Annotated in this window: 233 protein-coding genes and 5 pseudogenes (2 of these 238 running past the window's edge); 153 read left to right on the top strand and 85 right to left on the bottom strand. The window is 66.2% G+C overall.

Annotated elements, in window-relative coordinates:
- Both G6N43_RS21275 and G6N43_RS21270 read left to right on the top strand, forming a co-directional pair.
- Positions 1–9 carry the 3' portion of a DUF2469 domain-containing protein gene (locus tag G6N43_RS21275; RefSeq protein ID WP_083149988.1) on the top strand. It extends 297 nt beyond the left edge of the window, so only the last 9 of its 306 coding nucleotides appear in the window; the start codon falls outside the window, past its left edge; it ends in the stop codon at positions 7–9.
- A gap of 203 nt (positions 10–212) precedes the next feature.
- A pseudogene (locus tag G6N43_RS21270) lies at positions 213–614 on the top strand (virulence factor Mce); the annotation flags it as partial.
- A gap of 10 nt (positions 615–624) precedes the next feature.
- Here G6N43_RS21270 and G6N43_RS21265 read toward each other — a convergent pair.
- Positions 625–1,731: an NAD(P)H-dependent amine dehydrogenase family protein gene (locus tag G6N43_RS21265; RefSeq protein ID WP_083149987.1), complete on the bottom strand. Its 1,107-nt coding sequence runs from the start codon at positions 1,729–1,731 to the stop codon at positions 625–627.
- A 102-nt stretch (positions 1,732–1,833) separates the two neighbouring features.
- Between G6N43_RS21265 and G6N43_RS21260 the strand changes: the two genes are divergently transcribed.
- From G6N43_RS21260 to G6N43_RS21250, 3 genes are all read left to right on the top strand, one after another.
- The gene (locus G6N43_RS21260) at positions 1,834–1,986 is read left to right on the top strand and encodes a hypothetical protein (RefSeq protein WP_163658159.1); all 153 of its coding nucleotides are present in this window, start codon (positions 1,834–1,836) and stop codon (positions 1,984–1,986) included.
- Positions 1,983–3,179, top strand: a complete 1,197-nt coding sequence (locus G6N43_RS21255; RefSeq protein ID WP_083149986.1) for a cytochrome P450 — start codon at positions 1,983–1,985, stop codon at positions 3,177–3,179. Before G6N43_RS21260 ends, G6N43_RS21255 begins: the two co-directional genes overlap by 4 nt.
- Positions 3,180–3,244: 65 nt before the next feature.
- Complete coding sequence (locus G6N43_RS21250) at positions 3,245–4,132, top strand: SDR family oxidoreductase (RefSeq protein WP_083149985.1); 888 nt, start codon at positions 3,245–3,247, stop codon at positions 4,130–4,132.
- 7 nt (positions 4,133–4,139) lie between these two features.
- On the opposite strand, the gene G6N43_RS21245 is transcribed toward G6N43_RS21250, so the two are convergent.
- The 4 genes and pseudogenes from G6N43_RS21245 to G6N43_RS21230 form a co-directional block, all read right to left on the bottom strand.
- A complete protein-coding gene (locus tag G6N43_RS21245) occupies positions 4,140–5,483 on the bottom strand; it encodes a TetR/AcrR family transcriptional regulator (RefSeq protein ID WP_083149984.1) in 1,344 nt (447 codons plus the stop codon).
- Between the two features lie 97 nt (positions 5,484–5,580).
- The gene (locus tag G6N43_RS21240) at positions 5,581–6,132 is read right to left on the bottom strand and encodes a nuclear transport factor 2 family protein (protein WP_083150044.1); all 552 of its coding nucleotides are present in this window, start codon (positions 6,130–6,132) and stop codon (positions 5,581–5,583) included.
- Positions 6,132–6,773, bottom strand: coding sequence for a nitroreductase family protein (locus G6N43_RS21235; RefSeq protein WP_083149983.1), 642 nt, complete (start codon positions 6,771–6,773; stop codon positions 6,132–6,134). The genes G6N43_RS21240 and G6N43_RS21235 overlap by 1 nt, the downstream gene beginning before the upstream one ends.
- A gap of 41 nt (positions 6,774–6,814) precedes the next feature.
- A pseudogene (locus tag G6N43_RS21230) lies at positions 6,815–6,997 on the bottom strand (short-chain dehydrogenase); the annotation flags it as partial.
- A gap of 107 nt (positions 6,998–7,104) precedes the next feature.
- Here G6N43_RS21230 and G6N43_RS21225 point away from each other — a divergent pair.
- From G6N43_RS21225 to G6N43_RS21185, 9 genes and pseudogenes are all read left to right on the top strand, one after another.
- Complete coding sequence (locus tag G6N43_RS21225) at positions 7,105–8,829, top strand: nitric oxide reductase activation protein NorD (RefSeq protein WP_083150043.1); 1,725 nt, start codon at positions 7,105–7,107, stop codon at positions 8,827–8,829.
- Positions 8,830–8,984: 155 nt separating this feature from the next.
- The gene (locus G6N43_RS21220; RefSeq protein ID WP_083149982.1) at positions 8,985–9,830 is read left to right on the top strand and encodes a CbbQ/NirQ/NorQ/GpvN family protein; all 846 of its coding nucleotides are present in this window, start codon (positions 8,985–8,987) and stop codon (positions 9,828–9,830) included.
- Between the two features lie 61 nt (positions 9,831–9,891).
- Positions 9,892–11,007: an ABC transporter substrate-binding protein gene (locus G6N43_RS21215; protein WP_083149981.1), complete on the top strand. Its 1,116-nt coding sequence runs from the start codon at positions 9,892–9,894 to the stop codon at positions 11,005–11,007.
- 1 nt (position 11,008) lies between these two features.
- Positions 11,009–12,145, top strand: coding sequence for a spirocyclase AveC family protein (locus G6N43_RS21210; RefSeq protein ID WP_083149980.1), 1,137 nt, complete (start codon positions 11,009–11,011; stop codon positions 12,143–12,145).
- Positions 12,135–12,515 (top strand): annotated as a pseudogene (locus tag G6N43_RS31120) (SDR family NAD(P)-dependent oxidoreductase); the annotation flags it as partial. The gene G6N43_RS21210 and the pseudogene G6N43_RS31120, both read left to right, overlap by 11 nt.
- Before the next feature lie 34 nt (positions 12,516–12,549).
- The gene (locus G6N43_RS21200) at positions 12,550–14,040 is read left to right on the top strand and encodes an aldehyde dehydrogenase family protein (protein ID WP_083149978.1); all 1,491 of its coding nucleotides are present in this window, start codon (positions 12,550–12,552) and stop codon (positions 14,038–14,040) included.
- Positions 14,041–14,060: 20 nt separating this feature from the next.
- The gene (locus G6N43_RS21195; RefSeq protein ID WP_083149977.1) at positions 14,061–15,278 is read left to right on the top strand and encodes a cytochrome P450; all 1,218 of its coding nucleotides are present in this window, start codon (positions 14,061–14,063) and stop codon (positions 15,276–15,278) included.
- A gap of 127 nt (positions 15,279–15,405) precedes the next feature.
- Positions 15,406–16,677 (top strand): cytochrome P450, encoded by a 1,272-nt coding sequence (locus tag G6N43_RS21190; protein ID WP_083149976.1) that lies wholly within the window; start codon positions 15,406–15,408, stop codon positions 16,675–16,677.
- A gap of 72 nt (positions 16,678–16,749) precedes the next feature.
- Complete coding sequence (locus tag G6N43_RS21185; protein WP_083149975.1) at positions 16,750–17,631, top strand: mycofactocin-coupled SDR family oxidoreductase; 882 nt, start codon at positions 16,750–16,752, stop codon at positions 17,629–17,631.
- A 9-nt stretch (positions 17,632–17,640) separates the two neighbouring features.
- On the opposite strand, the gene G6N43_RS21180 is transcribed toward G6N43_RS21185, so the two are convergent.
- Positions 17,641–18,288 carry a TetR/AcrR family transcriptional regulator gene (locus G6N43_RS21180; protein ID WP_083149974.1) on the bottom strand — a complete coding sequence of 216 codons (648 nt, stop codon included), beginning with the start codon at positions 18,286–18,288 and terminating at the stop codon, positions 17,641–17,643.
- Positions 18,289–18,411: 123 nt separating this feature from the next.
- On the opposite strand from G6N43_RS21180, the gene G6N43_RS30440 reads away from it, so the two are divergent.
- Positions 18,412–18,555 (top strand): hypothetical protein, encoded by a 144-nt coding sequence (locus G6N43_RS30440; protein ID WP_165761850.1) that lies wholly within the window; start codon positions 18,412–18,414, stop codon positions 18,553–18,555.
- Entirely contained in the window at positions 18,552–19,337 is a 786-nt protein-coding gene (locus G6N43_RS21175; RefSeq protein WP_083149973.1) for a spirocyclase AveC family protein, read from the top strand. Before G6N43_RS30440 ends, G6N43_RS21175 begins: the two co-directional genes overlap by 4 nt.
- A 14-nt stretch (positions 19,338–19,351) precedes the next feature.
- Here G6N43_RS21175 and G6N43_RS21170 read toward each other — a convergent pair whose 3' ends face one another.
- From G6N43_RS21170 to G6N43_RS21150, 5 genes are all read right to left on the bottom strand, one after another.
- Positions 19,352–20,551 (bottom strand): serine hydrolase domain-containing protein, encoded by a 1,200-nt coding sequence (locus G6N43_RS21170; RefSeq protein WP_083149972.1) that lies wholly within the window; start codon positions 20,549–20,551, stop codon positions 19,352–19,354.
- A gap of 21 nt (positions 20,552–20,572) precedes the next feature.
- Positions 20,573–22,234, bottom strand: a complete 1,662-nt coding sequence (locus tag G6N43_RS21165; protein WP_083150042.1) for a biotin carboxylase — start codon at positions 22,232–22,234, stop codon at positions 20,573–20,575.
- A 61-nt stretch (positions 22,235–22,295) separates the two neighbouring features.
- Positions 22,296–23,297, bottom strand: coding sequence for a hypothetical protein (locus G6N43_RS21160; RefSeq protein ID WP_083149971.1), 1,002 nt, complete (start codon positions 23,295–23,297; stop codon positions 22,296–22,298).
- Positions 23,298–23,306: 9 nt separating this feature from the next.
- Complete coding sequence (locus G6N43_RS21155) at positions 23,307–24,626, bottom strand: Dyp-type peroxidase (RefSeq protein ID WP_083149970.1); 1,320 nt, start codon at positions 24,624–24,626, stop codon at positions 23,307–23,309.
- A gap of 48 nt (positions 24,627–24,674) precedes the next feature.
- The gene (locus G6N43_RS21150; RefSeq protein WP_083149969.1) at positions 24,675–25,229 is read right to left on the bottom strand and encodes a hypothetical protein; all 555 of its coding nucleotides are present in this window, start codon (positions 25,227–25,229) and stop codon (positions 24,675–24,677) included.
- Positions 25,230–25,566: 337 nt separating this feature from the next.
- Between G6N43_RS21150 and G6N43_RS31115 the strand changes: the two genes are divergently transcribed.
- From G6N43_RS31115 to G6N43_RS21115, 8 genes are read left to right on the top strand one after another with little or no spacing between them, the layout of a single operon-like run.
- Positions 25,567–25,878, top strand: a complete 312-nt coding sequence (locus G6N43_RS31115; RefSeq protein WP_083149968.1) for a hypothetical protein — start codon at positions 25,567–25,569, stop codon at positions 25,876–25,878.
- A gap of 46 nt (positions 25,879–25,924) precedes the next feature.
- Complete coding sequence (locus G6N43_RS21145) at positions 25,925–26,269, top strand: heme-binding protein (RefSeq protein WP_083149967.1); 345 nt, start codon at positions 25,925–25,927, stop codon at positions 26,267–26,269.
- Positions 26,270–26,314: 45 nt separating this feature from the next.
- A complete protein-coding gene (locus G6N43_RS21140; RefSeq protein WP_083149966.1) occupies positions 26,315–27,088 on the top strand; it encodes an HAD-IIA family hydrolase in 774 nt (257 codons plus the stop codon).
- A complete protein-coding gene (locus tag G6N43_RS21135; protein ID WP_083149965.1) occupies positions 27,085–27,750 on the top strand; it encodes a hypothetical protein in 666 nt (221 codons plus the stop codon). The genes G6N43_RS21140 and G6N43_RS21135 overlap by 4 nt, the downstream gene beginning before the upstream one ends.
- Positions 27,751–27,755: 5 nt before the next feature.
- Positions 27,756–28,673, top strand: a complete 918-nt coding sequence (locus G6N43_RS21130; RefSeq protein ID WP_083149964.1) for an arginase family protein — start codon at positions 27,756–27,758, stop codon at positions 28,671–28,673.
- Positions 28,674–28,685: 12 nt separating this feature from the next.
- Positions 28,686–30,854, top strand: a complete 2,169-nt coding sequence (locus G6N43_RS21125; RefSeq protein ID WP_083149963.1) for a thiamine pyrophosphate-dependent enzyme — start codon at positions 28,686–28,688, stop codon at positions 30,852–30,854.
- 52 nt (positions 30,855–30,906) lie between these two features.
- Positions 30,907–32,106 (top strand): CoA transferase, encoded by a 1,200-nt coding sequence (locus G6N43_RS21120; RefSeq protein WP_083149962.1) that lies wholly within the window; start codon positions 30,907–30,909, stop codon positions 32,104–32,106.
- Entirely contained in the window at positions 32,103–32,906 is an 804-nt protein-coding gene (locus G6N43_RS21115) for an acyl-CoA thioesterase (protein ID WP_083149961.1), read from the top strand. Before G6N43_RS21120 ends, G6N43_RS21115 begins: the two co-directional genes overlap by 4 nt.
- 3 nt (positions 32,907–32,909) lie before the next feature.
- On the opposite strand, the gene G6N43_RS21110 is transcribed toward G6N43_RS21115, so the two are convergent.
- Genes G6N43_RS21110 through G6N43_RS21095 form a run of 4 tightly spaced genes read right to left on the bottom strand, consistent with a single transcriptional unit; the run spans position 32,910 to position 39,036 of the window.
- The gene (locus tag G6N43_RS21110; protein ID WP_083149960.1) at positions 32,910–35,405 is read right to left on the bottom strand and encodes an AMP-binding protein; all 2,496 of its coding nucleotides are present in this window, start codon (positions 35,403–35,405) and stop codon (positions 32,910–32,912) included.
- Entirely contained in the window at positions 35,402–36,445 is a 1,044-nt protein-coding gene (locus tag G6N43_RS21105) for an ABC transporter ATP-binding protein (protein ID WP_083149959.1), read from the bottom strand. Before G6N43_RS21105 ends, G6N43_RS21110 begins: the two co-directional genes overlap by 4 nt.
- Entirely contained in the window at positions 36,442–38,019 is a 1,578-nt protein-coding gene (locus G6N43_RS21100; protein WP_083149958.1) for an ABC transporter permease, read from the bottom strand. Before G6N43_RS21100 ends, G6N43_RS21105 begins: the two co-directional genes overlap by 4 nt.
- Positions 38,020–39,036 (bottom strand): iron ABC transporter substrate-binding protein, encoded by a 1,017-nt coding sequence (locus tag G6N43_RS21095; RefSeq protein ID WP_083149957.1) that lies wholly within the window; start codon positions 39,034–39,036, stop codon positions 38,020–38,022.
- A 184-nt stretch (positions 39,037–39,220) separates the two neighbouring features.
- Here G6N43_RS21095 and G6N43_RS21090 point away from each other — a divergent pair, with 184 nt between their 5' ends.
- Both G6N43_RS21090 and G6N43_RS21085 read left to right on the top strand, forming a co-directional pair.
- Positions 39,221–39,610, top strand: coding sequence for a heme-binding protein (locus G6N43_RS21090; RefSeq protein WP_083149956.1), 390 nt, complete (start codon positions 39,221–39,223; stop codon positions 39,608–39,610).
- 98 nt (positions 39,611–39,708) lie between these two features.
- A complete protein-coding gene (locus G6N43_RS21085; protein ID WP_083149955.1) occupies positions 39,709–40,404 on the top strand; it encodes a DUF899 domain-containing protein in 696 nt (231 codons plus the stop codon).
- A gap of 14 nt (positions 40,405–40,418) precedes the next feature.
- Here the strand turns inward: G6N43_RS21085 and G6N43_RS21080 are convergent, their stop codons facing one another.
- Positions 40,419–41,237: a DUF1206 domain-containing protein gene (locus G6N43_RS21080; RefSeq protein WP_083149954.1), complete on the bottom strand. Its 819-nt coding sequence runs from the start codon at positions 41,235–41,237 to the stop codon at positions 40,419–40,421.
- Between the two features lie 120 nt (positions 41,238–41,357).
- Between G6N43_RS21080 and G6N43_RS21075 the strand changes: the two genes are divergently transcribed.
- From G6N43_RS21075 to G6N43_RS21050, 6 genes are all read left to right on the top strand, one after another.
- Positions 41,358–41,753 (top strand): YraN family protein, encoded by a 396-nt coding sequence (locus G6N43_RS21075; RefSeq protein WP_083149953.1) that lies wholly within the window; start codon positions 41,358–41,360, stop codon positions 41,751–41,753.
- Entirely contained in the window at positions 41,753–43,264 is a 1,512-nt protein-coding gene (locus G6N43_RS21070) for a YifB family Mg chelatase-like AAA ATPase (RefSeq protein WP_083149952.1), read from the top strand. The genes G6N43_RS21075 and G6N43_RS21070 overlap by 1 nt, the downstream gene beginning before the upstream one ends.
- Entirely contained in the window at positions 43,261–44,388 is a 1,128-nt protein-coding gene (gene dprA, locus G6N43_RS21065) for a DNA-processing protein DprA (protein ID WP_083149951.1), read from the top strand. Before G6N43_RS21070 ends, dprA begins: the two co-directional genes overlap by 4 nt.
- Positions 44,389–44,454: 66 nt before the next feature.
- The gene (locus tag G6N43_RS21060; RefSeq protein WP_083149950.1) at positions 44,455–45,306 is read left to right on the top strand and encodes a siderophore-interacting protein; all 852 of its coding nucleotides are present in this window, start codon (positions 44,455–44,457) and stop codon (positions 45,304–45,306) included.
- Positions 45,307–45,329: 23 nt separating this feature from the next.
- Complete coding sequence (locus tag G6N43_RS21055; protein WP_083149949.1) at positions 45,330–46,490, top strand: lactate 2-monooxygenase; 1,161 nt, start codon at positions 45,330–45,332, stop codon at positions 46,488–46,490.
- A 33-nt stretch (positions 46,491–46,523) separates the two neighbouring features.
- Positions 46,524–47,426 (top strand): tyrosine recombinase XerC, encoded by a 903-nt coding sequence (locus G6N43_RS21050; protein ID WP_083149948.1) that lies wholly within the window; start codon positions 46,524–46,526, stop codon positions 47,424–47,426.
- Here the strand turns inward: G6N43_RS21050 and G6N43_RS21045 are convergent.
- On the bottom strand, positions 47,405–47,959 hold the full coding sequence (locus tag G6N43_RS21045; RefSeq protein ID WP_083149947.1) for a M23 family metallopeptidase: 555 nt from the start codon (positions 47,957–47,959) through the stop codon (positions 47,405–47,407). The two genes, G6N43_RS21050 and G6N43_RS21045, sit on opposite strands and share 22 nt — an antisense overlap.
- Positions 47,960–48,243: 284 nt before the next feature.
- Between G6N43_RS21045 and rpsB the strand changes: the two genes are divergently transcribed.
- The 9 genes from rpsB to G6N43_RS21000 all read left to right on the top strand — a co-directional run bounded on the left by rpsB (position 48,244) and on the right by G6N43_RS21000 (position 58,240).
- Positions 48,244–49,080 (top strand): 30S ribosomal protein S2, encoded by an 837-nt coding sequence (rpsB, locus tag G6N43_RS21040; protein WP_083149946.1) that lies wholly within the window; start codon positions 48,244–48,246, stop codon positions 49,078–49,080.
- A gap of 12 nt (positions 49,081–49,092) precedes the next feature.
- A complete protein-coding gene (tsf, locus tag G6N43_RS21035; protein WP_083149945.1) occupies positions 49,093–49,908 on the top strand; it encodes a translation elongation factor Ts in 816 nt (271 codons plus the stop codon).
- A gap of 93 nt (positions 49,909–50,001) precedes the next feature.
- Positions 50,002–51,408 carry an amidase gene (locus G6N43_RS21030; protein ID WP_083149944.1) on the top strand — a complete coding sequence of 469 codons (1,407 nt, stop codon included), beginning with the start codon at positions 50,002–50,004 and terminating at the stop codon, positions 51,406–51,408.
- The gene (locus tag G6N43_RS21025) at positions 51,405–52,175 is read left to right on the top strand and encodes a class I SAM-dependent methyltransferase (RefSeq protein WP_083149943.1); all 771 of its coding nucleotides are present in this window, start codon (positions 51,405–51,407) and stop codon (positions 52,173–52,175) included. The genes G6N43_RS21030 and G6N43_RS21025 overlap by 4 nt, the downstream gene beginning before the upstream one ends.
- A 91-nt stretch (positions 52,176–52,266) precedes the next feature.
- Positions 52,267–53,430 (top strand): ABC transporter permease, encoded by a 1,164-nt coding sequence (locus G6N43_RS21020; RefSeq protein WP_083149942.1) that lies wholly within the window; start codon positions 52,267–52,269, stop codon positions 53,428–53,430.
- A complete protein-coding gene (locus G6N43_RS21015) occupies positions 53,430–53,996 on the top strand; it encodes an ABC transporter permease (protein WP_083149941.1) in 567 nt (188 codons plus the stop codon). The genes G6N43_RS21020 and G6N43_RS21015 overlap by 1 nt, the downstream gene beginning before the upstream one ends.
- A 4-nt stretch (positions 53,997–54,000) precedes the next feature.
- Positions 54,001–54,723: an ABC transporter ATP-binding protein gene (locus G6N43_RS21010; RefSeq protein WP_083149940.1), complete on the top strand. Its 723-nt coding sequence runs from the start codon at positions 54,001–54,003 to the stop codon at positions 54,721–54,723.
- Between the two features lie 23 nt (positions 54,724–54,746).
- Positions 54,747–56,267 (top strand): APC family permease, encoded by a 1,521-nt coding sequence (locus G6N43_RS21005; protein ID WP_083149939.1) that lies wholly within the window; start codon positions 54,747–54,749, stop codon positions 56,265–56,267.
- Positions 56,264–58,240, top strand: a complete 1,977-nt coding sequence (locus G6N43_RS21000) for a primary-amine oxidase (protein WP_083149938.1) — start codon at positions 56,264–56,266, stop codon at positions 58,238–58,240. Before G6N43_RS21005 ends, G6N43_RS21000 begins: the two co-directional genes overlap by 4 nt.
- Here G6N43_RS21000 and G6N43_RS20995 read toward each other — a convergent pair.
- The 4 genes from G6N43_RS20995 to G6N43_RS20980 all read right to left on the bottom strand — a co-directional run bounded on the left by G6N43_RS20995 (position 58,237) and on the right by G6N43_RS20980 (position 61,358).
- A complete protein-coding gene (locus G6N43_RS20995) occupies positions 58,237–59,364 on the bottom strand; it encodes a glycerate kinase (RefSeq protein ID WP_083149937.1) in 1,128 nt (375 codons plus the stop codon). The two genes, G6N43_RS21000 and G6N43_RS20995, sit on opposite strands and share 4 nt — an antisense overlap.
- Before the next feature lie 91 nt (positions 59,365–59,455).
- Positions 59,456–60,433, bottom strand: coding sequence for an arginase family protein (locus tag G6N43_RS20990; protein ID WP_083149936.1), 978 nt, complete (start codon positions 60,431–60,433; stop codon positions 59,456–59,458).
- A gap of 108 nt (positions 60,434–60,541) precedes the next feature.
- Positions 60,542–60,967, bottom strand: a complete 426-nt coding sequence (locus G6N43_RS20985) for a MarR family winged helix-turn-helix transcriptional regulator (RefSeq protein WP_234810022.1) — start codon at positions 60,965–60,967, stop codon at positions 60,542–60,544.
- A 106-nt stretch (positions 60,968–61,073) separates the two neighbouring features.
- Positions 61,074–61,358, bottom strand: coding sequence for a hypothetical protein (locus tag G6N43_RS20980; protein ID WP_083149935.1), 285 nt, complete (start codon positions 61,356–61,358; stop codon positions 61,074–61,076).
- 306 nt (positions 61,359–61,664) lie between these two features.
- On the opposite strand from G6N43_RS20980, the gene G6N43_RS20975 reads away from it, so the two are divergent.
- From G6N43_RS20975 to G6N43_RS31110, 7 genes are all read left to right on the top strand, one after another.
- Entirely contained in the window at positions 61,665–62,285 is a 621-nt protein-coding gene (locus G6N43_RS20975; protein ID WP_083149934.1) for a superoxide dismutase, read from the top strand.
- A 179-nt stretch (positions 62,286–62,464) separates the two neighbouring features.
- A complete protein-coding gene (locus G6N43_RS20970; RefSeq protein ID WP_083149933.1) occupies positions 62,465–62,791 on the top strand; it encodes an ArsR/SmtB family transcription factor in 327 nt (108 codons plus the stop codon).
- A gap of 103 nt (positions 62,792–62,894) precedes the next feature.
- The gene (locus G6N43_RS20965) at positions 62,895–63,581 is read left to right on the top strand and encodes an energy-coupling factor ABC transporter permease (protein ID WP_083149932.1); all 687 of its coding nucleotides are present in this window, start codon (positions 62,895–62,897) and stop codon (positions 63,579–63,581) included.
- Positions 63,578–63,940 carry a PDGLE domain-containing protein gene (locus G6N43_RS20960; protein WP_083149931.1) on the top strand — a complete coding sequence of 121 codons (363 nt, stop codon included), beginning with the start codon at positions 63,578–63,580 and terminating at the stop codon, positions 63,938–63,940. Before G6N43_RS20965 ends, G6N43_RS20960 begins: the two co-directional genes overlap by 4 nt.
- A 2-nt stretch (positions 63,941–63,942) precedes the next feature.
- Entirely contained in the window at positions 63,943–64,722 is a 780-nt protein-coding gene (gene cbiQ / locus G6N43_RS20955) for a cobalt ECF transporter T component CbiQ (RefSeq protein ID WP_083149930.1), read from the top strand.
- Complete coding sequence (locus G6N43_RS20950) at positions 64,719–65,459, top strand: energy-coupling factor ABC transporter ATP-binding protein (RefSeq protein ID WP_083150040.1); 741 nt, start codon at positions 64,719–64,721, stop codon at positions 65,457–65,459. Before cbiQ ends, G6N43_RS20950 begins: the two co-directional genes overlap by 4 nt.
- A 74-nt stretch (positions 65,460–65,533) precedes the next feature.
- Positions 65,534–65,659: a hypothetical protein gene (locus G6N43_RS31110; protein ID WP_263991901.1), complete on the top strand. Its 126-nt coding sequence runs from the start codon at positions 65,534–65,536 to the stop codon at positions 65,657–65,659.
- 52 nt (positions 65,660–65,711) lie between these two features.
- Here the strand turns inward: G6N43_RS31110 and G6N43_RS20945 are convergent, their stop codons facing one another.
- Positions 65,712–66,095, bottom strand: coding sequence for an ArsR/SmtB family transcription factor (locus G6N43_RS20945; protein ID WP_083149928.1), 384 nt, complete (start codon positions 66,093–66,095; stop codon positions 65,712–65,714).
- A 297-nt stretch (positions 66,096–66,392) separates the two neighbouring features.
- On the opposite strand from G6N43_RS20945, the gene pyrH reads away from it, so the two are divergent.
- From pyrH to G6N43_RS20925, 4 genes are read left to right on the top strand one after another with little or no spacing between them, the layout of a single operon-like run.
- Positions 66,393–67,202 carry a UMP kinase gene (pyrH, locus tag G6N43_RS20940; RefSeq protein WP_083149927.1) on the top strand — a complete coding sequence of 270 codons (810 nt, stop codon included), beginning with the start codon at positions 66,393–66,395 and terminating at the stop codon, positions 67,200–67,202.
- A gap of 38 nt (positions 67,203–67,240) precedes the next feature.
- On the top strand, positions 67,241–67,798 hold the full coding sequence (frr, locus tag G6N43_RS20935) for a ribosome recycling factor (protein WP_083149926.1): 558 nt from the start codon (positions 67,241–67,243) through the stop codon (positions 67,796–67,798).
- On the top strand, positions 67,798–68,676 hold the full coding sequence (locus G6N43_RS20930) for a phosphatidate cytidylyltransferase (protein ID WP_234810020.1): 879 nt from the start codon (positions 67,798–67,800) through the stop codon (positions 68,674–68,676). The genes frr and G6N43_RS20930 overlap by 1 nt, the downstream gene beginning before the upstream one ends.
- A gap of 57 nt (positions 68,677–68,733) precedes the next feature.
- A complete protein-coding gene (locus tag G6N43_RS20925) occupies positions 68,734–69,729 on the top strand; it encodes an LLM class flavin-dependent oxidoreductase (RefSeq protein ID WP_083149925.1) in 996 nt (331 codons plus the stop codon).
- Here the strand turns inward: G6N43_RS20925 and G6N43_RS20920 are convergent.
- On the bottom strand, positions 69,654–70,595 hold the full coding sequence (locus G6N43_RS20920; protein WP_407664811.1) for a DMT family transporter: 942 nt from the start codon (positions 70,593–70,595) through the stop codon (positions 69,654–69,656). The two genes, G6N43_RS20925 and G6N43_RS20920, sit on opposite strands and share 76 nt — an antisense overlap.
- Positions 70,596–70,665: 70 nt before the next feature.
- On the opposite strand from G6N43_RS20920, the gene rlmN reads away from it, so the two are divergent.
- The gene (gene rlmN / locus G6N43_RS20915) at positions 70,666–71,790 is read left to right on the top strand and encodes a dual-specificity RNA methyltransferase RlmN (protein ID WP_083150037.1); all 1,125 of its coding nucleotides are present in this window, start codon (positions 70,666–70,668) and stop codon (positions 71,788–71,790) included.
- A gap of 79 nt (positions 71,791–71,869) precedes the next feature.
- On the opposite strand, the gene G6N43_RS20910 is transcribed toward rlmN, so the two are convergent.
- The 6 genes from G6N43_RS20910 to G6N43_RS20890 are packed head-to-tail and all read right to left on the bottom strand — an operon-like array spanning position 71,870 to position 75,747.
- Positions 71,870–72,481, bottom strand: a complete 612-nt coding sequence (locus G6N43_RS20910) for a carboxymuconolactone decarboxylase family protein (protein ID WP_083149924.1) — start codon at positions 72,479–72,481, stop codon at positions 71,870–71,872.
- Positions 72,478–73,233, bottom strand: a complete 756-nt coding sequence (locus tag G6N43_RS20905; protein ID WP_083149923.1) for an SDR family NAD(P)-dependent oxidoreductase — start codon at positions 73,231–73,233, stop codon at positions 72,478–72,480. The genes G6N43_RS20910 and G6N43_RS20905 overlap by 4 nt, the downstream gene beginning before the upstream one ends.
- A gap of 7 nt (positions 73,234–73,240) precedes the next feature.
- Positions 73,241–73,369 carry a hypothetical protein gene (locus G6N43_RS30885; protein ID WP_263991900.1) on the bottom strand — a complete coding sequence of 43 codons (129 nt, stop codon included), beginning with the start codon at positions 73,367–73,369 and terminating at the stop codon, positions 73,241–73,243.
- Positions 73,366–73,830: a hypothetical protein gene (locus tag G6N43_RS20900; protein WP_083149922.1), complete on the bottom strand. Its 465-nt coding sequence runs from the start codon at positions 73,828–73,830 to the stop codon at positions 73,366–73,368. Before G6N43_RS20900 ends, G6N43_RS30885 begins: the two co-directional genes overlap by 4 nt.
- Positions 73,827–74,351: a hypothetical protein gene (locus tag G6N43_RS20895; protein ID WP_083149921.1), complete on the bottom strand. Its 525-nt coding sequence runs from the start codon at positions 74,349–74,351 to the stop codon at positions 73,827–73,829. The genes G6N43_RS20900 and G6N43_RS20895 overlap by 4 nt, the downstream gene beginning before the upstream one ends.
- Before the next feature lie 28 nt (positions 74,352–74,379).
- Positions 74,380–75,747, bottom strand: a complete 1,368-nt coding sequence (locus G6N43_RS20890) for an aromatic ring-hydroxylating oxygenase subunit alpha (protein WP_083149920.1) — start codon at positions 75,745–75,747, stop codon at positions 74,380–74,382.
- 167 nt (positions 75,748–75,914) lie between these two features.
- Between G6N43_RS20890 and G6N43_RS20885 the strand changes: the two genes are divergently transcribed.
- Both G6N43_RS20885 and G6N43_RS20880 read left to right on the top strand, forming a co-directional pair.
- Positions 75,915–76,337 carry a hypothetical protein gene (locus G6N43_RS20885; RefSeq protein ID WP_083149919.1) on the top strand — a complete coding sequence of 141 codons (423 nt, stop codon included), beginning with the start codon at positions 75,915–75,917 and terminating at the stop codon, positions 76,335–76,337.
- Between the two features lie 38 nt (positions 76,338–76,375).
- Complete coding sequence (locus tag G6N43_RS20880; protein WP_083149918.1) at positions 76,376–76,978, top strand: TetR/AcrR family transcriptional regulator; 603 nt, start codon at positions 76,376–76,378, stop codon at positions 76,976–76,978.
- 63 nt (positions 76,979–77,041) lie between these two features.
- Here G6N43_RS20880 and G6N43_RS20875 read toward each other — a convergent pair whose 3' ends face one another.
- The 5 genes and pseudogenes from G6N43_RS20875 to G6N43_RS20855 form a co-directional block, all read right to left on the bottom strand.
- The gene (locus G6N43_RS20875) at positions 77,042–77,452 is read right to left on the bottom strand and encodes a nuclear transport factor 2 family protein (protein WP_083149917.1); all 411 of its coding nucleotides are present in this window, start codon (positions 77,450–77,452) and stop codon (positions 77,042–77,044) included.
- Positions 77,449–78,936, bottom strand: a complete 1,488-nt coding sequence (locus tag G6N43_RS20870; protein WP_083149916.1) for an aldehyde dehydrogenase family protein — start codon at positions 78,934–78,936, stop codon at positions 77,449–77,451. Before G6N43_RS20870 ends, G6N43_RS20875 begins: the two co-directional genes overlap by 4 nt.
- A 56-nt stretch (positions 78,937–78,992) precedes the next feature.
- Complete coding sequence (locus G6N43_RS20865; protein ID WP_083149915.1) at positions 78,993–79,541, bottom strand: TetR/AcrR family transcriptional regulator; 549 nt, start codon at positions 79,539–79,541, stop codon at positions 78,993–78,995.
- 45 nt (positions 79,542–79,586) lie between these two features.
- The gene (locus G6N43_RS20860) at positions 79,587–80,690 is read right to left on the bottom strand and encodes a phosphotransferase (RefSeq protein ID WP_110810307.1); all 1,104 of its coding nucleotides are present in this window, start codon (positions 80,688–80,690) and stop codon (positions 79,587–79,589) included.
- Positions 80,691–80,754: 64 nt separating this feature from the next.
- Positions 80,755–81,964: pseudogene (locus G6N43_RS20855) on the bottom strand (IS110 family RNA-guided transposase).
- Positions 81,965–82,211: 247 nt separating this feature from the next.
- Here G6N43_RS20855 and G6N43_RS20850 point away from each other — a divergent pair.
- Entirely contained in the window at positions 82,212–83,393 is a 1,182-nt protein-coding gene (locus tag G6N43_RS20850; RefSeq protein ID WP_083149913.1) for a CaiB/BaiF CoA transferase family protein, read from the top strand.
- Here the strand turns inward: G6N43_RS20850 and G6N43_RS20845 are convergent.
- Positions 83,369–84,610, bottom strand: a complete 1,242-nt coding sequence (locus tag G6N43_RS20845) for a sulfotransferase family protein (protein ID WP_083149912.1) — start codon at positions 84,608–84,610, stop codon at positions 83,369–83,371. The two genes, G6N43_RS20850 and G6N43_RS20845, sit on opposite strands and share 25 nt — an antisense overlap.
- A gap of 79 nt (positions 84,611–84,689) precedes the next feature.
- On the opposite strand from G6N43_RS20845, the gene G6N43_RS20840 reads away from it, so the two are divergent.
- Positions 84,690–85,838: a DUF1214 domain-containing protein gene (locus G6N43_RS20840; protein WP_083149911.1), complete on the top strand. Its 1,149-nt coding sequence runs from the start codon at positions 84,690–84,692 to the stop codon at positions 85,836–85,838.
- Here G6N43_RS20840 and G6N43_RS20835 read toward each other — a convergent pair.
- Entirely contained in the window at positions 85,827–86,432 is a 606-nt protein-coding gene (locus G6N43_RS20835; protein ID WP_083149910.1) for a TetR/AcrR family transcriptional regulator, read from the bottom strand. The two genes, G6N43_RS20840 and G6N43_RS20835, sit on opposite strands and share 12 nt — an antisense overlap.
- A gap of 147 nt (positions 86,433–86,579) precedes the next feature.
- On the opposite strand from G6N43_RS20835, the gene G6N43_RS20830 reads away from it, so the two are divergent.
- Both G6N43_RS20830 and G6N43_RS20825 read left to right on the top strand, forming a co-directional pair.
- Positions 86,580–87,713 carry an Rv3169 family protein gene (locus tag G6N43_RS20830; protein ID WP_083149909.1) on the top strand — a complete coding sequence of 378 codons (1,134 nt, stop codon included), beginning with the start codon at positions 86,580–86,582 and terminating at the stop codon, positions 87,711–87,713.
- Complete coding sequence (locus G6N43_RS20825) at positions 87,710–88,786, top strand: phosphotransferase family protein (RefSeq protein ID WP_083149908.1); 1,077 nt, start codon at positions 87,710–87,712, stop codon at positions 88,784–88,786. Before G6N43_RS20830 ends, G6N43_RS20825 begins: the two co-directional genes overlap by 4 nt.
- Positions 88,787–88,791: 5 nt before the next feature.
- Here the strand turns inward: G6N43_RS20825 and G6N43_RS20820 are convergent, their stop codons facing one another.
- Positions 88,792–89,853: a phosphotransferase gene (locus tag G6N43_RS20820; protein WP_083149907.1), complete on the bottom strand. Its 1,062-nt coding sequence runs from the start codon at positions 89,851–89,853 to the stop codon at positions 88,792–88,794.
- Positions 89,850–90,398, bottom strand: coding sequence for a TetR/AcrR family transcriptional regulator (locus tag G6N43_RS20815; protein WP_083150036.1), 549 nt, complete (start codon positions 90,396–90,398; stop codon positions 89,850–89,852). Before G6N43_RS20815 ends, G6N43_RS20820 begins: the two co-directional genes overlap by 4 nt.
- Before the next feature lie 44 nt (positions 90,399–90,442).
- Between G6N43_RS20815 and G6N43_RS20810 the strand changes: the two genes are divergently transcribed.
- From G6N43_RS20810 to G6N43_RS20800, 3 genes are read left to right on the top strand one after another with little or no spacing between them, the layout of a single operon-like run.
- A complete protein-coding gene (locus tag G6N43_RS20810) occupies positions 90,443–91,696 on the top strand; it encodes a cytochrome P450 (RefSeq protein ID WP_083149906.1) in 1,254 nt (417 codons plus the stop codon).
- Positions 91,697–91,704: 8 nt separating this feature from the next.
- Positions 91,705–91,896, top strand: a complete 192-nt coding sequence (locus tag G6N43_RS20805; protein WP_083150035.1) for a ferredoxin — start codon at positions 91,705–91,707, stop codon at positions 91,894–91,896.
- A 41-nt stretch (positions 91,897–91,937) separates the two neighbouring features.
- Positions 91,938–92,714, top strand: a complete 777-nt coding sequence (locus G6N43_RS20800) for a MarP family serine protease (protein ID WP_272937659.1) — start codon at positions 91,938–91,940, stop codon at positions 92,712–92,714.
- A 4-nt stretch (positions 92,715–92,718) separates the two neighbouring features.
- Here G6N43_RS20800 and G6N43_RS20795 read toward each other — a convergent pair whose 3' ends face one another.
- Complete coding sequence (locus G6N43_RS20795; protein ID WP_083149904.1) at positions 92,719–93,534, bottom strand: thioesterase family protein; 816 nt, start codon at positions 93,532–93,534, stop codon at positions 92,719–92,721.
- Positions 93,531–94,367 (bottom strand): SMP-30/gluconolactonase/LRE family protein, encoded by an 837-nt coding sequence (locus G6N43_RS20790; RefSeq protein ID WP_179967901.1) that lies wholly within the window; start codon positions 94,365–94,367, stop codon positions 93,531–93,533. Before G6N43_RS20790 ends, G6N43_RS20795 begins: the two co-directional genes overlap by 4 nt.
- 49 nt (positions 94,368–94,416) lie before the next feature.
- On the opposite strand from G6N43_RS20790, the gene G6N43_RS20785 reads away from it, so the two are divergent.
- Genes G6N43_RS20785 through G6N43_RS20755 form a run of 7 tightly spaced genes read left to right on the top strand, consistent with a single transcriptional unit; the run spans position 94,417 to position 101,220 of the window.
- Positions 94,417–95,121: an NIPSNAP family protein gene (locus tag G6N43_RS20785; protein WP_083150034.1), complete on the top strand. Its 705-nt coding sequence runs from the start codon at positions 94,417–94,419 to the stop codon at positions 95,119–95,121.
- Positions 95,118–96,347, top strand: a complete 1,230-nt coding sequence (locus tag G6N43_RS20780; protein ID WP_083149903.1) for a cytochrome P450 — start codon at positions 95,118–95,120, stop codon at positions 96,345–96,347. The genes G6N43_RS20785 and G6N43_RS20780 overlap by 4 nt, the downstream gene beginning before the upstream one ends.
- A gap of 1 nt (position 96,348) precedes the next feature.
- On the top strand, positions 96,349–97,317 hold the full coding sequence (locus G6N43_RS20775) for a zinc-binding dehydrogenase (protein WP_083149902.1): 969 nt from the start codon (positions 96,349–96,351) through the stop codon (positions 97,315–97,317).
- Positions 97,314–98,057, top strand: coding sequence for an HpcH/HpaI aldolase family protein (locus G6N43_RS20770; protein ID WP_083149901.1), 744 nt, complete (start codon positions 97,314–97,316; stop codon positions 98,055–98,057). Before G6N43_RS20775 ends, G6N43_RS20770 begins: the two co-directional genes overlap by 4 nt.
- Positions 98,054–98,776: an SDR family NAD(P)-dependent oxidoreductase gene (locus G6N43_RS20765; RefSeq protein WP_083149900.1), complete on the top strand. Its 723-nt coding sequence runs from the start codon at positions 98,054–98,056 to the stop codon at positions 98,774–98,776. Before G6N43_RS20770 ends, G6N43_RS20765 begins: the two co-directional genes overlap by 4 nt.
- Positions 98,777–98,780: 4 nt before the next feature.
- Positions 98,781–100,289 (top strand): flavin-containing monooxygenase, encoded by a 1,509-nt coding sequence (locus G6N43_RS20760; protein WP_083149899.1) that lies wholly within the window; start codon positions 98,781–98,783, stop codon positions 100,287–100,289.
- A gap of 4 nt (positions 100,290–100,293) precedes the next feature.
- Entirely contained in the window at positions 100,294–101,220 is a 927-nt protein-coding gene (locus G6N43_RS20755; RefSeq protein WP_083149898.1) for an alpha/beta hydrolase, read from the top strand.
- On the opposite strand, the gene G6N43_RS20750 is transcribed toward G6N43_RS20755, so the two are convergent.
- Both G6N43_RS20750 and G6N43_RS20745 read right to left on the bottom strand, forming a co-directional pair.
- On the bottom strand, positions 101,210–101,689 hold the full coding sequence (locus G6N43_RS20750) for an SRPBCC family protein (RefSeq protein ID WP_083150032.1): 480 nt from the start codon (positions 101,687–101,689) through the stop codon (positions 101,210–101,212). The two genes, G6N43_RS20755 and G6N43_RS20750, sit on opposite strands and share 11 nt — an antisense overlap.
- Positions 101,690–101,706: 17 nt before the next feature.
- A complete protein-coding gene (locus tag G6N43_RS20745) occupies positions 101,707–102,348 on the bottom strand; it encodes a GAP family protein (protein ID WP_234810019.1) in 642 nt (213 codons plus the stop codon).
- Between the two features lie 57 nt (positions 102,349–102,405).
- Here G6N43_RS20745 and G6N43_RS20740 point away from each other — a divergent pair, with 57 nt between their 5' ends.
- Positions 102,406–103,557 (top strand): acyl-CoA dehydrogenase family protein, encoded by a 1,152-nt coding sequence (locus G6N43_RS20740; protein ID WP_083149896.1) that lies wholly within the window; start codon positions 102,406–102,408, stop codon positions 103,555–103,557.
- A 77-nt stretch (positions 103,558–103,634) separates the two neighbouring features.
- On the opposite strand, the gene G6N43_RS20735 is transcribed toward G6N43_RS20740, so the two are convergent.
- Together G6N43_RS20735 and G6N43_RS20730 are read right to left on the bottom strand one after the other, a co-directional pair.
- Positions 103,635–104,567, bottom strand: a complete 933-nt coding sequence (locus G6N43_RS20735; protein WP_083149895.1) for an LLM class flavin-dependent oxidoreductase — start codon at positions 104,565–104,567, stop codon at positions 103,635–103,637.
- A complete protein-coding gene (locus G6N43_RS20730) occupies positions 104,564–105,400 on the bottom strand; it encodes a MaoC/PaaZ C-terminal domain-containing protein (protein WP_083149894.1) in 837 nt (278 codons plus the stop codon). The genes G6N43_RS20735 and G6N43_RS20730 overlap by 4 nt, the downstream gene beginning before the upstream one ends.
- A gap of 128 nt (positions 105,401–105,528) precedes the next feature.
- Here G6N43_RS20730 and G6N43_RS20725 point away from each other — a divergent pair, with 128 nt between their 5' ends.
- Positions 105,529–106,449 (top strand): LLM class F420-dependent oxidoreductase, encoded by a 921-nt coding sequence (locus tag G6N43_RS20725; RefSeq protein WP_083149893.1) that lies wholly within the window; start codon positions 105,529–105,531, stop codon positions 106,447–106,449.
- On the opposite strand, the gene G6N43_RS20720 is transcribed toward G6N43_RS20725, so the two are convergent.
- A complete protein-coding gene (locus G6N43_RS20720; RefSeq protein ID WP_234810018.1) occupies positions 106,433–106,699 on the bottom strand; it encodes a hypothetical protein in 267 nt (88 codons plus the stop codon). The two genes, G6N43_RS20725 and G6N43_RS20720, sit on opposite strands and share 17 nt — an antisense overlap.
- A gap of 15 nt (positions 106,700–106,714) precedes the next feature.
- Here G6N43_RS20720 and G6N43_RS20715 point away from each other — a divergent pair, with 15 nt between their 5' ends.
- Positions 106,715–107,203 (top strand): hypothetical protein, encoded by a 489-nt coding sequence (locus tag G6N43_RS20715; protein WP_163657903.1) that lies wholly within the window; start codon positions 106,715–106,717, stop codon positions 107,201–107,203.
- 7 nt (positions 107,204–107,210) lie between these two features.
- Here G6N43_RS20715 and mhpA read toward each other — a convergent pair whose 3' ends face one another.
- The 3 genes from mhpA to G6N43_RS20700 are packed head-to-tail and all read right to left on the bottom strand — an operon-like array spanning position 107,211 to position 110,871.
- Entirely contained in the window at positions 107,211–108,815 is a 1,605-nt protein-coding gene (mhpA, locus tag G6N43_RS20710; RefSeq protein WP_407664918.1) for a bifunctional 3-(3-hydroxy-phenyl)propionate/3-hydroxycinnamic acid hydroxylase MhpA, read from the bottom strand.
- On the bottom strand, positions 108,806–109,744 hold the full coding sequence (locus G6N43_RS20705; RefSeq protein WP_083149891.1) for a fumarylacetoacetate hydrolase family protein: 939 nt from the start codon (positions 109,742–109,744) through the stop codon (positions 108,806–108,808). The genes mhpA and G6N43_RS20705 overlap by 10 nt, the downstream gene beginning before the upstream one ends.
- Complete coding sequence (locus G6N43_RS20700) at positions 109,741–110,871, bottom strand: VOC family protein (protein WP_083149890.1); 1,131 nt, start codon at positions 110,869–110,871, stop codon at positions 109,741–109,743. Before G6N43_RS20700 ends, G6N43_RS20705 begins: the two co-directional genes overlap by 4 nt.
- Positions 110,872–110,975: 104 nt before the next feature.
- On the opposite strand from G6N43_RS20700, the gene G6N43_RS20695 reads away from it, so the two are divergent.
- Complete coding sequence (locus G6N43_RS20695) at positions 110,976–111,662, top strand: TetR/AcrR family transcriptional regulator (protein WP_083149889.1); 687 nt, start codon at positions 110,976–110,978, stop codon at positions 111,660–111,662.
- A gap of 185 nt (positions 111,663–111,847) precedes the next feature.
- Positions 111,848–112,108 (top strand): annotated as a pseudogene (locus tag G6N43_RS31105) (amidohydrolase family protein); the annotation flags it as partial.
- A gap of 44 nt (positions 112,109–112,152) precedes the next feature.
- On the opposite strand, the gene G6N43_RS20685 reads toward G6N43_RS31105, so the two are convergent.
- The gene (locus tag G6N43_RS20685) at positions 112,153–113,985 is read right to left on the bottom strand and encodes an acyl-CoA dehydrogenase (RefSeq protein WP_083149887.1); all 1,833 of its coding nucleotides are present in this window, start codon (positions 113,983–113,985) and stop codon (positions 112,153–112,155) included.
- A 94-nt stretch (positions 113,986–114,079) separates the two neighbouring features.
- Positions 114,080–114,757 carry a DUF427 domain-containing protein gene (locus tag G6N43_RS20680; protein WP_083149886.1) on the bottom strand — a complete coding sequence of 226 codons (678 nt, stop codon included), beginning with the start codon at positions 114,755–114,757 and terminating at the stop codon, positions 114,080–114,082.
- Between the two features lie 111 nt (positions 114,758–114,868).
- On the opposite strand from G6N43_RS20680, the gene G6N43_RS20675 reads away from it, so the two are divergent.
- Together G6N43_RS20675 and G6N43_RS20670 are read left to right on the top strand one after the other, a co-directional pair.
- Positions 114,869–116,296, top strand: coding sequence for a WS/DGAT/MGAT family O-acyltransferase (locus G6N43_RS20675; protein ID WP_083149885.1), 1,428 nt, complete (start codon positions 114,869–114,871; stop codon positions 116,294–116,296).
- Between the two features lie 114 nt (positions 116,297–116,410).
- The gene (locus G6N43_RS20670) at positions 116,411–116,944 is read left to right on the top strand and encodes a hypothetical protein (RefSeq protein WP_083149884.1); all 534 of its coding nucleotides are present in this window, start codon (positions 116,411–116,413) and stop codon (positions 116,942–116,944) included.
- 7 nt (positions 116,945–116,951) lie between these two features.
- Here G6N43_RS20670 and G6N43_RS20665 read toward each other — a convergent pair whose 3' ends face one another.
- Positions 116,952–117,209: a DUF2631 domain-containing protein gene (locus G6N43_RS20665; RefSeq protein ID WP_083149883.1), complete on the bottom strand. Its 258-nt coding sequence runs from the start codon at positions 117,207–117,209 to the stop codon at positions 116,952–116,954.
- An 89-nt stretch (positions 117,210–117,298) separates the two neighbouring features.
- On the opposite strand from G6N43_RS20665, the gene G6N43_RS20660 reads away from it, so the two are divergent.
- Positions 117,299–118,132, top strand: a complete 834-nt coding sequence (locus G6N43_RS20660) for a mycofactocin-coupled SDR family oxidoreductase (protein WP_083149882.1) — start codon at positions 117,299–117,301, stop codon at positions 118,130–118,132.
- Here G6N43_RS20660 and G6N43_RS20655 read toward each other — a convergent pair.
- A complete protein-coding gene (locus G6N43_RS20655; protein WP_083149881.1) occupies positions 118,125–119,417 on the bottom strand; it encodes a cryptochrome/photolyase family protein in 1,293 nt (430 codons plus the stop codon). The genes G6N43_RS20660 and G6N43_RS20655 overlap by 8 nt on opposite strands.
- Before the next feature lie 39 nt (positions 119,418–119,456).
- Here G6N43_RS20655 and G6N43_RS20650 point away from each other — a divergent pair, with 39 nt between their 5' ends.
- Together G6N43_RS20650 and G6N43_RS20645 are read left to right on the top strand one after the other, a co-directional pair.
- Positions 119,457–120,332: a TIGR03619 family F420-dependent LLM class oxidoreductase gene (locus G6N43_RS20650; RefSeq protein WP_083149880.1), complete on the top strand. Its 876-nt coding sequence runs from the start codon at positions 119,457–119,459 to the stop codon at positions 120,330–120,332.
- A complete protein-coding gene (locus G6N43_RS20645; protein WP_083149879.1) occupies positions 120,329–120,742 on the top strand; it encodes an ester cyclase in 414 nt (137 codons plus the stop codon). Before G6N43_RS20650 ends, G6N43_RS20645 begins: the two co-directional genes overlap by 4 nt.
- On the opposite strand, the gene G6N43_RS20640 is transcribed toward G6N43_RS20645, so the two are convergent.
- Both G6N43_RS20640 and G6N43_RS20635 read right to left on the bottom strand, forming a co-directional pair.
- Positions 120,739–121,182, bottom strand: coding sequence for a nitroreductase family deazaflavin-dependent oxidoreductase (locus tag G6N43_RS20640; RefSeq protein WP_083149878.1), 444 nt, complete (start codon positions 121,180–121,182; stop codon positions 120,739–120,741). The two genes, G6N43_RS20645 and G6N43_RS20640, sit on opposite strands and share 4 nt — an antisense overlap.
- A complete protein-coding gene (locus G6N43_RS20635; protein WP_083149877.1) occupies positions 121,175–122,035 on the bottom strand; it encodes an NmrA family NAD(P)-binding protein in 861 nt (286 codons plus the stop codon). Before G6N43_RS20635 ends, G6N43_RS20640 begins: the two co-directional genes overlap by 8 nt.
- Positions 122,036–122,116: 81 nt before the next feature.
- On the opposite strand from G6N43_RS20635, the gene sigI reads away from it, so the two are divergent.
- Positions 122,117–122,974, top strand: coding sequence for an RNA polymerase sigma factor SigI (gene sigI, locus G6N43_RS20630; protein ID WP_083149876.1), 858 nt, complete (start codon positions 122,117–122,119; stop codon positions 122,972–122,974).
- Positions 122,975–123,047: 73 nt separating this feature from the next.
- Here the strand turns inward: sigI and G6N43_RS20625 are convergent, their stop codons facing one another.
- The 3 genes from G6N43_RS20625 to G6N43_RS20615 form a co-directional block, all read right to left on the bottom strand.
- The gene (locus G6N43_RS20625) at positions 123,048–123,626 is read right to left on the bottom strand and encodes a fasciclin domain-containing protein (protein WP_083149875.1); all 579 of its coding nucleotides are present in this window, start codon (positions 123,624–123,626) and stop codon (positions 123,048–123,050) included.
- An 87-nt stretch (positions 123,627–123,713) separates the two neighbouring features.
- On the bottom strand, positions 123,714–125,444 hold the full coding sequence (locus G6N43_RS20620; protein ID WP_083149874.1) for a cytochrome c biogenesis protein CcdA: 1,731 nt from the start codon (positions 125,442–125,444) through the stop codon (positions 123,714–123,716).
- A 98-nt stretch (positions 125,445–125,542) separates the two neighbouring features.
- On the bottom strand, positions 125,543–126,217 hold the full coding sequence (locus G6N43_RS20615) for a fasciclin domain-containing protein (protein WP_083149873.1): 675 nt from the start codon (positions 126,215–126,217) through the stop codon (positions 125,543–125,545).
- A 187-nt stretch (positions 126,218–126,404) separates the two neighbouring features.
- On the opposite strand from G6N43_RS20615, the gene dxr reads away from it, so the two are divergent.
- The 7 genes from dxr to G6N43_RS20580 all read left to right on the top strand — a co-directional run bounded on the left by dxr (position 126,405) and on the right by G6N43_RS20580 (position 134,207).
- On the top strand, positions 126,405–127,625 hold the full coding sequence (gene dxr, locus G6N43_RS20610; RefSeq protein WP_083149872.1) for a 1-deoxy-D-xylulose-5-phosphate reductoisomerase: 1,221 nt from the start codon (positions 126,405–126,407) through the stop codon (positions 127,623–127,625).
- Positions 127,622–128,836: a M50 family metallopeptidase gene (locus tag G6N43_RS20605; RefSeq protein WP_083149871.1), complete on the top strand. Its 1,215-nt coding sequence runs from the start codon at positions 127,622–127,624 to the stop codon at positions 128,834–128,836. Before dxr ends, G6N43_RS20605 begins: the two co-directional genes overlap by 4 nt.
- Positions 128,837–128,845: 9 nt before the next feature.
- Positions 128,846–130,009, top strand: coding sequence for a flavodoxin-dependent (E)-4-hydroxy-3-methylbut-2-enyl-diphosphate synthase (gene ispG, locus G6N43_RS20600; protein ID WP_083149870.1), 1,164 nt, complete (start codon positions 128,846–128,848; stop codon positions 130,007–130,009).
- A 57-nt stretch (positions 130,010–130,066) separates the two neighbouring features.
- On the top strand, positions 130,067–130,921 hold the full coding sequence (locus G6N43_RS20595; protein ID WP_083149869.1) for a GNAT family N-acetyltransferase: 855 nt from the start codon (positions 130,067–130,069) through the stop codon (positions 130,919–130,921).
- 27 nt (positions 130,922–130,948) lie between these two features.
- A complete protein-coding gene (locus G6N43_RS20590) occupies positions 130,949–131,605 on the top strand; it encodes a GNAT family N-acetyltransferase (protein ID WP_083149868.1) in 657 nt (218 codons plus the stop codon).
- Positions 131,606–131,735: 130 nt separating this feature from the next.
- The gene (locus G6N43_RS20585; protein WP_083149867.1) at positions 131,736–133,550 is read left to right on the top strand and encodes a penicillin-binding transpeptidase domain-containing protein; all 1,815 of its coding nucleotides are present in this window, start codon (positions 131,736–131,738) and stop codon (positions 133,548–133,550) included.
- 48 nt (positions 133,551–133,598) lie between these two features.
- Positions 133,599–134,207: a DUF1707 SHOCT-like domain-containing protein gene (locus G6N43_RS20580; protein ID WP_083149866.1), complete on the top strand. Its 609-nt coding sequence runs from the start codon at positions 133,599–133,601 to the stop codon at positions 134,205–134,207.
- Here the strand turns inward: G6N43_RS20580 and G6N43_RS20575 are convergent.
- Together G6N43_RS20575 and G6N43_RS20570 are read right to left on the bottom strand one after the other, a co-directional pair.
- Entirely contained in the window at positions 134,200–135,384 is a 1,185-nt protein-coding gene (locus G6N43_RS20575; RefSeq protein ID WP_083149865.1) for a sulfotransferase family protein, read from the bottom strand. The genes G6N43_RS20580 and G6N43_RS20575 overlap by 8 nt on opposite strands.
- The gene (locus G6N43_RS20570; protein ID WP_083149864.1) at positions 135,381–136,475 is read right to left on the bottom strand and encodes a DUF1214 domain-containing protein; all 1,095 of its coding nucleotides are present in this window, start codon (positions 136,473–136,475) and stop codon (positions 135,381–135,383) included. Before G6N43_RS20570 ends, G6N43_RS20575 begins: the two co-directional genes overlap by 4 nt.
- Positions 136,476–136,484: 9 nt before the next feature.
- On the opposite strand from G6N43_RS20570, the gene G6N43_RS20565 reads away from it, so the two are divergent.
- The 5 genes from G6N43_RS20565 (at position 136,485) to G6N43_RS20545 (ending at position 140,837) form a co-directional block, all read left to right on the top strand.
- On the top strand, positions 136,485–137,087 hold the full coding sequence (locus G6N43_RS20565) for a TetR family transcriptional regulator (RefSeq protein ID WP_083149863.1): 603 nt from the start codon (positions 136,485–136,487) through the stop codon (positions 137,085–137,087).
- Positions 137,088–137,117: 30 nt separating this feature from the next.
- Complete coding sequence (gene map, locus G6N43_RS20560; protein ID WP_083149862.1) at positions 137,118–137,975, top strand: type I methionyl aminopeptidase; 858 nt, start codon at positions 137,118–137,120, stop codon at positions 137,973–137,975.
- Positions 137,976–138,106: 131 nt separating this feature from the next.
- Positions 138,107–139,555, top strand: a complete 1,449-nt coding sequence (locus G6N43_RS20555) for a cobyric acid synthase (protein WP_234810025.1) — start codon at positions 138,107–138,109, stop codon at positions 139,553–139,555.
- Positions 139,552–140,214: a hypothetical protein gene (locus tag G6N43_RS20550; RefSeq protein ID WP_083149860.1), complete on the top strand. Its 663-nt coding sequence runs from the start codon at positions 139,552–139,554 to the stop codon at positions 140,212–140,214. The genes G6N43_RS20555 and G6N43_RS20550 overlap by 4 nt, the downstream gene beginning before the upstream one ends.
- 59 nt (positions 140,215–140,273) lie before the next feature.
- Positions 140,274–140,837 (top strand): alpha/beta fold hydrolase, encoded by a 564-nt coding sequence (locus G6N43_RS20545; RefSeq protein WP_083150031.1) that lies wholly within the window; start codon positions 140,274–140,276, stop codon positions 140,835–140,837.
- Between the two features lie 2 nt (positions 140,838–140,839).
- Here the strand turns inward: G6N43_RS20545 and ngg are convergent, their stop codons facing one another.
- The 3 genes from ngg to G6N43_RS20530 all read right to left on the bottom strand — a co-directional run bounded on the left by ngg (position 140,840) and on the right by G6N43_RS20530 (position 146,046).
- Entirely contained in the window at positions 140,840–142,636 is a 1,797-nt protein-coding gene (ngg, locus tag G6N43_RS20540) for an N-acetylglutaminylglutamine synthetase (protein WP_234810017.1), read from the bottom strand.
- On the bottom strand, positions 142,633–144,432 hold the full coding sequence (locus G6N43_RS20535; protein ID WP_083149858.1) for an N-acetylglutaminylglutamine amidotransferase: 1,800 nt from the start codon (positions 144,430–144,432) through the stop codon (positions 142,633–142,635). The genes ngg and G6N43_RS20535 overlap by 4 nt, the downstream gene beginning before the upstream one ends.
- 81 nt (positions 144,433–144,513) lie before the next feature.
- Entirely contained in the window at positions 144,514–146,046 is a 1,533-nt protein-coding gene (locus G6N43_RS20530) for an amino acid permease (protein WP_083149857.1), read from the bottom strand.
- A 222-nt stretch (positions 146,047–146,268) separates the two neighbouring features.
- On the opposite strand from G6N43_RS20530, the gene G6N43_RS20525 reads away from it, so the two are divergent.
- The 6 genes from G6N43_RS20525 to G6N43_RS30505 all read left to right on the top strand — a co-directional run bounded on the left by G6N43_RS20525 (position 146,269) and on the right by G6N43_RS30505 (position 151,764).
- Positions 146,269–147,636, top strand: coding sequence for a glutamine synthetase family protein (locus tag G6N43_RS20525; RefSeq protein ID WP_083149856.1), 1,368 nt, complete (start codon positions 146,269–146,271; stop codon positions 147,634–147,636).
- Between the two features lie 64 nt (positions 147,637–147,700).
- Positions 147,701–148,462, top strand: a complete 762-nt coding sequence (locus tag G6N43_RS20520) for a gamma-glutamyl-gamma-aminobutyrate hydrolase family protein (protein WP_083149855.1) — start codon at positions 147,701–147,703, stop codon at positions 148,460–148,462.
- Positions 148,459–149,823, top strand: coding sequence for an aldehyde dehydrogenase family protein (locus G6N43_RS20515; RefSeq protein ID WP_083149854.1), 1,365 nt, complete (start codon positions 148,459–148,461; stop codon positions 149,821–149,823). The genes G6N43_RS20520 and G6N43_RS20515 overlap by 4 nt, the downstream gene beginning before the upstream one ends.
- Positions 149,820–150,596, top strand: a complete 777-nt coding sequence (locus G6N43_RS20510; protein WP_179968048.1) for a 3-oxoacyl-ACP reductase — start codon at positions 149,820–149,822, stop codon at positions 150,594–150,596. Before G6N43_RS20515 ends, G6N43_RS20510 begins: the two co-directional genes overlap by 4 nt.
- Before the next feature lie 14 nt (positions 150,597–150,610).
- A complete protein-coding gene (locus tag G6N43_RS20505) occupies positions 150,611–151,333 on the top strand; it encodes a FadR/GntR family transcriptional regulator (RefSeq protein ID WP_083149852.1) in 723 nt (240 codons plus the stop codon).
- A gap of 98 nt (positions 151,334–151,431) precedes the next feature.
- Positions 151,432–151,764 carry a hypothetical protein gene (locus G6N43_RS30505; protein WP_179967899.1) on the top strand — a complete coding sequence of 111 codons (333 nt, stop codon included), beginning with the start codon at positions 151,432–151,434 and terminating at the stop codon, positions 151,762–151,764.
- 216 nt (positions 151,765–151,980) lie between these two features.
- Here the strand turns inward: G6N43_RS30505 and G6N43_RS20495 are convergent, their stop codons facing one another.
- Positions 151,981–152,277, bottom strand: coding sequence for a hypothetical protein (locus G6N43_RS20495; protein ID WP_083149850.1), 297 nt, complete (start codon positions 152,275–152,277; stop codon positions 151,981–151,983).
- Positions 152,278–152,547: 270 nt separating this feature from the next.
- On the opposite strand from G6N43_RS20495, the gene G6N43_RS20490 reads away from it, so the two are divergent.
- The 5 genes from G6N43_RS20490 to G6N43_RS20470 all read left to right on the top strand — a co-directional run bounded on the left by G6N43_RS20490 (position 152,548) and on the right by G6N43_RS20470 (position 158,614).
- A complete protein-coding gene (locus G6N43_RS20490) occupies positions 152,548–153,396 on the top strand; it encodes a class I SAM-dependent methyltransferase (protein WP_083150030.1) in 849 nt (282 codons plus the stop codon).
- 136 nt (positions 153,397–153,532) lie between these two features.
- Positions 153,533–153,796: an ArsR/SmtB family transcription factor gene (locus G6N43_RS20485; protein ID WP_083150029.1), complete on the top strand. Its 264-nt coding sequence runs from the start codon at positions 153,533–153,535 to the stop codon at positions 153,794–153,796.
- A gap of 185 nt (positions 153,797–153,981) precedes the next feature.
- Positions 153,982–156,855 (top strand): AfsR/SARP family transcriptional regulator, encoded by a 2,874-nt coding sequence (locus tag G6N43_RS20480; RefSeq protein WP_083149849.1) that lies wholly within the window; start codon positions 153,982–153,984, stop codon positions 156,853–156,855.
- A gap of 210 nt (positions 156,856–157,065) precedes the next feature.
- Positions 157,066–158,100, top strand: a complete 1,035-nt coding sequence (gene nicT, locus G6N43_RS20475; protein ID WP_275989685.1) for a Nickel transporter NicT — start codon at positions 157,066–157,068, stop codon at positions 158,098–158,100.
- Between the two features lie 157 nt (positions 158,101–158,257).
- Positions 158,258–158,614 (top strand): hypothetical protein, encoded by a 357-nt coding sequence (locus G6N43_RS20470; protein ID WP_083149847.1) that lies wholly within the window; start codon positions 158,258–158,260, stop codon positions 158,612–158,614.
- Positions 158,615–158,709: 95 nt separating this feature from the next.
- Here G6N43_RS20470 and mtr read toward each other — a convergent pair whose 3' ends face one another.
- Both mtr and G6N43_RS20460 read right to left on the bottom strand, forming a co-directional pair.
- Positions 158,710–160,125, bottom strand: a complete 1,416-nt coding sequence (gene mtr / locus G6N43_RS20465; RefSeq protein WP_083149846.1) for a mycothione reductase — start codon at positions 160,123–160,125, stop codon at positions 158,710–158,712.
- A gap of 4 nt (positions 160,126–160,129) precedes the next feature.
- Positions 160,130–161,152, bottom strand: a complete 1,023-nt coding sequence (locus G6N43_RS20460; RefSeq protein WP_083150028.1) for an alpha/beta hydrolase — start codon at positions 161,150–161,152, stop codon at positions 160,130–160,132.
- Between the two features lie 181 nt (positions 161,153–161,333).
- On the opposite strand from G6N43_RS20460, the gene G6N43_RS20455 reads away from it, so the two are divergent.
- The 8 genes from G6N43_RS20455 (at position 161,334) to G6N43_RS20420 (ending at position 171,846) form a co-directional block, all read left to right on the top strand.
- Positions 161,334–161,780 carry a GNAT family N-acetyltransferase gene (locus G6N43_RS20455; protein ID WP_083149845.1) on the top strand — a complete coding sequence of 149 codons (447 nt, stop codon included), beginning with the start codon at positions 161,334–161,336 and terminating at the stop codon, positions 161,778–161,780.
- Entirely contained in the window at positions 161,777–163,597 is a 1,821-nt protein-coding gene (locus G6N43_RS20450; protein ID WP_083149844.1) for a VWA domain-containing protein, read from the top strand. The genes G6N43_RS20455 and G6N43_RS20450 overlap by 4 nt, the downstream gene beginning before the upstream one ends.
- Positions 163,598–163,613: 16 nt before the next feature.
- Positions 163,614–164,228 (top strand): cob(I)yrinic acid a,c-diamide adenosyltransferase, encoded by a 615-nt coding sequence (gene cobO, locus G6N43_RS20445; protein ID WP_083149843.1) that lies wholly within the window; start codon positions 163,614–163,616, stop codon positions 164,226–164,228.
- On the top strand, positions 164,225–165,598 hold the full coding sequence (locus G6N43_RS20440) for a cobyrinic acid a,c-diamide synthase CobB (RefSeq protein ID WP_083149842.1): 1,374 nt from the start codon (positions 164,225–164,227) through the stop codon (positions 165,596–165,598). Before cobO ends, G6N43_RS20440 begins: the two co-directional genes overlap by 4 nt.
- Positions 165,595–166,791 (top strand): uroporphyrinogen-III C-methyltransferase, encoded by a 1,197-nt coding sequence (gene cobA / locus G6N43_RS20435; protein ID WP_083149841.1) that lies wholly within the window; start codon positions 165,595–165,597, stop codon positions 166,789–166,791. Before G6N43_RS20440 ends, cobA begins: the two co-directional genes overlap by 4 nt.
- 33 nt (positions 166,792–166,824) lie before the next feature.
- Positions 166,825–168,405 (top strand): MFS transporter, encoded by a 1,581-nt coding sequence (locus G6N43_RS20430; RefSeq protein ID WP_083149840.1) that lies wholly within the window; start codon positions 166,825–166,827, stop codon positions 168,403–168,405.
- A gap of 81 nt (positions 168,406–168,486) precedes the next feature.
- On the top strand, positions 168,487–169,989 hold the full coding sequence (locus G6N43_RS20425) for an MFS transporter (protein ID WP_083149839.1): 1,503 nt from the start codon (positions 168,487–168,489) through the stop codon (positions 169,987–169,989).
- A 114-nt stretch (positions 169,990–170,103) separates the two neighbouring features.
- Positions 170,104–171,846: a proline--tRNA ligase gene (locus G6N43_RS20420; protein ID WP_083149838.1), complete on the top strand. Its 1,743-nt coding sequence runs from the start codon at positions 170,104–170,106 to the stop codon at positions 171,844–171,846.
- 131 nt (positions 171,847–171,977) lie between these two features.
- On the opposite strand, the gene G6N43_RS20415 is transcribed toward G6N43_RS20420, so the two are convergent.
- Complete coding sequence (locus G6N43_RS20415) at positions 171,978–172,517, bottom strand: ferritin-like domain-containing protein (RefSeq protein ID WP_083149837.1); 540 nt, start codon at positions 172,515–172,517, stop codon at positions 171,978–171,980.
- The gene (locus G6N43_RS20410; protein ID WP_083150027.1) at positions 172,514–173,044 is read right to left on the bottom strand and encodes a hypothetical protein; all 531 of its coding nucleotides are present in this window, start codon (positions 173,042–173,044) and stop codon (positions 172,514–172,516) included. The genes G6N43_RS20415 and G6N43_RS20410 overlap by 4 nt, the downstream gene beginning before the upstream one ends.
- Positions 173,045–173,202: 158 nt before the next feature.
- On the opposite strand from G6N43_RS20410, the gene rimP reads away from it, so the two are divergent.
- The 8 genes from rimP to G6N43_RS20370 all read left to right on the top strand — a co-directional run bounded on the left by rimP (position 173,203) and on the right by G6N43_RS20370 (position 181,294).
- The gene (gene rimP / locus G6N43_RS20405) at positions 173,203–173,742 is read left to right on the top strand and encodes a ribosome maturation factor RimP (RefSeq protein ID WP_083150026.1); all 540 of its coding nucleotides are present in this window, start codon (positions 173,203–173,205) and stop codon (positions 173,740–173,742) included.
- Positions 173,739–174,740, top strand: a complete 1,002-nt coding sequence (gene nusA / locus G6N43_RS20400; protein ID WP_083149836.1) for a transcription termination factor NusA — start codon at positions 173,739–173,741, stop codon at positions 174,738–174,740. The genes rimP and nusA overlap by 4 nt, the downstream gene beginning before the upstream one ends.
- Positions 174,741–174,805: 65 nt before the next feature.
- The gene (locus tag G6N43_RS20395; protein ID WP_083149835.1) at positions 174,806–175,156 is read left to right on the top strand and encodes a YlxR family protein; all 351 of its coding nucleotides are present in this window, start codon (positions 174,806–174,808) and stop codon (positions 175,154–175,156) included.
- Positions 175,157–175,234: 78 nt separating this feature from the next.
- A complete protein-coding gene (infB, locus tag G6N43_RS20390; protein ID WP_083149834.1) occupies positions 175,235–177,940 on the top strand; it encodes a translation initiation factor IF-2 in 2,706 nt (901 codons plus the stop codon).
- An 11-nt stretch (positions 177,941–177,951) separates the two neighbouring features.
- Positions 177,952–178,464, top strand: a complete 513-nt coding sequence (gene rbfA, locus G6N43_RS20385) for a 30S ribosome-binding factor RbfA (protein ID WP_083149833.1) — start codon at positions 177,952–177,954, stop codon at positions 178,462–178,464.
- The gene (locus G6N43_RS20380; protein WP_083149832.1) at positions 178,439–179,437 is read left to right on the top strand and encodes a DHH family phosphoesterase; all 999 of its coding nucleotides are present in this window, start codon (positions 178,439–178,441) and stop codon (positions 179,435–179,437) included. The genes rbfA and G6N43_RS20380 overlap by 26 nt, the downstream gene beginning before the upstream one ends.
- A gap of 42 nt (positions 179,438–179,479) precedes the next feature.
- On the top strand, positions 179,480–180,823 hold the full coding sequence (locus G6N43_RS20375) for an MATE family efflux transporter (protein WP_083149831.1): 1,344 nt from the start codon (positions 179,480–179,482) through the stop codon (positions 180,821–180,823).
- A 9-nt stretch (positions 180,824–180,832) separates the two neighbouring features.
- The gene (locus G6N43_RS20370) at positions 180,833–181,294 is read left to right on the top strand and encodes a hypothetical protein (RefSeq protein ID WP_083149830.1); all 462 of its coding nucleotides are present in this window, start codon (positions 180,833–180,835) and stop codon (positions 181,292–181,294) included.
- A 1-nt stretch (position 181,295) separates the two neighbouring features.
- Here G6N43_RS20370 and G6N43_RS20365 read toward each other — a convergent pair whose 3' ends face one another.
- Both G6N43_RS20365 and G6N43_RS20360 read right to left on the bottom strand, forming a co-directional pair.
- Positions 181,296–181,862: a class I SAM-dependent methyltransferase gene (locus tag G6N43_RS20365; RefSeq protein ID WP_083149829.1), complete on the bottom strand. Its 567-nt coding sequence runs from the start codon at positions 181,860–181,862 to the stop codon at positions 181,296–181,298.
- Between the two features lie 28 nt (positions 181,863–181,890).
- Positions 181,891–182,658, bottom strand: coding sequence for an enoyl-CoA hydratase (locus G6N43_RS20360; RefSeq protein ID WP_083149828.1), 768 nt, complete (start codon positions 182,656–182,658; stop codon positions 181,891–181,893).
- Positions 182,659–182,680: 22 nt separating this feature from the next.
- On the opposite strand from G6N43_RS20360, the gene G6N43_RS20355 reads away from it, so the two are divergent.
- Positions 182,681–182,953, top strand: coding sequence for a DUF2277 domain-containing protein (locus tag G6N43_RS20355; protein WP_083149827.1), 273 nt, complete (start codon positions 182,681–182,683; stop codon positions 182,951–182,953).
- A gap of 5 nt (positions 182,954–182,958) precedes the next feature.
- Positions 182,959–183,525 (top strand): DUF1802 family protein, encoded by a 567-nt coding sequence (locus G6N43_RS20350; RefSeq protein WP_083149826.1) that lies wholly within the window; start codon positions 182,959–182,961, stop codon positions 183,523–183,525.
- A gap of 135 nt (positions 183,526–183,660) precedes the next feature.
- On the opposite strand, the gene G6N43_RS20345 is transcribed toward G6N43_RS20350, so the two are convergent.
- The gene (locus G6N43_RS20345) at positions 183,661–185,343 is read right to left on the bottom strand and encodes a CocE/NonD family hydrolase (protein WP_083149825.1); all 1,683 of its coding nucleotides are present in this window, start codon (positions 185,341–185,343) and stop codon (positions 183,661–183,663) included.
- Between the two features lie 10 nt (positions 185,344–185,353).
- Positions 185,354–185,971, bottom strand: a complete 618-nt coding sequence (locus G6N43_RS20340; RefSeq protein WP_083149824.1) for a TetR/AcrR family transcriptional regulator — start codon at positions 185,969–185,971, stop codon at positions 185,354–185,356.
- Between the two features lie 56 nt (positions 185,972–186,027).
- Here G6N43_RS20340 and G6N43_RS20335 point away from each other — a divergent pair, with 56 nt between their 5' ends.
- The gene (locus G6N43_RS20335) at positions 186,028–187,161 is read left to right on the top strand and encodes a sulfotransferase family protein (protein WP_083149823.1); all 1,134 of its coding nucleotides are present in this window, start codon (positions 186,028–186,030) and stop codon (positions 187,159–187,161) included.
- Positions 187,151–188,221 (top strand): DUF7064 domain-containing protein, encoded by a 1,071-nt coding sequence (locus G6N43_RS20330; RefSeq protein ID WP_083149822.1) that lies wholly within the window; start codon positions 187,151–187,153, stop codon positions 188,219–188,221. Before G6N43_RS20335 ends, G6N43_RS20330 begins: the two co-directional genes overlap by 11 nt.
- Here G6N43_RS20330 and G6N43_RS20325 read toward each other — a convergent pair.
- Positions 188,211–188,804: a DUF3558 domain-containing protein gene (locus G6N43_RS20325; RefSeq protein WP_083149821.1), complete on the bottom strand. Its 594-nt coding sequence runs from the start codon at positions 188,802–188,804 to the stop codon at positions 188,211–188,213. The two genes, G6N43_RS20330 and G6N43_RS20325, sit on opposite strands and share 11 nt — an antisense overlap.
- Before the next feature lie 155 nt (positions 188,805–188,959).
- Between G6N43_RS20325 and G6N43_RS20320 the strand changes: the two genes are divergently transcribed.
- The 3 genes from G6N43_RS20320 to truB are packed head-to-tail and all read left to right on the top strand — an operon-like array spanning position 188,960 to position 191,479.
- A complete protein-coding gene (locus G6N43_RS20320) occupies positions 188,960–189,910 on the top strand; it encodes an ACP phosphodiesterase PptH (RefSeq protein WP_083149820.1) in 951 nt (316 codons plus the stop codon).
- Positions 189,907–190,587: a 4'-phosphopantetheinyl transferase PptT gene (pptT, locus tag G6N43_RS20315; RefSeq protein WP_083149819.1), complete on the top strand. Its 681-nt coding sequence runs from the start codon at positions 189,907–189,909 to the stop codon at positions 190,585–190,587. Before G6N43_RS20320 ends, pptT begins: the two co-directional genes overlap by 4 nt.
- 10 nt (positions 190,588–190,597) lie before the next feature.
- A complete protein-coding gene (gene truB, locus G6N43_RS20310) occupies positions 190,598–191,479 on the top strand; it encodes a tRNA pseudouridine(55) synthase TruB (RefSeq protein WP_083149818.1) in 882 nt (293 codons plus the stop codon).
- A 4-nt stretch (positions 191,480–191,483) separates the two neighbouring features.
- Here truB and mntR read toward each other — a convergent pair whose 3' ends face one another.
- On the bottom strand, positions 191,484–192,155 hold the full coding sequence (gene mntR / locus G6N43_RS20305) for a manganese-binding transcriptional regulator MntR (protein ID WP_179968047.1): 672 nt from the start codon (positions 192,153–192,155) through the stop codon (positions 191,484–191,486).
- A 112-nt stretch (positions 192,156–192,267) separates the two neighbouring features.
- On the opposite strand from mntR, the gene G6N43_RS20300 reads away from it, so the two are divergent.
- From G6N43_RS20300 to G6N43_RS20270, 7 genes are all read left to right on the top strand, one after another.
- Positions 192,268–193,242 (top strand): bifunctional riboflavin kinase/FAD synthetase, encoded by a 975-nt coding sequence (locus G6N43_RS20300; RefSeq protein ID WP_083149816.1) that lies wholly within the window; start codon positions 192,268–192,270, stop codon positions 193,240–193,242.
- A gap of 209 nt (positions 193,243–193,451) precedes the next feature.
- Entirely contained in the window at positions 193,452–193,721 is a 270-nt protein-coding gene (rpsO, locus tag G6N43_RS20295; protein WP_083149815.1) for a 30S ribosomal protein S15, read from the top strand.
- A 64-nt stretch (positions 193,722–193,785) separates the two neighbouring features.
- The gene (gene lppU / locus G6N43_RS20290; RefSeq protein ID WP_083150025.1) at positions 193,786–194,235 is read left to right on the top strand and encodes an LppU family putative lipoprotein; all 450 of its coding nucleotides are present in this window, start codon (positions 193,786–193,788) and stop codon (positions 194,233–194,235) included.
- A gap of 305 nt (positions 194,236–194,540) precedes the next feature.
- A complete protein-coding gene (locus G6N43_RS20285; protein WP_083149814.1) occupies positions 194,541–196,796 on the top strand; it encodes a polyribonucleotide nucleotidyltransferase in 2,256 nt (751 codons plus the stop codon).
- Positions 196,774–198,126 carry a M16 family metallopeptidase gene (locus tag G6N43_RS20280; RefSeq protein WP_179967898.1) on the top strand — a complete coding sequence of 451 codons (1,353 nt, stop codon included), beginning with the start codon at positions 196,774–196,776 and terminating at the stop codon, positions 198,124–198,126. Before G6N43_RS20285 ends, G6N43_RS20280 begins: the two co-directional genes overlap by 23 nt.
- 19 nt (positions 198,127–198,145) lie before the next feature.
- Entirely contained in the window at positions 198,146–199,033 is an 888-nt protein-coding gene (gene bla / locus G6N43_RS20275; protein WP_083149813.1) for a class A beta-lactamase, read from the top strand.
- A gap of 8 nt (positions 199,034–199,041) precedes the next feature.
- Positions 199,042–199,431 (top strand): YchJ family protein, encoded by a 390-nt coding sequence (locus G6N43_RS20270; protein WP_083149812.1) that lies wholly within the window; start codon positions 199,042–199,044, stop codon positions 199,429–199,431.
- Here the strand turns inward: G6N43_RS20270 and ald are convergent, their stop codons facing one another.
- Positions 199,432–200,547: an alanine dehydrogenase gene (gene ald, locus G6N43_RS20265; protein WP_083149811.1), complete on the bottom strand. Its 1,116-nt coding sequence runs from the start codon at positions 200,545–200,547 to the stop codon at positions 199,432–199,434. It abuts the gene before it with no gap.
- Between the two features lie 91 nt (positions 200,548–200,638).
- Between ald and G6N43_RS20260 the strand changes: the two genes are divergently transcribed.
- The 7 genes from G6N43_RS20260 (at position 200,639) to G6N43_RS20230 (ending at position 205,393) form a co-directional block, all read left to right on the top strand.
- Positions 200,639–201,154 (top strand): HTH-type transcriptional regulator AldR, encoded by a 516-nt coding sequence (locus tag G6N43_RS20260; protein WP_083149810.1) that lies wholly within the window; start codon positions 200,639–200,641, stop codon positions 201,152–201,154.
- Between the two features lie 155 nt (positions 201,155–201,309).
- On the top strand, positions 201,310–202,335 hold the full coding sequence (locus tag G6N43_RS20255) for an LLM class flavin-dependent oxidoreductase (RefSeq protein WP_083149809.1): 1,026 nt from the start codon (positions 201,310–201,312) through the stop codon (positions 202,333–202,335).
- A 123-nt stretch (positions 202,336–202,458) separates the two neighbouring features.
- Positions 202,459–203,193, top strand: coding sequence for a 4-hydroxy-tetrahydrodipicolinate reductase (gene dapB, locus G6N43_RS20250; protein WP_083149808.1), 735 nt, complete (start codon positions 202,459–202,461; stop codon positions 203,191–203,193).
- Entirely contained in the window at positions 203,193–203,657 is a 465-nt protein-coding gene (locus G6N43_RS20245) for a tetratricopeptide repeat protein (protein ID WP_083149807.1), read from the top strand. Before dapB ends, G6N43_RS20245 begins: the two co-directional genes overlap by 1 nt.
- Entirely contained in the window at positions 203,654–204,109 is a 456-nt protein-coding gene (locus tag G6N43_RS20240; RefSeq protein WP_083149806.1) for a flavodoxin family protein, read from the top strand. Before G6N43_RS20245 ends, G6N43_RS20240 begins: the two co-directional genes overlap by 4 nt.
- 64 nt (positions 204,110–204,173) lie before the next feature.
- The gene (locus G6N43_RS20235) at positions 204,174–204,914 is read left to right on the top strand and encodes an alpha/beta fold hydrolase (RefSeq protein ID WP_083149805.1); all 741 of its coding nucleotides are present in this window, start codon (positions 204,174–204,176) and stop codon (positions 204,912–204,914) included.
- 17 nt (positions 204,915–204,931) lie between these two features.
- Entirely contained in the window at positions 204,932–205,393 is a 462-nt protein-coding gene (locus G6N43_RS20230) for a hypothetical protein (RefSeq protein WP_083149804.1), read from the top strand.
- Here the strand turns inward: G6N43_RS20230 and G6N43_RS20225 are convergent.
- Complete coding sequence (locus tag G6N43_RS20225; RefSeq protein ID WP_083149803.1) at positions 205,387–206,304, bottom strand: HpcH/HpaI aldolase/citrate lyase family protein; 918 nt, start codon at positions 206,302–206,304, stop codon at positions 205,387–205,389. The genes G6N43_RS20230 and G6N43_RS20225 overlap by 7 nt on opposite strands.
- Before the next feature lie 43 nt (positions 206,305–206,347).
- Positions 206,348–207,085, bottom strand: coding sequence for a dienelactone hydrolase family protein (locus G6N43_RS20220; RefSeq protein ID WP_083149802.1), 738 nt, complete (start codon positions 207,083–207,085; stop codon positions 206,348–206,350).
- Positions 207,086–207,127: 42 nt separating this feature from the next.
- Here G6N43_RS20220 and G6N43_RS20215 point away from each other — a divergent pair, with 42 nt between their 5' ends.
- From G6N43_RS20215 to G6N43_RS20205, 3 genes are read left to right on the top strand one after another with little or no spacing between them, the layout of a single operon-like run.
- A complete protein-coding gene (locus tag G6N43_RS20215) occupies positions 207,128–207,940 on the top strand; it encodes a thymidylate synthase (RefSeq protein WP_083149801.1) in 813 nt (270 codons plus the stop codon).
- Positions 207,941–207,947: 7 nt separating this feature from the next.
- Entirely contained in the window at positions 207,948–208,433 is a 486-nt protein-coding gene (locus tag G6N43_RS20210; RefSeq protein WP_083149800.1) for a dihydrofolate reductase, read from the top strand.
- Complete coding sequence (locus tag G6N43_RS20205; protein ID WP_083149799.1) at positions 208,430–209,638, top strand: winged helix-turn-helix domain-containing protein; 1,209 nt, start codon at positions 208,430–208,432, stop codon at positions 209,636–209,638. Before G6N43_RS20210 ends, G6N43_RS20205 begins: the two co-directional genes overlap by 4 nt.
- Here G6N43_RS20205 and G6N43_RS20200 read toward each other — a convergent pair.
- A complete protein-coding gene (locus tag G6N43_RS20200; protein ID WP_083149798.1) occupies positions 209,631–210,218 on the bottom strand; it encodes a nucleoside deaminase in 588 nt (195 codons plus the stop codon). The two genes, G6N43_RS20205 and G6N43_RS20200, sit on opposite strands and share 8 nt — an antisense overlap.
- Positions 210,219–210,254: 36 nt before the next feature.
- Positions 210,255–210,557, bottom strand: coding sequence for a DUF4193 domain-containing protein (locus G6N43_RS20195; RefSeq protein WP_083149797.1), 303 nt, complete (start codon positions 210,555–210,557; stop codon positions 210,255–210,257).
- A gap of 129 nt (positions 210,558–210,686) precedes the next feature.
- Between G6N43_RS20195 and thyX the strand changes: the two genes are divergently transcribed.
- From thyX to G6N43_RS20180, 3 genes are read left to right on the top strand one after another with little or no spacing between them, the layout of a single operon-like run.
- Positions 210,687–211,439, top strand: coding sequence for an FAD-dependent thymidylate synthase (thyX, locus tag G6N43_RS20190; protein WP_083149796.1), 753 nt, complete (start codon positions 210,687–210,689; stop codon positions 211,437–211,439).
- 18 nt (positions 211,440–211,457) lie between these two features.
- Positions 211,458–212,366, top strand: coding sequence for a 4-hydroxy-tetrahydrodipicolinate synthase (gene dapA, locus G6N43_RS20185; protein ID WP_179968046.1), 909 nt, complete (start codon positions 211,458–211,460; stop codon positions 212,364–212,366).
- Entirely contained in the window at positions 212,366–214,045 is a 1,680-nt protein-coding gene (locus G6N43_RS20180) for a ribonuclease J (RefSeq protein WP_083149794.1), read from the top strand. Before dapA ends, G6N43_RS20180 begins: the two co-directional genes overlap by 1 nt.
- Positions 214,046–214,169: 124 nt before the next feature.
- Here the strand turns inward: G6N43_RS20180 and G6N43_RS20175 are convergent, their stop codons facing one another.
- From G6N43_RS20175 to G6N43_RS20165, 3 genes are all read right to left on the bottom strand, one after another.
- Positions 214,170–214,982, bottom strand: coding sequence for a mycofactocin-coupled SDR family oxidoreductase (locus G6N43_RS20175; RefSeq protein ID WP_083149793.1), 813 nt, complete (start codon positions 214,980–214,982; stop codon positions 214,170–214,172).
- On the bottom strand, positions 214,982–215,296 hold the full coding sequence (locus G6N43_RS20170) for a putative quinol monooxygenase (protein WP_083150023.1): 315 nt from the start codon (positions 215,294–215,296) through the stop codon (positions 214,982–214,984). The genes G6N43_RS20175 and G6N43_RS20170 overlap by 1 nt, the downstream gene beginning before the upstream one ends.
- A gap of 83 nt (positions 215,297–215,379) precedes the next feature.
- Positions 215,380–215,826, bottom strand: a complete 447-nt coding sequence (locus tag G6N43_RS20165; RefSeq protein ID WP_083149792.1) for a DUF2834 domain-containing protein — start codon at positions 215,824–215,826, stop codon at positions 215,380–215,382.
- Between the two features lie 269 nt (positions 215,827–216,095).
- Between G6N43_RS20165 and G6N43_RS20160 the strand changes: the two genes are divergently transcribed.
- Positions 216,096–218,399: an FtsK/SpoIIIE family DNA translocase gene (locus G6N43_RS20160; RefSeq protein ID WP_407664917.1), complete on the top strand. Its 2,304-nt coding sequence runs from the start codon at positions 216,096–216,098 to the stop codon at positions 218,397–218,399.
- A gap of 54 nt (positions 218,400–218,453) precedes the next feature.
- Here G6N43_RS20160 and G6N43_RS20155 read toward each other — a convergent pair whose 3' ends face one another.
- Complete coding sequence (locus tag G6N43_RS20155; RefSeq protein ID WP_083156175.1) at positions 218,454–218,963, bottom strand: amino-acid N-acetyltransferase; 510 nt, start codon at positions 218,961–218,963, stop codon at positions 218,454–218,456.
- Between the two features lie 41 nt (positions 218,964–219,004).
- On the opposite strand from G6N43_RS20155, the gene pgsA reads away from it, so the two are divergent.
- The 4 genes from pgsA (at position 219,005) to pspM (ending at position 221,804) form a co-directional block, all read left to right on the top strand.
- Positions 219,005–219,601: a CDP-diacylglycerol--glycerol-3-phosphate 3-phosphatidyltransferase gene (pgsA, locus tag G6N43_RS20150; RefSeq protein ID WP_083156177.1), complete on the top strand. Its 597-nt coding sequence runs from the start codon at positions 219,005–219,007 to the stop codon at positions 219,599–219,601.
- A gap of 116 nt (positions 219,602–219,717) precedes the next feature.
- Positions 219,718–220,050 carry a transcriptional regulator ClgR gene (gene clgR / locus G6N43_RS20145; protein WP_083156179.1) on the top strand — a complete coding sequence of 111 codons (333 nt, stop codon included), beginning with the start codon at positions 219,718–219,720 and terminating at the stop codon, positions 220,048–220,050.
- A 104-nt stretch (positions 220,051–220,154) separates the two neighbouring features.
- The gene (gene pspA, locus G6N43_RS20140; RefSeq protein WP_083156180.1) at positions 220,155–220,967 is read left to right on the top strand and encodes a phage shock protein PspA; all 813 of its coding nucleotides are present in this window, start codon (positions 220,155–220,157) and stop codon (positions 220,965–220,967) included.
- A gap of 18 nt (positions 220,968–220,985) precedes the next feature.
- A complete protein-coding gene (gene pspM, locus G6N43_RS20135) occupies positions 220,986–221,804 on the top strand; it encodes a phage shock envelope stress response protein PspM (RefSeq protein ID WP_083156182.1) in 819 nt (272 codons plus the stop codon).
- Here pspM and G6N43_RS20130 read toward each other — a convergent pair.
- From G6N43_RS20130 to G6N43_RS20120, 3 genes are read right to left on the bottom strand one after another with little or no spacing between them, the layout of a single operon-like run.
- A complete protein-coding gene (locus G6N43_RS20130) occupies positions 221,801–222,403 on the bottom strand; it encodes an alpha/beta hydrolase (RefSeq protein ID WP_234810227.1) in 603 nt (200 codons plus the stop codon). The two genes, pspM and G6N43_RS20130, sit on opposite strands and share 4 nt — an antisense overlap.
- Positions 222,404–222,440: 37 nt before the next feature.
- Entirely contained in the window at positions 222,441–222,857 is a 417-nt protein-coding gene (locus G6N43_RS20125; protein ID WP_083156185.1) for a DUF5313 domain-containing protein, read from the bottom strand.
- A gap of 30 nt (positions 222,858–222,887) precedes the next feature.
- Positions 222,888–223,328 (bottom strand): limonene-1,2-epoxide hydrolase family protein, encoded by a 441-nt coding sequence (locus G6N43_RS20120; RefSeq protein WP_083156334.1) that lies wholly within the window; start codon positions 223,326–223,328, stop codon positions 222,888–222,890.
- Between the two features lie 42 nt (positions 223,329–223,370).
- Between G6N43_RS20120 and G6N43_RS20115 the strand changes: the two genes are divergently transcribed.
- Both G6N43_RS20115 and G6N43_RS20110 read left to right on the top strand, forming a co-directional pair.
- The gene (locus G6N43_RS20115; RefSeq protein WP_083156187.1) at positions 223,371–224,543 is read left to right on the top strand and encodes a glycosyltransferase; all 1,173 of its coding nucleotides are present in this window, start codon (positions 223,371–223,373) and stop codon (positions 224,541–224,543) included.
- 9 nt (positions 224,544–224,552) lie between these two features.
- Positions 224,553–224,595 carry the 5' end (the start) of a DUF3046 domain-containing protein gene (locus G6N43_RS20110; protein WP_083156189.1) on the top strand. The gene runs 152 nt beyond the window's last position, so 43 of the gene's 195 nt are visible here — the first part of the coding sequence; it begins with the start codon at positions 224,553–224,555; its stop codon lies beyond the right edge, outside the window.

Here is a 224,595-nt window from a genome sequence, read left to right as displayed (position 1 = left end):
CCGGAGTAACGCCCGACCCGGCACGAAATGGGTTGGCGAACACCAACTTTCGCTGGGATTTGTTGCCACGCATCATGGTTTCGGCAATGTGGAGACCGTGCGTTGCGCGTTCCAAGCACGGAAGCCGTCGAACGCGTTGGACGGACTTCTTGAACTGACAGTCTCTATTCTCGCCAATATTGCAAAGTTGGCGAGCCCACCGTGACGCCTGGGACTTCCGCATTTCACTCACCGACCCGAATCCGTGCACGGTGGGCTTCCTGCCGCCGTCGCAGTGGCGCAGTCCCGCGGATACGACCACGGTGGACACGCCGGACGGCCTGTACTGCAAGCTCCCGCAGGACTCACCGATCTTGCTGCGTGGTGCCCGCAACGCTCCCTGCATGGGAGTACCGGGTAAGCGGGCACCGACGGTGGAGGAGTGCTACAGCGATCAGCCCTACAAGCCGCTCGCGATGCGCCAGCACACGGTGGGTCCGTACCCGATCGATCCGAACCTGATCGCCCAAGGTGTTCCGCTCGACGATCGGGTCACCCTCCCAGAGAACATCTACGCGCCGATCCAGGGCACGCCACCACCGCCGGGGATACCGCCGATACCGGGCTTACCGCCGCCGTTGAAGCTCACCCGTGTGGGCTGAACGCGTGCTGAGGAATCGTCAACGGCAGATCGACCGAACTCAGTAAACCCGGTTGTGCGGCAACGACATACGGCACGGCGTTCACGACACGCATCGCGGTGGCCACCATCGCGCCCGCGCCCGAGGTCATGCCTTCAATGCCCGCCTTCTTGCGATCACGAAGCGTCACATCGTACGTGCAGTCGATGTCCGGTGTGCCGGTGATGACCACGCGATAGCCGAGGGCATTCGGCAGCGTCGGCCAGTCAGGTGCGACGTCGGGCGCCAGTCGGGTGACGTGCTCGATCACGATGGCCTCTTCGCCGTCGACGACGCCGATCGCCTGCATGCGCAGTGCGCCGCAGGTGCCGGCCTCCACCGTGCCCATCGCCACCTCCAGCGTCCGGTTCGTCACCGCCCGTTCGAACTTCTCGCGCACCTCGGTCACCTCGACGCCCAGGGCATCGGCGACCATACGAATCTGGCCCTGCCACTCCCCGGCGATCGCGCCGGGGAAGGCGATCCACGGCTGGTAGTCGAGTGGACGACCGAATCCCATTGCGTCACTCATGATGTCGGGCACGCCGTAGTCGTCGTAAAGACCGATCTCATAGGCGTGGATCTTCTCGATCCGCGACGACTGGGTGGCGAGCACGAGGGGCAGATAGTCGGCGGCGAAGCCGGGTTCGATACCCGACGCGTACAGCGACACCTGCCCTTCCTTGGCCGCGGCGACGAGTTGATCACGCCATTCGGCGGGTTCGTAGGCGTGCGGGTTGACCAGCCGGGTGGTGCTCGTGGTCACGACGTTGATCCCGGCGGAGAGCAGTTTCACGTAGTCGGGGATCGCCAACGCGTCCCGTTCCGGGCCGCTGGCCGCATAGATGACGCAGTCCGGCTTGAGGGCGATGAGTGCGTCCGCATCGGCGTTGGTGGACAGTCCGATCGGCTCGCCGTTGGCGAGTTCACCGGCATCTTTACCGTTCTTGTCGGGCGAGTGCACCCATACTCCGACGAGTTCGAGATTCGGCCGCTCCTGGATGGCGCGGATCGCGATCGAGCCGATGCCGCCGGTGGACCAGACCACGACGCGGTGCTTGCCCTCTGTCATGTTTCCTCCTCGTGGAGCCCCCGAGCCGGATTTAGAATAGCAGTCACTATTACAGCGGACCAGAACAAATTTTAGGTTATAGTCGGTCGGCGTGACCACCCCGTGCTGGATCCAGCGCTGATGTTCATCCTGCGGTTCGACATGCGGGCGCCTGCTCTCGGCGCGCCAGCCGCCGCGCACTCCGACGATTCGTTTCCCGACGGATCCACCGATGCGTTCGCCGATCTGATGACAAACCTGAGGAGCAGTCGATGACCGGTACCAGTACCACCGAGTTGTACTACGACCCATTCGATTTCGACATCGACGACAATCCGTATCCGATCTGGCGCAGGATGAGGGACGAAGCCCCGCTTTACCACAACGAGAAGTACAACTTCTACGCGCTGAGCCGCTACTACGACGTCGCGCGCGAACTTCACAACTGGGATACGTACCGCTCGGGCAGGGGCACCACGATGGACATCATCATGAGTGGTGTCGAGGTGCCGCCGGGAGTGATCCTGTTCGAAGACCCACCGCTTCACGACATTCATCGGCGGGTGCTGTCGAAGGTGTTCACGCCCCGCCGGATGGAGGCCATCGAACCGCTGGTGCGGCAGTACTGCATCCGTGCACTCGATGCCCTGAAAGGGGTGTCGACCTTCGATCTGATCACCGACTTCGGGGCACTGATCCCGATGCGGACCATCGGATACCTGCTCGGGATTCCGGAAGAGGGTCAACAGCAGATCCGGGACAACACCGACGCCTCGATCGGTTTGAAAGAGGGCAGCTTCCGATCGGTGTCGGCAGCCACATTCGAGAATGCCTATCAACTGTTCGCCGAGTACATCGAGTGGCGAGCCGAACATCCGGCCGACGACCTGATGACACAACTGCTCAACGCGGAGGTCGAAGAAGACGGTGAACTGCGGCCGCTGACCCGTATCGAGGTGCTGACCTATACCAGCATGATCGCCGGTGCAGGTAACGAAACCACGACGCGGCTGATCGGCTTCATCGGCCAACTCCTCGCCGAACACCCCGACCAGCGGCGCGAACTCGTCGAGGACTTCTCGTTGATCCCCGGAGCGATCGAAGAGGTGCTGCGCTACGAGTCGCCGTCGCCGGTGCAGGCGCGCTATGTGGCCCGCGACACCGAAGTTCATGGCCAGACTATCGCCGAAGGCTCAGTCATGCTGCTGCTCAACGGCTCAGCCAACCGCGACGAACGGCACTATCCCAACGGTGAGAGCTTCGACATCCACCGGACCGGGTCCCATCTGTCGTTCGGTCAGGGGCTGCACTTCTGCATGGGGTCGTCGCTGGCCCGAATGCAAGCGCGGGTGGCGCTCGAGGAGATGCTGAAACGATGGCCCGAATGGGATGTCGACTTTGACAATGCCGCAATGGCACACACCTCCAGTGTTCGTGGCTGGGGCCGACTGCCTGTGATCACGGGATAGCTCATGCACAGCATCAACTTGTCGTACGAAAGCGCAACTGAGTCAATCAAGATCGGGGCCTGACGATGGACGAATCGCGGAGCGTCGTCATCACCGGCGCATCGCGCGGTCTCGGGCTCGCCTCTGCCGCGCTCCTCTACCGCCAGGGATGGACGGTGGTTGCGGCGATGCGGTCGGTGGACTCGGGCATGGACAAGCTGCGCGCGACGACCGGCGCGCGCGACGACGATGACCGCCTCATCGGTGTCCGACTCGACCTGACCGACCCCGACTCCGTTGAACAGGCCGCGTCGGCGATCACCGCCGCCGTCGGCGCACCCGATGGGTTGGTGCACAACGCCGGAATATCGGCCGCGGGCATGGTCGAAGAGACGCCGCTCGACCTGTGGCAGCGGATGTTCGCTACCAACATCTTCGGGCCGGTGGCGTTGACACGCGCGCTGCTGCCGTCGATGCGAGCGGCAGGCCGCGGCCGAATTGTGCTGGTGTCCAGTGAAAGCGGAGTCCGCGGTATGCCCGCCACCGCGCCGTACTCAGCGGTGAAGGGCGCACTCGAACGTTGGGGCGAATCGATGGCCGCTGAGGTGTCGCCGTTCGGCATCGGGGTGACGATCCTGGTAGCGGGTACCTACGACACCGAGATCATCACCGACGAGGGCACCACCGACTCCCGTGACCTCACGGGTCCGTACGCACGGCATCACTCGACGATGGACAAGCGCGGCCGTTACGCGATGAAGGTGGCCGCCCGGCCTCCGGAGAAGTTCGCCATCGGCCTGGCCAAGGCCCTGGACGGCCGCAAGCCCTTTGTTCGTCGCCCCGTAGGACCCGACGCGCGCATGCTGTTGTTGGCGAACAAATTCATGCCGTCGGTGGCTATGCACCACATGATTCGTCTGATGATGGGGATCCCGCGATTCGGCGCGCTGCGGGACAACCGGACATCAGACTGACAGCCGCTCACGACTCGCGATTGCTGATGCCCCGCAAGGTGGTGTCACGTGCCAGGAGCAACGCATTGCGCGTGCCGATCCGCTGCAGGATGTTCTCCGGTATCCACTGTTCACCGATGATGCACCGGGCCAACATGTCGGCGGCGGGACTGTCCTTACGTATTTCGCCGGCTCGAATACCTTCGGAGAGCAGCGCTTTCATCTGCCGAATCCGTGTCGTGAACGACCACGCGGGATTGGCGGTGTCCGGGGGAGTGTGGCGTAGCCAGGCCAGCTGGATACGGAACTCGTCGGGGAACTGATCGAGTGCGTTGATGTTCAACCAGCTCAACGCGTCGAGCTTCTCGATCGTGGTGGCGTCCGAGCGCACGATGTCCGTCCATGCACCGCCGACCTTGTGGCCGAACTCCAGCATGATCGACATCAGCAGTTCGTCTTTCGAACCGATGACGCGGTAGACGGTGCCGGTACCCAGCCCCGCGGCCGACGCGATGTCCCGAATCGTCGTCATCTCGTAGCCGCGCCGGCCGAATTCGGAGCGGGCCACGGCGCGTACGTGCGCCGCCTTCAGGTCGCTGTCGTCCTCGGTGTCCACCCAGCTCTTGATCACTTCTTCAGCGGCCGCGAACGCGTTCGACTTGTCGAGGTCCTCATCGGAGGGCACATCCACCGCGAGACCTTCGAGGGCGATGTGGCTCTTGAGCGTGGCCAGCTCATCCGTCGACGCCTTGTGCCGGATCACGTCAAGGCCGACATGCAACATGCTCTGGCATATCCGGTCGGCCAGGGTGGGAAGGTCAAGATCGCCTCGGATGTAACCGCTCCAGCGCCCGGCCCGAAGCGCCTGCAACATCGCGGTCTGGATAGCCGTCGGCGGGCGCTGCGTCAGTTCCATCAGCTCGGGGTCTGAGCTCGGGCCTTCATAGAACGACATCTGCAGGGCGGCCCCGTGCTCGACCGCGCAGCGCGCGATCGCACAGCCGAGCTCGGTGATCTGCTCGGCGACCGGACGGGGGTCCGCCTCGTCGAGGCGCTTCAACGCCTCCTCGCCAACGCGGTCCAGGTCGGCGTGATAGCGCCTGATCAACTCGACCAGGATCGCTTCCTTGGAGTCGAAGTGGTGGTAGAGGCTGCCCGCGAGGATGCCCGCAGCATCAGCGATCTGTTGTAGTGACGTGCGAAGACCGGTGGTCGCGATTACCGAGTTCGCCGTCTTGAGGATCTGGGTTCGCCGCGTGGCATCGACGCCCGGTTCACCGCTGACGGCTGTGAGCTTCGGGGCGGGCTTGCCCCTCTTGACCGCGGAGCGACCGCTTCTCGGACTCCGCCCCACTGCGTCGGCATTGGCCATCGCTACCTGCGTACCTTTCCTGGGGTGGTCGGCCTCGACAACTGCAAGCGGATCCTACCGACCCCCGCCGGAACTGCGGGGATGCTGTAAGGGCCACTCATGACAGGGCATCCGTGCGTGAGGCGACCAACGGGCGGTCATACGACGGATCCGTCGTATCGTGCGTGGCGGCCTTCATCGAGCCTGCCATCATCGCGATCACCTCGTCGGTGATGAACGACGTCGACTCCGCATTCCACTCGACGACGCAGACCCGGTCGACGATCGCCCATCGGCCGTCGCGACGTTCCAGCCGATCCACATACCGGCCGCCCGAGAGCGTCATGTGGTTGGCGGGCTCACGGTCGGTCCCGACGAAGAGGTAGTAGGTCTCCGCGTGTGCTTCGTCGCCGTCCAGATCGGCGGTGTGGTTCAGCAGATAATGCTGGTATCGGGTCTGGGTCGAGTGATATGCGAAGGCCCAGTCGATGAAGTCGTCGACCTTGCCTACGAATCCGACGTGATCGTCGACGGCGTCGTCGTGATAGGCCGACCGGAGGAGGGCACGGTCACGCCGATCCATGCCACGCGCGTAGCGCATCATGCACTCGCGGATCTGCTCGCGATCCTCCAGCCGGGCAACACTTTCGGCCAGTTCGTTGTCGCCCATCACTTCCCTTCCCATCCGTTGATGCCGATGACCTCGTCGATCGCCCGGCGGGGTGCCGCGCTGAACCGGAAGCCGGTGCGCAGCCGCCCGACGGGGAGCAGGCAACCCTGGGTGAACGATTCGGGTATGCCGAGTAGGTCCCGCACCTCCGCTTCGTGGTGCAGGTGCAGGGTGGTGATGCACGTTCCGTATCCGCGGGTGTGCAGCGCCAGCGCGAAGTTCCACACCGCGGGGAAGATCGACCCGTAAAGAGTTGCCAGGTAGAAGGATTCGTCACCCGGTGTCCTGGGCATCGTGGCTTCATAGCAGGGAATCACCAGCGCGGGGATGTCCGCCAGGTGCTCGACGAGCCATTCCGTGGACGACATCAGCTTGGCTTCCGGGGTGCCCGCGGGCATCAGGCCGGAGATCATCTGGCCGCCCACCTTCGCCAAATAGGCCGCGCGGTAGAGGTCGGAGATCTTGTCGCGTAACGCCTTGTCGGTGACGATCACCCAGCGCCACGCCTGCTGGTTGGAGCCGTTGGCGGCGTGTAGAGCGATACGCAGGCAGTCGCGGATATCGTCCAGCTCGATCGGCGCATCCAGGTCGAGTGACCTACGAGCGGACCTCGTAGTGGTGAGAAGTTCCTCGATATCCACGGCGGCTCCTACATTTTCGCCGGCTCGGGAAAGACGCTGGCTGCCTGGACCTCGTCGACCACCTGATCGGCGACGCCGGCGTCCGCGCCTTCGCCGTGCATGGTGCCCCCGAGGTCGTTCACCACCACCGACGCGCCGCGTCGCGCCACGTCCAGGGCGTACAGCCTGCCCAACCCGCGGCCGGCCCCGGTCACGATCGCGACCTGCCCTTCGAAGTCGATCACCGTGCACTCCTTGCTGATTCGGCGCGGAGTTGTACGTGTCAATCGGCACGTCCACTTCAAGCCTGCATTGATTGACTCCAGTACGACCGGACTTTACGGTGGAACAGATGTTTGGTCAACGGGCGCAGTGGTCGGAGGTGAACGTGGCGAACCACGCCGGTGGCGACCACCTGCAGGCACTCGGCATGTTGGCGTCCGCGCTCGCAGGCCGACCCGTCGCGGTGGCGCCTCTCGAGGCCGGCGAGCCGTCGTGGACCGACGGACAGACCATATTCGTCGATCCCGCCGCATCCGTGCGCGAGAATCTGGAGTCCGTCGCGGTTCATGCGTCCCTGATCGCCGCGGACAGCCTTGGCCAAGACATCGTCGGCGCTTTGGTTCGGCATCCCCGGGTGGCGAAGCGTTATCTCACCATCGAAGGGCATCGTGCCCTCGCCGCCAACGCCGATGTATTGCCGGGCGTGCTGTGTTCGATCGCCGATCCCGAAACAGCAAGGCGCAGCACCACACCCGAGTCGTCGCTCGCCATCGCGTCGGGGCAAGATCCGCTCGACGATCCGCCTCCCACGTTTGGTGTCATCCGCGCCAAGAAAGTGCTCGCCGCGGGCACTCGTGCGGCCGAGCAGGTGAACCACGACACCGTGGCACACGTCCCGCGACGCGACAGCAAGGAAGCCCTCGAGGAACTCGACGACGGTGAGGTCGACGACAGCGACGACCCCGATCTGTTCACCAACCCCGTCGGCGGGAGCGGATTCATCGGCAAGTGGCTGAAGAAGTTGTTGTCGTCTGCGCGGAAGTCTGGAAACAGCGGTGGAGGGCCGCCTGGCGCTGACTCGCCGACCCATCGCACCAATTCGCCCAACCGGGGCGCGTTCGCGGTGTCGTCGACGGCCAGGACGACAGCCGAGGACGTCGCCGATATCGAGGCGCACGGTTTCATGTACCCGGAGTGGGACGTCGATCGGAAGAGCTACCGGCCGGACTGGTGCACCGTGCGCGAGATCGAGCCTCGGATCAAGTCGTCGGCGCCCCAGGCGATTGAAGGCGCCATCGGGGTGCGACGTCCCCTTGCCCGCCTCGGCATGGGCCTGCATCGTCGGCATCGACAGTCCCAGGGCGATGACATCGACATCGACGCCTCGGTCGAGGCGCGGGTCGAGGTGCGGGCCGGATCCGTGCCCGATGAGGCGGTGTATCTCGACAGCCTGCGCCGACGCCGTGACCTGTCAGTGCTTCTGCTGCTGGATGTTTCGGGCTCGACGGCGGAACCGGGCACTGTGGGACGAACGGTTCATCAACAACAACTGTCTGTCATCGCCGATCTCACTGTCGCGCTGCACGATCTGGGTGACCGCGTCGCGCTCTACGCGTATTGCTCGCAGGGGCGGGCCGCGGTGAACATCATGCCCGTCAAGAGATTCGACGACCATCTCGACGCCCGGGTGATCCGACGGCTGAACAGTCTCGAGCCGGGGGCGTACTCGCGTCTCGGGGCGGCGATACGCCACGGTTCGGCCGTGCTGGAGTCGCGCGGTGGCACCTCGCGACGCCTGCTGGTCGTCGTGTCTGACGGCCTGGCGTACGACCACGGCTACGAGCGCGCCTACGGTGCCGCCGATGCGCGGCGCGCGCTGACCGAAGCTCGCCGGCGGGGGACGGGATGCGTGTGCCTGACGGTGGGGGCGGGCACGGATATCGGAGCGCTGAAAAAGGTGTTCGGAAGCACCGCGCACGCGACCATCGCCCGGCCCGAACAGCTGACGGGCATCATCGGGCCGCTCTTTCGGTCGGCTGTGCGGTCAGCGGAATTACGACGCCGGGTGTCGTGATTTCCCTTGTGCGCCAACGCTGGACGACCCGTTTATCCGCCCTCGAGGGCGGTATCGGCGTCGCATGCGGACTCAGTCAACAACCTTGAAACAAACATCTGTTCCGTCTAGGCTTTGTACGCAACGCAACGACGCGGGGTGACGAAAGGGGCGCAATGAGCACCGAGCCGGGGCTCGCGCATCAGAATGGCGCCATGCCGAAGGCCGACCCTTCGCGTCCGTACTACCGGGCGGTGGGTAACGAGGAGGCCGTCTTCAAGGCGGCCTATCGCCAGGGGTTGTCGATAGTGCTGAAGGGCCCGACGGGTTGCGGCAAGACCCGCTTCGTCGAGGCGATGGCGCATGACCTCGGTCGTCCGCTGATCACCGTGGCCTGCCACGACGACCTCACCACCGCCGATCTGGTCGGCCGGTATCTACTCCGGGGTGATGAAACGGTCTGGGTGGACGGTCCGCTGACCCACGCGGTGCGGGAGGGGGCGATCTGCTATCTCGACGAGGTCGTCGAAGCCCGCCAGGACACCACGGTCGTGCTGCACCCGCTCGCCGATTACCGTCGGCAACTGCCGATCGAACGGCTCGGGATCACGCTTGACGCGGCGCCGGGATTCGGTCTGGTCGTGTCGTACAACCCCGGCTACCAGAGCGTGCTGAAGGACCTCAAGGACTCCACCCGGCAACGGATGGTCGCCATCGAGTTCGATTTCCCCGAGCCCGAGGTCGAAGAGGGGATCGTCGCCCACGAATCGGGCGTGGATCAGGCGACGGCGGCCGAACTGGTGAAATTCGGGCAGGCCATTCGCCGGCTCGAGACGGGCGGATTGCGCGAGGTGGCCTCGACTCGGGTGCTCATCGCGGCGGGCCGGCTCATCGCCGAGGGTCTGACCATGCGTGATGCGGCCAGGGCCGCGATCGCGGGTCCGCTGACCGACGACGTGTCGGTCAGCCGTGGCCTCAACGAGATGATCGACGTCTACCTGGGGGCGGGCGCCGTTGATTGACGCTGCCAGACCCCGCCGCTAGGGTCTGAACAAATATTAGGTCGACCCCCAGGGAGGTCAGATGTCCTACGAAAGCACCGCGGAGCCCATCAAGGTCGGCTACTTGATGGACTTCACGTTGCCCCCTGGTTTTCCCGAGGAACTGCAGGCCTCTTTCACCCAGTGCTTCGACCTGATCTTCGAAGAAGCCGTCGAGCAGGGTTTGATGGATCGCCCTGTGCAGATGATCTACCGCGAGGTCGAAGGACTGCCGAAGGGTTCGGTGAAGGCGGTGATCGACGCCTACGGCGAACTGGTCGACGAGGGCTGCCTCGTGGTGTTCGGTCCCAACATCACCGACAACTGCGTGCCGGTGCGCGAAGCGATCGAAGAACGCTTCAAGGTGCCTGCGATCAGCGTCACCGGTACCGACGACTGGCTGGGCGAGTGGACGTTCGCGTTCCCGCAGGGGTCGATGACCGACGAACCGATCTTCATCGCCGACCTCGTCGCCAAACGCGGTCTCAATGAAATCGGCGTCCTGGTGGAGCAGAGCCTCATCGGCGAGAGCTATCTGAAGAACCTGCGGAGTGCCTGCCGCCGCAAGGGAATTCGGATTGTGGCCGAAGCGACGATCGCGCAGACCGCGCAGGACATCAACGAAGCGGTGCGCACACTGCACGACGCGAAGGCCGAGGCGATCGTGCACCTCGGCTTCGGCTTCGGCATCGTGTTCGTCAACCCGGCCCTCGAGGCCGTCGACTGGGACCCGCCTCGGTTCACCACCACCGCGTTCCAGAACGCGTGGGTGAACCCCATCATGTGGAACGCGTTCATGGGCTGGGTCGGGGTCGATCAGTACGACGAGGCCAACCCCGTCGGACAGGAGTTCTTGGACCGGTACGCGGCGAAGTACGACGGCAGCCGTCCGGAGTTCTGTGTGACGGTGGTGAACCGCGACGTCGCCGCGACACTTGTCCGTGCCTTTACCGATGCTCACCCGCTGAGCCCGCGCGGTGTGAAAGAGGCGCTCGAGCGCGTGAAGATGATGCCTGCCGCATCGGGCGCGCCGGGAACCCGTGTGTCACTGGGTAAATGGACGCGCCGCGCCTGGATGGGCGCGGGATATCTGGTGGCTCGGACACTCGATGCCGACGGCGTCAACTCACATCTGGTCGACCGGTTCGGGGAGGACTGACATGACCACGGAGTCGAGACCCCTGCCCGCCGAGCAGAAACCGCCCGAGGCGCCGCGCAAGGGCCCGAACTGGGGCCGAGTCATCTCGCTGCTCGTATGGCTGGGCTTCTTCGGCCTGTTTGCCGCGGTCGGACGGACGGCTGTCGACCCGCGCGTGGCCAACCCCAACGTCGAGGGAAGGCCTCGTCCGGTCCAATTCCTGACGGCTTTCGACCACTGGCAGATCATCCCGCAGGTCGGGGCGGTGATCATCGTCGTGGCGTTCACTGTCGGCTTCATCCGTGGCTGGCGCAAGAACCCCGGTAGCCCGGTTCTGCTGATGGTCCTCGTCACCACACTGATCGTGTGGCAGGACCCGATCATGAACTGGTCGCCGTACGCGGTGTACAACCCCGCGCTGCTGCACTGGCCGGAGAACTGGTACCTGATCATGATGTCGCCGACGGTCGAACCGTTCATCGTGTTCGGGTACGTCCTGTTCTACTTCGGCCCGTACTTCCCGGCGATCTGGATCCTGCGCAAGCTGCAGGCCAAGCACGGGCCGGAAGCATTCGTCAGCCGACACCCGCTGATCAGCCTCGGTGGGCTGGTGCTGGTGATCGGCTTCATCTTCGACGCGGTCCTGGAAGTCAGCCTGGTGCGCACCGGGTTGTACATCTACTCGCAGGCTATCCCATTCGGAACGTTGTTCCCGGGCAGCACATTCCAGTTCCCGTTGATCTGGGAGTCGCTGTCGGTGACGTTCGTGATGATCCCGGCGGCCATCCTGGTCTACCGCGATGACACCGGGAAGTCGGTGGCCGAGAAGCTCGCTGCAAAGGCGCGACTGTTTCCGAAAAAGCCGGTCCTCGGCACATTCCTGGTGATGTTCGTGATCATCAACGTGTCGTACTTCGCCTACGGCGGATGGTTCTGGGCGATCAAGGCCAGCGGTCTGGCCACCTCGGTGGCCTGTCCGTGGCCCTTTCCCGAGGCGAAGGTGTACGACCCGCAAGGGTATTACCGGGCCAATGGCGCCGAGGGCCCGTATTCAGTAGGCAAGTGGGCCACCTGGCAGCAGGGGCCGTACCGCAACGTCGACGTCGACCTGGGTTCGATCAGCAACCGCTGCGCGTCCGAAAGTCCGAATGGCAACTGATACACGCAGCATCGTCATCACCGGTGCTTCTAGGGGTCTGGGCTTCGCATCGGCGGCGCGTCTCTACGACGAGGGGTGGCGCGTCGTCGCGGCGATGCGCAACCCGGAACGCGGAATGTCGTTACTCCGTGCGGCAACTGGTGCGGCGGCGAACGATGACCGACTGATCAGGGTCCAACTCGACTTGACCGACAGCGCGTCGATCGCGGCAGCGGCCATGGTGATCGACGAAACGGGCATACCGCGACAGGGCGCGGTGCGTGGCGGTGCGGTTCCGCTGGCCAGCGGCCAGCGTGCGATGGTCGCCGCGGCCAAGGTCCTGCCACCCGCAGCCCTGCAGCGCATGGCTTCATTCGCGATGCGAATCGCGCCGACACAACAGGCACCCGACAGGAGTGAGAGCAATGACTGAAATCACCGCAGTAAAGTTCGAGTCCCGGATGCTCATCGACGGCAAGCTCGTCGACGGGGAAGCGGGCACCTTCACCAACATCAACCCTGCGAACGAGGACGTCCTCGGCGAGGTCGCCGATGCATCGAAGGCCGACATGAACCGCGCAATCGACGCGGCCAGAAGGGCTTTCGACGAGACGGACTGGTCGATCAATCGGGAGCTTCGGAAGCGCTGTCTGTTGCAGCTGCACGAAGCCATCGAAAGCGAGCTCGAGGAATTGCGCGAGGAACTCATCCTCGAGGTGGGCGCTCCGCGTGCGGTGACCCACGGTCCCCATCTCGATGCGCCGTTGGAGGACGGCCTCAAGTATCCCGCCCGGCTGATCGACAGTTTCGAATGGGAAACCGACCTCGGTGACAAGGTCGTCTCGGTGACCGGCGTGAACACCCGGCGGAAGGTGTGGCGCGAACCGGTCGGCGTGGTCGGCGCGATCGTGCCGTGGAACTTCCCGTTCGAGGTCACGATCAACAAGCTCGGCCAGGCGTTGGCGACAGGCAACACCGTCGTCCTCAAACCTGCGCCCAACACCCCGTTCAACGCCACCCGGCTGGGCCGGCTCATCGCCGAGAAGACCGATTTCCCAGCAGGTGTGGTCAGCATTGTGACCGCGTCGGACCACTTCGTGGGTGAGGAACTGACCCTGTCGCCGAAGGTCGACATGATCTCGTTCACCGGCTCGACCGTGGTGGGCCAGCGGATCATGGAGAAGGGCGCGGCGACGATGAAGCGCCTGTTCCTGGAACTCGGCGGCAAGTCGGCGACCATCGTGCTCGAGGACGCGGACTTCAACACCGCGTGCCTGATCGGCATCGGTCCCCTGATGCACGCGGGTCAGGGCTGCGCCGCGCCGACGCGAATGCTGCTGCCGCGGTCGCGCTATGAGGAGGGCGTCGCGATCCTGCGCGGCATCTACGAGAACATCAAGGCGGGCGACCCGCAGGACCCCGGCACCATCTGCGGGCCGGTCATCTCGGCCAAACAGCAGTCACGCATCCTGTCCTACATCCGCAAGGGTGTCGACGAGGGCGCTACGCTGCTGGTCGGCAACACCGAACCGCCCAAGGAGTTCGAGAAGGGATTCTGGCTCAGCCCAACGCTTTTCACCGATGTCGACAACAGGATGACCATCGCCCAGGAGGAGATCTTCGGTCCCGTTCTTGCCGTCATTCCCTACGAGGACGAGGACGACGCGGTGCGGATCGCCAACGACAGCGTGTACGGCCTCGCAGGCAACGTGATGTCGAGTTCCTTGGACCATTCGCTGGCGGTGGCGCGGCGGCTGCGGGCCGGGTTCATCGGTCTCAACGGAACCGCAGGGTACGGAGCGGACACACCCTTCGGCGGATACAAGGCCAGCGGCGTCGGTAGGCAGAACGGCATCGTCGGATTCACCCAGTACACGGAAGTCAAGTCTGTCGCCTACCCGGCCGACCAGGAGTAGCAGCCCAAAGGAGCGCATGTATGTCACAACTCTTCGACGACCTCGAGGACTTCGGGACCTTCGACGACGCCATCTCCGGCGACGTTCGGGACCCGTACACGGAGCTGGCGCGGATCCGCCGTGAAGAGCCCGTGCAGCGCCTTGAAACGTCGGGCGCGCTGCCACACGAAGAGTCGCTGCCGATGTTCATCGTCTACCGCCACGAAGACGTTCAGCAGATGCTGCGTGACAACGAGACGTTCTCGTCGGCGGCCGTCATCGCGGCGTTCGGGCCCGTGCTGGGTCAGGGCGTGATGCTGGGCATGGATGAGCCGGTGCACGGGCGGCTTCGCGGGCTGGTCTCGAAAGCATTCACGCAGAAGTCGTTGGCACGGTGGGAGGACGAGCTGGTCGGACGAGTGGCCAACGGGCTCATCGACAAGTTCGCGCCCAACGGCAAGGCCGATTTGGTCAAGGAGTTCACCTTCGACTATCCGAGTCAGATCATCGCCGGGCTGCTCGGACTTCCGGAAAAGGACTACCCGCAGTTTCAGCGCTGGTCCATCTCGCTGCTGAGCTGGCTCATGAATCCCGAACGGGGACTTGCCGCCTCGGCGGCACTGTGCGAGTACTTCGCGCCGATCCTCGAAGCGCGCAGGGGCGAGCCGCGCGAGGATCTGATCAGCGCGCTCGCTGCAGCCGAACTCGATGGGGAGAAGCTCGATGACGAAGAGATCTTCTCGTTCCTGCGACTGCTGCTGCCCGCAGGCGTGGAGACCACGTACCGGGCGTTGGGCAGCTTGCTGCTTGCACTGCTGGCGAACCCTGAGCAGCTCGATGCGATCCGTGCCGACCGCTCGCTGATACCGCAGGCCATCGAGGAGGGTGTGCGGTGGGAGCCTCCGCTGCTGACCATCACTCGGACGGCCACCAAGGACACGGTCCTCGGTGGGGTGGAGATCCCCGCCGGCGCGACCGTGATGCCGATGCTGGGATCGGCGACCCACCAGGAAGACCGGTTCCCCGACCCCGACAAGTTCGATATCTTCCGTCCGCAGAAGAGCCACATGGCCTGGGGTCACGGCGTCCACGTCTGCCTCGGCATGCACCTCGCCCGCCTCGAAATGCGAACTGCCATCAACCTTCTGCTCGACCGGCTGCCGAACCTGCGGCTAGACCCCGACGGGGACGATCCGCACGTCAGGGGTCAGGTATTCCGGTCGCCGACGTCGGTGCCCGTCCTGTTCGACCCCCAGTAGGAGTTGCTCGCCACGTGATGACCAACGAGATAGATACCCCAGCGATTTCGGCGTGGCTGGTCACGCTCAGCTTGACTAAACACGCCGAAATCGCAAGACCGGATTCGGCGGGCAGCGAGGAGGCGCAGTGAGCGATATCGAGTTGATCGACTACTTCACCGACATGTCGCTGGTTCCCGACCCCTATCCCTACTACGCGCAGCTTCGCGCGAAGTGTCCTGTGCAGCATGCGACCCCGTACGGCGTCGTCGCGGTGACCGGACACCAGGAAGCGCTCGCGGCATACAAAGACCCTGCGATGTCGTCGTGCGTGGCCGTGGCGGGACCGTTCCCGCCCTTGCCGTTCATCCCGGAGGGTGATGACATCAGCGCGCAGATCGAAGAGCATCGCGCGGCCATTCCCATGGCCGAGCATGTGGTGACGATGGACGCCGAGGAACACCAGAAGACGCGTGGACTGCTCAGCCGGCTGATCACCCCGAAGCGGCTGAGCGAGAACGAAGACTTCATGTGGCGGCTTGTCGACCAGCAGCTCGACAAGATCGTCGACCGCGGTTCGTGCGAGTTCATGGAGGATTTCGCGAAACCGTTGGCGCTGTTGGTGATCGCGGATCTGCTCGGCGTGCCTGCGGAGGACCACCAACAGTTCAAGCAGGCGCTGGGTGCCGAACCGCTCGGCGAGGTCGACGGCAACGAGGGCGAGACCGTCGCGCACAACCCGCTGGCCTGGCTGGACGACAAGTTCACCTCCTACATCACCGATCGGCGACGCGAGCCGCGAAAGGATGTGCTCACCGACCTGGCCGCCGCCACTTACCCGGACGGATCGGTGCCCGAGGTCGACGAGGTCGTCAAGCTGGCGACGTTCCTGTTCGCCGCCGGTACCGACACGACGACCAAACTCGTCAGCACCGCGATGCGGGTGATGGGGGAGCGGCCCGACATCCAACAGACCCTTCGCGACGATCGCACGCAGGTCCCGGCGTTCCTCGAGGAGTGCCTGCGGATGGAAAGCCCGGTCAAAAGCCATTTCCGGCTTGCGCGCGCGTCGACGACCATCGGCGACGTGGAGATTCCTGCGGGCACGATCCTGATGATGCTGCCCGGTGCCAGCAACCGCGATCCTCGCAAGTTCGAGGATCCGGATGTGTTCAAGCACGACCGGCCCAACGTGCGCGAGCACGTCGCGTTCGGGCGCGGACCCCATTCGTGTCCCGGCTCGCCGCTGGCGCGGTCGGAGGCGCGTATCGCGGTGAACCGCATCCTCGACCGCATGGCCGACATTCGCATCTCGGAAGAAATGCACGGGCCACCCGATGACCGAAAGTACGAATACGAGCCGACTTTCATCATGCGCGGCCTGACCGCACTGCACGTCGAATACACCCCCAGCGAGTAGACGCAAAAGACCCCGACACGCCGGAAGGAACGGGCATTCTATGTCTGTTCGCCAGAACCTAAGGAGCGGAATATGACCGGAAAGCTCGACGGCAAGGTCGCTTTCATCACCGGAGCGGCCCGCGGCCAGGGTCGCGCGCATGCGATCGAGATGGCCAAGGAGGGCGCCGACATCATCGCGGTCGACATCTGCCGCGACATCCCGTCCAACCCCTATCCCTTGGCCACACCCGACGACCTCGCCGAGACGGAGCGGTCGGTCAAGGAGATCGGCCGTCGCGTCGTCGCCCGCGTCGCCGACGTGCGGGAACGCCACGAGTTGCGCGATGCTGTCGAGGCTGGGGTCGCCGACCTCGGCAAGATCGACATCGTCGTCGCGAATGCAGGCATCCTGCCGATGGCCATGGGGCGACCGCACGACCCCATGTCGTTCGTCGACGCCAGCGACGTCGACCTGCTCGGCGTGATGAACACGGTCGCGGTCACCGTTCCGCACCTGCCCGACGGAGCCTCGGTGATCGTCACCGGATCCACGGCGGGGATGATCCGCGGCACCACCGATAACCCGAACATGGGGCCCGGCGGCCGAGGTTACGGCTGGAGCAAGCGGGTGCTGATCGAGTACGTCGAAGAGATGTCGATGGCCCTGGCGCCGCGGATGATTCGCGTCAACGCCATCCACCCGACCAACTGCAACACCCACCTCCTGCAGAACGACGGCATGTACAGCATGTTCCGGCCGGACCTGACGATGGAGGGCAAGCAGGCCACCCGCGAGGACGCCGAGCCGTTGTTCACGCTGTTCCAGGCGATGCCGATCCCGTACATCGAACCCGTGGACATGGCGAAGCTGGGCGTGTTCCTGGCCAGCGAGGACAGCCGCTACATTACGGGTCAGCAGATCCGGGTCGACGCGGGCTCATTGCTCAAGTGGCCCAACGGCCCTGGGGGATAGCCGCCACGGCTACGGTCGGTGTCGGAATCGGTGCAGCGTGGTCTGGACGAGCTCATCGACGATGGCCTCGCGCGACGGTGGGCGGTTTCCGAAGAACGTCGAACGCAGTGCGACCATGCCGACGATCATCGCCACCGTGGAGTGTGCCGGCAGTTCGGGTTGGCCCGACTGCAGCCCGCGCAGGCGCATGCCCTCGGTGCTGATCTGGCCGAGCAGGCTGAGTGTCCGCCGAATATCGGTGATACCCGCGCTTTCGATCTCCTCCTCGCTGAGCCCGTCCGACGCGACGAGGGTCAGCAGAAGGCCGCGATGTTCAACGAGGACGTCGTAGAGGTGGCCGACGAACTGCCGCGCCAGTTGCTCCTCGTCCGTCGCCTCGTGATCGACGGACTGCCAGGTCTTGGCAAAGTCGTCGACGAAGTTGGTGAACGGCAGGACAAGGGCTTCGCGAAACAAGCCTGCCTTCGAGCCGAAGTGGCGAAAGAGCAGGTATTCGGTGACTCCGGCGGCCTCGGCGATCTCCCGGGTGGTCGTGGCCCGGTAGTCCTGGCGCGCAAAGAGTTCGCGCGCGGCGTCGAGGAGCAGTCGGCGCGCCTCCCCACGTGGCCGACGAGTCGCCTCCGAGGTCTGTTTTGCAGATGAACGTCGCTGCGGCACGGCTTTCCACTCCTTAGACCGCGCTGCGCGGCTGATGGGCCTCAACGATAGCGGTCCTTGACCTGACTATTTTAATAGTGTGCACTATTACCAATCGGTCGACCGCTGTGAAGGGACGCGCTCGTGGGCCAACTCATCATTCTCGGGACTCTGTTCGGGCTGATCATCCTGATATTCGGGCTGGTGATCTACTTCGACCCGGAGGCGCGCGGTGATGCCGGGAGTGAGCCCGAAGCGGAGGCGGCGAGCGACAGGGCGAATCGATGAACACCGAGATGACCCCGCTGCTGATCGCGTCCAATGCGTTCGGCTGGCTGAGCGGCGTCCTGTTCGTCACCGCCGGGATCTACCTGAGCGTCCGCCGCGGCCGCCTGCATCCACTGCTTCTGCTGTGTATCTCCGCGATCTCGTTCTCCTGGATCGAGGCGCCCTACGACTGGGCGATGTACGCGCAGTTCCCGCCGGCGCTGCCACGCATGCCGTCGTGGTGGCCGTTGAACATGACCTGGGGGGGACTGCCGTCGTCGGTGCCGCTGGGATACATCGGCTACTTCTGCATCCCGGCCGTCACGGGTGCGGCCATCGGCCGTCGGCTCGCCGCGCGGTTCAACTGGCGCAGGCCGCAGACCTTGTTGATCGTCGGGCTCATCGTCGGCTTCTGCTGGGCCCTGATGTTCAACGCCGGCCTCGGCGCCCGCCTCGGAGTCTTCTACTACGCCTACGTGATTCCCGGTCTGGGACTGTTCGAGGGGACTCTGCACCAGTACCCGATCTACGACGCCATCGCGATGGGCATTCAGATGATGGTCTTCACCTACCTGCTCGGGCGCACGGATTCGCAGGGCCGCAACGTCATCGAGATGTGGTCGGACAAGTTGTCGAAGACCAAGGTGCAATCGGCGATCGTGTCCATCGTCACCGTCATCATTGTCGGAAATGTGCTCTACGCATCCGTTTTCGCACCACATCTCGTGACCAAGCAGTTGGGATATGTGACCTCCGGCCCGGATGTGCAGTTGTTCCCTGGCGTACCGAACCAGCCGAGATAGCACCTGGGGGCATGTCAGGACAGCTGCGCGGCGATCTCGTCGAACGCGGCGACCGTCGGGAACAGCTTGGTGGCGTCCTGGGGCAACGGCCAGCTCGACAGCTTGGCCGCGACGAGACCCGCCGAGCGGTTGACGTAGATCATCTGACCGTGAATCCCCAAGCACAGCAACACATTGTTGCCCGGATACGGGAACCAGACCTGGTTGCGGTACATGCCGCCCGGCATGCGGTTGTCGTCGGGGCTCGCGGCGAAGGCGTCCCGCGAATCGATGCCGCCCTCGAGCGTGTCGGCGATCCATGCGGGTGACACCACCGGCTCGCCGGTCAACGATGTTCCGTCGTTGAGGTACAGCGCACCGAACCGGGCGAGGTCGCGAAGGCAGGCGTTGATGCCGCCGTCGAACATGCCCGTGCCGACCTGGTCGACCGCGATCGTCGCATCGTTGTCGGCACCGACCTTGCTCCACAGCAGGACTGACATGAGCTCGGGCATCCGCAGTCCGCCTGCCGCCTCGCAGACCCAGCCGAGGATGTCGGTCTCGCAGGATCGGTAGGCGAACGGTCCCCCGTGCGGCGAGCCCTGCCGCAGGGTGAGCAGGTAGTCGTACATCGTCGTCGGCAGGTCCGGCACGGTGCGAGGCGCCCAGCCGATGGCCTGTTCGAGCAGTCGCACTTCGGCCATCGGGTTCAGGTAGTCCTCGGAGAACGCGATGCCCGAACGCATGTCGAGGAGATGCCGGACCGTGGCGCCCGCGTAGCCGGAGGCCGCTAGGGCGGGGACGTAGTGCGTGAGCTCCGCGTCTACGTCGAGCGCGCCGTTGCCGACCAGCGCGCCGGCCACCATGCCGACCAACGACTTGCTGACCGACATCAACAGGTGCTGTGTGTCGGCGGCCATGCCGCCGTAGTACTGCTCGGTGAGCACTCGTCCGTGATGGGTGACGATCCAGCCGTCGGTCGCCGTCGCGGCCATCACATCGCCGACCGTGGTCCGTCGGCCATTTGTGTTGTCGTGCAGGGGGATCTCGGACAGCCGGGGCAGTTCGTCGGGAGCGGGGGGCAGTTCGGCGACAGGGCCGGTGCCCCGTGAGATGACGGCCGTCGGCAGGAAGTCCGCGACATGCTGGAACGTCCAGTGCAGATGCGAGGCGGACTGCCAGTTGTCCAGCGTGACATCCGAGGGCGCACGCCCTGTGTCGCCTCCCAACACCATGGCGACGAGACTAGCTCAGCCCTACTTGAGTCCGACGTCGCTCTTCGGCCCGGAAGGTTCGGCAAGCGGCGTACCTGCGTATTCGGCCCGCAGGGAATCGATCAGATGACGTGCGCGGATGGCCAGCGACGATTTGCCCGTCCCCGAGTCGACCTGCAGGCGCCCCTTCGTCACCAGCACCCCGAGGTCGGCGCCCTTCCAGCGATAGTCGCCGGGTCCGTAGATCCGCAGGAAGAACGCCTCCGATTCGTTCTGCAGCTGGTGCCAGTCCAGGGCCGCGCGACGGAACACCAGTGCACCGCTCGCGTCGAGTGCGTACTGCCCGGTGCGCGGTGTCGCGGTCAGGCGCTGCACGACGTCGTCGGTCTCCTTCAGCACCATCTGGCTCCACACGTCGGCCGACGCCAACTCCTCCCACCGCTCGTTGATCTCGTCGACGTCCAGATCGAAGTCGACGTTCATGAACTCCAAGATGTGGAACAGGAACAGCGGCACATCGGCATACGCGCCTGCCGTCACGTTCGTGATCGACGACGCCCCACTGATCCGAGGGTTGAGCTCGCCGAGGTAGATGTCGTTGGTGTCGGTGTCGACGAGGACGTCCACCTCGAAGAATCCGCGGTAACCCTCGTCGGCCAGACGATCGCCCAGTCGGCGAACCAATTGTGTTGCGATGCGCCTGCTTTCGCCCGTCAATACCTCGGGGAACATCTCGTTGCCGCACCACCCACCGCGGGCCGGTGTGAGTTCCGGATAACCGATCAGTTCCGACATGAAGGGGCCGACGATGGTGCCGCACCGCGTCAGCACTGCCTCGACAGCCACCGGCCGATTGTTGATGCGGCGCATCACTTTGATCTCCTGGCCGACGATGTCGGCGCTGTGCTTACGCCAATCGGCCTCCGACGAGATGAAGAAGGTGGTTTTGCCCGAGTCGCCGTACGGTGTCTGAACGACGAGTTCGTCACCGAGACCGGCTTTTTCGGCCTCGGCGCGCAGTCCGTGCCACCCGTCGACGCGGGTCAGTACGTTCGGCACGCTGGGCGCACCGGCCTCGTTTCCGAGCTGGGTGGTGACGATCTTGGAATCCAGCCGCTCGCGCAGACTCGCCGGGGGCAGGATCAGGTCGTAGCCGAGTTCCTTACAGATGTCCTCGGTTTCGCTGTCGAAGAACACCATGGCGACCTTGGGACGCACGCCGCGCGGGGTGGCCGCCTTGATGTGCGCCCGCACTTCGGGGTTGGTGAGCAGCCAGTTGTTGATCTCCTCGCCACTCTCGAACTCCTGGTACGGCTTGTGGCTCGGAGTGAACACCCGTGGATGCGCGCCGTCCCAGGCGTCGTAGTACGTGATGTACGAGAAGTTGCGCACCCAGCGGTCGAGACCCAATAGGTTGAACGGGGTCGCGCCGAAGAACAGGATCGGCACGTCGTTGGTGCGGAAGAAATGCCGTACCTCGGAGATGTTCCGCAGCCGGCGGCGCTGCGGTCCGCCGCCAGGGGCGAAGGCCGCGTCGGTGCCGACACTGATCTCACGGGGCTGAGTCTCTTGGGGTTGTGCCGTCGTGGTGCTGCGCGGCGCCGCCCGTTTCGCAGGTGCCTTTTTGGCGGTGGACGTCTTTCTCGCGGCGCTTTTCTTGGTAGCGCTCGAAGGCCGTCTAGCTCGAACCGGGCGATCACTCATCGCGTTCACCTCGCTGTGGTCGGATAGCCCGACACTAGGCCGCGACCGGGACGAATGGGTGCTATTTCATGGTGGCCAGGTTGTGCCACAGGTTGCGCAGGCTGTCGGTGCCACCGAACAGGGTGGTGAAGTGAGTGGAGTCGATGAGCACGATGTCGCCGCCCCGCTCACTGGCGGGCGGCATCCAGATCAACGCGTTGAACTCGGTATTGCCCGCCGCGGTGAACGGGTGCGGACGGTCGGGGTCGATCCGCTGTCGTCCGAGGACGCGTAGGCCGTCGCCTTCGGGTGCGGTCAGTTCGTAGTGGGGTAGATGCGGGTGGAAGTTGAAGGTGGTGACGTTGTCCAGCAGTTGCGGCGTGTCCAGATCGCGGAAACCCGTCAACGGCGCGATCTCCTTGGTGCCCTCGACCACCGCGGGCCGCAGCCCCCACGTGTTGTGCACCGGCACCGAAAGCGCCTTCATCAGCGAGCGCGTGTACTGACCGAAGCGCTGCTGGCGCGGAACAAGACGGTCGCCGTGGTGTTCATACTCCACCTGTCGCTGGGTGTAGTCGTCGGTGAACCCGACATCGTGATGTGGCGCCAGCAGCAGGCAGGTGCCCTCCCGTTGCAGCCATTCGGAGATCGCGGCGACCTCCCCCGGCGCAGCTTCCTGTTCAGAGAGCAGATGGTCCAGGCCGAACACCATCAACGTGTCGGTGTCGGCGAGGATCCGTTCGTCGATTGGCAACTTGTAGCCGGCCTGGTCGATGCGCTGGAAGACGGCCACGGGGTGGCCGGTGGCCTCCTCGGCCAGCGCTTGGAAATCCAGAGTGGAGCGGTGGAACAGCTCCAGCGTTCCCGCGATGCCCTGCAGGAAGTTGGCTGCGTCGTACTCCGGCGTCTCGTAGGCAGGCCACGCGACATTGCGCACCTCGGTGATGGTGGAGAAGCGGTTCTCGATGATGGCCGGATCCCGTTGCGACTCCCAGGGGTAGCTCCACGTCCAGTAGATGCTGATGCGACGTCCGCCGGTGTGCGGCCGGGGGACATGGCTCTGGTTATAGGTGCGGGCGCGCATCGTGATCTCCTAATCGCCGAGTGAAGCCAGGTACCGCATCGCGCTCATTCCGGGCAGGAAGAAGTAGGCGCCGCCGCGAAGCGTGGTGAAAGCTGGAATACCCTTGTGCACCTTGCGGATAGGACGCTTGGGCACGGTGAAGTCCAGGGTGCCGTCCTGGGTACCGCAGATGGGATCATGCTCGTTGCCGAGCTCGTGGAACGTCTTATCGTTGATCCAGACGTTCTGCGCGAACTCGAACTGCCGGACCAGGTCTGCGCAGATGATGAACGCCGCGATGCCGCGGTCCACGCCGTCGTCGGGCGCATCCTCGGGCAACGCCGGACCGTAGGTGGCGCCGCGGCGGATCATGCGCCGACGGTTCATGTTGTGCGCGGTGTCGCGTGGATTCAACCGGCGGGCATGGGAGCCGAGCGGGCAGGCGTACCCAAAAGGATCCATCTCCTTGTAGTTGAAGTCGTTGTTGCGAATCGGATCCGCTCCGAGTCCGGGGTCGTCCGCTTCCGGCGCCAATACCAGTGGCGCACCGCTGCGCCAGCGGCCCATGAACTTCGCCGCCAGGAGTTCTTGTTCGTCCGGTGTCTCGGCGTGCTCACGCAGATAGTCGCGGAATAAGCCGACGTGCTCCTCCAGGCGGCGGTATGCCATGTAGCTGCCATTGCGCGACAGTTCCTGCGGCTCAGGGAGGTTTGCCACCGGGCCGTTCTCATCCGGATAACCCAGGATGAATTCACCCGGCTCCAGTGGCGCCCCTGATCCGGGGGTCGGTTCCTCGCCGGATCCTTTCATCACCGGCTGCGACAGTCGGTCCCGAAAGCCGAAATGGTCGTGGGCGTAGTTGAACGGCGGTGACGCATTGAGGTCGAGGTACGAAAGGCTGCGCGCCCCGTCGGTGCGAGCCAGTAGCTGGTCGTGCTCGTCGATGGACCGTCGGCACTGTTCGTCGGTGCGGGAGAACAGAATTGCGATCGCATGCAAGTCGTCGCGCGCCAGCCCGCCGAGCCAGTGCTCGGGCGCGGCGGTGCCGGTGTCGCCGAGGATGTCGGCGCGCGCGGCCATTCCCTCGCGAAATTCGTCGGGGAAGGTCGCAAGTGATTCTTCGGGGACACCGAGTGCGCGAAGGCCGTTCCAGGTGAAGGCCAACGTGACCCAGCGATCCGACTCGTCGATGGTGGCGACGGCCTCGGTCGCCGACTGGGTCTTCGGTAGTAGCTCGGAGAGCCACATCCGACCTCCCGCCGGGCTGTCGAACGTCAAGAACTCATACCGTCCAGTGATGGCCGGTGTACGCGTCAGCAGGATGTGCTGAATGTCGTCGAGTTCGAGCACCTCGCTACTGCTTCCCCTTCGTCGAAGGATCACGCCCGGTCATGGGTGCTACTGCATTTGGTCGAGCATGGTCGAGAAAGCGGCTTTCAGCCTCAGCGCCTTCTTAATCTCGTCGGCAGTCACGTAGGGGTATTCGCCGTATTCCAGGAAACTGGGGCACTGGTGCTCGCGGACAAACTTCACGAACGCCTCCGGGTTCTCCTTCCAATCCTCGGGGAACCCTTCGAGGTTGGTGAACACGGTGGTGATGCCAGTGGCGCTGAACAGTGCGACGGCGTCCTCGGTGTACTTGTCGAAATCGGTGTCGAAGATGCCCTGATATTGGAAGTGCAGTCCTGACCCGACGTCGAACAGCTGCCAGCGGAGATAATGCAGACGCAGTGGCGCCAAAGCGTCCGGACTCTCGGCGATCGTCTCCTCGATGGTCTTGCCGTATGCCCGTACCGCCTCTTCGCGGCCTTCTTTCACCTTCGCGATGATCGAGAAGCCGTAGCAGGCCGGGGTGCGGGGAAAGACGGGTCCGTATCGTCCCCGCTCCAATTCGAAATACCCCTCTTTGGGGATCGCCATCGCGGCGGGCTTGGTCCAATCCTGGTTGCTCATGCCAATACCGCCCCTCTAATCCCCCCAAGTGATCGGACAGTAGCACCAGCACGAAGGGCGGAGTGGATGTTTGAATCACCAAGCTTGAGGAGGGGATACGGCCAAAAGCCAGGGCAGTAAGGCAAACGAACCCTGATCCGCTCGGCTGGCACTTTGCAGTTGCAAGAATCGTGAATTCAGTGCTGCGAGCTGGCCATCGAACGAAATCCGGTTCTTCCGGCGGGAATTGCTATTCCGCCAATATTGCCAACCGTCCGAAATATGCTCCGGGATATCGGTTACCGACGCGCTGCCAGCGCACGTGCGGGCGGCGGCCTACCAATGAGGGGAGGCAGCCGTGAAACTTTCCCGACTTCACGTCTTGTGGGGGATCGCATTAATCGTGGCATCGGTCGGAGTGGTCGTGTCCGACGCTCCACCCGCGTCGGCCGACTGCACGAACGCCGGCGCCGCCACCGTCTGCGCCCAGGGCACGGTGCGCGGGGGCGGCCCGACCGCCCCGTCGGCCGGTCCGGTCTACCCCGGTTATTGCGCTGACCCCTGGTATTGCAGCGACGACTGGGGTATCGACATTAATTTGGGTCGACCCGGGCGTCCGGGCGGTCCCGGTGGACCCGGCGGTGGCCGCCCTGGAGTCGGCCCCAGGTGATTGAGCAATATCAAGTCCGATTGTCCATTCGAGCAAGGAGCGTCAGATGTTGTCTCGCAGTGTGATAGGCGCCGGCATGATCGCCGGTGCGATGATTTTCGGCAACTCGGCGACGGCGGCTGCCGATCCGCCGAACTGTACGGCTGCCGATCTGGCTGGCGTCATGGCCGGCGTATCGGCGGGGACCTCGACATACCTGTTCACCCATCCGGATGTGAATGCCTTCTTCACCGGCCTCAAGGGCAAGACCCGGGAAGAGATGAGCGCCGAGATCCAGACGTACTTGGACGCCCACCCGCAGGTTCGCGACGAGCTCCGTGCTGTGCGGCAGGCCGCCGCCGACTTCCGGGATCGCTGCAACGCGCCGTTGCCCGACATGCCGATGGGCTAGCGCCGGAATCCCTACGGACCGACCGCGGCCTGACACACTGGACGCGTGCGCGCCTCCCCGCAGTGCTGGCTCACCGATATGGACGGCGTACTCGTCCGCGAGGAACACGCCCTGCCCGGGGCCGCCGAGTTTCTGCAGCGGTTGGTCGACAAGGACCGTCCGTTCCTGGTCCTGACGAACAACTCGATATTCACGCCGCGGGATCTGTCGGCGCGGCTGCTGCGCTCCGGTCTGACCGTGCCCGAGTCCTCGATCTGGACGTCCGCGCTGGCCACTGCGGCCTTTCTGTCCGATCAGCTGCCCGGCGGGTCGGCGTACGTCATCGGCGAGGCCGGCCTCACCACCGCGCTGCACGCCGTCGGCTACACACTGACCGACATCGAGCCCGACTTCGTCGTACTCGGTGAGACCCGGACGTATTCCTTCACGGCCATCACCACGGCGATCCGGCTGATTCTCGGCGGCGCGCGCTTCATCGCCACCAACCCCGACGCCACCGGACCGTCCGCAGAGGGGCCACTTCCGGCGACGGGGTCGGTGGCCGCGATGATCACCAAGGCCACCGGGCGTGACCCGTACTTCGTCGGTAAACCGAACCCGATGATGTTCCGCAGCGCGCTGAATCGCATCGAGGCGCACTCGGAGAACACCGTGATGATCGGCGACCGGATGGACACCGACGTCGTCGCCGGAATCGAGGCCGGGCTGGAGACCGTCCTGGTGCTGACGGGTTCGACGACGGTCGAGGACGTCGAACGCTATCCGTTTCGGCCCAGCCGCGTGCTGCCGTCGATCGCAGAGGTGATCGACCTCGTGTGATTCCCGTCGAACTGTCCCCGCAGGTAGTCGCGGCGCTGCGGCAGATGCGGGACCGTGGCGAGCAGCCGTCGCGCTGCCACAACAGCGTCATCCGCAGCGCCATCGCCGGGGCGGTGCGTCGGCTCATCGAAGGTGACCTGAGCGGCGGGGTGCGTCCGTGGGACCTGCCGGAGTTGCGGCGCCGGGCCGCAGGCCTTGGCGAGATTTCCGCGGCGACCGCAGTGCGCGTCGACGCCGAGGTGTTGGTCGCCGAGCTCGCTCCCGGCAGTGAGCGGATCGTGTTGCGCGGGGTCGACGACGGTTGGCGGCTGGTGCGGTTCGCCGATGGCGACGATGTCGGTCTGCGGCCGGAGACCACGCGCACTGTCGAACTGCACGGCTCGGGGCCGGACGCGGTACTGGCGGCGCTGGGCATCGCCAAACCCGACGGCGTCTCGCTGGAGTACTCGTCCGAGGATCTGGGGCAGGGGGAGACGGAGTATCGGTCCGGCTATCGGTGGGCCGACGACGGCGGTCGCACGGTCGTCGCGGAAGAGATCAAGAAGGAGATCTTCGACGGCGCCACACCGTATTCCACGTATCTTCGGGGTGTGATCATCGATGGTGATCGCGGCGTGGTGTTGACGGGCCGCGACGGTAGCGCGCTGATCATCGAGGGGTGAGGGGAATGCCCGATATCGAACTGATCGGGGTGCCGTTCGACGGCTATGGCCGTGCCGGTAACCAGGCGAGGGCTGCCCTCGTGCTGCACGACGCCGGCCTCGCCGACGCATTCGACCATCACCATGTCGTCGACCACCACCTCGAACTGCCTGAGCCGGATCCCGAGCGTGGTGCGTCGACCACTCTGATCAACGAACCCGCGCTGCTCGCGATGACCGACGCGCTGAATGCGAGGGTGGGAGGGGCGGTCGCGGCGGGCCGGTTCCCGTTCGTCTACGGGGGTGACTGTTCGTCGCTGTTTGGCATCGTGACCGGTCTTCGTGATCACGTCGGCGACGTCGGGCTGGTGTTCATCGACGGGCACGAGGACACCATGCCGCTCGACGTGTCCGAGGACGGCGAGGCCGCCAACACCGAGATCGGTCTGCTGCTGGGCTTGACCGGGCGGCTGCTGACCGGAGGCCTCGGCGACCGGTTGCCGGCGCTGCGGCCCGACCATCTGTTCGTGCTGGGGCCGCGAGACGACGCCTGGCGACGCCGGTTCAACGTCGGCACCCTCGCCGACAGCGGGGTATGGGTGGCACCCCTCGCAGAGGTGGCCGACGACCCCACTGCCGCAGGCCGCGAAGCCATCACCGAACTCGCCGGTGTTGTCGACCGATGGTGGCTGCACATCGATCTGGACGTGCTCGACCCCGTCGAGTTTCCGTCACAGGGCCTGCCCGACGTCGACGACGAACCCGGTGGCCTGACGTGGGATCAACTGACCGACCTCGTCGTATCGCTGTTCGGTTCGCCTGCGCATTGCGTGGGAGCAAGCCTGGCCATCTACGACCCCGATCAGGACGATGGCTACACCGATGCGGCGAAGATCGTCAACTTTGTTCGTAATGCACTGGCCCGCACGACAATAAGTCCTTAGCGCAGGAGACACGTGGCCGAACCCATCGACGAATACTTCACCGCGACGATCTCGGCGATCAGCGAGTCGGCGCGCCCTCGGCCGGGAGATGACCTTCCCGTCCGGGATGGATCGTCGCTGACGGTAGGCGGGTGCCTGACACTGTTCGACGCTGCGCTGGGCAGCCGTCATCTCGATCTGGCCGCGCGATATCTGCGCGCCCAGGGCAAGGGCTACTACACGATCGGATCCTCTGGCCACGAAGGCAATTCCGCGGTGGCGGCGGCGCTGCGCCCCACCGATCCCGCGCTCCTGCACTACCGGTCCGGAGGCTTCTATATGGCGCGTGCCGGCGTCGATGGGCTGCGGGACGTGCTGCTCGGGTTGGTCGCAGCGACCGACGAACCGATCGCGGGCGGACGGCACAAAGTGTTCGGACGCCATGACCTGCACATCATTCCGCAGACCTCGACCATCGCGTCGCATCTTCCGCGCGCGGTCGGTGTGGCGTTCTCCATCGCGCGCGCGAAGAAGCTCGGGGTCGCGTGCGCATGGCCCGAGGACGCGATCACGGTGTGTAGCTTCGGCGACGCGTCGGCGAACCATTCCACCGCGGTCGGGGCGATCAACGCCGCGCTGCACGCCGCGTATCAGGGTGTACCGATGCCGCTGCTGTTCGTCTGCGAGGACAACGGGATCGGTATCAGCGTGCCGACACCGCGCGGCTGGATCGAGCAGATGTTCAGCAGCCGTGCGGGTTTGGCGTACTTTGCGGCCGACGGATCCGACCTCGCCGATACCTTCGATGCGGCGACTGCCGCCGCCGAGTGGGTACGGACCCGTCGACGTCCGGCGTTCCTGCACGTGCGGACGGTACGGCTGATGGGCCACGCCGGTTCCGACTACGAGCCGGCGTATCGCAGCGCTGCGGAGATCGCGGCGTCCTACGACCGCGACCCGGTGTTGCGCACCGCTCGTGTGTTGATCGACAGCGGGGTGCTGACGCCCGCGGAAGTGCTGTCGCGTTACGAAGCGATGCGCGCCAAGGTCATTGGGCTGGCGGATGAAGTCAGCGAGTTGCCTCAGCTCGACAGCGCGCAGGCGGTGATGGAGCCGCTGCGCGCCGCGCACGATGAAGTGGTGGCAGCCGCTCCCGTGTCACTGGTCGCCTCCGTCAGGTCCGGCGAGGCGGACGCACCGATTACGGTGGCGGCCGCGATCAACCGTGCGCTGCACGATATTCTGGACCGGTATCCGGAGGCGATGATCTTCGGTGAGGACGTCGCCCGCAAGGGTGGCGTGTACGGCGTGACGCGCGGGCTGCAGGCGGCGACCAGTTCGGCGAGGGTGTTCGACACACTGCTCGACGAACAGTCGATCCTGGGATTGGCACTCGGGGCAGGAGTGTCGGGACTGCTGCCGATCCCCGAAATCCAGTATCTCGCTTACTTTCACAATGCGGCCGACCAGATTCGCGGCGAGGCGGCCACACTGCAGTTCTTCTCGAATCGCCAGTACCGCAATCCGATGGTCGTCCGGATGGCGGCCTACGGGTACCAGAAGGGCTTCGGTGGCCACTTTCACAACGACAATTCCATCGCGGCGATGCGCGACATCCCGGGTGTCGTCATCGCGTCGCCCGCGAGACCGGATGACGCCGCCGGCATGCTGCACACGTGCGCTGCGGCGGCCCGGGAGGCGGGTGCGGTGTACATCCTCCTCGAGCCGATCGCGCTGTATCACACGCGGGACCTGTACGACGACAACGACGGCGGTTGGCTCGCGGCGTATCCAGCATCCGGTGTCGCGGTGGGACGGGCGCGGACGTACGGTGAGGGCACCGATCTGACGATCCTGACGTTCGGCAATGGCTTACGCATGAGCCTCCGGGTGGCGCGCAGGCTCGCGTCGGTTCACATCGATGCCCGCGTCGTCGACCTGAGGTGGTTGGCGCCGTTGCCGGTCGAGGACATGCTGCGGGAGGCCGAGGTCAGCGGGCGGGTGCTGATAGTCGACGAGACGCGGGAGACGGGCGGCGTCGGAGAGGGAGTCCTGGCGACGCTGGTGAAGCACGGCTTCGCGGGTCGGCTCGATCGCGTTGCGAGCAAGGACAGCTTCATCCCGCTGGGTGACGCCGCCCTGCAAGTGCTGTTGTCGGAGGAGACGGTCGAGGCGGCGGCGATCAAACTCGTGCGGTCCTGAGGCGCCGGGACAGGGTCTCGGGGGATAGGCCGGCGCTTGATAACTTGACCGGGTGAATTCGGACCCGACGCGGCCGCTGGCCGGCGTGCGCATCGTGGAGATCTCCAGCTTCGTCGCGGTGCCGCTGGCTGGGATGACGCTGGCCCAGCTCGGCGCCGAGGTGATCCGTGTCGATCCGATCGGCGGAGCGGCCGACTACCACCGCTGGCCGCTCACCGCTGACGGCGAGAGCATCTACTGGGCGGGGCTCAACAAGGGCAAACGCTCGGTTGCCGCCGATATGCGCTCGCCCGAGGGGCAGGAGCTGGTGCAGCGATTGATCGCGGACAGCGGCGTGCTGATCACCAATGTCGCAGGGCGACAATGGCACTCCTACGAGACGCTGACCCAGCTGCGCCCGGACCTGATCCATGTCGAGGTGTCCGGCCGCGCGGACGGCGGCACGGGTGTCGACTACACGGTCAACGCCTCGATCGGCTTTCCATTGGTGACCGGCCCGCCCGAACTCGCCACCCCGGTCAACCATGTGCTGCCCGCCTGGGACGTCACCTGCGGGATCTACACCGCGCTGGCCGTCACCACCGCGCTGCGGCATCGCGATGCGACCGGACAGGGGCAGCGGGTCAGCATTCCGCTCGAGAACGTCGCGCTCGCGACGGCGGGCAACCTCAGCTTCTTCACCGAGGTGCTGATCAACGGCACCGAGCGCCAACGCATCGGCAACTCCGTGTACGGCCAGTACGGTCAGGACTTCATCAGCAGCGACGGCGCCGCCTTCATGATCGTCGCACTCACCGGCAGACATTTCCGCGATCTGACCGAGATCACCGGGACGGCCAAAGCCGTTGCCGCGCTTGCAGAGACACTCGGAGCGGACTTCACCGACGAGGGCCAGCGGTACGAACATCGCAATGCGTTGTTCGGGTTGTTCAACGAGTGGTTCTCGCAGCACACCGCGGACGAGATCACCAAAGCGCTGTCGGCGAGCTCCGTGCTGTGGGAGCGGTACCGCACGTTCGCCGAGGCGGCCCGCGGCGAGCGGGTGACGGACAACCCGTTGTTCAGCCCGCTCGACCAGCCGCGCATCGGTGAGTATCTGGCGCCCGGACTGCCCATGGCGATCGGCGGTGTTTATCCGTCGGCAGTACCCGCACCCGCATTGGGCGATGACACGGCGGCGGTACTGCAGGAGTGGCTCGGACTGAGCGCCGACGAGATCGCACGCCTGACTGACGCGGGCACCGTGGAATGAGCAAGCTGCTGGCGCTACTCGACCTGCGGCCCGGCGACGCCGAGGACACCTGGATCGGTGCGGCCAGCGGCCCGGAAGGCAAGCGGTCCTACGGCGGTCAGTTCACGGCACAGAGCCTTGCCGCGGCGTGCAGGACTGTCGACGCCGACCGCCTGCCGACCAACATGCATCTGCAGTTCCTGCGCGGCGGCCAGGCCGGCGATCCCGTCGAGTACACCGTGACAAGGGTTTTCGACGGCCGGACCGCGGCGGCACGGCGTGTCGATGCCAGGCAGGATGGTCGGCTGTTGACGACGGCGACGGTGTCGTTCGCCGCCGAGTTACCGGGTCCCGAGCACGGCTCGCGGTCGGCGATGCCGCACGACCCGGGTGATCTTGCGCTGACAGGTCCGGCGGGCCCGGCTCCGTCGATGCCGCTGGACGAACTGGACATCAGGATCGCCGACGAGGGGACGGGGCAGGAGTTCGTCCGCCGGTTCTGGTGGCGGACAACGGCTGCGCTCCCCGATGACCCGCTGGTGCACACCCTGGTCGCTACGTACGTCACCGACGTGTACATGGTCGATCCGGCGCTGCAGGTGCACGGACATTCGATGAAGGCGCGCACGCACCGCAGCGGCACCACCGACTCGTCGATCTGGTTTCACCGACCCGTGCGTGCCGATGAGTGGAACCTGCTGGAGACAACCTCACCCGCCGCCGCGCGTGGTCGTGGTGTCGTGACCGGCAGCCTGATCCGCGCCGACGGCGTCATCGCGGCGACCCTGGCGCAGGAAGGGCTTATCGCCGAAAGAGACTGAGCTTCAGGTCCGGCTGACCACAGCCCCGGGGCGAGACGCATCAGAGCTGGAGGAACTGAATCGTCCGCGAAGGCTGCGGCGCAGCACCGTCACCAGATACGTGAGCAGTACGCCCACGGTGAGGGAGGCGAGTACGCCTATCGCCGGATGGCCGTCGAACAATGCGTAGACCTGGTAGTGGACCAGATACGTGTACAGCGACGCCTCGGCCAGCACGCCCACCGCGACCGTCAACACCGATGGGAATCGAATCGTCGGCAACCAGATCAGTAGCAGCAGACCGCCCGTCACTATCACTTCGCGCAGGGTGTTGCCGAAATAGCCGTGCACGCTGACGATCAGGACGACCGATACCGCGACCCGCTGCAGTGTCGTCGTCGCCTTCGACGCTGCCCACCCGATCGCGAAGAACCAGAACGCCAGCATGGTGAACCAGGCGTCGCGACCGAAGTTCAGGCCCAGCACGTCGTAGCGCAGCGCCAGACCGATGACGAGGAACACGACAGCGACGGTGAAGGGGAGGCGACGCTCGAGCCGATCCACCAGTGGTAGCCAGAACACCAGTGCCAGCACGACCAGCGTCCACACCAGCACCTCGACGAACCACAGCCGGCCCGCGGTCATGCTGTCGTCGGGACCGAGGAACTTGTTGGCCAGCAACAGGTTTGTCCACGTGTAGTGGTCGGTCAGCAGCAACGCGATCATGACCCACAGCACCGACGGCACCGCGATCCACGCGATGGTGCTGCCCAGATGGCGGACCCGATCGTTGCGCGGAGCCGGAGTCAGGCAGAACCGGCCGAAGTTGTATCCGGCGATGCCAAGCAGCAAATGCGCGCCACCCCACAGCTCGAACAGCTCGGCATGGGTCCCGACGATGAGCACGATCGCCGCGGCGCGCAGCGCGACGCTGGTCTCCAGTGTCGCCAACCAGCTGCGGCGTGGCGGTTTGGAGATGGTTTCGAGTTCCCGGATCGGCATGCGCTGCCAATCGGAAGGCAGCTGCCCGATCGCACGCTCCAGCCGCACCGTCATCATGACGTACGACAGGGAGTTACCGCCGAGGTCGATGAAACTCGCATCGGGATCGATTGTCGCCGCATCGATCTGCAGCACGTCCGCGAACAGCCCACGAAGATCCGTTGCCTGCGTCTGCTCATTTCTCTGCGTCAGCCGCCGCACGGTCTCGTAATCCGGCTTGCCCGACGGCAGCAGTGGCAGCTCGTCGACGGCGACGGCGCGCACGGCGCCTGCAGGCACCCCCGCGGCCTCGGCCGTCACCCGTTGAATTTCGCGGTCGTCGTGCCGCCCGGCGGCGGCGACCAGGATACGGTCGTCGTCGCTGGTGCAGAAGGCATGCATGCCCTCGGTACGCAACGCGGCTTCGACCTGTCCGAGATCGATACGCAGGCCGTACATCTTGACGAACCGGCTGTTGCGGCCGACAACCTCGTACAGTCCGTCGGGGCATCGCCGTGCGATGTCGCCGGTGCGTAACGTCTCCACCGTCTTCCCGAGTTCCAGGTCATCCGGTCCGTGTGCGTAGCCCATCATCACGTTGGGCCCGCGGTAGACGAGCTCGCCGGTGTCGTCGTCGGGCCAGTCGTCGACCGGTTCGATCGTGAACGATCCGCCGGGAATCGGGCGGCCGATCGAATTCGGCCGGGACAATGCGAGTTCCGGTGGCAGATAGGACATTCGGGCGGTTGCCTCGGTGGCGCCGTACATCACGAACAACTCGAAATCCGCGTCACGGGCGAGTTCGGCGAATCTGCGCACGCGTTCCGGCGGCATCCTGCCTCCGGCCTGCGTTACGTACCGCAGGTGGGGCAGGTCGGAGGCGTGGAAGCCGATGCTTTCGAGCAATTCGAAGGTGTAGGGCACGCCCGCGAACGATGTGCCGCGGTGCCGACGGAACAGCTCCCAGAACTCGTCATCGACCACGGAGCGGTCGGTCAGGATCAGAGCGGCGCCGACGAGCAGATGGCTGTGGATCACCGAAAGGCCGTAACAGTAGGACATCGGCAGCGTGGTTGCCGCCCTGTCGGTTTCGCGGATGCCGAGGTATTCGGCAATGACGGCCGCATTCGCGAGGAGGTTCTGCTGCGACAGCCGCACCAACTTCGGTGAGCCCGTCGTGCCCGAGGTCGACATCAGCAGTGCGAGGTCGTCGTGCAGCGGTCGCCGGTCGTGGTGACGGTGGTGGATCCCCTGATCGTCGATGACGATGTCGGGGCAGTACGTCGCATCGATGGCGGCGTGATCACGACGCGCATCGACCGGAAGCACGACATGTCCGGCCGCCAGCGCACCCAGGTAGTGCACCAAAGTCGGGATTTCATTGCGGGTTTCGAGAACCACCAGGCGACGCGCACCGTGGAGCGCGGACGCAGCCGCGGCAACCCGCTCCGCAAGCTGACGGTAGGTCAGCTGGGCGGTGTCGGTGAGTACCGCGACGCGGTCGCCATGGCCGCGAAGGTGGTCGACGAGCGTGCTCATGTGAAGACGACTCCGGTCCCCACCACCTCGATGCGCACCTTCGCGTCGACACGTGGGGGATCGAGGCTGGCCTGACGCACCACGATCGGTTCGGCGTCCCTCGCGGGATCGATGGTCAACAGTACGTCGTGGCCGAGGAACTCGACCGCCATGACCTTGCCGACACCGTCCAGCTCCTCGCTGTCCGAAACGGCTTTCGCCACAAGTTGTTCGGGCCGCAACAACAAGGTGCCCGGACCGTCTTCGGCGTGCACCGCTACCCGTCCGATCGCACATTCGGCGACTCCGGACACGACGACACACGGCAGCGTGATGCTGTCGCCGAGGAACTCGGCGGTGAAGCGATCGTTGGGCTGCCGGTACACCAGCTGAGGCGAGCCGACCTGGGTGAACCGGCCCTCGCGCATCACCGCCACCTGGTCGGCGATCGACAGCGCCTCCTCCTGGTCATGGGTCACGAGCAGCGACGTGATGCCTGCTTCGGCGAGTAACCCGGCGACCACCTTTCGGGTGGACGCACGGAGCCCGGTATCCAGCGCGCTGAACGGCTCGTCGAGCAGCATCAGGACCGGCTGGCGGGCCAGCGCGCGGGCGAGTGCGACGCGCTGCTGCTGGCCGCCCGAGAGCTGATGTGGCCGACGCGCGGCGAACGACCTATCGAGAGAGACGGTTTCGAGCAGTTCGTCGACGCGGCGGCGCACCTTGTCGCGGCCTTCGCCGCGAATCCCGTAGGCGATGTTCTGCCCGACGGTCAGATGCGGGAACAACGCGCCGTCCTGCGCGACATAGCCGACGCTGCGCAGGTGCGGTGGCACCGCGCGTCCTGCACCGGCGACCTGCCTGCCGTCGATGGTGACCGTTCCATCGTCGGGAGTCTCAAAGCCTGCGATGAGCCGCAGCAGCGTCGTCTTTCCGCAGCCGGAGGCACCCACCACCGCAGTCGTGGTGCCGCGCTCCAACTGCAGGTCGATGTGGTCCAGTACGACATGGCCGTTGAAGGACTTCGCGAGTCCCCGGATGTCGACCAGTGGTTCGGTCACAGGGCGGCCACCTTCATGGACTGGCGGAAAAGCAGAACGGTCACAGGTATCGCCAGCAGAACCAGCACCATTGCGTAGGGGGCGGCCGCGGCGTAGTCGAGTTCGCTGCTGAACGACCAGAACAGCATGGCCAATGTTCGCGTTCCGGTCGGTGCGAGCAGCAATGTTGCGGTCAATTCCGTTGCCACCGCAACGAATACCAAGGATGCGCCGGCAGCGGCGGCGGGTGCGGTGAGGCGCAGCGTCACGCGCAGGAACGTCGCCGTCGGCGATACGCCCAACGACCGGGAGGCTTCCTCCAGGCTGGGCGGCACCTGGGCCAGCCCGGCCCGCACATTGACCAGCGCTCGCGGCATGAACAGCAGGACGTAGGCGAACACGATCAGCGGCACACTCTGATAGAGCGGTCGCACGTAGTGGATGGCGACGGTCACCAGGGCGAGGGCGGTGACGATGCCCGGCAGTGAGCTGGTGATGTAGTTGGCGCCCTCGACGGCGCGGGCCAGCACGCCGCTGGATCTCACCGCGACCCACGCGACGGGGAAGGCCAGCACCGTCGTGATGACTGCGGCTGTGCCCGCCAAACCGATGGTCTGAGCCAGCGAATTGCCGAGTTCGGACAGATCCCATACCTCGGCGCCACCGATCCACAGCCAGCGCAGCAGTGTCCACACCGGAACGCCAAGCGACAGCACCGCAAGGACGGTGAGCGCGGCCAGCGCGGGGATTGTGCTGCGGCCCAGGTGGTTCGGGGTTGCTGTACGTGGCGCTCCGGAGCCGATCCTGGCGAATCGGATCTTGCCGCGTGCGGCCGCCTCGGCGGTGAGCAGCGCCAGACAGAGCAACACCAGCACACCGGCGAGCATGCTGCCCGCCGCGCCGTCGAAGGTGACCTGGAACTGCTGGAAAATCGCGACGGTGAAGGTGTCGAAGCGGATCATCGCGAACGCGCCGAACTCGGCGAGTAGATGCACGCCGACGAGCAACCCGCCGCCGAGGATCGCGAGCCGCAGCTGTGGCAACACGACTCGGAAGAACACCGCCACCGAATCCGAACCGAGCGCACGGGCCGACTCCTCGACGGCGGGATCGAGCCGACGCAGGGTGGCCGCCACGGGCAGATACATGAACGGGAAATACGACAGTGTGGTGATCAGCACTCCCGCCCACAGCCCGTGGATCGACGGGATCACACCGACCCAGGCGTAGCTGTTCACGAACGCCGGAACAGCCAGCGGCGCAACGAACAACGGACGCCAGAAGCCTCGGCCCGGAAGGTCGGTTCGTTCGGTCAGCCAGGCCACGCCGACCCCGATCAGTGCGCACAGCGGCACCGTGATGAAAACCAGTGCGACGGTGTTGATCAGCAGTTCGCCGACTCGTGGCCGGACAACCAATTCGTAGGCGCGCGTCCACCCGACCGACACCGTGCCCCACACCACGTAACCGAGTGGAATGCAGGTGGCGGCAACCAGAATCGCGACCGTCGCCGAGACCAGCGGACCCGGCCTCGCGGTCGCTTCCGACCACGAGGTTTCAATCGCGGGTGCCGGGACGGGTGGAGCAGCAGTCACCTACAGCAAGCCCGCCTTCGTCATCAGCTCCGTCACCAGCTGGGAGTTCAGCGTCGACGGGTCCACCTTGGGCGCCTGCAGCGTATCCAACGGCGGCAGTGCGGGATTGGCGGGCACCCCACTGGCGACGGGGTATTCGAACGACGTGCCCTTCTCCAGCACCTCCTGCCCCTTCTCGCCGGTGATGAACTTGATGAACTGCTGGGCCTGGTCCTTCTTCTTGCTGGATGCGAGGACGCCGCCGCCGGACAGGCTGACGAAGGCGCCCGGATCTTCGTGCTTGAAGTAGTGCAGCGCCGTATTCGCGCTCATCTCTTTGGTTTTCGACTGATCGCGGAACCAGTAGTAGTGATAGATCACACCGCCGTCGACCTCGCCGGCGTTGACCGCCTTCAGCGTGGCGATGTTATCGCTGTAGAGCGTCGCACCGGACTTCATCGCCGCGAGCCACTTCGAAGTCTCGGCCTCACCCGTCAGCTGCAACAGCGCCGCGACGATGGCCTGGAAGTCCGCTTTCGTCGGCGGGGCGCCCCAGCGGCCCTTCCATTCCGGCAGCTGCAGGTCCAGCAGTGACTTCGGGAGCTGGTCAGGCTGCAGCTTGGAGGTGTTGTAGACGAAGACGGTGCTGCGCGCCGCGACGCCGGTCCACTTGCCGGTTTCCGGGCGGTACTGCGCAGGAACCTGCTCGAGGGTGGCGGGATCGAGATCGGCGAATAGTCCCGCCTTCTCGACTGCGGCCATGGCCGGTGAGTTCTCCGTCAAGAAGACGTCGGCGGGGGACTCGGCACCCTCGGCGACCAGCTGGTTTCCGAGTTCGGTGTCACCACCTTGGCGGTACGTGACCTTGATGCCGGTCTCTTTGGTGAATGCGTCGATCCATTCCTTGGTCAGCGACTCGTGCTGGGCGTTGTAGATCAGCAGTTCGTCGCTCTCGTCGGAGCTCGAGCAGGAGGTCGCGGCGAACACCACGGCAACAGCTGACAAGAGCGCGGCGATCCGGCTCCAACGAGGGCGCATCCAGGTGGTCCTTCCCGCGCCGACCCGGCGCTTAGCTGAGGTTTACCTAATGAACATACCCTGCGACCACATCGTTTCGGCGGGGTCCCGCACGGTTGCTGTGCTGAATCGCTGCGGTGTGTCCGGCGGCCACGGGGCGGGTACGTTAGCCCTCATCCGTCGGCACCGAACCTGAGGACACCGAATGAAGAAGTCAGCCCAACCCAGACGTCCGCGAGTCAGCTCAGCGATCGCCGCATGTGCCCTCGGGGCGTCCGCTGCGCTCATCGCGGCGCCCACGGCCGGCGCGGCCGACTGCACCGCCAGCGGGCTCGCCAGCGTCGCCGGCGGCGTGCTCGCCGAGGCCGGCGGCTACCTCAGCGCGCATCCCGGCGCTAACGACGTGTTGACTGCGGCTGCCACGCAGCCGCCGGACGTGGCTCGCAACAACGTGCGGGGGTACTTCACGGCCAACCCCGGCGAGTTCCTGGACCTGCGGAGGATCGCGGGTCCGCTGCAGGACCTGCGCAACCAGTGCGGCATAGCCATCACCCCGGGGCAGTTCGCGACGCTTTTCGAGGCGATGCAGGTCTGACCGCCCGCCGTCCTTCGGTGGCCGATGAGTTTCGGTGGCGGCGCGAGTCGATCCATTGAGTACATCCGGCACATCGAAGGGACAGGCAGGGACAGCAGATGACTACTCAGGCGACGACGACAGCGGGCAAGCCGCCGGTGGTCGATATCCACACGTGGCGTGCTGAACTGGCCGAGCTGAGGAAGCGGGAGAAAGCGGCGACGCGGGAGCTCGACGCGATCGCGGCGGCGCGCAGGCGGCTGCCGATGGTGAAGTTGGACGACTACACGCTGGCCGGGGCGGATGGTCCGATCCGGCTCGTCGACATCTTCGACGGTCGATCGCAGCTCATCGTCTACCACCACATGTGGGAGAACGGCGCCGAATGGCAGTGCGGTGGCTGCACCGGCTTCACGTCGCAATTCACCCGGCTCGAATTCCTCGACAACTACGACGCCCGGTTCGTGATCGTGACGAACGGGCCCATCGATGAGGCGCTGGCTTATCGCGCGAAGGTGGGCAACAAGATGGAGTGGTATTCGTCGGCGGACAGCTCCTTCGGCGTCGACGTCGACGCGGGGCCCAACGACGGTTTCGGGATCAATGTCTTTCTGCGGGACGGGGACACGGTCTACCGGACCTGGCATACAAACGGCCGGGGCAGCGAACAGCTCGGCTACACATTCGGGTTGATCGACATCCTGCCCTGGGGGCGGCAGGAGGAATGGCAGGACTCACCCGAGGGCTGGCCGTCGCGGCCGACATACTCGGGTTGGCTCGACAGCCCCGACATCGCGCGAGCCTATGGAAGCTGACGTCTACGCGCGGCTCACATGCGTCCGTAGCGGGCGCGGACGAAGCTGTACCCGCCGAATGCGGCGATGCCGAGTCCCGCGAGGATCAGCAGGAACTTGCCGAATGGGGCCTGACCGAGCGTCTTGACCGCGGCGTCGAGGCCGGCCGCCTTGGACGGATCGGCCTGCAGGGTCGCGACGATCACCAGGAGGCCCGCGCCGGTCAGCGCCAACCCCTTGGCCGCGTAGCCGCTGACGCCGACGGCGGTGATCCCGGTGCCGCCCGAGACACGCAGATCCTTGAAGAACTTCTTGGACACGCCCTTGTAGACGTGATAGCCGCCCACCCCGATGAGGCCCAGACCCACCGCGATGAGGAGGAACTTTCCCCAACCGGATTGCATCAATTGCCCGCTCATGCCGGCGTTCTGCTGGCTGCTCTGCTGACCGCTTCCGATGGCGAAGCGAGCCGCCGACAAGGCGATCGCGAAGTTCACGATCGCCAACCCGAGCGACTTCGCACGTTTCCACGTGGGCGTGTCGTCCCGGTGGGCTCCCGAGCCTTCGCCGGGTTTGGAGCCGACGATCGCCTCGGCCACACGCCAGAAACCAAGCGCCACAAGGCCGATCGCCGCAACCCACAGGAGCACCGCACCACCGGTCTGACCGGCCAACGTCGCCAGGGCGCCCGACTGGTCGGCGTTACCGCCGGAGCCGAAGGCGATGCGCATGACGATGTATCCGACCAGCAGGTGCAGCACGCCGCTGACGGCAAAGCCCGCACGCGCGGTGTATTCAAACGCATCGCTGTCGGTGGCACGGTCCGCTACGCCGTGCAGAGTCTTGTCGGTCATGCCGACGTGTACCCGGTGGTTGACGGTGGCGAAACTTTGCGGCGGTGGATGAGTTGGCGGTTGGGGATAAGCCCGCGGTGACGGCCGTCGTATGTCGGGGTCGTCCCGCACGGTGTGCTCATGACATCTGGAAGGACATCCGGGACTCGCGCGTCGTGGACCCGTGCTGAAATCGGCGCACTCGGGGAACGGTTGGCGGTCGAACATCTGCAGTCGTTGGGGCTCCGAGTGCTCATGCGCAACTGGCGCTGCCGCTACGGCGAACTCGACATCATCGCGGCCGACGACGCCGCCCGGATCGCAGTGTTCGTCGAGGTGAAGACTCGCACGAGCGATCGGTTCGGGGGTGTCGATGAGGCCGTCACGCCTGAGAAGCTGCGGCGGTTGCGGCGCCTGGCCGGGTTGTGGTTGGCCGGGCAGGACGTCAAGTGGTCTGAGGTGCGCATCGACGTCGTCGGCGTGCGGATCGGACGGCGGCCCATCCCCGAGGTCACCCATCTGCAAGGTGTTGGCTGATGGCGCTCGGGCGAGCGTTCTCGGTGGCCGTTCACGGACTCGACGGGCACATCGTCGAGATCGAGGCCGACATCAGTTCCGGGTTGCCCGGTGTGTACCTGGTCGGGTTGCCCGACACCGCGTTGCAGGAATCGCGGAACCGGGTGCGCGCGGCGATCACCAACTGTTGCGACGACTGGCCTCAGTCGCGGCTGACGCTGGCCCTCTCTCCGGCCACCTTGCCGAAGATGGGCTCCGTATTCGACATTGCCCTGGCTCTCGCCGTGATGGCCGCGCAAAGTAAGGGGCAGTGGCCGCGGCTGGAGAAGACGGTTCTTCTGGGTGAATTGGCTCTCGACGGCCGGGTGCGGCCGGTGAAAGGGGTGCTGCCGGCCGTACTCGCGGCCAAGCGCGCGGGATGGCCGACCGTCGTGGTTCCCGTGGCCAATCTTGCCGAGGCTTCCCTTGTGGACGGCGTCGACGTGAGAGGGGTGCGGACACTGCGTCAGCTTCGGGCGTGGGTCGCGGGTAACGAACAACTCGAGGAGTCCGTCGCCGCGCCGCCTCGGGCGCCTTCGCCTTCGGCGGACCTCGCCGATGTGGTGGGTCAGACGCAGGCCCGATACGCGGTCGAGGTCGCCGCCGCCGGTGCGCACCACCTGATGCTGACGGGTCCGCCGGGCGTCGGGAAAACGATGCTGGCGCAGCGGCTTCCAGGGCTGTTGCCTTCGCTCAGCGAGAGCGAGGCGCTCGAGGTCACGGCCATTCATTCGGTCGCCGGCCTACTGTCGAGCAATACGCCGTTGATCACACGGCCGCCGTTCGTAGCGCCGCACCACACCTCCAGCGTCGCGGCGATCGTGGGCGGCGGCAGCGGAATGGCCCGGCCGGGAGCCGTCAGCCGTGCCCACCGCGGGGTGCTGTTCCTTGACGAATGCGCGGAGATCGGTGTCAGCGTCTTGGAGGCGTTGCGAACCCCGTTGGAAGACGGGGAGATTCGACTGGCGCGCCGCGACGGCGTCGCGCGTTACCCGGCACGGTTCCAGTTGGTGCTGGCCGCGAATCCTTGTCCGTGCGCACCCGCCGACCCGCGAGACTGCATCTGCCCGGGTCACGTCAAGCGGCGGTATCTGGGCAAGTTGTCGGGTCCGTTGCTGGATCGGGTGGACCTCGTCGTCGAGATGCATGCGGAGCGTGCCGGTGCGTTCGCTCAGCAGGAGGGTGAATCGACCGCGGTGGTGTGTGCGCGAGTCGCCGCGGCTCGTGCGGCTGCGGCGGAGCGGTGGCGTCCGTACGGAATCCGCACGAATGCCGAAGTGCGTGCCCCGTTGCTACGCAAGGAGTTCCGGCTTCCCGCAAAGGTGATGCAACCGCTCAGCAGTGCGTTGGACCGGCGGCAGATCAGCATGCGCGGCGCGGACCGTTGTCTGCGGGTCGCCTGGACGTTGAGCGACTTGGCGGGCCGAACATCGCCGGGGCTCGGGGACGTCACCACCGCACTGAGCTTCCGACAGAACGGAGGTGCGCGATGACCGATGAGGTCTCGCGGGCGTGGGCCTACCTGTCGCGGGTTGCGGAGCCGCCCTGCCCGGAGTTGCTGACGCTGGTGCGGCGGGTTGGCCCGGTGGAGGCGGCGGATCGCGTCCGTACGGGCAACACCGACGACGACACTCTTGCTAGACGGGTCGAGGCGAGGCGTCAGATCGACTGTGCTGCAGAAGATCTGGAAGTGCTGAACCGAATGGATGGGCGGCTGGTCACCGCAGATGATGCCGAATGGCCACTATTGGCGTTCAACGCGTTCCGCGGGGTGGGGGATCGGCCGCGAGTGCACGAACCGATGGTGCTGTGGGCTGTCGGCCCCGCACATCTCGACGAGGTTTCGTACCGCGCCGCTGCGATCGTCGGCACTCGCGCCGCGACCGCCTACGGCGACTACGTCGCGGCCGACTTCGCCGCGGGTCTGGTCGCTCGGGATGCGGCGGTGGTGTCGGGAGGAGCCTTCGGGATCGACGGTGCCGCACACCGTGCCGCACTGGCGGGCGAGGGCGTGACCGTCGCGGTACTCGCGGGCGGTATCGACGTGCCGTATCCATCCGGGCATGCCGCGATGTTGCGACGGATCCGTGAGCAGGGTCTGGTTGTCAGCGAGTATCCACCCGGCGAGCGTCCCGCACGGCACCGCTTTCTGACCCGCAACAGGCTGGTCGCCGGTCTTGCGGGCGCCACCGTCGTCGTCGAGGCGGGAGCACGCAGCGGTGCGGCCAACACCGCGGCCTGGGCCCGCGCCCTCGGCCGTCCGGTGTGTGCGGTCCCCGGCCCGGTGACGTCGTCGGTGTCGGTGGGATGCCACGCCCTGGTGCGGGCAGGCCGCGCTCACCTGGTCACCCGCGCCGAGCACGTCGTCGAACTGATCGGCCGCATCGGCGAGCTCGCCCCCGATGAGCAACGCCCGACATCCGCGCTGGACGGACTCGACGATACGGAGAAGCGCGTCTATGACGCGTTCCCGTCCCGCGCCGCGCGCACGATCGAACAGCTCGCGGTGGCCGCCGGTGTGCCGCCGACGCAGGTGTTGGGTCCGCTGGCAGTTCTCGAGCTCGGCGGTTTGGTGGTCCGCCGCGACGGGAAATGGAGACTGGCTCGTCCGACATGAGGTACCGGACCCCGGCTGCGGGGGCGCTCGTATCCTCGACGAGGGCGAATGACACCAGGAGGAACTGTGGCAGGACGGCCGGTGCACACGTTTGAAGTGGTGCGAACCGAGCAGCTGACCCCGCATCTCACGCGGGTCGTGCTCGGCGGCGACGGCTTTGACACATTCGCGCCCAACGATTTCACCGACGCGTACGTCAAGATCGTGTTCGTCCCCGACGGCGTCGATGTCGCCGCGCTGCCACAACCGCTGACATTGGACAGCTTCAAGACTCTGCCGGAAGAACAACAACCGCCGGTCCGCACCTACACGGTTCGGCGGGTCGACCCCGAGCGCCGCGAGATCGCCATCGATTTCGTCGTACATGGCGAGCACGGCGTCGCGGGCCCCTGGGCCACCTCCGCTGTTCCCGGCCAACCGGCGTACCTGATGGGGCCGAGCGGCGCCTATGCACCCGACCCCGCGGCCGATTGGCATCTGCTGGCAGGGGACGAGGCGGCGATTCCGGCGATCAGTGCAGCGTTGGAAGCATTGCCGGACAACGCGGTCGGCCAGGTGTTCATCGAGGTGGCCGACCCGGAGGACGAGCTCGAACTGACCGCGCCGCCGGGCGTCGACATCAAGTGGATCTACCGTGGCGGCCGCGCCGACCTGGTGCCCGAGGACCAAGCCGGTGATCACGCGCCGCTGATCGAGGCGGTCAAGGGCGCGCCGTGGCTGCCCGGCCAAGTGCAGGTGTTCATCCACGGCGAGGCGCAGACCGTGATGCACAATCTGCGGCCCTACATCCGCAGGGAGCGGGGCGTGGACGCCAAGTGGGCGTCGTCGATCTCCGGGTATTGGCGGCGCGGACGCACCGAGGAGACCTTCCGGCAGTGGAAGGCGGAACTCGCAAAGGCAGAACAGGCCACCGCATAACCCCGGACTGGCACGCTAGCCGCATGGCGTACAGCGATTACGAGTTCGAGATCTACCTCCAGGGTCTGTCCGGCGTATTGCCGACGCTCCCGATGTCGTTCGCGGAGCTGGAGGCCAAGGCGCAGGCCGCGATGTCGCCTGGGATGTGGTCCTATGTCGCGGGCGGTGCGGGCGACGAGCGGACTCAGCGCGTGAACGTCACCGCCTTCGAGAACTGGGGTCTGATGCCCCGGATGTTCGTCGGCGCCGCCGAACGCGATCTGTCGGTCGAGTTTCTCGGGCTCAGCCTTGCGTCGCCCACGATGTTGGCGCCCGTCGGCGTCATCGCCCTCTGTGCGCAGGACGGACACGGCGACCTCGCCACGGCACGTGCCGCCGCCAGAACCGGCGTCCCGATGATCGCGTCGACGATGTCCGCCGATCCGATGGAGGACGTCGCCGCCGCACTCGGCGACACTCCGGGGTTCTTCCAGCTGTACACGCCGAAGGACCGCGACGTCGCCGCCAGCTTCGTGCACCGCGCCGAGGCCGCCGGGTTCAAGGGCATCGTCGTGACACTGGACACCTGGATCCCCGGCTGGCGGCCACGCGACCTGTCGACGTCGAACTTTCCCTTCCTGCGTGGCCACTGCCTGGCGAACTACACCACCGACCCGGTGTTCCGCGACAGCCTCGACCAACCGCCCGAAGAGAACCTGCAAGCGGCCATCATGAAGTGGATATCGATCTTCGGAAATCCGCTGACATGGGACGACCTGCCGTGGCTGCGCTCCCTGACCTCCTTGCCGATTCTCCTCAAAGGCATCTGCCATCCCGATGACGTGCTGCGCGCGAAAGACGAAGGCGCCGATGCCATCTACTGCTCCAACCACGGCGGGCGGCAGGCCAACGGAGGGATACCGGCGATCGACTGCCTACCCGATGTAGTGGAAGCCGCCGATGGGATGCCGGTCCTGTTCGATTCGGGCATCCGCAGCGGGGTCGACGTCGTCAAGGCGATCGCGTTGGGTGCCTCGGCGGTGGCGATCGGCAGGCCCTACGCCTACGGCCTGGCGCTCGGCGGGGAGGACGGCATCGTCCACGTACTGCGGTCGCTGCTCGCCGAGGCCGACCTGACCATGGCCGTCGACGGATACCGGTCACTGAAGGAACTCACTCCGGACACGTTGCGGCGCGTCACCTGAATCGTGGCCCCGACGTCTGCCACGGTTGTCGTCGTGGACGCGATCCTCGAGGAGTTCGACGAGTACCTCGCGCTGGAGCGCGGTCGCTCTGACCACACTCGACGCGCGTATCTCGGCGACCTGCGGTCGCTCTTCGACTTCGTCGCCGAGCGCTCACCCGGCGCAGGCATCGGCGCGTTGACCCTGCCGGTGCTGCGCTCCTGGTTGGCGGCGCTGGCCGCGACGGGGGCCGCGAGGACGACGCTCGCCCGACGTACCTCCGCGGTCAAGACGTTCACCGCATGGGCGACGCGGCGGGGACTGATCGCCTCCGACCCGGCCGCCCGCCTGCAGGTGCCCAAGTCGCGCCGAACTCTGCCAGCCGTATTGCGTCAGGATCAGGCGCTCGACGCCATGGCGGCAGCGAAATCCGGTGCACAGCAAGGAGATCCGCTCGCCCTGCGGGATCAGCTGATCGTCGAATTGTTGTACGCCAGCGGAATCCGGGTCAGCGAACTATGCGGCCTGGACATCGACGACGTCGACACATCTCGACGGCTGTTGCGGGTCCTGGGCAAGGGCAACAAACAACGCACGGTGCCGTTCGGGGCGCCGGCGGCCGCAGCTCTCGACGCGTGGCTGTCCGACGGTCGTCCGGCGTTGGCCACCGCGGACTCCGGCCCGGCGCTGCTGTTGGGTGCGCGGGGGAGACGGCTCGACCCGCGGCAGGCCCGCACCGTCGTGCACCAGACGATGGCGGCGGTCGACGGGGCACCCGATATCGGCCCGCACGGCCTGCGGCACAGCGCCGCCACCCACCTGCTCGAAGGCGGCGCCGACCTGCGGGTCGTTCAGGAACTGCTCGGGCATTCCAGCCTGGCCACGACACAGCTCTACACGCACGTGACCGTCGCACGCCTGCGCGCGGTGCACGATCAGGCCCACCCCCGCGCCTGATTTCCGGCGATTTGTGTGCATCGAGGAGCGGTGAGCGCTCCTAAACGCACACAAATCGGCTTCAGGCGGATCGGGGTGGTCGCGACGAGACCCAGCGGATCGACGTAGTCGGCCCGCGAGGCCGGACCCCACATCGCGCCCCAGTGCAGACAGGCCGCTACCCCGCAGCCGGCGTGGCCGGGTTCCAATTCGCCCACGGCCGTCCCCGCGTCGACCTGCTGGCCCACCCGCACCGACGCCCGGACGGGCTCATAGCTGGTCCGCAATCCGCCGGGATGGGCGATCGACACCACCGGCCGTCCTGCCAGCTCGCCGGCGAACACCACCGTCCCGCCAGCCGCGGCGAATACCGGCTGACCTGGCACTCCGGCGAGATCGACACCGCGGTGGCCGGGCTTCCAGTCCGGTGACGGCGCGTCGAACTCCCGCATCACAGCAGGTCGAGGCCGCAACGGCCAATCCAGCCGCTCACCGTCGGCCTCGGCGGGCGCCGCGAGGGCAATTGCAGCCACCAACACCACGATCCATCGCATAAGTCCAGCTCAGCGCGACGACCGCCGGTTGCGCCAGCCGTCGGCTGTAATCTGTGGACCGTCGGGGCGCTGTGGAAAAAGCACCCCCGAGCAGCGTGTAAACTCCTATCCGCAGCTCGCTCACGCGGGCTGACTTCGCGTGTCTCACCATGACCCGGTTCCACAAGGTCATATCCGGATGCCAGCGGTCCCGTCTCGCGACGGGTTGGCATTCCCAGCAGGCACCAGGGTTCGGCATCAACCGACGCCGGACGACAACCGACACAAAGGAAAATGGCCCCATCATGGCTGTTGTAACCATGAAGCAGCTGCTCGACAGCGGCACCCACTTCGGGCACCAGACCCGTCGCTGGAACCCCAAGATGAAGCGGTTCATCTTCACCGACCGCAATGGCATCTACATCATCGATCTGCAGCAGACGCTGACGTACATCGATAAGGCCTACGAATTCGTGAAAGAGACTGTCGCCCATGGCGGCAGCATCATGTTCGTCGGCACCAAGAAGCAGGCCCAGGAGTCGATCGCCGCAGAGGCGACCCGCGTCGGGATGCCCTACGTGAACCAGCGTTGGCTCGGCGGCATGCTCACCAACTTCTCCACCGTGCACAAGCGCCTGCAGCGCCTGAAGGAACTCGAGGCGATGGAGCAGACCGGTGGCTTCGAGGGTCGCACCAAGAAGGAAATCCTGATGCTGACCCGCGAGAAGAACAAGCTCGAGCGATCGCTCGGCGGTATCCGCGATATGCAGAAGGTGCCCTCGGCGATCTGGGTCGTCGACACCAACAAGGAGCACCTCGCGGTCGCGGAGGCTCGCAAGCTGAACATCCCGATCATCGCGATCCTCGACACCAACTGCGATCCCGACCTCGTCGACTACCCGATTCCGGGCAACGATGACGCGATCCGCTCGGCCGCGCTGCTGACCAAGGTGGTGGCCTCCGCGGTCGCCGAGGGTCTGCAGGCCCGTGCCGGCGCCGGCCGTGACGGCGACAAGCCCGAGGTCGAGGCCGCCGAGCCGCTCGCCGAGTGGGAGCAGGAGCTGCTCGCAGGCGCGACCGCATCGACGGATGCCGGCGTCGCCGAGGCGGCCCCCACCACCGACACCCCGCAAGACTCGTAGGGAAAGGCTGAAATGGCGAACTACACCGCTGCCGATGTGAAGCGACTTCGGGAGCTCACCGGTGCCGGCATGCTCGACTCCAAGAACGCACTGGTCGAGGCCGACGGCGATTTCGACAAGGCCGTCGAACTGCTTCGCATCAAGGGCGCCAAGGACGTCGGCAAGCGTGCCGAGCGTGCGACCGCAGAAGGTCTGGTCGCCGCGAAGGACGGCGCGCTGATCGAGCTCAACTCGGAGACCGACTTCGTCGCGAAGAACGCCGAGTTCCAGGCCGTTGCCGATCAGATCGTCGCCGCTGCCGCGGCGGCGAAGGCAACCGACGTCGACGCGCTCAAGGCCGCCAAGCTCGGCGACACCACCGTCGAGCAGGCCATCGCCGACCTGTCGGCGAAGATCGGCGAGAAGCTCGAACTGCGCCGCGTCGCCTACTTCGACGGCAACGTCGAGACGTACCTGCACAAGCGCGCCGCCGACCTGCCGCCCGCCGTTGGCGTGCTGGTCGAGTACACCGGCTCCAACCAGGAGGCTGCGCACGCCGTGGCCCTGCAGATCGCGGCGCTGAAGGCCAAGTACCTCACGCGTGAGGACGTGCCCGAGGACATCGTCGCCAACGAGCGCCGTATCGCCGAGGAGACCGCGCGCAACGAGGGCAAGCCCGAGCAGGCCCTGCCCAAGATCGTCGAGGGCCGCGTCACCGGTTTCTACAAGGACGTCGTGCTGCTGGATCAGCCGTCGGTGTCCGACAACAAGAAGACGGTGAAGGCGCTGCTCGATGAGGCGGGTGTGACCGTCACGCGGTTCGTCCGCTTCGAGGTCGGCCAGGCGTAACAACGCACGTGCGGAAAGGCCCCCAGGTTCCTGGGGGCCTTTTCATTTTCACGGCTCGCCCACCGATCTGGTACGACTTGGTACCGTCGGGACATGGAACGAATTCACGCCTTCGGCGACGATGCCCTCGGCGACCTGGACGCCGTCGGCCTCGTCGAAGCCCTGCGGGCGGGCAGGGTGTCGCCAACTGAACTCGTCGAAGCGGCGATCGCCCGCACCGAAGCCGTCAACCCGGCGCTGAACGGCCTGGCACACGAGGCCTACGACCGGGCGCGCGCCCGCGCGGGAGCGACCCGTGGGTTCGGCGGCTACTTCGACGGCGTGCCGACCTTCATCAAGGACAACGTTGCCGTCCGGGGATGGCCGACGATGCAGGGCACCGACGCCTGGGATCCACGCCCCATGCCCACCGACGGAGCATTCGCGCGGGTGTTTCTCGGCACGGGTCTGGTGCCGCTGGGTAAGACACAGATGTCGGAGTTCGGCTTCAGCGGTTCGGCCGAGCACCCGCGGATCGGCCCGGTGCGCAATCCGTGGAACACAGACTTCACCGCGGGTGCATCGTCGTCGGGGTCGGCCGCGTTCGTCGCCGCCGGGGTCGTACCGATGGCGCATGTCAACGACGGCGGCGGATCGATTCGAATCCCGGCCTCCTGCAACGGATTAGTCGGTTTGAAGCCGACCCGCGGGCGGCTGCCGCTGGATAGGGAGACGGCTCAGATGCCGCTTCACCTCGTCGCCAACGGTGTGGTGTCACGATCGGTACGCGATACGGCCGCATTCCTGCGTGAAGCCGAGCGTGTGTATCGCAATCCGAAGCTGGCGCCCATCGGCGACGTGGCGCAACCGAGCAAGCAACGACTGCGCATAGGGGTCTGCACGCACTCCATCTCCCGCGACGCCAGCCCGGAGATCCGGGAGTTGACGCTGAAGACGGCCGCGCTTCTCGAGGAACTGGGCCACCGCGTCACCGAGATCGACAATCCGGTGCCGGCCCGCTTCACGGATGACTTCCTGATCTACTGGTCGTTCCTCGCGTTCGCCGTGGTTCGTGGCGGACGGCGCATGTTCGGACCCAGCTTCGACCGCACGCGTCTGGACAACATCACACTCGGACTCGAACGCAAGGCCGCTCGTAACCTCCACAAGCTGCCGCTGGCCATCCGCAGGCTGTCCGCGTCACACCGCATCACTGCACGCCAGGGTGCCGAATTCGACGCCCTGCTGATGCCCACGCTTGCCGAGGTCACCCCGCCGATCGGCCACCTCGACCCGACGCAGGACTTCGACACCGTGATGGAACGGCTCGTCGACTGGGTGGCGTTCACCCCGCTGCAGAATGCGACCGGCGATCCCGCGATCTCGCTGCCACTCGCGGAATCGGCCAACGGCCTTCCGGTTGGCATGATGTTGTCGAGCACGCGCGGACGCGAAGCTCGACTGCTGGAATTGGCCTACGAACTGGAGGAGGCGCGCCCCTGGGCGCGAATACAGGGATGACTCGTGACTACGTCTTCGATCAGGGTTTCGCGCAGGAGCGCGAGAGGTTGTCGGGTATGGAGGCGCTGTGGGATCCGGGCAGTCGAGTGCTGCTCGACGATCTCGGCGTCGGCCCCGGCTGGAAGTGCCTCGAGGTGGGCGCAGGCGGTGGAGCGCTCGTCGAGTGGATGGCGGGCCGCGGTGCTCACGTCACTGCCGTCGACATCGACACCCGGTTCGTTGAACACCTGGCCAGCGAGTCGATTGCCGTGCGCCGCATGGATATTCGCGATGCTGAGCTGCCGCAGGCCGAATTCGATCTGGTCCATTCGCGTCTTGTCCTCGAACACCTCGCCGAGCGGCGACAGATCCTCGACCGGTTGGCGAGTGCCCTGCGGCCGGGCGGCTGGATCGTCATCGAGGACTACGACTGGAGCGCCTTCCGGTTCGGCGACGACGACGAGCAGCTCGGAAAGGTCACCGACTCGATCCTGGACTTCATGGCCCGGGCCGGGTTCGAGCGGAACTACGGCGGACGCGTGATCAACGACCTCGTCGACGCGGGCTTCACGGAGGTCCGCGGCGAGGGCAGGGTGCGCATCATCGACTCCGACTCACCGGGTTTCGACTTCTTCCGGTTGACCTTCGAGAGCATTCGCGGTGACCTCGTGAACGCCGGACTGGTCACACCCGAGGACGCCGAGGCGGTGTCTGCCCGGTTCAAGCAAGACCTTCGGTTGGGCACGCCGATGATGATGGCCGGGATCGGCCGCCGCGCATCCTCGTGACACGTCGCCGTAACCCGAACCCCTCCTAGTTAACGACGGAGACACTCCGCGCTGCGGTGGGTGAAACTTTCCGGGCCGACCATCTCTACTTGTGGAGACGATTGCGTCCGCATCTTCTCGATCACCGGCGATCGCCACCTCAAAAGGAAACACCTTCGGGTGTCTGGTCCGGTTCGCGTTGGCCAACATCCGGCGACGTCCCGAACGGTTTGTGCTGTCCGTACTCGGGATTGCGCTGGCCATCGCATGTGTCACCGTCGTGCGCACCGTTTCGGCCAGCTTCGCGATCACCGGGGCGGATTCGGTAGACGACGTGCTCGGTGGCGCGCAGCTGTGGGTGGTGCCTGCGGCCGGGGTGCACTACGACAGTGATGCGCAGGCGTTGGTCGCCGACGGTCCCGCGCCGGAGCTCACCGTCCCGCCGGGCTGGACGGCGACCCGAGTGCTTTCCGGGCTGACGCAGATCGACGGGCAGTCGGTGTCGCTGCGTGGCAATGACGAAGTACCCAGCGGGACAGCTGTTTTGGGGTCTGCATTAGCAGAGCGATTGGGTGTGCAGCCGGGCGACAGGATGGAGCTCGGCGGGCAGAGCCTGATCGTGCGTGTCGAAGGGACGGGCCAATCGGTCAGGGTCGCGACACCACTTGCCCACTCGATTGTCGGTGACAACGGCTGGTGGACCGTCTTCGCCCCGCCAGGCGACGAGAAGCGCCGCGACCTGGCACAGATATTCGGCGCCGCAGTCGATCTCGACACGACTGCGGATCCCTCCGTCATGCCCGATCCGAACGGCCACGGCCTGATCTATGACACCGTCGGCGGCACCGGTCCGCTTGACTTCGAACAGAAATTCTCGGCACTGTTCTCCGGCCAGGTCACCAGTTCCACGCTGGGCCTCATCTCGACGATCGGCCTCGGCCTCGGGTTCGTGATCGCAGTGTCGTCCTTCCTCGCCGCCGTGCAGGAGCGACGGCGTGAGTTCGGCATCATGTCCAGCATCGGCCTCGCCGACGAGGTGCTGTACTTCTTCCTCGTCGAGTCGATGGTGGTGTTCATCGTCGCCTACCTGGTCGGTGTGCTCGCTGCGGGAGCGGCTGTCGCCCTGGTGATTCCCTCCATCGCGACGCCGACGGCGTGGCTGCAGGCGGCGGGGATGGTGGCCGCCTTCCTGCCCGCGATGGCGATCGTCTGCGCCCTGATCCCGGTGCACCGCCTACTGCAGCAACGGCCGGTCGCACTGTTGGGGGACCGCTGATGCTGCGCATGGGGGTGGCCTACGGATGGTTGGCGACACGCCGCCGCATCCGAGAGATGTGGCTGCCGGCTATTACAACGGCGACCGGCGCCTTCCTGGTGGTGATCGTGTTCGGGATGTCCGAGGGGATCCGCGCGCAGTCCGCATCGCTCGGCCACGCCGACGAGATCGGCCGGGCGGTGGTACTCATCGCGATCACCGTGCTGTTGGTCGGCGTCGTCGAGGTGGCCGTTGCCACCACGCGCACGGTCGGCCACCGAACCAGGGAACTGGGAGTGCTCAGCGCCACCGGCGTCCCGCGCCAACCCGTGGTGGCGGCGTTGTTGGTGGAGCCGGTCATCGCCGCCTTGGCGGGTGCGCTCCTCGGCGTGGTGTTGGCCGTTGCGACCGGAATCGTCTGCGGTGCCGTCGGCTTGTTCGAAACCGGGGTCTCGGGGACGGGCCTGGCCGTGGGCGCGGCGCTCGCGGTGGGCGTCAGCGTGGTCGCCGCGCTTGTCACGAGCATCGTCCCGACGTGGAATGCGGCGTCGCGGCCACCCATCCGATCACTGACGTCAGGAGGTTGACCGAATGACCGCGACGGAAGACAGGGCGGACGTTCTCAGCGGGGTGGCGGAGCCGCCGCTGGTCATCGAGGTCAGCGATGTGTGGAAGCTGCACAAGTTCGGCGACGAGATCGTCAAGGCGCTGGTCGCGGCCGAACTACAGGTGACGCTCGGCGAGTTCGTAAGTCTGATGGGCCCCAGTGGCAGCGGAAAGTCGACGCTGCTGAACATCATCGGCGGCCTGGACCGGCCGACCAAGGGCACCGTGAAGGTCGCCGGACGCGATACGGCGACGCTGACCGAAAGCCAGTTCGCGGCACTGCGCCACGACACGATCGGCTACATCTTCCAGAGCTACAACCTGATCCCGTTCCTGTCGGCGGTGGAAAACGTCGAGTTACCCCTGATGTTCGAACCGTACGATCGAAAATCATTGCGTGCCAGGGCGTTGGAGCTACTCGACCTAGTGGGGCTCAGCCACCGTGTGCACCATCAGCCCACGAAGATGTCCGGGGGTGAGCAACAGCGCACCGCCATCGCGCGCGCACTGATCAGCAGCCCGACGCTCGTACTCGCCGACGAACCGACGGCCAACCTCGACCATCGCACCGGCGAGACGGTCGTGCGGATGCTGCGCGATCTGTGTTCCACCCTCGGCGTCACCGTCGTCGCCAGCACTCACGATCCCACGGTGGCCGACGAAGCGAGCCGTGTTGTCCGCATGAAAGACGGACAAATCATCAACTGATCCAACGAGATTGGGAGTCCGCGATGACTCAGGAACTCGAAGCCGCCCGACCGTCCGACGGCAAGCTCTTGAACGCCGAGCTCATCCCCGAGCAGGTGTTACCCAAGGTGCTCAGCACCTTCGGGCTGACGGCGATCTATGTCTTCATCATCTGCTGGATCACCGGTTCGTCGGTCATGGCGGCCGGTGGCTGGACGGCGATCCCGATGTGGGCGCTCGGCATTGCACTGTTCCTGGTGCCTGCCGGTATGGCCTGCGTCGAACTGGGCAATCTGTGGCCCGGCCAGGGCGGTGTCTACATCTGGGCGACCCGAACCATGGGCGAGACCTGGGGATACATCGGCGGCTATCTGTCGTGGATACCGGTGATCCTCAACGGCGCGGGGTCGCCAGCCATCGTGCTGCAGTTCCTACTCCTGGCATTCCACGCCGAGCTGGGGCTGACGACGACGATCATCCTTCAGCTCGTGGTGCTGTGGTCGGTGATCGGGCTTGCGCTGGCGAAACTGGCCGCCAACCAACGGATCATGAACACGGTCTTCGTCGTCTACTGGGTGCTGGCCCTGACGGTCTTCATCTGCGGGCTCATCTACGCGCTGCGTCACGGCTCCGCCACGCCGTTCAGCCTGCACGACTCGTTGGTGCCCGACTTCACCGGCGCCGGCTTCCTGTTCGGCACCGTGGTGCTGTACCTGCTCGGCGTCGAGACCCCGTACAACATGGGTGCCGAGTTCCTCTCGGTGCGAAAGAGCGGCGCCAAGATGATCGTCTGGGGCTCGGCGGCTCTGATCGCCATCTATCTGCTCACCACACTCGGCACGATGATGGTGCTCTCCGGCGACGAGATCGATCCCGTCGTCGGCGTCGTCGCAAACCTCGACAAGTCAGGGTTCCCCGGCCTGATGGAGGTCGCCGCCGTGGTGCTGGCCGTCATCGTGTTCATCGCGCTGACGACATACCAGGTCGCCTACTCCCGGCTGATCTTCGTCTCCGGCCTGGAGCGTCATCTACCCCGCATCTTCACGCACCTGAACCCGCGCACCCGCAACCCGGTCACCGCGGTGCTCATCCAGGGCGTGCTGTCGTCGATCATCCTGGTGACCCTGTACTCGCAGAGCAGCATGGCTAACGTCACGATCTACATCCAGGGCGGCCTCAGCGTCGTCTGGCTGATCTCCGGATTCTTCTTCCTGTTCCCGGTGATCATCGCGCGCAAGAAGTACGCCGATCGCTATGCCACCGAACAGTTCTGGCGTATCCCCGGCGGTATGACCGGGGTGTGGGCGACCGTGATCGTCGGCACGATCGGCACGCTGGGCGGCATCTACTACTCGTTCGTCACCCCGTGGATCGACGTGTCCATGGGCACCTGGATGACGTGGACGGGCGGCATCGGACTGATGATGGTCGGCCTCGGCGTCATCGTGTACATCTTTGGGCGCCGCTCGGCGCACAAGGTCAGTGAAGAGGATGCGCTTGCGCATCTCGCGGTCCTCGACCTGACGAAGTCGGAAACCACCACAACGGAGGGTGAGTCGAAATGACAATGGATAGCACCGCACTACACGCGGACCTCACGAGCGGCGACGTCGCGTATCCGCTCGATCCCCTGACGGGAGAGGAGATCGAGGCCGCGGCCACGATCGTCACCGACTCCGAATATGCGACTCCCACCCTGCGATTCGTGATGATCCAGCTGGCTGAGCCGGCCAAGAGACCAGAGCTGACGTTCGAGGGTGTGACCGACATCCCGCGGCAGGCGTTCATCACCGCCTACGACCCCGCTGCCAAGGCGCTCTACGAGGCGATCGTGGACCTGCAGGCACGCCTGATCACCTCGTGGAAATTGATTCCCGGCCGCTTTCCCTCCTATCTCGTCGAGTGGATGACCGGTGTGGAGGAGAAGGTCAGGGAAGATTCCCGCTGGCAGGAGGCGATGCGCAAACGCGGCGTCACCGATTTCGATCTGGCGATGATCGACCCTTGGCCCGCAGGCTATTATGGTCCGCAGGATCACTACGACAACTCGCCACTGGTGTGTCGACCGCTGACTTTTGTGCGGGCGGCGCCTTCCGAACACGGCTACGCCCGGCCTGTCGAAGGGCTGATCGTGACGTTCGACCTGGGCAAGATGGAGGTCATCGACGTCGAGGACCACGGCGCGGTGCCGTTGCCGCCGAAGGCAGGCAACTACACCGAGAAGTTCATGTTCGACGAGGACAACCGCCCGGCGTTCACGGAGTTCCGTTCGGACGTGAAACCGATCGAGATCACCCAACCCGACGGTCCCAGCTTCACTGTCGACGGGTGGAAGGTGCAGTGGCAGAAATGGTCGATGCGGGTGGGCTTCAACCCACGTGAGGGAATCGTGCTGCATGAGATCACCTACACCGACCGTGGCGAGGTGAGGCCGATCATCTACCGCGCATCGTTGTCGGAAATGGTTGTCCCATACGGTGACTCGTCGCCGACACACTGGAACAAGAACGTGTTCGACATGGGCGAGGTAGGCATGGGATTCTCCGCCAACCCGCTGACCCTGGGGTGCGACTGCCTTGGCGAGATCTACTACTTCGACGCCACGGTCAACGACTCGTCGGGCAACGCGGTGACCATCCCGAACGCCATCTGCATGCACGAGGAGGACTACGGGATCTCCTGGAAGCACACCGATTTCCGCACCGAGGAGGTCGAGGTCCGGCGTGCCCGTCGGCTGGTGATCTCGATGATCTGTACCGTCGGCAACTACGAGTACGGGTTCTTCTGGTACTTCTACAACGACGCCTCGATGGAGGTGGAGGTCAAGCTATCCGGAGTGCTCACCACCGGTGCGGTTCCCGACGGTGAGACGCCGCGCTGGGGAAAGATGGTCGCCCCCAACATCTACGGCCCGAACCACCAGCATTTCTTCAGCTTCCGCCTCGACATGAGCATCGATGGCGCGGGGAACAGCGTCTACGAGGTCGACTCGATACCCGAGCCCGACCCCGCGCTCAACCCGCACCACAACGCGTGGATCACCCGCGAGACTCTGGTGGAATCGGAGGCGGCGGGTGCCAGGGACTGGGACTGGAAAACAGGGCGCTACTGGAAGATCGCCAACCCGAACAAGTACAACGAGCTCGGCAGCCCCGTCGCCTACAAGCTCACGCCACGAGAAATGGTGCCGGTGATGGTCCAGGAGGGCTCGTACATCTACGACCGTGCGCGCTTTGTGCAGCACAACCTATGGGTGACGAAATACGATCCCGCCGAGAGGTTCGCGGCGGGCGACTACATGTACCAGTCGGCGGATATGCAGGGACTGCCGTGCTACATCGCCGACGATGCGCCGTTGGAGAACTCCGACCTCGTGCTGTGGTACACCGTGGGGGCGCACCACGTGGTGCGACCGGAGGACTGGCCGGTGATGCCGTGCGCGTATAACGGCTTCCACCTCAAGCCGGTCGGATTCTTCGACGGCAACCCCGCACTGGACATACCGCCGTCACCGCCGGCGGCCTGCCACCATCACTAGCCCCTGATATCGCTGCAGACCTCGGCCGTGGCGCGCCTCAGCGATTCGGCACCCTCGCGCAACGCCTGTTCGATGGGCGTGCCCTCGGCGGTGATCGCCACGAGGCGCTCCACGCCGTGGTCCAGCAGCACCGAGGCGTCGGGCGCCACGCGGCCGGCGAAGATCACCACCCGCGCGCCTGCCCGTGCGGCGGCCTGAGCGACGCCGAAAGGCGTTTTACCCATCACGGTTTGGGCGTCGACACTGCCCTCGCCGGTGAACACCCAGTCGGCGCCGCGGAGGGCATTCTCGAGACCGACCGTCGCGGCGACCTCGTCGACGCCGGGTTTGCTTTCCGCGCCGAGGAATTCGACGACTGCAAAGCCCAAACCCCCGGCCGCGCCCGCCCCTCGGCGTTGTGGGTTCGCCTTGCCCAGCGTCACTGCCGCGACGGTGGCCAGCTGCGTCAGCGCTTCTTCCAGAACCTCCACATCGGCAGGCGTAGCGCCTTTCTGCGGCCCGAAGACCGCGGTGGCGCCGGTGGGGCCCAGCAGCGGTGCGGTGACGTCGGAGGCCACCCGGATGCGGGTGTTGCGCAGCCGCGGATCCAGGCCGGTGAGATCGATGCGGTCGAGGTGACGCAGCGCGGCGCCGCCGGGTTCGAGGGGGTTTCCGTCGGCGCCGAGGAATGCCGCGCCGAGCGCGGTGAGCATTCCTGCGCCGCCGTCGTTGGTGGCTGATCCGCCCAGCCCGATCAACATGTCCTCCGCCCCGCGGTTCAGTGCGGACCGGATCAGTTGTCCGACGCCGAAGGTGCTGGCGCGCAGCACGTCTCGCTGGTCGGGCGGGATGAGTTCCAGTCCGGAGGCGGCCGCCATCTCGATCACCGCCAGCTGGCGAAGCGGAATGTAGCCGTACCGTGCGGTGATGGCCCGACCGAGTGGATCGAGGACCTCGACCTCGACGTGCTGGCCGTGTAACGCGTCGACGACGGCATCGACGGTGCCCTCGCCGCCGTCGGCCATCGGGACACCGACGCATTCGGCATCGGGGAACACCGATGCCACGCCGGCGCGCATCGCGGCCACCGCTTCTGTCGCGGTCATCGACTCTTTGAACGAGTCAGGTGCTAGGACAATTTTCATCGCAAGGGATCAGCGTTCGCGTCAGCGAATTCGGCCGACGTGTCGCCACAGTTGACCACACCGTCGGCGCCGCCGCCAATGGGAAGAGGTGTTATCTCTTCTTCGCGACACCCTCGGCCATCACCGTGACGATGTCATGCATGATCGCGCTGATGTGGAGGGCGGTGACCTGTGACGGATCGAGATGGGGGACAAAGCACACGATGTCGCCGCCGATCACGTCCATGCCGCGGAAGCTGCGCAGGATCTTCAGCATCTCCCGTATCGTCAGGCCGCCCGCCTCCGGGTCGGCGACGGCGGGCGCATCGCTGAGCGTCAGGACGTCCAGGTCGACCGTCACGTACACCGGCCCGTCGCCGATCACCTTGCGGATCTCCTCGATCGCGGCGGGTATGCCGATCTCCTCGATTTCGTCGAGCGTGAGCATTCGGTACCCGGCGTCCTTGGAGTAGTCGTCCATGTTCGGATGCACCATCGGACCGTTGAGGCCGACGTGCACGTAACGCGACGCGTCGATCAGGCCTTCTTCATTGCCGATCCGGAAACCGTTGCCGGCATGGCAGTGCACGCCCGCCGAGTCGCCGTAAGTGTCTGTGTGCGAGTCGAAGTGGATGATTCCGACCGGCCCCTTGCGGCGCGAGTTCGGGCCGGCGATGGCCCGCAGCACCGGCAGCGTGCAGGCGTGGTCGCCGCCGATCGTGAACGGCAGCACCCCGGCGGCGTCCATCCGTGCGTAGAACTTCTCGATGTCGAGGACCGCTTGATCGGCGATCGTCGGGGTGGGAATCGGTACGTCGCCGAAGTCACGGATCCGGGCGAGTTCGAAGGGGTTGATCCCGAACTCGCGGTGGCCGCGGTGGTAGGCCTGTGACCGGTGGCGGACGGCGCGGGGGCCCAGATACTGGGTCCGCTCGACCGGGTTGATTGCCAGTGGTAGCCCCACCAACGCGATGTCAGCTTTCGTGAAATCTGTCTCGATTTCACATCCCAGCAATCTCGGGAACCCGCTCCAGTAAAAGTACCCCTCGAGTAGTTCGATGGCCTCATCAGCGGAGGGAGTAAAGCTCACGGCGATAACCTCTCGTCATCGGTTGGGTCAGCAAACGCGCAGAGGGTCACCCGCGCACCTCTTTATAGCAAAAATTATCCCCTGCGTTAGTTAATTGTTGGCGAGCTCTCAGTCGGAGCCGAGCGCCACCAGAACACGCTTGAACTCCCGGCGCTGCTCCACGGTCAGCCCCGCCATGAGCTTTCGTTCCGCGGCGCGTACCCCGGCGTCGGTGCGCTTGAGGAGCTCTTCGCCCTCGCGGGTCAGCCTGGCCGGCAGCGACCGCCCCGAGGAGACGCTGGTGGGCCGGGTGACGAGTCCGCGGCTTTCGAGGCGGCGCAGCACCATGTTCATCGCCTGTGGGGTGACGTTGGTGTCGCGGGCGAGATCGGCGTTGGAGCGGCCAGGGTACTTCGCCAGGATTCGCATGCAGATGTATTGCGGGAAGGCAAGTCCCATCGGGTCGAGGACGCTCGCGGTCACCTCCGCGCGCAGCGCGTTCCCCACCCGGGTCAGCAGATACCCCAGCGGCTGGTCTTCGAGCATCTCCTTCATATCAACTATCTTGACACATATCAAGTACATTGATATATGGGAGTCACGACTCAACCCACGAATCAGATGTTCGAATCCGCGTACCGGGCCTCCTCGGCCGCCGAGTTCAGCTTCCGGGCTCGAGTCGAGTGCTGTCTGGCAGGTGCTCGTGTCGCGACACCGTCCTTGCGATGGTTTGAAGAATCTCGTGGGCATTCCTGCCCGTGGTGACTTCCATGCCCATCAACAGCAGTCCGAATAGGTTGACGAGTCCGGTGATCAACCCATTGCGGCTGTCGGCGGTGGGCACGTAATCGGCGATTCGCTGGTGTACAAAGTCGCCATCGTGGCCGTGCTCAACCCACGCGGTCATAACGTCGATTGCCCATCGAGTCTTTTCATCATCGGCCACAGCGAGTCCTTGGGTCAGATCGGCTCTGGCATTGCAACGCAATCGTTTTCAGTCGATCACACCCTGGCGTAGCTCGGACCTTCACTCACGATGACTTAAACGAGTCGGCCGTGGCATCGCGGACCACCTCGGGGGCAAGTTCGCTACGTGGATGTGCTGCATCGACTTCGCGCACGGCCGACCCGCATGTTGACAGTAACATATGAACAGATGATGAGATGAACAGGTAACGTGGGATCAGCCACCAGTTGGATGCGGACCACTTCGCGCATCGTCGACGGCGCAGAGAGATCAGAGAGGACCTTCATGGCCGAGTACACACTTCCTGACCTGGACTACGACTACGGCGCGCTAGAACCGCACATCTCAGGTCAGATCAACGAGATTCACCACAGCAAGCACCACGCCACCTATGTGAAGGGTCTCAACGACGCCATCGCCAAACTCGACGAGGCGCGAGCCAACGAGGACCACGGCGCGATCTTCCTCAATGAGAAGAATCTGGCCTTCCATCTCGGCGGTCATGTCAACCACACCATCTGGTGGAAGAACCTTTCGCCCAATGGCGGCGACAAACCAACCGGTGACCTCGCGGCCGCGATCGACGACCAGTTCGGGTCGTTCGACAGGTTTCTGGCGCAGTTCACCGCCGCTGCCAACGGGCTGCAGGGCTCGGGCTGGGCGGTGCTGGGTTACGACACGTTGGGCCAACGACTTCTGACGTTTCAGCTGTACGACCAGCAGGCCAACGTGCCCCTTGGCATCCTCCCGCTGCTTCAGGTCGACATGTGGGAGCACGCGTATTACCTGCAGTACAAGAACGTGAAGGCCGATTACGTCAAGGCGTTCTGGAATGTCGTGAATTGGGCCGACGTGCAAGCGCGGTTCGCCGCTGCCACCAGTAAGGCGCAGGGCCTGATCTTCTAGCGGGCATGCCTTTGATGGCACGGGAGCCGCAATGCTCGAACGCCGCGACTCCGGGCGGCGACGACCTCGGAATGGGGTGCGGAGAACGGTGGATGGATGACGTCGATCGACCTGCCCACCTGCGGCGCGCGATGTGCACGTCAGCCTTTTGCTCTGCGTTCTGGGTTAGATTCTCAGCTATGAAGAAGCCTGTAGATCAGGCCGTACCGACTCCGGCTTCGCTGGCCGACGTGGACGTCGCCACCTGGACTCTGCGCTTTGACTTGCTCTCCGATCCCAATCGCCTCGCAATTCTGCTGACCCTGCATCGCGCTCCCGGAATGTGTGTGGGCGACCTCGCTGCCGCGGTCGGTAGCTCGGAAAACGCGGTTTCACAAGCGCTTCGGATCCTGCGCCAACAAGGCTGGGTCAAGAGCACCCGGACTGGTCGACAGGTCAGTTACCAGTTGGAAGACGACATCGTGCACGATCTGCTGCACTGGATTGGCGCTGGACACACATTGTGATTCGTCGCTACATCTCGCCCGCTGAAATGAACATCTGAACAACTAGACATATCAGCCGGTAGGGGCTTAGCCTTCTGTCGTGAGTACTGTGACTACACAGGCGATGCACATGAGCGACGGCATCGTCAACGCGCCGACGTCGGTCGGTTTTGCGTTGCTTGCCGCTATAGCGCTCGGTGTCTGCGCATGGCGGGCTCGTGCCGAACTGGATGAACGCACGGTGCCGCTGGCAGGGCTGGTGGCCGCCTTCATCTTCGCGGTGCAGATGGTGAACTTCCCGATCCTGCCCGGCGTCAGCGGCCACCTGCTCGGTGGTGCACTGGCCGCAATCCTGGTGGGGCCGTATACCGGCGCGTTGTGTGTGGCGATCGTCTTGATCGTGCAGTCACTGTTGTTCGCCGACGGCGGCGTCACGGCGTTGGGGACCAACATCACCAATATGGCCGTGATCGGGGTCGCGGCGGGCTATTCGACGGCGGTGCTGTTGTACTCCGTCCTGAGACGCCGCCGAAGCGACGTCTCAACGGCATCCCTGGGCGTCGTCTCCTTCATCGCTGCCGTAGTCGGGACGATCTGTGCCGCAATGGGATTCGTCATCGAATACGCCATCGGTGGTGCGTCCTCTACGTCACTGGGCGCCGTCGCCGCCTACATGTTCGGTACCCACGCCCTGATCGGTGTCGGAGAGGGGATCATCACTGCGCTGACAGTTGTCGCCGTCGCCAGAGCCCGTCCCGACCTCGTATATCTGCTGCGAACGAACCGAGTGGTTGAAGGAGCGACAGCGTGACGACCGCGGCGCGACGCAACTGGTTGTTCTGGATCGGCTTCGCCCTGGCAGCGTTGGTGATCGCCGGCGGCGTGTCCTATCTGGCCAGTTCCAGCCCGGACGGCCTGGACTCCGCCACGTTAAGGGGCTGTGAGGTCGTCGACAACGCCGGGGTAGAGGAACTCAAGGGCGACTGCATCGCCCAGCACGCGCAGGATCACGCCATGGCCAATTCCCCCCTCGCGGACTACGCCGTGGTGGGCGGCGAAGGCACCGGTGGGCTGGCCGGCGTCATCGGCGTCATCGTCACCCTCGCGGTCGCAGGGGGCGCATTCTGGTTGATCGCGCGGGCGAGGCCGAAGACGCCAGCCGGAGACTAGGCGTGGGAGCAGGCCACGCACATCCCCTGTACCGCGACGGCGACTCGGTCGTTCACCGTGTTGCTCCCGAGGTGAAGATCGTCTGCCTCGTGGTCTTCGTGCTCGCCGTGGTCGCCACACCCCGGGAGATGCTCTGGCCGTTCGGAATCTATGCCTTGATTGTCCTTGCAGTGTGGCGGTTTGCGCGGATTCCATTGCGCTGGATCCTGCCGCGCATGCTGATCGAGGCGCCATTCCTGATCCTCGCCGTGCTGCTACCGTTCGCCGAGGGCGGTAACAGGGTGGAGGTAGCCGGTGTGCACCTGTCGGTCTCTGGGCTCTACGCCGCGTGGGGCATCGTGATCAAGGGCACCCTGGGGGTGGCGGCATCTCTCACGGTCGCCGCGACCACCACGGCCCGCGAACTGTCCGTCGCGCTGAGCCGACTCGGAGTGCCGGGCACTGTGACCTCGATGCTGGTGTTGATGATTCGCTACATCGATTTGCTTGCCTCGGAGGCCGGCCGAATGCGTCAGGCGCGACTGTCGCGCGGTGATTCGCCGAGCGCTATACACCAGGCGGGCGCCATCGCGAAAAGTGTTGGAGCACTGTTCCTACGCGCGTACGAGCGGGGAGAACGCGTCTATCTCGCGATGTTGTCCAGGGGCTTTGACGGCACGGTCCCGGCATTGGCCGCCGGGGTGGGCTCCAGTGCACCGGCATCGGTTCGACAGTGGGTGGCCGCGCTCATGCCCGCTGCGGCCGCGGTGGCTGTGGCTGCCTGCTCGTGGGTGATCCGGTGACACTACCCGCAATCCGCATTCAGGATCTTCACTACGTCTATCCCGACGGTCACTCCGCGCTTGCCGGGATAGACCTGACGGTGGCCGACGGCGAGCGGGTGGCGGTACTCGGCCCCAATGGCGCGGGCAAGACGACCCTGATGCTGCACCTCAACGGGGTTTTGACTGCCGCCTCAGGGTCGGTCGAGATCGGCGGAATCCCGTTGATCCGCAAGAATTTACAGCACATCAGGCAGCTTGTTGGACTGGTGTTCCAGGACCCCGACGATCAGCTTTTCATGCCGACGGTCGCCCAGGATGTGGCGTTCGGTCCGGCCAATTTCGGGGTGTCCGGTGATGAATTGACCGCCCGCGTCCAGGAGGCGCTGGAGGCCGTGTCACTGACCGATCTGGCCGGTCGCAGTCCGGCGCACTTGTCGGGCGGCCAGCGTCGCCGCGCCGCGCTGGCGACGGTCCTCGCATGTAGGCCCGACGTCTTGGTCCTCGACGAACCGTCTGCCAACCTCGATCCGGTGGCACGGCGGGAATTGGCAGAGACCCTCCTGGGACTCGAAACCACCATGCTCATCGTCACGCACGACCTGCCCTACGCGGCGCAGCTGTGCAACAGGGCCGTCGTCATGGACTCCGGAGTCGTGGTAGCCGACGACGACGTGCGATCGATCCTTTCCGACTCGGATCTATTGGCGCGCCACCGCCTTGAACTCCCGTGGGGTTTCGAGATCACCGCCAACTAGCGACGAGTCCACAGCGTCACAGCTGCCCGCGGTCAGCTGTGAACGTGTGAGTGCTCGTCGATGAGATCGTTTTGATGCACGTGGCTGTGGGTGTGCTCGGATCCGTCGTGGGCATGGGAGTGCTCATGCGTCACGTGGTCGTGATCGTGCCCGGTATGGGCATGGACATGACTGGTGGTGCCGTGCGCATGTTCGTGTGAGTGCGCCTCGGTATGGGCGTGTTGATCGGTCATGGGATCTTCTCCGTGATTACTACGCGGACGCCCCCGGAAGTTGGCGCGTCGCTGGGTCGTTGCGGTGATGGCCGGGAATGCCGGGGCCGGAATGTTCGGCATTGAATACGGCGTCGACCACCAGTTGTCGAACGTGGTCGTTTTCGATGCGGTAGATGACCTGAGTTCCCTCCTTACGTGTGCGAACCAGTCGCGCCATCCGAAGCTTCGCCAGGTGCTGTGATACGGACGGTGCCGGCTTCCCGACATGCTCGGCAAGCTGGTTGACCGAATGCTCACCGTGGGTCAGCGCCCAGAGAATCTGGACGCGTGTGGCGTCGGCCAGCATGCGAAACACCTCGACGATCAAGCTCGCCTGATCGTCTGGAAGTCGGAGCCACGCTTCCCGACTATCTGCATTCATGCGCAGATAGTAGCAGTGATCTGGCGTGTCTGAGCCCGATCACGCCGCTGTCGGGCGAGTTCATCCGGCGGATCGGGGCGCGGCCACAGGTACATGGGTATTCGCGCAGCCGGATTTCTCTCATCGCTCGTTGATCGAATATGAACGGGAGACCGGAAAGGGACGCAGGTCGGTGCCCGCCTTCCTGCTGAGCGCACACTTGCCGGGCTGATCCGCCACGCGCGACCCCGGATGCCGGTCTCGAGGCCACCATGAGGCAGGATTAGGGGAGTCTCAGCGAGGACCCGAAGGAGTCGGATGGCGGAATCCAATGTCGCCGGCCCGGCCGTTCCGGAGCCGACCAGCTCGAACGGTGCCGCCCCCTCTTCCTCATCCGATACTTCAGCCGATACGTCGCTTCGGCCGGTGTACTCCCGCGTGCTGCTCAAGCTCGGCGGCGAGATGTTCGGCGGTGGCGAAGTTGGCTTGGACCCCGACGTCGTCCACCAGGTGGCTCGACAGATCGCCGAAGTCGTCCGCAGCGGCGTGCAGGTGGCCGTCGTCATCGGCGGCGGCAACTTCTTCCGCGGTGCCCAGCTTCAGCAGCGCGGCATGGAGCGAACCCGCAGCGACTACATGGGCATGCTCGGCACGGTGATGAACAGCCTTGCGCTGCAAGACTTCCTGGAGAAGGAAGGCATTCAGACCCGCGTTCAGACCGCGATCACGATGGGCCAGGTCGCTGAGCCGTACATCCCCCTTCGCGCCCGCAGGCACCTGGAGAAGGGCCGGGTGGTCATCTTCGGTGCCGGCATGGGGCTGCCGTACTTCTCGACCGACACCACGGCAGCGCAGCGGGCGCTCGAGATCGGCGCCGAGGTGGTGCTGATGGCCAAGGCCGTCGACGGCGTCTTCACCGCCGATCCGAAGGTGGATCCCAACGCCGAACTGTTGACCGCGATCAGCCATCGTGAGGTGATCGATCGGGGTCTGAAGGTCGCCGATGCGACCGCGTTCAGCCTGTGCATGGACAATGGCATGCCGATCCTGGTGTTCAACCTGCTCGCCGATGGCAATATCGCGCGTGCGGTCGCAGGTGAGAAGATCGGAACACTGGTCACCACGTAATACGGACGTGCCCGCGGGCCCGTCATGAGGAGAGCAACGTGATCGACGAAACCCTCTTCGATGCCGAAGAGAAGATGGAGAAGGCGGTGGCGGTGGCGCGCGACGACCTGTCGTCGATCCGTACCGGCCGGGCCAATCCGGGCATGTTCGCCCGCGTGAACATGGACTACTACGGTTCACCCACGCCGATCACGCAGCTGTCGAGCATCAACGTCCCCGAGCCGCGGCTGGTCGTCATCAAACCGTACGAGGCCAATCAACTGCGCAACATCGAGGATGCGATCCGCAACTCGGACCTCGGTGTGAACCCGACGAACGATGGGAACGTCATCCGGGTGTCCATTCCGCAGCTGACCGAGGAACGCCGTCGTGACCTGGTGAAGCAGGCCAAGGCCAAGGGCGAGGATGCCCGGGTGTCGGTGCGTAACATCCGCCGCAAGGCGATGGAGGAGTTGCACCGCATCAAGAAAGACGGCGAGGCAGGTGAGGACGAGGTGAGCAGGGCCGAGAAGGATCTCGACAAGATCACCCACACCTACACCAACCAGATCGACGAATTGGTCAAGCACAAAGAAGGCGAGTTGCTGGAGGTCTAGTGACCGATCAGCACATGACTCCCGTGGCAGATACGCCGGTCGAAGGGCCGCCCAAGAAGAAGTCGCGGGCCGGGCGTGACCTGCCCGCCGCGATCGGCGTCGGCGTTCTGCTCGGTGCCATCGCGATCGGTGTCCTGATCTTCGCGCCCATCGGGTGGATTCCGGTGCTCGCGATCGCGATCCCGATCGGCATGTGGGAAGTCATCAGCAGGCTTCGTGAGGCCGGCTACGCCCTTCCCGCGATTCCGCTGCTGCTCGGCGGTCAGGCGATGATCTGGTTGACGTGGCCGTTCGGCCCCGCCGGGCTGCTGGGCGCCTACGCCGGAACGATCGTGGTGTGCATGGTGTGGCGCCTGGTCGGCCAGGGGCTTCGCGACCAGCCGGTGAACTATCTGCGCGACATCTCCGCCTCGGTGCTGCTGGCGACGTGGGTGCCGCTGTTCGCGAGTTTCAGTGCGCTGCTGATCTTCCAGGACGAGGGCGGTCGTCGGGTGTTCGCGGTGATCGCGACCGCCGTGTTCGCCGACATCGGCGGATATGTCGCGGGCGTGTTGTTCGGCAAGCATCTGATGGTGCCCGCGATCAGCCCGAAGAAATCGTGGGAAGGACTTGGCGGCTCACTGCTGTTCGGGATCGGCGCGTCGGTGTTCTCGGTGGTGTTCCTTCTCCACAACCCGTGGTGGGTCGGGATTCCGCTGGGTCTGATGCTGGTCATCACGGGCGTGCTGGGCGACCTCGTCGAGTCGCAGATCAAACGCGACCTCGGAATCAAAGACATGGGCAAGCTGCTGCCCGGTCACGGGGGAATGATGGACCGGATCGACGCGATGCTGCCCTCGGCCGTCGCCGGCTGGATCGTCCTCACACTGCTTGCGTAACAGCGCATTTCGCCTTCTCAACCATCGTCATTCGCAGCTAAGGTAGCGTTTGCGCGCATGAAATTGTCGTGCGCGCTGGTAACCAACGTCGACTCACCGGACCTCGTCGCGGAGGCTGAACGCCTCGGTTATCACCGGGCGTGGCTGTATGACTCCCCGGCCATCACGTCGGACGTGTGGATTGCGTTGGCGCTGGCCGCCGAGCGTACCTCCACGATCGGGCTCGGTCCAGGCGTCCTCGTGCCGAGCCTGCGGCATCCGATGGCCAACGCGGCAGCGATCGCGAACCTCACCGCGCTGGCGCCCGGTCGTGTGGTGGTGGCTGTCGGCTCCGGGTTCACCGGTCGATACACCCTCGGAAAGCGGCCGCTGCGTTGGGCGGTGGTCGAGGAGTATGTGACGACGCTGCGGGCGCTGCTGCGCGGCGAGACGGTCGAGTGGGAGGGCGCCGCGATCCGCATGATGCATGCGGACGGTTTCGTGCCGGACCGGCCCGTCGAGGTCGAGGTGTTCATCGGCGCCGACGGGCCCAAGGGCACCGCCGTCGCCGAACGCGTGGGCGACGGCGTGTTCGCCGCGGGTGTGCCCAATCCGGCGGCGGCCGGTCGGCCGTACGCGTTGCTCCAGTTCGGAACGGTCCTCGAGGACGGCGAAGACCTGCGCAGTCAGGCGCTGTTGGACCGAGCGGGGCACGGCCTCGCGGTGGTGTTTCACGCCATGTACGAACGGCTGGGTGCCGACGCGATGCTCGAACTGCCCGGCGGTCCCGAGTGGGTGGCTGCCATCAATGCGATTCCGCCGGCCGAGCGTCACCTCGTCACACACGAGGGACACCTCGTGCGGCTGACCGCGGTTGACCAGGAAGCGGTGCGGATCGCGGCCGATCTGCTGCCGCAGTTCACCTTCACCGGAACCCCGGAGCAACTGCGGGACCGGGTCGCCGAATACGCGGCGGGCGGTGTGACGGAACTCGTCTATCAGCCAGCGGGTCCGGACGTCGCGGGTGAGTTGGCCCGCATGATGGACGCCGTCGGGGGCGTCACCGAACGCTGAGACTTGGCGTTTAGCCAACATGCCGCTGCGCCGATGGCCAGGCCCGCGGCGATCCCGATGTCGGGGCGTTGACCGAGCATCACCCACGACAGCACACCCGCCACCGCAGGGATCACCGCGAACAGCATTGCCACCGCGGCCGCGCCGTATTCGTTGATGCCGCGGACGTACAGGGTCATCGACAGCACCGCGTTGAGCAGGACGACGGCAGCGACGGCTCCCGCCGCTTTCCACGGGTCGCTCACCGTCCACGGCATCACCGCGGCCAGCGCGACGACAGGGAGGATGCATGCACCGTTCTGCAACGCGGCCGTCGCCCGGAAGTCGACGCCGGAGCAGAACTTCTGCTGGTACACACCGCCCGCGGCGACGCTGAACAGCGAGACGAGGATCAGCAGGACGGCGGGGTCGACGCCGCCGACGGCGATCAGCCGTGCCGCGCAGGACGCGAGAACGGCCACCACCCCCAGCACGAGCGCCCCGACCCTGGTCCAGGTGAGCCCTTCGTTGAGGAACATTGCCGCGAGGACCGCCGTGACGACGGGGTTCATCGAGATGATCACGGCCCCGAGCACAGCGGGGGCACCGTGCATGAGCGCTACATACAGGCAGGTGAACAGCAGGCCCTGGGCGAGTAATCCGCTGATCAGGACATGCACGAGTGTGCGCCCTGTGGGCCAGCTCACCTTCGCCAATGCGGCCCAGGCGGCCAGGATGGCGGCGGCCAGACCGAACCGAAATACCAGCACCGCCATCGGCGACATCACCGAAACAGCAAGCGCGCCAACGGGATAGCCAAGCGCATAGAAGAACGTCAAGGTCGACGCTGCTCCCAACGGCATGGTTCTGGTGGGCACCCGGTCCATAGTTGCGGGCAACGACTGAGATCGCGAATTAATTTCTCGGCGCTCGGCAATGAGATACTGGCAGCAGCTCATGGCCACTTCTCTGCCCCTTGTTTTCGACCCGCCGCGACGCGCGATGCCGCCGCGTCACCTCGCCGACCTCGATGAGGACGCGCGCGCTGGCGCCGTCGCGGAGCTCGGGCTGCCCGCATTTCGGGGTAAACAGCTGGCCAACCAGTACTACGGACGGTTGATCGCCGACCCGCATGAGATGACCGACCTGCCCGCGGCGCTGCGCGATCAGATCGCGGACGCCCTGTTCCCGAAGCTGCTGGACCCAGTGCGGGAGATCGAATGCGACTCGGGGGAGACCCGCAAGATGCTGTGGCGCGCGGTCGACGGCACGACGTTCGAGTCGGTGCTGATGCGCTATCCGCAGCGCAACACGGTGTGCATCTCGTCGCAGGCCGGGTGCGGCATGGCGTGTCCGTTCTGCGCGACGGGCCAGGGCGGGCTGCAGCGCAACCTGTCGACGGCGGAGATCCTGGAACAGGTGCGCGCGGCGGCGGTTGAATTGCGCGACCGCGACGGGGACGGGATCGCGCCGCCCGCGCGGGGCGGCAGGCTGTCGAACATCGTCTTCATGGGGATGGGCGAGCCGCTGGCCAACTACAACCGGGTGGTCGCGGCGGTGCGCCGCATCACGGCGGCGCCGCCGCTCGGGTTCGGGATCTCGGCGCGGTCGGTGACGGTGTCGACGGTGGGGCTCGCGCCGGCGATCCGCAAGCTGGCCGACGAGCGCCTCGGTGTGACGCTCGCGTTGTCGCTGCATGCGCCCGACGACGAACTGCGCGACACACTGGTGCCGGTGAACAGCCGCTGGAAGGTGTCCGAAGCACTCGACGCAGCAAGGTATTACGCGGACGTGACCGGACGGCGGGTGTCGATCGAGTACGCGCTGATCCGAGACGTCAACGATCAGCCGTGGCGGGCGGACTTGCTGGGTAAGCGGCTGCACGGGGCGCTGGGGCCGCTCGCGCACGTCAACGTCATTCCGTTGAACCCGACGCCGGGTAGCGAATGGGACGCCAGTCCGAAGGCCGCCGAGCGGGAATTCGTCAGGCGGGTTCGCGAACGCGGGGTGTCATGTACCGTGCGCGACACCCGTGGTCGCGAAATCGCCGCTGCCTGCGGTCAATTGGCGGCCGAGGGCTGAGCTAGCGCGTCGAGACTGCGGATAATCGCCGTTCGCCGCAAAACCGCAATCTGTAAGCAGTCTGGACGCCCGGCGTCGATCACGTCAGTGGTTCGGGTAACGCTGGGCTGCCGGACGCCGGCATCAACCCCCACGTCTGAAAGGCCATCACCAACATCGTGTACGTGCCGACGATGAAAATGAGTTCCATTGCCTGGTGCGTGCCCAGTTCGTCCGCGAGGCGTTGCCACGTCGCCGCGTCGGCGAAGCCGAGGGTCAGCAGTTCGTCGGTGGCCTCGAGCACCAACCGGTCGGCACCGGTGAAGCTGTCGTTGCCCTCGGCGAGACGCGCGATGTCTTCGGACGGTACGCCACCGTCGGTGGCGACCTTGGTGTGCTCGGCCCAGAAGAACGCGGACCGTCGAGCCTGTGCTACGCGCAAAATCGCCAGTTCCCTTAGCCGAAGGGGTAATTCGCCGCGCTGCAACAGCCAGCCGTTGAAGGCCAGAAATCGGCGCGCCATTTTTGGGTGGCGGGCGAGCACACCGATGATGTCGAAGTTGAGGGGGTCGGCGGCGTGGCCCGAGCCGGCCTGGGGGACTTTCTCCGCCGGCAGTCCCAGCAGTGCACCGAACGCCGCGTACTCGTCGTCTCCCCACTCCTCGGCGGTCAACGGGGCAAGCAGCGGCTGGATGCGGTCAGCGGGAGTCATGTCCGGCGCCCCCCGTTGACGGGAAGGACCTGACCGGTGATGTAGTCAGATTCGTCCTGGCACAGGAAGATAGCGGCGTTGGCGATGTCCTCCGGCCGACCGGCGCGACGCACCGGGGTGATCTTGGCGAAGTGTTCCAGTGGCGCGGTGAAACGCCCTTCTTCGATCGCCTTCTCCAGCATGGGTGTGACCACCATGCCGGGCGGAATCGTGTTGACGGTGATGCCTTTCGGTCCGAGTTCGAGTGCAAGGCTCTTGGTGAACCCGATCACACCGGCCTTGGAACTGACGTAGGCGGCCATGCGCGACTGCCCGCCCTGCGCGCTCGACGAGGAGATGTTGACGATCCGGCCCCAGTGGGCCTCGACCATGTCGGGAAGCACTACCTGCGTGCAGATGAACGGGCCGCGGAGGTTGACCGCCATGACGCGGTCCCATTCCTCGTCGGTGATCTCGGCGAACTTGCCGAATTGCTCGATGCCGGCGTTGTTCACCAGGATCAGCACCGGTCCCAGGTCCGCCCGCACCTGTGCGACGGCGGCTTTGACCGCACCGCGGTTCGACACGTCCACGATATAGCCGGCGACTTTCGCGCCTTCGCCGCGCAATCGGTCGACCTGTGCTTCGACCTGCTCGGTGGCGATGTCGAAGATCGCGACTTTGGCGCCCAGGGCGACGAGCGCTTCGGTGATGGCCAGGCCCAGCCCGGCGGCACCGCCGGTCACGATGGCGGTGGTGTCTTGAAACGGCATGTGATTCCTACGGGTACTCGATATGCAGGCGGGTCAGCGCGCGCAGGATAAAGGTCGGCAGATAGGAATAGCGGCGGTGGTCGGCGGGGCCCAACTCGTTGTCGGTGAAGACGTCCCTTGTATCGAGATCGTTCACTGCGAACCGTCTGCGCCATCGAAACTCGGCACCGAGCCGGTGTTCGGCAGTTCCATCTGCAGGTAGACGGCGATGCGCCGAACCTTGTTGTCGGCGTTGAACTCATACACGGACACGCTGTTGACCACGCTGGTGAAATCGCCGATTCGGCTGTGCTCCTCGAGTTCGAGAAACACCACGTCTGGTGTCTCGGTGAGACGTTGGAACGTGCAGTCCCACTCCGATGACTTCGCCCAGTTGGTCAAGAATTCCGCGTAGGTCGCCCAGTCCATCACCTCTTTGAACGGCCCCACCCGGACGAAGTTGTCGACGTCGATCAACTCCGCCAATGGCACCCAGTCCGAGGAGGTGAAGTCGGGGTTCTTTGCGGCGTCCACGAGACGCTTCGTGATCCGGCTGTACTCCAGCACGATTCGCGACCGACCGGTCGCCGTCGCGAAGACCTCGTCCACGGTCGTCATGCCGGCACCTCCGATTCGGCGAGGCGGCGCTCCAACGCCTCGAGATACTCGCCGGTGCCGCGGAAGGGCCCGTGCACGCCGATCGCGACGTCGAGGAATGCGTTGTACTCGTCGTTGACGTGCGTCTCCCACCGAGTGATCTCGCACTCGCCATTGGTCTCCAGGAAACTGTAGGAGTAGAAGCCCATCATCGCGCCGTCCGCGGTATGACCTTCCCACCGCGTCTTCATCACCAACCCGTTCTCCGATGGCCAATAGTTGAACGACGTCGGTTTCCAGTCGGGGAAGCTCAACGAGTACACCTTGGCTTCCAAGGTGGAGGCTTTCGCGGTATCGGAGGGGAACTCGCTGAGCTTGAACACCTCGTCGCCGGTGAAGTACGGCGAGGCATACACCCCGTCGGCTGCGAACTTCCAGGTGTCCGCGAATGCCTCGCCGTCCTTCACGCCCTGTCGCAGGTAGGCGTCGCGGTAGGCCTCCGCCATCCGGGTGTGGTGGGCGACGCGCTCTTCGAGAGTCATTGATCCCTTTCGTCTTTGGTGATGCTGGTCAGGAGGTGCCTGCGGCCATATAGCGGTCGATGACGGAGTGGAAGTGGCCGATGACGACCTCCTCCTTCACCAACGTCATGTGGTCGAGTCGTTCGTTACGCAGCCCCTTCTGCTGGCGTGGCATCTGGATGTAGTCCTGGTGCAACGCCTCGAAATACTTGTAGCTGCCGGGCTCGTCGACTTCGATCAGTTCCGCCCGGAAGGCGTCTCGGTGTTCGTCGGGCAGGTACATGTAGCTGCTGACGTGCCAGATGCAGCGGTTCGGGTCGCCGTCGGGATGTGGCACCGCCATGATGATGTGGCACTCGCCGGCCCGGACCGTCATGAAGAAGTTCGGGAACAGCACCCAGCCCTGGTTGTCGCTCATCTGGTCATCGGTCAGTCCGCTGACGTCGAGGCCCATGCCCGTCAGGGTGTCGCGGGTGGCCTGCTGCAGCAGACCCCGTGCCGTGACGCCCTCGGGGAATTCCACCTCACCGTCCGCACCCTGGTACGGCGCGACGAGTTCGGTGAAGCGCGGGATCACCGCGGCGGTTCCCGGGAACGTCTCTGGCAGTGCCATGATGCCGTCGACCTGCTTCTGCGCACCGGCGCCCTGTACCTCGAACGGTGCCACTGCAACGCTGTGGTTCTCGAAGAACTGGTAGCGCGTGGTCGCCGGGTCGATGTTGAGGACGGCGAGCAACTGCGGGTGAATTCCGTTGATGTGGTAGCCCTCTTCGAAGGCGTCCATCACGACTTTCCAGTTGCAGTCCAGCGCTTCGCGGACATCCATCACGGTCGTCATCTGGTCGAGGTGATAGGGCCCGAGCAGTTCCATCACCTCGTCGCCCAGGTATTCCCGCAGCGGCTGGGCATCGGGATCGGGGTTGAGGAAGATGAACCCACCGAAGGTGTCGACCGAGACCTCCAGCAGCGAGTTGTCGCTCTTGTCGACCTGACCCGACAGGTCCTCGCGCAGCACACCGCGCAGCTTGCCTTCCAGGTCGTAGGACCACAGATGGTACTGACACAGGAAGCCGCGCTTGGCATTTCCGGTGTTCGTCGTGCACAGCATGTTTCCGCGGTGCCGGCATGCGTTGACGAAGCCGCGCAGTCTCTCGTCCTTGCCGCGGACGATGACGTAGGACTGGTCGAGGATCTGATACCGCTTCCAGTCGCCAGCCTTGGGGAGATCGTCGACACGCCCTGCGACCTGCCATACCCGCGACCAGATGCGCTCGCGCTCGAGTGCGGCGTATTCGGCGGAGGTGTAGCGCTCCGTTGAGATGTTCATGCTGAACGTCCCCGGCTTGATGTCCTCGAGGCCGAGACCGATTCCGGAATCGGGATTCAGCCACTCGCCTGGGCGGATTGTCTGCGTCATTGCCAAACCTCCTGGTCGCCGGATGCTCACTGGGCTGTGGCGCCTCCGTGCTGTGATGGCAGTCACCATATACACATGCGTATTAGATATACAACAATGTATAAAAGTGGTTTGAGTCACTTCGTCGTCATGGGTCAGCGGCCCGTGTCGAAAGGAGAGGAGCCGCAATGGAGTGTGTTCTCCACGTCCGCGCCGTCAGCGTTGCGGAATTGATCAGCGTCGCGGGCGGCTGGCTGTGTGACCGCGCCATGGCCGGGTGGACGACCACGGTGTGGACTCCGCAGCTCGAGCACACCCAGTCCCTGGCTATCCTCGGTGTGACCGCGCGCTCGTCGGTGCCCGAGCCGTACGATGCGGTCGACGCGCTGGTGGTGTCCGGCGCATCTGCGCCAGACATCGCTCGCGGTTGGCACGGCTGCGTGCGTCACCGCATCAGCGGCGGTGCGCGCGCTTTCAAGGCTCGGGCTTTACTCGCCGCAGGCCTGCCGCCGAACACCGCCGACGTCGAGACGTTCTGGCTGAATGCGTCATCGAACCTGTTGGTGGCACAAGAATTCGTGCGCACGTCGGCCTCCGCGGTGGCACCGTGACGGTTCGCACTCGCGCTACGGTGTGGGAGGATCGGCGAATGCCGGAGCGGTGGACCAGGGCGCGACGTCTTGAGCACACCCGTAACCTGCTGCTCGACGCAGCCGAGGAGGTGTTCGCGCGCAAGGGTTTGACCGGCGCTGCGCTGGAAGACATTGCCGACGCCGCCGGCTACACGCGCGGGGCGATTTACTCGCACTTCGGGGCCAAGGAAGAGTTGTTCCTGGCGGTCGTGGACCGGCAACGGCAACGGTTTCTCGACGGCTTCCACGACCTCATCCAGTCCTTCGCGCGACTGGACGAACTCAGCGTCGACGAACTCGCCGAACGGTGGCGTGAAGTGGGCAGCGACCCGAACCGGGCGGCGCTGAATTACGAACTGACGCTTTATCTTCTGCGAAACCCGGATGCGCGCGAACGGCTCGATGCGCAGCGGCGCGAAACCGTTCGGTCGCTAGCCGAGTTCATCAGCAAGAACGTCGCTCGCCTTGGCGCAACGCTGACGATTCCCGCGGAGACGTTGGCCCAGTTGATACTTGCGGTCAACGACGGCGTCACTCTCGGCAGCCATCTCGACGGGTCGGACCTCTATCGTCCGTATCTGAGCCTGATCGTCTCCAGCGTCGTGGCGGCAGGCGACTGAGTTCCGCCGAGTACTGCGCGATATGGCCAGTGATACGACCGCTGTCTGCGGTCGATTACGTGGTCACGATGCGCCTGGCTGGTTGACGAACCACACATTCTCCTCGACGAGTCGGCGGCTGCGCCATCCGTCGGAGGTGCGCACCAGTTCGTGGTGGTAATAGCCGCCGCACGAACTCATCTCCGCCATGCCTGGCAACTGCATCGGGTTGTAGAACATCGCGCAAACCGTCGCGGTGTCGCCGGTTATCTCGCTTTTGATGTTCGTGATGTAGTGCATGCTCCACGGAATCACGCCGAAGTTCGCCGCGAACCAGTCGACGACCTCATCGCGACTGCCCACGACGGCACCCGCCGAGGAGTAGTCGATGTGCGCGTCGTCGGTGAACACCGACCGATATAGCTCCCAGTCCTTGGTGTCGACGGCCCGGGCGTATCGATATAGCAGACGGGCGATTTCGGTCTCGTCGCTCATTCGGGCATGCCGATGGTCTTCGCTTCCAGGTATTCCTTGTAGCCCTCTTCGCCGTTGCGGTAGCCCAGCCCGCTCTGCTTGGTCCCGCCGAACGGACTGGTGATACCGAAGTGGCTCTTGCCGTTGATGGTGACGTTGCCCGTCCGCATCCGCTTGGCCACCTCGAACGCCCGGTCCACGTCGCCGGACGACACCTCGCCCGAGAGGCCGTAGATCGTATTGTTCGCGATCGCTATCGCCTCATCGTCGGTGTCGTACGGCGTCACCGTCAAGACCGGGCCGAAGATCTCCTCCTGCGCCACTTGCGAATTCGGATCCACATCCGCCAGCAGCGTTGCCTGCGTGTAGTAACCCTTGGGCAGGTTTTCCGGGATGCCGCCGCCGGTCACCAACCGCGCACCCGAGTCGATGCCACTCTTGATCAGGCCGAGCACCTTCTGCCGCTGCGTCTCGCTGATCTGCGGGCCCTGCATGTTGCCCGGCGTCCACGGGTCACCGACCGGGAAGCTCTCCATCATGTTCTTCAGGATCTCGATGCCCTCGTCATACCGGCTGCGCGGCAACAGGATCCGGCTCGGCAGGATGCAGGACTGGCCGCTCATCACGCATGCCATCATCGCCGCCATCGACAGCGCAGAGTTGAAATCGGCGTCGTCGAGCACGATGTGCGCGGACTTCCCGCCCAGCTCCAGCAGCGTCTTCTTCACCGTCGGCGCGCCCGCGGCAAGGATCGCGCGCCCGGTTGCCGTCGAGCCCGTGAACGTGATCATGTCCACCCGTGGATCTGCAGACAGCGCTGCGCCCACCTCGTTGGCATTGGAGACCACGACATTGAAAACCCCCGCGGGGATGTCGGTCTCCTCGGCGACGATGCGGCCGAGTTCACTGCCCGACCACGGCGTCAGTTGCGCGGGTTTCAGCACCACCGTGTTGCCCGCCATCAATGCGGGCACGGTCTCGGCGATGTTGAGATAGAGCGGCACGTTCCACGGCGTGATCGCGCCGACGACCCCGACGGGTTCGTAGTGGATCTTGCGCCGCGCCGGTCCCAGTTGGGTGGGGTGCACGCCGGTGTCGACCAGGTACTCGAAGTTCTTGCCGTGCTCGGCCCAGTGCTTGACCTCTTCGATCGGGCTCTCGATCTGGCTGCCCGACACCGTGACGGGGCAGCCGACCTCGGTGATGAGGATGCGGCGCAGCCGCTCCTTCTCCTTCTCCAGCGCTGCATGCAGCTGCGTCAGGCAGTGGTAGCGGAAGTCCAGGTCGCGCGACCATTCACCGGCGTCGAACGCGCGCCGCGCGGCACCAACGGCGCGTTCCACGTCCTCGACCGTTCCGTCGGTCGCCTGGCCGGCAACCTCCTCGCTGGCCGGGTGGATCACGTCGAATTTCGCACCGCTAGCGGTGAATTGCAGTTCGCCGTCGATGAGCATCCGCTCCTCGCCGGCCAACACTCCCGTTTCGTCCTGCACGCTGCTGGTCATGTGCTCAGCATTACAAACTTTGACGGAAGTGTCACTACTTCGGCTGAGACGAGGGGTCAGCCAGGCTGTTTGATACCCGCGGCGTGCCGGAGTTGCGCCAGGAACTCATCGTCGTCGTCGCTGCGCACGATGTAGTGCGATATCGCGACGCGAATTGCGGTGGCCGCCTTGACTCCTGCGTTCGGGCCGCTCAGCAGCTTCTGCAGACGAGCACGCATGATCGGCAGGATCCGCCCCAGCTGCCCGATCACGACCTCGGGTTCGATGTCGACGAGCCGCACGCCGGAATACGAGTGCTGGTACTCGACGATGAACTGCAGCGCGGCGTCGAGCTTCTCGGTGCCGCGCAGGCCCGCCGTCGCCTTGCTGATGCCGTTATCGAACATCTCGCGCTCGTGCACCCCGAACGCATCGAGCAATTCCTGCTTCGACGCGAACCAGCGGTACAGCGTGGGCCGTGAGACCCCGGCCTGAAGCGCGACCTCCGAGAGGCTGAGCTTGGTCTGTCCGCTGCGGGCGAGCACTTCGGCGGTCGCGACGAGGATCCGGTGTCTGGTCGAGGTGTCCTCGACGGCGCCGGTTGCATCACGCAGCGGTTCGTTCACGTCTGTCGCCTCAATCGCTTGGGTTCCATGATGGTAGTTCGTCAGTTACAGGGACTTCCTGAGGACAGCGACCGTGTCGAGGTCCTCCAGTGCCGCAACGGCGCGACGTAAACCTTCTAACGCGATGCCATCGTCTTGCATGCCGCCCATTCCCGCCGTGATCAGGGCGGCGACGTACGCGTACAACGCGCCCTGCCGGTAGCGCGTCCACAGTTCGTCGCGATCCAGGTCCGGCCCGCCCGCGGCCGCGAGCGCACGGCGGTACTCGTCGAGGATGTCGCGCTCACTGCGCTGTCTGTCCTCGGTCGTCATGCTCGTGACCAGGGTGTATGCCAGTTCGCGGCTCGGATGACCGCGCCGCACGGCCTGCCAGTCCAACAGGCCGGCCGAGCCGTCGCGGAAGTAGACGTTCCCCGGGTGCGCGTCGCCGTGCATGACCGTGTGCGGCGGCGTGTCGATGAGCGTCGCCACGGCGCGGTAGTTCTCGTCGATGAACCGGCCCCTGTCGACGGGGATGTCGGTGCGTTCGGCGATGCGGCGCGCCGACGTCTTGAGCAGTGGTCCCGTCAGCAGGGAGGCGCTGTCGGCGGACGCCGAGTACAGCCAGTCGGGGATTCGGCCCCAGAACTTTCCGTGCAGCCGGGCCAGCAGTTCGACGACCAGGCTCGCCCGGTCGGTGCTGATGGGATGCAGCGTGTCGGGGAATTCGCAGTCGTATACGGCCAGGTCCTCCAGCAGCAGCACGAAGCGCCCGGTGACCGGGTCGAACGCGGATCCGTAGGACGCGGGGAGCCCGTCGAGGTGCGGGGACAGCTCGCGGTAGAACCGCGTCTCGGTCGCGGCGAGCCGGCCCATCTCACCCATCAGGCGGGTGGCGACCGTCTCGGCGGACATCTTGACGAACACCGAATCCGGAACACCTTCGCCGGTGAGCGCGAGGCGGGCGCGGGACGACGTGCCCGCGTCCCCGCTGATCACCGAGGTCGACGTGACCATCCGGCCCATCAGCTGAGACAGGTATGTTGCGTCGAGTTCGCCGATGGTGCGGGGGAGGGATCGAACCCGGCCGATGGCGGCGTCGGTGACGATACGTTGTACCCCGCGTCCGATATGCGCGGCGAGGCCGACGGCGGGCGCGACTCGGTTCACCCTCGCCAGTTTACAAATTCACCAAGATTTGTAAAGGCATGCGAAAGGACTCTCAATGAAGAAGTCAAGCTGCCGATTCGGTGATGGGGGGTGAATCGGGTTGCCAGGTGCGGTTGTCGCGGATGAGGGCGTAGAGGACGTTGGTGCGGCGTCGCGCCAGGCAGATGGTGGCGGGGATTGCTCGCTTGCCTTCGTCTCGTTTGCGCTGGTAGTAGCTCTTGGAGGCGGGGTCGCAGCGGATCGCGGTCAACGCCGACATATACATCACCCGGCGCAGTCGGCGACTGTAGCGCTTGGGGGGTGTGCAGTCGTCCGGTGCGCTTGCCGGAGTCTCGAGATACCGGGGCCAATCCGGCCCAGGCGGCGAGTTGGTCGGCCGAGCCGATCAAGGCGGGATCACCGACGGCGGCCAGAAATTCAGCACCGAGCCGGAATCCCATGCCGGGCAGGCTGGTGATCACCTCGGCCAGGGGATGGCGGCGAAATCGGTCCTCGATGTCGGCATCGGTGGTCTTGATGCGGTCATCGAGGGCAATCACCCCCTGCGCCAAATCGGCGACCAGTTGCGCAGCGACCTCTTCGCCGGGCAAGCGGACAGTCTGCGTTTTGGCCGCCGTGACCGCGGCCGTCGCAATCGCTGCCGCTTTACGCACCCCGGCGTCGGCAAGGACTCGGGTCAGCCGCGAAACACCGCTCTGTCGGATGGCTTTGGGCCGTTGGTAGCGCGCCAGCAAGACGACCCAGCCGCGATCAGAGGTCAGTTCAGCGACCCGCTCCAACGCCGGGCAGACGGCGATCAGTTGTTGGCGCAGCCGGTTGATCGTGCGGGTGCGATCAGCGACCAGATCGGCCCGATGGGCGGTAAGCATGCGCAGTTCAGTGATCAGATCATCGTCGGGACGCAACACCGGCAGATCTGCACCACGCATCCGCGACTGATCAGCGATCACCCGAGCGTCCTTGGCGTCGGTCTTGGCCTCACCACCGCGGTAGGTCACCGAGGCCTGCCAAACCGCGCGGCCCGCCAGATACCGCACGGGCTTACCGGCATCAGCCAGCACCGTCAACAACAGCGCGGCATACACCGTGGTCAGGTCCACCGCCCACGAGACCTGCTCGGCCAGACCTTCGATTTCAGCCACGAGCTCACGGATCGCCTGCTCATCGTTGATCACCTTGCGCGAGAGCACCACCACGCCGTTCTCATCGACCACGCACACCCAGTGATGCTCTTTACCGACGTCCACTCCAGCCCACACCAGGCTCGCCGTCATCACACCTCTTTTCGCTTGTCTGCCAACACGATCCCCCACGGACAACCCCGCCGGCATTTCCTTAAACAAGCGATCACATCGCAGATCTCAATCAGCGGCCCGAGGAAGTCCAGGCAGGCCGGGCGGCCAGTCCTTTCAAGCCGCACCATCAGGCCGGCAAAACAGATGCAGCCACACCCGACCCACCCGGGTCGCAGCACAACGTAACAACACGAAGTAACTGCAACTACGAACTTAAGGATTCCCGATGGCCGGTCCGTTGGAAGGCATCAGAGTCGTCGAACTCGGTGTGTGGGTCGCGGGTCCGGCGGCAGGCGGGATCATGGCGGACTGGGGTGCCGACGTCGTCAAGATCGAGCCGCCGACGGGCGACCCAGCGCGGATGTTCGGCCGCATGCTGGGCGTCGAGGACGGCTCGAGTCCGCCCTTCGACATGGACAATCGCGGCAAGCGCAGCATCGTGCTCGACGTGACGACCGACGAGGACCGCGCGACGACGCGTGAATTGCTCAGTGACGCTGACGTTTTCCTGACCAACGTGCGGCCTCGTGCGCTCAAACGTCTGGGCCTGGACTTCGAGTCGGTGGCCACCGCCAACCCCACTCTGATCTACGGCTTGATCACCGGGTACGGCGAGACGGGCCCCGACTCCGACCGCGCGGCGTTCGACGTCGCCGCCTACTGGGCCAGATCGGGTCTGGCACACCTGTTGACGCGGCCCGGCGACACTCCGCCGTTCCAGCGCGGCGGTATGGGTGACCACACCGCCGGCATGACCCTGGCCGCGGCGGTGTGCGCGGCATTGGTGTCCCGCGGGCGCACCGGCCGGGGCCAGATGGTCAGCACGTCGCTGTATCGGCAGGGCGTCTACACCGTGAGCTTCGATCTCAACACGTTCCTGATGACGGGCAATCCCATCGCGATCGGGCAGCGCGAGACTATGGGCAATCCCTGTATGAACAACTACACCGCGGCTGACGGCCACCGGTTCTGGATCGTGGGGCTGGAGGCCGGCCGCCACTGGCCGCCACTGTGCCGCGCAGTCGGGCGGACCGACTGGCTGACCGACCCCAGATTCGATACACCGCTCAACCGCGCGATCAACTCACGCGAGTTGATCGCCGAACTCGACGAGATCTTCGCGACCAAGACGCTTGCCGAATGGACCGAAATCTTCGCGGGTGAACCGGATTTCTTCTGGTCACCCATCAACTCGCTCGAAGACGTGCTCGGTGACGAGCAGTTCCACGCCTCGGGTGGCATCGTCAATGTGCCCGACGGCGAGGGCGGCATCCCGATGGTCGCCTCGCCCGCCGACTTCCACGGCACGCCGTGGCAACCGCGTTCGCCCGCACCGGAACTGGGGCAGCACACCGATGAAGTGCTCGCCGAGCTCGCGGAACGTCAGCCCACGAAACGCTCGACGTAGGGCGCGAACCGGCGACGCAGTTCATCCTTGTCCAGGCCCAGATCCTCGGGGCGGTACTCGACGCTGCCGAGACGTCCACGCGTGTGGCCCGCCATGTATTCGGAGACGGCTTTGCGGGACTCCTCGCTCGGTTTATAACCAGCGGTGTCCCAAACCCGTTGCACCATAGCGAGATCGTCGGCCATGAACTCGTCGAATCGCACGTCGATGGTGCGATCGGGCGGGAGCAGGTGATGGTCGCGCAGGCACGCCGAGAGCATCTCGTCGATGCGGGTGATCCAGTAGTTGGCGACGGTGTGCACGTCGACCTTGTCGACGCTCATCCGCATCGTGTAGGTCATCATCGTGGCCATCGAGACCGCGACGTCGACGGGGTCGCGGTGGGTGATGATGAACGTCGCGTCGGGGAAGACGTTGAGCAGCGGTACGAACTGTTCGAGGTGCTGCGGACTCTTCAGGATCCAGCGTTTGGGGTACCCGTCCTGGTGGATGAGCACCTGCAGCATCATGCGCAGGAACTGGTAGCCCGGTGTCTGATCGTTGTCGCGAAGGTAGTCCGACCATCGCGGCAGATGGGTGAGCGTGGTGAAGAAGCCGCTCGCGAAGTCCTGCACCATCAAGCCGATGTCTTCGTGGATGTGGTCAATGGTCATCTCATGCATCAACTGGAAGTAGGGCATGAGCGTGTTCGAGATGTTCAGCGCATCGCCGGTGCGCTGTCGACGGGGCTCGATCGTGCCCTCCTCGCCCGGGGCGGGCAGCGGCTCCTGCGCCTCCCAGTACGGCAACGACCTAAGTGCTGGATCGGCGGCCAGCAGGCTGTGTAGATGGGTGGTCCCGGTGCGGGGTAGGCCCGCGATGACCATCGGGGCGACGATGTCGATGTCGAAGATCTCCGGGTGCCGCTTGAGATGGTCGATGACCCGCAGCCGTCCCTTCAGGAACGTCAACATCAACGAGAAGGCGTAGGTGCGACCGAAGTCGGTGAAGTTCGGCAGCTCGTCGAACGCCTGTAGCAGCACCGACATTCGTTCGCGGTAGTCCTGGTCGCCGAAGTCGGTCAGGCCGGTCTGGGCCGACGCCTGCTCGTGCAGGGCCTCGGCGGTCAGCGGGCAGTAGGGAGCCATCGCGGACATGCCGTCGATGATCGCCTGTGCTTCGGGCGAGAAGGTGGGACGGGCCAGGTCCGTGATGTGGACGACGTCTGGGGTGGGCACAGCCCGGACGGTACAACCGCGTTACAGATTTTACAAGGAGTGTTGTGCTGTAAGTTTTCTGCCGCCTATGATGCCGGCTATGTCATTTCCGGAGAGTGCGGCCGCATGGCGTGAATTGCTTTCTGCCTTCGCAGAGTTCGACCGGCTCTTCTCCGAAGGACCCAAGGCGGTGCGCGGATCGGTCGCGGTTGCGGAGGGCTATCAGAACCTGGCAACGATGCTCGCGCTCTCCCTCGACATGAACTTCTTCGCCGACCCGGTCGCGCCGCGCTTCATCGACCTGCTCACGCCGTTTCGTCCGGACCGGCGCTGGGGCGGGGACAACACTGACTGCTACTACAGCTACGCCGTGGTGGACCCGCGACGGACCTACCGGGTCAGCGGTGTGCCGAATGACAGTGCGATGTATTCGATCACGGTGTACAACGAGCCCGAGCCCGGGGCGTGGCCCAACCGCACCGTCGGACTTCTCTACGACACGGACATGGGTCTGGACGACGACGGTCGGTTCGCGTGCGTGCTCGGTCCCGAGCGTCCCAGCGGTTACGACGGACCGTTCATCGAGTTGTCCGACGACGCCCGCGGCATCCTCACCCGCGACTACCACGAACACCCGCAGGCCGGTCGACGCGTCGAGTGGTCCATCGAGGTCATCGATCACGGCGGGCAGCCGGTGGTTCCGCTGAAGACCGATGCGGCGGTGGCGAAGTCACTGCGCGCCACGCTGCGCTCCGCCCAGGACATGTATGCACTGATCCCGTTGATCCTCGTGGAACGTCAGCCAGAGACCCTGCCCGACGGCCAGTCGTTGACCACCAACACGCTGGCGCCGCCGTATCGTGCCGGCGGCGCCACGTTCGGCTACTCGATGCAGGACGCCTGCTACAGCCTGGGTGGCTTCTCGCTCGAACCCGGTGAGGCGTTGGTCATCACCACCCGGCATCCGAAATGCCGATTCTGGAACCTCACGCTGTGGAACCAGTACATGGCCGCGCTGGATGTCGAATACGGCCGCTCCGGCATCAACTCCGGTACGGCGGTGCCCAATTCCGACGGCACGACGACGATCGTGATCAGCCGCGAACTGCTCGACCATCCGAACGCGATCTCGACGAAGGATCACCCCGAGGGGTTGATGTCGTTTCGCTGGTTCCATTCCGACGAACTGCCCGAGCATCCGTCCACGACGGTCGTGCCGATCGCCGAGGCACCGCACTCAGTCGACTGATTGCCCGACGATCGGGCCGATCCACTGTCGCAGATACTTGCGTAGCCGTGCACCGCGACGCGGGGGATCGGAGGGCGCGATCACCATGGACTGGATCATCCGCAGTAGGAACTCCACCAGGTCGTTCAGCCGGGCACCCTTGAAACCCAATGCCGCCCAGTCGATATGGGTGTGCTCGAGCATGATCCGTGACCGGTGCACTGCTGCCGGCATCACCATTTGCCGACTGACCAGCCGCATCCGGTCCGTCTCCAGCAGCAGGGCCAGCAGTGGCGCCTCGGGAAGGCGCTCGATCAGGTAGGCGACGGCTTCGACGAGAAGTTCGGTCGCATCGTCGAACCCCGCGGTGAGCTCGCCGATGCGTGCCGTCCAGCCATCGAGGGCCACCTCCGCGGCCGCGGCCAGCAGCTCCTCGGTCGAGGCGAAGTGGCGATAGACGGTGGGGCGGGTGACCCCGAGATCGGCGGCGATATCCGACACTGTGGTGCGTTGTGGTCCGCGGCGCTCGATGCTGGCGATCGTCGCATCGAGAATTCTCTTGCGTGCTTCCCGGTCGTCGGCGGGTGGCGCGCCTGCCCAGCCCTTACGGCCCATCGGCGTACCTTGTCCCGCGGCACAACATACACACAGCGTAGGGGTGTCAAATCAGTCCCGCGAATCGAAGCTTTACAGATTGTGACAAAAATGTCACGCTCTCTGAATCGCCGCCAACGGGGACGCGCCGATCACGAGAGGGCACGCATGGGCTATTCCGCCGCAGACGAGTCGTTCACCCACCAGTTGCCTCGGCCGTTCGACGAGGTGCATCACCCAGACTCGACCTGGTCGGACCGGTGCTATTTCTTCGCCGCCTCGCCCGATGGGGATCTGCTCCTGGCCTCTGGATACGGCAACAACCCCAACACCAAGTCGGGGCTCGGCTACGTCAAGGTGACGTTCGCGGATGGGCGCCACTACGACCTGCTGGCCGGCCGACCGGTCGACGGTGGCGGGCGCGCCGAGGTCGGCGCAGGCCCGATGCGGTGGACATGCGTCGAGCCGCTGAAGAAATGGAAGCTGGAGGTCGAACCCAACAACTCGGGAATCGCCTGGGAGTTGTACTACGAGCCGACCGCCCCGATGTGGGAGCTGCTGCCGCTCAAGGTAACTGGCAAGAACGGCCGTCTCATCGCGGATATGTACCACATGAAGGAACCGGGAAAGTGGACCGGTTGGGTCGAGGTCGAGGGTGAACGCATCTCGGTGGACGGATTTCACGGCGGTCGGGACCGAACCTTCGGTGTGCGCGTGGCCGACGAGATCGACTTCTGGCTGTGGCTCGACGCGGGATTCTCAGATCGTGCCATCGAAGCCTGGATCTTCGAGACCGCCGACGGGACAGTTACCTATGTCGACGGCGGCATCACCCGCAATGACGGCACCCTGTCGAAGCGATTCGTGAAGATCGAGCACGACGTCGAATTCGACGGTGACCGTAAGCGACCCGCACGGGCGGTGCTGGTATTCACCGACGAGGACGGGATGCAGTATCGCGTCATCGCTGAATCGCCGTACCAGCACGTCAACGCGTACTACGGGCTGCCGATGTCGAAGTGCACCTACGAAGACCTCGGCGCGGGTGCGTACTTCATCCATTTCCGCTGGGACAGCAACGATCGCGACGAACTCGTCGAGAACGAGGACAAGGCGATGGCCGTCGATCAGTTGATGCGCTTCGACTTCGACGGCCGAACCGGGTGGGGCATCTTCGAGATCCTCATGGGGGGAGACGCATACCCCCGTTACCCGAACTGGTCTCCGATGGATATGTCGAAGTTCAAACAAGACCGGAGGACCGTCGACCGAGGTGCAGTAAAGGGAGCCGACAAGCGATGACCTACGGCGACGACGTGCGCGATCGGCTTACCGGATGGCTGCGCACTCAGCTGCAAGACGTCGACGACTTGCGGCTCGAGGGACTCGATCGCGTGGAGTTCGGTCATTCGGCCGAGATGATGGTGTTCACGATGGTCGCGAATGCGGAACGTCGCGACGTCGTGCTCCGGCTGCGGCCGCCGGCACCGGCATTGCTCGAACCCTATGACCTGGCAAAGCAATTCACCGTGCTGCGCGCGTTGGAAGGTTCGGCTGTCCGGGTACCGCCAGCACTGTGGTTGGAGGATGCGGGAGATGTCCTGGGCCGGCCGTTCTTCGTCATGGAACGGGTGCCGGGCACCGTCTACGAGATGGAAGCGCCACAACAACCTGAGGTCAGCGCCGCCGGCGTCGCGCGGATGTGCGAAAGCATGGCCGAGCAGCTCGCCGCGATCCACACCGTGGACATCGCAGCCGTGAACCTGGAATACCTAGACGACGGCCGCGGGCATCTGGACCGCGAAATCGAGCACTGGTCCTCGGAGATGCAGCGCGTCAAGCGCGGCACCCTGCCAGCGCTCGAACGGCTCCAGCAGGAGCTCAAGGACAACCAACCCGCACCGTCGGCCAAGGTCACACTCGTCCACGGTGACGCCAAGCCGGGCAACTTCGCCTTCGTCGGCGATGAAATCAGCGCGGTGTTCGACTGGGAGCTGACCACGGTCGGCGATCCGCTGACCGACATCGGATACCTGGAGTTGTTGTGGCGCATGCCGGTTGGAATCCCCAGTCACGAGGCGGCGATGACGATCGACGATCTCATCGCGCACTACGCCGCAGTGAGCGGAGTCACCGTCGTGAATCGCGCGTGGTATCGGGCGTTGGCCGCCTTCAAGCTCGCGGTGATCAATCTGATCGGCTCACGGCTGTTCGATGACGGAGTCACCGATGACCAGCGCTTCATGCTGAATGCCTACGGCATATCGATGTTCACGAAGATGGGGCTCGATGATCTCGGGGTCACCGAAGAACTCGACGACGGGCCCGTGATGCCCAGCGAGCAGCGGATGAAGGCCGTGCAGTCCGCGCACTAATCCTTTCAGTCGCCGAGCCGTTCCTCGAGCAGGCCAACGGAGTCGAGATCCTCGATCGCCTGAGTCGTGCTGGCCATGGCGGCAAGTGAAACGTCGATCGGTTGCCACTGCGATCCCATAGCCGCAGTCGACGCGGCGGCGATCCAGGAGTACACGGCGAAGAGCCGGTACTGCTCATGCGCCGTTGCCGCGTCGAGTTCTACACCGTTGTGTGCCAACGCAGATCGATACCGCGCCAGCAGTGATTCCTCCTCGGCGCGGCGCGTTTCGATCGGCAGCGAGTTACACAGCAAATACCCGATATCGCGCACTCCCGGGCCCCGGCCGGCGACCGCCCAGTCGTAGAAGCCGGTGCGACCCCCGTCGACGAACAGATTGCCACTATGAGTGTCGCCGTGGATCAGGGTGCGCTCGCCCTCGGCGAACAGTGCGACGATGTCGAGTGACCGCGAAGCATAGAGGTCACCGAGGCGGCGGAACACCGCGGGCATGTCGTCGGCGAACTGCTCGAGTGCCGAGACGATGAATTGCGCGCGGCGGGAGGCGGTTTCGGAATCTACAGGCTTACGTTTCATTCCGGCGGGAGTGCGCAGCCATGCCAGCTCGCTGCCCTGAAAAGCGGCGTGCAGCGCCGCCAGCTCATCCATCGCCGAGGCGGCGACGTCGACGATGTCGTCATCGCTCGGCGTGGGGAAGCGACACCCCGACGCGGTGAGATCCTCGAGCACCATCACGAACGAACCGTCGGATTCGGCGTAGTCGGAATGAAACACCTTCGGCGCTCGTACGGGAAGATCGCCACCCACTTCGGCGTAGAGCCTCGCCTCGGCCACGCCAAGGCCTATCTGACGCAAAAATGTGCGCTGCTGTTCAGCGAAGGGCTGCAGCTTGACGAACACGGTCTCCGGTACGTCCGACGACGCGCTCAACCCGACCCGGGCGCGACCGGTCGTCCCGGAATGGGCGTCCAAGATCTCGACCGCGTCCACGCGGGTGTTCAACACCTCGGTGAACCATTCGGGCGTCAGCTCGTCGACGGTGGACGGGATGGTCGACAGGATGGTCACTGCGTACCTCCGGGCGCGTGGTGCTTGACGCGGGCCGCGTGCCGAAGCTGTTCGAGGAAGTCGCCGTCGTCGTCACTGCGCACCACGTAGTGCGAAATCGCCACGCGCACAGCCGTCGACACCGCCAGCGCGGCATCGGGTCCCTGCGCGAGACGCTCCAGTCGCTGCCGCATCAGCGGAATGACCCGGGACAGCCGCCGCAGGACCTGCGCGGGCTCGATGTCGATCATGCGCAGTCCCGGGTAGGACTGCTGATAGTCCACGATCACCCGAAGCGCCGCGTCGAGCTTCTCCTCCGACGGAAGATGTGCGGTCGCATCCGACACCGCGCGTTCGTAGAACTGCCGCTCCCACACCACAAATGCTTCGAGTAGATCCCTCTTGGAGTCGAACCATCGATAGAGCGTGGGCCGTGATACGCCGGCCTGAGCGGCGACCTCCGACAGGCTGAGCTTTGTCATCCCGTTGCGGCCGAGAACTTCCGCGGTGGCGGCAAGAATCCGCTGACGCGTCGAGCTGTCGGTCTCGACCCACGGTTCGTCCATCGGCATAGCTTTACAAATTGTTGATGAAGTGTCACGCTGTTTCTGTGACAGCCCCACCCGTAGAGGCGCGCGAATACAGTCAATTCGACCTAACCTCGCATGACTTCTGGAGTCGGCCGTTCGACGAACGTGACGAGGTGTTCGCCCAGCTCCGGGCAGCTGACGGCCTGTCGTGGCACCGCCCGTTCGAGTCGCTGTTCCCGATGGAAGAACCCGGCTTCTGGGCGTTGACGCGACGCGCCGACATCGCGTTCGTCAGCCAGAATCCCGACCTGTTCACCTCGGCCCAAGGCATCGCGCTGAACCCCATGCCCGCCGAGATCCAGCGGTTCGCGTCGTTCTTCCTCAGCATGGATCCGCCTCAGCACACCGTGTACCGGCGGCTCATCAGCTCGGCGTTCACGCCACGCAATGTTCGGCAGATCGAGGAGCAGATCCACCGCAACGCCGTCGCGATCGTCGACGATCTCGTCGGCGCCGGCGACATCGATTTCGTGGCCGCCTGTTCGGCGCGACTGCCGATGCTGACCATCATGGACATGCTCGGCGTGCCGACCGCCGACCAGCCTGCGGTGGCCTATGCCGCCGAGAAGCTGTTCGGTATGAGCGACGACGAGTACGCCACACCCGAGGAGCGGGCCGAGGACCCGATCGCACAGATCACTTTGCTCTCCAACACCGGGATCGAGCTGGCGCAGTTCCGGCGCAAGAATCCCGGCGACGACCTGATGACGGCCATCGTCAACGCCGAGGTCGATGGACACCGGCTGACCGATGAGGAGATCGGCGCCTTCCTCATTCTGTTGGCGTCGGCCGGAAACGACACCACCAAGCAAGCCACCACGCACGCGATGCTGGCCTTGGTCGCCAACCCCGCCCAGCGTGATTGGCTGATGGAGGATTTCGATAACCGGATCGGGACCGCCGTCGAGGAATTCGTGCGGTGGTCGTCACCGGTGCTGCAGTTCGCCCGCTTCGCCACCCAGGACACCCAGATCAACGGTCAGCCCGTGCAGGCGGGCGACAAGGTGGGGCTGTTCTACTGCTCGGCCAACCGGGATGAGGCGGCCTTCGCCGATCCGGGTGTGTTCGATCTGTCGCGGTCACCCAATCCGCATCTCGGCTTCGGCGGCGGCGGTCCACACTTCTGCCTGGGTAACCAACTGGCCAAGACAGAGTTGCGAAACCTGTTCCGGGAACTGCTGACTCGCTTGACCAGCATCGAGTTCGGCGAACCCGACCTGCTGTACAGCAACTTCGTCCACGGCGTCAAACGCCTGCCTGCCTTCGTTCGTTAGGAGTGTTCATGAAGGTAGTAGTGGACCTCGACCGGTGTACCGGTCACGGCATCTGCGAATCGATCGCCGAAGACGTGTTCGAGGTCGGAGATGACGGCATCGTCGTGATCCACGACAGCGAACGGCCGGAATCGGACCGCGATCGTATGCAGCAGGCCGTAACGCAGTGTCCGGTGTCGGCGTTGCGCCTCGCCGACTGAGCAGCCCGCACCGGCAGACCTTTGGGTCTATCGTTCTGTTGGTGAGGTGGATTCAACTCGGATTCGCATTACTCGCGGTCACGCTGGGGTTGGGCGCCCTGGCCGGCCGCGGCACCTACCCGGAAACGGTCCACCGCGCGACCGAGTTGACCGAGCCGGTCAGCCAGGTGGTCAGCGTTGAACCCCCGGATGCCACGCTGGCCCGCGATGCGGTCGTCGCCGACGCAGCGCACAGCGTGGTCAAGATTCAAAGCACCTCATATGCCTGCCTGACACTCATGTCGGGCAGCGGCTTCGTCGTCGCGCCGCAGCGTGTGATGACAAACGCGCACGTGGTGGCGGGTGCCGACGGCGTCACCGTATCGGTCGACGCTCAGGAGTTCGAGGCGACGGTGGTGGTCTACGATCCCGCCGCGGACATCGCCGTGCTGGACGTCCCCGGCCTGCAGGCGCCGCCACTGGACTTCGCTGACGACATCGCATGGCGGGGCACCGACGCCGTCGTGCTCGGATACCCCGGTGGCGGGCCGTTCGTCGCCTATCCGGCGAGGGTCCGCGGCGTCGTCCAACTCAACGGTCCGGACATCTATCGCACCACGACCGTCTTCCGCGAGGTGTACACGATCAGGGGCAAGGTCGGGCGCGGCGATTCCGGGGGACCGCTGATAGACCGCGACGGCCGTGTGCTCGGCATGAGTTTCGCCGCCGCGATGCACGATCCGGAAATCGGTTTCGTCCTCACGTCCAAGCATGTCTACCCGCACGTCGTCGACTCGGGTTCCGCGGAACCGGTCGCGACGGGTGCGTGCGTGCGCTGACGGCTCAGCGGCCGGGCATCGGACGGACCAGCACCGACTCCTGAATCGCGCCGACAGGACCGGACTCGTCGAACAGGGTGCCGATAGTCGTACCGATCCCGTCGGGCCCGTAGTTGGTCTCGGCGCGGATGCCGATCCACTCACCCTCCGGGATGCGGTGCACATGCACGACCAGGTCGGTGTTCATGAACGTCCACTTCCTGATATCGAGTTTGGTGCCGATCCCGTTGGCGTCGTCGGCGACCGCGAAGAGCCGCTCGAGGGCGGTCATCGTCTCACCCTTGACGAGGTCGACCTCCGGGCGGATCCAGGACTCGCCGGGCCCGTCGCTCATCGGCGTCGTCAACCACCGCCAGTCGAGGCTGTGCACGTAGTTGCGGTCCCAGTCCTTCTTCATGTCGCGGCTGCGCGCCTCGGCGAGCGGCCGCAGTGGCGGTGCCGCCGTGTGGACGATCGCAGCGGTGTCCACCGTCTTCATCCGCCAACCGCTCGCGCGCGCCACCGCGCGCGGCTCACCGTCGCGACCCGGTGCCAGCATCTCGGCGCTGACGAGTTCGATCTGCTTGCCGGAGCGCTCGATTCGAGATCGCACCCACAGATCGCCCTCGGCGGGGACGGCGCCCAGCAGGTCGATCAGCACTCGGCTCAGGCGGGTGTCGTCTCGAGCCTCACACCTCTCGAGCGCGCGTACCAACAGCGCCGACGGTGGCGCTCCGTGCTGGATCTCGGCCGACCAGGTGCTGCGCACCAGATCGGTTGCGGCGAACTTCTCACCGAGCGGGTCGTCGGCGTCGAGCAGCTCGTAGTAGGAATCGCTCACGGCAGCCCGGCTCCCGGGGCCGCGACGGTCATCGCCTCCAGGCGTGACTCCTTCGTCCCGATCAGCCGTTCTGGATATGCATCCGCACTGGTCAGCAGGAACAGGGTGCGGCGCTCCGGCCCGCCCAGCGCGCACGCGATCGCGATGCGGTCGCCCATCTCGACCCGGTCGGTGACGTCGCCGCCCTCGACGATCCGCTCGAACTGATTCGCCAGCGTCATCGCCACCCAGACGCCGCCTTCGGCGTCGAGGCAGATGCCGTCGGGCGGCCCGTCGAGTCCGTCGGCGAAGATCCGCCGGTCACCCAGCGAGCCATCGGTGCCGATGGTGAACGCGGTCAGCCGCCTGCCCGTCGACTCCGCGACGATCAGCGTGGCGTGGTCCGGCGTGATCACCATCCCGTTCGGGAAGTGGAGGTTCTCGGCGACGATCGCCACCGACCCGTCGGGATCGACGCGTGCGATGACGCCGCCCTCACGTGCCTGGGCGCCGACGTATGCGCGGCCGACGGCATCGACGACCATGTCGCCGAGGTCTGCAGGTACGACGCCGGAGAGATCGGCGAACGGTTCGACGGTGTAGCCGTCGTAGCGCAGCAGCTTGCGGTGCGCGGTGGACACGATCAGCAGCGTCCCGTCGGGCCGGAACCCGAGGCCGGACGGCCGGTGTCCGGGAAGGGGCAGCGTGGTCATGTCGCCGAGCAGGTTGACCGTGTGCACCGCCTCGCCCAGCATGTCCGAGAACCACAGCAATCCCTCGAACCACCGCGGGCCCTCACCGAAGCAGAAACCGTCGGCCAGCGTCGTCAGCGCGTCGGCACCTTTACAAATCACGGCATAAGTGTCACGCTCGCAGGGTGCGACTGTCAACTAGGTGCCGGTCTTGAAGAAGTTCTACGGCCACACGCTCCTCTACCTCCACGAGACGATTGCGCTGGGTGAAGGCCGCAGCGACCGGTTCACGGAGATGTTCAGCGAGATCTACCACCCGATGATGGAGGACCTCGGCGCGCGCCTGTTCGCCATGTGGGAGACCACGCCGTACAACGGGCATTGGCCGCAGGTGACGATCATCTGGGAGATCGACGCGTTCGCCGACTACGCCCGCATCGGGCGCGCGCAGGCGCGCGGCGGCAGCCACGCCGAGGCGGCGGCGAAGTGGTCGACATTCCTCGCCGAGATCCGTGCGTCCGGTGAGGGCCGGATCATGTACGCGGGCAAGTACAACCGGACACTGGCTCAGCTGAAGGAGGCCGGATTCGGTGCAGGCCTGGTGATTCAGGAGATCATGCAAACCAAGCCGGGGCGCCAGGACGACTACATTCGGGAACTCGAACGGCTGTACGTGCCATGGTCGGAACGCACTGGAAAGCGTTGGCTCGGTTCGTTCATCACGACCTTCCGGTTCAACGAGGTGATCCACTACTGGGCGCTCGACGGCGACTGGGACTGCTTCGAAAACCACTATCCATCGTGGAAGGACAGTCCGCCCGCGGAAATCGTCACCTGGATGAGCGTCGCGCCCGCGCTGCGCGACGGCTGGGAGGACTCGATACTGCAGGCACTACCCCCATCCCCGCTGCAATGAACTCACAAGCGACACAGACGATGTTCTCCTACGATCCGTTCGATCCCGCGGTGATGGCCGACCCGCCGTCGTACTACCGCGTACTGCGCGACGAGCATCCGGTGTACTACATCGACAAGTGGGACACCTTTGCGCTGTCGCGATTCGAGGACATCTGGCAGGTGCTGGGGATCAACGACGGAACGTTCGTCGCCTCCGAGGGAACCCTGCCCGCGGCAACGGTTTTGGCGAAGCGGAACGAGGGTCCAGTGCCGGACCCGCCGCTGCATCCGCTGCCGTTCCACGCGAACTTCGACAACCCTATCTACGACTCGGTGCGGCGTTGCACGTCGAGCCAGTTCCGGCCGAGATCCGTCTCGTCATGGACGGACCGGATCCGCACGCTGGCCAACGAGCGGCTCGATGAACTGCTGCCGCGCGGCACGTTCGACCTGACGCAGGATTACGGCGGCGTTGTCGCCGCATCGGTGGTGTGCGAATTGGTCGGGCTGCCCGTCGATCTGGCACCTGATGTGTTGGCGACGGTCAACGCCGGGAGCTTGGCGGAGCCGGGCAGCGGGGTGGAGGTGGCCAACGCCCGGCCCGGCTATCTCGAATACCTGGTGCCGATCATCGAGCGCAGGCGTGCCGGTGAGGGTCCTGAATTGCCGATCGCTGATGCCCTCATCGGCTACCTCCTTCCCGATGGCTCGCCGCTCTCGGATATGGAGGCCGCCGTGCAGATGCTCGGCGTCTTCATCGGCGGCACCGAAACCGTGCCGAAGATCGTCGCGCACGGTCTCTGGGAGTTGGGCAGACATCGCGACCAGTTGAAGGCCCTGCGTTCCGACCTCGACGCCAACGTCCCCGTCGCGCGCGAGGAGATGATCCGGTATTGCGCACCCGCGCAATGGTTTGCGCGCACGCTGCGCAAACCGTTCACCCTGCATGGCACGACGATGAATCCCGGCCAGCGCATCATCACGTTGCTTGCCTCGGCCGCACGCGATGAGCGCGAGTATCCCGATCCCGACGCGTTCATCTGGGATCGTCGCATCGAGCGCCTGCTGGCGTTTGGTCGCGGACAGCACTTCTGCCTCGGCGTGCACATGGCCCGTCTCGAGATCGCGGTCATGGTGACCGAATGGCTCAAGCGGGTGCCGGACTGGCGGATAATCAGCGAGGGCGCCGTGCGCCCGCCGTCGAGCTTCCAATGGGGCTGGAATAACCTGCCAGTGGAGGTGTGAGGTGTGGGCATATCGACTAGTTGCGCCCTATACCTTTGAGCGCCTTGATGTTCCCGACAAGACCGCCGACGATATCGGCGACCGTCAGGTGTTGCTGCGCTTCATGGGGGCCGGGGTCTGCGGCAGCGACCTGTCGCCGTTCCGCGGGGTGCGCGGGAAGATCGCCGGCGACACCGGGCTCAACGCGGCCGAAATGGTGGGCTTCCCGGTCCACGAGGTGGTCGGCGAGGTGCTGGCGAGCCGTCACGACGACCACCGGGTGGGCGACCGCGTCGTGGGCTGGGCGTCGGGCTTCGACGGTCTGATGGGGCTCGTGGTGGCCGACGGCGACGGGCTGGCGTCTTACGACCCGGCGTTGAGCCCATCCCATGCCGTGGCGCTGCAACCGCTCGCGTGCGTGCTGTACGCACTGGAGCAACTCGAGGAGCTCAAGGGACAGCACGTCGCCGTCATCGGACAGGGTTCGATCGGACTGTTGTTCTCCTATGCCGCAAAGGCTCTGGGAGCGCGACACGTGACCGGTGTCGACCCCGTCGACCGTGACGGTGTCGGCAAGGAATTCGGCGTGGATACCATCGTGCGCGCGACCAGTGACCGGTGGGTGAGCCACCTGGAGCCCAACGACCGGCCAAACGTCGTGATCGAGGCCGTCGGCCACCAGGTTGCGACCCTCGGTCACGCCATAGACGCCGCGGCGCCGGGCGGCACGGTGCTGTACTTCGGAGTGCCCGACGACGACAGCTATCCGATCAGCATGCGGGCGATGCTGCGCAAGAACCTGACGCTCAAGTCCGGCGTGACGCTCGACCGGCGACGAGTTCTGGGTGCCGCCAACGAGTTCGCCAAGGAGCATCCGGAGCTGCTCGCGGCCTATGTCACTCATACGTTCTGCGTTGACGAGGTGCAGTCGGCGTTCGACCTGGCTTGCCGACCGGTGCCCGAACGCGTGAAGATCGCGATCACCGAATGACCAGCAGGCTGCAGGACGCCCTCGCGGCGAAGCGACACCTCTGGGGCGGATGGGTGGTGGGGCCGACCATCATCGGCCCCGAGGAGTTCGCCCGAGCGGGCTACGACTACGTCGGATTCGACGTCCAGCACGGCTATCTCGACGACGCCGACGTCGCGCTGCTGATGCGACGGCTCGAACACGTGCCGATCGCCAGCGCGGTGCGGCTGCCGTCCGCGGATCCCGCGCCCATCGGTCGGGTGCTGGACGCCGGCGCCGACGCGGTGATCATCGCCATGGTCGAATCCGCGGAGACGGCCGCCGCCGCCGTGGCCGCAACCAAGTACGCGCCCGCGGGTGTGCGCAGCTACGGGCCGCTGAGTGCGAGCCTCGGTGTCGATCCCGCCGCGCACGAGGAACGCGTCAGCGTGTTCGCGATGATCGAGACGGTGCGGGGAGTGTCGGCGCTCGATGAGATCTGCGCCGTCCCTGGGCTCACCGGCGTATACGTAGGCCCCGCGGACCTGGCGATCTCGCTGGGGCACACTCCGGCGCAGGCATGGACGGAACCGTCGGTGCGCGACGCGATGGAACGCATCCAGACCGGCGCGTCCTCAGCCGGATTGGTGGCCGGCATCCATGCCGGTTCGGGCACCCATGGAAAGGCCATGGCCGAGTTGGGCTTTCGCATGATCACGCTGACCTCGGAATCGCAGGCGCTGCGGCGGGGCGCAGCCGCTCACCTCGAGGAGGCGCAGTGACGTCGGCAGCCCGCGTCGCCCTGGTCACGGGTGCGGCACGCGGGCAGGGTGCGGCGATCGTCAAGCGGCTGTTGTCGGACGGCTTCCGCGTGGCGGCGTGCGACCTGCTGGTGAGCGAGCTGAAGTCGAGCGTGGACGGGCTGGGTGAGAATGTGCTCGCCGTCGAGCTCGACGTCACGTCCGAGCAGCAGTGGGGCGGCGCGGTGCGACAGGCCGTCGACAGGTTCGGTTCGCTGACCACACTCGTCAACAACGCCGGTGTCCTGCACCGCGCTTCGCTCGCCGATGAGACCGCCGCGGGCTTCGAGGGCAGCTGGCGGGTCAATTGTCTTGGACCGTTCCTGGGAATCCAGGCCACGCTCGAGCATCTGCGGCAGGCCGACGGCGCCTCGATCGTCAACACGTGCAGCACCGGCGCGTTCCGTGCGTTCCCGAATCACGCGGCCTATGGCTCGTCGAAATGGGCGCTGCGGGGTCTCACGCAGATCGCGGCCGCGGAGCTCGCGGCATCGGGTATCCGCGTCAACGCGGTGCTGCCCGGCCCGGTCGAGACTCCGATGCTCGACGCGGCGACGCAGGCGCGACTCGCCGAGCAGGGTCGGCTGGGCACGCCGATGGAGATCGCCGACGCGGTCGCGTTCCTGGTGTCGGATCACGCGTCCTTCATCACCGGTTCCGAACTCGTCGTCGACGGCGGACAGTCATTGCAGATCGGATGAACTGATGGCGAGACCGCTCTCGGTAGGAATCATCGGCGCCGGCCCCGGCGGCCTGGCGCTGGGAATCTTTCTGAGAAAGAACGGCTTTGACGACTTCACGATTTTTGACCGGGAAGACGGTGTGGGTGGCACGTGGCGCATCAACACGTACCCGGGTCTGGCCTGCGATGTGAAGTCACACCTGTACTCATACTCGTTCGACCTCAACCCGCGTTGGTCGCGCCTCTGGTCCGCACAGCCGGAGATCCTGGAGTACTTCGAACGCTGTGCCCAGCGTTATGAGCTCGGCCGGCATCTGAAGCTGCGCACTGAGATCGCCTCGGCCCGTTGGGATGCCGAGACGAGAACATGGGACCTGACCGCCACGACCGGCGAGTCCTACACCTTCGACATGGTGGTCTCGGCGGTCGGCATCTTCACCCAGCCGGTGCTGCCGGATCTCGTCGAGGAGGAACCGTTCACCGGAACGCTGATGCACACCGCGCGATGGGACCACTCCGTCGATCTGTCCGACGCACGGGTGGCCGTCCTCGGCACCGGATCGACGGCGGCGCAACTGGTCCCCGAGGTCGCGAAGGTCGCCGAGAAGGTGTACTCGGTGCAGCGATCACCGACGTGGATCCTGCCCAAACCGGACCGCCCCTACACCGAGCGCGAGAAGTGGCTGTTCGCCCACGTTCCGTTCGTCAAGAAGATTTATCGGACACGGTTGTGGTTGCGCAGTGAGTCCAACATCAGCGTCATCGAGAACGGCAGCGACAAGACCCAGGAATTCCGGGACATCGCGTTGCGCACCCTCGAAGCCGTGGTGCCCGACGAGGAGTTGCGGCGCAAGCTGACTCCAGAGCATCCGCTCGGCTGTAAACGGTTGGTTTTCGCGACGGACTATCTGCAGACCCTGACGCAACCCCACGTCGAGGTGGTGTCGAGTCCGGCCAAGGCGCTGCGAGCCCGCTCGCTGGTGACCGCCGACGGCCGCGAACTCGACGTCGACGTCGTCCTGTGCGCGACGGGTTATGCCACGGCGGACTATCTGGGTCAGATCGACGTCGTCGGCGAAGCCTCCACCACACTGCGTGAGATGTGGCGCGACGGCGCGTACGCGTATCTCGGCATGGCCGTGCCTGGCTTCCCGAACTTCTTCATGCTGTACGGCCCGAACACCAACGTCGGCTCCAACAGCGTGATCTTCATGCTGGAGGCGCAGGCCCACTACATCGTGCGGGTCCTGAAGTACATGCGGCGCAAGCGCAAGTCCTATGTCGCGGTGCGCACCACGACGATGACGGACTTCATCGCCCGGATCGACGAATGGATGCAGGGCACCGTGTGGCTCACCCGGTGCAGCAACTACTTCCGCGCGCCCAACGGTCGGGTCGTGACCCAGTGGCCGCGTAGCGCGCGGGCGTTCTGGGGAATGACGCGTCGCTTCCGGTCGGCCGAGTACACCTTCGAACCTCCCGCGCGGCTACCCGTGGTCGAGGTGGGATCAAACAGTACGGCGAACCGGTAGGAGCATGGAGGCGGACTTCGTCGCACGGCTCGATCCCGCGCTGCGTCACCTGGCGGAGGCCAGAACCGACCTGTCGCCGTCCGTGCTCGGTGTCGTTCGCGACTCCCTGAACCAGCGCCGCGCCGAGACCGCGCGGGGCGTCAACACGGCCGGTGTCGAGATCGACGAGCACGAGGTCGGCTCCGTGCCGGTGCGCATCTATCGCGGCGCGGCGGCCCCGTCGCCGGCGGTGATCTACTGCCACTCAGGGGCTTTCGTACTCGGCAACCTCGACACCGACCACCGCCAGTGCGTTCAGTTGGCCAGGCAGGGCGGCTGCACGGTCATTTCCGTGGACTACCGGTTGGCGCCCGAACACCCGTACCCCGCGGCGCGCGACGATGCGATGACGGTGCTCAACGGGGTGGTGGAGAACGCTACCGAGCTTGGTGTGGACGTCGGCAGGATCGCGGTGGCAGGCAGCAGCGCCGGTGGCGGACTGGCCGCCCGGCTTGCGCAGTGCGCGGCAGAGAAAACCGCGCCGCCGGTCGTGTTCCAGCTGCTGCATCAACCCGTGCTCGATGACCGTCCGACACCGTCGAAGGACGAATTCGTCGACACCCCCGGATTCGACAGGCCCGCGGTCGAGCAGATGTGGCAGCACTACTTTTCCGGCGACGGACCCGTCTCAGCCGACGCCGCGCCAGGCCGGGCGCGCGAGTTATCCGGTGTCGCAAGCGCGTTGATCACCTGCTCGGAGCTCGACCCGCTGCGGGACGAAGCCGTCGACTATGCGCGCAATCTGATGTGGGCCGAGGTCGCCACCGAACTCCACGTCTTTCCCGGCACGTGCCACGGATTCGACTCGCTGGTGCCGGAGTGGGAGACCAGTCAGCGGTTGTTCGAAATGCAGGCAGCCGCGCTGCGGAGGGTGTTCTCGGCTACGTCGTAGCGAGTTCCCGTGCCACGGCGGCGTGGTACGCGTCGATATGGGCTGGATTGACCATCCGGAAGAACCCGTCGGTCAACGGGGCGTGCCGGTACGCCTCGATGGTCATGGTCCGGCGGAAGAGCGTCACGCCGTCACCGGGTTGGATGAAGTGGTATTCGATCGTCATGCGGCCCTCGAGTCCGCCGTCGCCCTGACTGTCGTGGCCAAGGCGTCCGACCGAGCTGAACACGAACAGGCGAGGCCGTACCGCCATCGCCAGCTGCCAGGTGAAGACGCGGTCCTTGGCGGGATCGGGATGAGCTTCGTCCCAGGTGTCGCCGACCTGCAGCGGTAACCGGTCCGGCAGGTTGCGGATGTCTGGACCGCCCGGGTACGTCTTGGTCCAGTTGGCGGGGTTCGTCACGAAATCGTAGATCGCCTCCGGAGGTTGGCTGAATGCCGTTTCCGAGCTTGTGGTGACGATGCCCAAGGTCATACTCCTTCGGTTTACAGCTCACGGATTCCCATGAGCAGCAGAGCGATTCCGACCGCCAACAGGATGACGGCCGTGACGTGTCCGTTGTGCCGGTGCAGCCAGTGCTTGAACCGGGTGAGTTGGTCGTCGGCGCGCGCCCCGACCGCCATGTAGACCAGCACCGGAACCGCGACCGTCGAACTGGCGACGACGGCGTAGTACATGACGGCGCCACCGGCTCCTGCGGCACCGGCGCTGGCGGCACCGACCAGCAACCCGGCGGCGGCGGTGGCGGCCAGCATCTTTGGGTTCGTGACCACGAACGCCATCCCGGTCACTCCCGCGCCGACAGGGGTGAGGCGGGTGAACCTCACGAGCCATGCCGGTTCCTCTGTCATCCGGTCCCGCCGGAGCCAGACCCACACTCCGATTGCGACGAGGATGCCGCCGACAGCGATCAGCCCGCGCGGGGAGACTGGCCGGTTGAGGGCGGCGATCAGCCTGGGAGCCTGCATGAATGCGGCCGTCACGACGACGAGGGCGATCACCCTGCCCACCAGAAAAGCCCACCCGTTCGCCTGGGCGCGCTCGGTATGGAGCACCAGAAAAATGGCCACGATGATCGAGAACGGCGATACGGCGACCACCATCGCCGATGCCAGGAGTTGACTCATCAGTGACCACATCAGACGAGACTTTACAGATGAATTAGAAAGTGTCACGCTCAGGAGGTGGATTTCTCACGCGTTGAACTGTCCGAGGAGGACCAGGCGTTTCGGGACGACCTCCGGAGCTTTCTGAAGGAGATCGTCACCGACGAGGTCATCGCACGCGACCGGCAGACGGGTGAGAACTTCGACGAGGGTGTACACCTGGCGCTGGGTGAGGCCGGCTATCTGGCAAGCGATTTCAAGGACGAGACCGACGGCGGGTTCTCCCGCGTGCGTCGCCGCGTCTGGACGCTGGAGATCGGCCGGGCGCACACGCCGTGGTTCCACTGGGGCACGACCGCGATGGTGTTGCGCGCCGTGCAGCGGTTCGGCACCGAGGCGCTGAAAGAAGAGGTCATACCGAAGGCGCTGGCCGGCCAGTATCGGCTGTGCCTTGGCTACACCGAACCCGAGGGTGGCTCCGACGTCGCGACGTGCAAGACACGGGCGGTGCGCGACGGGAACGGCTGGATCATCAACGGGTCCAAGATGTTCACGTCGAACGCGCAGAACGCACAGTACGTCTTCCTGATCACGAACACCGACCCCGACGCGCCCAAACACCAGAGCCTGACAATGTTCCTCGTGCCGCTGGACTCGCCCGGTGTCGAGATCCAGCCGCTGCGCACCGTGGACGGCGACCGCACCAACATCACGTACTACAGCGATGTCCGCGTGGACGACAGGTATCGCATCGGTGAGGTCAACGGCGGCTGGGCCGTGCTGCGGGAGGCGCTCAACGACGAGCACGGCACGATCGACCGTGGAGACGACGGTCTGGACAAGATCGCGGCGATGACCGAACACCTGCTCCTGCTCGCCGAGGCCATCGACGGGGTGGCCGCGACGGCACCGACTGACGATGCGGCGAAGTATCGGCTGGGGCGCAGCATCGCGCGGATGGAAGCCGCGGCGAGCACGCCGGGGATGTTCGGTCGGGTGGCCATCGCCGAGACCATGCGTGACGTGACTCCCGATCTGATGGACCTGCTCGGTACTGCATCAGCGCTGCCCGTGGGTACTGAAGGTGCGGCCGACGACGGGCGAGCCGAGTACATCTTCCGATTGGCCGGTCCGACCGGTATCTACGGCGGCACTCTCGAGGTGTTCCGCAACATGATCGCCCAACATTCGCTCGGCCTCGGGCGCCCGGCCTACGCACCGGCCCGTTAGTTTTGGTGTCGAGACTGGAGCCATGCAGACAATGTTCGAGTAGCGGCCTGCAGAAGTTCAGTTTCGGCGCGTAGCAGTTAGAGTTTCGCGATCACCTCGGCGGCGAGCAGGTCGAGGGTTTCGTCGGAGCCGCGGTCGTGGGTGAACAACACGATCTGGCCGAACCCCAGTTCCTGCAACTGATGCAGACGGTCGACGATCGCGGGCGGTGTGCCGATCAAGCCGCCTTCCCTGAGCCCGAATGCCGGCACGCCGAAACGCTTCTCGGCGAGCTGTCGCACCGTGGGCAGTGACGCGTCGTCGGCCGCCAACGCCATCACCGCCTCAATCGACATCACGATGGTCGACGGGTCGCGGCCGACCTCGTCGCATATCGACTGCAGCACGGAGATCTTCTGTTCGAGCTCGCCCAGCGCATACGTCGGGACGTTCCACACGTCGGCGTAGCGCGCGACCAGTGGCAGTGTGTACTTCTCGCCGACACCGCCCACGACGATCGGCGGACGAGGTTGCTGCACCGCCGGTGGTTTGATCGGCATGTCTCGGACGGTGAAATGCTTTCCGGCGAAGTCGATCACCTCGTCGGCGAACGCTTGATACAGGATCTGCAGCGTCTCACCGAGGCGTTCGGACCGTTCGGCGAACGTGCCCCACGGCAGCCCTATGCGGGAGTGCTCGTCCTCGATGGAGCCGCTGCCGATGCCGAGCGCGAGCCTGCCCGCAGAGATCTGGTCCAGCGTCGTCGCCATCTTGGCCAGCACTGCGGGATGGCGAAACTGGTTGCACAGCACCATATGTCCGACCCGAATGCTTTCGGTGCGGCTCAGCAGCGCCGTCGCCAGGGTCCACGCCTCCATCGACGGGTAGTCCGGCATGCCGGGCGCATAGAGATGGTCATAGAGCCAGATCGAGTCGATGCCGAGCAGTTCGCAGCGCTGCGTGCGATGCAGGACCTGTTCGTAGGTGAAGCCCATCTGAGGCAGATAGACTCCGATCTCGGGCCTGGTCATCGGCGCAGCTCCAATCTTCCGTGGGCGATGGTCTTCGTGCCGTCGGCTTCGGCCTCGAAAGCGAACGAATGCTCCGAGATGCGAAAGGCATTCACCGCCAGATCGCAGTTCAGCGGGGTGGGCGCGGCGAACCGCACGGCGACGCGTCGCACTCGTGCCGGGTCGTCGACACCCAGCAGGCCGAGCACGCGGTGGGTGCAGATCGCCATCGTGCACAGGCCGTGGGTAAACACGAAGTCGAAGCCGGCGGCGCGGGCCACCTCGAGGTCGAAATGATGTGCGGCCCAGTCGCCGGACAGCTCGGCGTAGCGGTGCGTGATGTCGGCATCGATGTGATGGTTGGCCGTGCCGAGCGGGTAGGCCCTCGCGGCATCAGGGAAGCGGTGCTCGGCCGGCATCACGCCGAGGTCCGCCATGCCCCGCACGCCGAGCAGCATCATCGTCCACCATTGTTCGGCGACGACGACCCCGTCGCGGTCCACCTGGTCGAAGTGCATCACCACCTGGGTGCCGGCCGTCGTCGTCCGAATCGCTGAAATCTGTGACCAGGTCTCCAGTGGCTCCCCGGGGAGCAATGGCCGGTGCAGCACGATGTCGTGCTCGCCGTGCACACCGCCTCGGGCACCCCGGTACGCCGCATCGGGCAGATCCGCCCGCGCGACTTCATTCGGGGCGAAGACCAGAAGCACCGGGAAGACCACCGGCACGGCGTTCCCATCGAGCACCGCGGCTGTGCGATCACCGGTCACCGCGGCGTATCGGGTGATGGTCTCGGGGTCGAGGAAGCCGGCGAACGGGCCGTGCCTGAATGCGGCCACGCTCAACTCGCTCATCCCCGGTGACCCTTCTGCGGCGTGAACCCTGTACTTTCCGTGGTTCGCATGGTAACGACATTCTCGGAAATCGAGAAGATTGTTCTAGCGTTGAATGCGCGGCTCGGCCGCGCGGAAGCGGAGCAGGTATGCGGTTCACGTTCACCCACCCGATGCACAGCCATCCGTACAACCCGGAGCTGGTGACCGGCTCGGGTATCGCGACCGTCGCGGCGGCGGCCGAGGCGGCCGGCTTTCACGGCTTCGGGTTCACCGATCATCCGGCGCCGTCACAGCGATGGCTGGAGTCCGGCGGCCATGACGCGGTGGATCCGTTCGTCGCAATGGGCTACGCCGCCGCGCGGACCACGACGCTGCGGCTGATCCCGAACATCGTCGTGCTGCCGTACCGCAATCCGTTCGTGGTGGCCAAGGCGGGGGCGACGCTCGACCTGCTGTCCGACGGGCGGTTCACGCTCGGGGTCGGCGTCGGTTACCTGAAGCGGGAGTTCACCGCGCTGGGGGTGGACTTCGACGAACGCGCCGCGCTGTTCGAGGAGGCACTCGAAGTGATCCGGGGGATCTGGACCACCGACGACTTCTCTTATGAGGGGCGGCATTTCAGCGCCAAGGGAATAACCGCGCACCCCAGGCCGGTGAGCACACCGCATCCGCCCATCTGGATCGGCGGCAACACCACGGCCGCGCGCAAACGTGTCGTCGAACACGGTGACGGCTGGTGTCCGTTCCCCGCACCGGCGATGCTCGCGCAGACCGCGCGGACGGCGGTCATGGATGCCGAGACGTTGGTTGAGGGGATCGAGGACCTGCGCCGCAGGTTCGACGCCGCCGGCCGGGACTTTACGGGCATCGATATCACGTTCACCAACGCCGAGGGTGGCAGCCCGGGCGACGACGACTTCAATGCCGACGCCTATCTCACCGGTCTGGAAAAGCTTGCGGCCGCGGGTGTTACGTGGGTCCAGGTCGGGTTGCCGGGCGACAGTCTGTCGCATGTGCTGGAGACCATCGACCGCTTCGGCAGTTCGGTGATCAAGGCCGCGCGGTGAGCGCGGGCGCGATCCACCGGCGAAGGTAAGCCCGCAGTTCTGCGCCGGTGCGCGGGGGTTCGGCGGGTGCGATGACCATCGATTGGATGATGCGCAACAGGAACTCGACCAGCTCGTCGATGTCGGCTTCGGAATAGCCCAGCGCGGCCCAGTTAATTCGGGTGTGCTGCAGGATGACCCGGCACCGTGCGATCACGACGGGCTCCAACATGCGGCGGCTGAACTGGTTGGCCCGGTCGTTCTCGAGCAAGAGCGTCAGCAGCGGTTGTTCCGGCAGCTGCTCGATGATGTAGGCGACGACGTCAACCAGCTGGTGTGCGACATCGTCGGGGTCGCGGGAGTGCTGACGCCGATCGGTATTGCGATCCTGAGCATCCCGTCCTCGCTGTTCAGCGGGAAGGTCACCGCGCAGGCGATTGTGTTCTCGATCGAGCTCGTCATTGTCGCGGCCATCGCCGTGCCGGTACTGGTCAGGCAGTGGCGGCGCGTGCGGGCCGACGGCAGTACGGCGGTGAGCCCGTTCGTGCGAATCTACGGTCCCGTGTATCTCGGCGTGCTCGCCGTGCTGTGGATCAGCGCGATGCCTGCGTATTTCGCGGCCGCCGACGGTATGACGAGCGATGGCACCCCGACGGGAAGCCTGCTGCACACCGCGCTGAGCTTCGTGGTGGCGGCGCTGGGTGTCGGCGCAGCCGCCTCGGTCGGGACGCACGAGCGCCGAGGCGTCACCGCCGAAACTGCGGGGAGATCGTGATTTTTCGCTAAATAGCGATCTCCCCGCAGTTTCGGCGACGTGCGGCTCGTCGGCGGTGGCCGTCCGCGCCGGAGGATTGGCGGCCTGACACCCGATCCCACCTGAAGTGCGGCGTGACCTGGCAGATCCTTTCAACGTCGTGCCCGGCGTACATGACGGTGCGGTCTGGTCGCACGAGCGCCGCCGTGGCGCGTCCGTGGCGCAGCCACTCGGCGATTTCGGAGTCCGGCGGCGCGATATGGATGGTGACGCCGCGGTTGTCGAGTACCCGGCGCTGACCAGCGGTGGGCGCCACGGCGGTAATCATCGCAAACCCGTCGCCGAGGAGGTCGTCGAGTGACTTGCCGTCGGGGTAGGGCGGGTTGGGGCAGAGGGTGCCAGCGAGTCGTCCCCGGGTGGGTCGCACGAAGGCCGAGCGGTGCAGGGCGGGTGTGCGACTGTCGACGACCTTGGTGCGCATACCGGGAATGAGCTGTAAGCGTGTGACGAGCAGCCGTCTGGCGAGGTTGCCGAATTCGCCTCCGGCCGTCATTGCCCAGCCGACGACGAGTGCCAGCCGAATCATGTGGTGGGCGTGGGGTTTCCGTTCCTGCTCGTAGCTGTCCAGTGCGGTGGGCGGCAGTTCGCCTTTGATGACGCCAGCAAGCTTCCAGGCCAGGTTCACCGCGTCGCGCAGACCGGCACCGAGACCCTGGCCGATGAACGGCGGGGTGAGGTGCGCGGCGTCGCCGAGCAGGAAGATGTTTCCGCGTCGCCACCGGTCGGCGATCCGCGCCCGGAAGGTGTACTCCGCCACGCGGATCAACGCGATCTCGGTGTCGGTGACGCCCTGCGTCCACGGTGCGATGAGCGGTCGAAGCGCCTCGATGGTTCGGAAGTCGTCGGCGGATTCGCCGGGCAGGAGCCGGAATTCCCAGCGGTACCGCGATTCTCCGATCCGCATGTAGGTGCCTGCGCGTACGGGATCGCACACCTGGTGCACGCCGTCCCACTGGTCCAGGTCGGCGGGGGTGGCCGCGTCGATGACGAGCCACCGTTGGTCGAACTTCATATCGTGCATATGAGAGCCGATGTGGGTGCGCACGATGCTGTTGGCGCCGTCGCAGCCGAGCAGGTAGTCGGTGTCGACGACATGAGTGGAACCGTCGGTGCGGTCGACGTAGGTGACCCGAATCCGGCCGTCGCGTTGCTCGGTGACGCCGGTGACCTCGGCGTCGCCCCGCAGTTCGACGCAGGCGTAGCGCTCGAGGTTGGCGCGTAACAAGGTTTCGAGTTCCGGCTGGTCGAACATGTTGGCCTGCGGGAAGCCGTTGACCGACAACGAGGTGTCGCGGCGAAACTCAGCCAAAACTTTCATCGTGGGATCGAGGAGACGAAGGCCTTGGGCGGGTCGTGAGATCGCGGCGAACTCGCCGGCGATTCCGAGTCGCGCGATGACACGGTAGATCTCGTCGTCGAGATGCACCGCGCGGGGCTGACGGTAGACGCCGGCCCACCGGTCCAGCAACAGACAGTGAATGCCGTACTGCGCCAACAGGGTTGCGACGGTGGTGCCCGTGGGTCCCGCGCCAACGACGACCACGGCGGGCGCGTCCTCCACCGTCACGCGTATCTCACGACGGTGCGCTGCACACCGAGGTCGATCAAGCCGTCGTCGGTCGCGACACCGAGCTCCACCACGTCGCCGTTCTTCAGGTACTTCGTGTTCTTGGCTTGACGCTTGAAGAACGCCCTCCACTTGACCGCAGGCGGAAGCAGAGACCCGATGATCTCAATCGGCTTCGGTGGTGCGCTCAACGCGGTGCCGACCGGCGTACCCGTCATCACGAGGTCGCCGGCGGCCAGATCCTGGAAGCGGGCCAGCGATTGCAGTGCCTGCAGCGGCGGGTAGATCATGTCGCCACCGACGACCATGTCCTGGCGCACCTCGCCGTTGACCTGCAGCCGCAGACGCAGATCAGTGAAGCGCTTCAGTTCGTCCGCGTCGAGCAGCACCAGTGCGGGTCCGACGGGGGTGAACGTCGGATACGACTTGGCCTCGTAGAACTGAGTCTGCGGCAGCTGGACGTCGCGTGCCGAAACATCGTTGGTGACAACGAGTCCGGCGATGTAGTCGGACAGCGAGGACTCTGAGATCGCCGTACCGACGAGAATGTCCTTTCGGATCACCAGGCCGATCTCGACTTCGTAATCCAGGAACTTCACGTGGCTCGGCTTGACGATGTCGTCGAACGGGCCGCTGATCGACGCCGACGACTTGCGGAAGAACGTCAGCGGGATAGAGGCGGGATCCATCCCGGCGTCCTTGACGTGCGAGGCGAAGTTCGTCATCTGGGCCACGACCCGGCAGGGCCGTGTCACGGGGGAGATTAGCGAGAGTGACTCGACCGGCACGGTGTCGGTGCCGTAGGCGGCCCATTCGACCGCCTCGTAGTCAGCGATCAGATCGCCGGTGGTGGTGGCCGTCGTGGCGATCTTCGATGCGCCGGTGGGGGTTTGGACCCACCAGGCGTCGGCGGTGCGAAGAACGGAGATCGTCATGAGGTGGCTGCTTTCATCAGGCCGCGAAGGCGGGTGAGGGTGAACTCGTTCTTGTCGCGAAGCGCGGCCACCATCGAGAGCGCTTCGTGGGGAAGTGCTTTGGGGTTGACGCCGAGGAAGTCCTTGGTGACGGCGGGGCCCCACTGGGACAGGCCCGACGCGGTGAACGGTGCCCACCCGGGCTCCAGCGTATTGTCGAATATGTCGCCGTCGGCGAAATGCTCGACGAGAAATCCGTCGGGATCGCGCCAATAGTCGAACAGCTGGCTGCCCTGGATATGGCGGCCGATACCCCAGGACCGGAAATAGCCACGCTCACGCAGGTATTCGCCGCCGGCGGCGAGCGCATCGAGATCACACACCTGGTACGCCGAGTGCACGTAGCGATTGACTGGACCCAGCGTCAACGCCAACGTGTGATGGTCGGTGGGAACCGAACCATGGTCGCAGCGCATGAAGCTCATGACCGGGCCGCGGTCGCGTTGGCCGGGGTAGTAGAGAAAGTCGCTGACGATCATCCCGAGTTTGTCGAGGTACCAGTTCAACGCCTCGGAGTATCGGGTGGATGACAGGACGACGTGCCCGAGTCGCTGAACCTTCGCCGGCGCCCTGGGCGGGCGTTGGGTCGTGTTGACGCGCGCGGGGCGATCACCGAAATTGAAGGTGTGGACGTCCTGCGCCGGCAGTGCGGGGAGGCGGTGCATTCCGGCGACCACCTTGACCGGGATTCCGCTTGGGTCGATCAGCCGCGCCGACACGCCCCCGATGGAGTCGGGGAGCGCCTGCACTGTCGTGCCCGTCGCGTCGGCGAGGCGCAACACGTCGACCTCGTCCTGGGCCGCGAACGCGGTCCCGACGAACCGTGAGCGCGGGCCTCGACGCAGGATCACGCACGGTGCGCCGGGGTCGGTGCCACGCAACCGCACCTCGTCGGGAGAGTGCCACTCGGTGGCGAAGCCGAATGCCGACGCGAAGGCTTCGGCGGCCGCGAGGTCCGGCTTTTCGAACTCCAGCCAGGCGATATCGGCGACCTTGATCACCGGGTTTCGTGACCGCCCGGGATGCTCGCCCGCGCGAGCGCCTTGCTCGCTGTGCAGGTCACTGTGGGTGCCGATGATGTCGCTCATCCCCGCCTCCTCGCTAACTGACGAAATCGTCACATGCGACGTACACTCAGTCAATAGTTTCTGACGAATTCCTCAAAAGTGAGGATTTCTGCTACGGTGAGCGGGTGAGCGATCAACCAGAGGCGTCGGTCAACCGTCTCGAGCGGCGCAAACAACGCACGCGCGCAGCGTTGATCAAGGCGGCGCAGACGTTCATCGCCGCCGGCAAGGTCAACGTCCCGGTCCTGGAGATCACCCAGGCGGCCGATGTCGGGATGGGTTCGTTCTACAACCACTTCGACAGCAAGGAGCAGCTGTTCGAGGCCGCGGTCGCCGACGTCCTCGACGCCCACGGTGCGTTGCTAGATGAGCTCACCTCGTCGATCGAGGATCCCGCGGAAACGTTCGCGTGCAGCTACCGGTTGACCGGCCGGTTGTTCCGCCGTCGCCCGCAGGAAAGCCAGATCCTGCTGGCCAACGGAATGACTCTGTTGGCTTCGAAGAAGGGGCTGGCGCCGCGTGGCCTGCGTGACATCCAAGAGGCCACCCGGGCGGGGCGATTCACCGTCGATGATCCCGAGCTCGCGTTGGCGATGGCGGGTGGCGCCTTGCTGGGGTTGGGCAATCTGCTGCGGCATCAAGCCGACCGTGACGACGCCGAGGCGACAGACAAGGTGACTGAAGACATCCTGCGGTTGTTCGGCCTGCCTGCCGACGAGGCCCGCGAAATCAGCCGCCGTCCACTGCCTGACCTGGATGCCCTCGCCGAAACTGAAGATACGCAGGATATTTCGCGCAAATCGCCTGCATAGGTTCAGGTTCGAACCAGCTCTATGAGAGGAGCGACGGTGCAGAGAATCGACACACACCAACATCACATCCCGCCCGACTATCGAAAAGCTCTGCAGAAGGCGGGAGTCGAGGATGCCGGTGGTCGAGCGATCCCCGCGTGGAACGTCGACGACGCACTGCACGCCATGGCTCAACTCGACGTCGCGGCCGCGACCCCGCCGACCTCCTCGATGAATTCTCGGGCTTCTACTTCGACACTGCGCTGTCGTCGACTGCTGCGGCGTTGCCCACGCTGCTCGCGTTCGCCAAACCCGGACACATCACGTTCGGCTCCGACTGGCCCTTCGCGCCGGTGGAGGCCAGCCAGTACTTCGCCGCCGGGCTAGAGGCGTATCCAATGGCCGTCGCGACACGTACGGCGATCGAGCGCACTAACGCGCTCGCATTGTTCCCACGGCTGGGTTGACGCCACCGCGCCAGCGCAGAGACAGTTTTGGCGACGAGCGCTAGTTAGAACGAGGCCTCCGGCAGTCGCATGATGTCGTCGTCGACGGTCTCGACGATCGTGCGAACGGTGCTGATCCTGGGCAGCATGTTCGACGCGAAGAACGCGGCCGTCGCGATCTTGCCCTGATAGAACGCCTCGTCACTACCCGACGCTCCGGCCGCCAGCGCCGCATGCGCGACGTCTGCCTGCGCCAGCAGCCGCCACCCGATGATGAGGTCGCCGACGGCCATCAGGTAACGCACCGACGAGAGCCCGATCTTGTAGATTTCCGAAGGGGTCTCCGAAGCGGCCATCAGGTAACCGGTCAGTGCGGCAGTCATCGCCTGCACACCGGCGAGTGCAACCCGAAGCAGTTCCGCCTGCGGTTTCAGTGCGGCGTCACAACTTTCGATGGTCTTGCTGATCTGCGCTGCGACATGCGCCAGTGCGGCGCCGTTGTCGCGGAAGATCTTGCGGAAGATCAGATCCAGCGCCTGGATCGCGGTCGTGCCCTCGTACAGCGAGTCGATCTTCGCGTCGCGGATGTACTGCTCGATCGGGTAGTCCTGCAGGAAGCCGGAACCACCGAGCGTCTGCAGCGATTCGGTCAGAATCTCGTAGGCTCGTTCCGAACCGACGCCCTTGACGATCGGCAGCAGCAGGTCGTCCACACGGTGCGCCAGATCCGGATCCGCTCCCGAGACATGTTGGGCGACATCGTTGTTCTGATGCGCCGCGGCGTACATGTAGAGCGCTCGCAGACCTTCGGCGTACGCCTTCTGGGTCATCAGGCTGCGCCGCACGTCGGGATGGGCGATGATCGCTACCCGAGGTGCGGTCTTGTCGGTCATCTGGGTCATATCCGCGCCTTGGATACGCTCCTTGGCGTACGCCAGCGCGTTGAGATACCCCGTCGACAGCGTGCCCGCCGACTTGACACCGATTGTCATCCTGGCGTTTTCGATCACCGTGAACATCTGCGCGATGCCGTTGTGCACATCGCCGACCAAATACCCGACGGCCGGAATACCATCCGCACCGAACGTCAACTCGCATGTCGGCGATGACTTGATGCCCATCTTGTGTTCCAGGCCGGTCACGAAAACGCCGTTGCGAGCGCCGAGTTCGAAAGTCTCGGGGTCGAAGAGGAACTTGGGGACGTAGAACAGGCTCAGCCCCTTGGTGCCCGGTCCCGCGCCCTCTGGTCGCGCGAGCACGAGATGGAAGATGTTTTCCGCGGTGTCGCCGACGTCGCCGCCGGAGATGAAGCGTTTGACGCCCTCGATGTGCCAGGTGCCGTCCGGCTGAGCGATGGCCTTGGTGCGCCCCGCCCCGACATCCGAACCGGCGTCGGGTTCGGTCAGCACCATGGTCGCCGCCCATCCGCGTTCGACACCCACTGCGGCCCAGCGCTTCTGCTCGTCATTGCCTTCGATGTACAGCGCGTTGGCCATGGTCGGTCCCAGTGCCCACCAAAAGGCAGCCGACGAGTTGGCGACCAACAGCAGTTCGTTGACGGCCCACACCAGAGGCGCCGGCGCAGGCACTCCGCCGATCTCCTCGGCGAGGCCGATGCGCCACCAGTCGGAGTCCTTGATCGCCTGGACCGACTTGGCCAATTCGCCGGGGACACTGATGGAATGGGTCTTCGGGTCGAACACCGGCGGATTACGGTCGGCGCTGGCGAACGACTCCGCGACAGGCCCCTCGGCCAGCCTCGCGACCTCATCGAGCATGGTGCGCACGGTGTCGCTGTCGAGATCGCCGTAACCGCCGGAATTCAAAACGCTGCCCAGTCCGAGCACCTCGAAGAGGTTGAACTCGATATCGCGCACATTGCTGATGTAGTGCCCCACAGCTGTTTCCCTTCGCTCTAGCCGATGGAAGTGTGGCTGAGCAGGGGAAATGTACGCAACCGTAACTTACGGTGCCGTAGGGAGCGGCGCCACGTCACGGTTGCGGCAGTTGCGCCACCACCTCGACCCGATCGGGATCGAAGCTGAAATAGCCCTTGATGGGCAGGGTTTCGGGCAGCGGTTCCTCATAACTCCACGCGACATCGGCGACGACGTCGTCCCCGTGGGCCGCCGACCAGTACGTCGCATAACCCTTGTAATTGCAGTAGCTACTAGTCGTCGAGCGCCTTAGCAGTTCGGTGCGCACATGCGACGGTGCAACGTAGAGGCGCGGTTCGAGCGCCGTCTCGAAGACGATGACCGTGTCCGACGTGTCCACCAGGACCTCGTCACCGAGGGTGACGCGCAGTGCGCGATCGGTCGGTCGGCAATCGACGCGGTGATACGGATTCGGCGGGTAGTGCACGAGCCGGCGGCCTTCCTCCAGCCAGGTGTCGACCGCATCCCATGGCACCTGGACGAACCCCGGCGCCTCGGCCACCGGTTCACCCGGCAGATCCCCGATGTCCTCAGGAATGAATGCATAACTCAGGGGTCGGTCGGGCCGATGCACCAGCAGTACCCGTTCGGTGTCGATCACCGCGCGACCGTCGCGCAACGCCTGTACCCGCCGAGGATGAGGTTCGACGAAGACGCTGCCTGCGGCCAGCGGTGGAGTAAACCATCCGGCAGGATGGGTACTCAGCGGACCACGCCCGGTGACGAGACTCATGGAATCAGCTTTACAAAGTCTTGAACGAGTGTCATTTCTTTGCCGAAGCAAGTGAGGACGCCACCGAGCGGGTCCGACCGGGGGAACCGGTTAAAGCCGAAGCGGGGGGATATGAAACGACTCAACGGCGTCGACGCCTTGGTGTTGTACAGCGAAACGCCCGAAGTGCACATGCACACGCTGAAGATCGGGATTCTCGATGTCTCGGGTGTCGACGACTTCAATTTCGAGATGTTTCGTCGGGTCGCCTATCCGCGCTTGATGGCGTTGTCGCCGCTGCGCTACCAGCTGGTCGACATCCCGCTCAAGCTGCACCACCCCATGTGGGTGGAAAACGGCCACATCGACCTCGACTACCACCTGCGCCGGACCCGTGTGGCCGCGCCCGGCGGTAGGCGCGAACTCGACGAGCTGATCGGCGAGATCGCCAGCACGCCGCTGGACCGCAGCCGTCCGCTGTGGGAGATGTACTTCGTCGAGGGCCTGGCCGACAACCGGATCGCGATCGTGCACAAGGTGCATCATGTCCTCGCCGACGGGGTTGCGTCGGCCAACCAGATGGCGAAGGCGCTGGAATCGCAGGACGTCGCGCACGCGATGCCGCCGCGGCTGGACGGCATGCCGCGCACCACGGCGCGGCTGCTGGCCGCCGCAGGCCGCGATCACGCCGGGCTGATCCGGAAGCTGCCCAGGTTGATGAGCGAGACCGCCGCAGGCGTCTCTCGTGTCCGACGGCGGTCCAAGGAGCGTGGGGCCCACCCGGAACTCGCCCGCAATTTCGCGCCGCCGCCATGCTTCATCAACCACGTCGTGACACCGGGGCGGCGGTTCGCCACGGCACCGCTGGCGTTGTTCGACGTCAAAGAGACCAGCAAGCACCTCGGGGTGACGCTGAACGACGTCGTGCTGGCGTCGGTCGCGGGTGCGCTGCGGCGCTTGCAGTTGCGCTACGACGGCTGCGCCGACGCGCCACTGCTGGCAGGGGTGCCGGTGAGCACCAACCCCTCACGAGAACGATTGGCGGGCAACGAGTTCAGCTACATCACCCCCTCACTGCCGGTGCACGTCGACGACCCGCTGGAGCGGGTGCGGCTGACCGCGTTGTCCTCTGGCATCGCCAAGGAGAATCACCAACTGCTCGGACCCGCCCTGTTGCCCGCGTGGATGTCCTACCTTCCGCCGGCGATGGCGCCCGCGATCTTCCGCCGCCAGGCGCGGCGGGTGGAGTCCGCGAGCGTGTTCAACCTGACGGTGTCGAACGTCGCTGGGCCCCGCGATCGGGGCGCCATCGAGGGCGGCATGGTCACCGAGATCTACTCGGTGGGGCCCGTGGTCGCGGGCAGCGGGATGAACATCACGGTGTGGAGCTATGTCGACCAACTCGCGATCTCCGTGCTGACCGATGACGTCACGCTCGCCGACCCGCACGAGGCGACCGACGCGATGATCGACGCGTTCGTCGAGATGCGGCGGGCGTCCGGCCTGTCCGGCGAGCTGACGGCGGTGGGTGCCGTCCTACCGTTGGCCGCGGCAAGCTGACATCACCTCCACCTGCTCACTTCTCTGCCGAAGCCTTACAGATTTTTCGAATTCGTCAGGTCGGCAGGAAAACTCGTCCTTTACAGATCACTGGGAAACTGTCACGCTGCTTAGGTGCCTTTGCCGCTCAACGAGCTGAACTCCATCGGGAGCCGTCGGTACCAGCTGACAGTGGTCGCGTCGAACGTCGTCGATCTGGTCGGATCGGCCGGTGGGTGGATGTGTGACAGGGCGAGAGCCGGATGGGACGTCAAGGTGGTGCTCACCGACGACCACGACACACGGCCCCTCGCGATCCTGGGTGCGTCTCCGCTGGAGGCCGACGCAGAGTTGCTGGACGTGATCAAGGCGGCGTCACGCGACGGCGCGCTCGCGGTCAGCACGGCTGCCCTGGCCGACGATCGGATCCGCGCGAGCGTGGTCGGAATCGTGAAGCGCGGCACGACCCACGTGACCGTGTGGGGCGAGGATTGGCCGACCGACTTCGGTCGTCCGACAGACCCGGTCCAGCATCAGCTGAGTGCGGCGGCCAGGGCCTTCAAGGCTCATGCCCTCGGTGCGGCGAAGGCGTCAAACGGTCCGGTGGCGGGTACCGAGACCCTGTTCAGCCTTGGTCCGGACGCACTGCGCCCGCTGTACTCCGTCTAGCGGATGTCTAGCGGATCCAGCCGCGACGACGCAGCCACCAGTCGCGGCCGACCGCGAGCAGGATCAGGGCGGCGAAGCCGATGAGGAATCCGTCTTCGACGTGTCCCACGTGGTTGCCACGCAACATGGCCAGCAGGAACGCCGCCGCAATCAGGCCGCCGATGTGGATGAGCTTGTGGTTCTCCTTCGACCAGCCCCATTCGGCAGACGGCACATCCTCGACGTCAACGGTGTCGGTGCGTCGTACGACCTCGGTGGTGGCCACGCTTGCTCCTCATGGTGGGCTGACAACTGCCGACATTCTGGCATACCTGTGTTCGGGAGGTACTACACACGTGCGTAGGGTGATGCGCCATGGCTGACCAGTTCGAAGGCAAAGTCGCGTTCATCACCGGCGCTGCGCGGGGGCAGGGACGGGCACACGCCGTCCGGTTCGCCGAAGAGGGCGCCGACATCATCGCGTTGGACCTGTGCGACCAGCTCGACAGCGTCGCCTATCCGATGGCGACCGCGGAGGATCTCGAGGAAACGGTCAAGCTGGTCGAGAAGACCGGCCGGCGAATCGTCGCCGAACGCGCCGACGTCCGTGACCTCGAGCGGCTCAAGGCCGTCGTCGCCAACGGGGTAGCCGAGTTCGGACGGATCGACTTCGTGCTCGCCAACGCGGGCATCCTGCCGGCCGCAGGGGAGCAGGGCACCCAGATCGGAGCGTTCGTCGACGCGGTGAACGTGATGCTCAACGGTGTGTATTACACGATCGTCGCCGCGCTGCCCGCGATGTTGACGCACGGCGAGGGCGGGGCGGTCGTGATCACCAGCTCCGCTGCGGGTTTCAAGCCGGTGACCGTCGATTTCGGCACCGCCAGCCACGGTGCGGCCGGATACACCGCCGCCAAGCACGGCGTGATCGGAATCATGCGCCATTTCGCAATAGCGTTGGCCGAGAAGAACATCCGCGTGAACTCGGTGCATCCGGGTGGCGTGGCCACACCGATGATCTACAACGAGGCGATGGCGGAGTGGTCCGTCGAGCATCCGAACTTCAGTCCGTCGCAGCAACCGCTGCTGGCCAATCCGCCCGTCGAGCCCGAGGTCATCAGCGACACCATGGTCTACCTGTGCGGCCAATCCGGCAGGTATGTGACCGGGGTGGCGTTGCCGGTGGACGGCGGACAGATCGTCAAGTGATCTCGCCGTAGCGGCGCAGCGCCTCGGCGCGTTCGGCTTTGTGGTCGACGATCGGCTCCGGGTAATCGTCGTCGTCGACGTCGGGGACCCACCGGCGCACGTAATCACCGTTGGGGTCGAACTTCTCACCCTGCGTCGTCGGGTTGAACACCCGGAAGTACGGCGCCGCGTCGGTGCCGCAGCCCGCGGCCCATTGCCATCCGTGCTGATTGTTCGCCATATCGCCGTCCACCAGTTGGTCGAGGAACCAGCGCGCGCCCCACTGCCACGGCAGGTGTAGATCCTTGACCAGAAACGACGCCACGATCATGCGTACCCGGTTGTGCATGAAGCCGGTCTGCGCCAGCTGTCGCATGCCGGCGTCGACGATGGGGAACCCGGTACGGCCGGCCTTCCAGGCGTCGAACAATGCCTGAGCGTCCTTGTCGGTGTCGACCGCAATCTTGTCGAACGACGAGTTCCAGTTCCACCATGCACTGTTGGGCCATTCGTTGAGCACGGCGGCGTAGAAGTCTCGGAAGGCCAACTCACGCAGATATGCCTGCGCGCCCGCGCCAGTGCCGAGGTCGGCCGCCATGGTCCGCGGATGGATGGTGCCGAACTTCAGGTGCGCCGACATGCGGCTGGTGGCGGGCAGGTCCGGACGGTTGCGGTTGTCGGCGTAGCCGTCGAGTTGCTTCTGCACGAACGACTTCCATTGACGCCGCGCGGCGGTCTCTCCGGCGGGCAGCTCCAACTCGATCCCGAGGTCGGGGATCGCCACCGCGCCGGGCACATCCTCGGGGTCGATCCACTGCGCGGATTTCGGGCCGGACGACGCCGGTTTGCGCCAACCGTGTCTGCGCCACGCGGAGAAGTACGGGGTGAACACCTTGTAGGGTGTGCCGTCGTCCTTGGTCGCCCTGCCCGGCGACACGAGATAGGGCGACCCGGTGGCCTCCAGCGGTGTGTCGCCCAGCGCCTCGCGAACCGCGTCGTCGCGCCGTCGTCCGAACGGGGCATAGTCGCCCGATACGTGTACCGACGCCGCACCGATCGCCTTGGCCAGCGCCGGAATTCGTTTCTCCGGACGGCCGCGGCTCACGTGCAACCGCCCGTCGAGGCTGTCACGCAGATCCCGCAGCGTGTCGTAGAGGTATTGCAGCCGGCGTTGCCCCGACGACGCCTCCAGACGCGGGTCCAGGACGTAGCAGGCGAGGACCTCACCGTCGGGGGCGGCCGCGTCCAACAGGGCGGGCAGATCGCTCAGCCGCAGATCGCGCCGGAACCACAACAGTGTGGGCATGCCATTGATGCTGCCCGTATTTGCCTGTAAAGAAACAGGATGCAGTTCTGGTCTGGCACCCTGTTCATGAAAACGTCAGAAATACTGCCCGTGGCGAGGATGCTCGACGAGGCGGGCTATGACGGCATGGTGTGCGCCGACCACCTCATCTATCCCCGCAACCTGGCGTCGCCGTATCCGGACCACCCCAGCGGTAGGCCGCCGTGGCCGCCCGAGACGGCGTGGCCGGACTGCTGGGTGCAGATCGGCGCGATGGCCGCCGTCACGAGTCGGCTGCGCTTCTCCAACGCCGTCTACATCGCGCCCGCGCGGCCACTGCTGGAGGTGGCCAAACAGGTCGCCACCGCCGCGGTGCTGTCAGGCGACCGCGTCTCCCTCGCGGTGGGTGTCGGATGGATGCGGGAGGAGTACGAACAGTTGGGCCAGGACTTCGCCACCCGCGGCAAGCGGCTCAACGAGATGATCCCGGCACTGCGCGCGATGTGGGCCGGCGGCTGGGTGTCGTGGAGCGGCGAGCACTACCAGGTGCCCGAGATGATGATCGAACCTCATCCGGAAGCGCCCGTGCCGATTCTGTGCGGAGGTGAGTCGGATGCAGCGCTGCGACGGGCGGCCAGACTCTGCGACGGGTGGGTGGGCTATGCGTACGGATGGGACGAGGCGGCGTCCTACGCGCGACGGCTCACCGAACTTCGGCGCGAATACGGAAGGGACGGCGAACCGTTCGACATCATGCTGGCGTTGATGGAGCCACCGACACCGGATCTGTACAAGCGCGCCGAGGAGATCGGCGTCACCGCGGTGATGTGCAGCCCGTGGTGGGGTGAAGCCGACACCTCGGGAACCGACGTCGAGCGCTACCGTGAGCCCATCGAGCGGTTCGCCGAGAACATCATCGAGAAGGTGCGTACATGAGCTTTGAGCGCGACGAGGTCTGCGACCTCGTGCACAGCCTGTACGGCGCGATCGATCGACACGATTGGTCGACGCTTCGGGCGCTCGTGTCACCGCGGGTGGTCGTCGACATCGGCGGTGCCGGACCCGTCGGATTCGACCAGTGGTTCGGCCGCCTGGAGGAGTTCGCCATCGGCTTTCCCGACGCCCGTCATGACCTCGAGGAGGTTCTCGTCGACGGATCGCACGGGGTGTCCCGCTGCCGATTCACCGGCACGCACACCGGCGAGTTCCGGGGCATCGCTCCGACCGGCGCCAAGGTGTCGATATCCGGGATCCATATCGACCGCTTCCAGGGCGACATGCTCGTCACGCATCGCGGCCAGCTCGACATGCACGCGCTTTTCCAGCAGCTGCAGGCGAACCCCTAGCTGACGGGGTCGAATCGGAAAACCGCCAGCTCACCGGCGAGCGCTTCGAATTCGTCAGGCGTGCCGTCCTGCACCAGACCCGACCGCTTGGCGAAGCCGACCCCGACCGGAACCTTCACCGCGAAGCTGCGCAACACCGGCCTGGCGTCCTGTGGGCTGAGCTCCACGATCTTCACGGGCCGCGATTTACGGCCACGGGTCAGGGTTCCCGTACCCGCCGCGCGGGCGTTGGCCGCCCAGTCCGCACCGGGATAACCCGCGACGGTATAGAGGCCACCGTCGTGTTCGAACGGCGTCATCGGAGTGCCGCGTAGCTTCCCCGACTTCCGTCCCGGCACCGTCAGGATTTGGGACGGCCCCGCGGGGATGCCTGCTTTCTGAATCGCCTTGACGAGGCGGTTCATCGGCTTCAGATACCACGGTGGACGAAGGTCAGACATTTTCTCTCCCTTGGTGATTCGTGAGCTGTTGTCGGTATGACGACACCGCCTCGGCGAATGACTGAGCCGGGCGGCCGAGGATCTTCTCGACCTCGTGGGTAACCAATGCAGGTGTGTCGACCGTCGCCGCAAGCAGGGCGATGTAGGCGTCGGCGAATTCGGGTCCGAAGTTGGCGGCGACGAAGCGTTCCCGCACCTGTGCTGCCGGAATCTCGCGGTAGGCCAGCCGACGCCCGAGAACATCGCCGATGACTTCGACGAGCTCGGTGTTCGTCAGGCTCTGCGGGCCGGTCAGCGGAATCTTCTGGCCGACAAGCTCGTCGGTGAGCAGAGCGCGCGCGGCGACCGCGGCGATATCGCCTTCTGCGATGGGGGCGGTCGATGCTGTCGCGTAAGGACCCGCAACGACATCGCCGGCTGCGATCTGAGGTGCCCACATGCCGATGAAGTTGGTGACGAACACCGTCGGCCGCAGGCTCACCCACTCGAGGCCGGAGTCGACCGCCAGCTGTTCGACCTCCTTGTTGCGGTCGCCACGGAATCTCGACGGCTGCCGCGAGAAGTCGTCGTCGGCGTTGATCGCGGACAGCGCGACGAGGCGGGTGACGCCTGCGCGCCGGGCGGCCCGCACCACCGGCGTGAGTTCCTCGCCGAGCGCGCGGGAGTTCAGAAAGACCGCGGATGCCCCGTCGAGACCGGCGGCGGCCGAGGTCATCACCTCAACCGCGTCCGGAAGATCCGCCGAATTCGGATCGCGGGTGACCGCGCGGACGTCGGCCCCCGCATCGACGAGATGTGAAACCAGAGGGCGGCCGATGTTGCCGGTTGCGCCCGTGACAAGAATTGCGTTCATGACACCAAGGACGGCGCCGCATCGCGGAAAGTTACACGCCGCCCCTGGTAACTTTTCGTCGTCCGGCCTCGTCTATGAATCATGACTAGTTCCGACGATGTCGACGTCGCATGGCGCAGCCATCGTCCCTACCTGGTGAATCTCGCCTACCAGATGCTGGGCGACGTCGGTGACGCCGAGGACGTCGCCCAGGAGGCGTTCCTGCGGTTGGCGCGCACGGATGTTGCGCAGATCGACGACGTTCGCGCCTGGTTGACCGTCGTCGCCGGACGACTGTGTCTGGACCAGTTGCGCTCCGCCCGCGTCCGACACGAAAGCACCGACGAGACCGACCAACTCGAGACCGCCGCCTCAGTCGATCCGAATCCCGCCGATCGGGTCACGCTCGACGACGAGGTGCGCACCGCGCTGTGGGAGATGTTGCGCCGACTGAGTCCCGGCGAGCGGGTGGCGTTCGTGCTGCACGACGTGTTCCAGATGCCGTTCGCCGAAATCGCGGAAACAGTTGGGCGACCGGTGGGTACGTGTCGCCAGCTGGCCAGGCGCGCGCGAGCGAAGTTCTCCGATGCGTCACCGCGCGTCGTTGACGTCAGCGACGTCGAACATCAGGCGGTCGCCGAGAAGTTCATCACCGCATGCGCAAACGGTGATCTGCAGGCGTTGACGGCGGTGCTGGATCCGAGGGTGTGGGGCGTCGGCACCCTCCTCGGCGAGGGCACTCCGCCGCCGCAGGTCAACCACGGGACGCACGACGTCGCGGTCAATCTGTTGCGATACGTCGGGCGGGGCTCCACATTGGTCACCGGTCCGGCGGGACAGCCGGTACTGCTGGCGTTCAGGGACCGCCGGCTGTTCGCGGTCTTGGTACTGACGCTGCGCGACGGTCTGGTCCGCAAGATCGAGGCGACCGTCGATCCGTCCGCCGCGACGTCGCGCTGATCACTACGGCAGGGAAGACGGCCCGCGCTGGGGGTTAGCGCGGGCCGCCGTCCGGTTCGGGTTGTGCCGCAGGTCAGTTCATCGGCGGTATCAGCACGGTGTCGATCATGTAGACCGTCGCGTTGGCGGTCTGCACGCCGCCGCAGACCACGGACGCGTTGTTGACCTTCAGGTTGTTGCCCTGACCGCTGACCGTCACGTCGGCGCCCTGCACCGTGGTGTGCGTGCCGGCGATCTGCGCGGGCGCGGCCTGTCCGGGCACCACGTGGTAGGTGAGGATGCTCGTCAGCAGCGGGGCGTCGGTCTTCAACTTCTCGATGGTCGCGGCGTCGATCTTGGCGAACGCGGCATCGGTGGGTGCGAAGACAGTGAACTCGCCGCCATTGAGCGTATCGACGAGGTTAACCTGCGGATTCAATTGTCCTGACACCGCTTTGGTCAGGGTGGTCAGCATCGGATTGTTCGACGCGGCCACCGCGACGGGATCCATCGCCATGCCCTGGACGGAACCCGGACCCGTCGGCACCTGCTGCGCGTAGGCCGAGCAACCGGTGCCCACCAACTCGGCTTGGGCGATCGATGCGGTGCCGAGGGACAATCCGACCGCCGCAATTGCTGCGAAGCCGGCCCCCAGAGCCATCTTTGCGTGCATGGAATCTCTTCCTTTCGTTGGGGCGGCGGATGCCGCCTCGTTTTCTCTTCGTTGGATATTCGGAGCCGGTGGTGATCCGGATGGGTGTCAGCCGTAGGTGAACGAAAAGACTTGTAGGCCAGGGGCTACGGTGACCTCGAGCTCACTCTGGGCAACCTCGGGATCGTCGACGATCTGGTGCAGGGTCGGCGGGCCGCTGATGGGCACTTCGGTGGTCTTGCCGTTGCGGGACACCGTCAGGATGCCTTCACCTCCGGCGACGATATAGACGTCCTTGGCGCGGAAGTTCAGCGCGATGGCCGACTCACCGCGTGATGTGGCGCCTTGATAGTCGAGCGTCCAGTCGCCTTGGAGTGCGAAGCTGTCTGGCTGAAGCTGTCGCGGGTAGCGGAAATTCGACGTGCCCTCGTCGTAGCTGCTGTCGCCGCCGTAGTTGATGACCTTGCCGACACTGAGGTAGGTCTCGGGCGTCGTCTCGATTTGAGGCGTGGTGTCTTCGGCGTCGACCGGAGGCGGCAGCTGTACACCGGGGTTGGCATTGGCGAGCAACTGACGGATGAGGCGCTCGGTGGTGTCGTAGTCGCCTTCGCCGAACTTGATGTGGCGCACGGTGCCGCGGGCGTCGACGAGGTACTCGGCCGGCCAGTACCGGTTGCGGTAGTTCGTCCATGTCGAGTAGCCGTTATCGAGTGCGACGGGATACGTGATGCCAAGATCGCGGGCGCCGGCGGCGACGTTGCTCTCGACACGTTCGAACGCGTACTCCGGGGTGTGCACGCCGATGACCTCGAACCCGAGACCGCGGTAGGTGTCATACCAGTCGACGAGGTGTGGATTGGCGCGCTGGCAGTTGATGCACGAGTACGCCCAGAAGTCGATGAGAACGACCTTGCCGCGCAACGACTTCAGGTCGACCGCCGCGCCGTCCGGGGTGTTCAACCATGCGGTGATGTTCTTGATGTCCGGTGCGGTGCCGCAGCTTTCCAGCTCGGGTGCGCCGTTGGTGCACTTCTCGAGTTCCCGGTTCTGATCGTTGACCAGACCCGCCAGGTTGAGCTTCTCGCGGATCTGCTCGTCGCCGCCCACCCGCTCCTGAAGCGTACTGGTGTAGTCGGGGATCGCGCGCTGTAGCGCGGCGGGCACGTTGAACGCCAACGCGACCGCCAGCAGGATCGTCACCACGCCTGCGGTGACGCGGATCTGGCGTTGACGGCTCCGGAATGCCGCCACTCGCTCGGCGACGCGACGTCCGGCGAGGGCGAAGAACAGCAGCGGCAGGGCCGCGCCGACGGCGAACGCCAGGGTCAACACGATCGTGGGAACACCGATGGTGCCGGTTGCTCCCGCGATGACGATGGCCGCCAACACCGGTCCCGCACAGGGCACATAGAGCACGCCCAGCGCGAGCCCGAGACCGAAACCGCTACTGCCGGAGCCGAACTGCTTCTGCGGCAGCTTGGAAAACGGCTTCTCCAGGAGGGCTTCGAACTTCGGGAAGATCAACCCGACGCCGATCAACACCAGGGCGATCAGCGCAACCCACCGGATCGCGTCCTGTGGCAGGTGCAGCAGCGACAGCAGTGCGGAGCCCGCGAGCGTCACGACGCTGAAACTCAGGACCAGGCCTGCGATCACGCGATAGGGACGCAGCCTGTCCGACAGCGTCGGTTTCGTCTCGAGCGCGACACCGCCGGGGGAGGCGTCGGCGCGGACGCTCTGTGTGCCGGAGAAGAAGATCACCGGCAGGACGGGAAGGATGCACGGCGAGATGCCGGTGATCAGTCCGCCGAGAAAGCCGATCAGTGCAAGCGTGAACATGGGTGTCCCTGGATTGGGCGAGCAGACGCAAAAGGCCCGAAAAGCCTGGCGTGTCGGGGACTTTTGCGTCTGCTGCTCGCGAGGAGAAGTGGAGTGGCCTAGTTGGCCGGGGGCATCAGAACCGTGTCGATCATGTAGACCGTCGCGTTGGCGGTCTGGACACCGCCACACACCAGTCCGGCGTCGTTGACCTTCAGATCGGGGCCGGCTCCGGTCACCGTCACGGCACCGCCTTCGAGCGTCTTGTGCTCACCGGCGACCGCCGACGGGCTGGCCTGACCTTCGACCACGTGATAGGTCAGGATGCTGGTCAGCAGGTCCGAATCGGTCTTGAGGGTTTCGATGGTCGCCGGATCGATCTTGGCGAAAGCGGCATCGGTCGGCGCGAACACCGTCAGCCCCGGGCTGCTGTTGAGGGTGTCGACGAGATTCACATTCGGATTCAGTTGACCCGAGAGCGCCTGCGTCAGCGTCTTGAGCATCGGGTTGTTCGACGCCGCGATCGCCACCGGGTCGGCGGCCATGCCGGTCACCGACCCCGGCCCCGTCGGCACCTGCTCGGCGTACGCGGCACACCCGGTCCCGACGAGGTTCGCGCCGGGACCGGCCATCGGAGTCGCGTTGGGCGTTGCGGCGATGGGCGATGCCGGCTCCGTCACTGCCGACGTGGTGGAGCCGGCCTCAGTTGAACTGTCGCTGGAGCACGACACTGCGCCGAACATCGCGACTGCGCCCAGACCAGCGGCGACGATTGCCTTGTGGACTGTTCTCATTGCTATCCCCATCTGTCTTGGATGGCGCGGGCCGCCATCCTGTCGTTGACGACGGGGATTCGATGTGACGTCGCGCACGGATGGACGCCGGGCCGCTCGGTCACATTTGCGTCACATTTGTCGCCTCTGATCGAGAGGGGTCCGAGCGGATGGGGTCGCTTTCCAGCGGGGGCGTCACAATAGATCGGTGAGTAGGTCCGGTGGGCAGGAGCGCCGCGACTCGGGGAACGACCGAGTGCGGGTGCTGATTCTCGGCAGCACGGGCTCCATCGGCACCCAGGCGCTGGAGGTCATCGCCGCCAACCAGGACCGTTTCGAAGTGGTGGGGCTGGCCGCCGGTGGCGGCAACCCGGATCTGCTCGCCAAGCAGCGCGCCGAAACCGGAGTGACCAACGTCGCCGTCGCCGACACCGCGGCCGCCGCGCAGGTCGGTGACGTCACCTTCGCCGGGCCTGACGCCGTCACCCGCCTGATCGAGCACACCTACGGGACGACCGGCGTCGACGTCGTTCTGAACGCGCTCGTCGGCGCACTGGGCCTCGAACCCACGCTGGCGGCCCTGGCCGGCGGTGCACGGCTTGCGCTGGCCAACAAGGAATCGCTGGTCGCGGGCGGTCCGCTGGTACTCAAGGCCGCAAAACCAGGCCAAATCGTCCCGGTCGACTCCGAACACTCGGCCATGGCGCAGTGCCTGCGCGGCGGCGCGCCCGACGAGGTCGCGAAGATCGTGCTCACGGCGTCGGGAGGCCCGTTCCTCGGCTGGTCGGCCGACGATCTCGACGCCGTCACCCCGGAACAGGCGGGTAAGCATCCGACCTGGTCGATGGGTCCGATGAACACGCTCAACTCGGCGACGCTGGTCAACAAGGGCCTCGAGCTCATTGAGACCCACCTGCTGTTCGGCATCGACTACGACCGCATCGAGGTCGTGGTCCACCCCCAGTCGATCGTGCACTCGATGGTGACGTTCACCGACGGCTCGACCCTGGCCCAGGCCAGCCCTCCCGATATGAAGCTGCCGATCGCGTTGGCGTTGGGCTGGCCTGCCCGCGTGTCCGGCGCGGCCCTGGCCTGCGACTTCTCACAGGCCTCGACCTGGGAGTTCCTGCCGCTGGACGCGGACGTGTTCCCGGCCGTCGACCTCGCCCGGCACGCCGGTGCCCGCGGCGGCTGCCTGACCGCGGTGTACAACGCAGCGAACGAGGAAGCCGCGGCGGCGTTCCTCGACGGAAGCATCCGATTTCCGGCGATTGTGCGAACAATCGCCGAGGTGCTGCGCGCTGCCGACCAGTGGGCCGCCGAACCCGCTACCGTGGAAGACGTACTCGACGCCCAGCGCTGGGCCCGCGACCGGGCAAAGCGCGAAGTCGAGCGGGAGATTTCAAGAAAAGGACTGCTCACCTCATGATGTTCGTGCTCGGCATCATCGCGTTCGCGTTGTGCATCCTCGTGTCGGTTGCACTGCACGAATGCGGCCACATGTGGGTGGCGCGCGCCACCGGGATGAAGGTGCGCCGTTACTTCGTGGGCTTCGGGCCCACGGTGTGGTCGACCCGTCGGCCCAACAAGCTGGGGGAGACCGAGTACGGAGTCAAGGCTGTCCCGCTCGGTGGCTTCTGCGATATCGCGGGTATGACGTCGATCGACGAGATCGCACCCGAGGACCGCCGCTACGCGATGTACCTGCAGAAGACGTGGAAGCGCGTCGCCGTGCTGGCCGCGGGCCCCGCGATGAACTTCATCGTCGGACTGGTCCTGATCTACGCCATCGCCGTCATCTGGGGGCTGCCCAACCTGCACCCACCCACACAGGCGATCGTCGGCGAAACCGGTTGTGTCGCATCGCAGATAGCCAAGGACAAGGTGGCCGACTGCACCGGTCCCGGCCCGGCGGCCGAAGCCGGTATCCGTGCCGGCGACGTGATCGTCAAGGTCGGCGACACGCCCGTCGCAACCTTCGACGAAGCGCGCACCGCCCTGCAGGCCGCATCCGGCCAGACCACCGTCGTCTACGAGCGTGACGGCCAGCCGGCCAGCACGGTCGTCAACGTCGCCCAGACGCAGCGGTTCCTCGGCGACAGCGACCAGCCGACGACCGTCGGCGCCATCGGCATCGCAGCGGCGGAGTTCGGGCCGACGCAGTACAACCCGCTGTCGGCGGTCCCCGCCACGTTCGCGTTCACCGGCGATCTGTCCGTCGAACTGGCCAAATCGCTGGCCAAGATCCCGACCAAGGTCGGCGCGCTTGTGCACTCCATAGGAGGCGGGGAACGCGATCCCGAGACTCCGATCAGCGTCGTCGGCGCCAGCATCATCGGTGGCGACACCGTCGACGCCGGGCTGTGGGTGGCGTTCTGGTTCTTCCTGGCCCAGCTGAACTTCGTGCTCGGGGCGATCAACCTGGTGCCGCTGCTGCCGTTCGACGGTGGGCACATCGCGATCGCCGTGTTCGAGAAGATCCGCAATATGATCCGGTCGGCGCGCGGCAGGGTGGCCGCGGCCCCCGTCAACTACCTCAAGCTGATGCCCGCCACGTACGTAATCTTGTTCGTGGTGGTGGGTTACATGCTGCTCACCGTCACCGCTGACCTGGTCAACCCGATCAGGTTGTTCCAGTAGGAGAAGCTTTTGACCTCTGTTGGTCTGGGGATTCCGGCGCCGCCCGCGCCGACCCTGGCTCCCCGCCGCAAGACGCGCCAGCTCATGGTGCGCGACGTCGGTGTGGGCAGCGACTATCCGATCGCGGTGCAGTCGATGTGCACCACCAAGACGCACGACATCAACGCGACCCTTCAGCAGATCGCCGAGCTGACCGCATCGGGCTGCGACATCGTCCGCGTCGCGTGCCCGCGTCAGGAAGACGCCGACGCGCTGCCCGCGATCGCCAAGAAGTCGAAGATCCCCGTCATCGCCGACATCCACTTCCAGCCCAAGTACATCTTCGCCGCGATCGACGCCGGCTGCGCGGCCGTCCGCGTCAACCCCGGCAACATCAAGGAGTTCGACGGCCGGGTCAAGGAGGTCGCGAAAGCGGCTGGGGCAGCAGGCATTCCGATCAGGATCGGGGTCAACGCCGGCTCCCTGGACAAGCGCTTCATGGAGAAGTACGGCAAGGCGACGCCGGAGGCGTTGGTCGAGTCCGCGCTGTGGGAGGCCTCGCTGTTCGAGGAGCACGGCTTCGGCGACATCAAGATCAGCGTCAAGCACAACGACCCCGTCGTAATGGTCGCCGCCTACGAACTGCTGGCCTCCAAGACCGACTACCCGCTGCACCTCGGGGTCACCGAGGCCGGGCCCGCTTTTCAGGGCACCATCAAGTCGGCCGTCGCCTTCGGCGCGCTGCTCTCCAAGGGCATCGGCGACACCATCCGCGTCTCGCTGTCCGCGCCGCCCGCCGAAGAGGTCAAGGTCGGCAACCAGATCCTCGAATCGTTGAACCTGCGGCCGCGGGGCTTGGAGATCGTGTCGTGCCCGTCGTGCGGACGTGCACAGGTCGACGTGTACACCTTGGCCAACGAGGTGACCGCCGGGTTAGAGGGCATGGAAGTTCCGCTGCGCGTTGCCGTCATGGGCTGCGTGGTGAACGGGCCCGGTGAGGCGCGGGAGGCCGACCTCGGCGTCGCGTCCGGCAACGGCAAGGGTCAGATCTTCGTCAAGGGCGAGGTCATCAAGACGGTGCCCGAAGCGCAGATCGTCGAGACGCTGATCGAGGAGGCGTTGCGGCTCGCCGAAGAAATGGGCCCCGCGTCCGGGTCAGACGGCAGCGGTTCGCCTGTCGTGACCGTAAGCTGATGGTGACCCTGTGAGCAGGGTCACCGCACCTGCCGGGACCGGTTAGAAAGAGTCTCCATGTCGGCTCCTCCGCTGTTTCGCCGCATCGATGAGCGACGGGTCTCTGTGGTCCGCGAAGCGCGCGAGGTGTATCGCGTCCTCGACGAGGATCCGGTCGGCAGTTGCATGGTCGCGTCGCGAGTGCTCGAGCACGGCGTTGAGCCCGCGGCGATCGGCGGCGAGCTCTGGACCCGGCAGCGTCCGACCGAATCCCTCTGTTACGCAGGGCCGAATCTGATTCCGCTGCGAGGCGGGACCGACGCCATGTATGCGTTCGCCGACAAGGCGATGAGCACACCGCGGCGGTGTTCGTCCTTGGTCGGCCGCGCCGAGATGGTGCTGCCGATGTGGCAGCGGCTCGAGCCCGCCTGGGGTGCGGCGCGCGACGTGCGTGAACACCAACCGTTGATGGCGCTGAGCACACCGCCGGTCTGCGCGATCGATCCGGCCGTGCGGCGGGTGAGGGCCGACGAACTCGACGCCTACCTCGTCGCGGCGATCGACATGTTCATCGGCGAGGTCGGCATCGACCCGCGGATCGGTGACGGCGGCCGCGGTTATCGGCGCCGGGTTGCCGGGTTGATCGCCGCGGGCCGGGCGTGGGCGCGCTTCGAACGCGGAGAGGTGATCTTCAAGGCGGAGGTGGGATCGCAGTCGCCGTCGGTTGGTCAGATCCAGGGCGTGTGGGTGCATCCCGACTGGCGGGGTCGCGGGATCGGCACAGCGGGGACGGCGACGCTCGCGGCGGCGGTGGTGCGCAGCGGACGCACCGCGAGCCTGTACGTCAACAGCTTCAACACCGTCGCACGTGCCACCTACGACCGCATCGGCTTCACTCAAGTCGGCACGTTCGCGACCGTTCTGCTCGACTGATTGACGAGTGCCTCTAAGGTCGGGGGCATGAACTTCGAGGATCCAAGAGTTGCGCGTCGCGAGATCGCCGACGCTTTGGTACGTGCGCTCGAGCGGCGCCACGAACTCCTCGACGTCGTGGTCGAGTCCGAGGACTACGACGCCGCAATCGAGGCCATCGCAAGCCATCTCGGCACGTCGGCCACCGCCGCCGAAGCTGCGTTGCGCCTGTCGTTCGATCGGCTCACCAAGGTGGGGCGGCGCAGGATCGCCGCCGAGCTCGAGGATCTGAACAACCAGCTGAGCTTCACCCTTGGCGAGCCCGCGAGTTCGGTGGACAGCATCGAGCTGCGCCCGTTCTCGCCGGAAACCGATCGCGACATCTTCGCCGCACGCACTGCGGACATGCGGGAGGCCGGCGACGGCTCGCGCGCACCGGCCGGGGATCTGGATGACGAGATTCGCGCCGGCCTCGCGAGGGTGGATGCCGAAGAGGCGGCGTGGTTGGTCGCGGTCCACGGTTCGCAAAAGGTGGGCATGGCGTTCGGCGATCTGATCTCCGGTGAGGTCAACGTCCGGATCTGGATCCACCCCGACCATCGCAAGCAGGGCTACGGGACTGCGGTGCTTCGGAAGTCGCGCTCGGAGATGGCCGCCTACTTCCCGGCTGTGCCGTTGGTGGTGCGCGCGCCGGCGGCGGGGTAATAGCGCCGGGGATCCTAACCGCATCGCTAACCACGATTTGCAGGGCTGCTCTCGAACTTTGTCGGTAATTCGTGGATAGCGTTGCGCGCCTCCACGATATTGGGGTCTCGAATTCGTAACATCTGCCCCAATGGCAACTTCAGTATCACGTATATCGGCGCTGTTGATGGTCGCGGCGGTCGGAGTCACTCTCGGGGCGCTCACAGCTTGTACCCCCAAGCCCAACGGACCCGAGCCGACGGCGCAGCAGTTCCTCGCCGCGCTGGTCAAAGGCGATACCGCGGCCGCGGCCGAGCTCAGTGACCGGCCCGCGGATGCGCGCCAGGCGCTCAACAACGCGTGGGCGGGGCTGCAGGCGACGAGCCTCGACGCCCAGATCCTGAGCTCGAAGTATGCCGAGGACACCGGCAGCGTCACCTACCGCTACACCTGGCACCTGCCCAAGGACCGCACCTGGACCTATGACGGGCAACTCAACATGGTGCGCAACGAGGGCCGCTGGGAGGTCCGCTGGAGCGCGACGGGCGTCCACCCGAAGCTCGGTGAGAATCAGACGCTGGCGCTGCGCGCGGATCCGCCCCGGCGCGCCTCGGTGAACGAACGCAGCGGCACCGACGTGCTGGTGCCCGGCTATCTGTACGCCTTCTCGCTGGACGCCAAGGCTGCGGGCGAGTCGCTGATGACGACGTCACGCGCCGTCGTCGACGCGCTGCGCCCCTTCGACAACACCCTGGACCCGCAGCGCCTCGCCGAGCAGGCCAGTTCGATGAAGGAGCCGATGTACCTGATCACACTCCGCCAGTCCGATCACGACCGGGTGGCCGGGGCGATCGGACAACTGCCGGGCGTGGTGATCACACCGCAGGCCGAATTGCTGCCCACCGATGAGACTTTCGCGCCGGCGATCATCAATGAGGTCAAGAAGGCGGTTGTCGACGATCTCGACGGTGAGGCGGGGTGGCGCGTCGTGAGCGTCAACCAGAACGGCGTCGACGTCGACGTGCTCAACGAGGTGCCCGCCCAACCCGCGCCGTCGATCACGATCAGCCTGGACCGGTCCGTGCAGAACGCCGCCCAGAATGCCGTCAACATCACCGGCAAACAGGCGATGATCGTCGCGATCAAACCGTCCACCGGCGAGATACTCGCCGTCGCGCAGAACGCCGCCGCCGACGCGCAGGGACCGCTGGCCACGACGGGTCTCTACCCGCCGGGGTCGACGTTCAAGATGGTCACGGCGGGCGCTGCGATCGAACGTGACATGGCCACCCCCAACACGCTGCTGCCCTGCCCGGGCACCATGGACATCGGCCACCGCACGGTGCCCAACTACGGCGGCTTCGACCTGGGCACCGTCCCCATGTCGAGGGCCTTCGCCAGTTCGTGCAACACCACGTTCGCCGAGCTCGCCAGCCGGATGCCACCGCGGGGGCTGACGCAGGCGGCCGCCAAGTACGGCATCGGGACCGACTACAAGATCGAGGGTCTCACCACGGTGACGGGGTCGGTGCCGCCGACGGTGGACCTGGCCGAGCGGACGGAGGACGGTTTCGGGCAGGGCAAGGTCGTGGTCAGCCCGTTCGGGATGGCGCTGGCCGCGGCGACCGTGGCCGCCGGGAAAACGCCTGTGCCACAACTGATCGAAGGCCGCCCGACAGAGATCGCGGGTGACCAGACGCCGATCAGTCCGAAGATCCTGGACGGCCTGCGGCCGATGATGCGCCTGGTCGTCACCAACGGCACCGCGAAGGATCTGCAGGGCGTGGGCGACGTACGCGGTAAGACCGGTGAGGCCGAGTTCGCCGGCGGCTCGCATTCGTGGTTCGCCGGCTACCGCGGTGACATGGCGTTCGCCGCGCTGATCGTCGGCGGTGGATCCTCCGAGTACGCGGTGCGGATGCTCAAGACGATGTTCGACTCGCTGCCCGACAACTACCTGGCCTGAGCCGGTGCGGCAGTGTGCCGTTCGATCGGGCGGTACCGTTGAACCGTTATGACTGGGCTCGATGACCAGGCAGGGATGCGCATCTCCGACACGCACGCCGCGATGCGCGTTTCCGATGCCGATCGCAACGGAACGCTACGCAGGCTGCACAGCGCCGTCGCCCTCGGTCTGATCGACATCGGCGAGTTCGAGGAGCGTTCCGCGCTGGTATCGCGCGCACGGCTGCATTCCGACCTCGACACCCTGGTCGACGACCTGCCCGGACCGGGCGCGATCGTCACCACCGCCACCGATCGGGTGGAACTGCGCGGCGTGCTCGGCTCGCTCAAGCGCCAGGGGGAGTGGATCGTGCCGACGCGGCTGGCGCTACACCGGCGGATGGGCTCGGTCGACCTGGACCTGACCAAGGCACGCTTCGCCGGCTCGATCGTCGTCGTCGAGCTGGACCTGAAGTTCGGCGGGCTGGACATGCGTCTGCCCGAGGGTGCCAGCGCCTCGATCGACGACGTCGAGGTGATCGTCGGCAGCGCCCACGATCACCGCAAGGATGCACCCGCGGAGGGCTCACCGCACGTGATCCTGACCGGCAAGGTGGTCTGCGGCTCCGTCGACATCCGCGGTCCGCGCAAGGGTTTACGGTTCAACCGTTTCATTTGAGCGGTTCGTCGGGCACACCGAACCGCTCCTGATATTCGCGTACCCGTTCACGCACCACACCGGCGTCCAGACCCGTGTCGGCCCACGTATACCGGCTCCCGCCACCGTCGCCCGGGTGTGCTGCCAGGAAGTCGCGCATCCTGGCCTCGGCGACGGGTGTCAGCTCACGTCCGAGCTCGGCATACAGCGCGCGGATGGTGGCGAACGGATCGCGGATGAAGTCGGCGAATTGCACGTCGACGAACTTCTGGCTGGCCAGCGCCTCCGAATCACGCAGTCGCATACCGCGTTCGAGCCCCACCACGATTTCCTCGCACGACTGGCCGGCGCAGTCGGTGATCGAACTGTCGTCAGACGCCAGCCGGCGCAGGTGATGCGTCAGGGCACTGATCGACGATATGACGTTGAGCGGGTCGCGGTGGGTCTGCACAATGACCGCATCGGGATACTCGGCGACCAGCGCGTCGAGCTGCCACAGGTGCGCCGGTGACTTCAACAGCCACGAACACGCCCCGCCCGGCACGCCGGACTGCAAGTGCTGCAGGAACTTTCGGTGATAGCTGTAGGCCGGGTGGTGGTCGGCTTTGTAGAGCAGCCATTTGTAATAGGTCGGCAGCCGGTACTGCACGGAGAAGATCATGCTGCAGAACTGTCCGGCGGTGATCCGCACGCACTCCTGGCCCACCAGTGCGCCCATCGGATGGAACGCCAGCAGTCCGGGGACGATCTGCTCCGACATCTCGATGCTCGCCTGGGTTTCGGCGATGCGCGGGTCGGAGTCGTAGGTCTCCGGCCGAGGCAGGGGATGAGGGTGGTCCACCTCCCAGGTCAGCGGAGGCCGGAAGCCGGGATCCTGGGCGAGGAGGTCGAACAGGATCGTGGTGCCGGTGCGGGGCTGCCCCACGATGAAGACCGGCCTGCTGATCGGCTGCGTCGCGACTTCAGGATTCTCCTTGCGCCACTTCATGATCTGCAACCGGTTGACCATCGGGTTGACCACGTCCAGCGTGGCGATCTCGATGCCCAGATCATTCAGGCGGGCCTCGGAGACCAGCCCGTCGCAGAGCAAGGCCAGCCCTTCACGCCAGCCGTCGTTGTCGCCGAAGTCGTCGCTGTCCGCCTGTTCGCATGCCCGCTCGATCAGCAAGTCGGGCTGGAAGCGTTCGGCGGCGCTCATGATGCCCTCCGCACGCTGGTCTTCACATCCGGCGGTTCGGGGTTGTCGAGCCATCGCAGGACGATGAAGCCACGGCGTCGGCCGCCGGTGTCCAACCAATGTCCATGACCGAAGTCCTTGGCGCCGATGGCGATTCGCGCGACACCGTCCTCGTCGGGAACCAACCCTTTGTTGGTGACGGAGCTGTGGCGATGCCTGGGCTCCAGGCACTCGTGCCAGATGCTCTCCAACGTGACGTTCCAGTACCGGGTGTCGGGCGTACGGAACTCGAGCACCAACGACTCGTCGGGTTCGAGTCCGAAAGTGCCGATCATGTAGAGGTTGTCGGGTGTGGTGTCGGCGCTGCCGAGCTCGGCGGCCTCCGCGGTGAGAAGAGTGTTGGGTTGGGTCAGCAGCTCCGGCTTGATGGTGCGGTGCATTGTCGTCAGCTTGACGATGGTCCACGCCATCGCGGTGAACTGTTCGGCGGCATCGTCGTCGGTGATCGGGCGCAGGGGAGCGGGGTCGAGGGGCTCGATGTGCAGTGTCGCCGGGTGTTCGGTGGCCGGATCGCCGACATACTCGCGCACGACGATCGACGAGGCGTCCTCGGGGATCGGGACCCACTGCGCCGCGCCGAGGACGGCGGGCGGCGGTTCGACGGCGGAGAACACCAACGCGAACGACCCGGAATCGAGCGCCAGATCGGTGTCGCTAACGTAGCCGGCCATGCGGCGCGGCGTCAGACCGGTGCCCGCAAGGACCTGCAGTCCGAGGTATGCGGTGGTGCCGCGCGTTCCGGTCACCCGATAGGCGCGATCGCCCCGGATCATCGCCAGCAGGTACCTGCCGTCGGGGTTGGGGCCGCCGATCATCCGGGTGTCGGAGCACATGTCGAAGAACTGCGGACGTTCGGAATCGGCCTGAACTGACAGCTCAGCGCAAAGTCCGGTCACCTTGGCCACGACCTGGAGGCCCTCGATCAGCTCTCGCTCGTCGATGGCGTCCTCGGTGACCGTCTCGGTGAGGTCGGCCAGTACTTTTTGGACGAATCGCCAGGATTCCAGGGTTTTAGGCGCGGCTGCGTTGCCATCGGTAACCATGTGAGACATAGTCTCATCATGGACGTCGTCTCACCAGAGAAATCGCGGGAAAGTTTGACGGTCCGCCGGCAGCGGGCCACCCGCGTGCGTATCGCCACGGCGGCGGCGCAACTGGTCGCCGAGATCGGCCTGGCGGGGACGACGGTCGAACAGATCGCGCAGGCGGCGGAGGTCGGTCGCGCGACGTTCTTCCGGTACTTCAGCTCCAAGGAAGATGCGGTCGCGGAGGGGATGACGAACCGGTGGCTGGCCACGATCACTGCGGCCATCGCGCGGCAGCCTGCCGAGCTGTCGGCCCACGGGGCGGTGCTGGCGGCGTTCGGCGATCTCGGCGAAGGGTTCGAGGCGGTCAGCGGGCAGGTCCGCGAGCTGGCCCTGCTGACTCGGTCCTCGCCCGTGTTGAGTGCGTGGACGCTGCAGAGCTACCTCCGGTATGAGGCGGCGATCGCCGAGCTGGTGGCCCCGCGGCTCGACGATCTGTTGCCGGACGATCCGCGCCCGCGGCTGATCGGGGCGCTGGCGATGGCGTCGGTGCGGATCGCTCTGGACGACTGGCTGGTGCACGGCGGCTCACTGCCCGCGCGCGTGCGGTCGGCGGTGTCGTCGCTACACGTCGAATAGCCAGCCGCCGCGGCCGTCTATCCTGGCGTCATGCCTGTTCGTACCGCCCTCCGCCCGGGCGTGGTGTCCCCGACGCTGCCGGTGCCCAACTCGATTCCCCGGCCCGAGTACGCGTGGAAGCCGACGGTCAAAGAGGGCAGCGAGCCGTGGGTCCAGACGCCCGAGGTGATCGAGAAGATGCGCGTCGCAGGCCGGATCGCGGCGGGTGCGCTGGCCGAGGCGGGTAAGGCCGTCGCGCCGGGCGTCACCACCGACGAACTGGACCGCATAGCCCACGAGTACATGATCGACCACGGTGCATACCCGTCGACGCTGGGCTACAAGGGCTATCCGAAGTCGTGCTGCACGTCGCTGAACGAGATCATCTGCCACGGCATCCCCGACTCGACGGTCATCGAGGACGGCGACATCGTCAACATCGACGTCACCGCCTACATCGACGGCGTGCACGGCGACACCAACGCCACCTTCCTGGCGGGCAACGTGTCCGAGGAGCACCGGCTGCTGGTCGAGCGCACTCACGAGGCCACCATGCGCGCGATCAAGGCCGTCAAGCCCGGCCGCGCGTTGTCGGTGATCGGACGGGTCATCGAGTCTTACGCGAACCGGTTCGGCTACAACGTCGTTCGCGATTTCACCGGTCACGGCATCGGGACCACCTTCCACAACGGGTTGGTGGTGCTGCACTACGACCAGCCCGCCGTGGAGACGGTGATCGAGCCGGGCATGACGTTCACGATCGAGCCGATGATCAACCTCGGCTCGCTGGATTACGAGATCTGGGACGACGACTGGACGGTCGCCACCAAGGACAAGAAGTGGACAGCCCAGTTCGAGCACACGCTGGTGGTCACCGAAGACGGCGCCGAAATCCTGACCCAGCTCTGAGACTTCCCCCCGCGAGCAGACGTGAAAACCCCCTATTTGCCCCCGAAATGGGGGTTTTCACGTCTGCTCGCGGGAGAAAAGTGAGCGGCGCGCTGCTGGTCGCCGGCACCACCTCGGACGCCGGCAAGTCCATGGTCGTCGCCGGACTGTGCCGGCTACTGGCGCGCAAAGGAATTCGCGTTGCGCCGTTCAAGGCGCAGAACATGTCCAACAACTCGGCGGTCACGGTCGAGGGCGGCGAGATCGGCCGAGCGCAAGCGATGCAGGCCAGGGCCGCGGGACTGGCGCCGAGTGTGCGCTTCAACCCGGTGCTCCTCAAACCGGGCAGCGACCGCACCTCGCAACTCGTGGTGCGCGGACGTGTGGTCGACACCGTCGGCGCCCGCGACTACTTCACTCACCGCGAGCGTCTCGCCACCGTCGTACAGGACGAATTACGCGCGCTGCGAGACGAATTCGACGCCGTGATCGTCGAGGGCGCGGGCTCGCCCGCCGAGATCAACCTGCGGGCAACCGATATCGCGAACATGGGGCTGGCCCGTGCCGCGAATCTGCCCGTCGTCATTGTCGGCGACATCGACCGCGGCGGGTTGTTGGCGCATCTGTACGGAACGGTCGCCGTGCTCGAACCGGAGGACCAGCGACTCGTCTGCGGGTTCGTCGTCAACAAGTTCCGCGGCGATCCCCCACTACTGGAGCCGGGGCTGACGCAGCTGCGCGACCTCGCCGGCAGGCCCACCTACGGCGTGATCCCGTACTGCGACGGGTTGTGGCTCGACACCGAGGATTCAGTCTCGGTGCTCGCGCATCGCGTCGTCGGCGACCCGCAGACTCCGCGCGGGCGGCAATGGCTGCGGGTGGCTGCGGTCCGGCTGCCACGCATCTCCAACTCGACGGACGTCGAGGCCCTGGCCTGTGAGCCCGGTGTGCTGGTGCGCTGGGTGAGCGATCCCGCCGATCTGGCGGACGCCGACGCCGTCGTGCTGCCCGGCAGCAAGTCGACCGTGACGGACCTGGCCTGGTTGCGGGAGCGCGGGCTGGCCGACGCCATCGTGGCCCACGCGCAGGCCGGAAAGTCCGTGCTCGGCGTCTGCGGGGGATTCCAGATGCTCTGTCGGCGCATCGACGACACCGTGGAATCGCGCACCGGCGGCGTCGACGGACTCGCGGTGCTCGACGCCGACATCGAGTTCGACGCCGACAAGACACTGCGCCATCACGACGCTCCGCTGCACGGCTACGAAATTCACCACGGCCGAGTGAGCCGATCGACCGAGGACGACTGGGTCGAATCCGGGATAGCGGTGGGAATTCGCCGCGGCGCCGTCGACGGCACGCACTGGCACGGTCTGCTCGACAACGACGACGTGCGGCGGCGCTGGCTCACCGATGCCGCGGACGCGTCAGGACGCAACGGGTTCGTCGTCGCCGACGACGTCGACGTCAGCGCGCGCCGGGACGCCCAACTGGACGTGATGGCCGACCTGATCGCCAGCCACGTGGACGTCGACGCCCTGCTGGGCCTGCTGGAGCACGGCCCACCGGGCCTGCCGACGATCGCCACTAGGCTGACCCCATGACCTGGCGCAAGGTGTTCGTCCTCGTCGCCGCGGCACTCATTGCGGGAGGCTGCGCCCAGCCGATTCAAGGCACCCCGACCTGGCCCGGCGCGCGACTCGAAAAGATGGTGCTGACCCCCGACGACTTCCCCGCGGGCGTGCAGTACGAACGCATCCACCGCGAACCCGGCCAGGCCGACGGCGTCGGGGCGCCGCCGGCGATGCTGTCCCGACCCGAAGGGTGCTCGGACGGACTGACCCGGGCGATCGCCGACTCGGCCGAACGCGGTCCGGGTAGTGCGGCGGAGTATCTCGTCGCCTTCGACGGCGCACGGATGGTCATCACGGTGTTGACGTGGCGGCTGGACCTCGACAAGTTGGCCGCCGTCGCCGAACGGTGCGCCAAGTACGAGACGTACTTCGATCCGTCGGCACCCGGCATTCCGATGACCACCACCAGACTGCAGACACCGCGGCCCGACGCGCTGGTGTACGAGCAGACGATGCGACTAAACAACGCAACGGAATCTGTCTACTTCTCGTTCGAGAACGTAGGTCACGCCGCGGTGTTCGGGATTGCGTTTCCAACACCCAATCCGTCGATTCCCGTCAAAGGTTCGCTGCCGCAGACGTTTCTGGATGTCACGGCGAAGCAGGCCGAGCGCGCACAGTCGAGCTGAGCCGTCCGCTCGGGGCGAAATCGGCCCGCTCCATGGTGACCGGCGGTAGCGTGGCCCAAATGCCGCCCACCACGGTCACCGTCGACGGCATTGGTATTCCCGTCGATGTCGCCGGCCCCGAGAAGGGGTCCGTCGTCGTGATGCTTGGTGCCGCAAACAGCCCGCCAGCCGCATACGACGCGCTATGTCAACGACTGCACACCGCGTCACTCCGGACCATCGTCATCGCACCGGCCCCACGGCTGACGGCGAAAAAGGTGATCAGCATCCTCGATGCGCTCGACGTGAAGTGGGCGCTGCTCGTCGGTGACCGCGTCGGCGGCGAAATTGCGTGGGAGCTTGCCGCCACGCGGCTGGACCGGTTCATCGGTCTGGTGGTCATCGACCGCGGCCACCCGCGCGTCGCGGACCAGGCCGGGGTGATACGCGACAGCGACTGCCCGCCCGTGGAGATGAACACCACCGCGCTCGTCAGCACCGCGGCGGCGCGTGCCGTCGCCAAAGCCAGCCAGCGCTACGTGTACGGCGACTATCGGATGGTCGAGTTGCTGGGGCGGCGCAACGCCCAGGAGTCGACGGCGCAACTGGCAGCCGAGATCGTGATGCGCACCAGCACCTGGTAGCGCTACGGGGTGGGTGCCTCGTCGGGCGTCCATGCCTGCGGTAGTGCCGGGCTGCCCGGGAAGAGGAAGTCGACGAAAGCCTTTGCGGTGGGCTGCGGCTCGTGGTTGGCCAGCCCGGGGCGTTCGTTCGCCTCGATGAACACGTACTCAGGCGCGGTGACGTCGGGCACCAACAGGTCGATACCCGTCACGGGTATGCCGATGGCCTCGGCGGCGCGGACCGCGACCTCGCACAGGTGCGGGTTCACCGTCGCGGTCACATCGTGGATCGTGCCGCCCTGATGCAGGTTCGCCGTCCGGCGCACCCGCAGGCTCTCGCCCTCGGGCAGCACGTCGTCGTAGGAGTACCCGGCCTCGGCGACCGTCGCCTCGGTCACGGCGTCGATGGGGATTCGGGACTCGCCGCCGGTGGCGGCCGCCCTGCGCCTGCTCTGCGCCTCGATGAGTTCGCGGATGGTGTGGTGGCCGGTGCCGAGGATCTCGGCGGGCCGGCGTATCGCCGCCGCCACCACCTTGCCGTCGATCACCACCAGCCGCAGGTCGTCGCCGGGAGCGCGCTGCTCGATCAGCACCGCGGGATGCTCCTCACGGGCCCGCCGCAATGCGGCATCCAGTTCCTCGGGGCCGTCGACGCCGACGGTGATGCCCTTGCCCTGTTCGCCGCGGGTGGGCTTGACGACGACGTCGCCGACCTCTTCCAGGAACGCGTGGTCCTGCTCGTCGAACGTGGCGAGCCGACCCTTCGGCACCTGGATTCCGGCCTCCGCCACCAGTCGTCGGGTCAGCCTCTTGTCGTCGCATCGTGCCATCGCCACCGCGGAGGTGTACTCCGACAACGATTCTCGGGTGATGACGCTGCGCCCGCCGTGGGACAGCCGCATCTCGCCGGCCTCGGCGTCGAGGACCTCGACCCAGATCCCGCGACGCATCGCCTCGTCGGCGATGATCCGCGCGTACGGGTTCAGGTCGTCGACGGTCTCGGGCGGATGGGTGAACAGCGGTTCGTTGATGGCGTTCTTGCGCTTGACGGCCATCACCGGAACGCGCTCGAAGCCCAGCTTCTCGTACAGCCTGATGGCGGCGGTGTTGTTGTGGGCCACCGACAGATCCATGTAGGCCCGGCCGCGTTCGCGGTAGAGCGCGGCGAGTGCCCGGGTGAGCGCAGCACCGACGCCGGGCAGGCTGGTCGTGGGGTCGACGGCCAGCGTCCACAGGCTCGAACCGTTCTCGGGGTCGTCGAACAACCGCTTATGGTCGACGCCGGTCACGGTGCCCACCAGCGATCCGTCGTCGTCACGCACGGCCACGAGATAGTCCAGCGCGTCTCGTTTTTCGCTGTTTTCCCACAGCACCTCCACGGGTGCCGGCACCATGCCGCAGCGCATGTAGACCCGGTTGATCTCGTCGGCCTCTTCGGGTCGTTCGAGTGAGCGAACGGTGAATCCGGTGGGGGCCGGTGGCGGTTCGTCGTTCTCGGAGAACCTGAGCCGGTAGGTGTGACTGGGGTCGATGAACAACTCGGCGGGCGCCATCGAGACCAGGACGTGCGGTTCGCGGGCGTACATGCAGATGTCCCGGCGACCCGGGCCTTCGTGCCGCAGCACTTCGGCGAGCTTGGCCGGATCTGCGAAAGTCTGCCCGAAAATCAGTCGGCCCCAGCCCATTTCGATGACCACATCGTCGGCCATCGCGTCGACCAGATGCTGCGGGGACGCGTCGTGCAGACCGAGCGTGATCGCCTCGGTGTGGTCGGAGCCCACGGCGCTGGATGTCGCCGGCCTTCCGGCTCCGACAGTCACGCCGCCGTCCCGTTGATGCCGTGCCGTTGCAACCAGAGCTCGAGCAGCGCCAGCTGCCAGAGTTCGTTGCCCCGCAGCGGGGTCAGTCGCCCGTTCGGATCGGCCAGCAGCCGGTCGACCGCCTCCGGCCGGAAGAGCCCGCGCTCCTTGGCGGCCGGTGCGTACAGGGCGTCGCGGACCATGTCCAGGTACGGACCCTCGAGGTGAGTCAGGGCGGGGACGGGGAAGTACCCCTTGGGGCGATCGATGACCGCGTCTGGAATCACCCTCCTGGCAGCCTCTTTCAGCACACCCTTGCCGTCGTGCGCGATCTTCAGTTCGGGGGGACAGGTCGCAGCCAGCTCGACGAGCTCGTGGTCGAGGAACGGGACCCGACCCTCCAGGCCCCAGGCCATCGTCATGTTGTCGACGCGTTTGACCGGATCGTCGACCAGCATCACCGTGGTGTCCAGCCGCAGTGCGCGGTCGATGCCGGTTTCGGCGCCGGGACGGGCGAAGCGCTCGGTGACGAACCCCGCGCTCGGATCGCCCTCGGCGAGATAGTCCGGCGTGACGAGCTCGGCGATGCCGGTCTTGTCGCGGTCGAAGAACGCGGTGCGGTATTTGGCGACGGCGTCGTCAAGCGATGTCGCGTCCGCCATCGGCGGATACCAGTGGTAGCCCGCGAACACCTCGTCGGCACCCTGGCCGGACTGCACCACCTTGACGTGCTTGGCCACTTCCTGGCTGAGCAGATAGAAGGCGACGCAGTCGTGGCTGACCATCGGCTCGCTCATGGCGCCGATCGCGCCGTCCAGGGCGGGCAGCATCCGGTCGGTGTCGATCCGGATCTGGTGGTGGTCGGTGCCGAACCGCTCGGCGACGATGTCGGAGTACTTGAACTCGTCGCCCTTGACGTCACCGACGGATTCGAAGCCGATCGAGAACGTGGACAGCCCGGTTTGGCCCGCCTCCGCAAGCAACCCGACGATCAGGCTGGAGTCGACACCGCCCGAGAGCAGGCAGCCCACCGGCACGTCGGCGACCAGCCGGCGCTTGACGGCCAGCCGCAGCGACTCGAGAACGGCGTCCTCCCAGTCGCGTTCGGACCAGTCGGCGGTGTCTGCGCGCCTGGTGAAGTCGGGTTCCCAGTAGGTCGTGGTGGTCCTGCGGCCGTCGGGCTCGATCGCGACGGTCGAGGCGGGCGGCACCTTCGTCACACCGCGCAGGATCGTGCGCGGCGGCGGCACGACGGAGTGGAAGGACAGGTAATGGTTCAGCGCGATCGGGTCGATGCGGGTGTCGACCCCGCCGCCCGCGAGCAGTGCGGGAAGTGACGATGCGAAGCGGATGCGCGCGGAGTTCTCGGTGAGATACAGCGGCTTGATGCCGAGCCGGTCGCGGCCGAGCAGCACCCGGCCGCTGTCACGCTCCACGATTGCGAAGGCGAACATGCCCTTCAGCTGATCGACGAACCGGTCGCCCCAATGGTGGTAGGCCTTGAGAAGCACCTCGGTGTCGCTGGTGGAGAAGAACCGGTAACCGCGGTCGATGAGGTCCTGGCGCAGCTCCTTGTAGTTGTAGATGCAGCCGTTCCAGGCGATGGACAGCCCGAGCTCCGAGTCGACCATGGGCTGTGCCCCGGCTTCGGTCAGGTCGATGATCTTGAGGCGTCGATGGCCTAACGCGACCCTGCCCTGTGACCACACTCCGGCACCGTCGGGACCTCGGGGGGACATGGCTTCCGCCATCGCCGACACCGCGGTGACATCAGGTTTTTGGTCGTCGAGACGCACCTCTCCGGCGGCTCCGCACACGCCAGGGACATTACCCACGGTGCCAATGTTGAAACCTGGGCGGATGTGACGTGCGTCTACTGCGGAGCCGACCTGCGACTCCTACTCGGTATGGCCCTTCAGGATCTCGTCCTCGATGGTGCCGCCAAGCCCCTCGGACGCCGGGTCGTACCCGTGCAGGCCGCCGGTGACCGCGTACTCCTCCTCGGGGGAGAGCACCAGGCGGTGCCTGCCGTAGAACCCGAACACCAGCAGACCGAACACGTAGAAGATGACGATCGCGATGACGGCGGGACGGTAGCTCGGATTGACGAGCACGCCGACGAACGTGATCGCGGCGATGATGAGCGCCACGATCGCGCCCCAGTTTCCGGTGGGACTGATCCATGGACGCTTCGCGTTCGGGAACTTACGGCGCAGCAGCACGAACGAGATCATCTGCAGGCCATACGCGAGGACCGCGCCCCAGACGGCGATGTTCAGGACGACCGCACCCGCACCCTCGTTGTAGTTGACGATGAGCAACGCGATGTATCCGATCACCGCACCCGCCAGCAAGGCCACATACGGCGTCTGCCGGGATCCGGTGAGCGACAACGTCTTCGGGTAGTAGCCGGCGCGGCTCAACGAGTACATGTTGCGGCCGTAGGCGTACATGATGCCCTGCAGGCTGGCCAGCAGGCCGATCAGCGCGAACGCCGAGAGAACTGCGGCCAGGTTGGCGGGCAGGAACGCCCGGAAACCGTCGAGCAGCGGTTCGTCGGACCCGCCCAGCGCCTCGGAACCGGTGACCGCGGGATTGAGGAAGAACACGATCGCGCCGCAGCCCACGAGCGAGATCAGACCCCAGATGCCCGCCCTCGGAATGTCGCGCGCGGGATCGTGGGCTTCCTCGGCCGCCAGGGGGAGTTCCTCGATGCCGAGGAAGAACCACATGGCGAAGGGGAGCGCGTACAGGATCGCCACCCAGCCGAACGGAAGGAACGTCGACGAACCCGCCGCGGCCGGGTCGGGGGCGATGTCGAAGAGCTTGCTGAAGTCGACCGCACCGTTGGCGACGGCGAGGACACCGAACAGGACCAGGATGCCGATGGAGATGACCGCCACCACGAGCGCGAACTTGAAGGAGATCTCTGCGCCCCAGGAGTTCAGCCCCACGAAGATCGCGTAGAGGATGATCCACCACAGCCACATCGGCAGCGACAGGTTGAACAGGTCGGTGGTGACGGCGTTCGCGTAGGCCGCCGAGAAGAACACGACGACGGCGGTGGTGAACACGTACTCGATCGTCTCGGCGAAGCCGGTGACGAACCCGCCCCACGGCCCCATCGCCGCGCGGGCGAACGAGTAGGCGCCGCCGGTGTGCGGCATGGCCGCCGACATCTCGCCGATCGAGAACAGCATGCCGAAATACATGATGACGATGAGGATCGAGGCGATCGCCAGGCCGCCCCACCCGGCCGCGCCGATGCCGAAGTTCCACCCGGAGAAGTCGCCGGAGATGACGGCCGCGATGCCGATGCCCCACAGGCCCCAGAAGCCGGCGGTCCGTTTGAGCTGCCGCTTCTCGAAGTAGCCCTCGCCGGCTTGGCTGTAGGTGACGCCGCCCGAGCTCTTCATCTTTTCGTCGGCCATGCGGGTGCTCCTTCTTGGGGTTGGGGGCATACGGAGAATAGACTCGCCAAAGGTCTGGTGTCATACCTTTGAACGTGACAATTGCGTAAAAGGCCGTGACGAACAACCGGGTGGGACAGCTTCAAAGGTTGATTCAATGGTTGACTATTCGTCTTCCCGTCGTTCGACCGCTGAGGGTCGATCCATGCACGTGAACACTGATGAAGGGCAGGGTCGCTGGTAATGAGCGCCGCATCGGGCATGTTGTCGCAGGCCGACCTCGAAGGTCTCGTGGACGCGGGCGATATCGACACCGTCATCGTCGCGTTCTGCGATATGCAGGGCAGGCTGACCGGTAAGCGGGTGTCGGCGCGGCTCTTCGTCGAGGACGTCGCCGCGCACGGCGCGGAGTGCTGCAACTACCTACTGGCCGTCGATGTCGACATGAACACCGTCGACGGTTATGCGATCTCGAGTTGGGAGACCGGCTACGGCGACATGGTGATGACGCCCGACTTCTCGACCCTTCGGCTGCTGCCCTGGCTGCCCGGTACCGCGCTGGTGATGGCCGATCTGTCGTGGATCGACGGAAACCCCGTCACCCAGGCGCCGCGCAGCATCCTCAACCGGCAGATCGACCGGCTGGCCGAGCAGGGCCTCGTGCCGTACGTCGGCACCGAACTGGAGTTCATGGTGTTCGACGACGGCTATCGCGACGCCTGGGCGAAGGGATACCGCGGGCTGACTCCGGCGACGGACTACAACGTCGACTACGCGATGCTGGCCTCGACGCGGATGGAGCCGCTGCTGCGCGATATCCGGCTGGGTATGGCCGGCGCGGGCATGTACTGCGAAGGCGTCAAGGGGGAGTGCAACCTCGGCCAGCAGGAGATCGCGTTCCGCTATGACCACGCCCGGGTCACCTGCGACAACCACACGATCTACAAGAACGGCGCCAAAGAGATCGCCGATCAGCACGGCAAGAGCCTGACGTTCATGGCGAAATTCGATGAGCGCGAAGGCAACAGCTGTCATATCCACATCTCGTTCCGCGGCGACGACGGTTCCGCGGTGTTCGCCGACGAGTCCGATCCGTTGGGTATGTCGCCGATGTTCCGCAGTTTCATCGCCGGCCAGCTTGCGACGCTGCGTGAGCTGTCGCTGTTCTATGCGCCGAACATCAACTCCTACAAGCGATTCGTCGACGGCAGTTTCGCTCCGACCGCGATCGCGTGGGGTCTGGACAACCGGACCTGCGCGCTGCGGGTCGTCGGGCACGGCCATGGCATGCGGATGGAGAACCGGGCGCCGGGCGGAGACGTCAACCAGTACCTCGCGGTGTCGGCACTGATCGCCGGTGGCCTGTACGGGATCGAGCGCGAACTCGAGCTGCCCGACCCGATGGAGGGAAACGCGTATACCAGTGGCGCCGAACGGCTTCCGACGACTCTGGCTGAGTCTGCGGCGCTGTTCGAGAAGTCCGAGGTGGCGCGGGCGGCGTTCGGCGACGACGTCGTCGAGCACTACCTCAACAATGCCCGTGTCGAGCTGACCGCGTTCAACGCCGCGGTCACGGATTGGGAAAGGGTGCGGGGCTTTGAGCGGCTCTAGTTCTGCGGCCAGTTCCCCGGCGAGCAGACGTGAACACCCCCAAAATGGGGCCAAAAAGGGGCGTTTGGCGTCTGCTCGCGGTGAAGGGGTGCGGCCCGTTATCGGGTTGACCACCTACCTGCAGCAGGCGCAGACCAGTGTGTGGGACGTTCGTGCGAGCTTCCTGCCCGCGATCTACTTCGAGGGTGTCGGGCTCGCCGGGGGCATCTCCGTGCTGTTGCCCCCGCAGCCGGTCGACGATGACATCGCCGAGAGGGTGCTCGACGGGCTCGACGGGTTGATCATCACCGGCGGACGCGACGTGGGGCCCGCCAGTTACGGCCAGGACCGGCACCCCGCCACCGACGAGCCGGTGGAAGACAACCGGATGCGTGACGCCTTCGAATTCGCGTTGGTCCGCGGTGCGATTCGGCGCGGTATGCCGGTGCTGGGCATCTGCCGCGGCGCCCAGGTGCTCAACGTCGCGCTCGGCGGTACATTGCACCAGCATCTGCCCGACGTCATCGGCCACACCCACCACCAGCAGGGCAACGCGGTGTTCTCGACGTCGTCGGTGCGCACCGTGCCGGGCACGCGACTGGCATCGATCATCGGCGAGTCGTCGGACGCGCAGTGCTACCACCATCAGGCCATCGACAGGTTGGGCCAGGGCCTGATCGTCAGCGCACAGGACGGCGACGGCGTCATCGAGGCGGTGGAGATTCCTGGCGACAACTTCGTATTGGCCGTCCAGTGGCATCCAGAGGAGCGGTTGGACGACCTGAGACTGTTCGCGGCTGCCGTCCAGGCCGCAGCGACGTATGCAAACGAAAGGGTAAGTGCTTGAGCACCTCCGACGTCATCAATCCCGCGACCGAGGATCTGCTGCGCAAGGTAGAGCAGACCGATGAGGCGGGCGTCGACGACGCCGTCGCGCGCGCCAAGGCGGCACAGAAGCAATGGGCGCGGTTGGCACCGGCCGAACGAGCGGCGGCGCTGCGGGCCTTCGCCGCGGCGGTGGACGCGCACGTCGACGAGCTGGCTGAGCTCGAAGTCGCCAACTCGGGGCACCCGATCGGCAACGCCAAGTGGGAAGCGGGTCACGTCCGTGACGTCCTGCAGTACTACTCGGCGACCCCGGAGCGACTGTCGGGCAAGCAGATTCCGGTAGCCGGCGGGCTCGACGTCACATTCAACGAACCGCTCGGCGTCGTCGGCGTCATCACTCCGTGGAACTTCCCGATGACCATCGCGTCGTGGGGTTTCGCACCCGCCCTGGCCGCCGGTAACGCCGTCGTGCTCAAGCCCGCCGAATGGACCCCGTTGACGACGATCCGGTTGGGGGAGCTCGCGGCCGACGCGGGACTGCCCGCCGGTCTCTTCCAGGTACTGCCCGGTAAGGGTTCGGTCGTCGGCGAGCGATTCGTCACCCATCCCGATGTGCGCAAGATCGTGTTCACCGGTTCGACCGAAGTCGGCACCCGGGTGATGGCCGGTGCGGCCGCCCAGGTCAAGCGCGTCACGCTGGAGTTGGGTGGCAAGAGCGCCAACATCGTGTTCGACGACTGCGATCTGGAGAAGGCGGCCGCGACCGCCCCGTACGGGGTGTTCGACAATGCCGGCCAGGACTGCTGTGCGCGCAGTCGAATCCTGGTGCAGCGCACCGTATACGACCGGTTCATGGAGCTGCTCGAGCCCGCGGTCAAGGGTGTCGTCGTCGGCGATCCGCGCTCCGAGGGCACCGAGATGGGCCCGCTGGTGTCGAAGGCCCACTGGAACAGCGTCGCCTCGTTCGTGCCCGACGACGCGCCCGTTGCATTCCGCGGCGATGCGCCTTCGGGGCCTGGGTACTGGTTCCCGCCCACCGTGCTGACGCCGCAGCGGGACGACCGCACCGTCCGTGAGGAGATCTTCGGACCGGTCGTGGTGGTGCTGCCGTTCGACGACGAGGCCGATGGCATTGCTCTCGCGAACGACACCCCGTACGGCTTGTCGGGGTCGATCTGGACCGACAACCTCTCCAGGGCGCTGCGGGTGTCGCGTGCAGTGGAATCCGGTAATTTGTCGGTGAATTCGCACTCCTCGGTGCGCTACAACACCCCGTTCGGCGGATTCAAACAGTCGGGTCTTGGCCGCGAGCTCGGGCCGGACGCACCGCTGTCCTTCACCGAAACCAAGAACGTTTTCTACGCAATCCAGGAGGCCTGATGGATCTGACACAGCGGTTGGCCGGCAAGGTCGCCGTCATCACCGGCGGCGCCAGCGGAATCGGGCTCGCGTCCGCACGACGCATGCACGCCGAGGGCGCGACCGTCGTGATCGGCGACATCGACCCGATCACGGGCAAGGAGGTCGCCGATGAACTCGGCGGAACCTTTGTGCCGGTTGATGTCTCGGACGAGGTGGCCGTCGACACGTTGTTCGACACCGCGGCCAAGACGCACGGATCGGTCGACATCGCCTTCAACAACGCGGGTATCTCGCCGCCCGAGGACGACCTGATCGAGGTCACCGGTCTGGACGCGTGGCAGCGGGTGCAGGACGTGAACCTGAAGTCGGTGTTCCTGTGCTGCAAGGCGGCGCTGCGGCACATGGTGCCGAACCAGAAGGGCTCCATCATCAACACCGCGTCGTTCGTGGCGGTGATGGGTTCGGCGACGTCGCAGATCTCCTACACCGCTTCCAAGGGTGGCGTTTTAGCCATGTCCCGCGAGCTCGGGGTGCAGTACGCACGCCAGGGCATCCGGGTGAACGCGCTGTGCCCCGGACCGGTGAACACGCCGCTGCTGCAGGAGTTGTTCGCCAAGGACCCGGAGCGGGCGGCGCGACGGCTGGTGCACGTCCCGGTCGGACGGTTCGCCGAACCGGAGGAACTCGCCGCCGCGGTGGCGTTTCTAGCGAGCGACGACGCGTCGTTCATCACCGCCTCGTCGTTCCTCGTCGACGGTGGCATCAGTGGCCATTATGTGACCCCCCTCTGATCGTGTCCTAGACCATGGCCGCGGATCCCGACGTACCACTCGCAAGCGAGGCGCTGCTGCGCCCGGTGCGGCCGGGTAATGCGTTCGAGGACACCGTTGGGCGCCTGCTGCAGACCATCCGGCTCGGCGTGCTCCAGCCCGGTGAATCGCTGCCTCCTGAACGCGAACTCGCCGCTCGGCTCGGCGTCAGCCGCGACACCGTGCGGGAGGCCATCAAGTCGCTGGCCGACGCGGGCTATCTCGTGTCGCGTCGGGGCCGTTACGGCGGGACCTTCCTCGCCGAGGAACTGCCGCGCCAGACCGGTGGCACTGCCGGGGTGTCGCGCGCGGACATCGACGACGCGCTGCGTCTGCGCGAGATTCTGGAGGTGGGCGCGGCACGGATGGCGGCCAGCCGGACACTGACCGCCGCGGAGCGGGAAGAGTTGTGGGCACGGCTGTCCGATGTTCGTGGTGCGGCGCCTGACGACTATCGGCGCCTGGATTCGCGGTTGCACCTGGCGATCGCCGAGGCGGCCGGGTCGCCGTCGCTGGTGCCGCTGGTCGCGGAGAACCGGATGCGGCTCAACGGTCTGCTGGACCAGATTCCGTTGCTGCCGCGCAACATCGCGCACTCCGACGAACAGCACGAGGCCGTCGTGATGGCGATCCTCGCGGGCGACTGTGAGGGGGCGGCGACCGCGATGCGGGCCCACGTCGAAGGTTCGGCCACGCTGCTGCACGGATTCCTGGACTGACCTGGGGTTCGGGCTGTGGCCTCATTCACTTCTACATCGCAGTATGCCAATCCGCCCTGTGCACTCCGGAAAAGGGGGTGGCCGCGGCAGAAGGGTCGATGCGGGTCGCAGCGGGAACCGGCAACCCCACAGCGCGTTCGATGGCGTGCTACGCGCTCGGTTTGGTGCTCAAGAAGTCGGAGCCGGATCGCGCGTTGGCGCTTTTCGACGAGGCAGCCGAACTCGTATCGTCCGTACAGAATTTCTGGCGGGAAGGCGTCGCGCTGATGGAGGCTGCTGCGACCCGTGCGGTTCACGGTGAACCACCAACTGCTGCAGCCGAACTCATCACGGTGCTCGACCACTGGGACAGGGCGGGGGACTGGAGCCACCAGCAGTGGCTCAACTTGAGGTATCACCCGGTTCCTCAAGCGAGTGGGTGCCCACGATGACGCCGCCGCACTTCATCGCGCACTTCTCAGAGCGGGTAGAGCATCACCGCTGACATCGGAGCCGACGGACTCCGAATCCGATCTCGGCGCAGCGCCGACCGGAGTCGAGGCAGTGCTCCGAGCGCGCACGGCGCTGAGCCGCTACTGCTGATTGGGTGTCGGCGCACGGTGATGGGCCCCGACACCCACCACCGCCCGCTCGCTTCCCCTGCAGGATCACTGCGGGCGAGGCCCGACCTGGTTGGTGGTCGTGTAGGTGCCGTTGTTGTAGTTGTCGGTGTAGGTGTTGCCGTCGGCCGCCTTGTACGTGCAACCCGACCACCGCATCCCGCCGCCAAGGTTGGCGGTGCTGTAGGAACCGCCGGCCTGGTTGCACTCGTTTTTGATCGTGGTCTCCGACAGCGGCTTGGCGTGGGCGACTGCTGAAGCCAAAACCCCCAACATGGCGCTTGTCGCCATGGTGCCCGCGGCGACGAAGGACACGAGACGGGCCCGCTTCTTCGAGGTGTTCATTGTTTTCCTTTGTTCGGTGGGCCGTGGTGACCCGTTGAATTGACAGCGCAACCTTGTCCGTCAGCGTTTGACACAACCTGACCTGTTCGTGAAATACACAGTTCACGCCGTGTTTATGTGCCGCTGGGGCCGCCGTCTGCGTCATGACCCGGGAGCGGCTACCAGCGGATTTCACGTTTCGTCAACGATCGTCGAAGCCCCGCCCTGCACCGTGGGTTCATCACCGGACCGCTCACCGGGGCGGTACACGTCAGAAAGTTGGGGATGGATATGACCGAACAAGTAGCCGTTTTCGGATCGGCGGGAGCCGACCGCGAGCTCAAAGCCAAGCACCGGGCGCTGTGGGCGTCGGGCGATTATCCGGCCGTCGCGGCCGAGCTGATCCCCTCGCTCGGCCCAGAACTTGTTCGCGCCTGTGGCGTGCGTCCGGGTCAGCGGGTCCTCGATGTCGGCGCCGGCTCGGGCAATGCGGCGATTCCGGCCGCGGCGGCGGGAGCCCTTGTGACTGCGAGCGATCTGACACCAGAACTGTTTGATGTCGGGCACCGCATCGCGGCGCAACGCGATGTCGAACTGGAGTGGGTCGAGGCCGACGCCGAGGCATTGCCATTCGCCGACAACAGTTTTGACGTTGTCATGTCCTGTGTCGGCGCGATGTTCGCGCCACACCACCAGATGACGGCCGATGAGCTGATACGGGTCGTTCGGCCCGGCGGCACGATCGGGATGATCAACTGGACGCCGGAGGGCTTCATCGGCAACCTGTTCGCCACGATGAAGCCGTATGCGCCGCCGCCTCCGCCCGGTGCGAATCCGCCGCCGCTCTGGGGTGATGAGACCCATGTCCGCGGATTGTTCGGCGATCGGGTCACTGAGCTGAACTTCCGGCGCCAGAACGTACGGATGGCCCATTGCTCGAATCCGTTCGAGTTCCGTGAGTACTGGAAGCGCAACTACGGTCCGACCATCGCTGCGTACCGGTTCAACGCCGACAAGCCCGACCGCATCGACGCGCTCGACAGGGATTTCCTGCATTTCATCGCCACCTGGGACCAGGGGGTCGCAGGACGCTCGCATTGGGACGCGGAGTACCTGCTGATCACTGCGATAAAGCGATAGCCCGTTGCTGGGCGGTTTCGGACGTCCGAGGGATTAGATTTGGTGCGTGGCGCGAACCAGCGAGAAAGCCGGCGAGGGGGCTGAAACCCACGGAGTCGTGCGGCAAGCCACGTCGGCGCTCGCCGACGTCGACACGATGGGCTGGGCTCAGCGCTTCGACCTGTTGTCCGACCCGAACCGTCTGGAAATCCTGTTGGCACTGCACCGGGCGCCGGGGATCTGTGTCGGCGATCTGGCGACGGCCCTGGGGCGCAACGAGAACGCTGTTTCACAGGCACTTCGGGTGCTGCGCCAACAGGGCTGGGTGTCATCGACGCGCGTAGGTCGGTCGGTCAGCTACCGCCTCGAGGACGAGACCGTGCATGATCTGTTGCACTGGATCGGTGCCCGGCATCGCTGATGCGCACATCCCACCGACGAATCGGAATGCGCCGGTGGGTCGGGTGAATCAGTCATCCCGGTTGCGGCGGGCGTAATACAACGTCAGTCCGAGGATCAGGATGTATCCGACAACGGCGTAAGCCGCGAGGCCTGACCTGCTGCTTTTCCGTGCACACAGGAAGAACGTCATGGAAGCTGTATGCCGTGGCGGTGGAGTTCCGATTGCTCGGCGACGTCGAGGCCCGCGTGGACGGCGCGCGGGTCGAGATAGGGCCCGCCCGTCAACGGTGCGTTCTGGCTGCGCTGCTGGTCGACGTCAACCGTCCGGTGTCGTCCGACCAGCTGATCGATCGCGTCTGGGCGGACGAACCCCCGCACCGGTCCCGCAACGCGCTGGCAGCCTATGTTTCGCGGCTTCGGCAGGTTCTCGCCGACAGCGTCGAAATCACCCGCGGCCCAAGCGGATACGTGCTCAACGCGGATCCCTCAACGGTGGATCTGCACCGGTTTCGCGAGCTTGTCGCCCAGGCAAGAGTGGCGGTCGATCCGGCCCGGGCCGACAGTCTGTTCGGTGAGGCGCTGGCGCTCTGGCGCGGGGAGCCGTTTGCGACGCTCAGCACGCCGTGGCTGGACGATGTGCGACGCGGACTGGAAGCCGAGCGGTTGGCCGCGGCATTGGATCACAACGACACCGGGCTGCGGGTCGGTAGGCACGGCGAGCTGCTGCCGCTGCTGACGACCATGTTCGGTGAGCACCCGCTCGACGAGCGGCTGGCCGGCCAGGTGATGCTCGCGCAGTACCGGTGCGGCCGACAAGTGGATGCACTCGAGACCTTCCGGGCCATGCGCAGCCGCCTCATCGACGAACTGGGCGTCGAGCCGGGTCCGGCCCTGCAGCAGGTGCATCAAGCGATTCTCGATGGCGAACCCGGGCAGCCTCCACCGCCGGTATCGCCCGTCATCGTGAATGCGGAGGTTCGAGGCACCGTACCCAGACGGGCCGCCAGCCTGATCGGCCGCGAGGACGATTTGGTTCGCGTCGTCGACGCTGTCGCGGACGGACCGCTCATCACGCTGGTCGGGGTCGGTGGCGTCGGCAAGACCCGGTTGGCGATCGAAGCGGCGTCACGAGTCGAACAGGACTTTCCCGACGGCGCTTGGGTGTGCGAGCTTGCACCCGTCGAGGACGAATCCGCTGTTGCGCATGCGATTGCGGTGGCACTGCACTTGCGTCAGCAGCACGGCCTCGACATCGAAGCCACCGTGATCGAGTATCTGCGTGTTCGCAAACTGCTTCTGCTGCTTGACAACTGTGAGCATGTGCTGGAAACCGCCGCACGGTTGGCGGACCGCATCGTGCGCCACTGCCCGGATGTGGTGGTGTTGGCCACCAGTCGCGAAGCGCTTGGAGTCGAGGGCGAGAAGCTGTTTCCAGTGCCGCCCTTGCCCGTTGACGCCGCCGTCCGGTTGTTCGCCGAACGTGCGCGCTCCGGTAGACCCGACTTCCAACTCGACAACGAGCCGGTCGGGGCTGTCGCCGAGATCTGCCGTCGTCTCGATGGGCTGCCGTTGGCGATCGAGCTGGCCGCCGCACGGATGCGGGTGATGAGCAGTCTCGAGGTCGCGCGCCGGTTGGACAGCCTGCGGTTGCTCAGCGGTGGCAGCCGTGATGCGTTGCCTCGGCAACAGAGTCTCACCTCGACGATCGACTGGTCCTATCAACTGCTGACGGCACCTGAAAAGGAGCTGTTCACACAGCTGTCTATATTCGCTGGCGGCTTCGACTTGGCCGCTGCCCACGGCGTGTGCGGAAAGGGCGATGAGGACGACACCCTCGACCTGCTCACCGGACTTCTCGACAAGTCGATGGTGACGCGCCGCGCCGATGTCGGCCACACCCGCTACCTGATGCTGGAGACGCTGCGGTCGTATGGTCGAGACCTGTTGCAGAAACAGGGATTTCACGATGACATCACGAATCGCCACGCGCGGTACTACACGCAACTGGCGGAACGTGGGGCGGCAGGTATGCACGGCCCGGACGAGGCCGACTGGGTGGACCGCGTGCTGCCCGATTACGACAACATTCGCACCGCATTCGAGCACGCGGTCGCGGATGGGGACATCGACACGGCGCTGCGGCTGGTCACCTCGTTGTCCGAAGTAGCGCATCTGCGAATCGGATACGAGGCCTCCGGTTGGGCGGAGCGGATCATCGAGTTGGCCGATCCGGCGCACCCCTTGTACGCCGCAGTCGTCGGCTTCGCGGCACGGGGCGCATGGAACCGTGGCGAGTCCGAAAATGCCCGTGCCCTCGCCGAATTGGCCGCCGGCCGCACACCAAGTCGCGGCAACGGCCGCGTCGCCTACCCCGGCGACGTCCTCGCGGATCTCGCCCTCTATGAAGGTGACGCGCGCACCGCACTCGCACACTACGAGGCCGAGCTGGCGCGCGCGCGTGCCGACGACGATGCGATCCGGTTGGTGTGGACGTTGTTCTACGTCGCGATCTGTCACGCCGCGCTGCGCAATCCCGAGGACGGCGCGCCGGCGGCGGAGGAGGCTGTAAGGGTTGCGGACGCCACATCGAACCCCACCGCGCGGTCGATGGGACGTTACGCGCTCGGCCTTGTGCTGAAGAAATCCGATCCGGAGCGTGCGTTGGTGCTGTTCGACGACGCTGCGGATCTAGCGGCCTCCGTACGGAACCTCTGGTGGCATGGCATCGCCCTGATGGAGGGGGCGGCCACCCGCGCGGTCCACGGTGAGCCTCGGATGGCAGCCCAGGCCCTCATCGAAGTGCTCGACCACTGGGACCGGATGGGCGATTGGAGCCAACAGTGGCTCAACTTGCGCTACGTCACCCGCTTCCTGGCGCGGATCGGCGCCGACGACGAGGCACTGGCGCTGCACCATGCCCTGGTCGGTGCCGGGAAACAGTCCCCGCTCGCCGAGAATCGACTCGCTGGTAATCCCGAAACGCGACGTGCGGTGAGTGGCGCCGAGGCTGTGCGCCGCGCCCACACAGCGCTGATGGAGATCGTCACCGGCGGCGACGGGGCGCCAGCCGCCATCTGAGGGACCAAGCCGTCGAAGCAACCCGTCGACTTCGTAGCACGCGGGTGATTACCCGCCGTCGCTGCCGATCGCATCCCACAACTCGGGTCCGCGCCCGCATGAACATCTGTTCATCTAGACAGATATGGCATGCGCGCTTAGAGTCGAGCCGTGACTGTCGTCGAGCTCTCCGAAACCACAGTTTCCCCCCGACTCGACAGAACAGATTGGATGACGATCGCCGCGATGGGCGGTGTCGTCCTGGCGCTCCATGTATTCGGCTGGGGGGTGCTCGTCTTCGGCGTGGCCCCGCAGCACATCACGCTCGGGTCGGCCGGTGTCTTCGGCGTTGGGCTCGGCGTGACCGCCTACCTGCTCGGGGTTCGGCACGCGTTCGACGCCGACCACATCGCCGTGATCGACAACACCACCCGCAAGCTGGTCGGCGAAGGCACCCGCTCGTTGACGACCGGGTTCTGGTTCTCGCTCGGTCATTCCAGCGTCGTCTTCGGTCTGGCATTCCTGCTGGCGATCGGTGTTCGCGCGGTGGTCGGCCCCGTGCAGGACGAAGGCTCGCCCATGTTGCAGACGCTCGGCCTGATCGGTTCGCTCGTCGCCGGCACTTTCCTGATCCTGATCGGACTGTCGAATCTGTTCGCCGCGGTGGGCATCGCCAAGGTGTTCCGCCAAATGCGGACCGGCGAATTCGACGAGGCCGAACTCGAGCGGCAGCTTCAGCAGCGCGGCTTCCTCGCCAGACTCCTCGGCAAGGTCATGCGGCGCGTAAGCAAGCCATGGCATCTCTACCCGGTCGGGCTTCTGATGGGCCTGGGATTTGATACCGCCACGCAGGTGGCACTCCTCGTGCTGGCCGCGGGTACGGCGGCCTTCACATTGCCCTGGTACGCCATCCTCGTCCTGCCGGTGCTGTTCGCAGCCGGGATGAGTCTGTTCGACGCGCTGGACGGCATCTTCATGGCGCGGGCCTACGGTTGGGCGTTCCTCAAACCGATCCGCAAGGTCTACTACAACCTGACGGTGACGGTGCTCTCGGTGATCGTTGCCCTGGTAATCGGCGTCATCGTGCTGACCGGCCTGCTGGTCGAACGCCTGGGTGTCGAATCAGGCCCGATCGCCGCGATCGGGTCTGCGAACCTCGAGTCCGTCGGCTTCATGATCGTCGGCTTGTTCGTCGCCGCCTGGTTGATCGCACTCGCCGTCTGGCGCTTCGGCCAGGTCGAGGAACGCTGGGTGCCCGCCGACTGAGGTGCTAGCGCGCTTCGCCGGCTGCATCAGTGCTGACGCACCAACTCTGACCAGGAGATTTCACATTTCCTCAAGGCTTGCCGAAAGCCGTCGCTGCACCGTTGTTCCGTCAACGAACCGCTCGACCGAGCGGAGGAACAACACAAGGAGAATCACCATGAATCAGTCACCGGTGACCATGCGGCGCAAGCACATGGCGGCCGCCACCTTAGGCGCGGCGGCAATCGCCACTATCGTCAGCGGGCTTGCAGGACCCGCGATCGCGCAGGCAGAGCTCAACAGGAGCTCATACAACAAGTGCGCGGACGCGGCAGACAAGAGGTGGGTAGCGGGCCAGACCAACGATGCGACACACATAGACGAGTACAAGTTCTGCTGCATCAGGGCCGGCGGAGTGTGGCAGGGCGGCAACCGCGGATGCGTGGACGCTGCCGCCACCGGGCCGACCCGTGAACCGCAGGGGCCGCGAGATGTCGTGGTGCCGCTGCCGGGCGAAGCCAGCACGCAGCAGTGACAGCGGCGCATTCGTCGTGATCGACGTACGAGGGATCCCGCCGGAGCCCAACGATTTTGGGATCCGGCGGGATTGGTCCCGCTGCCGACTGAGCGTCAGTGCCTCTTCGACGGCGGCCAGGGCGGTTCACCACACAGCGCCAGTAACGCGTTCTCGATCACCTCGGGCAACGCCGGGTGAATCCAGTACTGGCCACGCGCCATGTCCTGCGCGGGTAGGTCGAAGTTCATCGCCTGGATCAACGGCTGAATGAGCGACGACGCCTGGTGGCCCATGATGTGCGCGCCGAGAATCAGGCCGCTGTCGTCGTCGACGATGATCTTCGCGATCCCCGTCGTGTCCTCCATCGCCCAGCCGTACGCGACGTCGCCGAAGTCCTGAATCTTCACCTTGATTCTGAAACCCTTTGCGCGGGCTTCGTTTTCCGTCAGGCCGACGCTGGCGATCTGCGGGTCGGTGAAAACCGCCGATGGCACGTTGCGATGGTCCGATGGCATCAGCGCGTCGGTGTCGTCCCAGTCCTGCAGCAGGTTGTGCTTGACCCGGCGGGCCTCATGGTTGGCGACGTGCTTGAGCTGATAGTTCGACGACACGTCGCCGAGGGCGAATACGCCGCGGGCGGTGGTGCGCTGGTACTGGTCGACCACGACCTGGCCGTTGGCGTTGACCTTCACCCCGGCGTTCTCGGCGTCGAGCAGGTCGCCGTTGGGAGTACGGCCCGTCGCGACGAGCAGTGCGTCGCCGCGCACCTTCGTGCCGTCCTCGCACGTGATCTCTATGCCGTCGCCGATGTTGTGGGCGTCGGCGAGTTCATGGTGGTTGCGGACCTCCCATTTCCTCGACGCGATGTCGGTGAAGCGCATGGCGATGTCATCGTCATGGCCGCGGAGCAGGGTGCTGCCGCGGATCAGCAGCGTCACATGGCTGCCGAGGGCCGAGAAGATATGAGCGAACTCGCAGGCGATGAAACCACCGCCGATGATGACCAGATGCTCGGGGACCTCCGCGATGCGCATGATGGTGTCGCTGGTGTGGTAGTTCACCCCACATGCGGTGACCGCCTCCGGCACGACGGCCCGGGAACCGGCTGCGATGACCACCTGGTCGGCGGTGAACTCGTCGCCGTCATCGGTCCGAAACGCGTAGCGGCCATCGGGTTTCGTCGGCGCAAAGCGCGTGTGGCTGCCGAACACCGTCACATTGGGCGACGACCGGCGGTAGTTCTCCCCACCCTCGGCGATCGGATCGATGCGGCCGAACACCCGGGAGACGATGTCGGTCCAGCGGATCTCGTCGATGTGGGCATCGATGCCGTATTGCGATGAGTCCCTTATCTGTTGAGCCACACCTGCCGAGTAGACGAACATCTTCGTCGGGATGCAGCCGACGTTGAGGCAGGTGCCGCCGAACACGCCCTGCTCGCAGATCGCCACCTTCTTGTCCTCGTACCGCTCGTCGAGGATGGAATTGCCCGAACCCGTGCCGATGATGGCGATGTCGAAGTGGGTCATGTCGTTACCCTTCGGTCGGGTTGCCTTGGCGCGCTACGGGTTCGGAGGTGTTCTCGGTGATATAGGAGTCCAGCCAGCGGTCCAGTTCGGCGTAGGCCGCCTTGCGCACATCCGGCACCGACAGGAACACGTCGTGCTTGGCGTCGACGATCGGTACGACGGTGGTGCGGTTGCCGATGCAGCCGGCCCAGCGGGCGATCTGCTTGACGTCCAGCACCGCGTCGCCGCGTTGGATCGCGTCCGGATCCTTCACTTCGCGCACGCTGCGATCGGAGCGCAGGATCAGGTTGGGGACACCGACGTCGAGCCCGCGCTGCAGCTTGGCCTGTCCGCGCCGGATCGCATGGATCCAGCCGAACGTGACGGGGAATCCGCCGATCGGCTTCCACCGCAGGTCGTATTCGAATTCGCCGTAGTAGTCGCGGTGCAGCGTCGTCCCGTAGCCACCGGGGGTCGGCGAGCGCACGACGGAGAGCTTGCGCATCCGCGAGAGCGCGGCGATCGCGGCGCCGGTGGGTTTGGCGCGCAGGACCGACGGCCCCTGCAGGTCGAGCCATGGACTGTTGAGGATCAGCCCTTTGACGCGCTTGCGCTGTGTCAGGCCGCGGCGGTGCAGGCGGTCCAGGTACAACGACACGATGAGTCCACCTGCGGAGTGACCGTAGAGCAGCACGTCGGCCGACGATTCGGCGTTGATGACGTCCAGGGCGCGGTTCAGCTCGTTGTCGTAGCGGGCGAGGTCGGTGGTGAAGTGCGGAGTCTGGCCATCCCGCCACGACCGACCACATTTGTGCAGGTCGAGCGCGTAGAAGGCGAATCCGCGGCTGGCGAAGTGATCGGCCAGTTCAGTGTGGAAGAAGTAGTCGGTGAAGCCGTGGATCACCAGGACGGCGTGGGTGGCCGAGGCAATAGTGTCGCCGCGGCGCACCAGGGTGGCGAAGAGGTTCCCTTCGCCGTCGGGATCAGGCCCCAGGTGAAACGTCTGCTGCCGGTAACCGGCCAGCACGTCTGGCTCCCACTCGGTCACGACAGCCACCTTAGTCGCGGCCCGCAGCCCACCTGGGCCAACGCCGCCGGAGGCCAGCGGGCTAACCTGAAACCCGCCAAGCCGAGAGAAACCGACCACGGAGAGTGATCGATCGGGTGTCAGACCCCCAGGTAGCCAACGACGCCGGTGTCGCGGTCCGCGTTCGGCCGGTGAGCGCCGGATGACGGTCGCACTACGTCGAAGCTGGGCCAAGGACCTGGAGGCCGAGACGCTCTACGAACTGCTCAAACTGCGCGTGGAGGTGTTCGTCGTCGAACAGGCCACCCCCTATCCAGAACTGGACGGACGCGACCTGCTCACCGAGACCCGCCACTTCTGGCTCGAGGGACCCGACGGTGAGGTCGTCTCCACTCTGCGGCTGATGGAGGAGCACCCCGGTGGTCAGAAGGGGTTTCGTATCGGCCGGGTGTGCACCAAACGCGATCAGCGTGGACAGGGGCATGCCACCCGGCTCATGCAGGCCGCGCTCGCCGAGGTCGGCGACTACCCGTGCCGCATCAATGCGCAGACTTATCTCGAGGAGATGTACGCGCGGCACGGCTTCGTCCGTGACGGTGCGGAATTCCTGGACGACGGCATCCCGCACGTTCCGATGGTCAAATCATGACCACCTATCCGTTCAGCGCGATCGTCGGCCATGACCGGCTGCGCCTGGCACTGCTGCTGTGCGCGGTGCGTCCGGAGATCGGCGGCGTGCTGATCCGCGGAGAGAAGGGCACGGCGAAGTCGACCGCCGTGCGCGGCCTCGCCAAGGTGCTGGCCGCCGTGGACGGCGCCGCCCTGGTCGAGTTGCCGATCGGTGCGACGGAGGACCGCGTCGTCGGCTCACTTGACCTGCAGAAGGTGCTGCGGGACGGCGAGCACGCATTCTCACCCGGCCTGCTGGCCCGCGCGCACGGCGGCGTGCTCTATGTCGACGAGGTCAACCTGCTGCACGACCATCTGGTCGACGTGCTCCTCGACGCCGCCGCGATGGGACGGGTGCACGTCGAGCGTGACGGCGTCTCGCACAGCCACGAGGCCCGTTTCGTGCTCGTCGGAACGATGAATCCCGAAGAGGGCGAATTGCGTCCGCAGCTACTCGACCGGTTCGGGCTGACGGTCGACGTGCACGCCTCCCGCGACGTCGACGTCCGAGTCGAGGTCGTGCGGCAGCGGATGGCGTTCGAGGCCGATCCGGCCGGATTCGCCGAACGCTACGCCGAGGCCGACGCCGAGCTGGTCCGACGCATCGCCGCCGCCCGCGACCGGGTGAGCTCGGTTCAGTTGCCGGACAGCGAATTACGGCGGATCGCGGCCCTCTGCGCGGCGTTCGACGTCGACGGTATGCGGGCCGATCTGGTGGTTGCCCGCGCGGCCGTCGCGCACGCCGCCTGGCGCGGAGCGGACACCGTCGCCGAGGAGGACATCCGGGTGGCGGCCGAACTCGCGCTGCCGCACCGGCGGCGCCGCGACCCGTTCGATGATCCGGGTCTGGATCCCGAACAACTCGACGAGGCGATGCAACAGGCGGGGGAGTCCGCCGACCCTGAGCCGGACCCCGATACCGACCCGTCCGGCGGCGGTGAGTCCTCGAATGGCGAAGGACCCGTACTGCAGCGGAATTCGAGCTCAGCGACCCGCCCCAGCGCACCCCCTTCGGGGGTGTTCCGGACCCGAACGCTCGTCGTTCCCGGTGTGGGAGACGGGGCGCCGGGGCGCAGGTCGCGTGCGCGCAACCGCACCGGAACCGTCGTGTCGTCAACGACGAATGCACCTGACGGTCACGGGTTGCACGTGTTCGGGACGCTGCTGGCAGCGGCCGGGCACCAGCGAGTACCGGGGCGCCCCCGGCCGACGGTCGACGATGTGCGCCATGCCGTTCGTGAAGGCCGCGAAGGCAATCTGGTGATCTTCGTGGTCGACGCATCGGGTTCGATGGCCGCCCGCGACCGGATGGCAGCGGTGAGCGGTGCCGCGCTGTCGCTGCTGCGCGATGCGTATCAGCGCCGCGACAAGGTCGCCGTGATCACCTTCCGTCAAGAGAAAGCGCAACTGCTGCTGCCGCCGACCTCGTCGGTGCACACCGCCGGTCGCCGACTGGCGCGCTTCGACACCGGAGGCAAAACGCCACTGGCGCAGGGTCTGCTGGCCGCGCGCGACGTGGTGGTCAGGGAGAAGGCGCGAGACCGTGCCCGGCGCAGCCTGGTTGTCGTGCTCACCGACGGTCGCGCAACGGGCGGGCCGGACCCGCTGGGCCGGGCCAGGGAGGCGGCGGCCCGGCTGGTGGCCGAGGGTGCGGCCGCCGTGGTGGTGGACTGCGAAACCTCTTATGTCCGACTGGGTTTGGCGGAGCAGCTGGCGGGTCATCTGGGTGCGCCCGCGGTCCGTCTGGCGCAACTGCGCGCCGACAGTCTCACCGACGTGGTGCGCACGGCCGCCTGAGCTTCGAGGAGTCGCGATGCCACAGGGTCAACCGACAACGGTCCCCGCCGACGGGCTGACCACCCGCGCGCGCCGCAACGCCCCGCTGCTGGCGGTGCACACCGGCGCGGGCAAGGGTAAGTCGACGGCGGCGTTCGGTATGGCGTTGCGGGCGTGGAACCAGGGTTTCTCGATTGCGGTGTTCCAGTTCGTCAAGAGCGCCAAATGGAAGGTCGGCGAGGAGGCCGCCTTCGCCCAGTTGGGTCGACTGCACGACGAACAGGGGCTCGGCGGCCCTGTCGAATGGCACAAGATGGGTGCGGGCTGGTCGTGGTCGCGCAAGCACGGCAGCGAGGACGATCATGCGGCGGCCACGGCCGACGGCTGGGCCGAGATCACCCGCCGGCTGGCCGAGGAGCGCCACGACTTCTACGTGCTCGACGAGTTCACCTATCCGCTGAAGTGGGGCTGGGTCGACGTCGACGACGTGATCGCGGTGCTGACGTCGCGGCCGGGCACCCAACACGTCGTCATCACGGGCCGCGACGCCCCGCAGCAGCTGATCGACGCCGCCGACCTCGTCACCGAGATGACGAAGGTCAAGCATCCGATGGATGTCGGCCGCAAGGGCCAGAAGGGCATCGAGTGGTGAGCGCGTCGGCGCCCGCTGTCGTCATCGCCGCGCCCGCCTCGGGCAGCGGAAAGACCACCGTCGCAACGGGTTTGATGGGCGCGCTGCGTCGCGCGGGCCGCACCGTCGCACCGTTCAAGGTGGGGCCCGACTTCATCGACCCCGGATATCACGCCTTGGCGGCGGACCGGCCCGGCCGCAACCTCGACCCCGTACTGGTCGGCGACGAGCTCATCGGCCCGCTGTACCGGCACGGCAGCGCTGGCGCCGACATCGCGGTCGTCGAGGGTGTGATGGGGCTGTTCGACGGCCGGATCGCGGACGGCTTCGCCGGCCTCGCCGAAGGGTCCACCGCACACGTGGCCGCGCTGCTCGGCGCCCCGGTGCTCCTCGTGGTCGACGGCCGCGGCCAAAGTCACAGCGTCGCCGCGCTGCTGCACGGCTTCTCGACCTTCGACCCCAAGATCCGGATCGCCGGCGTCATCCTCAATCGCGTCGGCTCACCGCGCCACGAGGAAGTGCTGAGGCAGGCGTGCGAACATGCCGGAGTTCCGGTCTTCGGTGTCATTCCGCGGGTCGACGAATTATCTGTTCCCTCACGGCATCTCGGTCTGATCACCGCCGCAGAGCATGGTAAGCAGGCGCGCCTCGCGGTGGACGCGATGATCGGCCAGGTCGATCATCGCGTCGACCTCGAGGCGATCGCCGCGATCGCGACCAACCGCGTCGCCGACGAACCCTGGGACCCGGGCGTGACGCCGATCGCGGGCGAGCCCGTGACCGTCGCACTCGCGGCGGGCAAGGCGTTCACCTTCGGCTACGCCGAACACCGCGAACTGCTGCACGCGGCCGGTGCAGAGGTGGTCGAGTTCGACCCCCTGACCGACCCGCTGCCGCCGCGGACCGCCGCACTGGTGCTGCCCGGCGGCTTCCCGGAACAGTTCAGTACCGAACTGTCGGACAACGAGATTGCCCGCCGGCAGATCAGGAACCTCGCCGCATCGGGCGCACCCGTACACGCCGAATGCGCCGGGCTGACCTATCTGGTCGACGAACTCGACGGGTACCCGATGTGCGGCGTGCTGTCCGGTTCGGCGCGCTTCACCGACCGCCTCACGCTCGGCTACCGCAACGCCGTCGCCGTCACCGAGTCGCCGTTGCACGCCGTCGGTGACCGTACCGTCGGTCACGAGTTCCACCGCACCGCAGTCACATTCACCGACAGCTACCAACCCGCATGGGTGTACAGCGGCCGCGACATAGACGCCGTCAGGGACGGTGCGGTGACCGGCGGCGTCCACGCGAGCTACCTGCACACCCACCCGGCCGCACACCCACACGCCATGGCCCGCTTCGTCGCCGCGGCCGCAACCTCTAAGCTCGCCGGGTGAGTGAGAACGCCTACCTCGTCGGCCTGCGCCTGTCCGGCAGGAAGGTCGTCGTCGTCGGTGGCGGCACAGTGGCGCAGCGTCGGCTACCGCTGCTGGTGGCCAATGGCGCCGACGTGCACGTCATCGCCCGCAGCGCCACCCCGGCCGTCGAGGCGATGGCCGGAATCACGTTGGAACTCAGAGAGTTTCGCGACGGCGACCTTGAAGGCGCCTGGTATGTGATCGCGGCCACCGACGATCCGGCCGTCAACGCCGCCGTGGTCGCCGAGGCCGAGGCACGCCGGATCTTCTGTGTGCGCGCCGATGTGGCGCGCGAGGGCACCGCGGTCACGCCCGCGTCGTTCGAATACGAGGGGTTGTCTGTCGGCGTGCTCGCCGGCGGGGAGCACCGCCGGTCCGCAGCGATGCGCTCGGCGATCCACGAGGCACTCCAGCAGGGACTCATCGCGGCGGAGACGCCCGGCGTACAGCCCGGTGGGGTGGCGCTCGTCGGCGGAGGGCCCGGCGACCCCGAACTGATCACTGTGCGCGGACGCCGCCTGCTGGCCCACGCCGACGTCGTCGTCGCCGACCGGCTGGCGCCGCCGGAACTACTCGCGGAGCTGCCGCCGCACGTCGAGGTCATCGACGCCGCGAAGATCCCGTACGGGCGCGCGATGGCCCAGGACGCGATCAACGAGGTCCTCATCGACCGGGCCAGGGCCGGCAAATTCGTCGTCCGGCTCAAAGGCGGCGATCCGTTCGTTTTCGCGCGCGGATATGAAGAGGTGATCGCGTGCGCCGACGCCGGGATTCCGGTGACCGTCGTACCGGGTGTGACGAGTGCCATAGCAGTTCCTGCGCTGGCGGGCGTTCCGGTCACCCATCGGGCCGTCACGCACGAGTTCGTGGTGGTCAGCGGGCACGTTGCACCCGACCATCCGGAATCGTTAGTGAATTGGGATGCTTTGGCCGCGATGTCCGGCACGATCGTTTTGCTGATGGCGGTCGAACGCGTCGAACAATTCGCCAAGGTGCTGTTGGACGGTGGCCGACCTGCGGATACTCCGGTGCTAGTCGTCCAGCACGGCAGCACTGCGGCGCAGCGAACGTTGCGGGCGACCCTCGCCGACGCCCCGGTGCGCATCCGCGCAGAGGGCATTCGGCCCCCAGCGATCATCGTGATCGGGCCTGTGGCGGCCTTCGGCGGTTAAAGGATTCTTAAGATTACTGTAAGGTAACCCGCTATGACGGCTCTCAATGACGCAGAGCGGGCAGCGATGGTCCGCGATGCCGAAGGCGGGGCAAAACGGTCGTTACCCGTGCACGTGGGCAGCCCCCTGAGGGAGCGAAGCAGCAGCTACCCGGATTGGCTGCCGTCGCGGCGGTTCATTGCGGCAGTGATCGCGATCGGCGGCATGCAGCTGCTCGCCACCATGGACAGCACGGTCGCCATCGTCGCGCTTCCTAAGATTCAGGACGAGCTGAGCCTCTCCGATGCTGGTCGCAGCTGGGTCATCACCGCGTACGTCCTGACGTTCGGCGGGCTGATGCTGCTGGGCGGTCGCCTCGGCGATGTCATCGGCCGCAAACGCACCTTCATCGTCGGCGTCGCGCTGTTCACCATCGCCTCGGTGCTGTGCGGTCTGGCCTGGAACGAAGTGACGCTGGTGACGGCTCGGCTGCTGCAGGGTGTCGGCGCGGCGATCGCGTCCCCGACCGCCTTGGCGCTGATCGCGACCACGTTCCCGAAGGGTCCCGCGCGTAACGCAGCAACCGCGATCTTCGCGGCGATGACCGGTGTCGGGTCGGTGATGGGCCTGATCGTCGGTGGTGCGCTGACCGAGGTGTCCTGGCGCTGGGCGTTTTTGATCAACGTCCCGATCGGGTTGCTGATGATCCACCTTGCCCGCAGGACGCTGCGCGAAACCCATCGCGAGCGCCTGAAGCTCGACGCCGCGGGTGCCATCCTCGCCACGCTGGGCTGCACCGCCGCGGTGTTCGCGTTCTCGATGGGGCCCGAGCAGGGCTGGATCTCGCCGGTGACCATTGGGGCCGGCCTGGCCGCAGGGGCGTTCCTGCTGACGTTCATCTACGTCGAGCGCACCGCCGAGAACCCCGTGATGCCGCTGGACCTGTTCAAGGACCGCAACCGGGTCGCCACGTTCGCTGCGGTGTTCCTGGCCGGCGGCGTGATGTTCACGCTGACCGTGCTGATCGGGCTCTACGTGCAGGACATCATGGGCTACAGCGCATTACGCGCGGGCATCGGCTTCATCCCGTTCGTGATCGCGCTCGGCATCGGCCTCGGTGCGTCCTCGGCACTGGTGTCGCTGTTCCCGCCGCGCGTGCTGGTGATCGCCGGCGGTGTGTTGGTGCTCGGCGCGATGATCTACGGTTCCACGCTGGACGCCAACATCCCGTACTTCCCGAACCTGGTCGTCCCGATCGTGGTCGGCGGCTTCGGCATCGGCATGATCGTGGTCCCGCTGACCGTGTCGGCGATCGCCGGCGTGGGATTCGACCAGATCGGGCCGGTGTCGGCGATCGCGTTGATGCTGCAGAACCTCGGCGGGCCGGTCGTGCTGGCCGTGATCCAGGCGGTCATCACATCGCGCACGCTGTATCTGGGCGGCACCAACGGACCGGTCAAGGACATGAACGCCGCGCAGCTGCATGCGCTGGATCAGGGCTACACCTACGGGCTGCTGTGGGTGGCCGCGGTCGCGGTGATCGTCGGCGCCGTCGCGCTGTTCATCGGCTACACGGCCGCGCAGGTGGCGCACGCGCAGGAAGTCAAGGACGCCTTCGAGCAGGGCGAGCTCTAACTCCTGTGATTTCGGCGTGCTGGGTCACGCTCAGGGTGACTGTGCACGCCGAAATCACCAGGCTCGGTAGGCTGGCAAGCCATGTCTGCGGTGGGCGGTTCCTCAGGGCCTGACCGGGCCACCACACCGCTGTCGTCGTCGGTACTGGGCATCGCGATCATCGCGATCACCGGCATGCAGCTGATGTCGACGCTCGACGGCACCATCGTCATCGTCGCGCTGCCGCGGATGCAGGCCGATCTGGACCTCTCCGACGTCGCGAAGAGCTGGGTGATCACGGCCTACGTGCTGGCATTCGGCGGGCTGTTGCTGCTCGGCGGACGCATCGGCGACGCCATCGGCCACAAACGCGCGTTCCTGTCCGGCGTCGGCGTCTTCACGATCGCGTCGCTGGTGTGCGGGCTCGCCACAGACGGCATCACCTTGATCGTTGCGAGGGCCGTGCAAGGGACCGGTGCCGCGGTGGCCGCGCCGACCGGCTTGGCGCTCATCGCCACGACGTACGCGGTCGGACAGGCCCGCAACCGTGCGCTGGCGGTCTCGGCGGCCATGCAGGGAATCGGCTCGGTGCTGGGCCTGGTGCTCGGCGGCGCGCTCACCGTCATCTCCTGGCGGCTGGCGTTTCTGATCAACGTGCCGATCGGCATCGTGATCATCACCATCGCGGTGTTCCGGCTGGCCGAGACGCATCACGAACGTCTCAAACTCGACGTGACCGGCGCTCTGCTGGCGACGCTGGGCTGCTCGTCGGCGGTGTTCGTGTTCACCCAGGGCCCGCCGCGCGCGTGGGTCGATCCCTGGGTGATCGGCGCGGGCATCACGTCGGCGATCTTCTTCATCGCGTTCCTGGTGGTGGAACGCTCCGCGGAGCATCCGATCGTGCCGTTCTCGGTGTTCGACAACCGCAACCGGGTGATGACGTTCGTCGCACTGTTCCTCGCCGGCGGCGTGATGCTGACGCTGACGGTGATGATCGGACTATTGGTGCAGGACGTGCTCGGCTACTCGGCGTTGAAGGCGGGAATCTGCTTCATTCCATTCGCGCTCGCGTTCGGTGTCGGCAGCGTCGTCGCGGCCAAACTCGCACCGCATATCGCGCCGCGCTGGCTCATCATCGGCGGCGGGGCGTTCGTACTCGCGGCCATGCTGTTCGGCTCGACGCTGACGCGCAGCATCCCGTACTTCCCCGACCTGTTCGGTCCGATCGTCGTGGGCGGCTTCGGGATCGGCGTGATCGCGGTGATCCTGCCGCTGTGCGCCGTCGCCGAAGTCGGCCCCCGCGAGATCGGGCCGGTGTCGTCGATAACGCTCATGGTGCAGAACCTCGGCGGCCCGCTGGTGCTGGTCGTCATCCAGGCCGTGCAGACGTCGCGCACGCTCTACCTCGGCGGTACGACCGGACCGGTCAAGGACATGACTCCCGCGCAGCTCGACGCGTTGGGCTACGGCTACACGTACTCGCTGCTGTGGGTCGCGGGCGTCGCGGTCATCGTCGGCATCGCCGCGTTCTGGATCGGCTTCTCCGCGCGCCAGATCGCCACGGCCCAGCACACCCGCGAGGCGGTGGAGGCCGGCGAGCTGTAGAACCCGTCCGTCGACTGCACGCTTGTTGGACGCAATTCGCGAGAGACCCCGCGAACATGCGTGCACTCGGCACCCGGCTCGGCGACCCGACGCCGGTCAGTAAGGTTGTCGGCTGTGATCACCCGCATGTCCGAGCTGTTCCTGCGCACTCTGCGCGACGATCCGGCTGACGCCGAAGTTCCCAGCCACAAGCTGCTGATCAGGGCCGGCTACATCCGTCCGATCGGGCCTGGGCTGTACAGCTGGCTGCCGTTGGGCCTGAGGGTGCTGCGCAAGATCGAGGTCGTGGTCCGTCGCGAGATGAATGCCATTGGCGGACAGGAGATCCTGTTCCCGGCGCTGCTGCCCAAGGGCCCGTACGAGACCACCAACCGCTGGACCGAGTACGGCGACGGCGTCTTCCGGCTGCAGGACCGTCGCCGCAACGACTACATGCTGGGGCCCACCCACGAGGAGTTCTTCGCCTTGACGGTGAAGGGCGAGTACAGCAGCTACAAGGATTTCCCGCTGCTGCTGTTCCAGATCCAGACCAAGTACCGCGACGAGGCGCGGCCGCGTGCGGGCATCTTGCGGGGCCGCGAGTTCGTCATGAAGGACTCGTATTCGTTCGATGTCGACGACGCCGGGCTGGAAGCCGTCTACCAGGCGCATCGCGGTGCGTATCAGCGGATCTTCGACACGCTGGGCGTCAAGTACGTGATCGTCTCGGCGGTGTCCGGAGCGATGGGCGGCAGCGCGTCGGAGGAGTTCCTGGCCGAGAGCGAGATCGGCGAGGACACGTTCGTCCGCTGCCTGGAATCCGGCTACGCCGCCAACGTCGAGGCCGTCGTCACCGCGGTGCCGGAGCCCCTACCGATCGAGGGGCAGCCCGAGGCCAAGGTGTACGACACCCCGGACACCCCGACGATCGCCACGCTCGTCGAGTGGGCCAACACCGCGCTCGACCGCGAAGTGACCGCGGCCGACACATTGAAGAACGTGGTGCTCAAGACCCGCGCACCCGGCGGCGACTGGGAACTGCTCGCCATCGGCGTGCCCGGTGACCGCGAAGTCGACGACAAACGCCTGGGCGCGGCGCTCGATCCGGCCGAGTACGCGCTGCTCGATGAAGACGACTTCAAGAAGTACCCGTTTCTGGTGAAGGGCTACATCGGCCCGAAGGCGTTGCTGGCCAACGGGGTTCGCTATCTCGTCGACCCGCGGGTGGTCGACGGCACGTCCTGGATCACCGGCGCCGACGAGCCCGGTAAGCACGTCGTCGGCCTCGTCGCCGGTCGTGACTTCGTCGCCGACGGCACGATCGAAGCGGCGGAGGTGCGCGACGGTGATCCGTCACCCGACGGCGCGGGCCCGCTGGTGTCGGCGAGGGGCATCGAGATCGGGCACATCTTCCAGCTGGGCCGCAAGTACACCGACGCGTTCGAGGTCGACGTGCTCGGCGAGAACGGCAAGCCGGTGCGGTTGACGATGGGCTCGTACGGCATCGGCGTTTCGCGGCTGGTCGCCGTCATCGCCGAGCAGCACCACGACGACCTGGGCCTGCGTTGGCCGTCGTCGGTGTCGCCGTTCGACGTGCACGTCGTGATCGCCAACAAGGACGATGCCGCGCGCGCCGGCGCCGAGGAACTGGCCGCCGAACTTGACCGCCGCGGGCTCGAGCTGCTGCTCGACGACCGCACCGCCTCGCCGGGCGTCAAGTTCAAGGACGCCGAGCTGCTTGGTGTGCCGTGGATCGTGGTGGTCGGCCGCGGCTGGGCCGACGGTGTGGTCGAGTTGCGTAACCGGTTCACCGGCGAAACGCGGGAAGTTCCCGTCGCCGACGCGGCCACCGAGATCGCGGCGGCGCTCACTTCCTGACCGCGAGCTTCCTGACCGCGAGCAGACGCGGAAACCCCCAAAATTGGGCGATTTAGGGGGAGTTGGCGTCTGCTCGCGGAGGGTGTGGGCCCAGCTCGCGGAGGGGTGTAGGCGCAGACGCTGCGGGGGAGCTACTCGCTGCCGCCCGGGAACGCGACCGTGATCGGTTTCGTGCCCAGCACCCGGCTCCACTCCGCCGCCGTGACCGCACACTCCGTCAGCGCGCTGACGCCGAACGCACGCTCCTGCTCGTCGGTGGCCTGCTCGATGACGGCGCGCCATGCGACGGCGGAGTCCTTTTCCATCCGCACCGCGAGTTCGGCTGCGTCCGTGGGGTTGTCGACCTCCATGGGCAACTGGTAGCCGGCGGCGGGCAATGGCGCCTCCACCGATCGCGCCTCCAGCATGGCGAGAGCCTCCTCGCGCCGCTTGCGGTGCTGCGCCATGGACGACGACACCAGGTAGTTCATGTCGGGTGAAGCATGCGCCGACACGATCCCGTATCCGTAGATCGCGGCCTGTGCGGTCGCGATCGCGTCGAACAATGCGCCGTCGGCGGGATTCGGCGGCCGCGTCGGGCTGGTGGGCTCGGCGGCGCGCGACGACGTGGTCGTGGTCGGTGACGTTGAGGAGGGTGAGCTGGGCGTGGGCGATGGCCGGGGCGACGTCACTGCGGTTGCTCCTGCGGAGCCAGTGCGACGGAGTAGGCGGCGGCACACGCCGCGGCGATCGAGCCGAGCAGCCCAGCCCGATAACCCGACATCTTGGCGGCCAGGCCGGCCGCGCTGCCGGCCGAGGTGCGCAGCGCCTCGATGACGTCCTCTGCCGTCGGCGCCTTCGCGGGCTCGGCCGTCGTCTCGGTCGGTGAGGGCGGTGAGGATGTGGTGCTCGTGGGCGTGTCGGCCCCACGCATCCGGACCAGCTCGTCGGACAGGGCCTGCGCATGTGCCGACCGCTCCGACGCCACCGTGGTCAACGCCTCGGCGGTGTCCCCTTTCGCGACGGCCGCCGCGTCGGTCGCCAGTTGGCTGTCGGCGCGAGCCCGGTCCAGTTGTGCCTCCAGCTCGGCGACTTCCGGTGGTGGCTCCGACGACGACCCGCACGCCGAAACCGAGGCGCCCAGCAGCGCCAAAGCCGCCGCTCCGACCAGGACTTGACGCCTGCTGAGGGTCAGCGAAGGGCTCGGCACGTGCAACATCTTGCCATTGTGGGCGGTGCCCATCGCCACCGCGCTTTTTGCCTTTTAGCACCCCGGCGCTGGCGTATCGTTGATACGCAGGTCCAGTGTCTGTACCGGTTTCGCGCCGAAGGCACACCGAACCAGTGTCGGAGACAACTCAAGATGAGGAGCTCGCCGTGACGGAGCGCTCAGCGGGATTGCCGTCGCAGAAACAGGTGGTCGAGCTACTTGACGGTGAGTTCGCGCGCGCAGGCTACGAGATTGAGAACGTAGTCATCGACGCCGCCGCGCGCCCCCCTCGAATCACCGTCGTGGCTGACGGCGACCAAGGCCTGGACCTTGACGCGGCTGCCGCGTTGTCCCGGTCCGCATCCGAATTGCTGGATCGTGTCGATCGCAGCGCGACGCCCTACGTCCTCGAGGTCACCTCGCCGGGCGTCGACCGGCCGCTGACCACTGAGAAGCATTTCCGTCGGGCCCGGGGTCGCAAGGTCGACCTGACACTGTCCGACGGCGCCGAACTGACCGGCCGACTGGGTGAAACCAGCGATGGCACTGTGCGATTGATCGTGCGCGATCCTCGCAGCGCCGCTCTCTCGGTCCGCGAAATAGCGATGGACAGCATCGCCAAAGCAGTTGTACAGGTTGAGTTCTCACCTCCGAATCAGCGCGAGCTGGAGCTGGCCGGTCTATCTGAGAAGGAGGCTCCGCGGTGAACATTGACATGGCGGCGTTGCACGCCATCGAGGCCGACAAGGGGATTTCGGTCGATGTCGTCGTCGAAACCATCAAATCTGCGTTGCTGACCGCGTATCGGCACACGGAGGGCCACGAGGCCGACGCCCGCATCGAGATCGACCGCAAGACCGGCGTGGTCCAGGTGCTGGCACGCGAAACCGACGAAGACGGCAATGTCATCTCTGAATGGGATGACACCCCAGAGGGTTTCGGCCGTATCGCGGCGACCACTGCACGTCAGGTGATCCTGCAGCGGCTGCGCGACGCCGAGAACGAGAAGAACTACGGCGAGTTCTCCGCCCGCGAGGGTGACATCGTCGGCGGCGTCATCCAGCGCGATGCACGCGCCAACGCCCGCGGGCTCGTCGTCGTCCGGATGGGAAGCGAGACGAAAGGATCGGAGGGCGTCATCCCCGCGGCCGAGCAGGTACCGGGGGAGCGCTACGAACACGGCGACCGCCTGCGCTGCTACGTCGTCGGCGTCACTCGCGGGGCGCGCGAGCCGCTGATCACGCTGTCGCGCACGCACCCCAACCTGGTGCGCAAGCTGTTCTCGCTGGAGGTTCCGGAGATCGCCGAGGGGTCGGTGGAGATCGTCGCGGTCGCGCGTGAGGCGGGCCACCGCTCGAAGATCGCGGTGACGTCGCGGGTCCCCGGACTCAACGCCAAGGGGGCGTGCATCGGACCGATGGGCCAGCGGGTGCGCAACGTGATGAGCGAGCTGTCCGGCGAGAAGATCGACATCATCGACTTCGATCCCGACCCGGCGAAGTTCGTGGCCAACGCCCTGTCACCGGCGAAAGTGGTGTCGGTGAGCGTCATCGACGAGACCGCCCGCGCCGCCCGCGTCGTGGTGCCGGATTTCCAGTTGTCGCTGGCGATCGGCAAAGAAGGACAGAACGCCCGCCTGGCCGCACGGCTGACCGGCTGGCGCATCGACATCCGCAGCGATGCGGAGGCGGTACCCGCTGGGTGAGGCCCCAGCCACGGTTCAATTGCCTGGTATTTCTGTGTGACGACCAGGTATGGCTAGACTGAACCGTGATCCAGCGCGAGACTTCGGCTGCTCCGCACAGAAGACCAGAAGGACCGGTCCGCACGTGCATCGGCTGTCGAAGGCGAGAGCTGGCCGTCGAACTGCTTCGTGTGGTCGCGGTGGATGAGGGGAACGGCAAGTGCGCCGTAACCGTTGACACTGCGAGAAGGCTGCCGGGGCGGGGTGCCTGGTTGCACCTCGATCCGCAGTGCCTAGACGCGGCAATTCGGCGGCAAGCATTCGCCCGAGCGCTGCGCATCAGCGGTAAACCAGATACCACCGCGGTAATGGAGCACATAGAGCGGCTCCGACACCCGGCAACAGAACAGGTTGCGAAGAACATGAGCACACCGTGAAGTCCCGATGACCATGTGTCATAGCTAACCCGAGGCGCGGCGCCTACCACCGCTGCGGCCTCCTAGACAGGAGTTGTAGTGGCAGGTAAGGCCCGTGTACACGAGTTGGCCAAGGAACTCGGTGTCACAAGTAAGGAAGTACTCGCCCGCCTGAGCGATCAGGGCGAATTCGTCAAATCCGCGTCCTCCACCGTGGAAGCCCCCGTCGCGCGCCGGTTGCGCGAGTCGTTCGGCGGCGGCAAGGCGGCTGCGGAGAAGGCCGCCGCGGAGAAGGTCACGGCAGGCGGCAACGGTTCGGCAGCCACCGCGCCGGCCAAACCGGCGGCGAAGCCGGCCGCACCGAAGCCCGCCCCGCCGCAGGAACCGGCTGCGGCCGCGCCGCCTCCGGCAGCCGCGGCGGCGCCACCCGCGCCTCCGGCCGCACCCCCGGCGCAGCCCGGCCCGACGCCAGGGCCCCGGCCCGGCCCGGCGCCCGGTGCGCCCAAGCCCGCCGCGCGTGCCCCGCGCGTCGGCAACAATCCTTTCTCGTCGCAGCAGCCGGTCGACCGGCCGATTCCGCGTCCGCAGGCACCCCGCCCAGGCGCACCGCGGCCCGGAGCTCCGCGACCCGGCATGTCGCCGGGCAACATGCCTCCGCGTCCGGCCGGACCCCGGCCGGGTGCCCCGGCAGGCGGCGGCCGCCCCGGCGGACCGCGTCCCGGTCCCGGTGGCCGTGGTCCCGGTGGCGGTGGCGGACGTGCAGGCGGTCCCGGTGGCGGTGGCGGTAACTACCGCGGCGGTGGCGCCGGCGGTGGTGGCGGCGCGCCCGCAGGCGGCGGCTATCGCGGTCGCCCCGGTGGTGGCGGTCGTCCCGGCCAGCGCGGTGGCGCGGCCGGTGCGTTCGGTCGTCCCGGTGGTGCGCCCAAGCGTGGTCGCAAGTCGAAGAGGGCGAAACGCGCCGAATACGAGAACATGCAGGCCCCGGTCGTCGGTGGCGTGCGACTGCCGCACGGCAACGGGGAAACCATTCGCCTCGCGCGTGGTGCGTCCCTGTCCGACTTCGCCGAGAAGATCGACGCGAACCCCGCTGCTCTGGTGCAGGCGTTGTTCAACCTCGGTGAGATGGTCACCGCGACGCAGTCGGTCGGCGACGAGACGCTCGAACTGCTGGGCAGCGAGATGAACTACGTCGTGCAGGTCGTGTCCCCGGAGGACGAGGACCGCGAGCTGCTCGAGTCGTTCGACCTCACGTACGGCGAGGACGAGGGTGGCGAGGAGGACCTCGAGACCCGTCCGCCGGTGGTCACCGTCATGGGTCACGTCGACCACGGCAAGACCCGACTGCTGGACACGATCCGTCAGGCCAACGTCCGCGAGGAAGAGGCCGGCGGCATCACCCAGCACATCGGCGCCTACCAGGTCGAGGTCGACCTCGACGGCACCCCGCGGCCGATCACCTTCATCGACACCCCGGGCCACGAAGCGTTCACCGCGATGCGTGCCCGTGGCGCAAAGGCCACCGACATCGCGATCCTGGTGGTCGCGGCCGACGACGGTGTCATGCCGCAGACGGTGGAGGCCATCAACCACGCGCAGGCCGCCGACGTGCCGATCGTGGTTGCGGTCAACAAGATCGACAAGGAGGGCGCCGACCCCGCCAAGATCCGCGGCCAGTTGACCGAATACGGTTTGGTGCCAGAGGAATTCGGCGGCGACACGATGTTCGTCGACATCTCGGCCAAGCAGGGCACGAACATCCAGGCGCTGCTCGAGGCCGTCATCCTGACCGCTGACGCCGCGCTCGATCTGCGGGCCAACCCCGACATGGAGGCCCAGGGCGTCGCGATCGAGGCGCACCTGGACCGCGGTCGCGGCCCGGTGGCCACGGTGCTCATCCAGCGCGGCACGCTGCGCGTCGGCGACTCGGTGGTCGCCGGCGACGCCTACGGGCGTGTGCGCCGCATGGTCGACGAGCACGGCGAGGACGTCGAAGAGGCGCTGCCGTCGCGGCCGGTGCAGGTCATCGGCTTCACGTCGGTGCCCGGCGCGGGTGACAACTTCCTGGTTGTCGACGAGGACCGCATCGCACGCCAGATCGCCGACCGGCGCAGTGCGCGCAAGCGCAACGCCATGGCCGCGCGGGCCCGCAAGCGGATCAGCCTCGAGGACCTGGATTCGGCGCTGAAGGAAACCAGCCAGCTGAACCTGATCCTCAAGGGCGACAACGCGGGCACGGTCGAAGCACTCGAGGAGGCCCTGCTGGGCATCCAGATCGACGACGAAGTCGAGCTGCGGGTCATCGACCGCGGCGTCGGCGGCGTCACCGAGACCAACGTCAACCTGGCGTCGGCCTCGGACGCGATCATCATCGGGTTCAACGTCCGCGCCGAGGGCAAGGCCACCGAGCTGGCCAACCGCGAGGGTGTGGAGATCCGGTACTACTCGGTGATCTACCAGGCGATCGACGAGATCGAGAGCGCTCTGAAGGGCATGCTCAAGCCGGTCTACGAGGAGAAGGAGCTCGGCCGTGCCGAGATCCGCGCCATCTTCCGGTCGTCGAAGGTCGGCAACATCGCCGGCTGCCTCGTCACCTCCGGTGTCATCCGGCGTAACTCGAAGGCGCGCCTGCTGCGTGACAGCGTCGTCGTCGCGGAGAACCTCACCGTGTCGTCGCTGCGTCGCGAGAAGGATGACGTCACCGAGGTGCGCGACGGTTACGAGTGCGGTCTGACGTTGACGTACTCCGACATCAAGGAAGGCGACGTCATCGAGACGTACGAGCTCGTCGAGAAGCAGAGGACCTAGGAGGTTCGCACATGCCCGATCCGGCACGAGCACGCCGGCTGGCCAAGCGGATTTCCACCATCGTCGCTTCGGCGATCGAGTACGAGATCAAGGACCCGCGGCTGACCGGCGTCACCATCACCGATGCGAAGGTCACCAACGACCTGCACGACGCGACGCTGTTCTACACCGTGTTGGGCAGTTCGCTTGCCGATGAGCCCGACTACGCGGGCGCCGCGGCGGCGCTGGACAAGGCCAAGGGTGTCCTGCGGTCCAAGGTGGGCGCGAGCCTGGGGGTTCGGTTCACTCCGACGCTGGCGTTCGAGCGCGACACCGTGCCCGACACCGCCGTCCGGATGGAGGAACTCCTGGCTCGCGCGCGCGCCGCGGATGAGGATTTGGCAAGAGTTCGCGAAGGTGCCCGGCACGCCGGCGACGCCGACCCGTACCGTATAGACGGGGTGCGGGATATCGGTGGGGACCGAGAAGAGATCGACGCTATCGACGCTGAGGACACCGGTGACCGCGATCGACAAGGCGACTGACGCCCCTCCCACGGGCGAGCGTGTCGACGCCCGTGCCGCCGCCGCCCTGCTGGCGGGGGCACAGACCGTCGCTGTGGTCTGCCACGTCTATCCCGACGCCGACACGCTCGGCGCGGGCCTGGCGCTGGCGCTGGTGCTCGATCATGCGGGCAAGAGCGTCCAGGTGAGCTTCGGCGCACCCGCCGACCTGCCCGAATCGCTGCAGTCGCTGCCCGGCACCCATCTGCTCGTCGCGCCAGACGCGATGCGACGCGATGCCGATCTGGTGGTCACCGTCGACATCCCCAGCGTCAACCGGTTGGGCGCGCTGCGTGAGTTGGCCGACCCCGACAGCGAGGTGCTGGTCATCGACCACCACGCCTCGAACATGCTGTTCGGCACCGCCAACTTCGTCGACCCGAAGGCCGACTCGACCACGATGCTCGTGGCCGAACTTCTCGACGCCTGGGGCAAGCCGATCGACCTGGGTGTCGCGCACTGTCTGTACGCGGGGTTGATCACCGACACCGGCTCGTTCCGCTGGGCCAGCGCACGCGCGCACCGGCTGGCCGCCCGGCTCGTCGACCTCGGCGTGGACAACGCGTCGATCAGCCGCACGCTCATGGACACCCACCCGTTCGCGTGGCTGCCGATGCTCTCGCGTGTGCTGGGGTCGGCGGAGCTGGTGCCCGACGCCGCCGACGGTCGCGGTCTGGTGTATGTCATTGTGGGACACCAGGAATGGCAGAACGCACGGCCCGAGGAAGTCGAGAGCATCGTCGATATCGTGCGCACCACCCAACAGGCCGAAGTGGCGGCGGTCTTCAAGGAGATCGAACCGGGACACTGGTCGGTCTCGATGCGCGCGAAGTCCTACGACCTGGCGACCGTCGCGAGCGCCTTCGGCGGGGGCGGGCACCGGCTGGCGGCCGGTTACTCGGCGACCGGTTCTGCCGATGAGGTCGTGCGAGAGCTTCGCGAGGCGCTCCGCTGACTCCGTCCGCACGCGCCGCGGCCGACCTTGTCGGCAGGCGCCTTGGCTGACCCGTCCCACGAATCCGCGGCGCCGACGGCGACCGGTCGCCGCATCGCGGGTCTGGCGCTACCCGCACTCGGGGTGCTCGCGGCAGAACCGATCTACCTGCTGTTCGACATCGCCATCGTCGGCCGGCTTGGCGCCCTTGCGCTGGCGGGCCTGGCGATCGGCGGGCTGATCCTGGCGACGCTCAGCTCGCAGATGACGTTCCTGTCGTACGGCACCACCGCCCGATCGGCGCGGTTCTTCGGTGCTGGTAACCGGCAGGCGGCCGTCGGCGAAGGTCTGCAGGCCACGTGGTTGGCGTTGGGGCTGGGCTGGCTGATCGTCGTGGTCATCCAGGTGGCGGCCGTTCCGGTGGTGTCGGCACTGGCCGGATCATCCGGGGGAGGCGAGATCGCCGACGCGGCGTTGCCATGGGTGCGGATCGCGACGTTCGGGGTGCCGGCCATCCTGGTCTCGGCCGCGGGCAACGGCTGGATGCGCGGCGTGCAGGACACCGTTCGCCCACTGCGCTACGTCGTGACGGGCTTCGCGCTCTCGGCGGTGCTGTGCCCGCTGCTCGTGTACGGGTGGTTGGGGTTGCCGAGGCTCGAGCTGGCGGGTTCGGCCGTGGCCAACCTGGTCGGGCAATGGCTCGCCGCCCTGCTGTTCCTGCGCGCGCTCTACGTCGAGAAGGTGCCGTTGCGGATCGAACCCTCTGTGCTGCGAGCGCAGGTCGTGATGGGTCGCGATTTGTTGTTGCGCACCTTGGCCTTTCAGGCCTGCTTCGTCTCCGCAGGGGCCGTCGCGGCTCGGTTTGGCGCTGCCGCGGTCGCGGCGCATCAGGTGGTGCTGCAGCTGTGGAACACCCTCGCCCTGGTGTTGGACTCACTGGCCATCGCCGCGCAGTCGTTGGTGGGTGCCGCGCTCGGCGCGGGACAGTTGGCGCATGCGAAGTCGGTGGCATGGCGGGTCACCATCTTCTCGACACTGGCCTCCGCGGTGCTGGCGGGCGTGTTCGCGGTCGGCGCCTCGGTGTTTCCGAGCGTATTCACCGACGACCGTTCGGTGCTCGACGCCATCGGCGTCCCGTGGTGGTTCATGGTGGCCCAATTGCCCATCGCCGGAATCGTTTTCGCACTCGACGGCGTGCTGCTGGGTGCCGGTGACGCCAAGTTCATGCGCAACGCCACGTTGATCAGCGCGGTGGTCGGGTTCCTGCCGTTGATCTGGCTGTCGCTGGCGTTCGGCTGGGGGCTGCTCGGCATCTGGGCCGGGCTGTCGACGTTCATGGTCCTGCGGCTGGTGTTCGTCGGGTGGCGGGCCTTTTCCGGTCGCTGGCTGGTGCCGGGCACCGGTTAGGTTCTACGCATGAAACGGGTCGCGTGCGTATTCGCCGTCGTGGCATCGGCGGGCGTCGTCGGGGTGCCGCAGTCTGCGGCGGAGCCCACCGTCGCCACCGCGGTGTATGTGCTTATCCACCAGCCGTTCACCCAGGTGGACGACGCCGACCAGTGCGTCGGCGCCGCGGCGCTCGACCCTGTCCGACGCGGTTCGTCGGTGATTCTCTCCGAGGGCGGCGCCGCGTCCGACACCCCCAAGGTCGCCTACGGCCAGTTCTTCCGATCGAGGCTGCGGGACGGCGTCTGCGAGGCCCTCTACATCACCAGCGCCCCAGTCATGCCGTCGTTCAACGTCCAGTTCGCCGGGCCCGGAGGCGAGCTGAGCCCGACGTTCGGCCCGACCCTGTCCGAGCCGGTCACGTATCAGCCGGGTATCGAGCAGCTGGTCCGCGTCGACATCGATATTCCGGATACTCCGCCGAGCTCCTGAATCAGCCTTGGACGCGCGCGATCATCGTCCAGCCGTAGTCGTTGGTCCTGACGTGGACGTCGCCGAATCCGGCGGCGGCCAACCGAGCGGGCAACGAATCCGGATCGACGGGGTTGTAGTTGTCGCCCTCGTGCGCGACGGCCAACTCGTCGCTGCCGAGGCTGTCGCTGGCGACCAACGCCGCACCCGGCTTGAGGACCCGTGCGATCTCGGCGAACAGCTTGTCCTGCAGTTCGACGGTGGGCACATGGTGCAGCATCGTGAAACAGGCTGCGCCAGTGAACCTTCCGTCGGCAAAGTCGAGTGCAGTGGCATCGCCGTTGACGATCTCGACCGACGGATGGTCGGCGAAGCGCTCACGTAGCAGCGCGGCGAGCCTGTCGTCGATCTCTACCGAGGTCAGTCGTGCGGTCGACGCGCCCAGCACGTCGGTGGTCGCGCCGTATCCAGGACCGACCTCGAGAACGTCGTCGCCGAGATCCGTTTCGCCAAGCGCCCAGGGCAGGATGACTTCGCGAATCAACTGCCGCCATTCGTCGCTGCCGCAGTACTCGTGTGCTTCGTTCACGCACGACAGCCTACGAGGGTGCCCGGGTTCAGCGAACCTGCGCGCGACCCCGCTCGAACACCGCGGCGCGGTTGGCGGCGATGTCATCGCCGGTGGCCGTGCGCATCCACTCGAGGGCGGACTCGGCCTCGATCGCCAGAGCCTGGGCAGTGCCCGCCTCGTCGATGCGGTGATACGACGCGAGCAGGGCGCGTACTGCCTTCTGGTTGTTGCCGACGATGGATGCCGCCACCCGGCGCGCGGCGGGAATGAGCTCGTCGTGTGGCACCACCTCGGTGACCAGTCCCGCCCGCAGCGCATCGTCGGCCGAGAGGTAGTCGCCGGTCATGCTCATCCGGCGGGCCAGCCCGACGCCGACCTTCTGCGGCAGCCGGACCGACAGTCCCCAGGTGGGCATCAACCCGACCCGGGCGTGGGTATCGGCGAAGCGGGCGTTCTCCGAGGCGATCAGGATGTCGCAGTACAGCGCCAACTCCAGCCCGCCGGTCACTGCGGCGCCGTTGATCGCGCCGATCACCGGCTTGGTCATCGGCGGCCACTTCGGCGAGATGTCGGGCAGATCGGTGGAGTCGCCGAGTTCCTTGAGATCCAACCCCGCACAGAACACCGGATCCGCACCGGTGAAGATGACCACGTCGACGTCATCCGAGGCCTCCGCATCGCGCAGCGCCTGGAAGAACGTCGTCCGCAGCTCCGCCGAGAGCGCGTTGCGGGCTTGCGGGCGGTTCAGCGTCAGCGTGCGGACCCGATCCTGGGTGTCGATCAGCAGGACATCGGTGTTGTTGGGGTTGGTCATGGGTCGAACCTATCGTGGAGCCATGTGCCGAAACATCACGGAGCTACGCGGTCTGGAACCGGCGGCCACTCCGGAGGAGATCGAGGCCGCTGCGCGTCAGTACGTCCGCAAGGTCAGCGGCATCACGCGGCCGTCGGGCGCCAACGTCGAGGCCTTTGAAGAGGCGGTCACCGAGGTCACCGCGATCACCGCCAGGCTGCTGGCCGGGCTGGCGCCGCGCCGGCAACCACCCAAGACTGTTCCGCCACTGCGGCGTCCCGAGGTGCGGGCGCGGCTGGCCGCCGGGGCCGGCTAGCCGCGATGGCGGAGACGGCCACGCTCACCCAGCCCGCGCTCAAGGAGTGGAGCGCGGCGGTGCACGGTCTGCTCGACGGCCGACAAACCGTGCTGCTGCGCAAGGGCGGGATCCACGAGAAGCGGTTCGCGCTCACGGCTTCGCGTTTTCTGTTCTTTCCGACGGTGGCGCACAGCCACGCCGAGCGAGTACGGCCGGAGCACCGCGACCTGCTCGATGCGTCGGCCGCAGACAGCACCGACGGCGAGATCATCGTGCGCGCCGGGGCGAAAGTCGTTGCCGCCGTTGAGGTCGGCAGGCCGGCGAACCTCGACGAGATCGAGTCCCTGCATATCTGGACGGCCGATTCGGTGCGGGCCGACCGGCTGGACTTCCGGCCCAAGCACCGCCTCACAGTGCTCGTGGTGCAGGCGTGTCCGCTGCGCGAACCGATCCGTCTGGAACGCACACCCGAGTACGCGGGATGCAAGAGCTGGGTCTCCCTACCCGTCGAGCCCGACTGGGCGCCGCCGGTACACGCAGATGGCGCGCTTCAAGAACTCGCCGAGAAGGTCCGCCAAGCCGTCGCCTGACGTTTGCCGAATTCGGCGGATATTTGAATTTCATTTGAGGTAGCCGTCGGCGTTGTATCGGCACCAGGTGCCGTCGCAACCAGTGTCACGACCACGCATGAATCAGCGGTGACTAATGGCGAGCAATTCATTTGCTCAGCGACCGGAAGGCGGCTCCGGGCCCGCGGGCAGCACGAGCCGCGATACGCCGCCGTCCCCGAGGTGCACCGTGTGCGTCGACACCATCAGCTCACGGCCGGTGGCCATCGGTTCGGCGGTGCCGAGGTTACGCACGAACCGCGGATGTGAGCCCCCGGCGACCAGGACCCGGATGCGCGAGCCGGCGCGGAATCGGTGCGCGGTCGGGTCGAGTTCGATGCGAACGGTGTCAGTACCAGCCGAAGTCGTTGGGCTGCGGCGGTATCCGTCGCTCACGTTGCGGGACACGCCCTTGGCGTCCACTTCGCTGATGCGCACGAACAGATCGTGATACGGGTTGTCACACGAATGGGACAGCTCGATCACCGGGGTGCCGACGACGTACAGATCGGTCGGCAGCCGGTCGCCGGTGAAGCACAGCACGTCGGGCCGTTCGGCCAGTTTGTCGTCCTTGCGATAGCCGGCTTCCGGGGCGAGCAGCCGGCCGCCGATCGTCGGCGTCGGGTCCACGGGGTTGTAGGTGAACCGGCTCGGGGGCGCCGTGTCCGGCGGAGCCGCGTCGCCCAGCCGGCCGGTGGGCTGCAGGTAGAGCACGCGTTCGGGCATCGCCGGCGGCCACTCAGGCAGGTCGATCCAGCCCTTCCCCTTGATCTCGACACGCACCGGGCTGCGCGACGTGCCCTGACCGCCGAGGTGGGCGCCGAGCCAGTCGAGCGATTCGCGGATCACCCTCGGCGCGCCCTTGTACATGACATGCGTGTGGGTCCACGCGCCGATGGTGACCGCGACGTCGACGCCGCGGCGCTTGAGCGCGTCGTACTGCGCCAGCGTCTGCTCCAGGAACAGGTCCTGCCAGCCGCCGACCAACAGCACCGGGATGTCGGTGCGCTTCAGCGCATCCCGGAGATGCCGGGATTCCCAGTACGGGTCGTCGGCCTCGGGATGGTTCAGCCACTCCTCCCACCACGGTGCGCGGTCGCCCAGCAGCGCGCGCCCGGCATCCGCCGTGGGGAGCCCCTTGGTGGCGCGCGCCAGCGCACGCCGTGCGCGCAGCTGGTGGATCACGCCGAGCAGCCGAGGATCCTCCTGGTGGGCAACGAGGTCACTCCAGCCGAGGAAGTCGTTGAGCCCGAAGGAGCCGGTGCCCCAGCGGGGGCCGCTGACATCGTGCGGACCGACCGTGATGACGGCGGCCTTCATCTCCGGCGGCGGGTCGGTGAGCAGGGCCCACTGAGTGAAGCCGAGGTACGACAGACCGATGGTCGCGAAGGAGCCGGTGAACCACGGCTGGTTGCGCAACCAGTCGACGGTGTCCGCGCCGTCGGCGACCTCGTTGGCCATTGGCTCGAACTTGCCGCCGGAGCCGAATGTGCCACGCACGCTTTGGAATACGACGTGGTAGCCGCGTGCGGCGTACACGCCGGCGAAAACCGTGTTGAAGGGGAAACCCCGGCCGTACGGGCAGCGCACCAACAGCGTTCCCGCCGGGGTGGCGGTCGTCGGCGCATAGTGGTCGGCGAGCAATTCGACACCGTCGCGCATCGGTACCCGCACGGGGTGCACGGTGTAGTCGCACGTTCGGGGTGGTAGGTGCAGAACTCTGCTCAACGTCCGGCCGGTGAACGTCTTGAACTTTCCCGCGGCCGGCGATGCAGTCGTGGAATCGGATACGGCGGTCACGTCACACAGGCTACGCAGGTGGTGGGTTGTCGTCGGTGATTGCCGTGACGACCTGTGTCATCAGCCAGTCGATCGCGCGGGTCGCGGCGGCGCCGTCGACGCCCCACACCCCGACCAGTCGTTCGTAGGTGGGCACGTGCCAGAGCGCGTCGAGCAGGCCCGCAGCCGCCCGCTGTTGCGTGGCCGACCAGTGGGGGGCGGCCGCCGACACCGCCCGCATCAGCGCATCCCGTCGGCGCGCCTCGACGCCGACGAAGGTCGGGTCCTGCGTCGTTTCGACGGATGCGTGCACCGAGAACCGTTGCAGTGCAGCGAATACACGGGCGGTGACGTCGCCGATGTTGGTCAGGTCGACGTCCTCGTAGGACACACCCGCCTCGGACTCCAGCCGCTGCATGACCGCGTCGTGCAGGTGCCGTTCGGTGGGGAAGTGCCGGTACACGGTCCGCTCGCCGACGCCGGCGCGCTCGGCCACCGCCTTGAACGTCAGGTCCCGCCAGTTCCAGGAATCAAAGGACTGCACCAACTCGCTGCCCGCCGTGACGATGCGTTCCCTGGTCTGGGCCGCCTTCTGCCGACGCGCGCGGTTGTCGTACGTCCGTCGATTCGCTATTGACGCCTCCCCCATAATCGCGACAGTATACTGTCATCAAATCGGGGCTCTCGACGATCGGGGAGTGCGGCGTGGCATCACCGGACGAGCTGATGGCCGCCGCCGTCGAGCGCACCGGGCTGAACGACTTCGGCGACGATTCGTTTCGCGAGGGCCTGGAGATCCTGGCGCGTGCCCTGCGCGACGAGGCGCGACTGAACGCCAGGGGCGAGGCGTTCATCTACGACCGTCTAGGTCTGCATCTGTGCCAGCGCCTGCAGGTCGAGGACTGGTACCGCAGGCATCCCGAGATCGACGACGAGCCGATCGACGCGCCGCTGTTCGGCCTCGGCCTGCCCCGCACCGGATCGACCGCGCTGTCGTTCCTGCTGGCCCGCGATCCGCACATCCGTTACCTGCGCAGCTGGGAATCCACGCGCCCGTGCCCGCCGCCCTCGACGGTGCGCGGCGAGGATCCGAGGATCCCGCCCGATCAGCGGCCGGTCACCGTCGGGACCCGCCATCATGTACCCAACGACGTTCAGGGGCCGATGGAATGCCTCGACCTGATGGCGCTCGACTTCACATCGCAGATGTTCCAGGCGTTCGCGCAGATTCCGTCCTACTCCGACTGGCTGCTCGAACGCGCCGACTTCACCTCCACCTACCGCTACGAGCGGCGCGTGCTGAAGCTGCTGCAGTGGGGTGAGCCGAGGCGACCGTGGCGGCTGAAGTCGCCTGCGCACGTGATATCCCTCGACTACCTCGACCGGGTGTTCCCAGACGCCCGTTTCGTGATGACGCACCGCGACCCGACCGACGTGATGCTCTCGGTCGTCGACGTGTACGCCGACATCGTCGGGGGATTCAGCGACGACGTCGACCATTCCTACCTCGGTGATCTCAACGTCAGGCAATGGTCGACGGGCATGGACCGGGTACTGAAGTTTCGGGCGGCCGGTGCCGATGATCGCTTCTACGACATCGACTTTCGCGCGATGCAGCATGACCCGATAGGCGAGGTGTGTCGGCTGTACGCCTGGCTGGGCGAGCCGGTGACCGATGAGTTCGAGGATGGCATGCGCGCCTGGTGGACCCAGAACGCCGAGAACCGGGAGCCGCATCCGAAGGCCGACCCCGAGGTATTCGGCTTGGACCTCAACGCAATTCGGCCGCGGTTCGCCGCCTACGTCAACACCTTCCTGGGAGCCTCGCATGCCGATTGACCTGACCGGTGGAATCGACCCGCAGCGTGAATACATGTTCGCCGAGCGGCCGGATAACCCGGAGATGCGGGATTCGGTGAGCTTCTGGGTCCTCGACGACCGCGGTGAGGTCGGGTTGCCGCGCATCGGAATCGAGGCCGTCGCCGCGAACTGGGAGGCACACGGGGTCCAGGTCAACGTCGCCTTCGCCGACGGACGTGTGTACCGGCTGCGCGACGAGGGCACCAGCCTGCCACCGACCGGTCCGGACGGCAGGCCGACCGTGCTGGGCGCTGGTCCGCTCGCATTCACGTGTATCGAACCGTTCGACGTGTGGACGATGACGTACGACGGGCAGGCCGTTGTGACGTCGTCGACCGATCTGATCGCGGGGCGCAAGGACGGGCCGAAGCTGGACCTGCGATTCGAGGTCGAGGCGAAGATGGCGGTGCCGCCGTGGGTGCAGGGCGCGCTGCAGGCCGACGCGGACGAGCAGCTGAAGACGTCGATCGTGGGTGACCTGATGGGCGGGCCGCGCTACGAGCAGCTGTTCCGGGCGGCGGGCTCGGTGCGCGTTGCAGGGAAGCAACACGATTTCAGCGGAACCGGCCTGCGGATCCGACGGCAGGGCGTGCGCAGGCTCGAGGGCTTCTGGGGGCATTGCTGGCAGTCGGCGCTGTTCCCGGACGGGCGGGCGTTCGGCTACATCGCCTATCCACCGCGGCCCGACGGCGAGCCGGCGTTCAACGAGGGGTACGTCTATCTCGGCGAAAAGGGCAACGGCAACCTGATCCCCGCCCGCGTGGTGGCGGCGCCGTGGCTGCGGCAACTGCGGCCGCGCGGCGAGGATGTCTCGGTCGTGCTCGAGACGGAAAGCGGCACAGTGGAAATCGAGGGTGAGACGGTGCTGTCGACCCACGACATCACCGATCCCAGCGAGGTCCCCGCGGAGATGCTCGAGAAGATGGCCAACTGGACGTTTCCGGCACTGCAGCAGGCCGGCGTGCGCTACCGGTGGGACGGTGACGAGGCCATCGGCATGCTCGAACGGTCGAGCCCGATGGACAAGATCACTGACTAGTGTCGTGGTCGCCCTGGAACTTGTAATAGGGGATCAGGTCGTGGGCGCGCTGCAGGTTGGTCTGCATGCAGTCGGGTGCCGGGTTGGAGTAGATCGGCGAGTAGAACAGCGTCTGCTGGATCATGCCGTAGCTGGTGTCGAACGCCATCGCGCAGGTGATCCACCACCGGTTGTTCCAGTCGGTCGGCTTCATCACCCACCACTGCGCGGCGCGGTGACCGTCGATGTCGAGCTGGACGGCGTCGGCGGGCAGGCTCTCCTCGAACTTCTTCCACACGAACGCCTCGATGGTCATCTGATAGTTGCCTGCGTCGTACTTGCACCGCAGCCCCTCCTCGGGCGACGGCGGCGTGAACGCGAGGCCCAGCGCCCCGACGGCATCGAGCGGAATGTCGCGGCACGGATTGAACGGGTCCGGATCGACGGTCTCGACGACCGGGTACTTGATGCTGGTTGTGACGTTGGTCATCGGAATGTCGGCGGCGCGCACCTGCAGGGGGCCGCCCGTATTGGACTGGCCCACCACGACCACCGCCGCGACCAGCGCACACAATGCTGCGAGAACGCGCAGCTTGGCGACCATTCCACCCCTTAGTGTCGTGGCGGCGTGGCCGCCGTCATCGGGACCGACCCTGCCCGGGGAGTGTAGCGGCCCCGACGGAGTGCCCGAGGCAGAAGCGAGAACCTGTTCTAGTTGGAGTGCGAGAGGTTCCCTACCCGCACGTAGGCTGGAGGGCTGTGACACGTGATGGCCGGCAGCCCACCCTCTGGGCGATCAGCGACCTGCACACCGGTCACACGGGCAACAAGCCCGTCACCGAGTCGCTCTACCCGTCCACCCCCGACGACTGGCTGATCGTCGCCGGCGACGTCGGCGAGCGCACCGACGAGATCCACTGGGCACTGGACCTGCTGCGGAAACGCTTCGCGAAGGTGATCTGGGTGCCCGGTAACCACGAGCTATGGACCACCAACCGCGATCCGATGCAGATCTTCGGCAAGGCCCGCTACGACTATCTCGTCAACATCTGCGACGAGATGGGCATCATCACCCCGGAGCACCCGTTTCCGGTGTGGACCGAAGAGGGCGGTCCGGCGACCATCGTGCCGATGTTCCTGCTGTACGACTACACGTTCTTGCCGCAGGGGGCGACGACCAAGGCGGAGGGTCTGGCCATCGCCCGTGAGCGCAACGTCGTAGGCACCGACGAGTTCCTACTGTCGCCCGAACCCTACGCCACCCGCGATGCGTGGTGCCGCGATCGAGTAGCCTCCACGCGCAAGCGGCTCGAGGACCTCGACTGGATGACGCCGACCGTCTTGGTGAACCATTTCCCGCTGGTGCGCGAACCCTGCGAGGCGATGTTCTATCCCGAGTTCTCGCTGTGGTGCGGCACGACGGCCACCGCCGACTGGCACACCCGCTACAACGCGGTGTGCTCGGTGTACGGGCACCTGCACATCCCGCGCACCACCTGGTATGACGGGGTACGCCACGAAGAGGTCTCCGTCGGCTATCCGCGGGAATGGCGCCGCCGCAAGCCCTATCGGTGGCTCCGTCAGGTGCTGCCGGATCCGAAGTACGCGCCCGGGTATCTCAACGAGTTCGGCGGGCACTTCGAGATCACCCAGGAGATGCGCGACCACGCCCAGAAGGTGCAGGAGCGGATCAAGGCCAGGCAGCCATGACGGTCATGGCCACCCTGCTGTCGGGCGTGCTGCCCGGTGACGCGGAGGCGCTCGCCGCCGCCGAGATGTACGCGGACCCACCGGAACTCAAGCCGCTGCCAGAAGAAGAGCCGCTGATCGCCAAGTCGGTGGCCAAGCGGCGCAACGAGTTCATCACCGTGCGCTACTGCGCACGCGAGGCGCTGTCCGAACTGGGTGTCGCTCCGGTGCCGATTCTCAAGGGGGAGAAGGGCGAACCGTGTTGGCCCGACGGCATCGTCGGCAGCCTCACCCACTGCGAGGGTTTTCGCGGCGCGGCCGTGGGCCGACACGACGAGGTTCGTTCGGTGGGCATCGACGCCGAGCCGCACGACGTCCTCCCGAACGGAGTCCTCGAGGCCGTCAGCCTGCCGAGGGAGCGCTCCGAACTGCGCGCGCTGCCGCACGGACTGCACTGGGATCGAATCCTGTTCTGCGCGAAGGAGGCCACCTACAAGGCGTGGTTTCCGCTGACGAAGCGTTGGCTGGGATTCGAGGACGCGCACATCACGTTCGACGTCGACGACAGCGGCACCTCGGGTGGTTTCGAGTCACGGATCCTGATCGATCCCGCAGCCCTTTCGGGTCCACCGCTGGAGACGCTGCAGGGCCGCTGGTCGGTGCGCGACGGGTTGGCGCTCACGGCGATAGTGCTATGACCATCGTGCTATGACCGAAGCCGGACTCGTCATCGTCGACAAGCCGGCGGGCATGACCAGTCATGACGTCGTCGGCCGCTGCAGGCGCATCTTCGGCACCCGAAAGGTCGGGCACGCAGGCACTCTCGACCCGATGGCCACCGGAGTCCTTGTCGTCGGCATCGACCGTGCCACCAAGATCCTCGGCATGTTGACCGCAACCGACAAGTCGTACGCCGCAACGATCCGGCTGGGCCAGACCACGTCCACCGAGGACGCCGAAGGCGAAGTGCTGCAAACGGTTTCGGCCGCCCATGTGACCGAGGCGCAGATCCAGGAGGCGGTGGCCGCGCTGCGCGGCGAGATCGACCAGATCCCGTCGGCCGTCAGCGCCATCAAGGTCGGCGGCCAGCGCGCCTACAAGCTGACGCGCGAAGGACAGACCGTCGAACTCGAGCCGCGCAGGGTCCGCATCGACCGGTTCGACGTGCTCGACGTGCGACGCGACGGCGACCTGATCGACGTCGAAGTCGAGGTCGACTGTTCCAGTGGGACGTACATCCGCGCCCTGGCCCGCGATGTCGGCGACGCGCTCGCGGTCGGTGGACACCTCACCGCGCTGCGACGCACCCGCGTCGGAAACTTCGGGCTGGATCAGGCGGTACTCCTCGACGAGATGGCCGAGCAGCCGCGTCTTTCCCATTCGCTCGACGAGGCGTGTCTGCTCACGTTCGCGCGCCGCGACCTCAGCGCCGAGGAGGCCGAGGACGCCCGGCACGGCAGGGCACTGCAACCGGCCGGCATCGACGGGACCTACGCGGCGACGGCGCCCGACGGGCAGGTGATCGCATTGTTGCGTGACGAAGCGGCACGCACGCGATCGGTCGTCGTGCTGCGACCAGCGACGCTGTAAGCGTCTAGCTGACGACCCAGATCGCTTCTGCGGCAGGGCTTCCCAGCTCTACCGTGGTGCCCTTTTCGTGCTCGCCCGAACCGGCGGGCTTGACGGCGACGGAGATCATGCCTGCGAAGTCGCGACGAGCCAGCACCATCAGCCGCGAGTCCAGGCTGATGCCGACGCTGTCGAAGTACCGCAACATCTCCGGATCGGCGTCCGAGATCCGGGCGACGACTCCGGTGTCGCCGTCACGGCAGATCGACAGCTGACGTGCATCGGGGGTCGGCACGTGGCCGTCGGCGGCGGGAATCGGGTCGCCGTGCGGGTCGCGGGTCGGGTGGCCGAGCTTGGCGTCGATGCGGTCCAGCATGGTGTCGGACACGGCGTGCTCGAGCACCTCGGCCTCGTCGTGCACCTCGTCCCAGCTGTAGCCGAGCTCGCGGACGAGGAAGGTCTCCATCAACCGGTGCCTGCGCACCATCGCGAGCGCGGCGGCGCGGCCCGCGGCCGTCAGCGTCACGGCGCCGTACTTCTCGTGATCGACGAGTCCCTGGTCGGCCAGCTTGCGGATGGACTCCGACGCGGTGCTCGCGGACACTCCGATCCGCTCGGCCAGCATCTTGGTGCTGACCTTCTCGTGCGACCACTCCTGCGCGGTCCAGATGACTTTGAGGTAATCCTGGGCGACCATCGTCAGGTCGCGCGGGTTACCGTTCGGAGTCACAGGACAAAGTCTAGGCAGTTGTCGCCTGATGTGGTGATCTAGCCGAACCGGCGGGGCGGGCGCGCCGTAGGCTTGCGCTGTGCAGCGCTGGCGGGGACAAGACGAGATCCCGACGGACTGGGGCCGATGTGTGGTCACCATCGGCGTGTTCGACGGGGTGCACCGGGGCCATCAGGAGCTGATCAATCACGCGGTGAAGGCGGGCCGGTCGCGCGGCGTGCCGACGGTGTTGATGACCTTTGATCCGCATCCCATGGAGGTCGTCTTCCCCGGCAGCCATCCGGCCCAGCTGACGACGCTGGCGCGGCGCGCCGAACTGGTCGAGGAAATGGGCATCGACGTGTTCCTGGTCATGCCGTTCACCCCGGATTTCATGAAGCTGACGCCCGAGCGCTACATCCATGAACTGCTGGTCGAGCGCTTGCACGTCGTCGAGGTCGTGGTGGGCGAGAACTTCACGTTCGGCAAGAAGGCCCAGGGCAACGTCAACCTGCTGCGCAAAGCGGGCGAGCGGTTCGGCTTCGCCGTCGAGGGCATGACGTTGGTTTCCGAACACCACCGCGACGAGACCGTCACGTTCTCGTCGACATACATCCGCTCGTGCGTCGACGCCGGCGACGTCGTCGCCGCCAGTGAGGCTCTCGGGCGTCCCCACCGCGTCGAGGGTGTGGTGGTCCGCGGCGACGGGCGCGGCAAGGTGCTGGGCTTCCCGACCGCCAACGTCGCCCCGCCGATGTACTCGGCCATCCCCGCCGACGGCGTCTACGCGGCCTGGTTCACCGTGCTCGGCCACGGACCCATCGCGGGAAGCGTCGTCCCAGGTGAGCGCTATCAGGCGGCGGTGTCGGTGGGTACCAATCCGACGTTCTCGGGGCGGACCCGCACCGTCGAGGCGTTCGTGCTCGATACGTCGGCAGACCTCTACGGCCAGCATGTGGCCGTCGATTTCGTCGCGCGCATCCGCGGTCAGGAGAAGTTCGCCAAGGTCGAGGACCTGGTCACGGCGATGGGCGCCGACACCGAGCGAGCCCGCGCCATCCTCGCCACCCAGTGAGGGCACGCTTGTTGACGCAAAACGCCAGGACAGGGTCGTAACAAGCGTGCACTCGGCGGATATCGCAGCTCAGCGTCTGCTGAATTCGCGGCTCGCCGCGGGGCGCTGCTAGACTCGCCGCCGACCGAGCGTGTGCTGCAGTTCGCGGTGGCCGCGCTTCTTACGGGGACACAACCCCCTTGTTCGCGGACCGATAGATGGAGTAATTCGTGGCGCTCACTGCCGAACAGAAGAAGACCATTCTCGGCGAGTACGGCCTACATGACACCGATACCGGCTCGCCGGAGGCCCAGGTCGCCCTGCTGACCAAGCGCATCGCCGACCTCACCGAGCATCTCAAGCAGCACAAGCACGACCACCACTCGCGGCGCGGGCTGCTGCTGCTGGTCGGCCGTCGTCGCCGCCTGCTCAAGTACGTCGCCCAGGTCGACGTGGAGCGCTACCGCTCCTTGATCGACCGCCTCGGCCTGCGTCGCTGACCCGACGCACGTGCGGAACCTCTCCGCGATCGCCCCAGCGGCGATCGTGGCCTTGCTGGCTTCGATGGGGGCTCTGACCGGCTGTTCGTCCGGCTCCGCCGCAGACCTCGCGGTGGGCGACTGCCTGAAGACGGGCGGCACAGCCGAACGGCCCGAGGTGACCAAGGTCGACTGCGGCAGCCCGGAATCCAACTTCAAGGTGGCCGCCACCGTCGAGAACAGCGACCTCTGCCCGGCCGACGTCGACTCCTACTACTCGATGCGCGGCGCCTTCTCCGATGCCAGCACGACGATTTGCATGGACATCGACTGGGTGGTCGGCGACTGCATGAGCATCGACCCGACCAACGACAAGGACCCGGTACGGGCGAACTGTGACGATGCCTCGGTGCCCAACCGCCAGCGGGTCACCGAGATCCTGGATGATGTCGCCAACGTCGATCAGTGCGCGACGGGCGTCGGCTATCCCTACGACGAGCGCAACTTCACGGTGTGCGTGGAGGACGTCGCCTGAGCGACGCGGCAGGCCCCTGCGGATTTCGGTGCCGTACCTGCTGCAATGTAGGATGGATGAGTTCGACTGCCGGTTTCGGCTCGAACGTTTGGGTGCGGTGATCGCAGTTCCGCGAGCGCCGTTCCCGTGTCTCACGACGGGACCCGCCTGATCGCGCGGTCTTCGGTAGTGGCTGCCGGGTAGGACACCCGACAGCTTCGATCGATGGCCGTGGCCAAATCGAGGCCGGTGGTTCACACGCTGTGACGACGCGAAAACAGCAGAACAGTGAAAACTGTGAATCCAGAGAGGCCATACGGACACCTATGTCTGTAGTTGAACTTGAAGACGGCGTATACGAATCCACAGCCGTCATCGACAACGGGAGCTACGGCACCCGCACCATCCGCTTCGAGACCGGTCGGCTGGCCAAGCAGGCCGCCGGCGCCGTCGTCGCCTATCTCGACGACGACACCATGCTCTTGTCGGCCACCACGGCCAGCAAGACCCCGAAGGACCACTTCGACTTCTTCCCGTTGACGATCGACGTCGAGGAGCGGATGTACGCCGCCGGGCGTATCCCCGGCTCGTTCTTCCGCCGCGAGGGCCGCCCGTCCACGGACGCGATCCTGACCTGCCGCCTGATCGACCGGCCGCTGCGGCCGACGTTCGTGTCGGGTCTGCGCAACGAGGTCCAGGTCGTCGTCACCGTGCTGAGCCTTGACCCCAAGGACCTCTACGACGTGCTGGCCATCAACGGCGCATCGGCGTCGACCCAGATCTCGGGTCTGCCGTTCTCCGGTCCGGTCGGCGGTGTGCGTGTCGCGCTGATCGACGGCCAGTGGGTCGCGTTCCCGACCGTCGAGCAGCTCGAGAACGCCGTGTTCGACATGGTGGTCGCGGGCCGCAAGACCGCCGATGACGTCGCGATCATGATGGTCGAGGCGGAGGCGACCGAGAACGTCGTCGAGCTGATCGCCGGTGGCGCGGGCGCCCCGACCGAGACCATCGTCGCCGAGGGCCTCGAGGCCGCGAAGCCGTTCATCGCCACGCTGTGCGCCGCCCAGCAGGAGCTGGCCGACGCGGCCGCCAAGCCGACCGCCGACTACCCGGTGTTCCCGGAGTACCAGGACGACGTGTTCTACGCGGTGTCCTCGGTGGCCACCGAGGAGCTGTCCAAGGCGCTGACCATCGCCGGCAAGGAAGAGCGCAACGATCGCACCGACGAGATCAAGGTCGAGGTGCTGGAGCGGCTGGCCGAGCAGTTCGAAGGCCGGGAGAAGGAAATCGGCGCCGCGTTCCGGTCGCTGACCAAAAAGCTTGTGCGCCAGCGGATCCTGACCGACCACTTCCGCATCGACGGCCGCGGCATCACCGATATCCGCGCGCTGAGCGCCGAGGTGGCCGTGGTACCGCGGGCACACGGAAGTGCGCTGTTCGAGCGAGGCGAGACCCAGATCATGGGTATCACCACGCTGGACATGGTCAAGATGGCCCAGCAGATCGACTCGCTGGGACCCGAGACCACCAAGCGGTACATGCACCACTACAACTTCCCGCCGTATTCGACCGGTGAGACCGGCCGCGTCGGTTCGCCCAAGCGCCGCGAGATCGGCCACGGCGCCCTCGCCGAGCGGGCCCTGGTGCCGGTGCTGCCGAGCGTCGAGGAGTTCCCGTACGCGATCCGCCAGGTGTCGGAGGCGTTGGGCTCCAACGGTTCGACGTCGATGGGCTCGGTGTGTGCGTCGACGCTGTCGCTGCTGAACGCCGGTGTGCCGCTGAAGTCTCCGGTCGCGGGCATCGCGATGGGTCTGGTGTCCGACGACGTCGAAACCGAAGGTGGCGGCACCGAACGGCGCTTCGTCACGCTGACCGACATCCTCGGTGCCGAAGATGCCTTCGGCGACATGGACTTCAAGTGCGCGGGCACCAAAGACTTCGTCACCGCGCTGCAGCTCGACACCAAGCTCGACGGCATCCCGTCGCAGGTGCTGGCGGCGGCGCTGGCGCAGGCCAAGGATGCGCGACTGACCATCCTCGAGGTGATGGCCGAGGCCATCGACAAGCCCGACGAGATGAGCCCGTACGCGCCGCGCATCACCACGATCAAGGTGCCGGTCGACAAGATCGGTGAGGTCATCGGGCCCAAGGGCAAGATGATCAACTCGATCACCGAGGAGACCGGCGCCCAGATCTCCATCGAGGACGACGGCACCGTGTTCGTCGGCGCCTCCAACGGTGAGGCGGCACAGGCCGCGATCGACAAGATCAACGCGATCGCCAACCCGCAGCTGCCCAAGGTCGGCGAGCGGTTCCTCGGCACCATCGTCAAGACAACCGATTTCGGCGCCTTCGTGTCGTTGCTGCCCGGCCGGGACGGCTTGGTGCACATCTCCAAGCTGGGCCGCGGCAAGCGGATCGCCAAGGTGGAGGATGTCGTCAAGGTCGGCGACAAGCTGCGCGTGGAGATCGCAGACATCGACAACCGCGGGAAGATCTCGCTGGTTCTCGTCGCCGACGACGACGCAGCGGACGCCCCATCGGAGACTGCACCGGCAGATGCCGCAGCGGCGACCAGTTAGGGCGTTACGCCGCGGCGCGAACAGCGCGGCGTCATCTACACGGGATCTTTCCCAGGTGCGTCGCACCGTGCTGCCCGGTGGCCTGCGCGTGGTCACCGAGCACATCCCGTCGGTGCACTCGGCGTCGGTCGGGGTGTGGGTCGACGTCGGCTCGCGTGACGAGGGACCCAGCGTTGCCGGTGCGGCCCACTTCCTGGAACACCTGCTGTTCAAGTCCACCCCGACGCGCACCGCGGTCGACATCGCGCAAGCCGTCGATGCGGTCGGTGGTGAGCTGAACGCGTTCACCACCCGCGAGCACACGTGCTACTACGCCCATGTGCTCGATACCGACCTCGAGTTGGCCGTCGACCTGGTGGCCGACGTGGTGTTGCGCGGGCGTTGTGCCCCAGAGGATGTCGAGATCGAACGCGACGTCGTGCTCGAGGAGATCGCCATGCGCGACGACGATCCCGAGGACACCCTCGGCGACGTCTTCCTGGCGGCGATGTTCGGTTCGCATCCGGTCGGGCGGCCCGTGATCGGCAGCGCGAAATCGATCGCGGCGATGACGCGGACGCAACTGCACTCGTTCCACATGCGTCGCTACACGCCGGAGCGGATGGTGGTCGCGGTCGCGGGCAACGTCGACCATCACGAAGTCGTGTCGTTGGTGCGAGAGCACTTCGGCCCGCGGCTGGTTCGCGGCCGCAAGCCGGTGCCGCCGCGCAAGGGCACGGGCCGCGTCACGGGGCGTCCGTCGTTGCAACTGGTCAGCAGGGACGCCGAGCAGACCCATCTTTCGTTGGGGGTTAGGACGCCGGGCAGGCACTGGGAGCATCGATGGGCGCTCTCGGTGCTCAACACCGCGCTGGGCGGTGGCCTGAGTTCCCGTCTGTTCCAACAGATTCGGGAGACTCGCGGACTGGCGTACTCGGTCTACTCGACGATGGACACCTTCGCCGACGGCGGGGCGCTGTCGATCTACGCGGCGTGTCTGCCGGAGCGCTTCCCTGAAGTCGTGCGGGTGACCGCCGACGTGCTCGAGGACGTGGCCCGCGACGGCATCACCGAGACGGAGTACCGCATCGCGAAGGGCTCACTGCGCGGGGGACTGGTGCTTGGTCTCGAGGACTCCGGATCCCGGATGAACCGGATCGGCCGCAGCGAGCTGAACTACGGTACGCATCGCAGCATCGAGGACACCCTCGCCAAGATCGAAGCGGTGACGCTCGATGAGGTCAACGCCGTCGCGCGCAAACTGTTGTCCCGTCAATACGGTGGCGCTGTGCTCGGCCCGCAAACTTCGAAAAGGATGTTGCCGCAGCCGCTTCGGGCCATGACACGCTGATCGCCTAGGGTGGGAGTCGATGACTCCTCTATCCCGACGACACGTTCTGCTCGGCGGGTTGACACTCGCGGCAGTCGCTGCCTCGTCGCACACGATCGCACTGGCTGATCCGTCCTCCTCGGTGGACGCTTCCATCGAAGACCTGGAGCAGCGGAACAACGCCGCCATCGGCGTCTTCGCCGCCAACCTGGCGTCGGGCAAGACCGTGGCACATCGTGCGCAGGATCCGTTCGCGATGTGTTCGACGTTCAAGGCCTACGCGTCGGCGCGGGTGCTGCAGATGGCCCAGCACGGCGAGCTGTCGCTCGACGACACGATGTTCGTCGACCCGGCGGGGATCCTGCCGAATTCGCCTGTCACGCAACCGCGGGCCGGCGGCGACATGACGCTGGCCGAACTGTGCCAGGCGGCGTTGCAGCAGAGCGATAACGCCGCCGCCAACCTCGTGTTGACCAGGATCGGCGGGCCGCAGGCGATCACCGCGTTCGCGCGCAGCATCGGAGACGAAAGTACGCGGCTGGACCGCTGGGAGATCGAGCTGAACACGGCGATCCCCGGCGATCTGCGCGACACCAGCACGCCGGAGGCACTCGGTGGCGGCTTCCGTGCACTACTGACCGGGGACGTCCTCGCATCACCCCAGCGTCGACTGCTCGAGGACTGGATGCGCGCCAATCAGACGTCCAGCATGCGGGCCGGGCTTCCGCCGGGCTGGACCACCGCCGACAAGACCGGCAGCGGCGACTACGGCAGCACGAACGACGTCGGCATCGCGTATGGCCCTGACGGGGAGCGGGTTCTGCTCGCGTTCATGACGCGGTCCAAGGCCGACGATCCCAAGGCGGAGAACATGCGCCCGCTCATCGGGGAGCTGGCTGCGTTGGTGCTGCCCACACTTCTCGTCTAGCGGCGTCCATGCGTCCGACCGAGCCGTGTCCCTGTGGGTCGGATGAACCGTTCGGTCGCTGTTGTCTGCCACTGCATCTCGGCGAAAGTCTGGCCGAGACGGCCGAACAGCTGATGCGCTCGCGCTACAGCGCGTACGCGGTCGGCGACCTCGACTACATCTGGCAGACGTGGCATCCCCGGACGCGGCCCGAGACGTTGACACCCGACACCGGGTTGAGATGGACCGGACTGGAGATCGTCGACACCGTCGACGGGCAGCCCGGCGATGCGACGGGAGAAGTCGAGTTTCGCGCGCACTACCTCAAAGACAGACGAAGCGGGACGCTGCATGAGCGGTCCCGCTTCGCCTTTCGAGCCCGCCGGTGGTTATACGTAGACGGGGAGTTGTACCGGTGATCAGGCCAACAGTGTGGCCGGATCCGTGAAGGGCAGATCCAAGTCGGCCGCCACCTGCTGGGAGAGCAGCGAACCCTGGTGCGTCGACAGGCCCTTGGCCAGCGCCGGATCGGCCTCGCAGGCGGCCTGCCAGCCCTTGTCCGCGAGCTTCAGCACGTACGGCATCGTCGCGTTGGTCAGCGCATAGGTCGACGTGCGCGGCACCGCACCCGGCATGTTCGCGACGCAGTAGAACACCGTGTCGTGCACCGCGAAGGTCGGGTCGTCGTGGGTGGTGGGCCGCGAATCCTCGAAGCAACCGCCCTGGTCGATCGCGATGTCGACGAGCACCGCACCGGGCTTCATATGCGCGACAGTCGAATTCGTGACCAGCTTCGGCGCCTTCGCGCCCGGCACCAGCACGGCGCCGATCACCAGGTCCGCCTCCTTGACGGCGTCCTCGAGGTCGAGCATCGACGAGTAGCGGGTCTCGATGGCCCCGCTGTTTTCGTTGTCGATCTTGCGCAACGTGTTGATGTTGACGTCGAAGACGGACACGTGGGCGCCCATGCCCTTGGCGATGCGGGCGGCGTTGTAGCCGGCCACGCCGCCGCCGATGACGACGACCTCGGCCGGGGCGACGCCGGGTACGCCACCCATGAGCACGCCGCGACCGCCGTGGCTGCGCATCAGGTGATACGCGCCGACCTGGGCGGCCAGCCGGCCCGCGACCTCGCTCATGGGGGCGAGCAGCGGCAGGGATCCGTCGGCGAGCTGCACGGTCTCATAGGCGATCGACGTGGTGCCCGACGCGAGCAGTGCATCGGTGCACGGCTTCGATGCCGCGAGGTGCAGGTAAGTGAAGAGGGTCTGGCCCTCGCGCAGGCGCGAGTATTCGGCCTCGATCGGCTCCTTGACCTTCAGCAGCAGATCGGCCTCTTCCCAGACCTCGTCGACGCTGTTGATCATCTGCGCGCCCGCGCGCTTGAAATCGTTGTCGGAGATCGCAGACCCCTCGCCTGCGCCCACCTGGATGAGTACCTCATGGCCGCGGTGGACCAACTCGGCAACACCGGCGGGCGTGATGGCGACGCGGTACTCGTTGTTCTTGATCTCGGTCGGGATGCCGACGCGCATGATCGCTCCTAAAGTCGAAGTGCTGTGTAAAGTGTGAAGAATCTTCGACGTATTAGCAATAACTCTGTAGATACTTCGCTAATATCGATTTATGACCGAACGACTGACAAAACCAACGGCGCGTCCCACGCGTCCGCCGAAGGATGTTCAGGCCATCGAACTCGACGACGTGGATCGGCGGATTCTGCTGACCCTGCACGGCGACGCCCGGATCTCCAACAGCGCGCTGGCCGACGTTGCCGGCATCGCCCCGTCGACGTGTCACGCCAGGCTGCGGCGGCTTCAGGACCTGGGCGTCATCCGAGGCTTCTACACCGACATCGATCCCGCGGCCATCGGTCTGAACCTGCAGGCGATGATCTCGGTGAGTCTGCAATCCAATGCGCGCGGCAAGATCCGCAGCTTCATCCAGCACATTCGGACCAAGCCGCAGGTGATGGATGTGTACTTCCTGGCCGGCGCGGAGGACTTCATCCTGCACGTGGCCGCCCGCGACACCGAGGATCTGCGGTCGTTCGTCGTGGAGAACCTCAACGCCGACGCCGATGTGGCGGGCACGCAGACGTCGCTGATCTTCGAGCATCTGCGGGGTGCGTCCCCGCTGTAGTCCCGACAGAAGTCAACGTGAGGGCAGCCGAGATTCACAGGAAATTCGCAGCAACGTGCCCTTCGCAGCCTGTTGCACGTCATCACTGGTAAGAGCGACATTGCAGCCGCCGCAGAGGGGTGGACCAGAACAATTCGCCGGACGATCGTGGATCTATGAAGTTCGGAGTCGACGTGCCCACCTGCCTGGCCGGGATGGCGTACCCGGTGCCGTTCGCGACGGCAGACGAGGTGATCAAGATCGCGGTCGAGGCCGAAGAGCTCGGCTACGACGAAGTGTCCGGAAATGACCATCTGAGTACGCAGCGGTTTGTCCGCGACGCATGGCCGGACCCGCCGGACTATTTCGAGCCGCTGATGATGCTGGCCACCATCGCGGCCAAGACGTCGGTCGTGCGGCTGGGCACCGGGATCCTCGTGCTGCCGATGCGTGATCCGGTACTGCTGGCCAAGCAGGTCGCCACCCTCGACCACGTCAGCGGTGGGCGGGTCACGCTGGCCGTCGCGGCAGGGGGATACCGTGACGAGTTCGAAAGCGTGACACCCGATCTCGCCCACGCCTCGCGCGTCGACCTCATGACCGAGGGCATCGAGGCGCTGCGCACGCTGTTCGAACAACCGCACTCGACATACGAAGGCAAGTACCGACGGTTCGTCGACGTCGAGTCGTATCCCAAACCCTTGCAGTCGCCGCTGCCGATCTTCTCGGGCGGGAACGCCGAGGGAGCGCTCCGGCGCGCGGGGGAACGGTGTGAGGGTTGGCTGCCCGCGAAGATCGGGCCCGCCGAGATCGCCGCCGGGCGCGAAAAGGTGGCCGCGTATGCACGCGCGGCGGGGCGCGATCCCGTCGGCGTCACCATCGGATTGCAGACCGTGGTGTGCATCGCGGATACGGCCCAAGACGCGCGGGAGCGTGTTGAGCGGTCGACCTTCAACCTGTTCCGCAAGTCGCTGAAGGAAACGATGATGAAGGGCGTCGGCCTCGACAAATACCTGGCCGACAATCTGATCGGCACGCCCGACGACGTCTGCGCGAAGGTCGCGGCCTTCCGAGACGCGGGCCTCGACGGCTTCTTCGCGACGCTGTTCGTCGCTAATACAGTCGATGAGATGCTCGAACAGATGCGGCTCTTCGCCCGTCATGTGATGCCGGCCTTTCAGACCGCGGCATCCCCGCTGTAGTGCGCGTTGACTCTGCGCTCACGGCGCGATTTTCGCCAGATTCCCGCCGTGGGCGCAGAGTCAACGTGGGGTAGCGGATCGAGACTCGACGGGCGGTCCAGCCCCACCAACTAGGGTTGCCCCATGCGAGTCGGAGTGCTGGGGGCAAAGGGCAAGGTCGGCGCGACCATGGTGGCGGCCGTCGAGAACGCCGAGGACCTGGCGTTCACCGCGGGCGTCGACGCCGGCGATCCGCTCAGCCAGCTCGTCGACTCCCGCACCGAGGTCGTCATCGACTTCACCCACCCCGACGTCGTGATGGACAACCTCAAGTTCCTGATCGACAACGGGATCCACGCCGTCGTCGGCACCACCGGATTCACCGACGAGCGGCTGGCGCAGGTCCGGGAGTGGGTGGCGGCCAGGCCGGACGTCGCGGTGCTCATCGCGCCGAACTTCGCGATCGGCGCCGTCCTGTCGATGCACTTCGCGCAGCAGGCCGCCCGCTTCTTCGAATCGGTCGAGGTCATCGAACTGCACCATCCGCACAAGGCCGACGCGCCGTCGGGCACGGCCGCCCGGACCGCGCGTCTGATCGCCGAAGCGCGAAAAGGACTTCCGCCCAACCCGGACGCGACCAGCACCGGCTTGGAGGGTGCCCGCGGCGCCGACGTCGACGGGATTCCCGTGCACTCGGTGCGGTTGGCCGGACTCGTCGCGCACCAGGAAGTGCTCTTCGGCACGCAGGGGGAGACGTTGACCATCCGGCACGACAGCCTCGACCGCACCTCCTTCGTCCCCGGCGTCCTGCTCGCGGTACGCAAGGTGGCCGAGCATCCCGGCCTTACCGTGGGTATCGAGCCGCTGCTCGACCTCTGATGAGCGAGCGATCGCAGGTCCTGCGCATCCAGCTGCTGATCGGCTTCATGTGCGTGGCGCTGGTCGTGTACTTCATTCTGCTCGGCCGAATTGCGGTGGCATTCATCACTTCTGGCGAACCCGCCGCGATCGGGCTGGGCGTGGCCTTGATGATCATGCCGCTTATCGGCCTGTGGGTGATGGTCAGCACGCTGCGGGCCGGTCTCGCCCACGAACGACTGGGCAGGATCGTCAAGGACGAGGGCATGGAACTCGACGTGAGCTCGCTACCTCGGATGCCGTCCGGGCGGATTCAGCGCGACGCCGCCGATGCGCTGTTTGCGACGGTGCTCGCCGAACTGGAGGAGGATCCGGACAACTGGCGACGCTGGTATCGGCTGGCCCGTGCCTATGACTACGCGGGTGATCGCAGCCGCGCGCGGGAGGCCATGAAGAAGGCCGTCGAGATGGAGGAGCGGACATGAGCAAGACGCTTCTGATCGTGCATCACACGCCGTCCCCGCACACGCAGGAGATGTTCGAGGCCGTCGTCAAAGGCGCCAGCGATCCGGAAATCGAAGGTGTCGAGGTCGTGCGCCGGCCGGCGCTGACCGTCTCGCCCGTCGACATGCTGGAGGCCGACGGCTACGTGCTCGGAAGCCCGGCCAACCTCGGTTACATGAGCGGCGCGCTCAAGCATGCCTTCGACGTCTGCTACTACCCGTGCCTCGACGCCACGCGGGGGCGGCCGTTCGGCCTGTACCTCCACGGCAACGAGGGCACCGAGGGAGCGGAGAAGGGCGTCACCGCCATCACGACGGGCCTTGGCTGGACGAAGGCCGCCGAATACGTTGTGGTGTCGGGCAAGCCGAGCAAGAGCGATCTCGAGGCGTGTTGGGAACTCGGCGCGACAGTCGCGGCACAGCTGATGGAGTAGCCGAAGAGACTCCGGCGTGCACAGTCGCGAACTACCATTGCGGGTCGATACGAGGACGGAAGCGATGGTGGCGGCGACGAATCTTGCCCTGCTGCACGGGGGCGGTCAGGGCAGCTGGGTATGGGACGACGTGATGGGCCTGCTGTCGGCGTCCGAAGACATCGAGTGCATCACCCTGGACGTGCCCGGCTGCGGTACTAAGCGTGGGCGCGACACGTCGGCAATCGAATTCGACGACATCGCCCGTGAGTTCATCAGCGATATCGAGGCGGCGGGCATGCGCGACGTCGTGCTCGTGGGGCATTCGCAGGCGGGCATGCCGATTCCGCGCATGGCCGAATTCGCGCCTACTCTGTTCCGCAGGCTCGTCTACGTCTCGTGCTCATCACCGCCGCCGGGCACCAACCTGCTGGAGTTGATCGGCGACGGCGTGCACGGTGAGCACGAGGACAAGGTCGGCTACCCGCTCGATCCGGCGACGACGACCTTCGAAGAGCGTTTCGCGGTGATGTTCTGCAATGACATGTCGGCGCCTCAGGGGGAGGCATTCCTCGCGAAGTTGGGGGCCGACATGTGGCCGATGAGCTCGTACACGTATCGCGACTGGCGTTACGACCATCTGAAATCCGTTGCGTCGACGTATGTCATGTGCGAGCGGGACATGAGCCTGCCGCTAACGTGGCAGCAGCGTTTCGCCGAGATGCTGTGGGTCGACAGGGTGGTCCGGATCGACGCCGGCCATCAGGTGATGAACACCCAGCCGCAGACGCTCACCGATGCGTTGATCGCCGAGGCGCAGGGCTGACGGGACGGAGGAGAGACATGCCGGGTATCGCCGAACTCGCTTTGGGTGCAGCGCCGATCGCCGGTGGAGCCTTGTTGGGCGCCGCCGCGGGCAGCTTCAAGGGCCCCGACGTCCGCGGGATGATCGCCAAGGACATGGACCTGCTCGAACGGATCCCCGACGATCAGCCCGAACTCAAGGCCCGCCTCAAGGCGAGCATCAACGAGCGCATCAACGATCTGGTCGAGGGCACGGAAAAGTCGCGCGCGCTGCGCCAGGCCGCGGCTTCCTACAGCGGAAACTGGCGCGACATCGTGGTGTTCATCTGCGCGGTGCTGTTCACGATCGTCTGGTGGAACGTCAACCACAGCCGGTCGAACTGGCTGGTGATGTTCATCGTGCTGATCATCCTGTCCGTGGTCGCCGCGATCTACGCGGGCCGCGGGATAGCCCGCGCGGTCGCCACATTCCTCCACAGCAACGACGAGGACAGTCAGTAGTGATAGGTATCTGACGGCGCCGGGATGTGCGCGGGCTCGTCGACGTCGTCGAACTCCGACACCTCGATGCCGTAGGCGCGCGCCAGGTCGAGGATCTTGTTCGCCCTCGCGATGCGCGGCAGATCGGAACCGTTGCGGATCTCCCCGCCGTCGCGTTCGTACTCCATGAAAAACTCTTTGGCCCAACTGATTTCCTCGGGTGAAGGGGAGAGTCCCTCGTTCACCGTCGGGCACTGGTCGGGCGTCAGACAGATCTTCCCGGTCATCCCGAACTCCGCGGACACCGCGGTCGCCTCGCTGAGCTTCAGCGCGCTGGAGCCAACGGTCGGGCCGTCGATGGCGCTGGGCAGATGCGCAGCCTTGGCGGCGATCGTGAACCGTGAGCGCGCGTAGGCCAACGTCGTGGGGTTGTCCCCGAACCCGGTGTCGCGCCGGAAGTCACCGATGCCGAACGCCAGCCTGAACGTCCCCTTCGTGGCCGCGATCTCGGTGATGCGCTCCAGGCCGCGGGCCGTCTCCACCAACGCCACGATGGGCACGTTCGGCAGTCGCTTGGCGGTCTCGGTCACGTGGTCGACGGACTCCACCATCGCCAGCATCACCCCGCCCAGCGACGCCTTGCTCAGGGCCTCGAGGTCGTCGGCCCACCACGGCGTGCCGAACCCGTTGACGCGGACCCAGTCCCGGTTACCCTCGCCCAGCCATCGGATCACGTTCTCCCGTGCGCTCACCTTGTCCTTCGGCGCGACCGCGTCCTCGATGTCGAGGACGACGATGTCGGCCCGAGACGCGGCCGCCGGGGCGAAGCGGTCGTAGTGCGCGCCGTTGACCAACAGCCAACTGCGGGCGAGTACCGGGTCCATGCGCTTGCCGTGTTCGGCGTCCGGCTGCTCTGCCGCCTGGTCTTTCATCCGTCAATGGTGGCGCACCGGCCCTCGGGGGCGCTACGGGGGGTCAGCCCAGGTGGGTGCCGAAGAACGACGCCATGGCCTCCCAGTGCCGTTGCGCCGCCGCCGGGTCATAGGGGGCGTTGTCCGGCACGGCGAAGCCGTGTCCCGCCCCGTACCACTCGATCGTGTGCTCGACACCGGCCGCGGTCAGCGCCTTGGCCAGGGTATCGGCTGCCTCGGTGGTGAAGGACGCATCGTTTTCGGCACCGCCCACGTAGACGGCGGCCTTGATCCGGTCAGCGAGCAGGTGCGGGCTGCCGGGGTCCTCGGCCGCCAGGCCGCCGCCGTGAAACGACATCGCCGCCGCGACCCGCTCGGGCACCCGGCCCGCGACCACCAGGGAGGTCCGCCCGCCCATGCAGTAGCCGGTGGTGCCGAACGTCTCGCCCTTGACCTCGGGCCGCGCCGCCAGATAGTCGAAGAACGCGACCGCGTCGGTCGCCATGATGTCCGGCGTCACCTTGGCGATCATCGAGAAGAGGCGCTTACGCTCGGCCTCGTCGTTGAACACGTTCGCCATCTCGAACGGCTTCCAGTCGCCGTCGCGGTAGTAGACGTCGGGCACCAGCACGGCGTACCCGTAGCCGGCCAACTGGTCGCCCATATCGCGAAATGTCTGGCGTGCGCCGCCGGCGTCGGGGTACATGACCACTCCCGGCCACGGGCCGTCCCCGTCGGGAGTGTGGAAGGTGACGGGGCAGGTCCCGTCCGCGGTGGTGATGGAGTCGGAAATCGTCGGCATGCCATTCGTTCTACTCCTTCCCTCTGGACGTAAGCTGGCCGCGTGCCGGTCACAGGGTCTACAAGCACGCCGTACGAGGACCTACTTCGCCTGGTGCTCGAGCGTGGAACGCCGAAATCGGATCGCACAGGCACCGGCACGCGGAGCCTGTTCGGCCACCAGATGCGCTACGACCTGACGGCGGGATTCCCGCTTATCACCACCAAGAAGGTGCACACCAAGTCCATCGTCTACGAGCTGCTGTGGTTCTTGCGAGGCGACTCCAACGTGCGCTGGCTGCAGGAGCGCGGTGTCACCATCTGGGACGAGTGGGCTTCCGAGACAGGCGATCTCGGCCCGGTATACGGCGTGCAGTGGCGGTCGTGGCCGACGCCGTCCGGTGAGCACATCGACCAGATCAGCGCGGCTTTGGAGTTGCTCAAGACCGACCCGGATTCGCGCCGCATCATCGTGTCGGCGTGGAACGTCGGCGAGATACCGCAGATGGCGTTGCCCCCGTGCCACGCGTTCTTCCAGTTCTATGTGGCCGACGGCCGGCTGAGCTGCCAGCTGTACCAGCGCAGCGCCGACCTGTTCCTCGGCGTGCCGTTCAACATCGCCAGCTACGCGCTGTTGACGCACATGATGGCGGCCCAGGCCGGGCTCGAGGTGGGCGAGTTCATCTGGACGGGCGGCGACTGCCACATCTACGACAACCACGTGGAGCAGGTCACCGAGCAGCTGAGCCGCGACCCGCGGCCATATCCGGAACTCGTTCTTGCGCCGCGTAATTCGATCTTCGACTACACCTACGACGACATCGTCATCAAGAACTACGATCCGCATCCGGCGATCAAGGCCCCCGTCGCCGTATGAGAGTTCTATGACGACTGTCGGGCTGATCTGGGCGCAGTCGACCTCCGGGGTGATCGGCCGCGCCGGTGGCATCCCGTGGCGGCTGCCGGAGGACCAGGCCCGGTTCAAGGAACTCACCATGGGGCGCACCGTCGTGATGGGACGGCTGACCTGGGAGTCGCTGCCGGCGAAGGTGCGGCCGCTGCCGGGGCGGAAAAATGTCGTACTGACGAGGCAAGCTGACTACATGGCTGACGGTGCGCGTGTGGTTCCGCTTCTTCAGGACGCCCTGACCGACGACATCACCTGGGTGATCGGTGGTGAGCAGATATACAAGCTGGCGTTGCCGCTGGCGACGCGGTGTGAAGTCACCGAGGTCGACATCGACCTGCCCCGCGACGACGGGGACGCGGTGGCGCCCACGCTGGATGAAACCTGGGTAGGCACCCAAGGGGAGTGGCTGACCAGCTCCTCGGGTCTGCGCTACCGGTTCTTCAGCTACGTCCGGCCGTGAGCTCGCTGACCGCGGCGCAGGCCCGCCGGATCGCCGTCGCGGCTCAGGGCTTCGCCGAGCCGCGCCCCGCCGGGTCCGTCACCCGTGCACACCTGCGCCGGCTGGTGTCGCGGATCCAAGTGCTGCAACTAGATTCGGTGTCGGTGGCCGTGCGGGCCCACTATGCGCCGGTGTTCAGCCGGCTCGGCCCATACGACCGCGATGTGCTGGATCGTGCGGCGTGGAGTCATAGCGCCCGCTCACCGCGGCTGCTCGTCGAGTACTGGGCGCACGAGGCCGCCCTGATGGCCGTCGACGACTGGCCCCTGCTGCGCTGGCGCATGCGGGAGTACACCCACGGCCGCTGGGGAACCGAGATCGTCAAGAAGAACCCGCGACTGGCCGAGGACATCGTCGCCGCGGTGGCCGAGCTGGGGCCGTCGACCGCCGGGCAGATCGAGGCCCACCTTGGCGCTGAACAGCGGGGCAGGAAAGGGCCGTGGTGGGACCGCAGCGAGACCAAGTGGGTGACGGAGGCATTGTGGTCGTCGGGTGTGTTGACCACAGCCACCCGGGTCGGATTCGCCCGCCACTACGACCTGACCGAGCGGGTGCTGCCGCCGGAGGTGGTCGCCCGGGAGGTCGACGACGAGGAGGCGGTGCGTCAGCTGACGCTGCGTGCCGCCGGCGCACTGGGCGTCGGGACCGAGGCCGATATCCGCGACTATTTCCGGCTCGGCCCGAAGCAGAGCAAGCCGGCGATCGCGAAGCTGGTGGCGGACGGCGAGTTGGAGACCGTCGACGTCGACGGGTGGACGGCGCCGGCGTATATGCCTGCGGGCCAGAAGATTCCCCGGCGCGACCGCGGAACGGCGCTGCTGTGTCCATTCGACCCGCTGATCTTCTTCCGGCCGCGCGTGGAGCGGCTCTGGAACTTCCACTACCGCATTGAGATCTACACCCCCGCGCCCAAGCGCCAGTTCGGTTACTACGTCTGGCCGTTCCTGCTCGACGGCAGACTCGTCGGACGCGTCGACCTGAAGGCCGATCGCGCGCAGGGCGCGCTGAATGTCGTCGGCGCCTTCGCCGAGGAAGGGGAGCAACCGGCGCGGGTCGCGGCGGCGCTGGCGCCGGAGCTGCAGACGATGGCGACGTGGCTGGGGCTTGGCGACGTGAAGGTGGGAAGGCGGGGCGACCTCTCGGCGCCGCTGGCACGGCTCAGTTGAACGGAATGTCGTTGTTGCCCTTGGAGTTCTGGTAGGTCTCCGACAACCCCGCGTAGACGTCGCGGATCCGCCGATCCTGTTCGCGCAAATGCGTGCGCAGCGGTTCGGCCTCGGATTCGACGAGGTGGCTAATCGAATCGCAGGTCCAGAACGCATTGGTGCGTCGGTAATTGCCGTCGCGGACGCCGAACACCTCCTCGAGGATGCGCAGGTCATGCGGAATGCCGAAGGCGTCGCGCGAATCCTCGTAGGTGAAGAAGTAGTAGAAGTTGTCGAATCCCGCCCAGGTGATGGCCGACAGACACAGCGGGCAGGGCTCATGGGTGGACAGGAACACCAGATCGCTAGTCGCGGGCCGGTCGGGCAACTCGTAGAACTGATTGAGGGTGCTGATCTCGCCGTGCAGCAGCGGGTTATCGGTCTCGCTGTTCGTCCCGGCGAGCACCAGCGACATGTCGGACTTGCGCAGCAGCGCCGCCCCGAACACCTTGTTGCCAGCCGCGACACCTCGTTCGGTCATCGGCAGGACGTCGAATTCCATGACGTCGAGCAGACGCGATGCCACGGTCGGGGCCGCCATGGCGTCACACTAGCGTCAATAGCTACGCGAGGGCGGTCAGACGCAGTCGGCGCAGATCATCCGATCGCCGGACTGAAGCGCGAGCCGGTTGCGGTGTTGCACCAGGAAGCAACTGGAGCAGGTGAATTCATAGGCCTGCTTCGGTATCACGCGAACGGTGAGCTCCTCACCGGTCAGGTCGATATCGGGCAGGTCGATCGCGTCGACGGCGTCGCCATCGTCCACATCAAGCACCGCCACGTCGACCTTGCTGCGGCTGCGTGACGCCAGATCCTCCAGAGACTCGTCGCCGATGTCGTCAGCATTCCGGGCACGGGGTGCGTCGTAATCAGTGGCCATTGGCCCCCTCCCTCCAAGATCGGTGCTGGGTTAAACGCCGACCGAGGACCGCATAATTCCCCTCCCATGCGACGTCCAAACGCGTGCGACAGTAACGACGTCACGGATGCGCCCACGTTAGGGTGAGCCGTGGCCGAGATCGCGCCGCTGCGCGTACAGCTGATCGCCAAGACCGAGTTCACACCGCCGCCGGATGTGCCGTGGAGCACCGACGCCGACGGCGGCCCCGCGCTGGTGGAGTTCGCCGGGCGGGCGTGCTATCAGAGCTGGTCAAAGCCAAATCCCCGAACGGCGACCAACGCCTCCTACCTCCGCCACATCATCGACGTCGGCCACTTCTCGGTGCTCGAACACGCGTCGGTGTCCTTCTACATCACCGGAATCTCGCGGTCCTGCACCCACGAGTTGATCAGGCACCGCCACTTCTCCTACTCGCAGCTGTCCCAGCGCTTCGTCCCCGAGCACGACTCCGAAGTCGTCCTGCCGCCGGGTATGGAGGACGACCCCGAGCTTGTGGAGATCTTCACCGCCGCCACCGACGCCAGCCGCGCGGCATACACCGAGTTGCTGGGCAGGCTGGAAGCCAAATACGCCGACCAACCCAGCGCTGTCCTGCGCCGTAAGCAGGCCAGACAGGCCGCACGCGCGGTGCTGCCGAACGCCACCGAGACCCGCATCGTCGTCACCGGCAACTATCGGGCCTGGCGGCATTTCATCGCGATGCGCGCCAGTGAGCAGGCCGACATCGAGATCCGCCGACTGGCCATCGAGTGCTTGCGCCAACTGATCGACGTCGCACCGCAGGCGTTCTCCGACTTCGAGATTTACGCGCTCGCGGACGGCACGGAGGTGGCAACCAGCCCGCTGGCCACAGAAGCGTGAGGCCTAGCGAGTAATCTGCTGTGCGTGAGCACCGGCGGATTCGACGTGACAGCCCAGCTGGGCACCGTGCTGACCGCGATGGTCACGCCGTTCAAGCCCGACGGCTCCCTCGACATCGACACCGCCGCCCGGCTGGCCACCCGGCTGGTCGACGCGGGCTGCGACGGGCTGGTGCTCTCGGGCACCACGGGTGAGTCGCCGACGACGACGGACGGCGAGAAGCTGACACTCCTGCGCGCGGTATTGGAGGCGGTCGGCGACCGGGCCCGCGTCATCGCAGGCGCGGGCACCTACGACACCGCGCACAGCATCGAACTCGCGCGGGCATGCGCGGGTGAAGGCGCGCACGGGCTGCTGGTGGTGACGCCGTACTACTCGCGTCCGCCACAGTCCGGACTCATCGAGCACTTCACCGCCATCGCGGATGCGACGGCGCTGCCCGTGGTGCTGTACGACATACCGCCGAGGTCGGCCATTCCGATCGAGTGGGACACCATCCGCACGTTGTCGTCGCACCCGAACATCGTCGCGATCAAGGACGCCAAGGGCGACCTGCACGGCGGCGGGCAGATCATCGCCGAGACGGGGCTGGCGTACTACTCGGGGGACGATGCGCTGAACCTGCCGTGGCTGGCGGTCGGTGCCGTCGGTTTCATCAGCGTGTGGGGACACATGGCGGCGAGCCAGCTGCGGGACATGTTGTCGGCGTTCAACTCCGGCGACATCGCGACGGCGCGCAAGATCAACGTCGCCCTCGGCCCGCTGGCGGCGGCGCAGTCGCGGCTGGGCGGTGTCACGTTGGCCAAGGAGGGCCTGCGGCTGCAGGGCTTCGACGCCGGAAACCCGCGGTTGCCGCAGATGCCCGCGTCGCCCGAACAGATCGAGGCGCTGGCCGCGGATATGCGGGCAGCCACGGTGCTGCGCTAGTGAACGAAGAACTCGCGCCACCGGGGCCACTGGCCCCAGGGGGCCTGCGGGTGACGGCGCTGGGCGGTATCAGCGAAATCGGCCGCAACATGACGGTTTTCGAGCATCTGGGCCGGCTCCTGATCGTCGACTGCGGGGTGTTGTTCCCCACGCATGACGAGCCGGGGGTGGACCTGATCCTGCCGGATCTGCGCCTGATCCAGGATCGCCTCGACGATGTGGAGGCGCTCGTGCTGACCCACGCGCACGAGGACCACATCGGTGCGATCCCGTTCCTGCTCAAGCTGCGGGCGGACATCCCCGTCGTCGGGTCGAAGTTCACGCTGGCGCTGGTGGCGGAGAAGTGCCGCGAACACCGCATCAAGCCGGTGTTCCAGGAGGTGGACGCCGGGCAGAGTTCCACGCACGGCGTCTTCGAATGCGAATATTTCACCGTCAACCATTCGATTCCCGGCTGCCTGGCCATCGCGATTCACACCGGGGCCGGCACGGTGCTGCATACCGGTGACATCAAGCTCGACCAGTCGCCGCCCGACGGTAAGCCCACCGATCTGCCGGGCATGTCGCGGCTCGGGGATGCCGGTGTGGATCTGTTCCTGTGCGATTCGACGAACGCCGAGATCCCGGGCGTCGGTCCGTCGGAGAGTGAGATCGGCCCGAACATCCATCGGCTGCTGCGCGGGGCGCAGGGCCGGGTCATCGTGGCCTGCTTCGCATCGAATGTCGGCCGTGTGCAACAGATCATCGACGCCTCGGTCGCGTTGGGCCGCAAGGTGGCGTTCGTCGGCCGGTCGATGGTCCGCAACATGGGGATCGCGAAGGAACTCGGGTATCTGACGCTCGAGAACGACGACGACATCATCGACATCGGCGCCGCGGAGATGATGCCGCCCGAACGCGTCGTGTTGGTGACCACCGGCACCCAGGGCGAGACGATGGCCGCTCTGTCGCGGATGTCGCGCGGCGAGCACCGCAGCATCACGCTGACGCCTGGCGATCTCATCATCATGTCGTCGTCGCAGATACCCGGCAACGAGGAAGCGATCTTCGGCGTGCTGGATGCGTTGGCGAAGATCGGTGCGCGCGTCGTGACGAACGCCCATGTCCGCGTGCATGTCTCGGGGCACGCGTATGCCGGGGAGCTGCTCTTCCTCTACAACGGCGTGCGGCCACGCAACGTGATGCCGGTGCACGGCACCTGGCGGATGCTGCGCGCCAACGCCGGGTTGGCGGCGCGCACGGGTGTGCCGGAGGAGAACATCGTGCTGGCGGAGAACGGCGTCAGCGTCGACTTGGTCGCGGGCCGGGCGTCGATCGCGGGTGCGGTGTCGACGGGGAAGATGTTCGTCGACGGGCTCGTCAGCGGGGACGTCGGTGAAACGGTCGTCGGTGAACGGCTCACGCTGTCTTCGGGTTTCATCGGGATCACGGTCGTGGTGCGCAGCGGCACAGGCAAGATGGCGGCCCCGCCGCACCTGCACTCACGCGGTTTCTCGGAGGATCCGAAGTCGCTGGAACCCGCCACTCGTAAGGTCGCGGAAGCGCTGGAAGCCCTTGCCGCGGAACGGGTCACCGACGTCGCACGGATCGCTCAGGCCGCGCGGCGCGCGGTCGGGAAATGGGTCGGCGAGACGTATCGCCGCCAGCCGATGATCGTGCCGACGGTCATCGAGATCTAGTTTTGTTGGCCGGACGCCTGGGCGCCCGCTTGGCGCCGAAATAGAATTCCGGGTCGCTGAGACGTGAATTTCACGACCCTGGCGGCCATTTCGGCGCAAACTAGCAAGAGTCGGCGAGTGCGCCTCAGCGCTTGTTGACCGACCCCGCATCGACCGGCAGCGTGACGCCGGTGACGTAGCGGGCCTGATCGGAAACCAACCACGCCACCGCGTTGGCGATGTCTTCGGGCTGCAGCACCTGTACCGGCAGCGCGTTGCCCATATCCTGTGGGGTCTTCTCGGCGATACTGCCCAGCCACTGCCGGGTGGCCTCGTTGTTGATCATCGGGGTGTCGACGCCCGCGGGATGCACCGAGTTCACCCGAATGCTGTGCTGGGCAAGCAGATTCGCGTACAGCCGCACCAGGCCGACGATGCCGTGTTTGGCCGCGACGTATCCGATGGCGCCGGGGTCGTGGCTGCCGACGCCGACCAGGCCCGCCACCGAGCTGGTGAGCACGATCGCACCGCCCTCACCCTGCTCGATCAGCGTCGGGATCGCCACCTCGACAGTGTGATACGCACCCGTGAGGTTGACGTCGATGACGTCACGCCAGCCGTCCGCGTCCGACTGCATCGGCGCGATACCCGCGTTGGCGATCACGATATCCAACCGACCGAGCTCGTCCAGCCCGGCCTGGAGCGCCTTCTGCAGCGCCGCCTGATCGCGAACATCGGCCTGTTGCGCGACGATTCGGGCGCCGGTGTCCTCGACGAGCTTGACCGTGCGCGCGAGATCGTCAGGCGATGCAAGGGGATAGGGGACCGAGGCGATCTGGTCGCAGATGTCGACGGCGATGATGCTCGCGCCGTCGGCAGCCAATCTGACCGCCTCGGCTCGTCCCTGACCTCGGGCGGCCCCGGTGATGAACGCGACTTTGCCGTCGAGGGCACCCATTACGGACGCAGCGCACCCTTCGCGGGATCGCCGGCGACCACCGGCTGCAGCATCTTGATATCGGGTGCGCCGTCGAGGAGTTCGCCGACGGTGCCGAAGAGTTCGGCGACCGCGGGCGCCTGGCTGTGTGCGGTCAATGCATCGGTGTCGGCCCACTGCTCGACGAAGACGAACGTCCCGTCCGACTCGTGCAGGGAATACAGGTCGCAGCCCGGCTCGGAGTGCACCGCCTCGATGGCCTTCCTGCAGGCGTCGCGGACGGCGTCCACGGACTCGGGCTTGGCTTTCATGGTCGCGACGACGGTGACGGGCATGGCGGTGTACTCCTCGGTGAGTGCCTGCTGGACGTCAGTCACCCTACTCAGCGAACCTAACTAAATGCCGGGCTACCCGGCGTTCACCCCAGATCGACCCATATGACGATGGCCGCCATCACCACCGCGAGGATTCCCAGCCCGATGGCATCGCCGGCATGCAGCTGCGTCGCGTCGGTCTTGGCGATGCGCAGTTCGCGAGCGATCAGGAATAGTGGGAACGTCACGCTGATGGCGGTCACCGCACTGCCGATCAGGTACAGCCATACGAACTTGACCCCGTGTTTTCGCGCCTCGGCCACCATCAGGATCGCGAGCGGGATGCCGAGCATGAACAGATCGACCGCGATCGACCGCGATGCCGGGGTCACCTTGAGGTCGTTGCCGAAGGCCAGGAAGTTTTCGCTCCCCATGTAGGCCAGATTCTGGCTCCACGTGGCGATCAATGCCCCCACCGCGGTCAGCGCGTAGACGGCAATGAGCGCCTTCGAGGAGGTCGGCAGGCTTGCTGCCTGGGTTTCTGTGGTCATTTCGGCACGCTACGACGGGTCCGGCCCCCAATTGATACCTTTCTGTGACCCGTGTGGCAGATGGTGATTGTGGGGCTGTTGCGACTAGGCTTACAGACATGCCTAGTAAGACCGCCTCGCGCTCTGGCAGCCGTTCTAGCAGGTCAAAGGCTGGCACGAGGACCGGATCACGGACCACCCGGAAGCGGAAGCCTGCGCCGCGGCGGAGCCACTCGCCGATTTCGGCGGCCGGCGCCACCGTCGGCCGCGGCGTGCGCGCCGGATGGCTGATGCTGGCCAAGGGCGCGGGGACGACGGCGCGGTCCGTCGGTCGCGCCCGCGATCTCGAACCCGGCCATCGCCGCGACGGCATCGCTTTGGCGTTGCTCGGCATCGCGGTCGTGATCGCCGCGAGTTCCTGGTTCGACGCGGCGCGGCCCGTCGGCGCCTGGATCGACACCGGTCTGCGGGTGCTCATCGGTTCGACGGTCGCGCTGTTGCCGCTCGTGCTGGCCGTCATTGCGGTGCTGCTGATGCGCACCGAGCCGGATCCCGAGGCCCGGCCACGGCTGATTCTGGGCGTGTCGATGATCGTGCTGCCCGTGCTGGGACTGTGGCATCTGGCGGCGGGTTCGCCGGCCGATCCGGGCGCGCGCCAGCACGCCGCCGGCTTCTTCGGGTTCGCGATCGGCGGTCCGCTCGCGGACGGACTGACGGCATGGATCGCGGCGCCGCTGCTGTTCATCGGTGCGATGTTCGGCCTGCTTCTGCTGACGGGCACGACGATCCGCGAAGTGCCCGAGACGGTGCGGACCCTGTTCTCCGCGCGCGCGTTCCGCGGTGACGACTACGACGACGAGTACTACGACGACGAAGAAGACGCGGTCACCGGCGACGTCGACGACTTCTCCGACGGCTATTACGACGACCCGTCCGGATACCGCGACGACGCGGCGCTTGCGTGGCCGGGAGCAGGAGGTCCCGGTGGCACGCCGATGGACAACTACCCGCTCGACGATGACACGCCGACCATTCCCGAGCCCACCGCCAGGGCCCGCAAGAAGAAGCCGGCCAAGACCAAGGTCGTCGACCGTGTGGTGGAGGGGCCGTACACGCTGCCGTCACTGGACCTGCTGATCGCGGGTGATCCGCCGAAGCGGCGTAGCGCGGGCAATGACCGGATGATCGAGGCGATCACCGAGGTGCTCGAGCAGTTCAAGGTGAACGCCACGGTGACGGGCTGCACCCGCGGCCCGACCGTCACCCGCTACGAGGTCGAGCTCGGCCCCGGCGTCAAGGTCGAGAAAATCACCGCGCTACAACGCAATATCGCCTACGCCGTCGCCACCGAGAGCGTGCGCATGCTCGCGCCCATCCCGGGCAAGTCGGCGGTGGGTATCGAGGTGCCCAACGTCGACCGCGAAATGGTCCGGCTTGCCGACGTGCTGACCGATCCGGCCACCCGTAACGATCACCACCCATTGGTGATCGGCCTGGGTAAAGACATTGAGGGCGAATACATCTCGGCCAACCTGGCGAAGATGCCACACCTTCTGGTGGCCGGTTCGACCGGGTCGGGCAAGTCGAGTTTCGTGAACTCGATGCTGGTGTCGCTGCTGGCGCGCGCGACGCCTGAAGAGGTCAGGATGATCCTGATCGACCCGAAGATGGTGGAACTGACGCCGTATGAAGGCATTCCGCATCTGATCACGCCGATCATCACGCAGCCGAAGAAGGCCGCGGCGGCGCTGGCGTGGCTCGTCGAGGAGATGGAGCAGCGCTACCAGGACATGCAGGCGTCGCGGGTGCGCCACATCGACGACTTCAACAGGAAGGTCCGATCGGGGGAGATCACCGCGCCGCTGGGCAGCCAGCGCGAGTACAAGCCCTACCCGTACATCGTCGCGATTGTCGACGAGCTCGCCGATCTGATGATGACCGCCCCGCGCGACGTCGAAGACGCGATCGTGCGCATCACCCAGAAGGCGCGCGCTGCGGGCATCCATCTGGTGCTGGCCACCCAGCGGCCGTCGGTGGACGTCGTCACCGGGTTGATCAAGACCAACGTGCCGTCGCGGCTGGCGTTCGCCACGTCGTCGCTGACCGACAGCCGCGTCATCCTCGACCAGCAGGGTGCCGAGAAGCTGATCGGCATGGGCGACGGCCTGTTCCTGCCGATGGGCGCGAACAAGCCGCTGCGCCTGCAGGGCGCGTTCATCACTGATGAGGAGATCCACGCGGTCGTCGACGCCACCAAGGCGCAGGCGGAGCCTGAGTACACCGAGGGCGTGACGACGGCCAAGCCCACCGGCGAGCGCACCGACGTCGATCCGGACATCGGCGACGACATGGACGTGTTCCTGCAGGCCGTCGAGCTGGTGGTCTCGAGTCAGTTCGGCTCGACGTCGATGCTGCAGCGCAAGCTGCGGGTGGGCTTCGCCAAGGCGGGCCGACTGATGGATCTCATGGAGACCCGCAACATCGTCGGCCCCAGCGAGGGGTCCAAGGCGCGCGAGGTGTTGGTCAAACCCGACGAGCTCGCTGCGACGCTGATGATGATCCGCGGCGACGCGGGAGCCAGCGACGACGAGTAGTAGCGATTTCGGCGTGCGGGGTCACGCTCAGCGCGACTAAGCACGCCGAAATCGCTAGAAAACCAACAGCATTCGGGTGTTGCCGAGGATGTTCGGCTTGACGTAGGACAGGTCGAGGAACTCCGCCACGCCGGTGTCGTACGAGCGGCACATCTCCTCGTACACCTCCGCGGTGACCGGCGTTCCGTCGATCTCCTTGAACCCGTGCCGACTGAAGAACTCGACCTCGAAGGTCAGCACGAAGATGCGTTCCAGATGCAACTCCCTGGCCACTTCCAGCAGCCGGTCGACGATCGCGTGCCCGACGCCCTGACCCCTGACCTTGGGGTGTACCGCCACGGTGCGCACTTCGCCGAGGTCGGACCACAGCACGTGCAGCGCGCCACAGCCGACCAGTTCGCCGTCGAGTTCGGCCACCCAGAACTCCTGGACCGACTCGTAGAGCGTCACCAGGTTCTTCTCCAGCAGGATCTTGCCGGAGTAGATGTCGACCAGAGCCTTTATCGCTGGTACGTCTGACGTCCTGGCCCGCCGTACGGCCACCCGTGCGGGATCCACGCTCACACGTGGAGAGTATCGGTTTGAGCAACCGATATTCTGTTGCGGTGCCGGGTGAACCCACCACTGATCCAGTGGTTCCGCGCGCCCGGGTGGCGAACATCGCCAACGTGCTCACAGGAGTGCGACTGGCGCTGGTGCCGGTATTCCTCGTGGTGCTCTTCGTCGGTGACGGCCACGAAACGTTCTGGCGGATAGTCGCATTCATCGTGTTCGCCGTCGCGGTGATCACCGACAGGTTCGACGGCGCCCTGGCGCGCAGCTACGGAATGGTCACCGAATTCGGCACGCTGATCGATCCGATCGCCGACAAGGCCCTTATCGGCGCCGCGTTGATCGGCCTTTCGGTCATCGGTGACCTGCCCTGGTGGGTGACGGTGGTGATCATGGTGCGTGAGATCGGCGTCACGGCTCTGCGCTTCGCGGTGCTGCGGCACGGTGTCATCCCGGCCAGCCGCGGCGGAAAGCTGAAGACCCTCGTCCAGGCCGTGGCCATCGGCCTGTTCGTGATGCCCCTTTCGGGTCCGTGGCTGACCGGGGCGTGGGTCGTGATGTGGATGGCCGTGATCCTGACGGTCGTCACCGGCATCGACTACGTCATCTCGGCGATCCGCGACTCACGCGCCCGCCCCGCCAAGCTCTGAACTGGGGTTTCTGCCTAGTCGACACCGATGTCGGCAGCGATCTGCACGATCCGGGAACCCGTCGCGGGGTTTCGGCGTTGCCCTAATACAGACGACCGGCCTGGAAGGGGAGCACGATGACGCCATTGCTGCGCGAGGTGATCGGCGACGTTCTGCGCCGCGCCCGCACCGAGCAGGGGCGCACCCTGCGTGAGGTGTCCGATGCCGCTCGTGTCAGCCTCGGCTACCTCTCAGAGGTCGAGCGTGGCCGCAAGGAGGCCTCCAGCGAGTTGCTCAGCGCCATCTGCACCGCGCTGGACGTGCCGCTGTCCCGGGTGCTCTCCGAAGCCGGCGACGAAATGGGCCGTGAGGAACTCGCCGCATTCGAACGCGAATCGGTCGGCGCGGCCAATATCGATGCCGCGACCAAGGTTGTCATTCCGCAGGTTGTGTCGATGGCGGTTGCCTGAGCGGTGTAGGTGCGGCAAGGTCCACCGACCCGATAGATTGGGCTGCACGGTAAGCCGGCGGCCCACGGCCGAGACAACGACAGACACGAAGGCGGAACGAACCGATGGCCAATCCGTTCACCAAGGCGTGGAAGTACCTCATGGCGCTGTTCAGCTCCAAGGTCGACGAGTATGCCGACCCGAAGGTGCAGATCCAGCAGGCCATTGAAGAGGCCCAGCGCCAACACCAGGCATTGACGCAGCAGGCCGCCCAGGTCATCGGCAACCAGCGTCAGCTGGAGATGCGGCTCAACCGTCAACTCGCCGACATCGAGAAGCTCCAGGTCAACGTTCGCCAGGCGCTCACGCTGGCCGACCAGGCGACCGCCGCCGGTGATGCCACCAAGGCCACCGAGTACACCAACGCCGCCGAGGCGTTCGCAGCGCAGCTGGTGACCTCCGAGCAGAGCGTCGAAGACCTCAAGACGCTGCACGACCAGGCGCTGCAGGCGGCTGCGCAGGCCAAGAAGGCCGTCGAGCAGAACGCCATGATGCTGCAGCAGAAGATCGCCGAGCGCACCAAGCTGCTCAGCCAGCTGGAGCAGGCCAAGATGCAGGAACAGGTCAGCGCCTCGCTGCGGTCGATGAGCGAACTGGCGGCTCCCGGCAACACCCCGAGCCTCGACGAGGTGCGCGACAAGATCGAACGGCGCTACGCCAACGCGATCGGATCCGCGGAGCTGGCGCAGAACTCGGTACAGGGCCGCATGCTCGAGGTGCAGCAGGCCAGCGTGCAGATGGCGGGGCATTCGCGCCTCGAGCAGATCCGCGCGTCCATGCGGGGCGAGCAGTTGCCAGCCGGCGGCGGGGCCGCCACCGCACCGGCGACGCCGGCAACCAACCAACAGGCGACACCGGAAAACCCGCTGTCGCAATAACTTCCGTGAGGACCAGCAGTGAATTCGCGAGCGAGTAGACCGGAGGCCTGGCGCTCGTTGGCTCAGCGCGGTGTCGACACCGCAGCCGAGTGGTCGGATGTGCTGGCCGAAAAGCTCAACGCCGCAGCGGATCCACGTGCGAAGTTGTTGCGAAAGCGTCGCTGGGCGCTGCGGCTGGCCGTGTTCTTCGCGGTGTCGACGGTGTTCTGGATCGGCGTGACGGGTCTGTTGTCGGCATGGGAGACACCGTTCTGGGCACTGTTCATCCCCGCCCCGATCGCGGTCGGCGCGGCCTTCTTGGCAACGCTGTCGTTCCTGCGCTACCGCTGGCTGCGTCGTGAGCCGTTGCCGCCGCCACGGTCGAGGACCGCGCGCCGCCTCCCGCCGTGGGGTTCGGCCGCCCGCCAGCCGATGGCCGCACTCGCCGCCTCTGAGCGGGGCCTGCATTCCCTGCTGGGTGTGATGGAGCGAGGCCGGCTGCTTCCGCCCGACGAGCTCCGCGAGCTGACCGAGGCGGCCAATCAGACCGCCGCGACGATGACCGCCACCGCCAACGAGGTGGTGTCGATGGAACGGGCGATCAGCTCGGCGCCACAGTCGCGTGCGCATCTGGCCCCCACCATCGCGGCCTTCACCGCGCAGCTGGAGCAGGGTAGCCATCAGTACAACGAGATGGTGACCGCCGCAGCGCAATTGGTGTCGGCGGCCAACACCGGGTCGATGTCGAGCTCGCCCATGGTGCAGCAGCGCTATCGCAGCGAGCTGTCCAACGCCACCGATCGTCTGCTGGGCTGGGCGCAGGCCTTCGACGAGCTGGGGCGCCTGCGCAGGGCCTAGCCGCAGCGCACTCCCAGCTGTTCCGCGACGAACTCCGTGGTCAACCGGTGCCACTTATCGACGTCCCGCAGCAGATAGTGGCCCGCGTCCGACAGCCCCAGCCATCGCGCGTCGACGCCGCGCTCACTGGCCCGCCGGGTCTGGGCTCGCGATGAGCGTGGGTCGGTCCAGTTGTCGGCGGTGCCGTGCAGGGTCAACAGCCTGCTTCCGGCCGGCACCAGGTCGGCGTCGTTATGCGGCCACCAGGGCGCCAGCGCGACGATTCCGACGACCTCGCTGCGTGCCGCGAGATGCACCGCGACACGCGCACCCATCGAATGGCCGACCAGCACCACGCGCCGGGAACCGATGTCGCGCTGCAACGTCTGAAGGGCGGATTCCGCATCGCGAAGAGCATCGAGGTCGGGACTGTTCCAGCCCCGCTTCCGGTACTGCACACGGCGCACCTTCACCGAACTCCCGAGGCTGCGCCGCAGTGACCAGGCCAGCCACTCCATCCGCTGGTTGGCCAGTTGCCAGGTCCGTGCGGGCGAGGTGTCCCGGGGTTTGCCGCCCGGCAGCACCAGAACGCCGCCACGCACATCGTCGTCTCTACCCACGATGGCTATTCGTCGCCACCGCGCTCATGGATGGGTGCTAGACGTCGTGCGAACTGGACGGCCCCGACCGGGGGCCGTAGCGCTCGATGTACGCCTGGTGGATGTGGGCGTTCTTCTTGCGGGAGAGTTCGTCGACGAGGCTCGGGTCCAGACCGTGCTTACGCAGCATGTGGCGGCGCCACACCTTGTTCAGTGCGTGTGAGAAGAACACGAACGGGATCAGGATCGGCAGCGTCATGGACAGGTGAACGTCCAGCGTGGTCGGGATGAACCAGAATGGGAGCAGGATCACGAACGCCGGGATGAAGACGCGGATCATCATGCGGACGGTCGCGCCCTTGCCCGCCAGGTCGTTGCACACCCAGTCGTGCATGGACGGGGGCAGACGCCGGCCGTAGCAGTAGCCGATGTATTCGACCAGGTTGGGCCGGGTGCGGGCGGCTTCGGTGCTCATAACGAGCCCGAATGATATCAACCGCGCAGGTTACAACGTTGCGCGCAGCGAGGGGAACACCGTCGCCGCGATACCGCGCACCGCCCCCTTGAGGAAGTCGAGCGTATCGAAATAGTCCCGCCACAGGGTGATTCGGCCGCCGTGCACCTCGAACACCCCGCACACCCAGAACTGAATACGCAACGGTCCGAACACCATGGCGTCGGTGCGCTCGGTGAGCACCGCGTTGCCCTCGGCCGCGATGCGGTGAATCTTCACCTCGAAGCCCATCCGGCCCTCGCCCCGCCGCATCAGGCCGACGATGCGCTGGCGGCCGCGGATGGTGGGATAGCCGACGTTTTGCCATTCGATGTTGTCGGCCAGCGAGCGATCCACCGTGTCGAAGTCCTGGTCCTGCAGTGCGTAGAGAAACGTCTCGACCGTACGGACGTTGTCGATGTCGGTTCTCACTCCGGAAGCCTGGTCGGTCATGTCCCCAAGCCTATTGTGTAGCGCTGTGGCATGGTAGGCCGAATGCGCGTCGCGGTCGTTGCCGGACCCGATCCCGGGCATGCTTTTCCGGCCATTGCACTGTGTCTTCGCTTTCTGTCCAATGGGGATTCACCCACGCTTCTCACCGGCACGCAGTGGTTGACGACGGCGCGAGACGCCGGGATCGACGCGGTCGAGCTCCTCGGGCTGGACGCCACCGAGGACGATGACGATGCCGACGCAGGGGACAAGATCAACCGGCGTGCCGCGCGGATGGCGGTGCTCAACAAGCCGCAGCTGGCAGAGCTGGCGCCGGACCTGGTGGTGTCGGACGTGATCACCGTGGCGGGCGCGTTCGCCGCCGAGCTGCTTGGCCTACCGTGGGTCGAGCTGAACCCCCAGCCGCTGTATCGGCCGTCGAAAGGCCTGCCGCCCATCGGCAGCGGGCTGGCGCCGGGCGTCGGCGTCCGCGGCAAGATCCGCGATGCGGTGCTGCGTGCGCTGTCCGCCCGATCATGGCGGGAGGGGTTGCGGCAACGTGCAACGGCGCGGGCCGAGATCGGTTTGCCCGCAGACGATCCCGGTCCGCGGCGACGACTGATCGCCACCCTGCCGGCGCTGGAGCTCCCGCGACCGGACTGGCCGTCGGAGGCCGTGATCGTCGGTCCGCTGCACTTCGAACCGACGTCGTCGACGCTGGACATCCCGGCCGGCTCGGGACCGGTGGTGGTCGTCGCGCCGTCCACCGCGAAGACCGGCACCGGTGGCCTCGCCGAGTTGGCGCTGGAGGTGTTGACGCCAGGGGACACCCTTCCCGAGGGGTCGCGGCTGGTGGTGTCGCGCCTGGAGGGCCCCGAGGGTCCGGTGCCGCCGTGGGCGGTGGTCGGACTCGGCCGTCAGGACGAACTGTTGTCGAAGGCCGACGTGGTGATTTGCGGCGGTGGGCACGGCATGGTGTCGAAGACGCTGCTGGCGGGCGTCCCGCTGGTGGTGGTGCCGGGCGGGGGTGATCAGTGGGAGATCGCCAATCGCGTTGTGCGACAGGGCAGTGCGCGACTTATCCGACCGCTTACCGCGGAGGCATTGACGGCGGCGGTGATCGAGGTGCTGTCGTCTCCCCGGTACCGGGAGGCCGCACGCCGCGCCGCGGCGACCCTGGCTGATGTCGAGGATCCGGTACGGGTGTGCCATGAAGCACTCATCGACAAGGCGTAAGTTGGCGACGTGCGGTTGACGGAATTCAACGAGCTGGTCGAGGCGCAGTTCG

Source organism: Mycolicibacterium moriokaense, from assembly GCF_010726085.1.
Taxonomy (GTDB): Bacteria; Actinomycetota; Actinomycetes; order Mycobacteriales; family Mycobacteriaceae; genus Mycobacterium; species Mycobacterium moriokaense.
Note: the sequence above shows the minus strand (reverse complement) of the source record. Positions and strands in the feature narration are given on the sequence as shown.

Excerpts from the sequence above, each read along its gene's own strand:
- G6N43_RS21265 (WP_083149987.1), bottom strand. The coding sequence starts at position 1,731 with ATGACAGAGGGCAAGCACCGCGTCGTGGTCTGGTCCACCGGCGGCATC.
- G6N43_RS21255 (WP_083149986.1), top strand. The coding sequence starts at position 1,983 with ATGACCGGTACCAGTACCACCGAGTTGTACTACGACCCATTCGATTTC.
- G6N43_RS21250 (WP_083149985.1), top strand. The coding sequence starts at position 3,245 with ATGGACGAATCGCGGAGCGTCGTCATCACCGGCGCATCGCGCGGTCTC.
- G6N43_RS21245 (WP_083149984.1), bottom strand. The coding sequence starts at position 5,483 with ATGGCCAATGCCGACGCAGTGGGGCGGAGTCCGAGAAGCGGTCGCTCC.
- G6N43_RS21240 (WP_083150044.1), bottom strand. The coding sequence starts at position 6,132 with ATGGGCGACAACGAACTGGCCGAAAGTGTTGCCCGGCTGGAGGATCGC.
- G6N43_RS21225 (WP_083150043.1), top strand. The coding sequence starts at position 7,105 with ATGTTTGGTCAACGGGCGCAGTGGTCGGAGGTGAACGTGGCGAACCAC.
- G6N43_RS21220 (WP_083149982.1), top strand. The coding sequence starts at position 8,985 with ATGAGCACCGAGCCGGGGCTCGCGCATCAGAATGGCGCCATGCCGAAG.
- G6N43_RS21215 (WP_083149981.1), top strand. The coding sequence starts at position 9,892 with ATGTCCTACGAAAGCACCGCGGAGCCCATCAAGGTCGGCTACTTGATG.
- G6N43_RS21210 (WP_083149980.1), top strand. The coding sequence starts at position 11,009 with ATGACCACGGAGTCGAGACCCCTGCCCGCCGAGCAGAAACCGCCCGAG.
- G6N43_RS21200 (WP_083149978.1), top strand. The coding sequence starts at position 12,550 with ATGACTGAAATCACCGCAGTAAAGTTCGAGTCCCGGATGCTCATCGAC.
- G6N43_RS21195 (WP_083149977.1), top strand. The coding sequence starts at position 14,061 with ATGTCACAACTCTTCGACGACCTCGAGGACTTCGGGACCTTCGACGAC.
- G6N43_RS21185 (WP_083149975.1), top strand. The coding sequence starts at position 16,750 with ATGACCGGAAAGCTCGACGGCAAGGTCGCTTTCATCACCGGAGCGGCC.
- G6N43_RS21175 (WP_083149973.1), top strand. The coding sequence starts at position 18,552 with ATGAACACCGAGATGACCCCGCTGCTGATCGCGTCCAATGCGTTCGGC.
- G6N43_RS21170 (WP_083149972.1), bottom strand. The coding sequence starts at position 20,551 with ATGGTGTTGGGAGGCGACACAGGGCGTGCGCCCTCGGATGTCACGCTG.
- G6N43_RS21165 (WP_083150042.1), bottom strand. The coding sequence starts at position 22,234 with ATGAGTGATCGCCCGGTTCGAGCTAGACGGCCTTCGAGCGCTACCAAG.
- G6N43_RS21160 (WP_083149971.1), bottom strand. The coding sequence starts at position 23,297 with ATGCGCGCCCGCACCTATAACCAGAGCCATGTCCCCCGGCCGCACACC.
- G6N43_RS21150 (WP_083149969.1), bottom strand. The coding sequence starts at position 25,229 with ATGAGCAACCAGGATTGGACCAAGCCCGCCGCGATGGCGATCCCCAAA.
- G6N43_RS21145 (WP_083149967.1), top strand. The coding sequence starts at position 25,925 with ATGTTGTCTCGCAGTGTGATAGGCGCCGGCATGATCGCCGGTGCGATG.
- G6N43_RS21130 (WP_083149964.1), top strand. The coding sequence starts at position 27,756 with ATGCCCGATATCGAACTGATCGGGGTGCCGTTCGACGGCTATGGCCGT.
- G6N43_RS21115 (WP_083149961.1), top strand. The coding sequence starts at position 32,103 with ATGAGCAAGCTGCTGGCGCTACTCGACCTGCGGCCCGGCGACGCCGAG.
- G6N43_RS21110 (WP_083149960.1), bottom strand. The coding sequence starts at position 35,405 with ATGAGCACGCTCGTCGACCACCTTCGCGGCCATGGCGACCGCGTCGCG.
- G6N43_RS21095 (WP_083149957.1), bottom strand. The coding sequence starts at position 39,036 with ATGCGCCCTCGTTGGAGCCGGATCGCCGCGCTCTTGTCAGCTGTTGCC.
- G6N43_RS21090 (WP_083149956.1), top strand. The coding sequence starts at position 39,221 with ATGAAGAAGTCAGCCCAACCCAGACGTCCGCGAGTCAGCTCAGCGATC.
- G6N43_RS21085 (WP_083149955.1), top strand. The coding sequence starts at position 39,709 with ATGACTACTCAGGCGACGACGACAGCGGGCAAGCCGCCGGTGGTCGAT.
- G6N43_RS21080 (WP_083149954.1), bottom strand. The coding sequence starts at position 41,237 with ATGACCGACAAGACTCTGCACGGCGTAGCGGACCGTGCCACCGACAGC.
- G6N43_RS21075 (WP_083149953.1), top strand. The coding sequence starts at position 41,358 with ATGACATCTGGAAGGACATCCGGGACTCGCGCGTCGTGGACCCGTGCT.
- G6N43_RS21070 (WP_083149952.1), top strand. The coding sequence starts at position 41,753 with ATGGCGCTCGGGCGAGCGTTCTCGGTGGCCGTTCACGGACTCGACGGG.
- dprA (WP_083149951.1), top strand. The coding sequence starts at position 43,261 with ATGACCGATGAGGTCTCGCGGGCGTGGGCCTACCTGTCGCGGGTTGCG.
- G6N43_RS21055 (WP_083149949.1), top strand. The coding sequence starts at position 45,330 with ATGGCGTACAGCGATTACGAGTTCGAGATCTACCTCCAGGGTCTGTCC.
- G6N43_RS21045 (WP_083149947.1), bottom strand. The coding sequence starts at position 47,959 with ATGCGATGGATCGTGGTGTTGGTGGCTGCAATTGCCCTCGCGGCGCCC.
- rpsB (WP_083149946.1), top strand. The coding sequence starts at position 48,244 with ATGGCTGTTGTAACCATGAAGCAGCTGCTCGACAGCGGCACCCACTTC.
- tsf (WP_083149945.1), top strand. The coding sequence starts at position 49,093 with ATGGCGAACTACACCGCTGCCGATGTGAAGCGACTTCGGGAGCTCACC.
- G6N43_RS21030 (WP_083149944.1), top strand. The coding sequence starts at position 50,002 with ATGGAACGAATTCACGCCTTCGGCGACGATGCCCTCGGCGACCTGGAC.
- G6N43_RS21025 (WP_083149943.1), top strand. The coding sequence starts at position 51,405 with ATGACTCGTGACTACGTCTTCGATCAGGGTTTCGCGCAGGAGCGCGAG.
- G6N43_RS21015 (WP_083149941.1), top strand. The coding sequence starts at position 53,430 with ATGCTGCGCATGGGGGTGGCCTACGGATGGTTGGCGACACGCCGCCGC.
- G6N43_RS21010 (WP_083149940.1), top strand. The coding sequence starts at position 54,001 with ATGACCGCGACGGAAGACAGGGCGGACGTTCTCAGCGGGGTGGCGGAG.
- G6N43_RS21005 (WP_083149939.1), top strand. The coding sequence starts at position 54,747 with ATGACTCAGGAACTCGAAGCCGCCCGACCGTCCGACGGCAAGCTCTTG.
- G6N43_RS21000 (WP_083149938.1), top strand. The coding sequence starts at position 56,264 with ATGACAATGGATAGCACCGCACTACACGCGGACCTCACGAGCGGCGAC.
- G6N43_RS20995 (WP_083149937.1), bottom strand. The coding sequence starts at position 59,364 with ATGAAAATTGTCCTAGCACCTGACTCGTTCAAAGAGTCGATGACCGCG.
- G6N43_RS20985 (WP_234810022.1), bottom strand. The coding sequence starts at position 60,967 with ATGAAGGAGATGCTCGAAGACCAGCCGCTGGGGTATCTGCTGACCCGG.
- G6N43_RS20975 (WP_083149934.1), top strand. The coding sequence starts at position 61,665 with ATGGCCGAGTACACACTTCCTGACCTGGACTACGACTACGGCGCGCTA.
- G6N43_RS20970 (WP_083149933.1), top strand. The coding sequence starts at position 62,465 with ATGAAGAAGCCTGTAGATCAGGCCGTACCGACTCCGGCTTCGCTGGCC.
- G6N43_RS20965 (WP_083149932.1), top strand. The coding sequence starts at position 62,895 with ATGCACATGAGCGACGGCATCGTCAACGCGCCGACGTCGGTCGGTTTT.
- G6N43_RS31110 (WP_263991901.1), top strand. The coding sequence starts at position 65,534 with ATGCACGTGGCTGTGGGTGTGCTCGGATCCGTCGTGGGCATGGGAGTG.
- G6N43_RS20945 (WP_083149928.1), bottom strand. The coding sequence starts at position 66,095 with ATGAATGCAGATAGTCGGGAAGCGTGGCTCCGACTTCCAGACGATCAG.
- pyrH (WP_083149927.1), top strand. The coding sequence starts at position 66,393 with ATGGCGGAATCCAATGTCGCCGGCCCGGCCGTTCCGGAGCCGACCAGC.
- G6N43_RS20925 (WP_083149925.1), top strand. The coding sequence starts at position 68,734 with ATGAAATTGTCGTGCGCGCTGGTAACCAACGTCGACTCACCGGACCTC.
- G6N43_RS20920 (WP_407664811.1), bottom strand. The coding sequence starts at position 70,595 with ATGGACCGGGTGCCCACCAGAACCATGCCGTTGGGAGCAGCGTCGACC.
- rlmN (WP_083150037.1), top strand. The coding sequence starts at position 70,666 with ATGGCCACTTCTCTGCCCCTTGTTTTCGACCCGCCGCGACGCGCGATG.
- G6N43_RS20910 (WP_083149924.1), bottom strand. The coding sequence starts at position 72,481 with ATGACTCCCGCTGACCGCATCCAGCCGCTGCTTGCCCCGTTGACCGCC.
- G6N43_RS20905 (WP_083149923.1), bottom strand. The coding sequence starts at position 73,233 with ATGCCGTTTCAAGACACCACCGCCATCGTGACCGGCGGTGCCGCCGGG.
- G6N43_RS20900 (WP_083149922.1), bottom strand. The coding sequence starts at position 73,830 with ATGACGACCGTGGACGAGGTCTTCGCGACGGCGACCGGTCGGTCGCGA.
- G6N43_RS20895 (WP_083149921.1), bottom strand. The coding sequence starts at position 74,351 with ATGACTCTCGAAGAGCGCGTCGCCCACCACACCCGGATGGCGGAGGCC.
- G6N43_RS20890 (WP_083149920.1), bottom strand. The coding sequence starts at position 75,747 with ATGACGCAGACAATCCGCCCAGGCGAGTGGCTGAATCCCGATTCCGGA.
- G6N43_RS20885 (WP_083149919.1), top strand. The coding sequence starts at position 75,915 with ATGGAGTGTGTTCTCCACGTCCGCGCCGTCAGCGTTGCGGAATTGATC.
- G6N43_RS20880 (WP_083149918.1), top strand. The coding sequence starts at position 76,376 with ATGCCGGAGCGGTGGACCAGGGCGCGACGTCTTGAGCACACCCGTAAC.
- G6N43_RS20875 (WP_083149917.1), bottom strand. The coding sequence starts at position 77,452 with ATGAGCGACGAGACCGAAATCGCCCGTCTGCTATATCGATACGCCCGG.
- G6N43_RS20870 (WP_083149916.1), bottom strand. The coding sequence starts at position 78,936 with ATGACCAGCAGCGTGCAGGACGAAACGGGAGTGTTGGCCGGCGAGGAG.
- G6N43_RS20850 (WP_083149913.1), top strand. The coding sequence starts at position 82,212 with ATGGCCGGTCCGTTGGAAGGCATCAGAGTCGTCGAACTCGGTGTGTGG.
- G6N43_RS20840 (WP_083149911.1), top strand. The coding sequence starts at position 84,690 with ATGTCATTTCCGGAGAGTGCGGCCGCATGGCGTGAATTGCTTTCTGCC.
- G6N43_RS20835 (WP_083149910.1), bottom strand. The coding sequence starts at position 86,432 with ATGGGCCGTAAGGGCTGGGCAGGCGCGCCACCCGCCGACGACCGGGAA.
- G6N43_RS20830 (WP_083149909.1), top strand. The coding sequence starts at position 86,580 with ATGGGCTATTCCGCCGCAGACGAGTCGTTCACCCACCAGTTGCCTCGG.
- G6N43_RS20825 (WP_083149908.1), top strand. The coding sequence starts at position 87,710 with ATGACCTACGGCGACGACGTGCGCGATCGGCTTACCGGATGGCTGCGC.
- G6N43_RS20815 (WP_083150036.1), bottom strand. The coding sequence starts at position 90,398 with ATGGACGAACCGTGGGTCGAGACCGACAGCTCGACGCGTCAGCGGATT.
- G6N43_RS20805 (WP_083150035.1), top strand. The coding sequence starts at position 91,705 with ATGAAGGTAGTAGTGGACCTCGACCGGTGTACCGGTCACGGCATCTGC.
- G6N43_RS20780 (WP_083149903.1), top strand. The coding sequence starts at position 95,118 with ATGAACTCACAAGCGACACAGACGATGTTCTCCTACGATCCGTTCGAT.
- G6N43_RS20770 (WP_083149901.1), top strand. The coding sequence starts at position 97,314 with ATGACCAGCAGGCTGCAGGACGCCCTCGCGGCGAAGCGACACCTCTGG.
- G6N43_RS20760 (WP_083149899.1), top strand. The coding sequence starts at position 98,781 with ATGGCGAGACCGCTCTCGGTAGGAATCATCGGCGCCGGCCCCGGCGGC.
- G6N43_RS20755 (WP_083149898.1), top strand. The coding sequence starts at position 100,294 with ATGGAGGCGGACTTCGTCGCACGGCTCGATCCCGCGCTGCGTCACCTG.
- G6N43_RS20745 (WP_234810019.1), bottom strand. The coding sequence starts at position 102,348 with ATGAGTCAACTCCTGGCATCGGCGATGGTGGTCGCCGTATCGCCGTTC.
- G6N43_RS20735 (WP_083149895.1), bottom strand. The coding sequence starts at position 104,567 with ATGACCAGGCCCGAGATCGGAGTCTATCTGCCTCAGATGGGCTTCACC.
- G6N43_RS20730 (WP_083149894.1), bottom strand. The coding sequence starts at position 105,400 with ATGAGCGAGTTGAGCGTGGCCGCATTCAGGCACGGCCCGTTCGCCGGC.
- G6N43_RS20725 (WP_083149893.1), top strand. The coding sequence starts at position 105,529 with ATGCGGTTCACGTTCACCCACCCGATGCACAGCCATCCGTACAACCCG.
- G6N43_RS20705 (WP_083149891.1), bottom strand. The coding sequence starts at position 109,744 with ATGACGATCTCCGTTCTTCGCACCGCCGACGCCTGGTGGGTCCAAACC.
- G6N43_RS20700 (WP_083149890.1), bottom strand. The coding sequence starts at position 110,871 with ATGAGCGACATCATCGGCACCCACAGTGACCTGCACAGCGAGCAAGGC.
- G6N43_RS20680 (WP_083149886.1), bottom strand. The coding sequence starts at position 114,757 with ATGAGTCTCGTCACCGGGCGTGGTCCGCTGAGTACCCATCCTGCCGGA.
- G6N43_RS20675 (WP_083149885.1), top strand. The coding sequence starts at position 114,869 with ATGAAACGACTCAACGGCGTCGACGCCTTGGTGTTGTACAGCGAAACG.
- G6N43_RS20660 (WP_083149882.1), top strand. The coding sequence starts at position 117,299 with ATGGCTGACCAGTTCGAAGGCAAAGTCGCGTTCATCACCGGCGCTGCG.
- G6N43_RS20655 (WP_083149881.1), bottom strand. The coding sequence starts at position 119,417 with ATGCCCACACTGTTGTGGTTCCGGCGCGATCTGCGGCTGAGCGATCTG.
- G6N43_RS20650 (WP_083149880.1), top strand. The coding sequence starts at position 119,457 with ATGCAGTTCTGGTCTGGCACCCTGTTCATGAAAACGTCAGAAATACTG.
- G6N43_RS20645 (WP_083149879.1), top strand. The coding sequence starts at position 120,329 with ATGAGCTTTGAGCGCGACGAGGTCTGCGACCTCGTGCACAGCCTGTAC.
- G6N43_RS20640 (WP_083149878.1), bottom strand. The coding sequence starts at position 121,182 with ATGTCTGACCTTCGTCCACCGTGGTATCTGAAGCCGATGAACCGCCTC.
- G6N43_RS20635 (WP_083149877.1), bottom strand. The coding sequence starts at position 122,035 with ATGAACGCAATTCTTGTCACGGGCGCAACCGGCAACATCGGCCGCCCT.
- sigI (WP_083149876.1), top strand. The coding sequence starts at position 122,117 with ATGACTAGTTCCGACGATGTCGACGTCGCATGGCGCAGCCATCGTCCC.
- G6N43_RS20625 (WP_083149875.1), bottom strand. The coding sequence starts at position 123,626 with ATGCACGCAAAGATGGCTCTGGGGGCCGGCTTCGCAGCAATTGCGGCG.
- G6N43_RS20620 (WP_083149874.1), bottom strand. The coding sequence starts at position 125,444 with ATGTTCACGCTTGCACTGATCGGCTTTCTCGGCGGACTGATCACCGGC.
- G6N43_RS20615 (WP_083149873.1), bottom strand. The coding sequence starts at position 126,217 with ATGAGAACAGTCCACAAGGCAATCGTCGCCGCTGGTCTGGGCGCAGTC.
- G6N43_RS20605 (WP_083149871.1), top strand. The coding sequence starts at position 127,622 with ATGATGTTCGTGCTCGGCATCATCGCGTTCGCGTTGTGCATCCTCGTG.
- G6N43_RS20595 (WP_083149869.1), top strand. The coding sequence starts at position 130,067 with ATGTCGGCTCCTCCGCTGTTTCGCCGCATCGATGAGCGACGGGTCTCT.
- G6N43_RS20590 (WP_083149868.1), top strand. The coding sequence starts at position 130,949 with ATGAACTTCGAGGATCCAAGAGTTGCGCGTCGCGAGATCGCCGACGCT.
- G6N43_RS20585 (WP_083149867.1), top strand. The coding sequence starts at position 131,736 with ATGGCAACTTCAGTATCACGTATATCGGCGCTGTTGATGGTCGCGGCG.
- G6N43_RS20580 (WP_083149866.1), top strand. The coding sequence starts at position 133,599 with ATGACTGGGCTCGATGACCAGGCAGGGATGCGCATCTCCGACACGCAC.
- G6N43_RS20575 (WP_083149865.1), bottom strand. The coding sequence starts at position 135,384 with ATGAGCGCCGCCGAACGCTTCCAGCCCGACTTGCTGATCGAGCGGGCA.
- G6N43_RS20570 (WP_083149864.1), bottom strand. The coding sequence starts at position 136,475 with ATGTCTCACATGGTTACCGATGGCAACGCAGCCGCGCCTAAAACCCTG.
- G6N43_RS20565 (WP_083149863.1), top strand. The coding sequence starts at position 136,485 with ATGGACGTCGTCTCACCAGAGAAATCGCGGGAAAGTTTGACGGTCCGC.
- map (WP_083149862.1), top strand. The coding sequence starts at position 137,118 with ATGCCTGTTCGTACCGCCCTCCGCCCGGGCGTGGTGTCCCCGACGCTG.
- G6N43_RS20555 (WP_234810025.1), top strand. The coding sequence starts at position 138,107 with ATGGTCGTCGCCGGACTGTGCCGGCTACTGGCGCGCAAAGGAATTCGC.
- G6N43_RS20550 (WP_083149860.1), top strand. The coding sequence starts at position 139,552 with ATGACCTGGCGCAAGGTGTTCGTCCTCGTCGCCGCGGCACTCATTGCG.
- G6N43_RS20545 (WP_083150031.1), top strand. The coding sequence starts at position 140,274 with ATGCCGCCCACCACGGTCACCGTCGACGGCATTGGTATTCCCGTCGAT.
- G6N43_RS20530 (WP_083149857.1), bottom strand. The coding sequence starts at position 146,046 with ATGGCCGACGAAAAGATGAAGAGCTCGGGCGGCGTCACCTACAGCCAA.
- G6N43_RS20525 (WP_083149856.1), top strand. The coding sequence starts at position 146,269 with ATGAGCGCCGCATCGGGCATGTTGTCGCAGGCCGACCTCGAAGGTCTC.
- G6N43_RS20505 (WP_083149852.1), top strand. The coding sequence starts at position 150,611 with ATGGCCGCGGATCCCGACGTACCACTCGCAAGCGAGGCGCTGCTGCGC.
- G6N43_RS30505 (WP_179967899.1), top strand. The coding sequence starts at position 151,432 with ATGCGGGTCGCAGCGGGAACCGGCAACCCCACAGCGCGTTCGATGGCG.
- G6N43_RS20495 (WP_083149850.1), bottom strand. The coding sequence starts at position 152,277 with ATGAACACCTCGAAGAAGCGGGCCCGTCTCGTGTCCTTCGTCGCCGCG.
- G6N43_RS20490 (WP_083150030.1), top strand. The coding sequence starts at position 152,548 with ATGACCGAACAAGTAGCCGTTTTCGGATCGGCGGGAGCCGACCGCGAG.
- G6N43_RS20485 (WP_083150029.1), top strand. The coding sequence starts at position 153,533 with ATGGGCTGGGCTCAGCGCTTCGACCTGTTGTCCGACCCGAACCGTCTG.
- nicT (WP_275989685.1), top strand. The coding sequence starts at position 157,066 with ATGACGATCGCCGCGATGGGCGGTGTCGTCCTGGCGCTCCATGTATTC.
- G6N43_RS20470 (WP_083149847.1), top strand. The coding sequence starts at position 158,258 with ATGAATCAGTCACCGGTGACCATGCGGCGCAAGCACATGGCGGCCGCC.
- mtr (WP_083149846.1), bottom strand. The coding sequence starts at position 160,125 with ATGACCCACTTCGACATCGCCATCATCGGCACGGGTTCGGGCAATTCC.
- G6N43_RS20455 (WP_083149845.1), top strand. The coding sequence starts at position 161,334 with ATGACGGTCGCACTACGTCGAAGCTGGGCCAAGGACCTGGAGGCCGAG.
- G6N43_RS20450 (WP_083149844.1), top strand. The coding sequence starts at position 161,777 with ATGACCACCTATCCGTTCAGCGCGATCGTCGGCCATGACCGGCTGCGC.
- cobO (WP_083149843.1), top strand. The coding sequence starts at position 163,614 with ATGCCACAGGGTCAACCGACAACGGTCCCCGCCGACGGGCTGACCACC.
- G6N43_RS20430 (WP_083149840.1), top strand. The coding sequence starts at position 166,825 with ATGACGGCTCTCAATGACGCAGAGCGGGCAGCGATGGTCCGCGATGCC.
- G6N43_RS20425 (WP_083149839.1), top strand. The coding sequence starts at position 168,487 with ATGTCTGCGGTGGGCGGTTCCTCAGGGCCTGACCGGGCCACCACACCG.
- G6N43_RS20410 (WP_083150027.1), bottom strand. The coding sequence starts at position 173,044 with ATGTTGCACGTGCCGAGCCCTTCGCTGACCCTCAGCAGGCGTCAAGTC.
- rbfA (WP_083149833.1), top strand. The coding sequence starts at position 177,952 with ATGCCCGATCCGGCACGAGCACGCCGGCTGGCCAAGCGGATTTCCACC.
- G6N43_RS20370 (WP_083149830.1), top strand. The coding sequence starts at position 180,833 with ATGAAACGGGTCGCGTGCGTATTCGCCGTCGTGGCATCGGCGGGCGTC.
- G6N43_RS20360 (WP_083149828.1), bottom strand. The coding sequence starts at position 182,658 with ATGACCAACCCCAACAACACCGATGTCCTGCTGATCGACACCCAGGAT.
- G6N43_RS20355 (WP_083149827.1), top strand. The coding sequence starts at position 182,681 with ATGTGCCGAAACATCACGGAGCTACGCGGTCTGGAACCGGCGGCCACT.
- G6N43_RS20350 (WP_083149826.1), top strand. The coding sequence starts at position 182,959 with ATGGCGGAGACGGCCACGCTCACCCAGCCCGCGCTCAAGGAGTGGAGC.
- G6N43_RS20340 (WP_083149824.1), bottom strand. The coding sequence starts at position 185,971 with ATGGGGGAGGCGTCAATAGCGAATCGACGGACGTACGACAACCGCGCG.
- G6N43_RS20330 (WP_083149822.1), top strand. The coding sequence starts at position 187,151 with ATGCCGATTGACCTGACCGGTGGAATCGACCCGCAGCGTGAATACATG.
- G6N43_RS20325 (WP_083149821.1), bottom strand. The coding sequence starts at position 188,804 with ATGGTCGCCAAGCTGCGCGTTCTCGCAGCATTGTGTGCGCTGGTCGCG.
- pptT (WP_083149819.1), top strand. The coding sequence starts at position 189,907 with ATGACGGTCATGGCCACCCTGCTGTCGGGCGTGCTGCCCGGTGACGCG.
- truB (WP_083149818.1), top strand. The coding sequence starts at position 190,598 with ATGACCGAAGCCGGACTCGTCATCGTCGACAAGCCGGCGGGCATGACC.
- mntR (WP_179968047.1), bottom strand. The coding sequence starts at position 192,155 with ATGGTCGCCCAGGATTACCTCAAAGTCATCTGGACCGCGCAGGAGTGG.
- lppU (WP_083150025.1), top strand. The coding sequence starts at position 193,786 with ATGGGGGCTCTGACCGGCTGTTCGTCCGGCTCCGCCGCAGACCTCGCG.
- G6N43_RS20285 (WP_083149814.1), top strand. The coding sequence starts at position 194,541 with ATGTCTGTAGTTGAACTTGAAGACGGCGTATACGAATCCACAGCCGTC.
- G6N43_RS20280 (WP_179967898.1), top strand. The coding sequence starts at position 196,774 with ATGCCGCAGCGGCGACCAGTTAGGGCGTTACGCCGCGGCGCGAACAGC.
- bla (WP_083149813.1), top strand. The coding sequence starts at position 198,146 with ATGACTCCTCTATCCCGACGACACGTTCTGCTCGGCGGGTTGACACTC.
- G6N43_RS20270 (WP_083149812.1), top strand. The coding sequence starts at position 199,042 with ATGCGTCCGACCGAGCCGTGTCCCTGTGGGTCGGATGAACCGTTCGGT.
- ald (WP_083149811.1), bottom strand. The coding sequence starts at position 200,547 with ATGCGCGTCGGCATCCCGACCGAGATCAAGAACAACGAGTACCGCGTC.
- G6N43_RS20260 (WP_083149810.1), top strand. The coding sequence starts at position 200,639 with ATGACCGAACGACTGACAAAACCAACGGCGCGTCCCACGCGTCCGCCG.
- G6N43_RS20255 (WP_083149809.1), top strand. The coding sequence starts at position 201,310 with ATGAAGTTCGGAGTCGACGTGCCCACCTGCCTGGCCGGGATGGCGTAC.
- dapB (WP_083149808.1), top strand. The coding sequence starts at position 202,459 with ATGCGAGTCGGAGTGCTGGGGGCAAAGGGCAAGGTCGGCGCGACCATG.
- G6N43_RS20245 (WP_083149807.1), top strand. The coding sequence starts at position 203,193 with ATGAGCGAGCGATCGCAGGTCCTGCGCATCCAGCTGCTGATCGGCTTC.
- G6N43_RS20240 (WP_083149806.1), top strand. The coding sequence starts at position 203,654 with ATGAGCAAGACGCTTCTGATCGTGCATCACACGCCGTCCCCGCACACG.
- G6N43_RS20235 (WP_083149805.1), top strand. The coding sequence starts at position 204,174 with ATGGTGGCGGCGACGAATCTTGCCCTGCTGCACGGGGGCGGTCAGGGC.
- G6N43_RS20230 (WP_083149804.1), top strand. The coding sequence starts at position 204,932 with ATGCCGGGTATCGCCGAACTCGCTTTGGGTGCAGCGCCGATCGCCGGT.
- G6N43_RS20225 (WP_083149803.1), bottom strand. The coding sequence starts at position 206,304 with ATGAAAGACCAGGCGGCAGAGCAGCCGGACGCCGAACACGGCAAGCGC.
- G6N43_RS20220 (WP_083149802.1), bottom strand. The coding sequence starts at position 207,085 with ATGCCGACGATTTCCGACTCCATCACCACCGCGGACGGGACCTGCCCC.
- G6N43_RS20210 (WP_083149800.1), top strand. The coding sequence starts at position 207,948 with ATGACGACTGTCGGGCTGATCTGGGCGCAGTCGACCTCCGGGGTGATC.
- G6N43_RS20200 (WP_083149798.1), bottom strand. The coding sequence starts at position 210,218 with ATGGCGGCCCCGACCGTGGCATCGCGTCTGCTCGACGTCATGGAATTC.
- G6N43_RS20195 (WP_083149797.1), bottom strand. The coding sequence starts at position 210,557 with ATGGCCACTGATTACGACGCACCCCGTGCCCGGAATGCTGACGACATC.
- G6N43_RS20175 (WP_083149793.1), bottom strand. The coding sequence starts at position 214,982 with ATGGGTGCCCTCGACGGCAAAGTCGCGTTCATCACCGGGGCCGCCCGA.
- G6N43_RS20170 (WP_083150023.1), bottom strand. The coding sequence starts at position 215,296 with ATGCCCGTCACCGTCGTCGCGACCATGAAAGCCAAGCCCGAGTCCGTG.
- G6N43_RS20165 (WP_083149792.1), bottom strand. The coding sequence starts at position 215,826 with ATGACCACAGAAACCCAGGCAGCAAGCCTGCCGACCTCCTCGAAGGCG.
- G6N43_RS20160 (WP_407664917.1), top strand. The coding sequence starts at position 216,096 with ATGCTGGCCAAGGGCGCGGGGACGACGGCGCGGTCCGTCGGTCGCGCC.
- clgR (WP_083156179.1), top strand. The coding sequence starts at position 219,718 with ATGACGCCATTGCTGCGCGAGGTGATCGGCGACGTTCTGCGCCGCGCC.
- pspA (WP_083156180.1), top strand. The coding sequence starts at position 220,155 with ATGGCCAATCCGTTCACCAAGGCGTGGAAGTACCTCATGGCGCTGTTC.
- G6N43_RS20125 (WP_083156185.1), bottom strand. The coding sequence starts at position 222,857 with ATGAGCACCGAAGCCGCCCGCACCCGGCCCAACCTGGTCGAATACATC.
- G6N43_RS20120 (WP_083156334.1), bottom strand. The coding sequence starts at position 223,328 with ATGACCGACCAGGCTTCCGGAGTGAGAACCGACATCGACAACGTCCGT.
- G6N43_RS20115 (WP_083156187.1), top strand. The coding sequence starts at position 223,371 with ATGCGCGTCGCGGTCGTTGCCGGACCCGATCCCGGGCATGCTTTTCCG.